Here is a 230,071-nt window from a genome sequence, read left to right as displayed (position 1 = left end):
GCGCTCAATCTGCGCGATGGCCGGTTCCGCCCGGCCGCGGAGCTGCGCGCCGAACTGGAGCCGCTGCTGGGCGCCCATGCGCCGGGCGAGGCGGTGATGATGTGCGGCTCCGGCGTCACCGCCTGCCACCTGCTGCTGGCCTTCGAGGTCGCCGGCCTGGGCGGAGCGCGGGTATTCGCCGATTCGTGGAGCGGCTGGTCGTCCGACCCCGCGCGTCCGGTGGCACGCCCGTAGGGGCGGCTTCAGCCGCGATGGGGTCTGCCCGAAAGGGCTCCCGTGGCGATACCCGCTCCATCCCGGACTCCAGTTCGAGGACCTCGGCCAGCCAACGCACGGTGTTCGCCGGCTCCTGGGGCAGTGCGCGTCCACCCCGACGCGTATCCGTAGGAGCGGCTTCAGCCGCGATGGGGCTGTCCCAGTGGAATCCGATGATGGAGGCAGGCGCTGCCGTGGAGGCCGTTTCGGGCAGGCCCCATCGCGGCTGAAGCCGCTCCTACGGGGATGCCGGCAGGCGTTGCAGCGGGATCGCCGCCAGCACGTCGTCCCACGGGAACCGCGGCCCCGGGTCGCGCTTGCGCGGCACCTTGCGCGACGGATCGTCGCTGGCCGCCACCTGTTCGGTGTCCAGGTCCTCGTGGCCGGCGATCCAGCGCAGTGCCGGCAACTGCTCGGGCAGCCAGCGCAGCAGCGCGACCAGCGCATCGATCTGCGCCTGCGGATAGGGTTCGTCCATCGCCTGGTGGCGCGAATCCAGCCAGTGCGGATAGCGGCCGGTGTTGACCAGTTCGATGCCGAGCGCGCGCGGGTTGATGCCGCGCACGTGGTGGGCGCAGCGCTCGGGCGCGACGTACTGGTGGATGCTGCCGTCGCGGTCGATGTAGTAATGCCCGCTGTTGCCGGTGCCGCTGTCGTAGAGCACGCGCTCGCCGTATTCGCGCGCCGTCGCCAGGTCCGGCAGCTCGGTGCAGTGGATCACCACCAGGTCGATCGCCGCAGGTTCGCGCAGCGGCAGCAGCGGTTCGTAGGGCAGGGGCGCGGCGTGGATGGCGGGCATGGCAGGCATCGGCGGATGCTAGCATTGCCGCCCCGTTCCGCTTCGTTTTCCGGTGTCCAATGAGCCGCGGCCACTGCATTCTTTCCCACGGTTTCGAGAGCGGTCCCGACGCGACCAAGGTCACCGCGCTGGCCGACGTCGCGCAGCGCCTGGGCTGGACCCATGAGCGCCCGGACTACACCGATCTGGACGCGCGTCGCGACATCAGCGAGGTGGGCGATGTGCCCGGGCGCCTGCAACGCCTGATCCGCCTGGCTGGCGAGGCCGCCGCGCGGGGCCCGGTGGTGCTGGCCGGTTCCAGCCTCGGCGCCTATATCTCGGCCATCGCCTCGCTGCACGTTCCGGTGCGCGGGCTGTTCCTGATGGTGCCGCCGACGAAGATGGGACCGATGCCGGCGCTGGACGCGGCGCCCGTGCCGACCAGCGTGGTCCACGCCTGGCGCGATGAACTGATCGCGCCGGCGGCGGTGATCGACTGGGCGCAGGCCCGCGCCGCGCGGCTGCTGCTGGTCGACGACGGCCATCGCCTTGAGAACCATGTCGAGGCCTCTGCCCGTGAATTCGAGGCCCTGCTGCAGATCCTGTAAAGGCGGGGCTTGCCCCGCATGAAGCTTTCCCGGTGAAGCCACATGCGGGGCAAGCCCCGCATCTACAAGGGCCCCGTACAATGGCGCCCCCGGCCCGTTGCCGTTCCCCCGTGATGTCCCCCGTGAAATTCTTCGTTTCCTGCGCCAAGGGCCTGGAGTACCTCCTGGCCGACGAACTGCTGGCGCTGGGCCTGCCCAGGGCCACCGCCACCATCGCCGGGGTCAACGCCGAAGGGGAACTGAGCGACGCGCAGCGCGTGGTGTTGTGGTCGCGCCTGGCCAGCCGCGTGCTGTGGCCGCTGGCCGAATTCGACTGCCCGGACGAGGGCGCGCTGTACCAGGGCGTGCTGGCGATGCCGTGGGAAGAGCATCTGGACGCCGAGCTGACGCTGGCGGTCGATGCGCATGTCTCCGGTACCGCCATCACCCACGCGCGCTTCGCCGCGCAGCGGATCAAGGATGCGGTGGTGGACCGCCTGCGCGGGGAGGGCCTGGAGCGGCCGTCGGTGAACGTCGAATTGCCGGACGTGCGTATCAACCTGTCGCTGCGCAAGGGCCGGGCCACGATTTCCATCGACCTCGGCGGCGGTTCGCTGCACAAGCGCGGCTGGCGCCTGGCGCAGAACGACGCGCCGCTGAAGGAAAACCTGGCCGCCGCGGTGCTGCTGCGCGCCGGCTGGCCGAAGATCCACGCCGAAGGCGGCGGCCTGCTCGACCCGATGTGCGGCGGCGGCACGCTGCTGATCGAAGGCGCGCTGATGGCGGCCGACGTCGCCCCCGGACTGCAGCGCCACGGCAGCCTGCCGCCCAGCCGCTGGCGCGGCTTCGATCAGGCGCAATGGCGCGAACTGATGGCCGAGGCGCGCGAGCGCGAGCGCATCGGCCGCGCCGCGCTGAAACAGGTGATCCACGGCAGCGATCTGGACCCGCAGGCGATCCGCGCCGCCAAACAGAACGCGGAGGAGGCCGGCGTCGGCGAGGCGATCTGGTTCGGCGTGCGCGACGTGGCCGACGTGCAGGTGCCGCCGCAGGAAACCGGCTGCGTGGTCTGCAACCCGCCCTACGACGAACGCCTGGCCGCCGATGCCGCGCTGTACCGCCGCCTTGGCGACGCGCTCAAACAGGCGGTGCCGCAGTGGCGCGCCAGCCTGCTGTGCGGCAGTGCCGAGCTGGCCTTCGCCACCGGCCTGCGCGCGCGCAAAACCTACCAGCTGTTCAACGGCGCCATCGAATGCACGCTGATCGTCTGCGACCCCATCGCGGTGGCCGGGCGCGCGGACGATGGCCGGCCGCGCGAACTCAGCGAGGGCGCGCAGATGGTGGCCAACCGGCTGCGCAAGAACCTGAAGAAGTTCAAGAGCTGGTGCGCGCGGGAGAACGTGAGCTGCTTCCGCGCCTACGACGCCGACCTTCCCGAATACGCGGCGGCGATCGACGTCTACCAGGAAGACGGCGGCAAGCGGCGCACCTTCCTGCACGTGCAGGAATACGCCGCGCCGGCCGCCATTCCCGATGCCGACGTGCGCCGCCGCCGCAACGAACTGCTGGCCGCCGCGCGCGAGGTGTTCGACGTGCCGGCCGAGCAGGTGGCGCTGAAATCGCGCGAGCGCGGCAAGGGCGGCAGCAAGTACGGCCGCTTCGAGCAGCGGGGCGAATTCGTCCTGGTGCGCGAGAACGAGGCGCTGCTGCGGGTGAACCTGTTCGATTACCTGGACACCGGCCTGTTCCTGGACCACCGCCCGCTGCGCCGGCACATGGCCGAACAGGCGCGCGGCAAGCGCTTCCTCAACCTGTTCTGCTACACCGGCGTGGCCAGCGTGGAAGCGGCGGTGGCCGGCGCGGCCTCGACCACCAGCGTCGACCTGTCCGGCACCTACCTGCAGTGGTGCGCCGACAACCTGGCGCTGAACGGCATGGGCGGCAGCCGCCACCAGCTGGTGCAGGCCGATGCGATCCAGTGGCTGGAAGCCGAGCAGGGCCAATACGACGTGATCTTCTGCGACCCGCCGACCTTCTCCAACTCCGCGCGCGCCGAGGACTTCGACGTGCAGCGCGAGCAGCTGCGCCTGCTGCGCGCGGCGGTGGCGCGGCTGGCGCCGGGCGGCGTGCTGTATTTCTCCAACAACTTCCGCCGTTTCAAGCTGGAAGAGAACGCCGTTGCCGAGTTCGCGCGCTGCCGTGAGATCAGCGCCAGGACCATCGGCCCGGATTTCGAACGCAACGCGCGCATCCATCGCGCGTGGGAGCTGCAGCGGCTGCCGTAAACACGGCGCGTCATCGGGGTGGTAGGAGCGGCTTCAGCCGCGAAGGAGCCTTCCCGATGATCCGTGCCTGTGATGAATCGTGGGAAAGCCCCATCGCGGCTGAAGCCGCTCCTACGCGCATCGGAATCTCCGCAAGCCGATACTGGATCGCACGACGGTGGGCGCGATCCCGCCGGGAGCACCCACCGCGCACGGCGCTTCTACGGATGCGCCGGCGCCGGCTCCAGCACGATGCAGTCCACCGGGCAGGGCGGGATGCACAGCTCGCAGCCGGTGCACAGGTCGGCCAGCACGGTGTGCATGTACTTGGCGCCGCCGACGATGGCATCCACCGGGCAGGCCTGGATGCACTTGGTGCAGCCGATGCAGTCGGCCTCGACGATGACCGCCACCTGCGCCGGCTTGTGCTCGCCGCGGCTGCGGTCGAAGGGCCGCGCCGGCACGCCGAGGATGCGCGCCAGCGTGCGCGCGCCGGCACGCCGGGCGGGCGGCCGATCGCCGGGCGGGCAGTGGTCGATGCCGGCCTCGCCGCGCGCCATCGCCTCGGCGTACGGGCGGCAGCCGTCGTAGCCGCATTGCCCGCACTGGGTCTGCGGCAGCACCCGGTCCAGGCGTTCGATCAGGTTGTCCGCTGTGTCGTGCATGCGTGGCGTAGTCTGCGCGTGGCTCAGGAAATCTGCCTGCCGCGATACCAGCGCTCATGCGCCAGCGCCAGCATCGGCTTGTCCTCGCGGCTGTCGCCGTAGGCGTGGATGCGGCCGAACGTGCCCAGGTCGAACAGCCGCCGGATGTGCGCCACCTTGCGCGGGCCGCAGTCGCCGTCGGCGTAGCGGCCGGTCAGGCGGTTGTCCTGTACTTCAAGCCGGTTGCAGATCACGCGCAGGCCCAGCCCGTCGCACCACGCCTGCAGGTACAGGTCGATGGAGGCCGAGACCACCGCCACGGTATGCCCCTGCGCCTTGTGCCACTGGATCTGCTCCAGCATCTCCGGGCGCATCATGCCGGGCAGGTGGTCGCGGGCGTAGTCGGCGGCCATCTGCGCGATCTCGCCGGCATGGCGGCCGGTGAACACCTGCGCGGTGACGCGGCGGCGGATGCGCTCGGCCGAAATCAGCTTGAGGCGATAGGCCAGCAGCCACGGCCCGACCCGCCACCACGCCTGCGCACGCTGCTCCGGCGTGGCCACGCGCCGCAGGAAGCGGCTGTAGGTGTCGCAGGTGGTGATGGTGTGGTCGAAATCGAACAGGGCAAGTTCCATGGGGAGCGGGGATGCGGGAATGAAGGGGCGGGGCGCTTGAAAGGTCGGGTGTGAAGCAGGTTTTGAACCTGACATGGATCATCCGTACCGGGGTTGCATCATTCCCTTTTCCCCCTTCCCTGTTCCCCGCCTCACCGCACCGGCATGCCAGGCAGGGCGCCCGCGTCGGCATCCAGCAGCGCCAGCGCGCCGCCGTCGAAGCCGGCCGACAGGATCATGCCTTCGCTCAGGCCGAAACGCATCTTGCGCGGCGCCAGGTTGGCGATGAACACCACGCTGCGGCCGACCAGCTTTTCCGGCTCGCCGTAGCTGCCGCGGATGCCGGAGAAGATCTGGCGCTGGCCCAGGTCGCCGGCGTCGAGCAGGAAGCGCAGCAGCTTGTCCGAACCTTCGACGAAGCCGCACTCGATCACCTTGCCGATGCGCAGGTCGAGCCTGGCGAAATCGTCGATGCCGATGTATGCGGACGCCTCGCCCTCGGCCTTGGCCTCCACCTTCGCTTCCGCCTTGGCGGGCTTTTCGGCCTTGGCCGGCTTGGCGTCGGCGGCGGGCGCGGCGGCGAGGGTGTCCTTGGAGGCGTCGGTCATGGCGTCGATCATCTTGGGGTCGATACGGGTAAACAGCGCCACGTAGGGCGCGATGGTGTGGGCGGTGAGCGGGGCGGCGATGTCGCCCCAGCCGGTCATCGGCGCGTTGAGGAAGCCTTCGGCCTGCTGCGCGGTGGCCGGCAGCACCGGCTTGAGCGCAGCGACCAGCACGCGGAACAGGTTCAGGCCCTGGGTACAGACCGCCTGCAGTTCGGCATCGGCGCCTTCTTGTTTGGCGATCACCCACGGCTTGGTGTCGTCGATGTACTTGTTGGCCTCGTCGGCCAGCGCCATCGTCAGGCGGATCGCGGCGGCCGGGTCGTTGCGCTCGTAGGCTTCGCGCACCGGCGCCAGCGCGGCGACGAAGCGGTCGTACTGGGCCGGGTCCGGCAGCGCGTCGGCCAGGCGGCCGTCGAAGCGCTTGGAGATGAAGCCGGCGCAGCGGCTGGCCAGGTTGACGAACTTGCCGACCAGGTCGGCATTCACGCGCGCGGTGAAGTCGGCCAGGTTCAGGTCCAGGTCGTCCACGCCGCCGGAGGACTTGGCGGCGAAGTAGTAGCGCAGCGCTTCCGGCGCCAGGCCCACGTCCAGATAGGTGCGGGCCATGACGAAGGTGCCGCGCGACTTGCTCATCTTGGCACCGTCCACGGTCAGGTAGCCGTTGACGTGCAGCTTCGTCGGCGCGCGCAGGCCGGCGCCGTGCAGCACCGACGGCCAGAACAGGCCGTGGAAGTTGACGATGTCCTTGCCGATGAAGTGGTGCAGCTCGGTGTCGCTGCCGGCGGCCAGCACCGCGTCGAAGTCGTCGCCGGTCTTCGCGCACAGGTTGCGGAAGCTGGACAGGTAGCCGATCGGCGCGTCCAGCCACACGTAGAAGTACTTGCCCGGGGCGCCGGGGATCTCGAAGCCGAAATAGGGCGCGTCGCGGGAGATGTCCCAGGCGCGCAGGCCGCCCTCGGCGTCCAGCCATTCGGCCAGCTTGGCCTTGACGCCCGGCAGGGCCACGTCGCCGGCCAGCCAGTCGCGCAGGAAGTCCTGGAAGCGGCCCACCTCGAAGAAGTAATGCTCCGAGTCGCGGATCTCGGGCGTCGCGCCGGACACCACCGACTTCGGATCGATCAGGTCGGTCGGGCCGTAGGTGGCGCCGCAGACCTCGCAGTTGTCGCCGTACTGGTCCGGCGACTTGCACTTCGGGCAGGTGCCCTTGATGTAGCGGTCGGGCAGGAACATGCCCTTGGCCGGGTCGTAGAACTGCGCCACCGAGCGCCGGCTGATGTGGCCTGCGGCATCGAGCCTGTTGTACAGCGCCTCGGTCAGCTCGCGGTTGGCGGCCGAGTTGGTCGAGTCGTAGTGGTCGAAATCCACGCCGAAAGCGGCGAAGTCGCGCTCATGGCTGGCCTGGATGTTGGCGATGAAGGTTTCCGGGCTCACCCCGGCCTTCTCGGCCGCCAGCATGATCGGCGTGCCGTGGGTGTCGTCGGCGCAGACGTACCAGACCTTGCCGCCCATCAGCCGGCGCGCGCGTACCCAGATGTCGGCCTGGATGTAGCCGACCAGGTGGCCCAGGTGCAGCGGGCCGTTGGCATAGGGCAGGGCGTTGGTGACGAGCGCGGTACGGGTCATGGCCGTTGGGGAGAACAGGGGGACCGCGGATTATCGCACGGCGCGCCTTGTCGGCCGGAAACGGGCCGGGAAATACGAAACCCGGCCGCGACCGGGTTTCGTGAGAGATGACGTAAGGGGCAGGAGCGGCTTCAGCGGCGATCGGGCTTGCGTGTGAACCCTGCCGCAACTGTCGGCATGCGGGCAGGGGTGATGGGTAAAGTCCCATCGCGGCTGAAGCCGCTCCTACGCGGGGATGGAGTTACATGCGTTCCCACACCTGCGACTTGCAGATGAAGGCGATGCAGCCGGAGACCTGCAGTTTGCGGCCACCCTCGATCAGTTCCATCTTGGACTTGTAGACCTTGCCCTCGTCGGGCTTGAGGATGCTGCCGCCGCTCCACTTGTTGGCGCCGTCGGCGCGCATGCCGCGGATGATCTCCATGCCGGTGATCGGCTTGCCCTTGCGGTCGTCGCTGCACTTGTCGCAGGTCGGATTGGGGCGGCTGGGGTTGAGCAGTTCGACGATGCGGCCGTGCAGGGCGCCGTTGCTGGCGCGGCTGATCTCGACGATGGACTTGGCGCGCTGGGTATCCGGGTCGATCTGGCGCCAGCGGCCCTCGGCGCTGGCGTTGTCGGCCTGCGCGGCGGTGATGCCGGCCAGCGCCAGCGGCAGGGCCAGCAACAGGGTCGTGAAGGTCTTGCGCATGCGTGTCCCCTCCCAGGGCGGTGTCGTGATCCGGCGGTGCCGGTTGCAGGCGAATGTATACCCATTCGCTGCGGTACGGAATCCGCACCGCAGCACTCCGGTCAGGGCTGGATCATTCGTCTCATTGCAGGGTGATCCGCTTGCGCTTGCATGGCCCTACGGTTCACCTGTAGCCACTGGGAGCAAGGATGTGCCGGCGGCGAGGATCAGCCGGTCTCGTACAGCTCCAGCGGCAGGTCGTCCGGGTCGGCGAAGAAGGTGAAGCGGTGGCCGGTGTATTCGTCCACGCGCACCGGTTCGCAGGCCACGCCTTCGGCCTGCAGGTGGGCGACGGCCGCGTCCAGCGCGGTCACGCGGAAGGCGAGGTGGCGCAGGCCGCGCGCTTCCGGGCGGCTGGGCCGCGGCGGCGGCGCGGGGAAGGAGAACAGTTCCAGCTGGCCGCCGTCGGGCAGGCGCAGGTCCAGTTTCCAGGACTGTCGCTCGGCGCGGAAATGCTCGGCGACCACTTCCAGCCCGAGGATGCGCGTGTAGAAATCGCGCGAGCGCGGGTAGTCCGAGGCGATCAGCGCGACGTGGTGGATGCCGTCCAGCAGGTTCATCGTTGCGTTTCCAGCCAGCGCCGGGCGATCTGCCGCGCCAGCGGATAGGGTTCGGGGTCGTTGCGGTTGGTCAGCACGATCACCGTCAGTTTCTGCTTCGGGTAGCGCAGGATCACGTTGCGGAAGCCGATGCTCTCGCCGCTGTGCCACAGCATGTCGCCGTTGATGCGCCAGCCGAAGCCATAGAACGGCACGTCCGGTTCCGGGGTCTTCGTGGCCGGGCTGAAGGCCAGCTGCAGCGAGGCGCGGCGCAGCAGGCGTTCGTCGTACAGCGCCGCGTCCCAGCGGGCCAGGTCGTCCAGGGAGGAATAGATGCCGCCGTCGCCGAGCACGGCGCTGGTGGTGCTCTGGTCGGTGCGCTGCCAGCGGCCGTCGATCTCGCTGTAGCCGTAGGCGCGGGCGGGCACTTCGTCCACGCCGTCCTGGTGGGCGAAGGTGGCGTCCATGCCCAGCGGCAGGAAGATGCGCTGGCGCAGGAAGCTGGCGAAGTCGCTGCCCGAGGCCTTGCCGACGATCAGCGCCAGCAGCGCGTAGCCGCTGTTGCTGTAACGGTAGTCGCTGCCCGGCGCGAAGAGGGTGCGGTTCTCCTTCTCCAGCAGGTGCAGCACGTCGATGTCGTGCACCTGGCGCGTGTCGGCCGGGTCCATCAACTCTTCGTAGTCGAGCAGGCCGCTGGTATGGCTGAGCAGCTGGCGCACGGTCATCGCGTCGGCTACCGCCGGCAGGCTGGGCAGCCACTTCTTCAGCGGGTCGTCGATGGACAGTTTGCCTTCCTCGGCGAGCAGCAGGATCGCGGCGGCGGTGAACTGCTTGCTCACCGAGGCCAGGCGGAAGTTGGTCGCCGGGGACACCGGCGTGCCGTCCTCGACCACCGCCAGCCCGTAGCCGCGGCGGAACACCGGCTGGCCGTCCTTCAGCACCAGCACCGCGGCGCCGGGCACGCGGCCGTCGTAGCGCTGCATCAGGCCGTCGATGCCGGCGTCGGGCGGCGCTACCGGCGCGGCACCGGCCACCGTGGAGAACGCGAACAGGCACAGCGGGGCAAGTCGGGACATCCACGGCAACATGGCGGCTCCTCGGGTCAGTGGTTCTTGCTGGCGATCCAGCGGTCGATCTTGGCTTCCAGGATATCCAACGGCATCGAGCCGTCCTTGAGGATTTCGTTGTGGAACTCGCGCGGGTCGAAGCGTTCGCCCAGCGCGGCCTGCGCCTTCTCGCGCAGGCGCCGGATCTTGATCTCGCCCACGCGGTAGGCCAGCGTCTGTCCGGGCAGGGCCATGAAGCGTTCCACTTCCGCGGCGGCGTCGGCGGCGCTGATGTCCGCGTTCTTCACCATGTAGTCGATCGCCTGCTGGCGGCTCCAGCCGGCCGCGTGCAGGCCGGTGTCGGCGACCAGGCGCACGGTGCGCAGCAGGGTGGTCTGCAGGTAGCCCAGGCGGTCGTAGGGATCGCGGTAAATGCCCATTTCATCGCCCAGCGATTCGGCGTACAGGCCCCAGCCCTCGACGAAGGCGACGTCGCCGCCGAGCCGGCGGAAACGCGGCAGCGTGGACAGTTCCTGCTGCAGGCCGAGCTGCAGGTGATGGCCGGGGATGCCTTCGTGCAGGTACTGCATCGGCACCGCCCAGCGCCGGCGCGAGGGCAGGTCGCGGGTGTTGACCTGCAGCACGCCGGGCTGGCTGCCGTCGGCGGAGGCCGGCGGCTGGTAGCTGGCGGCGCTGGCGGTCAGCGCGTGTTCGGCCGGCACCGGCTGGATCTCCAGCGTGGCCTTGGGACGGGTGTCGAACAGCGCGGGCAGCGCCGCGTCCACCTGCTGGCCGACCTCGCGGTAGCGCGCCAGCAGCGCGGCCTCGTCGCGGAAGGCGAACTGGCGGTCGTTGCGCATCGCGGCGAAGGCCTTCTGCACCGAACCGCGGATCTTCGCTTCCTTCATCACCGCGGCGATGCGGTCCTGCAGGTCCTTGACCTCCTGCTCGCCCAGCGCGTGGATTTCCGCCGGCGTGCGCGAGGGATTGGTCAGGCTGGACACGGTATGCGCGTACCAGGCCTGGCCGCCGGGCAGCGCGCCGAGCCCGTCGGTGACGCGCGCGGCCGGCAGGTACTGGGTGGCGATGAAGCCGCGCAGGGCACGGTAGGCCGGCAGCAGGCGGTACTCGATCATGCGCTTGTATTCGGCGGTCAGGCGCTCGCGGTCCTCGGCCGTGAAGTCTTCGGGCATGTTGCGCACCGGCGCCCAGAAGATGCTTTCCTCGGCGGTCGGCTTGATCACCGCGTCCAGCTGCGGCAGCACCTTCTCCATCAACGCGCGCGGCTGCACCACGCCGGCGGCCATGCCCTCGCGCATGTTGGCGATGGCCTGGTCGAACAACGCGGGCACGCCCAGCGAGCGGCGCGACCAGTTCTCGTAGTCCTTCACCGTGCGGAACGGCTGCGCGCCGGCGCCCGAACCCAGCACCGCGACCAGGCTGGCCAGGTTGTTGTAGGGATTGATCGGCAGCATCCACGACGGGTACTGCTCGGCGGCCAGCGAGGTATGCGCGTCGCGCACGAAGATCTCGTAGCTGAGCAGGTCCTGGCCCTGCAGGCCGTCCTTGCCGACCGCCTCGGCCTTGCCCAGCCATTCGACCATGAAGTCGTGCGCCTGCTGGCGCGAGGCCGGCGACAGGAAGTTGGGCAACTGGTCGTTGAAGCGCGGATCGCCCTGGAAGGTGGCCTGCAGCGGATTCAGCCGCATCGAGGCGTCCCAGTACTCGTCGTACAGGCGGTTCAGGCGGGTGGCGTTGTCCTGGGCGATGGGCAGCGGTGCGCGGGCCGGGCGGGCTGCCGGCCGCGCCGCGGGCCGGCTGCTGCGCGCCTTGGGCTTGGCTGCGCGGGATTGCGTCGCGGTCGGGCGCTGGCTCTTCTTCTTCGCCGCCTCGGCAGGTGTGGCGGCGGAGAACATCAGGACGGAGGCTATGGCTAGCGCGAGAAGGCGAAGCGGGCTGGAGGACATCGGTGGTTCCGGAAACGCACAGGTCCCGGAGCTTGCCCTAGAGCGGGGGGAGCAGGGAAGAGGAGTGAGGAGTGAGAAAGAGCAGAAGCAAGGGCTGCTGTCCACGTGAAGGTGGAGATCGCCTGCTTCTCCTCGCTCCTCACTCCTCTTCACTCACTCCTGACTCTTCAGCGGTCCCCAGCCCGGGTGAACGGCACGCTCTCGGGGGCCACCGCGCCGCCGGAGATGATGAAGCTCATGGCCTGGTCCACGCTCCAGTCGGTCGGGGTCAGCAGTTCAACCGGCACGATCTCCAGGTAGCCGGAGGTCGGGTTGGGCGTGGTCGGCACGTACACCGCGGCCAGTTCGCGGCCGGTGCCGTGCTCGCGGATGACGCGCGTCACCAGGCCCACCGATTTCATGTCGCGGTGCGGGAAGTCGATCAGCACCACGCGCTGGGTGCTGCCGGGCTGGGTCTGCAGGATGTCCAGCAGCTTCTTTGCGCTGTCGTAGATCACGCTGGCCAGCGGGATGCGGCGGATCACCGCGCCGAACCAGCGCAGCAGGCGCTGGCCGATCACGCGGCGGCTGAGCGCGCCGACGACCAGGATCACCAGCAGCGTGGCGAGCAGGGCGAACACGTCCTGCATCCATTCCACCCGCACCCAGCCCAGGTAATGCGGGAAGGAGGCGGCGATGCGTTCGGACAGCGGCACCACCAGCGGGCTGCTGATGCCGGACAGGAGCACGAATACGAACTTGATCACCACCCAGGTCAGCCAGATCGGCAGCAGGGTCAGCAGGCCGGTCAGGAACAGCCGCTGCAGGGAAGGGCGGTGGGGTGCGGGGGAAGCGTCGGGCGACATGCGCCGATTGTAGCGTCGCGGCCTGTTGCCGGACGTGGCGATTGCGTGCCGCTGTGTTGCCGTATATGTAACAGTTCTGGGTCGCGCGTCCAGTAGCGGATGGCGGCAAGGTTCCAGGGAGAGGACGATGGGCAAGGTATTGCAGCGGGTGCTTGGTGGACTGGCGGGGGTATTGCTGCTGGTCGTGGTGGTCCTGCTGATCTCTTGGCTGTGGCCGCTGTCGACGGCGCAGAAGCGCGCCCTGGCCGCGTTGGAGGCGCCGCGCGATCTGCCCGGCAGCAACGCCTATGCCACCCTCGCCACGCTGGGGATGGAGGGCCCGCTGGCGCAGCGGCAGGCGCTGATGGAGGAGCATGCCCGGCAGTTCGAGGCGTGGTATGCCGACCAGTACGTCCCCGGCTTCATCCGGGGCGATGCAGAAGACAAGGCGGGCACGCCGCCGCCGCTGCCGGGCGAAAGCGGGCCGTCGCCCGCCGCGGACACGGTGCTGTGCGGTTCCGGGGACGCAGCGGGTTGCCTGGACGCGGTGCGGAGCCGGCCGCAGGCCGTCGCCGCCGCACTGGTGCCGCATGCCACGCTGCTGGCGCGCATGGACGAGCTGGCGCTCCATGGGCATTACCGCTCGCCACTGACGCAGATGGGAGCCACGCCGTGGCCGGGCATGCGCCAGCTGATGGTGCCGCTGAGCGCCCATGCGCTGGCCCATGTGCAGGGCGACAGCGCGCGCGCCATGGCCGGCCTGTGCCGCGATGCCGGGAGCGGACGCATGCTGATGACGCAGGGTGAGAATCTGCTGATGACGATGACGGGAAGCGCGATGCTGGCGGCCAACGCGAAGATGTTTGCCGCAGTGCTGGCCGAACTGCCGTTGGACGCGCCCTTGCCTGCGGGCTGCGGCAAGGCTTTCGCGCCGTTGTCTGCGGACGAGGCCAGCGTGTGCAACGGCATGCGCGGCGAGTTCGCCATGCAGCGCGGGTTCGCGGCGCTGATGGACCGGAAGATCGAGGACAGCCAGCGCCACATGAGGCTGTTCTACAGCAGCAGGAAAACCCTTGCCCGGCAGGCCGAGTTCCTGGGGGAGTCCTGTCTCCCGGAAACCCGGCAGGCCATCGCCGAGGATCGCAAGCTGACGATCCCGTCCGTGCCGGCATCGGCGTGGTGGCAGCCGCAGTGCCTGACCAACGCCATCGGCTGCATCCTCGGCGACATCGCCCGCCCTGCTTACCAGGGGTACGGGCACCGGCAACAGGACACGGCCGCGCAGCTGCGGCTGCTGCAGTCCGTGCTGTGGCTGCGTGGGCAGGCGGTGCAGGGGACGCCCGCGCCCTTGGCCGAACGCCTGGACAACCTGCCCGCCGGGCTGCGCAGCGCATACCGCCCCATCACCCCCTCCGCCGACGGCACGACGCTGGAAACGCCGGCCTATGGCAAGGATGGGCAGATGCTGCGGATGCCATTGCCGCAGGCATTGTCCAGCCGCTGATGCACCGCAACCGCAGGGTGGGTGGCTTCATTCGCGATTGAAGCCGCCTACGGCATGCGCTGGCGCGCTTCCGGCTTGAGCCGCACGTAGACCTGCTTGCGCACGCGCGCGACCACCTCGCCCCGCGCGTCGAGGATGTCGTTGGCGAACCAGCGCAGGTACTTGCCGCCATTGGCAGTGGCCGCGCGCACCTCGTCGAGCGTGGCCGCGTCCAGCCGGAATTCGGTGGCGACGGTGCCCTTGCCGGGTTTGACGAATTCGATCTCGCCGGCCTTGTCCCACACGTAGTAGTCGCGCCCGAGGTTCTGCAGCAGGCACAGCATCCAGAACGGGTCGGTCATGGCGAACAGGCTGCCGCCGAAGTGGGTGCGCACGTAGTTGACGTTCCAGGGGCGCTGGCGCAGTTCCACGCGCACGTGGCGGTAGTCGGCGGCGATGGCGGTGACGTGGATGCCGGTGAACAGGAACGGCGGCCAGAGGTTGATGCCGAGGCGGAACGTGCTGGCTTTCATGGCGTGGCGGGTCGCGGGCGGGAGGCCGAGTCTAGCATTCGCACCCGTATGGTATTGCCGGCGGTCAGTCGGCCGCCGCCACCCGGAAGCCGTCGCGGCCCGCTGCCTTGGCCTGGTAGAGCGCCGCGTCGGTATCGCGGAACAGGTGCGCGGGCAGGCCGTCTGCCGCCGGCACGACGGTGCCCACGCCGGCGGTGATGCTGATCCGGGCCTGGCGTCCCTTGCCGACGGCGATGCCGGCGCGGCGGACACGGCCGACCAGGGTCTCGATCAGCTGGACCGCGCCCTCGCTGCCGGTGTCGGGCAGGATCAGCGCGAACTCGTCGCCGCCGAAGCGGGCGGCCAGGTCGCGCGGGCGACGCGCCAGTTCGCCGATCATGCGCGCGGTCTGCTGCAGCACCAGGTCGCCGACGTGGTGGCCGAAGGTGTCGTTGTAGTGCTTGAAGTTGTCCAGGTCGATCAGCGCCAGGCTCAGCGGGCGGCCGCTGCGCCGCGCCGCTTCGTACTCCAGGCGCAGCGCTTCCTCGAAGCGCATGCGGTTGGCCAGGCCGGTGAGCGGATCGCGGTGGGCCTGGTGGCGCCAGTAGCGCATCTGCCACAGGCCCCAGCCCAGCAGCATCAGCAGGACGCCGCCGATGGCCGCGGCCGGCGCGAACCACAGGTTGAAGCCGCGCAGCAGGAGCAGGCTGAGCAGCAGCGGAAGCGGCAGCGACACCACCGCGACCAGCCACGGCGGCAGCCGCGGCACGGTCATGCCCAGCGCGCACAGCGCCACCAGCAGGGCGACCAGTCCCACCTGCGCGGCCGGGGCCAGCGGCAGGACGACGTGCCCGCCGAGCAGCATGGAGGCGACGTTGGCCTGGTACTCGGTGCCGCTCATCCAGCTCTCGCGCGAGGTCGGCGTGAGCAGGCGCGGGGCGATGCCGCTGGCGGTCATGCCGACGATCACCAGCCGGTCGCGCAGCAGCCCGGGCGGCAGCCGGCCTTCGAGCACGTCGATGTAGGACACCTGCGGGAAAGTACCCGGCGGCCCGGCGTAGCGCAGCCGCACGTAGTTGTCGCGCCGCCACTGGTAGGGCGAGGCGGTTTCCGGGGCGGGATCGCCCAGCCCGGGGATCGGGCCGTCCTTGCCGCTGAGCGCCAGGCCCAGCGCCGGCCAGTAGGCCGAGCCGACGCCGGCCTTCAGGTACAGGCCGCGGGCGACGCCGTCGCCGTCGACCTCGATGTCGGTGTGCGCCAGAGCGGTGGCGGCCGAGGCCAGCACCGGGACCGGCAGCAGCTCCTCGGGCACCGCCTCGTCGCTGGCCGATGCCGCCAGCACCGGCAGCACGACGTTGCCGCTGCGCTTGATCGCCGCGGCCAGTTCCACGTCCTGGGTGGCGTCCTTGCGGTCCGGCTCGGGGAACATCAGGTCCAGCGCGACGCGGCGCGCGCCCGCCTCGTGCAGGCGGTCGAGCAGGCGCGCATGGGTGCCGCGCGGCCACGGCCACTGCCCCAGCTGCTGCAGGCTGCGTTCGTCGATGGCGACGATGGCCAGGCGTTGGTCGGGCGGATACTCCCAGCTGCCGACCAGCTGATCGTAGACGCGTTCGTCCTGCTGCCAGAACAGGCGCGCCTGGCTGGCCCACCCGGCCAGCACCGAGAGGGCGAGGACCAGCAGCAGCCGTTGCGGCCAGGACAGCAGCAGCGTCCTCATAGCGCCAACAGCAGCAGCGCGCCGGCCCCGACGCCGTAGCAGAGCTTGCATGGCAGCTGGATCTGCTGGGCCTGGGAGAACGGCCCGGCGTAGCCGTCGTCGTCGATGTACTGCACGCGCACGTGCAGAGTGCCGCCACGCCAGGGCTGCTTCATGGCGACTTCCGGCGTGGTGGTCTCGCGGTCGAGCAGCGGCGCGCTGAAATCGCCGCGGCGGTCGACCTGCACGCGGTAGCGCTGGCCCTCGGCGCCTGCCTGCCAGCGCAGTGTCAGCTGGCCTTTTTCGGCCTGCGCCGGCTGCAGGCCGGGGTCGGCCGGAGCGTCGCTGATGCGCAGCGGCAGCGCCTGCCCGTAACGGCCGGCGAGCCCCTGCGCGTCCACCGACGCGACCCGCCAGTAGTACTCGCCCGGGGCGAGTGCGACCGGCGAGCGCAGCCGGGTGGCGTCGATGCGGCGTTCGCGGCGTTCGCCCAGCGGCTGCGGGAACTCCGGCTCGCGCGCGATCTGCAGCACGCTGCCGGTGGCGCCGGGCACCTGCGCCCACGCGAAACGCGGATGCACCTGGTCCAGGGTCTGGCCGTGCGCGGGTGCGGTGGTCAGCGGCGGCGGCAGGCCGTCGGGCACGCGGAAGTCGTGGCTGCTGTCGTGGCCTTCGACGCCGTCGGCGCCGACCGCGCGCACCAGCAGCCGCAGCCGGCCCGGTGGCAGGTCGTCGATGCTGACGCCGGTGTCGGTGGTGTCGCGCGCGAACAGCAGGATGTCGGGCGCGTCGGCGCGCACCACCTCGACGCGGTAGCCGCGCGCCTGCGGCACCGCCTGCCAGGTGGCCAGCAGCGGCAGCGGCTCCAGCCGCAGGCCGGCCTCGTCGATCCGCGGCGCGGCTAGCAGCGGCTGCACCGGCGCCGGCGCCTGGCCGGCGGAGGCGCTCAGCGTCGCCTGCCCCGGCTCGACCATGCGCTGGCCGTGGCGGTTGCCGACGTGGACGCGGCCTTCCACTACTTCCGTCGCGGCCGGGTCGCCGCCCTGGCCGGCGCTGACCCGGAACACGGTGCCGCGCACGCTGCTGGTGGCGGTGGGCGCGGTGATCATGTAGCGCGACGCCGGCCCCTGCGCCGGGGTCACCCGGCTGCTGCTGCGGCCGCGCTGCAGGCGCAGGCGCGTGTCCACCATGCCGGTGGCGCCGTAGCTGCTGAGCTGGTCCAGGCGCAGTTCCGAGTTCTCGCGCAGCAACAGGCGCGAGTCGTCGGCGAACGCCAGGGTGATGCTGGCGTCGTCGCCGGTGCGGATGCGGCTGCCGATGGGCAGCTGCATGCCTTCGCGGGCGACGCTGGCGGCGCCATCGCCGCCGCTGATGTCGACCTGGCCGCGTACGGCCACCACGCGTGCCGGCGCCGGCTCCACCCGCAGCCAGGCAATGGGGAAGCGCAGCACCTGGCCCGGCGGCAGGCGGTAGGGGTTGGGGACGGCGTTGTGGTTCTGCAGTTCTTCCCACGACACCGTGGGCTTGAGGTAGCGCGTGCCCAGGTCCCACAGCGTGTCGCCCGGCCTTACCCGGTAGGTCCAGTCCTGCGCGCTGGCCGCGGCCGAGCACGTGAGCGGCAGCGTCGCCAGCGCGATCTGGAGCAGGGCAGTCAGGCGCAGCGCACGCAGCTTGGACAACATCATGGGCAATCGGTCCTTCAGTCGCGGGAACCGGAGCCCGATACTGCCCGGCGCCCTCCATCCCCCAGATGGCACGGCGGGAGTGCCGTGCGTCATCACTACGATGAACGGCGCATTATCGGGCAGGCCGCGTTTCGAATGCCTGAACGCGCAATGACGTTTTCAGAACAGCAGCGACGACATCCGGCGGCGGTAGCGGCCGACGAGGTCTTCGTCCTCGACCACGCGGAACGCATCGATCAGCGCCTTGCGCGGCAGCCCTTCGCGGTAGCCGCGGTCGATCCGCAGCATCTCCAGGAACTGCTCCAGCGCGGCCTCCTCCTGGCCGACCAGCAGGCGGTGGATGCCGAGCAGGTAGCGTGCTTCCAGGTCGTTGCCGTCGGCCTGCACGCGGGCGGCCAGGGCGTCGGCGGGCGGCGCGTCGGCCAGCGCGGTGTGGAAGTCCAGGCGAGCGCGGGCGCGCACCGCGCGGTCGTCGGTGGCCAGGTTGGCCGGCAGGGCGTCGAGCAGCTGCCCGGCTTCGCCGACGGTACCGGTCTTGATCAGGGCCAGCGCCAGGTCCAGCTTCAGTTCGTCCTTGTCCGGCTCGGCGGCGATGGCCTCGCGCAGCGCGGCGACCTGCGACTGCGGGTCCAGCGGCACGGCCTCGACCTCGGCGTCGGCGTCGGCCGGTGCGGCGGCGGGGACGACGCCGTGCTGGGCCAGGAATTCGCGCAGCTGGCCTTCGGGCAGGGCGCCGGGGAAGCCGTCGACGATCTGGCCGTCCTTGACCAGGAACACCGTGGGCACCGAGCGGATCTGGAAGGCCGCGGCGATCTGCTGCTCCTTGTCCACGTCCACCTTGGCCAGCTCGAACGCGCCGTGGTACTCGCCGGCCAGTTTCTCCAGGATCGGTCCCAGCGTCTTGCACGGCCCGCACCAGGTCGCCCAGAAGTCCACCAGCACCGGCACCTGCAGGGATTTCTGCAGGACTTCGGTCTCGAAGGTCGCGGTCGTGGCGTCGAAAACGTGGGGCAGGTCGGACATTGCAGCGCTCGCAGGAAAGTTCTCGCCCGAGATGGTGGCAGAGCGCCGGGATGCAAGTCGATGTAAAAAATATTTGACATCGCCGATGCCGGATGTAATGTCTGCATTACATTTCGTATGCCATGGGTGACATCGTGGGCAAGGGAAGGATCGCGGGGCTGCTGGTCGTGGCGGGGCTGGCGATGTGGCTGCTGCTGGCCGGGCCGGCACGGGTGCTGGGCCTGGACGGCGGCAACATCGGCGTGCTGTTGCTGATGGGCACGATGTGGGCGGCCTTGCACGGCATCGGCCGGGCCACGCGCGAGGATCTGGAAAGCGCTGGTTCGCCGGGCGAATGGAAGGCCTGGCTGGGCCTGGGCTTCATGTCGCTGGCGGTCGTCTATGCCCTCGCCAGGGCGCCGGTGTTCCTGCACATGACGCGTTGGAACGATCCCGACGCCGCAGCGGTCGCGCGCAACCTGGTGCTGCTGCTGGTCGCATGGACCGTGCTGTCGCGGGTAGTGGATTCGCGCTGGAAAGAGGCGGTGCGCGGCGACGAACGCGACCGCGGCATCGAACACGCGGCGGCAGGATGGGGACGCGGCGCGCTGGTCGCCGGCGTGATCGGCGTCGCCGTAACGCTGGGCCTGTCGCCGGCGGAAAAGCTGCAGTGGGCCCGGCCGTTCGTCGTCGCCAACCTGCTGGTGTTCGTGCTGATGGGGAGCTGGCTGGTCGAATACGCGGCGACGGCGATCCAATACTGGCGCGACCGGCACGGGGCCAGGGCATGACGCGGCGGCAGGACATGGGGGATGTCGTGGAGGAACGGCGGATGAAGGCAGGAGAGATGCTCGCGGCGATGAACCGCCACGAGAAGACGGCATGGCTGCTGCTGGCCGCGTCCGGCCTGGCGGCGGGCCTGCTGGGATGGGAGTTGTTCTTCGGGGACGATGGGCCGGAAACGAAGGTCATCGGCCCCGCCTGGTGGCTGTTCCTGGTCGGGTACGTCTTCTTCATCCGCAGGGACCGCACGCTGGCGGTGGACGAACGCGACCAGGCGATCCAGGCGCACGGCGCGCGGGCTGGCTATGCGGCGTTGATGCTCATGCTGGTGGTCGCTTCGATGGTGGTGGAGGGCTTTGGCGGCTTCGTCGCTTCGCGCACCGGCCATTGGCTGGGGAATTTCCTCTTCTGGCTGGTCTGCATCTTGATGAGCCTGCACGCGGCGGTCATGGTCTGGCATTACGGGCGCGACCGCCGATGACCTGCACCCCGATCGGCAACGACATCCGCCGGCTGCGGTTCGAACGTGGCGAAATGACCCAGCAGGCGCTGGCCGACGCCTGCGGCGTGACCCGGCAGACCATCATCGCGCTGGAGGCGGGGCGGTACGCGCCTTCGCTGGAACTGGCTTTCCGCATCGCGCGCGCGTTCGGCGTCGGCGTGGAGGATGTGTTCCGCTGGCAGGACTGAGCGCGCGCGCTTCAGGCGTCAGGCCGCGGATACGGAACGGCCCGCACCAGGCGGGCCGTGGCGCGGGAGGCGCTGGCCAGGTCAGTGGTGCGCCGGCTGTTCCGGCATCGCCGCGGCCGGAGCGCTTCCCGGCGCCGGCGTGGCCGCCGTACTGGCGGGCGCCGCGCTGGTGGCGGGCAGCGAGAGCTCGGGATTGACCTGCTGGGCCTGCAGTGCCTTGATCTGCTGGTTCAACGCTTCCAACTGGGTGTTGGTGGCGCGCAGGTCCGAGCTGAGCGCGACCGCCTGCTGCTTGCGCTCCTGGAGCGCGTTGCTGACCTGCAGCGACTGCTGCCGCTGCTGCTCGGCCTCCTGCTGCAGGCCGCGCAGGCGGCGCTCGTTGAGCGCCACCAGCTTCTCGCTGTAGGCCTTGCCGGCCTGCAGGCGGACAGTGTCCAAGTACACCTGCGCCAGTTCCTTGGTCTGGTCGACGAAGGTCTGGTACACCGATTCGGCGCTCTCGGCCGATTCGGTGCGGATCACGCGCCAGAATTCCTTTTCATGGAACAGGGCGACGTAGTAGTTCAGCGACTCGGCATGGAACAGCAGGCTGGCGCCATAGTTGCCGTTGTAGGTGGTGCGCATCTCGGTCAGTTCGCGGTTGCCCATCAACCGCTGCAGGTCGCTGACCGTATTGCCGATGACCGTGTCCTCGCTGCGCGGCGGCGCGGCGGGCACCTCGGCCTCGCCGCGTTGCCAGCGCCCGGCGTGCGCGTCGGGCGCGACGCCCAGGCCAGTGAGGAAAAACAGGGTGGCGCACAGCCACGCAGGCAACGTATCCATCGTTCTCATGGTCCTCGAACCCCCCGGATCGCGACGACCGCCGGACTGTCCATGCCGGCGGTGATTGGCGCCGAGTCTAGCATGTGGAAAACGGCCGGAAATCCATCGCCGGTCGCTGTTCTGCGCACACCCGCGGCCCCTCAGTAGACCAACTGCGCCGGGGTGCACTGGATCGACTGCACGTGCACGTCGGTGCGGCCCAGTTCCAGCCCGAGCACCTCGGTCAGCGTCTGGGCAAGCAGGGTGCCGACGCTGTTGAGGAGGGGCTTGAGGAAATCGAGCGCAGGCTTGAGGACCAGGCACAACAGGCCGTTGCAGGTGACCGGGCCGTTGCCCGGACTGGTCACGCCGCTGCCGCTGTAGGCATCGAGCAGGCCATCGGGTGCGGTCTGGAGGTAAGAGGTCAGGTTGCGCTTGAGGCAGTTGTTGTAGTCCAGGTTGCCGAGCAGGCTGTTGCAGCGCTCGATGGCCAGGCCGCCGAGCAGGGTGCCGAGCAGCCCGCTCAGCACGCCCAGTCCCTGGCCGGTCGCGGTGGCGCGGTAGCCTTCCCAGATCGAGCCATCGCGGAAACAGGTGGTGAGGTTGAGCGGCGGGCAGGCGTAGGGCACGCCCTTGGTGACGGTCCAGTCGAGCGGCGGAAGCCCTTCGCTTCCAGCGCGCAGCAGGGCGATGGTGCGGTCCACGTCGTAGCGGCCGCCGCCGGGATTGGCGGTCTTCAGGAAGCGGTCGGCGAGGTTGGCGGCGGTGGAGGCCTGGTTCATTCCCTCGGCACCGGGATCGAGCATGCGCGACAGGACCTTGAGCAGTTCGTCCACCAGTTGTTCGACCGTGCTGCCGACCGCCAGCGGGTTGACCTGCGTCGAACCGGTCTGGCCCGCGGCCAGGGTCAGGCTCTGGCTGTCGCTCAACGCGTTGATGCTGATTTTCTTGTTGACCAGCGGCACGCCGAGCAGGGTCAGCAGCTGCTCGTCCTGCAGGCGCGTGTCGCAGACCTCACTCCTGGAGAACACGTCGGCGGCGGCCACCTTGCCCACGCAGGTGCGCAGCACCGAGGCGTCCACGCGCACGGTGGCCGTCGGCGGCGCCTGCCCGCACTGCAGCGAGGTCAGCGTGCCCATCGCATTGGTGATGTCGGTGTAGATCGGCAGTTTCAAACGTGTCCCTAGCGCGGACAGGCTCGGCCCAAGCAGGGGAATGTCCTGGCTGTCGATGTCGATCGCCAGCCGCACCTGCGCGTTGTAGGCGCGTGCGCCCACGCCGCCGATGGCGATGGACGGCGGTTCGACGATGCCGGCGCGCACGCTGCCTCCGCCGGGCAGGCCCAGGTTGTCCACCGCCACGGCATGGCCGTCCGAGGCAATGGCGATGGCGGTGGTGACCAGGTCCATCGCGTTGACGTCGGCCTGCAGCGCGCTGCCGATGGTGCCGTCCGGCGCGACCACGGTGGCGAACAGGCCGCCGACCGGATCGCTGCCGCCGAGCGGGATGCTGAGGCTGTCCAGGTCCAGCTGCGTGCCGATCCGGTTGGCCAGCGCATCCAGGCGCAGCCCCGCCGCGCCGTTGCGCTCGAGCACGGTGGTGGTGGCGTTGAGCAGCCCGCCGAGCGAAACCCGGCGCGCGGCCAAGAACTGGTTGAAATCGGCCACGCTCATGTCGACGTCCACCGGGAATCCCAGCGCCTCCAGCAGGCCGGCCGGGGTGACGTTGGCCTGGGCCAGGCCGTCGTAGGCGAGCACGGTGGCGGTATCGACGTTGACGCCGGCCAGGCGCAGCACGTTGCCCAGCGGCGAGTTGCCGTTGACCCGCAGCAGCTGCGAGCCGACGGTGAACACCGCGCTCGGCGGCGTACGCCTGGCCACGGCCTGCGCCTGCACGTCCGGAAGGCCCGCGTTCTGGCCGAAGAACGGGACGGCCGCGCGGCGTGCGGTGATCTTCACCGCGTTGAGCGGATGTTCGTCGTCGACCGTTTCGGCGAAGTGGTCGGCCGCCGGGTTGGCCACCCCCCAGTTGCCGCAGCGCACGGTGATGCTGCCGGCGAACCGGTTCTCTTCCATCGCGTTCTGGCGCGCGGCGCGGTTGTCCTGGTTGTCGGCGCTGCACAGTTCCAGCCGCTGCGCGCCGGCCAGCGCGGCGAGGTCGGCGACCTTCTGCGCCTCGCGCTTGGCCCAGTAGAGATGGCCGATCTCCACCAGGCCGAGGATCGCCACCAGGCTGAGCAGCAGCAACATCATCATCACCGAGCCGCCGCCGCGCGCTGGACAGGGGGGAAACGCGCGCGGCCGGCGCGGGCCGGTTGCGGGGGGGGCGCGCGGTCATGGCGGCGCCTCAGCGTCCGGACCGGCCGCTTCCCGAGGTGGGCAGCGCGGCGTCGAAATATTCGGGAACCGGGTGCTTGAAGCTGTCCAGATGGCGCTGGTAGCTGCGGCTGGCCGCCTCGCCCAGCATCGGCAGCGCATTGCCGGCCTGCGTGCCTTCGGCCTGCAGCCGCAGCAGCGCCCGGGTGGTGTCGCCGATCTGGGAGCGGGCCGGTGCGTCCGCGGCCGGCGTTGCGGACGCCGGCTCTGGCGCGGCCGGCTGCGGCGCGACGGCCGGCATGTCGGTACGCGCGGTTAGCGGCGGGTGCTGCGCGTGCGCGGGCGTCGCCAGCAGCAGGCACAGCACGAAGGCGGGGCGTGTCATGGCAGCACCTCATCGGGGCGGTCGGAGGAAGGGGTGAAACGCTCGAGCATCGAGCCCGGCGGACGCGAAGTGGCATCGCCCGCGGCCACCGGCGGGGCCGGCGTTGCGGCCGCCGTCGCCGGCGCGCGCAGGGCACCGTACAGGCGCATGACCTCGCCCCGAACCGGCTCGGCAAGCTCGGCACGGCGCATGATCGCGTCGGCGACAGCCGGCTGGTCGGACAGCAGCGCCCACAGCGCCAGGTTGGCGACCGCGCGCGAATTGCCGGGCGCGAGTTCGGCGGCCTTGGCCAACGGCGCGCGGGCGTCGGCAACGCGGCCGGCCTGCAGCAGCGCGAAGCCGAGGTCGCCCAGATAGCGCGGTTCCAGCGGCTCCAGCCGCACCGCCTGGGCCAGCGCCTGCCACGCGTCGTCGCGCCTGCCGGCGGCGGCTGCGACCCGGCCGAGCCCATGCCAGGCGGGCGGGCGCGGCCTGCGCGCCGCGCAGCAGGCCGCGGTAGAGCGCTGCCGCCGACTCGCCGTTGCCGGTTTCGCGCAGCGCGTCGGCTTCCAGCAGACGCAGCGCGGGCGTATCGCCGAAGCGCGTGCGGAAGGCCTCCACGTGCGCCAGCGAGGCGTAGTAGGCGCCCTGGTCCTGCATCTGCCGGATCAGCGCCAGGTACATGGCGCGGTCGTCCTGCGGCGCCGGTTCGCCGGCCGGTTCCGCCGGCGGCGGGCGATAGGCCATGCCGCCGTGCGCGCAGGCCGGCAGCAGCAGGACGAGCAGCGACGCCGGCGCCCTGCGCTTCATGACTTTCCCATCCCGGCGAGCGCGCTTGCCAGGGCCAGGATGGCTGGGCCGGACAGCACCAGCATCAGCGCCGGCAACAGGGTCAGCATCATCACCACGGTCATCTTCACGGACAGTTTCCCCACCTTTTCCTTCATCTTCATCCGCCGCTGTTCGCGCAGCCGCATGCCGAACTGTTTGAGCGGCTCCTGCACTGCGCCGCCGTGCTGGTGCACCTGCAGCACCATCTGCACCAGGCTGCGCAGGTCGTCGTTGCCGAAATCCTCCGAAAGCCGGCGCAGCGACTGCGCGCGGCTGCGGCCGCGGGTGTAGGCCGCGTTGGCCTGCTGGATCTCGCGCCCCAGCGTCGGGATCGCCACCTGCAGCTTGTCGCCGATCATCTGCAGGCTCTGGTCGATGCTGAAGCCGATGCCCTGCAGCAGGCGCAGCAGGTCGATCAGCAGCGGCAGCTCGTCGTCGACCCTGCGCCGCAGGCGGCCGGCCCAGGCGCGCAGCGCCAGCTTGGGCAGCAGGATGCCGAGCGCGCATCCACACACCACGAGGGCGCCCGCGCGCAGACCGTGCGGCTGGATCAGCAGCAGGCCGAGCACGGGCAGCAGCGCGGCCAGCAGCACGCGCAGCGCCAGGAACGCCGCAGCGCCGGAATGATGGTTCCAGCCGACCTGCTCGAGCAGCAGCCGGTCCTCCGGCGCCAGCAGCATCTTCTGCAGCCGGCTGCCCTCGAAGTTGTCGCCGATGGCGCTGAGCTCGGCCAGCAGCGCCTGCCAGCGGCCACGCGGCGCCGGCGCCGGCGCTTTCTGCGCATGCTCCAGCGCATGCTGCAGCGTCGCCTTGACCTGCCGCGCGCGCCGGTCCTGGAACAACAGGCCGGCGGCGCCCAGCAGCAGCGCCAGCGCCACGCAGGCCACCGCCAGGGCGAAGAGCAGGTTCATGCGCCGGCCTCGCGGGTGCGGCGGGACGCCGGCAGGGGCGGGCATCGGCTCATATCGACTTCGCCAGCCGGTACAGCACGAACGCGCCGGTCGCTTCCAGCGCGACCGCCAGCAGCAGGATCTTCCGCCCCAGCGGCTCATGGAACATGGGCTGGAAGAAGTCCGGATTGAGCACGGCCATGAACAGGGCCGAGACCACCGGCAGCAGGCCCAGCACCCAGGCGGACATGCGCGTCTCGGAGGTCGTGGCCTGCAGTTCGCGCTGCACCTCCTCCATGTCGCGCATGAAATCGCTCATGCGCTGCAGGATCTGGTCGCTGCGGCCGCCGATGCGGATGCTGGTGCCCAGGATCACCGACAGCATTTCCAGCGGCTGCAGCCGGTACGCCTGCGCCGCCTGCAGCAGGGCGCGGTCCAGGTCCATGCCGGCGCGGGTGTAGCCCAGCGCGTTGTCGAGGATCGGGCGCAGCGGTGGGGTGACGTTCTGCGTCGCGCTCTGGAACGCCATGGACAGGCTGTTGCCGATGCCGGCCATGCGCACCATGTTCTCCAGGAAATCCGGCATCTGCGCGACCAGCCGCTGGCGCGTCTTCTCGATGCGGCGCTGCAGCCACAGGCCCGTGCCCAGCGCGTACAGCAGCAGGGTCAGCGCGCCGAACCACGCCGAGCCCAGGCGCATGCCGGCGGCGACCGGCAGGACCAGGGCGGGCAGCGCCAGCAGGACCAGCGTGCGCCGGCCATCGCCCAGCCCGGCACGCCGCAGCGGTTCGGCCCAGCGTTGCCGCGGCACCTGCGGAACGGCCGGCGACGCATTGCCCGGCTTGCCGGCGCCGGCCGGCGCCAGCCGGGTTTCGGCATGCAGGGCGGCGGCACGCTGCTGCTGGCGCGCGGCCACGCCCCACCACAGGTGGAGGGCGCCGACCGCCAGCAGCAGGGCGATGCTGGCCATCAGCAGGGCCAGGGTCACGGCAGTTCCCCCAGCGCGGCCTGGCGCAGCTCCATGCGGAACGGCTCGAGCTTGTGGCAATGCGGGTGGAAACCCAGGCCGAGCCAGCGGTCGCGTTCGCGGCTGTCGTTGTCGATCCAGCTTTCGTGTTTGAACAGCTCCTGGCTGCTGATGATGTTGTCGCTGACCCCGGTGATCTCGGTGATGGACAGGATCACGCGGCGGCCGTTGCCCAGGCGCGAGATCTGCACGATGAAGTCGATGGCGCTGGCGATCTGCCGGCGCAGGCTTTCCTCGCTGCCCTGGAAGCCGGCGAAGCCGGCCAGCATCTCCAGCCGGTACAGGCAGTCGCGCGGCGAGTTGGCGTGGATGGTGGCCATCGAGCCGTCGTGGCCGGTGTTCATCGCCTGCAGCATCTCCAGCACTTCGGCGCCGCGCACTTCGCCCACCACGATCCGGTCCGGACGCATGCGCAGGCTGTTGCGCACCAGGTCGCGGATGCCGACCGCGCCGCTGCCGTCGAAGCCGCCCAGGCGGCTTTCCAGGCGCACCACGTGCGGGTGGTTGAGCGACAGTTCGGCGGTGTCCTCGATGGTGATGACGCGCTCGTTGTGCGGGATGAAGGTGGCCAGCGCGTTGAGCAGCGAGGTCTTGCCGGAACTGGTGCCGCCGGAGATCAGGATGTTGCAGCGGCCGCGCACCATCGCGTTGAGCAGCGCGTAGATGGGCTTGTCGAACGCGCCGCGGCCGAGCAGTTCGTCGGGCGTGAACGGGTCCTTGCGGAACTTGCGGATCGAGACCATCGGCCCGTCCACGGCCAGCGGCGAGATGATCGCGTTGAGGCGGCCGCCATTGGGCAGGCGCGCGTCGACCATGGGATTGGAATCGTCCAGGCGCCGGCCGAGCGGGGCGATGATCCGGCGCAGGATGCGCAGCAGGTGGCGGTCGTCGCTGAAGCGCTGCGGCGCGCGCTGCAGCACGCCGCCGCTGGACACGTGCACGTCCTTGTAGCCGTTGATCAGGATGTCCTCGATCTCCGGGTCGCGCAGCAGGTCGTCCAGCGGGCCGAAGCCGATCAGCTCCTTCTGCAGGGCCGTGGCGACGGTTTCCATTTCCTGGGCGTTGACCGGGATCCGCCATTCCTTGACGAAGGCGGCGGTCTGCGCCTGCACGAACCTGGCGATGGTCGACGGCGACCAGGCGTCGATGTCGACGCGCTCGTCCTCGATGTGGTTGAGCAGGTACTCGTGCGCGGCCGAGAGCATGCTCTGGAACTGCTCGGTCTGCTCGAACGGCACGCCCGGCGGCGGCGCCTCCGCTTCGGCGGCGGGCGCCATGCGCTGCGGCAGGGGAGTGACTTTGTCTTCCATGGTTAGCGACCCAGGAGAGAAGCGAGGCGGGCGAGGGGAGAGACGATCGGCGCCGCGTCGCGGCCGCCGGCCAGGTGCTGCAGCAGCGGCTGCAGCGCCCGCACGTACGGGTCGCGCGGCGCGCTTTCGGTCAGCAGGCGGCCCAGCCCGGTGCTGGCGCGCAGCGCCCGGCTGCGTTCGGGCACGGTCGCCAGCAGCGGCAGGTCGAAACGCTCGGCGATCTGCCGGTCGCTCAGCCCGCCGTCGGGGTCGTAGCGGTTGACCACCAGCTGCAGGCGCTCGTCGCGCAGTTCGCGCTGTTCCAGGTCGCGTACCGCCTGGTCCAGCGAGACCAGCGTGCCGATGCCCTGGTCGGCGACCAGCCAGATCTCGTGGGCCTGCCTCAGCAGCGCGCTGGGCACCTGCGACATCGGCAGGCCGCCAGTATCGGCGAGGGCGAGCGGGAAGATGCCGCGCAGCTGCTTCAGCAGCGCCGTCGGCTCGTGCACCGGCGGCAGCGCGGTGCCGGCCATGCCCAGCAGCGCCAGGCCGCTGGCGTGATGGGCCAGCGCGGTGGTGGCGAAGGTGGAGTCGATGCGTTCGACGTGGCGCAGCGCTTCCTCGTAGCCGAAATGGCTTTCCATGCCCAGGTAGAGCGCGCCGTCGCCGTGCGGTTGGCCCAGGTCCAGCAGCAGCACCTGGTTGGCGCGCTGCCCGCCGCTGCCGGGATGGTTGAAGCGCGCGGCCAGCTGCGCGCCGAGATGGACCGCGAGCATGCTGGCGCCGACGCCGGGGCGCACGCCGTGCACGTGCAACACGACCAGGCGCCCGGCGGGCGCGGGCGCCGGCGCGGCGGGCGTGGTGGCGATCGCCGGCGCAGGCACGGCTGCGCGTGGCGACGCGGTCGAATACTTCGAGCATCTGCGCGGCGCTGTTGTCGATGTCGATGAAATCGCGCACGCCGGCGCGCATCGCCACCAGCAGGTGGCGGGCCTGTTCCGGTCCTTCGCTGCCCACCCCCACCAATGGCAGCGGGCATCCGCCGGCGATCAGCTGCCGCGCCAGGTCGGACGAATAGCCGGCATTGCCGCCGCAGTAGTCGAGCAGGACCAGCGGCGCACCGGCGGCGGTCGCGGCGAGCTGCGACGGCGGCACGTCGCGGCTGTCCACCCACGCCAGCCGGGCGTGCCCGGACAGCGTCGAACCGAGCCGCGCCATGTGGCGGTTGTCGGGGGCGTAGAGCACCAGTTGCAGTGTCGGGGTCTGGTGCATGAGCGGCAGGGGCACGACCGATGGCATGGCGGCTATGTCAGCGGGAGAAGCCGGGCAACTGGTCGGGTGAGGCCGGATGCAGCAGCCACGAGCCCCACACCGGCAGGCGCGGCTGGGACTCGCGCTGGCCCGGCAGCGGGATGTCCGTGCCCCTGGCCAACGGCCGCACCAGGCGCGGGGTGACCACGATCACCAGTTCCTTGTCCTCGCGTTTGTAGTCCAGGTTGCGGAAGAACGAGCCGATCACCGGGATGTCGCCCAGCAGCGGAATCTTGTTGACCATCGACGACAGCTGGCTGCTCACCAGGCCACCGATGACGAAGCTCTCGCCATCGCCCAGTTCGACGGTGGTGTCCGCGCGCCGGGTGGAGATGGCCGGGATCTGCACGCCGTCCAGGGTGATGCCGCGCGTGTAGTCCAGGTCGCTGGCCTCCGGAGCCACCTTCAGCGCGATGCGGTCCGGCGCCAGCACCGTGGGCGTGACCGTCAGGCCGATGCCGAAGGGCTTGAACGTCACCGTCGTGGTGCCCAGGCCCTGCGGTTCGAGGATGGGCAGTTCGCCGCCGGCCAGGAAACTCGCGCTCTGGCCGGACAGCGCCACCAGGGTGGGTTCGGCCAGTACGCGTGCCATGCCGTTGCTCTGCAGCAGGTCGATGCTGGCGTTCCAGTTGTGGGGGAGGGAGCTGGCGACCAGCTTGAAGGCCGAGGACAGCGCGCCGCCGCTAGCCGACGTGGGCGAGGCGACGCCGTAGCTGAAACCGCCGTTGGTGTTCCTGAAGTTCAGGCCGATCTGGCGCAGCACGCTGCGGTTGAACTCGACCACCTTCACTTCCACCTGCACCACGCCGCCGCTGGCGATGGTGGACACGTCGTTGACCACGCCCTTCTCGCCGACCGCGCTGGCGGCGGCCTTGCGCGCGGCTTCGTGCGCCAGCAACGAAGGCGTTTGGCCCTGCAGCAGCGCCTGCCCGTCCTGCACCGCGACCGCTGGAGAGCGGGCGTCGAGCAGGCCGCGCTGCACCGCACTGCGCACGTCGACGCGGATGCGGGTCGGCGCGGGCTGCCCGCGCTGCCACAGCATCAGCGTGGTGCTGCCGCTGTTCTTGCCGACCAGCAGCACGTGGCGCCGGTCGCGCAGGGACGTGACGTCGGCGATTTCCGGGTCGGCGATGGCGATCCGTTCCACGTCCTCGGGCAGCGTCCACGGCCGCTGCTCGTGGAGCTCCAGCTGCACGGCGTCGGTCGCCGCCATCTGCGCCAGGGCCGCGGCCGGCAGGCAGGCGACCGGCGCGGCCGCCGACAGGAGCAGCCGGATCAGGAGGCGTGATGGGAGGCGGGGGGGGGGGGCGTGGCCATGGTCGAACTCCCTTTCATGGCGAGGACAGCGGGGTGGCGGGGCTGGAACCGCGTACGACCTCGATGCGATGCCGCCGCCGGTGCGCGCGCGCGCCGCTGGAACGTGCGCTGCGGCGCCGCGTTGGCCGCGGCGGGCAGGGCGCTTCTGGTGCCGGCCAGGCCGCCCAGGTCGACGCCGGCGAAGGCCTGGTTCTCCGGGCGCTGCGCCTCCTCGGTCGCCATGCTGTCCAGCCCGCGGCGCAGGGCAGCACCGGGGCTGGCGCCACGAAAAGCGTGTTGTCGGCCACCGCCGTGTCGATCGGGTTGCGCAGGGCGAGGAACAGCTTGCCGCCCTGCGCGCCGAGCAGCAGGCGTCCGATCATCTCCACCGGCACCGCCAGCACCGCCGTCCTTGCCGGCGTCGCGGTCTGGCCCGCAGCGCCGCTGCTGCCCGGTCCCACGATGGACGCGGCGCGGCTGCCCGGTTCCGGCGGCTTCGCGTCTTCCTGCGCCGGCGTGGCGACGGTGGGCGTGGCCGACAGCATGTCGCGGTCGCCGTAGCCGAGTACGCGCAGGCGCGACAGCAGCAGGCGCGCCTGCGTGCCGCCCTGGCGGGAACCGCCGGCGTCGGCCACCCCGGGCAGGCTCATGAACACATCCACGTGGTCGCCCGGCGACACCCGGTTGCCGGCGCTGGCCAGTTCGTCCACCGGCACCGCCACCGCCCGTTCGCCGGGATTCAGCGCCAGGGCGCGATGCCGCGCGACACCCCGCTGCGCGGCACCGGCTGCCCGGCGGCGACGTCCTGCAGCAGGACGCCGCCGGTGGCCTCGCCGACGTAGACGAAGGTGCCGGAGGGGCGTTCGGCCTGCGTGGCGACGGCCAGGTCGTTGGCCGACAGCGGCATGCCGGCGGTCAGCGGCCGCGCGGCCACGACCACGTCGTAGCGCGGGGCGGGATCGGCCGCCGGCGAAGCGACCTGCACGGCATGCGACGAACGCCGCCCGATGCCGATGGCGATGACCGCCAGCAGCAAGGCCATCGCCAGGAGCAGTACCGCGGTGATTCGAATGGCCTTGGGCATGGTGGTCCCCTTGCAGGCGTATGGATTCAGTTGCCGCCGGTATCCAGTTGCACGATGGCGCTGCTGCGCATGCGCTCGCCCAGCACCCAGCCCAGCAGCCGGCCGGTCCCGGGAACGAAGGGATGCCGGTCGTAGTCGTAGGAAACGCTGACCTGCATGCAGCGGGTCGTGCCGTCGCTGGCGCAGGGATAGGCGCCGGACACGACGATGGGCGCGGCCGCCGCCGCCGGGCAGCCGGCCGTCTCGCCGGAGAAATTGAGCAGCCACTGCATCGAACGGGCCGAGGCCTGGCAGGCGCTGCTGCGACGCGCCGGTACATCGCCGTAGCGCAGGGCGGCGCGGGCGCCTTCGCTGGCGGCCAGGGTCAGCGATTGCTGCGCGGCGAAGACCATTACCCCCGTGAAGGTGATCAGCAGCAGCGGCAATATTCCCAGCATCAGCAGCAGGGCATATTCGATATTGACCACGCCGCGCTGTCTTTTTATATTGATCCGGTGGTGTATTCGTTTATCCATGTGAAACCCCGGTGAAAACAATCAGCAGGGTCGCGATGCCGAGATAGGCCGCATAAGGAATGCCTTTGCGTCCTTCGCGCGACGCTTTCATTCTGTTGAACAGATCGATTCCATTCACGAATATATATGCGCGCAGCGCCGGTGGAGACCGGCTGATGAAACCCAGGGTGACGCCGCTTTTCGCCGCCATCCCTGCCGCCGCGTGCACGCCCGCGAGCAGGCTGGCGATTATCCAGAGCGGAACAAGCGCGTCGCCGCCCAGCAGCAGGCCGAGCACGGAGAACAGTTTCACGTCCCCGGCGCCCATCCATCCGATCAGGTGGAAGGGAAGCAGCAGGACCAGGCCGAGCAGCAGGCCCGCCATCGCGTCGGGCATGTCGGTGGAGAACCCCGGCAACATCAGCATCGCCACGCTCCCGGCCACCGCTGCCGCCAGCAACGCGCGGTTGGGAACGCGCCGGGCGTACAGGTCGGTGCAGACGACCTGCAGGCCCAGAATCACCGCGATGGCTGCCGACAGCGGGGGCATGGCCGCTTGTCCGTCAAGCGAATGCGGCGGTGACGGCTGCCGTCAGCTGGGCGAACAGCGCCGTGAAAAAATCGCGTAGCGCGGGACCGGCGACGACCACCAGCGCGCCCGCGACGACGGCGGCGAGCAGGCCGTACTCCAGTGCGGTGACACCGTCTTCCTCTGCGAAAAACCTGCGGATCTTGGCGTTCATGATGCTCTCCATGAAAGCCCGGGCCGGCAACGCGCCGGAGTACACCGGGCGAACGCGGGTGGCGACACCCGCGGGGATTGTCACGGGCATGCGGCCTGGCCGAGGGAGAGGTGCTGATGCGGAGCCGCCGGATAATCGCCCGGCGGTAATCCCCATTGTTTCCCCCTGTGGCATGGCAGGCATGCCCGGGAAGGATCATTCCAATTCGAACCGGGCGCGCATACACATATTCGGCAAGATATTGCGGATGTGCATAAGTGTGATGGATTTCTCTATTTGAGTGGGCGGCGTACACATGGTCATCCCGTTCCGCCGGTTATGTATTGCCGGCGGAACGGGAAATACCGGGATGCGGGGTTTCCATCCGGTTTCCGGCCCGCAGTGGAAAGGGGGGGTGCGCCCGGGGGCGTCGGCCGCATCCGAAGGTCAGGCTTACGACGGGAAAACCCGTCCGGGCATGGGCGTTCACATGGATGCGATGATCTGTGATCGGCATTTGAGGTCGTTCGACCTGTCCACGCTGGGGAGCGTCCTCCGCGTCTGCCATGTCGAACTGGTTTTGTTGGACGGCCAGCCACCGATGGCGTCGGTGACGTCGTTCGTCCACGACCAGGCACTGCTGTGCACGCTGGAGATCGCCGCGCGCACGCGCGGGCGTTTCCTGCTGCCGGTCGACTGGTGCCTGCTCGGCTGGATGGAAACGGTGGATCCGGAGACCAGCTGGTGCCACGGCGTACCGCTGTCCCCGGGCGGAATCATTTCAGTGATGCCCGAAGGCGTCACCGAGTTCGCGCTGGGAGCGAACAGCCGGGTGACCTTCGTACTGGTGCCGCTGCGGCGCTTCCAGGAGCGCGCGGCCAGCCGCCGCCTGGGCAGCCTGGATGCCGGCGGCGTCGATGTTCCCCTGGTCAGCGGTCGCGAACTGCCGCCGCTGCAGGACTATTACCAGGGCCTGCAGCAGCGCATCCGCCGCGGCGAGGTCACCGCCAACGAGATCGACGCGCTGCTCGACGCGCATGCCGGCGAGCTGTTCGCCAACGGCCCGGTGGAGCGCCGCGTCTGCAGCCGCAACCGCCGCGTGCGTTACCTGATCCTGCGCCGAGCCGAGGACCTGATGCGCGCCAACATCCGCCGGCACATCTACATGCAGGAACTGTGCGATGCGGCGGGCGTGAGCGAGCGCGCGCTGCGTTACGCCTTCGAGGAACTGGTGGGCATATCGCCGGTGCGCTACCTGTCGATGCTGCGGTTGTGCGAGGCCTGCCGCACCCTTTCCTCCGCTGATGCCGGGCGCAAGTCGGTCAAGTCGATCGCGCTGAGCTGCGGCCTGTGGGACCTGTCGCGGTTCGCCGACAATTACCGGCGGGTATTCGGCGAGCTGCCGAGCGAAACCCTGATGCGCGGCACCTTCTCCGACCCCTGAGGGCCGCGTCCGCGGCGTATTTGCCGATTCCGTGCATGGGTTTGCCGGGAGTGCGCACAGGTTTGCCGGATAGCCATAGCGATGTGCCGGATACAGGCAAAGGCGGCCGCGCGTTCCTGATGTAGTGCGATCCAAGCGATGACGTCCCCCATCGGGGCGGGACGCTCGCATTGCACGGGGACACGTCATGAATCGCATCTACAGACTGGTATGGAACCACGCCCTGAATGCCTTCGTCGTGGGGTCGGAGCTGGCAAGCGCAGGCGGAAAGCGCGGTGCCGCCCGGCGCCTGCATGCCGGGCAGGCCGGCGCGCTGCTGGGCATGGGCGGCATGCTGATGCTGGCGATGGCGCCACCGGCGCAGGCCGGCGACGCGCGCCTGGACGACCTGCAGGCGCTGGTCGCCAAGTACACCGCGCAGGAAACTTCCGCACCGGCCGTTCTTCCCTCCCATCCGTCCCTCAGCGCCACGGCGGCGGTATCCCTCGGCGCTTCCGTGCGGATCGGCGGCAGCCACAACAGCCCAGCCGCCGCCGGTGATTGCGCGCGCCGCAGGCGCGGTGGCCGCGCCGGTCGCGGCCGTGACCACGACCGCCTCGCGGTTGCCGCGGGTGGCCGAAGCGACGGCCGCCAAGGCAGCGGTGACGCGGCCGTTGGTGCATGCGCTCACCGGCACGACGAAAGCGGTGGCGACGCTGCCGGGGATCGCCGGCAAGCTGCCGCAGGCGCTGACGCTCAAGGAGGACGCAACGGCAGGTGCCGTGGGCACGGTGACCCGCACGGGTCTGCAGGTACTGGGCAACGTGCTTTCGCCGGGCGGAAAGGAGGACGGCGATGGCGGCAACCCGCTGCGCGATACGCTGGTTTCGACCGTGAGCGCGGTGGAGGAGCTGACCGGTGGCCTGATCAAGGGCAGTGGTGCGGGTGGACTGGTCGATGGTGTGGTCGACGGTGCCGCGCCGGTCCTCGATGGCGTCGGCGACAGGACCGGCACCCTGGTTGGCCAGCTCACCGGATCGGCGGTGCTGGGCGATGGCCTGTCGCAGACCGTCACCACCGTGACGCAGGGCGTGCAGGCGACGACCGGCGCACTGGGCAAGGGCGAGGTGAGTGGCACCGTGCAGGCGCTGCTGGGCACCGTCGGCGGCACGGTGTCGGCGGCGACGGGCACCGTCACCGGCACGCTGTCGGGCCTCACCGGCTCCGCATCGGGCCTGGGCGGCCTGCAGCAGGTGATCGACGGCATCACCGGCGGATTGACCGGTAGCGTGTCCAACGTGGTCGGCCAGTTGACCGGGCAGCCGGCCGCCAACGCCGGTGCCGGCGCGCTGGCCGTCGCGCGGCCCAGCGGTCTGGTGGTCGGCAACGGCGGGCTGGTCGGCACGGTGGACCAGTTGGCCGGCCCCTCGGTCTCGACCCTGTTCGGCGGCGACGGCTACCTGCGCAATGGCGGCCTGGCGATGAGCAACGCCAACATCGCGCAGGCGTACGCGGTGACCACGGTGGCGGGCGTGCCGGTGGTCAACCTCAGTCCGGTCGGACAGGTGCTGGACGGACTGGGCGGCCTGGCCACCGGCGGCAATTCGCACATGACGCTGATCGGCGGCGTCACCTCGGACAACTACATCTACAACATCAACAACGGCAAGCCCAACGGCCTGCTGGGCCTGCTGCTGCCGGACAGCGCGCCGGCGTGGGCCGATACCTGCGCCGATCCGCTGGGGCTGGGCCTGGTCACGGTCGAATGCTGGGGCGTCAACGCGGCGCAGGACTACCAGGTCCTGATCGGCGACGGCGCCTACGCCAACGGTTCCAAGGAGGTGGTGATCGGCACCAACGCCCAGCATCGCCTGGCGCAGCAGGACGCGGACGTGGTCTTCCCCGGCGCCGGCGGCACCGGCCCCAGCGGCGTGCCCACGGCCGACTACGACGCGCGGCTGGGTCATTCGGTGGTGATCGGCGACAGCGCCTCGGGCACGGCCAACGGCCAGACCCTGCTCGGCGCGGGCGCCACCTCGGACAAGGCCAACAGCGTGGCGCTGGGCTACAAGTCCAATGCCGACCGTGGCGGCAGGAACGGCTACGCGGCCTTCGGCCTGTCCGCGCCGCAGAACTCGATCGGCGAGGTGGCGGTGGGTTCGGCCGGGCGCGAGCGGCAGATCACCCATGTCGCCGCCGGCCAGGAGATGACCGACGCGGTGAACGTGGCGCAGCTCAAGGGCGCGTTGTCGCTGATCGCCGGCGTGAGCCAGTCGGCGGTGACCTATGACGACGACGCGCAGGGCAACCCCGACTATGGGCGGGTGACGCTGGGGGGCGGCAACGCGCCGCAGGGCACGGTGGTGGGCAATCTCGCCGCCGGCGCGGTGGCGGCCGGGAGCATGCAGGCGATCAACGGCGGGCAGTTGTACGGGTTCGGCAATTCGCTGGCGGCGCTGATCGGCGGCGGCGCGACGCTGGGCGCCAACGGCGCGCTGTCCATGCCGTCCTACGCGCTGAACGCCATCGGCGCCAACGGCCAGTTGTCGCTGAACCAGTACGCGGGCATCGGCGCGGCGTTCGGCTCGATCAGCGACTCGCTGGCGCACCTGCGCGGCCTGCTGGTCACCCCGACGCCCACCAATGGCGGAGGCGGCACCGGCAATGCCTATTTCGCGGTGAAGTCGACCAAGGCCGCGGCATCGGCCACCGGCCAGGACAGCATGGCCGCCGGCCCGCAATCCATGGCCTCCGGCGCGCAGTCCGTCGCCTTGGGCGACGGCGCCACGGCCACGGCCGACGGCAGCGTCGCGCTGGGCGCCGGCTCGGTCGCCGACCGCGCCAATTCGGTGTCGGTGGGCAGCGCCGGGCACGAACGCCAGATCACCCACGTGGCCGACGCCACGCAGGCCAGCGACGCGGTCAACCTGCGCCAGCTGCAGGCCTCGCAGCAGGGCACGCTGCGCTACGACCAGAACGGCGATGGCAGCACCAACTACGGCAGCGTGACCCTCGGCCAGGCGGGCAGGGCGGTGGCGGTGCACAACGTCGCCGCCGGGGTGGCCGACACCGACGCGGTGAACGTGGCGCAACTCAACAAGGGGCTGGGGGACGTGATGGACTGGTCGAAGAACTACACCGATCAACGCTTCGGCGACATCGGCCGCGACATCAACCGGGTCGACAACCGCGCCTCGGCCGGCATCGCCTCGGCCATGGCGATGGCCGGGCTGCCGCAGCCCACCGAAGCGGGCCGGCGCATGGCCGCGTTCTCGGCCAGCACTTTCCATGGCGAATCCAGCATGGCGGTGGGCATCTCCGGCGTCACCGACGGCGGGCGCTGGATCTACAAGCTGAGCGGTTCGGCCAATACGCGCGGCGACGGCGGCGTCACCGTGGGCGCCGGTTTCCAGTGGTGAACCGGCGGCGCGCACCGGCCGGGCCGGTGCCGCCGCGCACATGAATGATCAACGCATCGGGGGGCATGGACATGAAGTGGACGACGATGGCGATGGCGGCGCTGCTGGCCGGTTGCGGCGGCGCGCAGGTGCGCGGGGATTTCCCCGACCCGGCGCGCGCGTATCCGGCCGGCGGGACCTACGTGAGCCTGGAAGGACTGCGCCAGTACGCGCCGGGCATGAACAAGCAGCAGTTGCACGCGCTGCTCGGCACGCCGCATTTCGGCGAAGGCCTGTGGGGCGTGCGCGAATGGAACTACCTGTTCAACTTCCGCCGGTCGGTGGGCGCGCCGCCGGTGCAGTGCCAGTTCCAGATCCATTTCGATGGCAAGGGCGTGGCCGTGGGCCAGTCGTGGAGACCGGCCACCTGCGCGGCGCTGCTGGAACCGGCGCCGGTCGCGGCCGCGCCGCCGCCGCCACCGGCCGCCGCGCCGCGGCACCGCTGCGCATCTCCGCCGATGCGCTGTTCGCTTTCGACAGCGCGGACCTGTCCGAAGCGGGCAGAGCGCGGCTGGACGAGGTGGTCGCCCGCCTGGGCGCGCGCGCCGGCACGGCGCAGCTGACCGTGGTCGGGTTCACCGACCAGATCGGCAGCGATGCCTACAACCTGCGGCTGTCCCGGCGCCGCGCCGACGCGGTGCGCGATTACCTGGTGGCGCGCGGCATTCCCGCCGGCTCGGTGCGCGCGGAAGGACGCGGCAGCGCGCAGCCGCTGGTCGACTGCGGCCAGGCGCCGCGCGCCGAACGCGTGCGCTGCCTGGCGCCCAATCGCCGCGTGGAGATCGCCGGAGCCGGCGGTTGAGCCGTCCGCGCGCCGCGCAGGCGTGCGCGCCGGCGGCGCAACCCTCACAATCGCCGCCGTTGGCTGGCGCCTGCGCGCGCCGGCGTCGAAGGGATCGGATGCGGATGGTGTGGAAACAGATGCTGCGCTGGGCGGGTCCGGCGTCGGTGGTGGTGTGGCTGGTGGCGCTGGCGGTGTTCGGCGCGCGCCTGCCGTTCTACGACCAGATGCGCCACCCGGTTTCGCTGCTGGGCGCGACCGGTCTCCCCGGCGCGGGCGCGTTCAACGCCGTGGGCTTCGTGGTGCCGGGCCTGTTGGCGGCGCTGGCCGCGCTCGGCCTGCTGCTGCGCATGCCCGCCGCCGCCTCGCGGCCGCTGCGCGTGGCCGGGCAGATGCTGCTGCTGGCCGGGCTGGCCTTCGCGGCGATGGGCGTTTTCCCCGCTGGACGTGGACGACATCGAGAACCGCGCCAGCCAGGCGCATGCCAGCGTCTGGCTGCTGTGGCTGGTGGCGTTCTGCGCCGGCGCGGCGATGCTGCGCGTGGGCGCCGCGCGCGATGCGGCATGGCGCCCGGTCGCCACCCTTGCCGTGGCCTGCGCGGTGTGGATGCTGTGCAGCGCCTTCGTGTTCGGCAGCGTCATGCCGGTGGCGATGGCGCAGCGGCTGGCCTTCCTGGGCTGGGCGCTGTGGCTGGCGCTGCTGGCGCGGATGGCGCCGCGCTGAGCAGGGCGGCGCGCTCCCGCCAAGGGAAGCGCGCGTAGCCGTCACTGCTTGTAGATCACCCCGTCCTTCATCACGAAGCGCACGTCCATCACCGCGTGGATGTCCTCCAGCGGGTCGGCGGCCAGGGCGATCACGTCGGCGCGCTTGCCCGCTTCCAGCACGCCCTGGTCGTCCACGCCCAGCACCTGCGCGGCGTGCACGGTGGCGGCCTGCAGCGCGTACGCGGCGGGGATGCCGGCTTCGACCATGTAGATGAACTCGCGCGCGTTGTCGCCATGCGGGCCTACGCCCTGGTCGGTGCCGAAGGCGATCTTGACCCCGTTGCGGTAGGCCCTGGCCGCTGTCTGGCTGATCAGCGCGCCGATGCGCGCCGCCTTTGGCCGCACCACCTCGGGGAAATACCCGTCGATGGCCGCCTTCCCGGTGACGAAGCGCCCGGCGTAGAAGGTGGGGATGTACCAGGTGCCGTGCTGCTTCATCAGCCGCATGACCTCCTCGTCCATGTAGGTGCCGTGCTCGATGCTGGTGACGCCGCCGAGCACCGCGCGTTTCATGCCCTCGGTGCCGTGGGCGTGGGCGGCCACGCGGAAGCCGTAGTCGTGCGCGGTATCGACGATGGCCTTGATCTCGTCCACGGTGAACTGCGGCGCGTCGCCGGAGCGCGCGTAGCTGAGCACGCCGCCGGTGGCGGTGATCTTGATGACGTCGCTGCCGTCCTTGTAGCGCTGGCGCACCGCCTGGCGCGCGTCGTCCACCGAGTTGACCACGCCCTCGGTGGGGCCGGGCGGGCCGATCAGGTGCGAGAGCTGGTCGTTCCAGCCGTTGGTCGGGTCGGCATGGCCGCCGGTGGTGGCGATGGACTTGCCGGCGGCGAAGATGCGCGGCCCCTTCAGCAGCCCCTGGTTGATCGCGTCACGCAGGTGCGGGCTGACCTCGCCGCCGAGGTCGCGCACGCTGGTGAAGCCGGCCATCAGCGTCTTCTCGGCGTAGCCCACCGCGCGGAAGGCATAGTCCACCGGGTCCAGGCGGAAGCCTTCGGAATAGCTCTGCGGGCTGGACTGGCTGCCCAGGTGCACGTGCAGGTCGGTCCAGCCGGGCAGGCAGACCTTGTCGCGCAGATCAACCACGCGCGCGCCGCCGGTTCCGGCATCGGCGCCGGCCAGCACCTGCTGGATGCGGCCGTCGGCCACCAGCAGCGTGTGCGGTCCCTTGAGCTGGCCGCTGCGCGCATCGAACAGGCGGCCGCACTGCACGGCGACGGGTTCGGCCCAGGCCGGCGCGCAGGCCAGCAGCAGGAGACAGGCGAGGTGACGGCGGCGGATCGGCATCGGCGGTGTTCCCCCAGGGATGGAAGCGGCAGCATAGCGGGCCGGCGCGGGAAACCGGCGCGGCCTCCAGGGACGCCGAGGGTGGTGCAGGGCGGGGGCGCGCAAGCGATTGATATTGAAGGAAACCGCTTTTTCCGGCGGGCGCCGCCGTGGGCCGGATTGGAGCACTCTGGTGCACTGCGGTACGCTGTCCCGCTTTGCCGCCGCCCCAACGCGTTCATGTCCAGCGTCGAAACGCCCATCTACGATCCCCAGCAGGTCGAAACCGCTGCCCAGAAGTACTGGGAAACCACCCGCGCCTTCGAGGTCGACGAAACCTCGGACAAGCCCAAGTACTACTGCCTGTCGATGCTGCCGTACCCGTCCGGCGCGCTGCACATGGGCCACGTGCGCAACTACACCATCGGCGACGTCATCAGCCGCTACAAGCGCATGACCGGCCACAACGTGCTGCAGCCGATGGGCTGGGACGCGTTCGGCCTGCCGGCGGAGAACGCCGCGATCAAGAACAGGACCGCGCCGGCCAAGTGGACCTACGCCAACATCGACCACATGCGCAGCCAGCTCAAGTCGCTGGGCTATGCGATCGACTGGTCGCGCGAGTTCGCCACCTGCACGCCGGACTACTACGTGCACGAGCAGCGCATGTTCACCCGGCTGATGCGCAAGGGCCTGGCCTACCGCCGCAACTCGGTGGTGAACTGGGACCCGGTCGACAATACCGTGCTGGCCAACGAGCAGGTCATCGACGGCCGCGGCTGGCGCTCCGGCGCGCTGGTGGAGAAGCGCGAGATCCCGCAGTGGTTCCTGCGCATCACCGATTACGCCCAGGAGCTGCTGGACGGCCTGGACGAACTGCCGGGCTGGCCGGATTCGGTCAAGACCATGCAGCGCAACTGGATCGGCCGTTCCGAAGGCCTGGAGATCCAGTTCGACGTGCGCGACGTCGACGGCGCCGCGCTGGACCCGCTGCGCGTGTTCACCACCCGTCCGGACACGGTGATGGGCGTGAGCTTCGTTTCCATCGCCGGCGAACACCCGCTGGCGCTGCACGCGGCCAAGAGCAACCCGGCGCTGGCCGCGATGCTGGCCGAGCTGAAGCAGGGCGGCGTGTCCGAGGCCGAGCTGGAAACCCAGGAAAAGCGCGGCATGGACACCGGCCTGAAGGCCATCCATCCGGTCAGCGGCGAGCAGGTGCCGATCTGGGTCGCCAACTTCGTGCTGATGGGCTACGGCACCGGCGCGGTGATGGCCGTTCCGGGCCACGACCAGCGCGATTTCGAGTTCGCCACCAAGTACAACCTGCCCAAGAAGCAGGTCATCGCGCTGAAGCACCCGAAGAACGACGACGAGCGTACCTACGATCCGGCCCGCTGGCAGGACTGGTACGGCGACAAGACCCGCGAAACCGAACTGGTCAATTCCGCCGAGTTCGACGGCCTGGACTTCCAGGGCGCCTTCGAGGCGCTGGCCGAGCGTTTCGAGCGCAAGGCCCAGGGCCAGCGCCGCGTCAATTACCGCCTGCGCGACTGGGGCGTGAGCCGCCAGCGCTACTGGGGCTGTCCGATCCCGGTGATCTACTGCGACGCCTGCGGCGCGGTGCCGGTGCCGGAAGACCAGTTGCCGGTGGTGCTGCCCGAGAACGTCACCCTCAACGGCACCGGTTCGCCGCTCAAGGCCGACCTGGAATGGCGCAGGACCACCTGCCCGGAATGCGGCGGCGCGGCCGAGCGCGAGACCGACACCTTCGACACCTTCATGGAGTCGAGCTGGTACTACGCCCGCTACACCTCGCCGGGCGCGCGCGAAGCCGTGGACAAGCGCGGCAACTACTGGCTGCCGGTGGACCAGTACATCGGTGGCATCGAGCACGCCATCCTGCACCTGATGTACTTCCGCTTCTTCCACAAGCTGCTGCGCGACGCGCGCATGGTGGAGAGCAACGAGCCGGCGCAGAACCTGCTGTGCCAGGGCATGGTCATCGCCGAGACCTTCTACCGCCAGAACGGCGACGGTTCCAAGGACTGGTTCAACCCGGCCGACGTGGACGTGGTGCGCGACGAGCGCGGCCGCATCACCGGCGCCACCCTGCGCGGCGACGGCCAGCCGGTGGTGATCGGCGGCACCGAGAAGATGTCCAAGTCCAAGAACAACGGCGTCGACCCGCAGGCGATGGTGGCCAAGTACGGCGCCGACACCGTGCGCCTGTTCTCGATGTTCGCCGCGCCGCCGGAACAGTCGCTGGAGTGGAACGAGGCCGGCGTGGACGGCATGGCCCGCTTCCTGCGCCGCCTGTGGGCGATGGTGCAGAAGCACGTCGCCGACGGCAGCGCGCCGGAGTTGGACGTCGCGGCGCTGAACGCCGAGCAGAAGGCGATCCGCCGCAAGACCCACGAGACCATCGGCAAGGTCGGCGACGACTATGGCCGCCGCCACGCCTTCAATACCGCCATCGCCGCGGTGATGGAGCTGCTCAACGTGCTGGCCAAGTTCGACGATGCCAGCGCGCAGGGCCGCGCGGTGCGCCAGGAGGCCCTGCAGGCCACCGTGCTGCTGCTGAACCCGATCACCCCGCACGCCTGCCACGCGATGTGGCAACTGCTGGGCAACGCCGAGACGCTGCTCGAAGACCAGCCGTTCCCGCAGGTGGACGCCGCGGCGCTGGTCAAGGACGCGCTGACCCTGGCGGTGCAGGTCAACGGCAAGCTGCGCGGCACCATCGACGTCGCCGCCGACGCCAGCCGCGAGCTGATCGAGGCCGCCGCCAAGGAAGAGCCCAACGCGGCCAAGTTCCTGGAAGGCCTGGCCGTGCGCAAGGTCATCATCGTCCCGGGCAAGATCGTCAACATCGTGGCGGGTTGATCCGCCTGCGGCGGATCAACCCCCAAAGTTCCGCCTGCGGAACTTTGGGCCCCGCGCCTTGAGCTTCCATCCCCCCATCCGCGCTTGCGCGCGGATCGCCCCCCAACTTGGGGGGCATGGAGGTGGCGACCAGCTTTTCCGCAAATGCTTACCCGGCCGCATGAGCGACTGCTCCAGCTCTGTCTTGTCTCACGCATGGTGTCCGCTCCAGAACAGATAGGCTGACGATGCGGTTTCATCCCCGCTCACACCCGATGGGCGATGATGCGGGCCGTTTTCTGTTGCCGCTCCTGGCCGGCTCCGCCAGACTGTGCCCATGACCCGATACCTGACCGCCCTCGTCCTTGCCGTGAGCCTGACTGGTTGCGGCTTCCACCTGCGCAACAGGCTCACCCTGCCGGACGACACGCCGGCGGTGAAGGTCGAATCCACGGTGCGCTACAGCGAGCTGGTCAAGCTGCTGGGACGCGGGCTGCATGCCTCCGGCGCGGTCGTGGTCGGCGAGGACGAGCCCGGCAAGGGCGCGGCGCGGCTGCAGGTCCGTTCCGAGCGCTGGGGCGACCTGCCGATCGCCATCGACGCGCAGGGCCGCACGCAGGAATACAGCATGCGCTACGCGGTCGTGTTCGCCTTCCAGCGTCCGGACGGCAGCGTGCTGGTGCCGGAGCAGGTGATCGAGCTGTCTCGCGACTACGTGTCCGAGCCGACCGACGCCACCGGCACCACGACCGAGCGCGAGATCCTGGCCGACGAACTGCGCCGCGAGATGTCGGCGTCGATCCTGCGCCGCATCGACAGCGTGGTGCGCGCGCAGATGGAGAAGGAACGCAGCGCCGTGCCGGCGGCCGGCAAGGACGACTGAGGCATGCCGACGATGGCGGTCCCGGCGCGCGGGCGCTGAGCGATGGAACTGCGTCCCGAACAGCTCGCCACCCAGGCCGGCGCACAGCCGCTGGCGCCTGTCTACCTGATCGCCGGCCCGGAACTGCTGCGCGTGCTGGAAGCGGCCGACGCGGTGCGCGCCAGGGCGCGCGCCGAAGGCATCGGCGAGCGCGAGGTGTTCGACGCCGACGGGCGCGATTTCGATTGGGGCCAGCTGGCGTCCAGCTTCAACGCGCCGAGCCTGTTCAGCGCGCGCCGGCTGGTCGAGCTGCGCCTGCCCAGCGGCAAGCCGGGCAAGGAGGGCGCCGAGGTCATCAGCGAGTTCTGCGCGCGGCCGCCGGCCGACGTGGTGCTGCTGATCACCGCCGGCGAATGGAGCAAATCCCACCACGGCAAATGGGCCGACGCGGTGGCGCGCATCGGCGTGCTGTCGGTGGCCTGGGCGATCAAGCCGCATGAGCTGGGCGACTGGATCGAACGCCGCCTGCGCGCCCGGGGACTGCGCGCCGAGCCGGCCGCGGTGCAGCGCCTGAGCGAGCGCGTGGAGGGCAACCTGCTGGCCGCCGCGCAGGAAATCGACAAGCTCGCGCTGCTGGCCGAGGGCCAGACCCTGGACGTGGCGAAAATGGAGGCGCTGGTCGCCGACGCCGCGCGCTACGACGTGTTCCGGCTGGTCGAGGCAGCGTTCTCCGGGCAACCGCCGGCGGTCATCCGCATGCTCGCCGGGCTGCGCGCCGAGGGCGAGGCGGTGGCCGCGCTGACCCCGATCCTGATCCGCGAACTGCTGCTCACCGCCGGGCTGGCGCGGGTGCAGGCCAACGGTGGCAACCTCGCCGGCGAGATGAAGGCGCGCGGCATCTGGGAATCGCGGCAGGCGCCGTTCAAGCGCGCGCTGCAGCGGCACCCGGCGCCGCAGCGCTGGGAACGCTTCGTGGCCGAGGCCGGGCAGGTCGACCGCATGGCCAAGGGCCGCGCCGAGGGCGATCCGTGGCTGGCGCTGGAACGCCTGCTGCTGGCCGTGGCCGAAGCGCAGGCGGTGCGCCTGCTGGCGCGCGGAGCGCGCTGACCGTGATCCCCGCACCGGGGCCACGTGGAAACCGGCCCGATTCCGACCTGCTGCTGATCTACGGCGGCACCTTCGATCCGGTCCACAACGGCCACCTGGCCATCGCCCGCTGCGCGCGCGACGAGCTGCATGCGCCGGTGCGGCTGATGCCGGCCGCCGATCCGCCGCACCGCCCGCCGCCGGGCGCCGACGCGCGGCAGCGCACGCGCATGCTGGAACTGGCGGTCGCCGGCGAGGACGGTATGCAGGTCGATACCCGCGAACTGCGGCGCGCCGCCCGCCAGCCCGGCGTGCCGTCGTGGACCGTCGATACCCTGCGCGAGATCCGCGGCGAAACCGGCGCGGGAACGCCGGTGGCGCTGCTGATGGGCGCCGACAGCCTGCTGGGCCTGCCGACCTGGCATGAATGGGAACACCTGCTCGACCTGGCGCATATCGTCGTCGCCGAACGCCCCGGCAATGCGCTGGACGGGCAGTTGCCCGGGGGGCTGGCCGCGCGGCTGCGCGATGCCTGGGCCGACGCTCCCACGTGCCTGCACGGGCAGCCGGCCGGCCGGGTCTGGCGCCTGCGCCAGCCGCTGCAGGCCGAATCGGCTACCGCCGTGCGCGGCCTGATCGCCGCCGGCGGCCACTGGCGCGGTCTGGTGCCGGCCGCGGTCGCCGACTACATCGCCGCCCATCGCCTGTACGGCAGCGCCGCGGCGTGAATGCCGGGCGGGGCCGGGTTCTCTATAATCGCCCCTTCATTCATCGAGTTCCGCCGCTTTGACCACCGAAGCCCAAGTCATCAAGACCCAGTTGCCCAATCCGCCGCCGTCCGTTCCCGCCCTGCTGGCCTCCGTGCACGCGGCGCTGGAAGAGCTCAAGGCCAAGGACGCCGTGGAGATCGACGTCCGCGGCAAGTCCAGCGTGGCGGATTACCTGGTCATCGCTTCGGGCACCTCGACCCGCCACGTCAAATCCATCGGCGACGAAGTGGTGCGCTTCGCCAAGGACCTGGGCGTGATGCCGCTGGGCGTGGAAGGCGAGCGCGAGGCCGAGTGGGTGCTGGTGGACCTGGGTGACGTGATCGTGCACGTGATGCTGCCGCGCGTGCGCGAGTTCTACGCGCTCGAGCGCCTGTGGACGGTGGGCGACCAGCCGCCGTCCGCCGACGGGGAAGAGCAGGAAGCGGGCTGATCCGCCCGTTGCCTGCCTTCGCGACGGCGCCGCAGGGCGCCGTCTTCGTTTTCGACGCCATGCCGGGAGCCGCGCCATGAAAGCCAGACTGATCGCCACCGGGGAACGCGCGCCATCTTGGGTGGCGCAGGGCTTCGCCGAGTACCAGAAGCGCCTGTCGCACTGGCTGCCGCTGGAACTGGTGGAGATCGAGCCGGGCCTGCGCGGCAAGGGCCGCGACCCGAAGCGCGCCATCGAGGACGAAGGCAGGCGCGTGCTGGCGGCGCTGCCGAAGAATCCGTACGTGGTGGCGCTGGACGTGCCCGGCCGCCAGCTCAGCTCCGAGCAGCTCGCCCAGCGCCTGGAACACTGGCGCGCGCAGGGCCGCGACCTCGCGTTCCTGATCGGCGGCCCGGAAGGGCATTCGCCCGAGGTGTCGGCGATCGCCGACGAGAAATGGTCGATCGGCCCGCTGACCCTGCCGCACATGCTGGTGCGGCTGGTGGTCGCCGAGCAGCTGTACCGTGCCGCCGCGATGCTCGCCAACCACCCCTACCATCGCGCCTGACATGCGTATAGAATGCGCGTCCCCGCCCGAATAGCTCAGCCGGTTAGAGCACTTGACTGTTAATCAGGGGGTCGTTGGTTCGAGTCCAACTTCGGGCGCCAGATTCGAAGGCCTGCATCGTGAGATGCAGGCCTTTTTTGTTGCCCGGGGAAAGTGCCGCGGTTCCATCAATCCCGGCGGCCGCGCTTCGGCGCCGCGCGGTGGGCCCCGGTCTCGTTGGCGGTGGCATCCGGCGCGATCACGCGCGTGCTTAGGGAAGCCGCCTTCGCTACCGCATGCCTGGCGGGCGGCGGCTGCGCGTCGTCGTGGATGCCTCCGCGCATGTCCATGCCGTCGGGCGCTGTCGGCTCCGTACCGGCGGCGGGGCACTACCGCTCCCATCGTCCGGCGACCGTTCGGTCGTTCTCCGGACCGCACGTCATATATCGCTCGGTCCGATGCGGCGGCTTGCCTACGCTGGCGCCATCCATTCGGGGAGAAGGCGCATGAAAGTATTTGCAATGCTGGCGTTGATGGCGGCCTTGGCCGCGGCGGATACGGCGGCTGCCGCGGAAGCCGACGAGACGGGGGCGGCGGCCCGCGCGCTGGCGCGCGAAGCGGCAAGCTTCTTCAAGGACGGGCCGCCGGGTGGCGTCGTGCTGGTGACGCGCGGGGACACGGTGCTGCTGCGGCAGGCCTACGGATTGGCCGATGTCGAGAACGGCGTCGCCATGCGCCCCGAGGCGGCGCTCCGCCTGGCGTCGGTCAGCAAGCAGTTCACCGCCATGGCGGTGCTGATGCTGGTGCGGGCCGGAAAGCTGGACCTCGCGGCGACGCTGGATTCGCTGGATCCGGCGCTTGCCGGGCCGATGGCCAAGGTGACGGTGCGGCAACTGCTCACGCACACCTCCGGCATCAGGAACATCAGCAGCATTCCCGCCTCGCGCGCCGCGCGCAGGAACGAGGCGGACGCGCCCGGCCTGATGGGCTATTTCAAGGATCTGCCGCTGGAGTTCGCTCCCGGTACGCGGTTCCGCTACAGCAATTCCAACTACATCGTGCTGACCCATCTGATCCAACGCGTGTCCGGGGTGTCCTATGCGGCTTATCTGCAGGAGGCGATCTTCGCGCCGCTGGGCATGCGCCAGACCCGCTACGACGATCACCTGGCCGTCATTCCCGGCCGCGCCCATGGCTATCGCCGCTCGAAGGGCGAACTGCAGAATGCCGATTTCATCAGCATGTCGCAGCCGCAGGGGGCCGGCGGCCTGATCAGCACGGTGGACGACCTGGCGATCTGGCACCGCGCCCTGCGCGATGGCGTGCTGGTGCCCGCGCCGCTGTTGGCCGAGGCCATGGGCCGGACGCGCCTGGCCGACGGCACGTGGTCCCCCTACGGTTTCGGCTGGATCATCGGACAGGTCCAGGGCATGGCCGATGTCGAACATGGCGGTTTCATCAACGGCTTCAACAGCTACGTCGTGCGGTTGAAGTCGCCGGATGTCTTCGCGACCGTGTTGACCAACGCGGAGTTCCTCGATCCCACCCAGTTGACCGTGAAGCTCGCGGCCATCGCGGCGGGCAGGCCCTATGCGGCCGCGGTGCCGCCCGGCGCGGCGGATGCCGCCTGGTCGGGCCGTTATGTACTGGCGAAGGACGACGTGCGCATCCTGTCCAAGGTCGACGGTGCGATGCAGCTGCTGCGGGAAGGCGATGGCGAGGTGCCGGTATCGGTCACGCCGGCCGCCGATGGCCGCTACTACCTGGATGGCGGCACGGATTACCTGACGTTCTCCAGCGCAGGCGACGGTCGCGCGATGATGACGCTGCACGACCGGTTGATGGGGGAGAGCCACGGATACCGGGAACCCGCCGCGGCCGTCGCCCCGGCTACAGGCTCAGCGCGTCCCTGAAGCGCACGCCCTGGCGGCGGGAGACTTCGATCTCGAACCCGCCGCGCAGGGTGAGCATCAGTCCGCCATTGCTCCACGGCGCGACCTGCTCGACATGATCGAGGTTGACGATGTGCTGGCGGTTGGCGCGGAAGAACCGCTCCGGCGGCAGCTGCGCCTCGATGGCGCCCAGCGGGCGGTAAAGCAGGGGCGACTGGTTCTGGAAATGGACGCGGCTGTAGTTGCCCACCGCTTCGATGAGGCGGACGTCGCGCGGTTTCACCAAGAAGCAGTGGTCGCCGTCCTTGATGAAGAGCGGGCTGTCCATGGCGCGGCGGGCCGGCGTGGCCGACAGCACGCCGGCCAGCTTGCCCATCGTCTGCGCCAGCCGCTGCGGCTCGATCGGCTTGAGCAGGTAGTCCACCGTGTTGTAGGCGAACGCCTTCAGCGCATGGGCATCGAAGGCCGTGGTGAAGACGATGCGCGGCACGCGCGTCAGGCGTTCCAGCACGTCGAAGGCGTTGCCGCCCGGCAGATCGATGTCCAGGAACACCAGGTCGGGGGCACTGGATTCGATCAAGGCGATGGCGGCCTCGACATCGCCGGCATGGCCGACCACCGTCACCCCGGGATGGTTCCGGAGCTGGTGTTCCAGCTCGAAGCGCGCCAGCTCCGAATCCTCGACGATCACCGCTTCCATCATGCCGTGCTCCCGATCCATGCCCTGGCCACCACGAAGCCGTCCTGTTCTCCCAGATGGAAGCCGGCCCGGTTTCCGAACGACAGCTGCAGCCTCTGCCTGAGATTGTCCAGCCCGGTTCCCGTGGTCCCGTCCGCGGCCCGCAGGCAGCCGGTGTTGCGCACCTGGACGTGCAGCGCGTCGTCCCGCGGCGCGATGTCCACTTCCAGTTCGCCGCCCGCGCTGCTTGGACCGAGGCCATGCTTGAGGGCGTTCTCGACCAGCAGCTGCACGCAGAAGCGCGGGATGCGCATCTGCAGCGCCCGCGCGTCGACCCGTTCGCCGTAGCGCAGGCGGGGGCCGAGCTGCAGGCCTGCCAGGCTCAGATAGTCGCGGACCACCGCCATTTCCTCTTCAACGGTCACCAGCGCCTCCGTGCCGCCGGTGAACTGGTAGCGCAGCGTATTGGCGAAACGGCCGATCTGCTCGCGCGCCAGTTCGGGGTCCTTGAGGATCAGGGCGCGGATGTTGTTGAGCGTGTTGAAGGTGAAATGCGGGCCGACGTGGCTGAGCAGCCGCTGCAGTTCCGCTTCCCTGAGCGCCAGCCGCAGGTCGTTCTGATGGCGCGCGGCCTCCGCCAGCCGGGTCTGCCGGCTGATGGCCAGGTACAGCAGGCTCCATGCGAAGAACGCGCAGGCCAGCAGTGGCGCGCGCGAGATCATCGGCTGCGCGGCCTGCAGTGCGGCCAGGCTGGGCGACAGGTCCGCCAGCAGGAACAGCGCGGCGTGGAAGAGCACGTCGACGGCCACCGCGGCCAGCAGGCTGGCCACCAGCACGATGCCGAGCCAGCGCAGTTCGCCATAGCCATCGGCGTGCCATTTCCTGTAGAGCCAGCGGAGTCCGAGACTGGCCACCAGGCCGCCGGCGCTGACCGCGCCGACCGCGAGGAACTGCAGGGTTTCCGCAACAGCCTCCTCGCTGGGCCTGGCGATGTAGGCGATGAGCAGGAAAAAGGACCAACCCACTGCCTGCAGCAGCCAGAACCTGGGCGTCACGGGAACGGTTCCGTGTATGTGAGGGCGGTACTCTACCTGATCGTCCCGCACCTCGGTTCCGGCAACGCGCGCCCGATGCCATGCCTTGTCGCTCGGCGTTCCGTGTGCGTTCCTGCGACAGGTGCAGTGCCCGAGCCGCCGCGGTGCGGCGGTCCGCGTGTCCGTGCACGGGGGTCTTCGTGCCGGGCCGGCGAAACAGAAGCCCGGGACATGCCCGGGCTTCCGCGCCGACGCGATCGGCGGGTGGATCAGTTGAAGGTGTACTTGGCGCCGACGGTGAAGTAGCGGCCGATGGCGCCGCTGTAGTGCAGCGGGTTGTAGTTGACCGCGCCGTAGGTGGCCGGGTCGAGCGGTGCGATGCGGTCGAACACGTTCTGCACCGAGGCGCTCAGCTCCAGCGCGTCGGTGACGTTCCAGCGCCCGGACAGGTCGAAGGTGGTGAAGGAGGAGATCTTCTCCACCGGCGTGCCGTCGGCGTAGAACGACAGGTAGTCGCCGCCGCGCTCGTCCTTGTTGTCCATCCTGCCGATGTAGTTGACGATGCCGCTGAGCGACCAGGCATCGCGGCTCCAGGTCGCGCCGAAGTTGGCCCGGTCCTTGGGCGTGCCGATGCAGTTGGTCACGTCGCAGTTGCCGTGGGTGCCGGCGTACTCGTGGGTGATGCCGCCGTCGGTGCGCTCGAACTTGCGGGTGTGGCTCCACTGCGCGTCCAGGCGCAGGTCGCCGGCATTGCCCAGCGGGATGTCCTGGCGCACGTCCACGTCGACGCCTTCCACCGTCGACTGGCTGGCGTTCACGTAGGAGGTGTTCACCGCCAGGATCGAGCCGGTGCCGGGCACGCCGTTGAGCAGGTTGGAATCGCGCAGCACGTTGCCGGTGGCGATGGCGGCGTCGGTGTCGCCCTGGGCGATCTCGTCGCTGCGCTTGATGCGCCACGCGTCGACCGTGATCGAGGTGGTGCGGGTCGGCTGCAGCACGATGCCCAGCGAGTAGCTCTTGGACTCCTCCGGCTTCAGGTCGGGATTGGGCTTGGTGATGATCGCCACCGGCTGCAGGCCGCAGTCGGCCTGGGTCGCGCCTGGCGCCGGCACGCCGTCGGGGCAGCGCACCGGGTCGTTGGCGCGCGAGAACGCGGCCAGGCCGCCGACGCCGTTCTCGGCCGGGTTGGGCGCGCGGAAGCCCTCGGCGTAGGTGCCGCGCAGGGCGATCCATTCCGCCGGCGTCCACTTGAAGCCGACCTTCGGCTTGACCGCGCCGTCGCCGCTTTCGTACTTGTCGTAGCGGACCGCGGCGTTGAGTTCCAGCTGCTCCAGCACCGGCGCGGACAGTTCGGCGTAGGCGGCGTATACGTTCTGCGTGCCGTCGTAGGCCGAGTAGCCCAGGCCGATGATGTCGCCCTGGTCGGTATAGGTCTGCGGGGTCAGCGAGTTGCTGGTCTTGCGCCACTCGGTGCCCAGCGCCAGGCCCAGCGGCCCGCCCGCCAGGTCGGCCAGCGAACGCGACACCTTGAAGTCGAACATGTCCAGCTCGCTCTTGGCGCGCGCGCTGATGGTCGGGGAAATGTAGTCGTACAGGCTCTGCGGGTTGTTCTCCGCGCCCTGGCCGATGTTCCACATGCCGCCGGGGCAGGACGGCCCGGACAGGGCGCACTGCACCGCGCTGTAGCGCAGGAATCCGGTGCGCTCGTTCAGCAGGCTGGTGCTCGAATGCAGGTAGGCGGTGTCGTAGTCCCAGTCGCCCCACCTGCCCTTGACCCCGGCCAGGAAGCGGATGAACTCGTTGGTGTTGTCGGTCACGCGCGGGCCGACGTCGAAAGCCGAATAGCGCACGCGCACCGGTACGCCGTAGGGGTTGTCCGGGTGGTCGGCGCCCAGCATGATCGCGCCCGGTCCGCTGTTGGCGTTGACCGGTCCGCCGGGGTAGCCCCAGCTGCCGGAGATGTTCGACGGCGTGTTGCGGAAGGTGGTGTTCTTCTTCGAATAGCCCATCTCCACGTAGACCTCGGAGCTGTCGCCGAAGGCGAACGTGGCGCGGCCGAACACGTTGGCGTATTTCTCTTCCGGCGCCAGGTCGCGGAAGCGGGTGGCGTCCCACACGCAGCCGCCGCGCGGGTCCTGCGGCGACACCGGCGACAGCGCCGCGCAGCCCGGCAGGCTGGTGATGGTGCTGTCGTCGGGCGAATAGACGCTGCCGGTGGGCGAGGAGCCCTGCCCGGCGGTGCCGTTGAAGGCGCCGGCGAGGAACTGGCTGCCGTCGATGTCGTAACCCCAGGGACGCAGGTCGCCGGTGCCGATCCATTTGCGGCCGCGGCGGTCGGAGGTGCGGATCGCGTCGGTCCTGCCCACGTCCAGGCTGAAGAACGCGTTCCAGCCGTCCTCGGCCAGGCTGCCGGTGCCGGCGGTGAGGGTGGCCTTGCGCTGGTCGCCGTCGCTGTCGCCGGACAGGCCGTAGGAGCCGCGCAGGATGGCGCCGGTGAAGTCCGAGCGCAGGATGATGTTGACCACGCCGGCGATGGCGTCCGAACCGTAGATGGCCGAGGCGCCGTCCTTGAGCACGTCGATGCGCTCGACCGCGTCCAGCGGGATGGTGCTCAGGTCGGTGAACACCTTCTGGCCGTCGTCGGCCAGGCCATAGGTGGCCATGCGCCGGCCGTTCAACAGGATCAGGGTGGAACCGGCGCCGAGGCCGCGCAGCGAGATGCCGGCGCCGCCGCCGGCGAAGCCGTTGCCGAAGGTCTTGGGAATGGAGCCGGCGCCGTCGGCGGTCAGCGTCTGCAGGTACTCGGCGACGTTGTTCTTGCCGGTGCGGTCGATTTCCTGGCGGGTGATGACCTGCACCGGCGAGGGCGTCTCGGTGTCGGTGCGGGGAATGTTGGAGCCGGTGACGGTGACGCGGTCGAGCGTGGTCGGTTTTTCCTGCGGGTCCTGCGCCATGGCCACGGGGGCGGCCAGGACCAGTGCGGCCGGCACCAGCAGCCGCCGCGCAAGGCTGGCGGAAATGGAAGCGCAGAGGCGGGTGGGGCGGCAGGCGGACTGCCGATGGGTCGGATGTTTCACGGTCTTCTCTCCAGGGGAACTGCGGCGAAGAAGCCGCCGGATGGCGGCCGGGGGGACATCGACGGCCGCGAATCTAGGTTTTTCCCGGGTGAGATAACAGTGAAAAATCGATTAATAGGCGAGGTCGGAGAGAGGGTCCGCAAGGAAGCGTTCAGCTGCGCTTCCCTGCGGACCGCCAAGGCCTCAATTCAGTTTGAAATCGACCGGCACCAGGCCGTAGGCCTGCACCGCGCGCCCGTTGTCGGTGGCCGGCTGGAACGTCCACTGGCGCAGTACCTGGCTGCGCGCGGCGTTGTCCAGGCTGCGGTTGCCGCTGCTGCGCTCGACGCTCACTTCCAGCGGCCTGCCGTCCACGCCGACCAGCACGCGCAGCGTCACCGTGCCCTGCGCGCCGACACGCAGGGCGTCGCGCGGATAGGCCGGTGCCGGGGCGTGCAGGTAACGCAGCTGCACGCCGGCCAGCGGTGCGGGCGGCGCGATCGAATCGGCGACCGGGCCGGTGTCGGTGGGCGTGGGCGAAGTCGGCGCTGCCGGCAGCGGGATGACCGCCTCGGTGGCGAAGACCGGCATCGGTGCGTTGTCCACCGGCACCGGCAGGGCGTGCCGCGATGGCGGCGGCGTCTGCCTGACCACCGGCACCGGAACCGGCGGCGGGGGCGTGGGCGCCACCGGGACGATCTCCGGCAGCTGCCAGCGCGGCTCGCGGGGAGCGGCGTCGCTGCGGATGGGGGCCTGCGACAACGGGATGAGCAGCAATCCTGCCGCCAGCGCATGCAGGGCGATGGCCGTGCTGTAGGCGAGGATGCGGGAGGTGTCGAAACGGATCGGGGAAATGCCGGGCTGCGTGCGGACCATGTGCCACCTCCATGCGTGGGTGTGTGCTGGAGAACAACGCTCGGTGACGCGGGACGGGGTTGCGATGTTCCGGCCCGCGTGCCTGCAGTGCGCCTGCAAAGCGGCGATCCGGCAAGCGGGGGCGGATTTCCTGGTCAGCCGCCAGACAGGAAAACGGCGCCCGCAGGCGCCGTTTTCCGGGAACGTAGAAGCGAAGGCTCAGCGGCCCAGTTCGAACACCACGTCCAGGCTGACCGACAGCGTGGTCTCGCCCGGCGACACCGCCGTGTCCATCTCGGCCTTGGCCGAACGCGCCATCGTCATCATCGGCATCGGCGGGCGGAAGCCGCCGCCACCGCCCTCGGAGATGCTGACGATGCGGCGCACGCGCAGGCCCAGCGACTTGGCGTAGGTCTCGGCGCGGGCCTGGGCCTTCTTCAGCGCGGCCACGCGCGCTTCGTCGTAGACCGGCTCGGGCTGGTCGATCTCGAAGCTGGGGCCGTTGATCTGGTTGGCGCCCTGCGCGGCCAGGCTGTCGAGCACCTTGCCCAGCCTGGTGATGTCGCGCACCTTCAGGCTGACGGTGTTGCTGGCCTGGTAGCCGGTGATCTTCGGCGCTTCGTTCTCGGCGTAGCGGTACTGCGGGCTCAGGTTGATGCCGCTGGTCTGGATGTCGCGCTCGGCGATGCCGGCGGCCTTGATCGCGGCCATCACCTTGTCCATCTGCACGGCGTTCTCGCGCATGGCGGTGTTGCCGTCGGCAGCCTGGGTGACCACGCCGGCCGACAGCATGGCCACGTCCGGCACGCGCCGGGCCTCGGCCTGGGCGGAGATGTTGAGCAGGGTGGCGTCGCTGGCCACGACGGCCGGGGCGTTCTGGGCGTGGGCGGTCATCGGGGCTCCCGAAGCGAAGGACAGGGCGAGCAGCAGCGGGGCGAGTGCGGAATGGCGCATGTGGATCCTCCTTGGATGGATGCGAGGGTGGTGCGGTGGCGATGAACGGGCGGTGAGGCCAGGCGGGGTCGCGGGCGCAGCGTCGGCTTTGCCCGCGGTTCAGCCGGGAACGGGCGAAGCGTAGGCGGGAAGGGTGGTCCATGGCGAGCGCGCCGGCAGGCGGCAGCGCCGGCCGCGACGGGCGCAGGTTATGCTTCGCCGATGCTCTATCTCGCTTCCCGCTCCCCCCGCCGCAACGAACTGCTTGCGCGCCTGGACATCCCGTTCCGCGCGCTGGACCTGGACGTACCGGAAATCCGCGGCGCCGCCGAAACGCCGGCGGCCTACGTGCGCCGCGTCGCGCTGGACAAGGCGCGCGCGCCGGCCTGGCGCGGGTCGCCGACGACCCGCAGGCGGTGGTGCTCGGTTCGGACACCGAAGTGGTGCTGGGCGACCGGGTCTACGGCAAGCCCGCCGACGCCGGCGATGCCGCGGGCATGCTGCGTTCGCTGGCCGGGCGCACCCACCTGGTCATCACCGCGGTGGCGCTGGTGGCGCATGCGCGCGAGGACCTGGCGGTGGTCGAATCGGAGGTGACGTTCGCGGCGATGGCCGAGGACGAGATCGCCGCCTACGTCGCCAGCGGCGAGCCGATGGGCAAGGCCGGCGCCTACGCCATACAGGGCGGCGCCGAACGCTGGATCAGCCGGCTGGCGGGCAGCTATTCGGGCGTGATGGGGCTGCCGTTGCAGCAGACCGCCGCGCTGCTGCGCGGTTTCGGCGCAGGGAAGGATTGAACGGATGTCCGAAGAAATACTGGTGAACGTCACCCCGCGCGAAACCCGCGTGGCGGTGATCGAGAACGGCATGCTGCAGGAGCTGCACATCGAGCGCGGCTGGCGCCGCGGCGTGGTCGGCAACATCTACAAGGGGCGGGTGCAGCGGGTGATGCCGGGCATGCAGGCGGCCTTCGTCGAGGTCGGGCTGGAGCGCGCCGCGTTCCTGCACGCCAACGACGTGGTGCGGCCGGCGCCGGTGGCCGCCGACACCGAGGAGACCGCGCCCAGCCTGCCGCTGCCCTCGTCAGTGCCGATCGTCGAGCTGCTGCGCGACGGCCAGGACGTGGTGGTGCAGGTGGTCAAGGACCCGATCGGCAGCAAGGGCGCGCGCCTGACCACCCAGGTCAGCATCCCCTCGCGTTACCTGGTGCTGTTGCCGCAGTCGAAGATGGTCGGGGTGTCGGCACGCATCGAGGACGAGGCCGAGCGCGCCCGGCTCAAGGCGCTGGTGACCGAGATCTCCGCCCAGCACGGCGGCTACGGCTACATCGTGCGCACCAATGCCGAGGGCCAGCCGGCCGAGGCGCTGGCCGAGGACATCTCCTACCTGTCGCGGGTGTGGAACGTGGTGGAGCGCCGCGGCCGCGAGGCGCCGCCGCGCAGCATCATCTACGAGGACCTGAGCCTGCCGCTGCGCTCGGTGCGCGACCTGATCCGCAAGGACGTGGAGAAGGTGAAGGTCGACTCGAAGGAAACCTTCGCACAGCTGCAGGCCTTCGTCGCCAAGTACATGCCGGTGCTGGCCGAGAAACTGGAGCTGTACACCGGCGACCGCCCGATCTTCGACCTGTACGGCGTGGAGGACGAGATCGGCCGCGCGCTGGACAAGCAGGTGCCGCTCAAGTCCGGCGGCTACCTGGTCATCGACCAGACCGAGGCGATGACCACCATCGACGTCAACACCGGTTCCTTCCTCGGCCAGCGCAACCTGGAAGAAACCGTGTTCCGCACCAACCTGGAGGCGGCGCAGGCAGTGGCGCGGCAGCTGCGGCTGCGCAACCTCGGCGGCATCATCATCATCGACTTCATCGACATGGTCGATCCGGAGCACCGCCGCCAGGTGCTGCGCACGCTGGAGAAATCGCTGGCGCGCGACCACGCCAAGACCACGGTCTACGACTTCTCGCCGCTGGGCCTGGTGGAAATGACCCGCAAGCGCACGGTCGAGAGCCTGGAGCGGCAGCTGTCCGAACCCTGCCCGGAATGCAGCGGGCGCGGCAGCATCAAGACCACCGAAACCGTCACCTACGAGATCTTCCGCGAGATCACCCGCGCGGTGCGGCAGTTCGACGCGGCGCGGCTGCTGGTGATCGCCTCGACCAAGGTGGTGGCGCGCATCACCGACGAGGAGTCGGCGGCGGTGGCCGAGCTGGAGGAGTTCCTCGGCAAGAGCATCCGTTTCCAGGCCGACGACCAGTACCTGCAGGAGCAGTTCGACGTGGTGTTGCTGTAGCGGTACGCCGGGGGCGGCCCGCTACCAGCGGGGGCGGCGGTAGCGGGACGCCGGCCGTTGCATTGCGATTCCGGCTGCCGCAGGCATTCTTTCCTACTTCCGTCCCGCTCTCCGTTCCCGGTCCCGTTTCCCGATGCCCGTGCTGTCGCGCTACCGCCTCCGCCACCTGCGCCGCCATGCGATCTACGCGCTGGCTGTGGTGCTGGTGGTCGTGGCCGTGCTGGTGGGCACGCTCAACCAGCTGCTGCCGCTGGTGGAACGGCACCCGCAGAAGGTCGCCGCCTGGCTGAGCGAACGCGCCGGCCAGCCGGTGGCGTTCGACCGCCTGGACACCGCCTGGACCCGGCGCGGCCCGCTGCTGCGGCTGGACGGGCTGCGCATCGGCCAGGGGCGACGGCGTGCGCATCGGCCGCCAGGGCGACGGCGTGCGCATCGGCCAGGCCGAAGTGCTGGTGTCGCTGTATTCCGGACTGCTGCCGGGCGCGCCGCTGACCGAGCTGCGCCTGCGCGGGCTCGCGCTGACCCTGCAGCGGGCCGACGACGGCCGCTGGTCGGTGCGCGGCCTGCCCGCCGCCGGCGCCGGCGATCCGCTGGAAACCCTGCGCCGGCTCGGCGAACTGCAGGTGATCGGCGGCCGCCTGCGGCTGGAGGCGCCCTCGCTCGGGCTGGACGCGGAACTGCCGCGGATCGACCTGCGCGCCTGCGCGTCGACGGTGGCCGGGTGCGCGCCGGCGCGCGCGCCTGGATCGATACCGGCGCCGCGCCGGTGACCGCGGTGCTGGACTTCCAGCGCCAGCGCGGCGACGGCACCGCCTGGATCGCCGCGGCGCCGGCGGACCTGTCGGCGTGGTCGCCGCTGCTGCGCCTGGGTGGCGTGCGGCAGGTGCGCGAAGGCTCCGGCACGCTGCGCAGCTGGGTCACGGTGAGCGACCACAAGGTGGCCTCGGTGGTGGCCGATGCCGAACTGGCCGGGGTCGGGCTCGCCGGCGAACCGTTCGCCGCGGGCGGCAAGCCGCCGACCACGAGCTTCGACGCCCTGCGCGCGCGCGCGCGCTGGCGCCACGACGGCACCGACTGGCGCGTGGACGCGCCGCGGCTGCGCGTGGCCACCGGCCAGGGCGGCGCGCAGGTGCTCGACGGCCTGCTGCACCTGGGCGGCGGAAAGGCTTTTGCGCTGCGCGGGCAGCGGATCGACGCGACGCCGCTGCTGCGGGTCGCCGCGCTGAGCGGCGCGGTGGAACCGGGCCTGCGCCAATGGCTGTACCGCGCCGCGCCGGTCCTGCGCTTCGCCGACGTGGACATCGCCGGCCGCGCCGGCGGCGCCTGCAGGGCGCCGGCGAACTGGAAGACGCCGCGTTCGCCGCGGTCGGCGGCAGCCCCGGCCTGAGCGGCCTGCGCGGGCATTTCGAGGGCGATGGACAGGCGGTGGCGTTGCGGCTGCGCCCGGACCAGCCCCTGCGTTTCGACTGGCCGAGCGGTTTCGGCGTCGTCCACGACCTGCGGCTGGACGGCCAGGCGGTGGCCTGGCGCGAGGGCGCCGGCTGGCGCGTCGGCACGCCGTGTGATGCGCGTGCAGGGCAACGATTACGCCGCCAGCCTGCGCGGCGGGCTGTGGTTCCAGGGCGACGGCACGCGGCCGTGGATCAACCTGGCCGCGGAACTGGACGATGTGCCGATCACCGCGGCCAAGGGCTTCTGGGTGCGTTCTGGGTGCGTTCGCACATGAGCGCGGCGGCGGTGCGGTGGCTGGACGAGGCGCTGGTGGACGGACACCTGCGCGACGGCATCGGCCTGGCCGTCGGCGACCTCCTACGACTGGCCGTTCGACGGCAACGACGGCCGCTTCGAGGCGGGCGGCCGCATCGACAACGGCACCCTGCGCTTCTCGCACGGCTGGCCGGCCATGGACGGCGTCGATGCCGACATCGCCTTCATCGCCAACGGGTTCGCGCTGCAGGGCCGCGGCAACCTCGGCGGCGTCAAGGTCGACGCCTTCCGCGCCGGCATCGCCGATTTCCACGAATCGCTGCTGAAGGTGGACGCGCGCACCCTCGACGACAGCGGGCACCTGCTGGCGCTGCTGCGGCGCAGCCCGCTGCAGGCCGCCTACGGCGGCGAAACGCTGGACGCGCTGGGCGCCAGCGGGCCGGCCGCGGGTCAACTTCGGCCTGTCGCTGCCCCTGCACGGCGGCGCCGGCCAGGGTCCGCGGCGACGTCGAGCTGCGCGCGGCGCCACCCTGGCCGACCGCCGCTGGGACCTGCGTTCGACAACGTGCGCGGCAAGGCCGAATACGGCAGCGACGGCTTCCGCGCGCCGGCGCTGCAGGTCCGCCACAAGGAGCACGACGGCGTGCTGTCGCTCGCCGCCGGCGCGCCGGTGAGCGACCCGGGCCATGCGTTCGAGGCGGAGCTGACCGCCTCGCTCGGCGCCACCGACCTGCTGGAGCGCGCGCCGGAACTGAAATGGCTGCAGCCCTACCTGCACGGCACTTCGCGCTGGACCATCGGCGTGGCCCTGCCGAAGACGCCGGAGGGCAGCCGCAGCGAACCGCCGACCACGCTCAGCCTGCGTTCGGACCTGCAGGGCACGCGCGCTGCAGTTGCCGGCGCCGCTGGACAAGCCGGCCGCCGATGCGCTGCCGACCCGGGTGACCGCCAGCCTGCCGCTGGGCAGCGGCACCACCGAGGTCGCGTTCGGCCGGCGCATGGCCCTGGCCGCGCGCACCCAGAACGGCCGGACCGGCGTGCAGGTGACCATGGGCAGCGACCGGGTCAGTCGCGAGCCGCCCGCCGACGGGCTGGTGATGGACGGGCGCACGCCGTCGCTGGACGCGCTGGAGTGGATCGCCCTGGCACGCGGCAGCAGCGCCGGCGGAGACGCGGGCGGCGACAAAGTGGCGCTGAAGCAGGTGGATGTGCTGGCCGACCAGCTGCTGCTGGTCGGCGGCCGCTTCGAACAGACCCGCCTGCGCCTGCGGCCGGGCAACGGCGCGGTCGCGGTACAGCTGGAAGGTCCGGCGCTGGCCGGAGACCTGCGCGTTCCCGATGCCGAGGGCGGCACCGTCAGCGGCACGCTGGCGCGCGTGCACTGGCAGGCGGCCTCGGCCGTGGCCGGCGAGGCGGGCGACCGCCCGGCCGATCCGGTGGACCCGGCCAAGGTCCCGCCGCTGTCGCTGGACATCGCCGACCTGACCTTCGGCAGGCGGTGCTGGGGCAGGCCAGCCTGCGCACGCGGCCGCTGGCCGACGGCCTGCAGGTCTCGCAGCTGCAGTTCCGTTCGCCGAAGCAGGCTATCGACGTGACCGGGCAGTGGCGCGGCACCGGCGCGCAGGCGCGCGCACGCGTTTCGAGGCGGCCGTGCACAGCGAGAACCTGGGCGGGCTGCTGGACAGCCTCGGTTACGGCGGGCAGCTGCGCGGCGGGCAGGGGCAGCTGCAGTTCAACGCCGGCTGGAACGGCACGCCGTCCGCCTTCAGCCTGGCCGGGCTGGAGGGCACGCTGGATTTCGACGCGCGCAACGGCCAGATCCTCGAGGTCGAGCCGGGCGCCGGCCGGGTGCTGGGCCTGCTCAGCGTCGCCCAGCTGCCGCGCCGGCTGATGCTGGATTTCCGCGATTTCTTCTCCAAGGGCCTGGCGTTCAACCAGGCCGAAGGGCAGGTGACGTTCGGCGACGGCCTGGCCCGCACCGACAGGATCGGCATGCAGGGCCCGGCGGCGGACATCGCCATCCGCGGCCAGGCCGACCTGCGCGCGCAGCGTTTCGACCAGACCATCGAGGTCAACCCGCGCTCGGGCAACCTGCTCGCCGTGGTCGGCGCGGTCGCCGGCGGCGGCCCGGTCGGCGCCGCGGTGGGCGCCGCCGCCAACGCGGTGCTGGGCAAGCCGCTGGGCGAGATCGGCGCCAAGACCTACCGCGTCACCGGGCCATGGTCCGATCCCAAGGTGGAAGTGATCGACCGCGACGCCCCGCGCCTGCCGCCGCCGGCGGTGAGCCCGGCCACCGCCGGCACGCCCTGACCGTTTCTGCCGCATGCTTGCTTACCGCAGGCCTGCCCCCATCTGGAAAGCCATGACCGACAACGCCCTGACGCTCGCCGAATCCCGCCTGCTGCTGCCGGCCGGGCTGGACGCCAACCGCCTCGAACGCACCTTCGGCACGCTGCTGGGCCCGGGCATCGACTTCGGCGATCTGTATTTCCAGCATTCGCGGCGCGAGAGCTGGAGCGTGGAGGACGGCATCGTCAAGGACGGCGCCCACTCCATCGAACAGGGCGTGGGCGTGCGCGCCATCGCCGGCGAGAAGACCGGCTTCGCCTATTCCGACGACATCCAGCCGGCCGCGCTGCTGGCCGCGGCGCAGTCGGCGCGGGCGATCTCGCGCGACGGCGGCACCTGCAACGCGAGCGCGCTGGTGCGCGGCGGCACACGCGCGTTGTACCCGGCGCTGGATCCGGTGGACAGCCTCGGCAACGAGGCCAAGGTGGAGGTGCTCAAGCGCCTGGACCGCTACCTGCGCGCCGCCGACCCGCGCGTGCAGCAGGTGATGGTGAGCCTGTCCGGCGGCGTCGACACGGTGCTGGTCGCGCGAAGCGACGGCGTGCTCGGCGCCGACGTGCGCCCGCTGGTGCGGCTGAACGTGCAGGTGATCGTCGAGCAGGACGGCCGCCGCGAATCCGGCTATGCCGGCGGCGGTGGACGCTACGGCTACGCGGAACTGTTCGCCGACGGCCGCCCCGAAGCCTTCGCCCGCGAGGCGCTGCGGCAGGCACTGGTGAACCTGGAGGCGATCCCGGCCCCGGCCGGGGTGATGCCGGTGGTGCTGGGCCCGGGCTGGCCCGGCGTGCTGCTGCACGAGGCGGTCGGCCACGGCCTGGAAGGCGACTTCAACCGCAAGGGCACCAGCGTCTACGCCGGCCGCATCGGCGAGCGCGTGGCGTCCAAGGGCGTGACCATCGTCGACGACGGCACGCTCGATGGCCGCCGCGGTTCGCTCAACATCGACGACGAAGGCACGCCGACCCAGTGCACCCCGCTGATCGAGGACGGCATCCTGGTCGGCTACATGCAGGACACGCTCAACGCGCGGCTGATGGGCGTGGCGCCGACCGGCAACGGCCGCCGCGAATCGTTCGCGCACATGACCATGCCGCGCATGACCAATACCTACATGCGCGCCGGCAGCCACGATCCGCAGGAAATGATCCGCTCGGTGAAGAAGGGCCTGTATGCGGTGAACTTCGGCGGCGGCCAGGTGGACATCACCAGCGGCAAATACGTGTTCTCGGCGACCGAGGCCTACCTGATCGAGGACGGCCGGATCACTGCGCCGGTGAAGGGCGCGACCCTGATCGGCAACGGCCCGGAAACCATGCAGAAGGTGCGCATGGTCGGCAACGACCTGGCGCTGGACGAAGGCGTGGGCATCTGCGGCAAGGACGGACAGAGCGTGCCGGTCGGCGTCGGCCAGCCCTCGCTGCTGATCGACGGCCTCACCGTCGGCGGTACGCAGGCCTAGTGCCGGCAGCTTGCTGCTTCCCCTACTCCCCGCCGGGCTGTTTGCCTTCGGGGGATGCCCCTCACCCCAACCCCTCTCCCGCAGGGAGAGGGGCTTCAGGCTCAATCGCGCGTGTCGGCTTCGCCGTCGAGGTCGTCGAAATCATGTTCGGCGTCGTTGTCCTCTTCCTCGTCCTGCCCGGCGGCGGACTGCGCCGGCAGCATCAGGTCGCGCAGCACCTGGTAAAGCTCGCGGAACGCGCGCGGCGGTTTGTTCCTGGCTTTCTCCGCCAGCGCGTTGCGCACCAGCGTGCGCAGCTCCTGGCGGTCGGCGCCGGGGTATTCGTCGAGCAGTTCGGCCAGCGCGGCATCGCCTTCGGCCAGCAGGCGCTCGCGCCAGCGCTCGATGCGGTGCATCAGCGCCACCGCGCGCTTGGAGGTCTCGCTGTTGGCTTCCAGCGCGTCGCGGATCGCGTCGAGCGTGGCGTCGTCCTCGCGGCGCATCTGCTTGGCCAGGAACGCCAGCTGGCGCTTGCGCGCGCCGTGCGAGGTGATGCGCTTGCTGTACTCGATGTGCTCGAGCAGGTCTTCGGGGATGGGCAGGCGCGCCAGCTGCGCGGCCGTCAGGTCCACCAGCTTCTCGCCCAGCGCCAGTACTTCCAGCGCCTCGCGCCGGTTCTGGCTGCGGCTCTCGCTGAAAAATTCGCCGGTATCTTCGTCGCGTCCGCGCATTGCCTTGTTACTCGATTAAAGTTCGTGTGTACCCGCACGCCGCTTTGCAAAGCCCCTCTCCCCGCGGGAGAGGGGTTGGGGTGAGGGTACGGGCGAAGCCTCGTGCAACCAGCCATCATCAGGCTTCGCCCGTACCCTCATCCGGCGCTCCGCACCACTTTCTCCCGAGGGGAGAAGGGAACGGCAGGCATGGCTGAAGACCTGAAAGGATAAAGCATTGGACACCAACCCCACCGAAACCCACTTCAGCGACGACAGCCTGCAGCGGCTGGAACAGCTGGCCGGCATCTCCCAGCGGCTGCTGGAAAAGGCGCGCGCGCTGGGCGCCAGCCAGGCCGAGGTCAGCTGCAGCGAAGACCGCGGCATGGACGTGAACGTGCGCCTGGGCGAGGTGGAGACGGTCGAGTCCACCCACGACCGCGGCATCGCCGTCACCGTGTACTTCGGCCAGCGCAAGGGCAGCGCCAGCACCGCCGACCTGCAGGAAAGCAGCCTGGAGGCGACCGTCGCCCAGGCCTGCGCCATCGCCCGGCATACCGAGGACGACGAAGCCGCCGGCCTGGCCGACGCCGCGCTGATGGCGCGCGATTTCCCCGACCTGGACACCTGGCACCCGTGGGCGCTGGACGCCCGCCACGCCGTGGACCTGGCCCTGGCCTGCGAAGCGGCCGGGCGCGCCGACGCGCGCATCGCCAACTCCGATGGCGCCTCGGTGGCCACCGCGCAGAGCTTGTCGGTCTACGCCAACTCGCACGGCTTCATCGGCCGCGAACGCAGCAGCCACCACTCCATCGGCTGCGCGCTGATCGCCGGGCAGGGCGATGGCATGCAGCGCGATGGCTGGTACAGCAGCGCGATCGCGCGGGCCGACCTGCAGGACCCGGAGGCCATCGGCCGACGCGCGGCCGAGCGCACCGTGGCGCGCCTGCAGCCGCGCTCGCTGCCCACCGGGCAGGTGCCGGTGCTGTTCGCCGCGGAAGTCGCGCGCTCGCTGATCGGCCACCTGCTGTCGGCCGTTTCCGGCGGCGCGCTGTACCGGCGCGCCAGCTTCCTGCTCGACAGCGCCGGGACGCAGCTGTTCCCGGACTGGTTCGCCATCGACGAACGGCCGCTGCTGCGCCACGGCCTGCGCTCGTCCGCGTTCGACGGCGAAGGCGTGGCCACGCGCGACTCGGCGCTGGTCAGCGGCGGCGTGCTGCAGCGCTACATCCTGGGCAGCTACTCGGCGCGCCGGCTGGGCCTGCAGACCACCGCCAACGCCGGCGGCGTGCACAACCTCGCGGTCGCGGCCAATGCCGGCGACCTGCAGTCCATGCTGTCGGGTATGGGAACCGGCCTGCTGGTCACCGAGCTGATGGGGCAGGGCGTCAATGGCGTGACCGGCGACTACTCGCGCGGCGCCGGCGGCTTCTGGGTCGAGAACGGGCAGATCGCCTGGCCGGTGGACGGCATCACCATCGCCGGCAATCTGAAGCAGATGTTCGCCGGCATCGAGGCGGTGGGCAGCGACGTGGACCGGCGTTCGCATGTCTCGACAGGATCGATCCTTGTCGGGAGAATGACCGTCGCGGGCGACGATTGACGTATTCTTCGGCAGCCGCCGCTGGGGGGCATCCAGGGGACCGCGGATGACAGCCACCCCACTCATTCCACAAGACCAAGGGTAAAGGGAAACACCATGAGCGATTACGAGAACAGCACTCCGCCGGCGGCAGGCTCCGGGTCCGACGACAACACCATTGCCATGCTGGTGCACCTGTCGGGCATCATCCTGGGCTTCATCGTGCCGCTGATCATGTGGCTGGTGAACAAGGACAACCCGCAGAAGTCGTTCCTCACCGACCAGTCCAAGGAAGCGCTGAACTTCCAGCTCACGCTGCTGGGCGTCTACATCATCGGCACCATCCTTTCGATCATCCTGATCGGCGCGCTGATCAACCTCATCGCCTGGATCGCCGGCATCGTGCTCAGCATCGTCGCCGGTCTGGCGGCCAACAAGGGCCAGGCCTACCGCTATCCGTTCGCGATCCGCCTGATCAAGTAATCCGGCGGCGGTGCGATGCAAAGAAAAGGCCCGGGATTCCCGGGCCTTTTTTGTTGCGTCATCCCGGGCGGAACCCTCCGGGCCATCGGCAGGCGATGTCAAAAAGGGCGGCAGACAGTTTTTTATTGGCCGTCCGCAGGAGCGTACCTCTGCGTGCGATGGCCTTTCCGGGGCATGCAGCGTTGCGCGTACCCGCGAGGGCGATGCGTCAATGCGAGCGGCGGATCGCCAGTTCGGCCAGCGCCGCGAGCGCATCGGCGCGCGGGCCGAACGGCGCCAGCGCCTGGTGCATGTCCACGGCCAGCGCTTCCAGCCGCGCCCTGGCCCCGTCCATGCCCAGCAGCGCCGGGAAGGTGGACTTGTCCTGCGCGGCATCCTTGCCGGCGGTCTTGCCCAGCTGCTCGGAGCTGGCCTCGACGTCGAGGATGTCGTCGCGCACCTGGAAGGCCAGGCCGAGCGCGTCGGCGAAGCCGTCCAGCCGCGCCAGCTCGGCGTCGCCGGCGCCGCCGCACAGCGCGCCCATGCGCACCGCCGCGCGGATCAGCGCGCCGGTCTTGAGCGCGTGCATGCGTTCCAGGCCGGACAGCGGCTGCCAGCGGCCGGTGGCGTCGATGTCCAGCGCCTGCCCGCCACACATGCCGGCCGCGCCGGAGGCGGTGGCCAGGGTGCGCAGGCAGGCCACGGCCAGCGCCGGCGGCAGCGCCGCTTCGGCGAGCAGCTCGAAGGCACGGGTCTGCAGCGCGTCGCCGGCCAGGATCGCGGTGGCCTCGTCGAAGGCGACGTGGGTGGTGGGGCGGCCACGGCGCAGGTCGTCGTCGTCCATCGCCGGCAGGTCGTCGTGCACCAGCGAATAGGCGTGGACCAGCTCGACCGCGCTGGCCGCGCGCGTCGAGCAGCGCCGGGTCGGCGTCGAACAGGTGGCCGGCGGCGCGCACCAGCAGCGGCCGCATGCGTTTGCCGCCGCCCAGCGCGGCGTAGCGCATGGCCTGGTGCAGGCGCTGCGGCGCGGCGTCGGGGGCGGGCAATGCGGCGTGCAGGTGCTGTTCGGTGCGTTCGATCCAGCCGGCGAACAGGGCCTCAGTCGACATCGCCGGCCTGTTGGAACGGTTCGGATTTCTCCGGCTGCGCCGGATCGGTGAGCAGGCGCACGCGCAGTTCTGCCTGCTCCAGCGCCTGCTGGCACTGCCGGTACAGGCCGACGCCGCGTTCGTAGGCGGCCAGCGACTGCTCCAGGCTCAGTTCGCCGGTTTCCATCTTCTCCACCAGCTGCTCCAGTTCTTCCAGCGAATGCTCGAAGTGGGCGACCGGGGAGACCTCGTTGGGGGACTTCTTGGACATGGCGGGAAGTGTGAGCGGCGGGCGGGAAAGGGTCAATTCGCCGCGCCCGGCGCCTGCCAGCGCAGGCGTGCGCCGCGGGCCTGCAGCCAGTCCTGCAGCGGCGCAGCGACGATGCGGTTGCCGGCGGCGAGCACCTGCGCGCCGTCGCACAGCAGCGGCAGGTGCGGGCGCAGCCAGGGCGCGATGTCCGAGGCCTGCAGCCGGTGCTTGAGCAGGTGCGAATGCGCGCGCCCCGGCAGGTGGATGCGTTCGCCGCCCTGGCGCTGGCGCACGCGCAGCGGCGCGTCGAAGCCGGGCGCGCCGTGCAGCGCCAGCACGCCGCCGTCGGGCAGCGCCAGCGGCGCGCGGCCGTCCCAATCGGCCTGCCAGCCGGGCGGCCAGGCGCGCAGACCGGCCCGGCACGGCATGCAGGCGGTCGCGCCAGCGCACGATGCGCGCGTCCTGCCAGCGGAACTCCGCCTGCCGGTCATGGCCGGCGCCGAGCAGCAGGTCGTGCCGGATGCGCGCCACGCCGTTGCCCGGCAGCGGCGGCAGGCCGCATTGCCGCGCCCACAGCCGCAGCACGCGGGCGCAGGCCGGCTCCGGCAGCGCCGACAACGCGGCGACCGGCAGCGCGTGGCCCTCATCGCCATCGCGGCAGGCGTGCAGCCATCGTTCGTTCGTCCTGCGCCTGCAGCAGCGCCGCGGCCTCGCTCGCGCGCGCGGCGCTGCGCGCGAACACGGCGGCCGCGTCGGGCCAGCGCGTGGCCAGCAGCGGCATCACCGCGTTGCGCAGGAAGTTGCGGTCGAAGGCGTCCTCGCCGTTGCTGGGATCGTCGATCCACTGCAGGCCATGCTGGCGCGCATGCGCTTCCAGCGCGGCACGCGGAACGCGCAACAGCGGCCGCCACAGCTGGCCGGCGCCGAAGTCGCGGCGCTCGCGCATCGCCGCCAGTCCCTCCACGCCGGAGCCGCGCAGGGCGCGCAGCAGGAAGGTTTCGGCCTGGTCGTCGCGGTGGTGGGCCAGCGCCAGCCATTCGCCCGGCCGCAGCAGCCCGGCGAACGCGGCATGGCGGGCGCGGCGCGCCGCCGCCTCGACGCCGTCGCCTGCACCGGCGTCCACCCGCACGCGCACGATCTGCAGCGGCACCTGCCATCGGTCGCAGATGCGCTGGCAGTGAGTGGCCCATTCGTCGGCGTCGGTCTGCAGCCCGTGGTGCACGTGCACGGCGCGCAGGCCGTGTTCGCGCGCCGTCGGGGCGTTGGCCAGCAGGTGCAGCAGCACGGTCGAATCCAGCCCGCCACTGAAACCGATCAGCACCGGCGTGGCGACGTCAGTCAGCGGTGACAGGCATGATTCCATCGCCGCATTGTAGGAGCGGCTTCAGCCGCGAGGGGCATGCGGGCGGATCCTTCTTCCGCGCATCGGCGGCCAATGCGGTGCAGGTGAACCGCCTCCCACGCGTTTCGATGCGCGCCGGCCACGCGGGAGGGGCTGCCCCTCCGTTACGGGGAATCCGGCAGCACGTTGCCCTGTAGATCGATGCGGAAGCGCGTGCCGCCGACGATGCCGGCATGGCCGTCGGCGTCGGGCGTGCCTTCGCGGCAGCCGTCGCAGACCTCGGCGCTGCCGTCCTGGAACGGGAAGCCCCAGTCGAAGCGCGCGGCGAAGGCCGGCTGCAGGCGGGTGTCGTAGTAGCCGATCCGGCCGTCCACCCGCGCGCGGACCAGGCCGTCGGCGAAGTAGTCCGGGCCGTTGTCGTAGGTGATGACCGGCAGATAAGCGCCGTCGCGGCGCACGTAGTAGTACTGGCGGCCGGCCTGCAGCGCGGCCAGTCCATGCCCGTCGAAGCGCAGCCGCGCCAGCGCGCCGGCGCTGAGGGCAAGCGTGCCCGGCGCCGTCTGCGTGCAGCCGGGCAGTACCTCGAAGCGGTCGGTGTCGCGGCGATGGCAGGCTTCCCCGGCGGCAGGCCAGGGCGGGCAGCAGGACCAGCGGCAGCAGCGCCGCCGCCGGTCCCCGCAGGTGCCGTCGCGCGTGGCTCACGGCGCCTTGCGTTCGAACTTCGCCGGTTGCGGCAGTTCCACCGGCACGCCCTGCGCGTCGCAGGTGCCCTGCGCGCACAGGCGCTCGCGCAGGCGCGGGGTGGCCTGCACGATCAGGTGGTAGATGGCGTTCTGTTCCATCGTGCCGCGCACCGCGGTGCTGCCCGGGCCGCGCGCCCAGATGCCGACGTCCTCGCCGCCGTGCGATTCGGCCTTGGCCGGGACCAGCGCCTCCTGCATGTAGTCCGGGTGCTCGGTATCGACGTGGGTCAGGTCGGGACGGCCCTGCGCCGGCTCGTAGCTGCTGGGCATGTGCGGGAAGGTCTTCGGGCCGGCCGGCTGGCGGTTGCTGGTGCCGGTGTAGCCCGGGCCGTTGGCGTAACTGAGCGTGGTGTAGGGCAGGCCGGTGGCATCGCGGGCCAGCTCCAGGCCGCCGGCGCCGTCCTCGCCGCCCTTGTCCTTGACCTTGCCCAGGATCGGGTTGCCGCGCGCCGGGTAGCCGACGAAGTTGAGGGTGTGCGAGTGGTCGGCGGTGACGATGATCAGGGTGTCCTCGGCCGAGGTCGCCTCGACCGCCGCGCGCACCGCGTCGGACATCGCGATGGTGTCGCCCAGCGCACGCGCGGCGTTGCCGCTGTGGTTGGCGTGGTCGATGCGCGCGCCTTCCACCATCAGCACGTAGCCCTCCGGATGCCTGGACAGGTTGGCGATGGCGGCGCGGGTCAGCTCGGCCAGCGACGGTTCGCCGGCCGGGTCCTTGGCGCGGTCCTGCTCGTACTGCATGTGGTCGGGCTCGAACAGGCCCAGCAGCGCCGGCGCGCCGGCGGCGGCCTTGAGCTGTTCGGCGTTCCACACGTAGGCGCCCTGCGGATGCGCGGCCTGCCATTCGGCCACCAGGTTGCGGCCATCCAGGCGCAGGCCGACCTTGTCGGCGTATTCCGGGTCCTGCTCGTTGACGGTGGTGAACTGGCCGCGGCCGCCGCCCAGGGCGACCAGCGGGCCGCGGCCGTAGCGCGAGGTCGACAGCAGCTGCTGGGCGATGTCCTGGCAGCCGGCCACGCGCGCGCTTTCGGGCAGGTTGGTGTCGTTCTCCCAGTTGCGGTCCGGCGAGTGCGCGTAGGTCGCTGCCGGGGTGGCATGGGTCAGGCGCGCGGTGGAGACCACGCCGGTGGCCATGCCGGCGCTGTCGGCCAGCTGCAGCCAGGTCAGGGCGTGCTTGCCGAGGCTGTCGGCGCAGTCGCTGCGGCTGCCGGCGCTGACGCCGATGGCGCCCATGTGGCTCTTCACGCCGGTGGTGATGGCGGTCATGGTGCCGGCCGAGTCGGGCGTCTGCGAGTCGGTGTTGTAGGTCTTGCTGAAGGCGGTGGCCGGGAAGCGTTCCCAGGACAGCAGGTTCTCCTCGCCCGGGTTGCCGTGGCGCTGGCCCTCGAGGATGCGCGCGGCGGCCACCGTGGTCAGGCTCATGCCGTCGCCCAGGAACAGGATCACGTTCTTCGCCCTGCCGGCCATCGCGCCGTTGGCGGCGGCCTGCGCGGCGCCGTTGCGGTACCACCACTGCGGGGTCTCGCCCTGCGGGTGGCTGACCGCCGGCACCTCGACGGCGAAGGCCTGCGGCGCCCTGGGCGCGGCGTTGCTGGCGCAGGCGCCGAGCAGCAGGGTGGACAGGGCGGCGAGCAGGGGAGTGGCGTGGCGCATGCGGTCGACCATCGATCATGAACAGACGGCCATTATGACAATCCGGAAAAGGCATGCCGATGACACGCAGCTTTTCCGCACGGGGATCGTGCCGTCACCGGGCTTGCGCTATCGTGCCGGTCCCTGAAAATCTTCCCCGGATCCTCTTATGACGCTGGTTTCTGCCTGGTTGCGGATTCCGTTCTGGCAGCGCGTGGCGGGCGGCTTCGTGCTCGGCGCGCTGGCCGGCTGGGTGCTGGGTCCGGCCGCCGAGACCTGGTTCGGGCCGCTGGGCGAGCTGTACGTCACCCTGATCAAGATGATCGCCGTGCCGCTGGTGTTCTTCGCGGTGATCAGCGCCATCGGCTCGCTGCACGGGCAGAAATCGGTGGCCGCGCTGGGCGGGCGCACCTTCCTGTGGTTCATCGTCACCGCCGCGCTGGCGGTGTGCATCGGCCTGGGCGTGGGCACGCTGATGCAGCCGGGCACCGGCGGCCTGAGCCTGGCGATGGACAGCGCCTACACCCCGCGCGACGTGCCGTCGGTGGCCAAGGTGCTGATGGACGTGGTGCCGTCCAACGTGTTCTACGCGCTGTCGGGCATCGGCACCAAGGTCAACGCCGCCGGCGAGACCGTGCTGGCCGCCGGGCGCGGCTCGATCCTGCCGGTGATCTTCTTCGCCGGCCTGCTCGGCTTCGCCATGGTCAAGCTCGGCGACAAGGTGAGCGAGGCGCGCAAGCTCACCGGGCAGATGAGCGAGATCATGATCCAGGTCACCCGCTTCGTGCTGGAGATGACCCCGCTGGGCACCTTCGGCCTGATCGCCGGCCTGGTCGGCAGCTACGGTTTCGAGAAGCTGCTGCCGCTGGGCAGCTTCGTGCTGGCGCTGTACGTGGCCTGCGCGCTGCACATCGTGGTGGTCTACAGCGGCCTGCTGCTGGCGCACGGGCTGAACCCGATCAAGTTCTTCCGCGGCGCCGCGCCGGGCATGCAGGTGGCGTTCGTGGCCTCCTCGAGCTTCGCGGCGATGCCGGCGGCGATGCGCTCGATCACCGCCAACCTCGGCGTCAACAAGGACTACGCCTCCTTCGCCGTGCCGCTGGGCGCGAGCATCAAGATGGACGGCTGCGGCGCGATCTACCCGGCGCTGTGCGCGGTGTTCATCGCCCAGTACACCGGCGTGCCGCTGACCCCGGAACAGTACGTGGTGGTGCTGATCGCCTCGGTGCTGGGCAGCTTCGGCACCGCCGGCGTGCCGGGCACGGCGGTGGTGATGGCCACCGTGGTGCTGAGCGCGGCCAACCTGCCGCTGGAGACCATCGGCTACCTGTACGCCATCGACCGCGTGCTGGACATGATGCGCACCATGACCAACGTCACCGGGCAGATGGTGGTGCCGGTGATCGTGGCCAAGGAAACCGGGCTGCTGGACCAGCAGGTCTACGACGCGCCGGTCCGCGCCGGCGTCGGGGTGGACTGACCGTCCGTCGGAGGGGTGACCTCCGGCGGATACCCGCGCGGCGCGGGGGCATTATGGTGGCGGCGGCCGTCCGGCCTGCCCATGACAACGAAAGGAGTCGCTCCATGATGCTGCAACGCATGCTCCTGCTGGCCGGCTGCGCGCTGGCCGGCACGGCGGCTGCCGCCAACGCCGATCAATGGCGGGTGCCGGTGGCGGTCGAGAAACTCGACAACGGCCTGACCGTGGTGGTGTCCGAGGACCACAGCGCGCCGGTGGTCGGCATCAGCGTGGTCTACCACGTCGGGATGCGCCTGGAACCGCGCAACCGCACCGGCTTCGCGCACCTGTTCGAGCACCTGATGTTCCAGGGCACGCCGCAGGCGCGCAAGGGCGTGTTCGACAGCGTGATCACCGGCGGCGGCGGCCGCAACAACGGCTCCACCCGCGCCGATTTCACCAACTACATCGAGACCGCGCCGGTGTCGGCGCTGGAGCCGATGCTGTGGCTGGAAGCGGACCGCATGCGCACCCTGGACTTCAACCCGGAGACACTGAAGAACCAGCAGGACGTGGTCAAGGAGGAAATCCGCAACAACGTGCAGAACCAGCCCTACGGCGCGTTCATGTGGATCGACATCGGCCAGCACGCGTTCTCCAGATGGGAGAACAACCACGACGGCTACGGCAGCTTCCACGACCTGGAAAACGCCAGCCTGGACGATGTGCGCGCCTTCCACCGCGATTTCTACGGCCCCAACAACGCGGTGCTGTCCATCGCCGGCGACGTCACCCCGGAACAGGGCTTCGCCCTGGCCAGGCGCTATTTCGGCGACATCCCGGCACGGCCGACGCCGCCGCGTCCGGACTACGCCGAAGGGCTGAATACCAAGGAGATCCGCCTGCAGCAGTCCGACGCGCTGGCGCAGGTGCCGGCGCTGGCGGTGGGCTGGAAGATGCCCGACCGCGGCAGCCGCGACCAGGCGCCGATGGCGGTGCTGGGCGCGCTGCTGGCCGACGGCGAGGCCTCGCGCCTGCACCAGGGGCTGGTCAAGGGCCGCCAGCTGGCCTTGAACGTCGAGTCGCTCTACGGCCTGACCAGCGCCTGGGAATACGACGGTCCGACCCTGTTCGTGGTGTTCGCGATGTACAAGCCCGACCACGACGCCGACGCGGTGCTGTCCGGCATCGACGCGGAGATCGCCAGGGTCGCCACCGAGGGCGTGGACGCGGCGACGCTGGCGCGGGTCAAGACCCAGCTGCTGGCGCAGTGGTACGACGGCCTGGAGATGTTCCTGGACCGCGCCGACGCCCTGGCCAAGCTGCAGACCCTGTGGGGCGATGCCGGCGTGGTCAACCAGATCCCGGGATGGATCGAGGCGGTCGACGCCGCCGACGTGCAGCGCGCCGCGCGCACCTACCTGACCACCGCCAACCGCACCGTCATCGACCGCAAGCCGGCGGCGATGCTGGCCCCCGCCGAGCAGAAGTGAGGACACCGCCATGATCAAGACGATCCCGTGCCTGCTCGCCATGAGCCTGGCCCTTTCGCTCTGCGCCGGCGCCAGCGCCGCCACGCCGGGACTGCCCGCCGGGCTGCCGGGCTACGCCGCCGACAAACCACTGCCGGTGCCGGACATCTCGCGAAGGACCCTGGGCAACGGCCTGGAAGTCTGGGTCGTGCCACGCGACGGGCTGCCGCGCGTGGACTACGTGCTGGCCATGCGCGACGCCGGCCTGGCCGCCGATGCCGCCGCCACGCCCGGTTTCGCCAGCGTGCTGGCGCAGCTGCTCACCGCCGGCACCCAGGCGCACGACGCGCGCCAGATCGCCGAGCTGGCCCAGGGCATGGGCGGCAGCATCGGCGCCAGCGCCAGCGTCGATGGCCTGTGCTCAGCGGCCAGGCGCTGGCTTCGCAGGCCAAGCCGATGCTGGCCCTGCTGGCCGAGGTCGCGCGCACGCCGTCCTTCGCCGACGACGAGGTGGAACTGGCCCGCGCCAACGCCGCCCAGGAACTGAAGGCCGCCGAAGCGCAACCCGGTTTCCGCGCCTCGCGCGCGCTGCTGAAGGCGGTCTACGGCGACCACCCCTATGCACGCACGCAGCTCGATCACGCCACCTTGCCGGCACTGACCCCGGCGGCGCTGAAACAGGAGCACGCGCGTCGCTTCCGTCCGGCGCATGGCCTGCTGGTGATCACCGGCCGGATCGATGCGGCCACCGCCTTCGCCGAGGCCGAACGCGCCTTCGGCGACTGGCAGGGGCAGGGCGAGGCGGTGGCGGACACGGCGCCGGCGCCGCGGCAGGCAGGCGGCAGCGCAGCGCACGATCCTGCCGCGCGCGGGCAGCGTGCAGTCCACGTTCCGGATCGGCCGTCCGGCCGTCGCCGCCACCGACCCGGACTACGTGCCGCTGCAGCTGGCCAGCACCGTGCTGGGCAGCGGCATCAGCAGCCGCCTCAACCAGAACCTGCGCGAGGAAAAGGGCTACACACCTACGGCGCCGGCGCGCGACTGGCGGCGTTGCGCGCCGGCGGCAACCTGGCGGCGTCGGCCGACGTGCGCAACGAGGTCACCGGCGCATCCCTGAAGGAGTTCTTCAGGGAATTCGACCGGCTGGGCAAGGAGCCGGTGCCGGCCGCGGAACTGGAGTCGACCAAGCGCTATGTCGCCGGCGGCTACCTGATCAGCAACCAGCTGCAGGCCGCGGTGGCCGGCACCCTGGCCAACAACTGGCTGGCCGGCCTGCCCGCCGAGTTCCTCGGCCAGTACGTGGGCCGGATCCGCGCGGTCGATGCGGCGAAGCTGCAGGCCGTGGCCGCGCGCTACTACGCGCCGGACGCGCAGTCGGTGATCGTGGTCGGCGACCGCGACGCGGTGGCGCCGCAGCTGGCGCCGTTCGGCGCGTTCGGCGTCGAGGAACGCTGAGCCGCCGCTTCCGGGCCGGATCGCACCCGGCCCGGAGCGCGCCGCATCGACGCCGCGCATGCATGCCATGCGCCGGCCGGCGCGCCGTCCCAGGCGTGGATCGAGGAACGGCGCCGCTGCCGCGTCACTGGCTGCCCGCCTCGCTGCGCGCGGGGTGTAACGCGCTGTAGCGCCCCCCTGTAAACGGACCGTTACACCACGGCGATGCCGCTGCGGTGCGCCGCGGCCTGTTCCGGCCCGCCGCGGCGCACGCTGCCGGGTGTAACGCACGATACAGGCGCGACATCCGCGCTTCACCTGCAAGTCGTTGTGTTGCAAGGAAAAACAGAACTGGCACGGATGCTGCTCCGACTCCCGCGTTGACCGGGGAGGCAGGGCGATGGCTGGCAGGACCTCACATCCGTTTTTGATCCTGATCGGGCTGCTGCTGGCGTTCGGCGCCAGCGGTGCCGCCCAGGCCTCGGGCGCGCGCCAAGGCGTGAAGGCGCGACCGGGCGAGATCGTATTGCTGCGCGATGTTCCCACGCGTCCGGCCTACCGCATGCACCCGCCGGGAAGGGCGCTGATCGTCGATCCGTCGCCGCGCCGTGAGCTGGCCGCCGCGCTGGGAGGCGGCGACGGCATCGACGAACTGGACGAGGACGCCTATGCGTCCATCGACTCGGCGATGGAGCGGCCGGCGTCCGCGCACGCCGGGCAGACCACCGTCGAACGCGTCACCAGCGGCATGGTCGGCACCACGCTGGGCCACGCCATGGGCGAGGGCGGCATGCTGTCCGGCGCGCAGCTGGCGCGCACCATCGGCGGACCGATGGGCGCGGTCGGCGGGGCCACCCGCGGCATCGGCGACCAGGTGCGCGGCGCGCTGGCGCAGTTCCCGCTTGGCCAGCCGGCCGGGCCGGGAGGCCGCTGAGCATGGCCACGCATTCGCCCGCCGGCCGCCTGCCGTTCCTGCTCGTGCTCGCGCTGGTGCTGCCGGCGCTGGGCGGCGCCCCGGCTGGGCGCAGCAGGCCGAGCCCTACGCGCCGATGCTGGCCTACCTGCAGAACAGCCGCATCGACGGCAACGCGCTGGCCGGCAGCCAGGGCGCGATCCGCATCAACCAGGCCGCGGGCGATCTCAATCTGCAGGCCAACCTGCACGGCATCGCGGTCGCCCGCCAGGCCAACGCCGGCATCCACGCGCGCCAGGCGCAGGCGGACAGCCATGCCACCGCGCCGTGGGCCGCGTCGGCCAGCATCGGCGGCAATGCGCTGGCCGGCGCCGGTGGCGTCGTTTCGATCAACCAGGCCAGTGGCGGCGGCAACGCGGAGCTCAATTCCGTGGCCGTTTCGCTGGCCGCACAGGGCATACGCGAAGCGGGGGACGAGGCGATGGCCTCGCCGTCCGCGTTCGCGTCGGCAGGGGAGCGGTTCGTTGCCGGCGATCCACGCGCCATCCGCAAGGTGGCGGTGGAGGCATCCGCGTTGCGCGGCTTCGGTGGTGTGCTGCAACTCAATCAGATCGCGGGATCAGGCAATGCCGTGGAAAACCGGATCGGCATTTCCGTGCAAGGCGTCCCGTAAACAAGGCTCCATCCACCCGATGCATCAGAAAACCTGAAGAGGGCACCATGAAAGCGAATGTCAAATGGACGGTACTCGCCATGGCGGTTGCCGCGCTGGTCGCCAGCACCGCAGCCAATGCGGCGGACGACGACCAGAACGCCAGCGCCGACATCGATCACCAGCACAACGTGACCGAAACCCGTACCAATACGAACACCAACACGAACACCAATACCAACAACGACAGCACGACCAGCACCAATACCAGCACGAACACCAGCACCAATACGAGTACCAACACCAGCACGAACACCAGCAGCAACGACACCCGCAACACCACGGTCGATACCGACGTGGACCTGAAGCTGGATGCCGCCGCGACGCTGCGCTACTGGGATTCACGCTCCAACACCGAGGTGCGCGAGGACGTGCAGAAGACCTCCAGCGTGAGTTCCGACGAGCGCAGGGAGAAGAACAACCATGGCGTGGACGTGAACCTGGAGAAGGACCTGCGGCTGGGCTCGGACATCCAGTTCTCCGGCGACCCGACCATCAGCGGCGACATCACCATCGACTCGGCGGCCATCGCCGTGATCGACAACCGCCAGTCGATCTCGGGCAACAACGCCGAGAACGGCCTGCTGGAGAACTCGGCCTCCATCGCCGACGACGTGGCCTCCAGCGCGTCGGGCAACCTGGGCTTCAATGCCGCCGCCGGCGACAACAACGCCCAGGACAACGCCGCCTCGCTGTCCGCCGCCGATGCGTCCTTCAGCTTCGGCATGGCCGACGCCGAGGTGTTCGTCAACCAGAGCGGCATGAACAACATGACGATGAACAACGGCGTGACCAACAGCGCGGGCATCGGCGGCAACGCCTTCGCCAACGCCGCCGGCAACATCGGCGTCAACGTCACCTCGGGCAACAACAACGAGCAGAAGAACGCGCTCGCCGCATCCGTGGCCACGTCCGCCTACGCACAGTCGAGCATCAGCTCCAACCAGGTCTCCACCGGCAACAACGTGGAGAACAACGGGTACTACGACTACGTGGTCAACACCTACACGCTCAACCTGGGCGGCAGCGTGGCCGGCACCACCCGCGGCACCGGGACCGGCACCTACGACGGCACCGGCAATTCCTACCAGAAGACCAACTTCTATCCGGACAACTGGACCGGCGATACGCATCCGGCCGGCGACCAGACCGGGCACAGCGACTGGGACTTCGAGACCCAGGGCGCCGTGGCCAACCCCAACCGCCCGGGCGTGGGCGGCATGGCCTGGGATACGGATGAGAGCGGCGACCTGTCGTTCTCGGAAATGGGCACCGCCGACCTGGTGGCGAGCCTGAGCGGCCAGGTGGTCGACGTCGACTGGATCGCGGTCAACGCCACCAACACCGCCAGCCTGTCCGGCAGCGCCTTCACCGGGGCGTCGGGCAACATCGGGGTGAACGTGTCCGCCGGCACCGGCAACCTGCAGGCCAACAGCCTGGCGCTGGCGGTGGCGCAGCCGTCCACCGGCGGCGGTGGTGGAGGCGGTGGCGGCGAAGGCGGCGGCCAGTGACAGTCGCGGTCCGCCGCTGAGCGGCGGGCCCGGCGCAAGCGGTGCGCCCGGCCATCCGCCAATGGCCGGGCGATCCCGGGAGCCCTTGTCCCCGTACCCCTCGCGGGCAAGGGCTCCCACCTGCCGAACACACACACACCGGAGACTGGCCCATGTACCGCAGGATGTTGCTGCTGGCCTGCACCGCGGCCGCGGCATGGCCATGCGCCGCCGCGGACGTCGCCTTCAGCGGCGTGCTGCCCAACGGCGCGGTCTACCGGCAGCCGGTGGAGAGCATGCAGGAACGGCGCTTCCGCAACCTGGTGCGGCAGCACACCGACTACAGCTGCGGGGCGGCGGCGCTGGCCACGATCCTGCGCTACGCCTACCACCTGGAGGCGGACGAATCGACCGTGATCGAGGGAATGATGGGCGTGTCGGACCCGGCGCTGGTGCACCAGCGCGGCTTCTCGCTGCTGGACATCAAGCGCTACGTCGAAGCGCTGGGCATGCGCGGCCGCGGCTACCGGATCAGCGAGGAACGGCTGCGCACGCTGCGCGTGCCGGGGCTGGTGCTGATGGACGTGCGCGGCTTCCGCCATTTCGTCGTGCTCAAGCAGGTGCGCGAGGACATGGCCGAACTGGCCGACCCGATCCTGGGCAACCGCGTGGTGCCGCTGCAGGACTTCCTGGCCGCATGGCCGTCGCGGGCGGTGTTCATCGTCATAGGCAGCGATTTCGACCGCGACACCGCGCTGCTGCTGCCCAGCGAGAAACCCAGCGCCCGCGCGCTGTACGCGCGGCAGGGAGCGGGAACCCTCACCGATGCCGAGCTGGTGGATTTCGGCTTCACCCATGCCGATCTGTTTTGAAGGAACCGGATCATGAACATCGCGATGTGCGCCGGCCTGGTGCTGGCATTGGCCCTGGCCTTCCCGGCACAGGGTGCCGGCACCGGCACCGGCAACGCCGCGGGCCACAGGCCGCAGGAAATACCGGATTCGGAACTGGGCCTGATGCGCGGCCGCTACACGGTGGGCGGGAACGCGGTGGCCTGGTTCGGGGTGACGATGATCTCCACCTGGCAGACGGCGTCTGGCCAGCAGCTGCAGGGCGCGCTGACGCTGGCGATGGATTTCGGCGACGGCAAGGTGCCGCGGATCAGCTTCACGCCCAGCGTGAGCATCACCGCGGCCGACGCGCCGCTGCCGGACACCGGCGGGCGCAGCGTCGACGGCAGCGGGCTGCACAACGTGGCCGGGCTGGTGCAGAGCGTGCAGGTGGCCGGCGACGGCAACCAGGCCAGCAATGCGATGCAGCTGACCGTGCGCGAGGCGGGAGCGACGCCCGGCGCCGGTGGCGCGTCCACCGGCCAGGCGGCGCAGCGGATGGACGGCGCCAGCGCCGTGGCCGGTTTCGACGGCGATGCGGCGCGCGTGCTGCTGCAGATCGACGGCCAGGGCGCGGTCGAGCAGTGGCTGCGCAGCGGCAGCGTGGGCCAGCGCATCGCGCTGGCGGGCGACGGGCAGCAGGTCGCCAACCGCATGCGGATCGATCTTGTGCGGCAGGGGCCGGCCGGCAACCTGCCGCTGGCGCAGAACGTGGCCCAGGCCATCACGCTGGTCCGGGCCGGCGGCATGGGGGCGGGGTACTGAGCCGGCCTGGCCGGCACGGCAATGTGGGCATCGATCGAGGAGCTGGACAATGAAACAGCTGGCGATGGCGGCGCTGGTGGGCCTTGCGGTGTTCCCGTCGAAAGCGGCGGCACAGGCGCCGGCCGCCGACGACGAGGCGCATGTCAGGGCGCTGATGGCGCAACTGGAGACGCTCAAGGCCAGTTACGCGCAGGAGGTACGCAGACTGCGCGAACTGGACATGCAGGTGCAGGCGATGCAGGCGCGCCTCAACGGCAGGACCGCGGCGGCTGCGCCCGCCACGACGGCCGCGCCGCCGGCCGATGGCGAGGGCTACGCCAGCACGGCCAGCGAGGCGCGTGCGGCCAGGGAGTCGGCGCGGCGCAGCGTGGACGACGTGAAACAGCAGCAATCGGCCCTGTTCGACCGCCGGCTGACGCTGGAAAACAGCCTCACCTACGCGCGTTACGACCGCAAGCAGCTCACCCTCAACGGGTTCCTGGCGCTGGATGCGATCTTCCTCGGCAACATCGCCATCGAGAACGTGGAATCGGATTCGCTGACCTACGCTTTCGCCGCGCGCTGGGGCGTCAACCCCAGGCTCACGCTCAACCTCGACGTGCCGTACATCGCGCGCAAGACGATCTACCAGAAGGGCGGCGCCGGCGGTTCGGCCGCGGCCGTGGCGCAGGAGGAAACCCACGGCGCGGGCATCGGCGACGTCACCGCCAGCGCGAACTACCGCCTGTTCCCGGAAGGACGGCGGCGCCCGGAGACGGTGCTGACGATGGGCGTCACCGCGCCCACCGGCCGCGAGCCCTACGGACTGGACTGGAAGGTGATCGAACGCGACGACGACGACTTCATCCGTTTCGCCGTGCCCGCCGAACAGCCCACCGGCAACGGACTGTGGCAGGCCAGCATCGGCCTGTCGGCGGTGAAGACCGCCGACCCGGCCATCCTGTTCGGCAACATCGGCTATGTGCGTTCGTTCAAGCGTGGCTTCGGCGACATCGATTCCAACCCGGACACGGTCAACCCGGGGCAGGTGCAGCTGGGCGATGCGTACTACTTCGGCGCCGGCGTCGCGTTCGCGTTCAACGAACGCACCAGCCTGAGCATCTCCTTCAGCGACAGGCTCAGCGCCCGCGCCTCGACCCGCTACAAGGGCGGGCAGTGGGTCAAGGTGATCGGCAGCGACGCCAACGCCGGCACCCTCAACCTCGGCGTGACCTACGCGCTGACGCCCAGGACCACGCTGGTGAGCATGCTGGGCATCGGCCTGACGCCGGACGCCCCGGATTTCAGCCTGGCGTTCAAGGTGCCCTACATGCTCTAGCCGCGCCGGTTCCCGCGGCCGTCAGCGCAGGCTTTCCAGCTGCAGGTGGTGCTTGCGGCACAGCCGGTAGACGGTGACGCGCGAGACCTTCATCAGCCGCGCGCAGGCGCTGACGTTGTAGTGGCTGCGCGTCAGGCAGGCTACCAGCGCCTCGCGTTCGTCGCGCAGGCGCGCGTCCTGCAGGCGCTCGCGGGTCTCGGCCGGTGCGGCCAGTTCCAGGTCCGCGCAGTCGATCAGTTCGTTGTCGGTGGTGATGGCCGCGCGCTGCACGCGGTTGAGCAGCTCGCGGACGTTGCCGGGCCAGTGGAACTCGGCCAGCGCCCGGCGCGCGGCCGGCGTGTAGCCGCGCGCGCGGATGACGTGGCGCGCGCGGAACTCGTGCAGGAAATGCAGCGCGAGCAGCTCGATGTCGCCCTCGCGCCGGCGCAGCGCCGGCATGGTCAGGCGCAGCACGTTGAGCCGGTAGTACAGGTCGCTGCGGAAACGCCCCTGTTCCATCGCCTGTTCCAGGTCCACGTGGGTCGCGGCCAGCACGCGCACGTCCACGTGGATCGACTGGTTGCTGCCGATCCGCTCGACCGTGCCTTCCTGCAGCACCCGCAGCAGGCTGGTCTGCGCCTCCATGGGCAGGTCGCCGACCTCGTCCAGGAACACGGTGCCGCGATGCGCGCTTTCGAACAGCCCGGCGCGGCGCGTGGTGGCGCCGGTGAAGGCGCCGCGCTCGTGGCCGAACAGTTCGGACTGCAGCAGGGTCGGGGCGATCGCGCCGCAGTTGACCGCATGGAACGGGTGGCCGTTGCGCGGCGACAGGCGGTGCAGCGCGTGCGCGGCCGCTTCCTTGCCGGTGCCGGTTTCGCCGGTGACGAGGACCGGCAGGTCGACCGGCGCGAACTTGCGCAGGGTCGCGCGCATGGCGAGCATCGCGCTGCTCTCGCCGAGCAGGCAGGCCAGCGCGTCGTCGCAGGACGCCAGGGCGGACGTTTCCTTCAGCGATGCCAGTCGCCGCAGCAGTTCGGCGTGGTCCAGCGGATGCGCGAACCGGTGCCGGCAATGCGACAGGGCGTGCTGCAGCTGGACGTCGCTCTCGTCCGGCAGCGCCGGCAGCAGCGCGAACAGCGGAAGATGGCGGTAGGCGGCCGCTACCTCGGCGGCGGAGGCCAGCTCGCTGGCCGTGCATGTCCTGAAATCCAGCACGCCGATCACGATGTCTTCGCTGCGCATGCCCACCCCGCCGGTCTCCGACAACGACACCGCGCGTATGTGCCAGCCGCTGGACGCCAGCAGGGCTCGTTCCGTCGAACAGGGCGTCCCGAACCAGATTACGCAACGGCGGGAGGGAGCAGGTGTTGCGGGCATGGCGGTCACCTGGCTGCAAGCGACCAACTTATACCTTTCCTAAACCGCGGGAAATGCCGCGGAAAGTGGAATATGTGCCTGAATGCGCTGGAAAAACCCGGCGCCGTGCATTCATCTGTCCGGAAACGCGAAAACCGCGGCGGGGCCGCGGCTTTCGGGGGTTCCGGAACCGGACCGGTTTACAGGTCCAGGCGGCGTGCCTGCATGAACTTGTCGCCCCAGTACCCGCTGAGCAGGGTATCGGTGCGCACGTCCTTGCCGGTGCTCGGCGCGTGCAGGAAACGGCCTTCGCCGACATAGATGCCGACGTGGTCGACGCGGCCCTTGCGGCCGAAGAACACCAGGTCGCCGGCGACCAGCGCCGAGCGGTCCTTGATCAGTTCGTTGCTGGCCTGGCTGGCCATCTCGCGCGAGACGCGCGGCAGTTCGATGCCCAGCGCGGTGCGGAACACGTAGCCGACCAGGCCGCTGCAGTCGAAGCCGGCATCGGGCGAGGTGCCGCCCCAGCGGTACGGGGTGCCCAGCAGGGTCATGGCGCGGCGCAGGATCGACTGCACCTTGCCGTCGCTGTCGTTGGCCAGCGCGGTGTCGGTCGCGCTGGCCACGCTCTTGGAGGCGTCGTAGGCCGAGAGCAGGCGGCTGAGGTCGCCGGCGAACATGGCCGAGCGGTCCATCAGCGGAATGGTGTCGTTGGCGGCCAGGTGCGGGAGCAGGGCGGCCAGGGTGGCGGTAGCGGCGGCGTCGGCCTTGCTGCGCTGGGTTTCGGGTTTGGCGGCGGCCGGCTTCGCGGCGGCGGCGGGATCGGCGTCCGGGACGCTCTGGGCGAAGGCCGGAACGGCGGCGATGGTCAGCGCCGCGGCGCACAGCAGCCGGCGGAACGCGGGAATTCGGTGACCGGGTTGACCCGGATGGGACGGATTTTCGTTCGTCACGCGGCAGTCACGGAAAAATTCGATGGGCGATCATGCCCTGTGAAGGGCTTGTATAGGTACAAATTTCGTTAATTTTTCATTATTCAGTGTGATGCATTGCGCACTTCAGCGCAGCACGCGCTTGGCGCCGGTGTAGTGGTCGCGCCAGTAGGGGCCGTCCAACTGGTCCAGCCGGACCGTGCCGCCGGTGCTCGGCGCATGCACGAAACGGCCCTCGCCGACGTAGATGCCGACGTGCCAGACATTGCCCTTGTCGCCGAAGAACACCAGGTCGCCGGCGGCCAGCTGGCGCGGCGCGATGCGCGGCCCCTGCAGCGCGGCCAGTTCCCGCGAGGTGCGCGGCAGGTTCAGCGCCAGCATGTCGCGGTAGACGTAGTTGACCAGGCCGCTGCAGTCGAAGCCGGATTCGGGCGTGTTGCCGCCGTAGCGGTAGGGCGTGCCGACCAGGCCCAGCGCCCGCATCAGCACCGACGAGGCGGCGGCCGGGTCGGCCGGGGTCACCTGCGGCCAGGCGTGGGTGACCGGGGGAGGCGGCGGTGAACGCCTGGCCGGCGCATGGCCGCAGGCGGCGAGGACGGCGACCCCGGCGAGCAGGGCCGGCAGCCGCCAGCGGCGGCCTCGGAAAACTGGCGTGATGTGCATGGAGCCCGGATAATGCGCCACCTCAAGACGGCAGCCATGATGGCCGCCTCCCCGTCGGCCGGCAAGGCCGTCCCAACGTCTGCCAGCGGGCAGCCACTGAAGAGTTGCGCATGAAGATCGAAAAAGACCGCGTCGTCCGTTTCCACTACACCGTTTCCGAAGTCGGCCAGGAGCCGATCGAAAGCTCCCGCGAGCGTGGCGAGCCGCTGGCGATCCTGATCGGCCACGGCAACATCATCCCGGGCCTGGAGACGGCGATGATGGACAAGGAAGCCGGCGAGAGCTTCGGCGTGGACGTGAAGTCGGCCGACGCCTACGGCGAGCGCCGCGAGGGCCTGACCCAGCGCGTGCCGAAGAAGCACTTCGGCAACACCCGCCTGGTCCCGGGCCAGCAGGTGATCCTGCAGACCAACTTCGGCCCGCGCGCCGTCACCGTCGAGAAGGTCGGCATGACCGTGGTCGACGTCGACCTCAACCACCCGATGGCCGGCAAGGACCTGCATTTCGACGTGGAGATCGTCGAAGTCCGCGAGGCCAACGAGGAAGAAGTGCAGCACGGCCACGTGCACGGCGACGGTGGCCACCACCACTGATTGCCCGACCGGCAACGCCACGATGAACGGCCCGCCCCGCGCGGGCCGTTTCGTTTCCGGCGGCCGGCGGCGATGACCGCATGCTCTAATCGCCGCTCCATCCACGGGGAACCACGCAACGTGTCCATCGCCACTTTCCAGCCCATCGCGCCGGACGAACGCATCGCCACGCTCGATGTACTGCGCGGACTGGCGCTGCTGGGCATCCTGCTGATGAACATGGAGGCCTTCGTCGGCCCGATGGACCTGTCCACCACTGGCATCGACCCGCACTGGCGGGGCGTGGACCGCTGGGCGGACGCCTTCGTCTACCTCTTCGTGCAGGGCAAGTTCTTCACCCTGTTCTCGCTGCTGTTCGGCGCCGGCTTCGCGGTGATGGCGCAGCGCGCCGAGGTCGCCGGGCGCGACTTCAACCGTTTCTACCTGCGCCGCAGCCTGGGCCTGCTGGGCATCGGCCTGGCGCACGCGCTGCTGCTGTGGTCCGGCGACATCCTGGTCGCCTATGCGCTGCTGTCCTTCCTGCTGCTGGCATTCCGCGAGGCGCCGCGCGGCTGGCTGCCGGCGATGGGCGTGCTGGCTGGCTGGCGGCGGCGGCGGCGGGGCTGATGCTGCTGCTGGGCGCGGTGGTGGCGCTGATGCCGGCCGATGCCGCGGCCACGCAGGCGGCCCACGCGCAGGCGGCGATCGAGGCGCAGCGCCAGGCCTACGGGCATGGCAGCTACGCGCAGGCGGTGCTGCAACGGCTGCGTGATTTCGCCGCATCGCTGGGCGCGCTGCTGGTGGTGGGGGGCCGCAGGTGCTGGGCATGTTCCTGATCGGCAGCTGGTTCGCGCGCAGCGGCGCCATCGCCCGGCCCGCCGAGCACCGGCGCCTGTTCGCGTGGCTGCGCTGGGGCGCCCTGCCGCTGGGCCTGGTGCTGATGCTGGGCAGCGCGTGGTACCAGCCATGGCTGGCGCCGGGCCGTTTCGACCTGCGTTCGGCCACGGCCTATGTCCTGGCCTCGGTCGCGGGCCTGCTGATGTGCCTGGGCTATCTGGCCTGGGGCGTGCGCTGGAGCCACGCGTTGCGGTGGCTGGCGCCGGCCGGGCGCATGGCGCTGAGCAATTACCTGGGGCAGTCGCTGGTCTGCACGCTGCTGTTCTACGGCTACGGGCTGGGCCTGTTCGAGCAGATGGGGCGCGCCTGGCAGCTGCTGTTCGCGGTGGCGCTGTTCGCCGCGCAGGCGGCGCTCAGCCGGGCCTGGCTGCGCCGTTTCCGCTTCGGGCCGATGGAATGGCTGTGGCGGGCGATCACCTACTGGCGGCTGCCGCCCCTGCGCCGCGACGACGCCGGCACGCACCAGCCGGGCGGGTGCCCGCGGGCCTGAGGGGCACGAAACCCTTTCCCGCGGGGGGTGAAGCAAACGGCGTGCGCGTCACTGGCGCGCGCGCGGAGGAGCGCCCACGCCGCTGGCTGGCGTGGGCCGGGGCGCGAAGCGTGGGCGGGCTGGAGGCCGGGGATGCCGCCAGATCGTCTCCAGCGCCGGAGGAATACACGGCCCCGCCGATCCGGACCGTCAACGCCTGTGCAGGCCGGCCGCGACCGGACATGGCATGCCGCCACCAGCATGGGCAACAGGAGTGGACGAGCGATGGCCGACTTCATCAACGGGCGCGCGCCGACGGTCGCGGCCTCTGGCTGCCGCATGGAGTGCCTGCCGTGAGCCCGCGATCGTTCGACGTGGTCGTGCTCGGCGGCGGCTCCGGCGGCCTGGCGGCGGCGTTCCGCGCGGCGTCCCACGGCGCGTCGGTGGCGATGCTGGAACCGGCGCTGCTGGGCGGCACCTGCGTCAACGTCGGTTGCGTGCCGAAGAAGGCGATGTGGCTGGCGGCCGACCTGGCCGAGCGCATTACGCTCGCCGCGCAGCTCGGGTTCGACGTGCCCGCCGCGCCGCAGGTGGCGTGGCCGCGGCTGCTGGAGCGCCGCCAGCGCTACATCGACGGCATCCACGCCAGCTACCGGCAGCGGCTGCAGGACAGCGGCGTGGCGCACATCGCCCAGCGCGGCCGCCTGCTCGACGCGCGCACCGTGGAGTGCGATGACGGCACGCGGCTGCACGCCCGGCACATCCTCATCGCCACCGGCTCGCATGCGCTGAAGCCGGACCTGCCCGGTGCGGAGCTGGGCGGCGTGTCGGACGATTTCTTCGCCCTGCAGGCGGCGCCTGCGCGCGTGGCCATCGTCGGCGGCGGTTATATCGCGGTCGAACTGGCCGGCGTGCTGCACGGGCTGGGCAGCGAGGTGACGCTGCTGGTGCGCGGGCCGCGCCTGCTGTCCGAGTTCGACGAGGAGATGACCGTGCAGCTGGCGGAAAACCTGCGCCAGCAGGGCATCGTGGTGCGTTTCGGATGCCAGGTGCAGGCGCTGCAGCGGCGCGGGGACGGCATCCACGCGCACCTGCAGGGCGGCCCCGCCGATGCGGTGTTCGATACCGTGCTGTTCGCCACCGGCCGCGCGCCCAGCACGCGCGGGCTCGGGCTGGAGGCGGCGGGCGTGGCGCTCGACGGGCAGGGCGCCATCGTGGTCGATGCGTTCCAGGACACCTCCGTGCCCGGCATCAGCGCGGTGGGCGATGTGACCGCGCAGGCGATGCTGACGCCGGTGGCGATCGCCGCCGCGCGCCGGTTGATGGATCGCCTGTACGGCGGCCAGCCGGAGGCGCGGCTGGACTACGACAACGTGCCCAGCGTGGTGTTCTCGCACCCGCCGCTGGGCGGCGTGGGCCTGAGCGAGGAACAGGCGCGCGCGCGTTTCGACACGGTCCGCACCTACCACAGCCGGTTCCGGCCGATGCTGCAGGCGCTTGGCGACGGGCAGATGCGCGCGCTGTTCAAGATGGTCTGCGCCGGCGAGGAGGAGCGGGTCGTCGGCATCCACCTGCTGGGCGATGCCGCCGACGAGATCCTGCAGGGCTTCGCGGTGGCGCTGAAGGCCGGGGTGACCCGCCGGCAGATGGAAGACACGGTCGCGATCCACCCGACCTCGGCCGAGGAAGTGGTGCTGATGCGCTGAGCGCGCCGCCGGCGGGATAATGCCGGGGCCATCTCCCCCGGATGCCCTCATACAGTGAATGCTTCCTCCAGGCGCGCCGCCGATGCGGCCCCGCCGGCGGCCGTTGCTTCGCCGCTGCCCACCACCTCGCGCCGCCTGCTCGCCAGCGGCCTGCTGCTGGCGGCCGTCGGCGCCATCGCCGCCTCCGGCAAGGCGGTGATCGTCAAGCTCGCCTACCGCCATGGTGCCGATGCCACCACCCTGCTGGCGCTGCGCATGCTGGTCGCGCTGCCGTTCTTCGTGGCGATGGGCGCGTGGGCCGGGCGCCGCGCGCAGGCGCTGTCGCGCGGTGACAAGTGGCGGGTGGCGGTGCTGGGTTTCAGCGGCTATTACCTGTCCAGCTATCTGGATTTCCTCGGCCTGCAGTACATCACCGCGACGCTGGAACGGCTGATCCTCTACCTCAGCCCGACCCTGGTGGTGCTGATCGCGCTGGTGGTGCTGCGGCAGCGGCCGACACGGCTGCAGGTGGCGGCGCTGCTGGTCAGCTACCTGGGCGTGCTGCTGGCGTTCGGCCACGACATCCAGCTCGACGGCCGGCGCACGCTGCTCGGCTCGGCGCTGGTGTTCGCCAGCGCGCTCAGCTACGCGGTCTACCTGTTCGGCAGCGGGCAGGCGGTGGCGCGGATCGGCGCGGTGCGCCTGACCGCCTACGCCAGCACCATGGCCTGCGTGCTGTGCATCGGCCAGTACCTGCTGCTGCAGCCGCTGGCCGCGCTCGGCAGGCAGCCGGCGCCGGTGTACTGGCTGTCGCTGCTCAACGGCACCGTGTGCACGGTGCTGCCGGTGCTGGCGATCATGATCGGGGTCAAGCGCATCGGCTCCTCGCTGGCCGCGCAGGTGAGTATGCTGGGCCCGGTATCCACGATTGTGCTGAGCGTATGGCTGCTCGACGAACCGATGGGCCCGTGGCAGAGCGCCGGCACCGTGCTGGTGCTGCTGGGCGTGCTGCTGGTGGGCAGCGGCGTGACCAGGAAGCGGTGAGCACCGACGCTGCCGGCGCCGGGCATGCGCGCATCCTGGCGGTGATCCGCGCCATCCCGCGCGGGCAGGTGATGGGCTATGGCGAAGTGGCGGCCAAGGCCGGGCTGCCGGGCCGCGCGCGGCTGGTGGCCAAGCTGCTCGGCGCCAACGAGGACCGGAGCCTGCCGTGGCACCGCGTGCTGCGCTCGGACGGGCGCATCGCCATGCCCGAGGGCTCGGCCGGCTGGCGCGAGCAGGCCCAGCGGCTGCGCGCCGAAGGCATGCAGGTCGAGAACGGCAGGGTCAAGCGCGAGCGGCCAGCGCGGGACCTGGATGCCCAGATCTGGGGACCTGTTTGAAGCAGGAACGAGTGGAGAGGAACGAGGAACGAGAGCAGTGGCGCGTTGTGCCGGTGGGTGCCGTGTGAGTGGATCGAGAGCGCAGCTGACAGTCGGCGCCCGCGGATGTATCTGGAGGAAAGCCCCCTGAGTCAGGGGGCGGCCGCGAAGCGGCGGGGGTATGGGAGCACGAGATGGGGCCCGCGGTTTGCTGCGCAAACCGCGGGGCGTCAGCGCGAAGGCGATGACGCATTCCCCCTGAGTCGGGGGGCGGCTGCGAAGCGGCAGGGGTATGGGAGCGCGCGACGAGGCCCGCGGCCTGTCCTGCAGACCGTGGTGCGTCAGCTTGAAGACGACGCATCAGCGAAGGCGACGACGCGTCCCCGGCTATCATGGCGGCAGTTCCCAAGGATGCCGCCATGTTTCCCCGACTGCCCACCGTCACCAAGGCGCTGCTGATCGCCAACGTCGTGCTGTTCGTCCTGCAGCAGCCGTTCCTGCTCGGCCTGGAAACGTTCGAGCCGTTCATGCTGTGGCCGATCAGTTCCGGTGGCTTCGATCCGTTCTCGCCGGGCCAGAACTTCCAGCCCTGGCAGTTGCTGACCTACGGTTTCCTGCATGGCGGCTTCGGCCACCTGTTCTTTAACATGCTGGCGTTGTTCATGTTCGGCGCGCCGCTGGAACTGACCTGGGGCGAGAAGCGCTTCGCCACGTACTACCTGGTGTGTGTGGCCGGCGCCGGCCTGTGCCAGCTGCTGGTGGCGGGGCTGATGGGCGAGGGGGGAGGAGTGCTGGGCGCGTCCGGCGGCGTGTTCGGCCTGCTGCTGGCCTACGGCATGCTGTTCCCGAACCAGCGGGTGATGCTGCTGTTCCCGCCGATCCCGATGAAGGCGCGCACCTTCGTGCTCGTATTCGGCGCGATCGAGCTGATGCTGGGTTTCACCGGCTGGCAGCCGGGCGTGGCGCACTTCGCGCACCTGGGCGGCATGCTGTTCGGCTGGCTGCTGATCCGCTACTGGCGCGGGCAGCCGCCGTTCAACCGGCGCGGCGGTGGCGGCCGGCCGAACCACCTGCGCCGGGTGAAGTGACGCGCCGCATCACCGTAGGTGCCGGGCTTGCCCGGCACGGGGCTGTCCAAGCGAGGCCTCATGCGGGGCGAGCCCCGCATCTACAAGGCCAGGAAACGAAAAAAGGCGCGGGATTCCGCGCCTTTTTCGTGCTTCTTCGCGGCGGCGCCGGTCAGCGCCAGACCTTGATCTGCTCGGCCTCGGTGCGCTGCATCGGCTGGCCCGGCTTGCACTGGAACGCCGCGCCGAAGGCCGGCAGGTTGGCCAGCGGGCCGTTGGTGCGCCAGCGGCCCGGCGCGCGGGCTTCGGCGGTCAGGCGCTGCACCGCCGCGTTGGGCGAAAGCTGCTGCGGCCACAGCGAGGCCCAGGCGCGGAAGAAGGCCTGCTGGTCGGCCGGCCTGGCCTCGGGCTGCGCGGCGGCGAAGGCTTCCCAGGCGATTTCCACGCCGGAGATGTCGGCCATGTTCTCGTCGCGGGTCAGTTCGCCGTTGACCTTGGCGTCCTTCACCCCGGGGAACGCATAGCCGGCGTACTGCGCGGCGACGCGGTTGCCGATCAGGGTCCAGGCGCTCTTGTCGGCCGGCGTCCACCAGCTGCGCAGTTCGCCCCTGGCGTCGACCAGCGCGCCCTTGGCGTCGATGGCGCGGCTGATCTCATGCGCGACCAGCGCGCCGTAGGCGCCGAACTTGCCCGGCAGGCCCGCGGCATCGGTGAAGATCGGTCCCTGCAGCGCGGCGGCGGTGACGATCAGGCGGTTCTGCGCCAGGTCGTAGGCCAGCGCCGGCTGCTGCGGCAGCACGTCCCAGCGGCGGTCGGCGTTGCCCTTGCCGATGCGCTTCATTTCCTGGGTGTGGCGCCAGGTCGAGGCGATCAGCATGTTGCCGCCGAAGCTGCCGCGGCCCATCGGCTGCACGGTGTAGTCCAGGTCGCGCAGCGGCTTGCCGATCTCGATCTTCAGCGCGGCCAGCTTGGCTTCCGCTTCGGCCTTGGCTTCGGCGCTCATCCACGCGCTGCGCTTGACCGCGGCGATCTGCGCCTCGCGGATCTGGTCGACCATCAGCCCGGCCTGGCGCAGCGCGTCGCGGCTGACGTAGGCGGCCGCGTATTCGTGGCCCAGCATCGGGCCGGCGGCGACGTTGATGGCGTCGAGCACCTGCTCCCTGCGTGCCGGGGCGAGCGTCTGCCCGCGCAGCACGCGGCCGCGGAACTCGAACTCGGCGTCGCGGTAGGCCTTGGACAGGTAAGGCGCCATCGCATCGCCCACCCGCCAGCGCAGGTAGGCCTTCCACTGGTCGGCCGGCAGGCGGGTGATCAGGCCGTTGAGCTGCTGGAACAGCGCCGGGTCGGACAGCGACACCAGGTCGTCGTTGACACCCTGCGCCTTGAGGAAGGCATCCAGCTGCAGGTTGCGGTAGCGGCCGGTCAGGTCCTTGGTGGACACCGGCGCGTAGTTGTTGAAGGGATTGTTGATGCCGGCCAGCGGCTGCGCGTTGCGCGCCAGTTCGGTTTCCAGCTGGATCACCAGCGCCGATTCGGCATCGAGCCTGTTGGCCGCGGTGCCGGTCAGCGCCAGGATCTGCTTCACGTAGGCGCGGTAACGGCCCATCAGCGCGACCGTGTCGGCGTCGGTGCGGGTATAGAAAGCCGGGTCGGGCAGGCCCATGCCGCCCTGCATGAAGTAGCCGATGTGGCGGTCCAGCGCCTTCAGGTCCACGTCCGGGGCGAAGTTGAACGCCACCGGGATGCCGACCTGGTGCAGCGCGGCGATCGAGGCGGGGATGTCCTTGGCCTTCTTGATCGCGTTGATACGGCCCAGCAGCGGTGCGATCGGTTTGGAGCCATCGGCCTCCACCGCCGCTTCGTCCAGGCCGCTGGCCCAGAAGTCGCCCAGCAGTTTCTGCACGTTGCCCTGCGGCGCGCTCATGGCGCGGTCCAGCAGCTGGCGCTGCTGGTTGCGCGCGTTTTCCGCCAGCTGGCCCAGCGCCGTCACCGTGCCGACCTGCGGCACCGGATTGGCCTTGAGCCAGTCCGCGTTGGCCTGCTCGTAGAAATCGGTGCAGGCGGGGCTGACCGCTGGCGCGCGCGGGGCAGCCTTCTTGCGCGCGGCGTCGGCGCCTGGCGCGGACAGCGCGGCGGCCAGGCCGAAGGCCAGTGCCAGGGAAAGCGGACGGAGAGTGGGCATGTGCAGCGAATCCATCAAGGATTGAAAGTGGGCGGAGTTTAACAAGCCGGCACCGGCGCGGGTGTCGTCGGACCGGCGTGCAACGTGCGGCGGTGGCCCGCCGGACGCCTTCGGCGCGGGCCCTGGCCGCCGCGCCGAGCGCGGGCGCAACCGCCTGCACGCGATGCCGTGCGACTGCAGGCGCGTGCCGCGGAAAAAACGAAGACCCGGATCGCTCCGGGCCTTCGTCGGTACCGTGGTTTCAGCCGCGGCTTACCAGATCACCACCTGCTTGTCGCCGGTGCGGACCATCGGCGCGCCGGCCTTGCACTGGAACGCGGCGGCGAAGGTCGGCAGGTTCGACGGCGCGCCCATGGCGCGGAACTGCGCCGGTGCGTGCGGGTCGGTGGCCAGGCGGACCTTGGCGTTCTCCGGGGTGTACTTGGTGCGCCACACGGTCGCCCAGTTGAAGAAGAAGCGCTGGTCGCGGGTGAAGCCGTCGATCTTCGGATCTTCCTTGCCGGCGCTGGCCTTCTGCAGGGCGTCGTAGGCCGTGGCCAGGCCGCCCAGGTCGGCGATGTTCTCGCCCAGGGTCAGCGAGCCGTTGACGTTCTGGTCGCCCACCTTGTACTCGTCGAACTGCTTGACCAGCTTGCCGGTCAGGCCGGCGAAGCCCTTGGCGTCGGCCTCGGTCCACCAGTTCTCGAAGTTGCCGGTCGGCCCGAAGCGGCTGCCCTGGTCGTCGTAGCCGTGGGTCATCTCGTGGCCGATCACCGCGCCGATGCCGCCGTAGTTCAGCGCGTCGTCGGCGTTGGGATCGAAGAACGGCGGCTGCAGGATGGCGGCCGGGAACACGATCTCGTTCTGCAGCGGGTTGTAGTAGGCGTTGACGGTCTGCGGGGTCATGCCCCACTCGGTCTTGTCCACCGGCTGGCCGATCTTGGACAGCGCCCACTTGTAGTTGAACGCGGTCGCGGCGCGGATGTTGCCCAGGTAGTCGTCATGCGAGGTCTGCAGGCCGCTCCAGTCGCGCCACTTGTCCGGGTAGCCGATCTTCGGGGTGAAGGTTTCCCACTTGGCGATGGCCTTGGCCTTGGTTTCGGCGCTCATCCACGGCAGGTTCTGGATGCGGTCCTTCAGCGCGGCGGCCAGGTTCTTCACCAGCTCTTCCATCTTCGCCTTGGCTTCCGGCGAGAAGGCGACCTTGACGTACATCTGGCCGAAGGCTTCGCCGGCGTCGTTCTCGATGGTGCCCAGCACGCGCTTCCAGCGCGGCTTGATTTCCTTCTGGCCGTTGAGCTCCTTGCCGTAGAACGCGTAGTTCTCCTGCACGAAGGCATCGCTCAGGTACGGCGAGGCGCCGTCGACGGTGTGGAAGCGCAGGTAGGCGCGCCACATCGCCGGGTCGGTATCGCCCAGCATCTTGCTCACTTCCTGGTGGAAGCCGGGGATCGCCAGCGAGAACTTCTCCGGCGTGGCGACGCCCTGGGCCTGGAAGAACTGGGTCCAGCTGAAATTCGGGGTCAGCTTGTCCGCGTCGGCGACGGTGACCGGGTTGTAGTACAGCGACACGTCGCGCGACAGCTCGACGCTGGACTTGGAGGCCTTGGCCAGGCGGGTCTCGAACTTGACCACGTCCTCGGCCTGCCTGGCGGCGTCGGCCGCGGCCACGCCCGACAGTTCCAGCACCTTGGCCACGTGCGCCTGGTAGGCCCTGAGCTTGTCGGCCTTCTTCGCGTCGGTGTAGTAGGTGGTGTCCGGCAGGCCCAGGCCGCCCTGGCTGGCGTAGGCGATGTTCACCGCCGAGTTCTTGAAGTCCGCTTCCGGACCGAAGCCGAACAGCACGTTCTCGCCCTTGGCCGCGCTGGTGCGCAGGTAGTTGGCGATGGCGTCCTTGTCGGCCAGCGCGTCGATGGCGTCCAGGTCGGCCTTCAGCGGCGCGATGCCCAGCGCGTTGATCTTGGCCTCATCCATGCCCGAAGCCCAGAAGTCGCCGACGATCTTTTCCACGCCGGTGGCGTTCTTGATCGCCGCGGCCTGCTCGGCCAGCTGGTGCTGCACGGCGACCGAGCGCTCGTCCAGGATGGTGAAGGCGCCCCAGCTGGTGCGGTCGGCCGGGATTTCGTTGGCGCTCAGCCACTTGTCGTTGACGTAGCCGCCGAAGTCGGTGCAGACGTCCTTGCTGGGATCCAGGTCGGCCGCGGTGAAGGCGTTGTAGGCCGGCAGCTTGGACTCGTCCAGCTTCAGCTCGGCGGCGGCTTCGGGAGCCGGTGCGGCGGCGGTCGTGGCCGGGGCTTCTTCTTTCTTGCAGCCGACCAGCGCGGCCGAGACGGCCAGGGTCAGCAGGAGAATCTGGGGTTTGCGAACGATCACAGGAGGCCTCCAGGCCGGATTCGGTGCATGGGGTGAGACCCCGATCACAGGGGCGTGCGCAGAAGATACGCCTGTAACCGTCGCCGAAAGGGTGTCGAAGGTCATGCCGGTTGCCCGGGGCCGGCGGCGGGCGCCGGGTGATATACAGGCCCCATGGCAGACAACTCTTCGCGGCAGTGGGATGCGGTGCTGGTGGGCGGCGGCCACAACGGCCTGGTCTGCGCCGCCTACCTGGCCAGGGCGGGCAAGCGCGTGCTGGTGCTGGAGCAGCGCGACGTGGTCGGCGGCGCCGCGGTCACCGAGGAATTCCATCCCGGTTTCCGCAACTCGGTGGCGTCCTACACGGTGTCGCTGCTCCAACCCCGGGTGATCGAGGACCTCGCGCTGGAACGCCACGGTCTGCGCGTGGTGCCGCGGCGCATCAACAACTTCCTGCCGCTGCCCGATGGCCGCTACCTGCTGGCCGGCGGCGGGCGCACCGGCGAGGAAGTGGCGAAGTTCTCTACCCGCGATGCCGAACGCCTGCCCGCGTACGAACAGCGCCTGGAGGTATTCGCCGACGTGCTGCGCGCGGTGGCCCTGCAGCCGCCACCGAACGTGACCGAAGGCGGCTGGCTGCGCGCGCTGCCGGAACTGTGGAAGGCCGGCCAGCTGGGGCAGCGCCTGCAGGGGCTGGACGCGGGCCTGAAGCAGGAACTGCTGGACCTGTTCACCATCTCGGCGGCCGAGTACCTGGACCGCTGGTTCGAAAGCGAACCGATCAAGGCCCTGTTCGGCTTCGACGGCATCGTCGGCAACTACGCCAGCCCGTATGCGCCGGGCACCGCCTACGTGTTGCTGCACCACGTGTTCGGACAGAGCAATGGCGTCAAGGGCGCGTGGGGGCACGCCATCGGCGGCATGGGTGCGATCACCCAGGCGATGGCGCGCTCGGCGATCGAGGCCGGCGCAGCGATCCGCACCGGCGCCGGCGTGGAACGGGTGCTGGTGGAGGGCGGGCGCGCGGCCGGCGTGGTGACCGGCAGCGGCGAGATCATCCGCGCCCGCGCGGTGGTGGCGAACGTTAACCCGAAACTGCTGTACGAGCGGCTGCTCGATCCCGCCGACGTGCCGGCCGCCACCCGCGAAAGGATGGCCAACTGGCGCTGCGGCTCGGGCACCTTCCGCATGAACGTGGCGCTGTCGCGCCTGCCGGATTTCAGCGTGCTGCCGGGGCAGGGCGACCACCTCACCGCCGGCATCATCATCGCCCCCAGCCTGGACTACATGGACCGCGCCTGGCAGGACGCGCGCCCCCACGGCTGGTCGCGCGAACCGGTGGTGGAAATGCTGATCCCCAGCACCCTGGACGATTCACTGGCGCCGCTGGGACAGCACGTCGCCAGCCTGTTCTGCCAGCACGTCGCCCCGCAACTGCCGGGCGGGCGCAACTGGGACGACCACCGCGAGGAGGTGGCCGACCTGATGATCGCCACCGTCGAGCGCCACGCTCCCGGCTTCGCCGCCTCGGTACTGGGCCGGCAGATCCTCAGTCCACTGGACCTGGAACGCACGTTCGGCCTGGTCGGCGGCGACATCTTCCACGGCGCGCTGAGTCTCAACCAGCTGTTCAGCGCGAGGCCGATGCTCGGCCAGGCCGACTATCGCGGCGCGATTCCCGGGCTGTACCTGTGCGGCTCGGGCACGCATCCGGGCGGGGGCGTGACCGGGGCGCCGGGGCACAATGCGGCGCGGGTGCTGCTTGCTACCTTGTAAGTTGACCTGACAATCCTGCAGTTGTGCAGCGGCTCCTGCGATTGGCTTTTACCTTTTGAAGGAAGGTGTGCGAATCCGCGGCCGTGGTGCAAGCAGCACGAGAGCGCCCGCACGTTTACTTTGCTTCGACCTGCCTCTAGGCTGCCAGCTCACCCAAGGAAGATGAACTATGCGCCTGAGCTTGATTCCCCTGTTGTTGTTGCCATTGGGCATGCCTGCATTGGCTGCCGACACTCCCCCTGAAAGCAGCGAAACCATGGTCAATGCCGGTTTCCTGGACGGCCATCCCGACATGATGTATCGGCAGTGGGGTGTGAATGCGCTTCATCGCGGCAAGGTCGACGAGGCCATGGAGAATTTCCGCTTGGCGGCCAGATATGCCGACAAGCCCGCGCAGGGATACTTGGGCGAGATGTACTGGTTTGGAGTGGAGCGCCCTGCCGACCGGATAATGGCTTTTGCCTGGATGGATGTGGCGGCCGAGCGCGGCTATCCGCTGTTTGTCGAATTGCGTGACCAGTACTGGGCCGCGTTGCCTCTGGAGCAACACGAAGCTGCACGAGAGCAGGCCCGCTTGTTGGCCGCGGAGTACGGTGATGCCGTGGCCAGGCCTCGCATCGATGCGGTGCTGATCAAGGGGCTGCGGGCCATGACCGGAAGCCGCACTGGATCGATGTCCAACAACGTGGATATCGTCTATAGCGAAGGCGGCATGACCCGGACGATCAAGGCCGATCGCATGTACGACAAGAAGTATTGGGATCCCAAGCTCTACCAGCAATGGCAGGACGATACCTGGATGAAGATCCGACGCGGCACGGTCGAGGTGGGGACGCCGGCGATGACGATTCCAACGGCTACAGACCAGCCCTGACAGCCCGCCATTCGAGGGGTTTTCCAGCACTGCTGGGAAACCCCGGCAATTCGTCGCCCGTGAGTCGTCTTTTGCGTGACGGTCTGCCGCTTCGCAATGACAAGACGGGCGTGCATAAGCAGCAAGAGCAGGTTGATAGGTCGGTTACGGGATTATTCCCGGGCAACTTCTGCGATGGTTGTTGCCGGCGGTACGCCCCCTGCTCTCGGCACACGTTATGGGCGCCGCTTCGTGCAGGCTGTGTGCCGTGGCCTGCGACTCCTGATCGGCAAGTGTTCCTTTGCCGGCTCCAGGTGATCGCGTAAATCTACGCTGCATCCGGGTTTGCCAGGCAGCGTGTGCCGGCACTGGAAAATGACGCATTGCGTTTGCCGAGCATCCGTACGTTCAGACGTCGTGTTGCTGACGGGAACGCTGCCTGTCCCGCAGTGTGCCGTGGGACATCCATGCAACTGCGCTCTCGGCTGGCAACCGCCAAGCCTTGGCGTCCTATTGTTCGGTACGCGGCCCCGCACAGCCTGTATCCCGTAGAGGCTGCGCCATCTTTTCCCCGCGACGCAGGCGTATGCAGCCGGTAATCGACGCCAGTACCTTGCGCAGGTCGCCGCTCTGTTGCCACTTTTCACGCCTTGCGCGTGCGCGGTCGATCAAGGGTGTCATGACACCTGCGTGACAGGAAAGGAAGCCTTTCAGGGTCATCCTTGTGGCTACCCAATAAAAAAGGAGGCGGATTTCTCCGCCTCCTTTTCGTCATGGTTCCGACCGCTATCAGAACTTGTACTTCAGACGCACGAACGGCGTGCGGCCGTAGTAGTCGTACTGGGTCGCAAAGGCCGGGACATTGCCGTAACGGGTGGCAGCACCCGTGGACACCAACGCCGGCTTCGCATCGAACACGTTGGCAACGCCCACCAGGATCTGCCAATCCGGCTGGTCGTAGCTCATCGATGCCGTATGGTAGAAGCGGGCATCGGCCGTGATGTCGCGGTAGGAGTTCGGGCGGCCAAGGTAGGTGACTTCGCGCTTCAGGTCCAGGTTCTCGGTTTCACCGATGTACTGGGTCAGCCAGTTGTAGGTCCAGTCGCCGTGCTTCAGGCTCAGGCCCATGTTGGCAACCAGGTCCGGCCGGCCGATGTAGCCCAGCTGGTTCGAGTCACTCAGGCCGCTCGCTTCTGCGCTGTCAAACAGCTGCATCACGTCTTCCACCGTGTAAGTGACCTGGGTGTCCAAGGACAGCTTGCCGAAGCCGAACTCATGTTCCCAGTTCGCCGTCAGGTCCCAGCCACGGGTACGCTGCTTGTTGATGTTGATGTACTGCGCACGCACCTCGGTGATCATGAACGGAGTGTCCGGATCATTCGCCGGCTTACGGGACATCAGCTCGCAGAACTTGTTCGGGAAGCTGGCTGCACCATAGCAACCACCGACGATATCGCCTGCGCCGAGCGATGCAATCTGATCATTGACTTCGTAATCGAAGTAATCAAGGGCGACGCTGAGGTTGGCAAACGTTGGCGTGAATACCAGGCCGACGCTCTTGGCGGTCGAGGTTTCCGGCTTCAGCTGACCGGCGCCGCCACTGGTGTAGATGGTTGCGCTGGCGCCATTGCCGGCGTAGTCCTGCGGAATGCCGACAGCACCGCAGTTGGCACGCAGCTGATCATTGGTGCTCTCGCCCCAGCGGATGCAGGGGTCGATACCCGTCTGAGCCAGGAAGCCGGTCTGGTTGCCCAGGTACAGCTCGTACAGGCCCGGAGCACGGTAGGACGTGCCAATGGTGCCGCGGACACGCAATGCGGGGTTGATCTGCCAGTTCAGGCCGAGCTTCCACACGTTGTCCGATCCATCGACCGAGTCGTACTTGAATACGCGGCCGGAAGCATTGGCGGTCAGCGATTCAATACCAGTGATGCCCTTGAGCAGCGGCACCTCGAGCTCGACGAAAGCTTCCTTGACCTTGTCATCACCCTTGGTGACGTCCGCACTGGACGAGGCCCAGATGTGACCGTCGCGAGATGCTTGGCTCGGCTGGTCGTTGATCTTGTAGTAGCGGTATTCCAGGCCTGCGGCCATGCCAACAGCGCCGGCAGGCATGTTGAACAGCTCACCACTGAAGACCGCGTTGATCGTGGACTGGTCGAACGTGGTCTTGCCGGTGTGCCAGATGCCCAGGATATTGACCAGTTCGTCAACCTTGGCGCCGCTCAGATAGCCGGGGTCGAAGAAATTTGCGGCGGGAGTGCCGCTGTCCTCGTAGCTGAGGTCGCCAGTCAGGCGGGTGTCGATACCCAGGTTGCGATACGTTCCGCTGGAACGGCTGTAGTTGGCGTTGACTTCCCAGCCCCAGGTATCGGAGCCTGCAAACAGACCATCCAGCTTGTTGGCCAGGTAGTAGTAGTCAACCTGGACTTGCGTGATCGACTTGAAGGGCATGACCGGCTGCGCGATACCACGGGCGGTACCGGGGGCCGGCAGGTACGGGAAGAACTGGCGCCACGAGAAGTTCCCAGTGTCACGCTGGTTGTACAGGAACTGGGTCTTCCAGTTGAAGGAATCGAAACCGAAGTCCGACGCCACATAGGCTGACTTGCGTTCCTGGCGGTTGATGATGTGGGCTTCACCCCAACGATCAAAGTTGGAGGGGATCTGCGTGTAGGCCTGGGTGCTTCCGTTTGCGTAGGTCTTGTCCTGTCGCGGAGCGTAGCCAGCGAACGGGCCGTCCGTGATGCCGCTTGGCGAAGGTACCCATACCTTCGAGGTGCCGTATTCGGCGATGTAGTTGTGCTGCAGGTTGTTGCAGAATTTGCGGGGGCCGTAGATCGAGGCATCTGTGCGGTCGATACTGTTGCCGTCCGCATCCTTGATCAGGTCTTCCGAGCAATTGAGGAAATCGCGGTCGCCGCGGGTCAACTCGTTGTGGCGATACCACTCGACGGCGGCAACGATGCTGCCCTTGTCGAAGTTCCAGCCGTTGGCGATCGAGGCCGAGAACACTTCGCCGCCACCATGCTGGGGAATGCGCGAGGTCACGGTCAGTTCGGGACGTTCAAAGTTCTTCTTGGTGATCAGGTTGACCACGCCGGCCACGGCATCCGAGCCATAGATCGAGGACGAGCCGTCCTTCACGATCTCAGCACGCTGCAAAATGGCAGTGGGGATGACATTCAGGTCGAATGCGCCGACGGCGCCGCGGGTGCCCGCCGGACCGGGGCGCTGGCCATCGAGCAGAACCAGGGTGCGGTTGGCGCCGAGGCCACGCAGCGAGAACGTCTGCACGCCCGTGCCGCCATCGACCACGAAGCCACCGAACTGGTGGGTGATCTGGGTTTCGGCAGCGCCGATTGCAGACTTCTGAAGGAATTCACCGACGTTGACTTGGCCTTGAGCCGTATTGGTTTCGGTCTCGATCGTGAAAACCGGGGAGGTCGTCTCGTAGTCTGCGCGACGGATCAGCGAACCGGTGACCGTGATCTTGTCGAGATCGGTAGTGCTCTGCTTCTTTGCAGTCGGTTCGCTGGCCGCTTCTTGCGCCAGTGCGGGAACCGCCTGCAGGCAGGCGAGGACCGCCAGGGTCAGCGGCAGGCGGATGGGCTTCATGTGTCCGGTTGTCATGCTGGTGAAATCCCCACTTGTTATGTGTCGGTGAAAGGAGTGTAAGTTTCAAAAAAAATTAATGCAACGTGAACTGATGGCCCATGTGCCACCTGATGTTTTGGCCTCTATTCATATAGATGGCGCTTCCCGTCATCCTGATTTCTGGTTTTCAATCACAGGCCGCCGGGGCCGCAGTCGTTGCGCAGGAAACCTTCCATCAGGGGCAGGGTGGCTTCGTAGTGACGCGGATACCACGGCATGCTGTGCGGCATGTCGGGAATCAATTCGAACTTGGCGGGGACCTTGCCCTGCACCGCGTTGTAGAAACTGCGTGCATGGAAGGATGGGGTACGAACGTCACGGTCGCCGACGTACAGAAGGACCGGTATGTTCGCCTTGTCCGCGTTTTTCATCGGGTCCATGCCCGTTACGGTCTGGCCCTGCAGGATGCGCTGGAGGCGGTTTTCGCTCCAGGAAACACCCAGTCGTGCGAGGTCGGTGACCGGGGCACCGGCGATGGCGCACTGGAACGGGGAGGGGCTGCGTACGGTGGCCGCTGCCGAGGCAAAGCCGCCGTAGGAATAGCCGAAAATGGCGATGCGGTCCTTTGACGCGATTCCCTGCGACACCAGCCAAGCGGCGGCGTCATCATTGTCATCCTGCATTTTCAGGCCCCACTGCTTATCGCCTGCAATCCAGTGGTCGCGCCCGAAACCCGTGCTGCCGCGGTACTGGGGGCGAATGATGGCGTATCCGCGAGAAGTGAAGAACGGCACCCAGCCGGAAACGTCCCAGCCGGTGTAGTCGCGGGCCCACGGACCGCCGTGGGGATGCACGAGCGCGGGCAGGGCAGGGTCTCCCTCCTTCCAGCCTGCCGGGAGGTCGACGATTGCCGGGATCTTCCGGCCATCTCGGGCGGTATAGGTGACCCAGCGCTGTTCGCCGATCTGCTTGGTGTCCATCCATGGGCGTTCGCTGCCCAGCGGGGTGACGCTCTTCTTGTCCATCAGGACGTAGTAAGAGGTCGGCTGGTTTGCTGCCGAGGTCGTGAACAACACCCGCGACAGGTCGTCGTTGTAGCCGGTGATCGCCACATAGGTACCCGGATACGCCTGTTTGAGGCTGTCATGCAGGCTCTTCATCAGCGGATCGATGTAAATCGCCTCGCGCCGCGGGCCATCGACATAGAAGCCAAGCACCTGGTTGAAGTTGCTTGGGCGCGTGCCGAGGATCAGCCCGCTGATAGGAAAATCGGGGTGCGCCGCCAGCGGCTCCTTGTCGAACGACTTGGTGGCCGGGTCGTATTGCCAGGCCTGTACCTGATCGGAGAATTTGTCGGTGAGGACATACAGCTTGCCCGTGGCATCGTCGATACCGGCGACGTCCATCGCGTGACGATCACTGAGCCGCGTCGTCAGGATGTCGTGCTTTTCGAACTGACCGCTTCCCTTGTTCTTGATGAGGATCTGCTGCTCGTATTCGTTCGAGCCAGCCGGTTCGATCTGGGTGCGCGTGAGCAGTTCACCGTTGCGCGGATGGAAGAGGCCGGGCGAAGAGCGGGCTCCGCCACGGAAAAGCAATTCGGTCTGCCCCGTCTTGAGGTTGTACAGGTAGTAGTTCGCCGACAGGGTCAGCTCGTTCATCTGCGAGATGATCACCTTGTCCGGATCGAGCGGCAGCGAATGGACCAACGAGGCAGTGCCCGCCAGTTCGAGGCATCGCTGCGTCTGCTCGCTGACGCCGAGCTTTCGACTGTTGTCGGCGAAGGCCTCATCGAACTTCGTCTGTGACGGATCGGTCAGGTAGGCCTTGGTCAGGAAGGTCTTGGTCGAGCCGGTCGAGTTGCCCTCGCCGCATCCCGCCAGTTGGCCTGTGAATTCCTGCCTGCCAAGGACCAGCGTCCTGCCGGCCTTCAGTGCGCTGGCGGCAATGAACTTCATCCGATCACCGGATGGAGTGATGGAGGTTGGGCCTGCGGCAAGGTTGTCCAGATCCCAGTTCGCCAATGCGGTGTCGGCGTAGTTGCTGCCAGGCGCCGCAACAATTGCGACCAGGCGCTTTCCGTCGGCACTCATCGTCACCGACTGGATCGCGGGGATCTTCGCGAAGCTCTCGGTGGGGATCGGCGTTGGTGCGGCTTGTGCGCTTGCCGCGATCAGGATGCTGGTGGTGATCGCCAGCTTGGCTGGAGTACGGAATTTCATTGTCGAGACGTCCTTGGCGAGTTGGCTTTGCGTATTTGGAGCAATCTTTCGCAGAAGATGAATGAATGCTGTATCCGCGTCAATATTCAAACGCGCCATAAGCGCCCGTACGCCTGACCAGCACTGCGGTTGCATTGGTCGGTTGTGGCATGATTTGCCCGTTCTCATGGCGTTTCAGGAAGATGCAGTCACATACCTCCTTACGGGCTGCGACGCACCGCGTCCAGAAGGGCCTCTCCCCCCATCCCCGCATCCGCAACGTCATCGCCGTCGGTTCCGGAAAGGGGGGGGTGGGCAAGTCCACGACCGCGGTGAACCTGGCCGTGGCGCTGCAGCAGCTGGGCGCGCGGGTGGGGGTGCTGGACGCCGACATCTACGGGCCGAGCATGCCGGCGATGCTGGGGCTGAGCGGGCGGCCGGAGAGCCCGGACAACAAGTCGATCGAGCCGATGCGGGCGTTCGGGGTGGAGACCATGTCGATCGGGTTCCTGGTCGAGCAGGACTCGCCGATGATCTGGCGCGGGCCGATGGCGACGTCGGCGCTGACCCAGTTGTTCAACGACACCCGCTGGGACGACCTGGACTACCTGCTGGTCGACCTGCCACCGGGCACCGGCGACATCCAGCTGACCCTGGCGCAGAAGATCCCGGTGGCCGGGGCGGTGATCGTCACCACGCCGCAGGACATCGCCACGCTGGATGCGCGCAAGGCGCTGAAGATGTTCGAGAAGGTCGAGGTGCCGGTGCTGGGCATCGTCGAGAACATGGCGGTGCATACCTGTTCCAGCTGTGGCCACGTCGAACACCTGTTCGGCGAGGGCGGCGGCCAGCGCATGGCCGTGCAGTACGGCGTGCCGCTGCTGGGCTCGCTGCCGCTGGAGATCGGCATCCGCGAGCAGGGCGATGCCGGCATGCCGATCGTGGCGGCGGCGCCGGAGTCGGCGGCCGCCAAGGCCTACGTGGCCGCGGCGCAGCGCATGGTCGAGGAGCTGGGCAAGCGCCCGCGCGCGGGCATTCCCATCGTTTCCTCGCTGGTCTGAGCCGGCTGCCGGTCCGGGCCCGCGTTGGCGCTGCCCGGCGCCGGGCTTGGGCTAGAATCGCGTTCCCTTCCGGCCCGCGGGCCGGGTTCCATCGCCACCAGGAACTTCGAATGAGCATCAAGAGCGACCGCTGGATCCGCCGCATGTCCGAGCAGCACGGCATGATCGAGCCGTACGAGGCCGGGCAGGTCCGCTTCGCCGACAACGGCGGGGTCGACGGCCAGCGCATCGTCAGCTACGGCACTTCCAGCTATGGCTACGACGTGCGCTGCTCGCGCGAGTTCAAGGTGTTCACCAACATCAACTCGACCATCGTCGACCCCAAGCACTTCGACCCGAAGAGCTTCGTCGACATCGAGGCCGACGAGTGCATCATCCCGCCGAATTCGTTCGCGCTGGCGCGCACGGTGGAGTATTTCCGCATCCCGCGCGACACGCTGGTGGTGTGCCTGGGCAAGAGCACCTATGCGCGCTGCGGCATCATCGTCAACGTGACGCCGCTGGAGCCGGAGTGGGAAGGCCACGTGACCCTGGAGTTCTCCAACACCACGCCGCTGCCGGCGCGCATCTATGCCAACGAGGGCGTGGCGCAGATGTTGTTCTTCCAGGCCGACAAGGACGACATCTGCGAGACCTCCTACCGCGATCGCGGCGGCAAGTACCAGGGCCAGACCGGGGTGACCCTGCCGCGCACCTGAGCGGCGGTGGCGGATGCCTCAATGGAAAAGGGCGCGGAATTCCGCGCCCTTTTCGTTTGCATCGGCTGCCGGGTCTATTTGCCGCGGCCGAACAGCATGCCGATGCCCACGGCCACCAGGATGGCCGGCCACCAGGTGGCCAGCATCGAGCCGATGTTGCCGTTGATCCATCCCAGGTTCTTGGCCAGGAAGAACAGGCCGACGACGATCAGGATCAGGGCGGCGATCAGGTTGGAGCGCATCGACTTGCGGGTCCTTGGTTGGAGTGGCGGCTATCGTAGCCGCTGGCGCCAGATTTCGACACGTTCGGCGAGCACGCCCGGGTCGAAGCGCTGCGCCGGGCCGCTGCCCCACACCGGCCCCGGCCAGGCGGCGTCGCCTTCATGGCGGCCGACCAGGTGGACGTGCAGTTGCGGCACGATGTTGCCCAGTGCGCCGATGTTGAGCTTGGTGACGTTGGGTTTCTGCTTCAGGTGGCGGGAGATCTGGTTGATCTCGGCCAGCAGCAGGCGCTGCTGGTTCCCGTCCAGGTCGATCCACTCGCTGGCGCCTGGCACGCGCGGCACCAGCACGACCCAGGGGAAACGGTCGTCGTTCATCAGGCGGATCTGGGACAGCGGGCCGTCGGCGATCAGCACGCTGTCGGCGGCAAGGCGGGTGTCAAGCTCGAAATCGGACGTCACAACTTCGGTCATCGCAGGTTCTCGCTGAAGAAGGCCAAGGTGCGTTCGCGCGCCAGCGCGGCGCTCGGAGCGTGGTAGTGCGCGCCGACCTCGCGGTTGAAGGCGTGGTCGGCCGGGTACACGTATACCTGCATCGACGGTTGCTTTTCACGATGCGCTGCAACGGCGGCCGGCGGGATCGAGGGGTCCTGCGCGCCGAAATGGAAGATGGCCGGGGCCTTGAACGGCGCGTCCAGGAACGGCACGTTGCGCGCGCCGTAGTAGCTGGCCGAGGGCAGGCCCAGCCGCTGCGCGGCAAGCAGGGCGATGGTGCCGCCCCAGCAGTAGCCCACGCTGCCGACCTTGCCGCTGGGCGCCAGGGCGCGGGCGGCGGCGTCCACGATGTCCACCGCGCGGTCCACGCCGAGTTCGCCCACCAGCGCCTTGCCGCGGGCGGTGCCGGCGGCGTCATAGTCCAGCTCCAGCCCCGGTTCGAGCGGGTCGAAGAAGGCCGGCGCCAGCACGGCGTAGCCGTCGGCGGCGTACTGGTCGGCGACACCGCGGATGTGGGCATTGGCGCCGAAGATTTCCTGTATCACCACCAGCCCGGCGCGCGCGGAGCCGTCGGGCAGGGCCTGCCAGGCGCTTACCGGGCCGTGGATGGTGTCGAGGGTGATCCAGCGGGACATGGCGAGGCTCCAAGGGGGTGTCCCGGGATTATCACGCCCGGCACGGGCGGCGCGAGCCTTCCGTAGGAGCGGAGGCGGGGCTGGGAGTTCATGGCGGCCCGGTATAATCGCCGCGCTTCCGGCCCCAGGTCATTCCGATCCCCGGCCCCCAGAACCGCAGACCCCATGTCCCAGCTGAACCCCAAAGTCGGCTTCGTCAGCCTTGGCTGCCCGAAGGCCCTCGTCGATTCCGAGCGCATCCTCACCCAGCTGCGGGTGGAGGGCTACGACATCGTGCCCTCCTACGACTCGGCCGACGTGGTGGTGGTCAACACCTGCGGCTTCATCGACTCGGCCGTGGCCGAATCACTGGACGCCATCGGCGAGGCGATGAACGAGAACGGCAAGGTCATCGTCACCGGCTGCCTGGGCAAGAAGTCGGAGATGATCCGCGAGCATTATCCGGACGTGCTGTCGGTGTCCGGGCCGCAGGACTACGCCACGGTGATGGAGGCGGTGCACACGGCATTGCCGCCGAAGCATGACCCGTTCGTGGATCTGGTGCCGGACTACGGCATCAAGCTGACCCCGCGCCACTATGCCTACCTGAAGATTTCCGAAGGCTGCAACCACCGCTGCAGCTTCTGCATCATCCCGTCGATGCGCGGCGACCTGGTGTCGCGCCCGGTCGAGGACGTGCTGCGCGAGGCCGAGCGCCTGGTGAAGGGCGGCGTGCGCGAACTGCTGGTGGTGTCGCAGGACACCTCGGCCTATGGCGTGGACCGCCGGTACGCGCCGGGCACCTGGCGCGGCAAGGAGTACGCCACGCGCATGAAGGCGCTGTGCGAAGGCCTGTCCGAACTGGATGCGTGGACGCGCCTGCACTACGTTTACCCGTATCCGCACGTGGACGACGTCGTGCCGCTGATGGCCGAGGGCAGGATCCTGCCGTACCTGGACATCCCGTTCCAGCACGCCAGCCCGCGCATCCTCAAGCTGATGAAGCGCCCGGGCGCGGTCGACAAAACGCTGGAGCGCGTGCTGCGCTGGCGGCAGATCAGCCCGGACATCACCGTGCGCTCGACCTTCATCGTCGGTTTCCCCGGCGAGACCGAGGCCGAGTTCGAGCAGCTGCTCGACTTCCTTGACGCTGCCCAGCTCGACCGCGTCGGCGCGTTTGCCTATTCGCCGGTGGAAGGCGCCACCGCCAACGACCTGCCGGATCCGGTGCCGGAAGAGGTGAAGCAGGAGCGCCTGGCGCGCTTCATGGAGAAGCAGGCCGCCATTTCCGCGGCCAGGCTCGAAGCGAAGATCGGCAGCGTGCAGCAATGCCTGGTGGACGCCATCGAGGACGGCATCGCGGTGGCGCGCTCCAAGGCCGATGCGCCGGAGATCGACGGGCTGGTGCATGTCCAGAATGCCGACGAGGCCGGTCTGCGCGTGGGCGATTTCGTCGATGTGGAAATCACCGACAGCGACGAGCACGACCTGTTCGGCGACGCCATCATCAAGCCGGCCGCCAGGCCGTTCGATCTCAAGGTGCTGTGACCGGCCAGCCGGGCGGCGGGCACGACCGCGCCGCGCTGGGCAATGCCGGTGCCGGTGCTGCTCCCGAGCGGCGCCGTTTCGTCGCGCCGGCGCGCGGGCAGGTCGATCCGGCGTGTTTCCGGCATCCACTGTTCGACGGCTATGCCGCCCATCGCGGATGGATGACCGCCGCGACGTGGCCCGGCATCGATGCGCTCAACGCCGCATCGCCGCGGCCGGGGCCGCGCTTCGTCGCGCAGGACCGGGCGCTGCTCGCCGACGGCCTGCATTACGAGGCGCGCATCGCCACGCAGGGGCGCGTCGCCACCCGCCTGGAGAACTGGCACGACCTGTTCAATGCGCTGGTCTGGTTGCGTCATCCGGCGATCAAGTCCGCGCTCAACGCGCGCCAGTGCCGGCACATCGCCGCGATGGGGCCGCAGCGGCGCAACCGCGCGCAGCAGGCGCTGACCCAGTTCGACGAATGCGGGGTGATCGTGCGCGTCGCCGATCCGGCCCTGCTGCCGCTGTGGGACGGCCATCGCTGGTCCGAACTGTTCGCCGGGCAGGCGGCGCGCTGGTGGGACGGCGGCATCGCCGTGGCCGCGGTAATCGGGCACGCGCTGATGGAGCAGGCGCTGGCGCCCGGGCTCCTGCTGGTGGGGCGATGCGTGGTGGTGCAGGGCGGGGACGACGCGGCCTGCGTGGCGCGCGTCGCCGCGTCGCCGAAGCGATCGCGGCCGGCGAAATCCTCGGCGATCCGCTGGAACTGCGGCCGCTGCCGCTGGCCGCGCGTGCCGGGCTGGCACCCGCGCCAGGACGCCGCCTTCCATGCGCAGGCCGGCTACTTCCGGCCGCTGCGCGCGGGCCGCGAATATCCGCCGCCGCTGCGTGAAGCGCAGGAGCGCATGTAGGAGCGCACTTCAGTGCGCGATGGAGCCTTCCCGGTAAAGCCCCATCGCGCACTGAAGTGCGCTCCTACGGAGTCGGGTTCAGAAGCGGTCGTCCTGCGGCTCGCCGGCGAACGCCAGGGTAAGCCCGCCGGGGCCGATGTTCATCATCCCGGTGATGCTCATCGGCAGCACGTGCAGGCGCACGCCCTGCTCCTCGCAGGTCCGGCGCAGCCGCGCCAGCGCTTCGAGCTGCAGCACGTCCTGCACCGGGCCGGCGTAGGAAACGACCAGGTGCGGCGTGTGCAGTCCCCCTCGCACCCGCGTTCCGGCGTGGTCGAACAGGCGGCTCCAGGCCTCGTCGCGGCCGCGGAACCGGGCGACGGGACGGGTGTCGCCATTGCGGCCGAGGATGATCGGCTTGATGTCCAGTGCGCTGCCCAGCAGCACGTTGAGCAGCTTGATGCTGCGGTCGCCGCGCACGCGCGAGCGGGTGCGGGCGTAGCCGAGGTTGTCCGGCACGTAATAGGTGTGGGTGGTGTCGATGATGCGCTGCAGGGGATCGCGGATGTCCTTGGGCGGCACCTGCGCGCGCAGCATGTCCATCAACGCCATGGCCGGGGCGCCGGAACCGGCGAACATGTTGCGGGTGTCGATCACCCGGAACTGGAACGGCCGGGTGATGCCCGAGGCCTGGCGCGCGGCGCGGATGGCGTTCATCGCCAGCGTGCTGCCGTGGCGGGCGGCGTCGTGGATCGGGCTGCGGCTGGCGGTGATGGTCAGGCAGAACACCGAGTCGTATTCCAGGGCGAAGCGCTCCAGGAAGAACGCGCTCATCTGCGCCGCGTCCAGCGGGATCGACTGGCCGGTCACGCCTTCGCCGTTGGCGTTCTCGCGCATGTAGCGGCTGGTCGCGTCGGCGTCGTGCTGGTCGACGTAGGTGACCGGGCCGATGCGGATCGGGATGGGGATCACCGCCGCGTCGGGATGAGCGATGAAGTCGGCCGACACGTCGCAGGACGCGTCGATGACGATGCCGGTGCGCGCCTGCCGGCGCTGGCTGGTGACGTCCTGGTCGAGGGCGGGGGCGATGGCGTCGGGCGCGTGCATGCTTCTTCCGTGACATGGGCAACCGCAGAGCAATACACAGGCCGGTGGAGCCGCGTCAAATACGTCCAGGTATGTTCCGGGCGGCGTTGCCTAGTGGCCTGATTCCACGACGCGGGCCGGCTGCGCGCATGCGCTGGCGTATGTGTCGCGTGCGCGGATCGCGGCCGCGCGCAGGGCGCGGCGGACGGTCAGGCGTCCGTGCCCGAAGGCTCCTGCGGACCGGCCGTATAGCCGATGGCGACGATGGCGAAGCCCTGCCTGCCGCTGGGTAGTTCCACCTCGAATTCGTCGTCAATGCGTTTCTTCAGCAGGGCGCGGGCCAGCGGCGAATCGATGCTGATCCAGCCGGCGGCCGCGTCGGTCTCGTCGGGGCCGACGATGCGGTAGACGTGGCTCTGGCCGGACCGCACGTTCTCCAGTTCCACCGTCGCCCCGAAGAACACCGCGTCCGGGTCGCTGGGGCGGGTGTCCACCACGCGCAGCACTTCCAGGCGTTTGCTCAGGTAGCGCACGCGCCGGTCGATCTCGCCCAGCTGCTTCTTGCGGTAGGTGTACTCGGCGTTCTCCGAACGGTCGCCTTCGGCGGCGGCCGCGGCCAGCGCCTTGACCACCTCGGGCCGGCGTTGCCGCCACAACTCGTCCAGTTCGGCCTTCAGCCGCGCGTGGCCCTGCGCGGTGATCAGGGCGGTGCTTTTTTCTGCGGGGGGACGCCAGCGGCTCATCGCGGTGGAACATCGGAAGGACGGGGACGCATGGTAGCCGTGCACGCTTGCGCGGGGCCAACCGATGGCTGAAGCTGCGGCGTTCGACATGGATGCCCGACGATGCTGATCCTGCCGCTGCACAAGCCGCTCAACCTGGCGACGCTGCCGCTGGTGACGATGCTGCTGGTCGTGGCCAACGCGATGGTCTACTTCGGCTGGCAGCTGGGAGACGCGGACAGGATCGAGGCGGCGCAGGCGTGGTACCGGCAATCGGGGCTGGGCGGGTACGAAGTGCCGGCCTACGAGAAGCACCTGCGCCTGACCGCGCAGCGCGACGCGCTGGCGGAACTTGAAGCGGTGCCCGACGCGCAGCGCGCCGGTTTCGTCGGCCTTTCCACCTTGAACGACGTGGCGTTCGTCGCCGCGCTGGAAGAAGGACGGTTGTTCGAATCGGCGCAGCAGCACGCCGCCTGGCGGGCATTGCGCCGGCCGTACCAGGCGCGGCTGGACGAAGTGTTCACCCTGCGCCATGTCATGCGCAGTTCCGAATGGTCGCCGGCGCGCATGCTGTCCTCGGCGTTCCTGCATGGCGGGTTCATGCACCTGTTCGGCAACATGCTGTTCCTGGTGATCCTGGGGCTGCTGCTGGAGGGCGCGCTGGGCGGCTGGCGGTTCCTCGGGGTCTACCTGCTGGGTGCGTTCGGCGCCAGCCTGGCCAGCCTGTGGTGGCGCTGGGGAGAGGGCGGCAGCGGGCTGGGCGCGTCCGGGGCGATCGCCGCGGTGATGGGCGCGTTTTGCGTGGTCTGGGGGCGGCGCCCGGTACGCTTCTTCTATTGGTTCGGGGTGGTGTTCGACTACGTGCGAGCGCCGGCGATCTGGCTGCTGCCGCTGTGGCTGGGCTGGGAGGTCTACAACCTGCTGGCCAATGCGGACGCCGGCATCGGCTTCGATGCGCACGCGGGCGGGCTGGTGGCCGGCGCCGCGCTGGGCGGCCTGCTGGTGCTGGCGCGCCAGGTGCGCGAGGACTACATGGCCGACGATGCAGGCACCGCCGCCATCGACGGACGCTGGGAGCAGGCCCGGCAGCACATGGGCCGGCTGGAGAATGCCGCGGCCGAGCGCCTGCTGGCCGAACTCGCCGCCGAACAGCCGCAACGGCTGGACGTGGCGGTCGCGCGCTACCGGGTGGCCTGCAACGCCGGCAGGCCGGCCGACATGCAGGCCAGGGCGCTGGACCTGCTGCTGCGGCTGGATGCCGGGGGGGCGACGCCGCCGGCCTGGCCGCGCAGCACGAGATCGCGAAGAAATGGCTGGCGGCCGGCACGCCGCCGGCGGCGGAAGCCGCGCGTGTGCTGTTCGAACGCTGCCTCACGGCGGGGTGGCTGCAGGAAGCCGAAGCCGCGCTGGAACGGGCCGCCGGGCAGCCGGGTGGGGAGCCGGCGCAGGCATGGCTGCGGCTGGCGCTGCGCCACGGCGAACTGCACGCGCGCGACCAGAAAAGGCGCGTGCTGGCCGTGCTCGAACAGCGTTATCCGCAGGCGCCACAGGCCGCCAAGGCGCGTTTCCTGCTGGAGAACGACTAGACCCTTGCCCGCGCCGTCGTGCATCCGCTCCGCCGGCGACCATGCGGCGACGCTTACGACGGCGCGCGCGCCGTTTCGTTGAGCGGCTGGGGCTGCAGGGCACGGCGTGCGGCATCGAGCCTGCGCCGTTGTTCCTCGTCGTCGCAGCGTGCCAGCGCCTCGTCCAGAAGCTGCAGCGCTTCCTCGTCGCGGTTGTAGCGTTCGCCCAGCAGCATCGCCGCCTGCAGCGCCCAGTGCGGCGCCTGCGCGGCGCGCGGCCAGGCCCGCAGCATGGCGCGCAGGGCATCGACCTGCAGCTGGAACTGGCCGCCCATGCCGGCGCGCCCGGCCAGCAGTTCGGCCTGCTGCGTTTCGGCGGGGGTGAAGTCCGGATCGCGTTCCAGGGTTTCGCGCAGGACGTTCATCGCCGCGCGTTCCTGTTTTTCCATCAGCAGCCGGCTGATGTACTGGCGGCCATGTTCGCGCAGCGCGTCGGGGCCGCCGCCGCGCAGCAGCAGGCGCTGGTAGAGCTCGTGCACCGGCAGGCCGACCGCGCGGGTGCGGATGGCGCCGCGCAGGGTGTCCATCGCCGCGTCCGGATGGCCCTCGCGCACGAAGTGTTCGGCTTCGTCCAGCAGCGGGCGGTCCGGATCGTGGCGCGACAGCGGCTCGGCGGCGCCTTCCGGTTCGAAGCCGAGTTCGACGTGGTACTGGTAGACCAGGTAGCCGAGCAGGTGGAATGCGGAGAACAGCCCCCAGACGGCGAAGAAGGTCAACGCGAGCTCGCCGACCACCGGCGGCATCCAGGCGTGCAGCCACCGGCCGGCGGTCAGCGCGCTGGCCTGGATGACGAACAGCAGCCCGAACGCGGCCAGGTAGGGCCAGCCGATGCGCGCGGCCAGGGTGATCGAGGTGGCCGGGTTGGCCGCGGTGCGCAGGCTGCCGTCCAGCGCCAGCGAGATCACGCAGCCCGGCTGCAGGAACACCACGGCCGCCAGCGCCACCAGGCCGATGACCGGGCCGAGGAACACCCCCGCCGCGACCACGAACAGGCCCATCAGGATCATCAGGCCGAGAAGGCGGACCACGGTGCCGTCGCTGCTGCCCAGCGTGTGCTCGGGCGAACGCATGCGGCCATGGGCGGTCTCGCGCAGGATCTCGAACGCGTAGCGGTAGATCGCCACCCAGGTGACGAGGTGGAGGATCCAGCCGATGCCCGGCAGCAGGCCCAGCAGGGTGCACAGGGTCAGCGCGACCAGCGAATACAGCGCCGACCCGTGCAGCGGATAGAAGGTGATGGCGCGCAGCCGGTGCCAGAACGGCTGCGGCGGCGAGGCGGGCGTGCGGTTGCGCTTGCGGTCTTCCATGACATCCCCCGTGAGTGCTGCCGCGATTGTGGGGGAGGCACGTGGAGCCGGCAACGGCCGGCCCCGCGACCGTCGCTCAGCGCTTGCCGCCGAAGATCCCGCCGAGGATGCCGCGCACGATCTGGTTGCCCAGCTTGGTGCCGACCGTGCGCGTGGTCTGCTTGGCCATGGTCTCGATCATGCCCTGGCGGCGCCTGGTGCCGAAGATGGCGTCCTTGATGGCCTGGCCGAAGCCGCCTTCCTGGCTCTCGTCCTGCTCGCGGGTGCGCGCGGCCGGCGCCTTGGCCTGTTCGGCGGCCTGCTGCGCGCGCCGCGCCAGGATTTCCGCGGCCGATTCGCGGTTGACCGCGGTGTCGTAGCGGCCGCCGACCGGGCTGCCGGCGCGCACCTGCGCGCGTTCGGCGTCGGTGATCGAACCCATGCGGCAGCGCGGCGGCGCCACCAGCGTCTTCTGCACGGGCGAGGGCACGCCCTTGTCCTGCAGGGTGGAGACCAGCGCCTCGCCGGTGCCCAACTGCGACAGCGTGGCGACCACGTCCAGCTTCGGGTTGGGGACGAAGGTCTCGGCCGCGGTCTTCACCGCCTTCTGGTCGCGCGGGGTGAAGGCGCGCAGCGCGTGCTGCACGCGGTTGCCGAGCTGGCCGAGGATGTTGGCCGGCACGTCGTCGGGGAACTGCGAGCAGAAGTACACGCCCACGCCCTTGGAGCGGATCAGACGCACCACCTGTTCGATGCGCTGCACCAGCGCGGCCGGGGCGTCGTCGAACAGCAGGTGCGCCTCGTCGAAGATGAAGACCAGCTTCGGCTTGTCCAGGTCGCCCACTTCCGGCAGCTTCTCGAACAGCTCGGACAGCAGCCACAGCAGGAAGGTCGAGTACAGGCGCGGCTTGAGGATCAGCTGCGCGGCGGCGAGGATGCCGACCACGCCGCGGCCGTCGTGGTTGACGCGCATGATGTCGGCCAGTTCCAGCGCCGGTTCGCCGAAGAAATTCTCGCCGCCGTCCTGCGACAGGCGCAGCAGCGCGCGCTGGATCGCCGCCACCGACGGCGCGCTGACCAGGCCGTATTCGGTGGACACGTCCTTGCGTTCCTCGGCCACCAGGTTGAGCAGGGCGCGCAGGTCGTCCAGGTCGAGCAGCAGCAGGCCGCGGTCGTCGGCTAGCTTGAACACGATGTCCAGCACGCCGGCCTGGGTGTCGTTGAGCTCGAGGATGCGCGCCAGCAGGGTCGGCCCCATCTCGCTGACCGTGGTGCGCACCGGGTGGCCGAGCTGGCCGTACAGGTCCCAGAACACCACCGGGCTGGCGGCCGGGGCGTAACCGGCCACGCCGATCTCGGCGGCACGCTGGGCCAGCTTCTCGCTGCCGTCGCCGGCCACGGCCAGGCCGGCCACGTCGCCCTTCACGTCGGCCAGGAACACCGGCACGCCCAGCCGCGAGAAGCCTTCGGCCAGGGTCATCAGGGTCACCGTCTTGCCGGTGCCGGTGGCGCCGGCCACCAGGCCGTGGCGGTTGCCGAAGCACGGGAGCAGGGTGACGGCGATGTCGTCGGTGATGCCTTTGCCGATCAGGATGGGATCCATGGGGTGCTCTCGGAGGTACGTGGAGGGATTCTAACGGCCGACTGTATCGCCTGATCGTGCCGGTTGCCGCCGCACGAGGCAGGCGGCTACCCTGCCAGCCTTTCCGCCTGTACCGCCGCTGATGCCCGTTTCCGTTCCGACTGTCCTGCGCTGCTCCCTGCTGGCCGCCGCCTCGCTGCTGATCGCCGTCCCCTCCGCCCACGCGCAGCGCGTGTCCGCCCGCGACAAGGCCAAGGTCGATGTGATCGAACAGCGCATGGCCGCGGCGGAGAAGCGCTATACCGATGCGCTGCTGCTGGTGGCCAATGCCGACCCCAAGGGCACCGCCGAGGGGGATGCGGCGCTGGAGGACATGGAGGACGTGATCGACGCCTGCATCGGCCAGAAGGGCTGCCAGGTCGGCACCCTGCTGGCCACCTACAAGCGGTTGCTGAAGAAGCGCGCCGACGACAGCGCCGGCGATGCCGCCGACGAGGCCGGCGACACGCTGGAGGCCGACCCGGACCATGTCGGCCCGCTGGTCGCCGACGTGCCCGAAGCGGCGCGCGCGGCGGCCCTGCTCAACGACCACCGCCACGCCTTCGACGAGATGGTCGAATACAACCCGGCGATCCAGGCCGGCATCCGCCGCTGGCTGACCGACATGCGCCCGGCGCTGCTGACCAGCTACGAGAACTACATGAACCTGCGCGCGGTGATGTGGCCGGAGTGGGAGAAGCGCGGCCTGCCCGAGGCGCTGCTGTTCGGCATCATGGCCAAGGAATCCAACGGCCGCGTGCACGCCTCCTCGCGCGCCGGCGCGGCCGGGCTGATGCAGTTCATGCCCGCCACCGGCCGCCGTTTCGGCCTGGGCCCGGACGGCACCGGCTTCGACACCCGTTTCGACGCACGCAGCGCCGCCGAGGCCAGCGCGGCCTACATGAACGAGCGCATGGGCCAGCTCAACCGCAACATCGAACTGGCGCTGGCCGCCTACAACGGCGGCGAGGGCAGGGCGCTGCGGGTGTTCAACCAGAGCGCGGGCCAGGGCTTCTGGACCGACTCGGTCTACAACCAGTTCCCCGGCGAGACCAAGGACTACGTGCCGATGGTGATCGCCGCGGCCTGGATCTTCCTGCACCCGCGGCAATACGGCGTCGAGTTCCCGAAGGTCGCCGCGCAGCCGGCGACGATCCGGCTGGCCAAGTCCACCACCATCTACGAACTGACCATCTGCCTGGGCAGCGCCGGTACCCGCGACGGCTACATGCGCGTGCTGCGCAACCTCAACCCGCGCTACGAAGCCGATGGCTGGATTCCGGCCGGCACCACGATCAACGCGACCACCCGCATCGCCGGCCTGTACAACCGGCAATGCGTCAGCGGGCCGCGCGCGGACCTGGCGCGGGCGCTGATCACCGCCGACCTCAATGCCGCCATCAAGCGGCCGCAGGCCGCGGCCTATACCGGCAACGTGGCGGTGGGCGACGTGCAGTCGATGCAGTCGGCGGATACCGTCGCACCGGCGGCGCCCGTGGCGCCTTCGCGCCCCGCGCCGCGTCCGGCCGCGCGCAGCTACAAGGTCGCCAAGGGCGATACGCTCGGCCGCATCGCCACGCGCTTTCCAGTGCCAGCTGCCGGCGCTGGCGCGCGCCAACGGCCTGCGCGCGCCGGCCTATGCGATCAAGCCGGGCCAGGCGCTGAAGCTGGAAGGCTGCCGCCGCTGAGCGGGGCCGGATGCAGCGGCGGTTTCGCCGCCGCGTGCGTTTTGCGTTACAACGGGCATCCGTTTTTCGCAGGCGCCGACATGGCCACAACGCCCGACGATCTCGAACTGGAGCGGCTTGCCGCCGGCATCGGCGAGCGCCTGCGCGCCGCGCGCGACCGCGTGGTCACCGCCGAGAGCTGCACTGGCGGCTGGATCGCCAAGGCGATGACCGGCGTGGCCGGTTCCTCGGACTGGTTCGACTGCGGCATGGTGGCCTACAGCTACGAGGCCAAGCAGGCGCTGCTGGGCGTGCGCCCGCAGACGCTGGAAAGCCAGGGCGCGGTGAGCCGCGAGACGGTGATCGAGATGGTGTCCGGCGCGCTGGTGCACTCGGGCGCCAGCGTCGCCGTCGCGGTCACCGGCATCGCCGGGCCGGGCGGCGGCAGCACCGACAAGCCGGTCGGCACCGTGTGGATCGGCTGGAAGCGGCGCGGCGGTTATACGCACGCCGAACTGTTCCATTTCGACGGCGACCGCGACGCGGTGCGGCGCCAGACCGTGGCGCGCGCGCTGGAGGGGCTGGAGGCCCTGCTGTGATGTGCGGCCACCGGTCCCGATGCGGAGGGCGTGGCTGATGTGGGAGGCGCTGGGCACGGTGCGCGACCTGGGCCGGCTGCAGGAAATCGCCGCCGTCCTGATCCGCCATGGCTTCGGCGATATCGTGCGCCGCATCGGCATGGCCGATGTCCTGCAGCGCGCCGGTCGCCTGCTGCACTGGAACGATCCGGGCCAGATCCTGCGGATGTCCGCGCCGGTGCGGGTGCGGCGCGCGATGGAGGACCTTGGCCCCACCTTCGTCAAGCTGGGGCAGGTGCTGGCCACGCGCGTGGACCTGTTCCCGCCGGAATGGATCGCCGAGTTCAGCGAGCTGCAGAACGCGGTGCCGGCCCTGTCGTTCGCGCAGGTGCGCGGGCAGCTCGAGGCCGACCTGGGCGAGCCCCCGGAGCAGGCCTTCGCCCGGCTGGAGGAGCGGCCGATGGCCGCCGCCTCGCTGGCGCAGGCGCACCGCGCCTGGCTGCACGACGGCACGCCGGTGGTGCTGAAGATCCGCCGCCCCGGCATCCGCGACGTGGTCGAAGCCGACCTGCGCCTGCTGGCGCGGCTGGCCGAGATCATCGAGGCGCGCCTGCCCGACCTGCGCCGCTACCGGCCCTCCGAAGTGGTGCAGCAGTTCACCCAGTCGCTGCGCCGCGAACTGGATTTCGCCGCCGAATGCCGCAACGCCGAGCGCATCGCCGGCAACTTCGCCGGCCATCCGGACGTGCTGATCCCGCGCGTGCACTGGCAGTGGACCTGCGAGAGCCTCAACGTGCAGGACTTCGTCGACGGCATCCCCGGGCGCGACCTGGACGCCGTCGACGCTGCCGGCCTGGACCGCGCGGCGCTGGCCCACACCGGCGCGGCGATCGTCCTCAAGATGGTGCTCGACGACGGCTGTTTCCACGCCGATCCGCACCCCGGCAACATCTTCTACATGCGCGACGGCCGCATCGGCATCATCGATTTCGGCATGGTCGGGCGGCTGTCCGAGCAGCGCCGCTTCCAGGTCGCGCGGCTGCTGCACGGGCTGGTGTCGCAGGACCCGGAGGCGGTCACCGACGTGCTGCTGGAATGGGCCGGCGGCGTGGACGTGGACGAATCGCGCCTGCAGCAGGACCTGGGCAGCTTCGTCGACCAGTACCGCGGCGTGCCGCTCAAGGACCTGCGCGTGGGCCTGATGCTGGGCGACGTGACTTCATTGCTGCGGCAGTACGGCCTGACCCTGCCGGCCGACCTGGCGCTGATGATCAAGACCTTCCTGACCCTGGAGGGCATGGGGCGGCAGCTGGACCCGGATTTCGACATGGCCGGCGCGGCGCGTCCGTTCCTGGAGCGGATCATGCGCCGGCGCTACGCGCCGCGGGCGGTGTTGCGGCGCAGCCGCCGCAGCCTGCTGGGCGCATTGGACCTGGCCGGCGACCTGCCGCGCGACCTGCGCCGCCTGCTGCAGGCCGCCCGCCGCGGGCGCATGCAGCTGATGGTGGACACCCCGGCGCTGAAAGGCTTCGGCGACCAGGTCAACCGCGCCGCCAACCGCCTCACCGTCGGCATCGTCACCGCCGCGCTGATCATCGGCTCGTCCATCGTCATGAACAGCATCGGCAGCGGCGCCAACCGCTGGCTGCTGGCGCTGGGCGTGGCCGGCTTCCTCGGCGCAGGCCTGTGCGGCGTGTGGATCCTGTTCTCGATCTGGCGCAGCGGAAAGCGCCCTTGACGGAGTCCGGCCGGTATTTCCGTAAAGCCGGCCCTGCCTGTTTTTCCTCGAAGACATGAGCATGGCCGCTGGGCGTTCGGTCCATCCCGGGGGTACTTGCGATAAGGGTTGTTAGTAGTAATACTACTAAACATGGACCTGACCCAGACCCAGCAGGCGATCCTGCAGATGATCGCCGAGCGCATCGACAGCGAGGGCGTACCACCCTCGCAGACCGAGATCGCCCGCGCCTTCGGCTTCAAGGGGGTGCGTTCGGCGCAATACCACCTCGATGCCCTGGAGGCGGCCGGTGCCATCGAACGCGTGCCGGGCAGGGCACGGGGCATCCGTCTGGTCCGGCCGGCCGGCGATGACGAATCCGGCATGCCGGCAGGGGCGATGGCCGAGGAACAGGTGCTGCGCCTGCCGGTGCTGGGGCGGGTCGCTGCCGGCCTGCCCATCGGCGCGGACATCGGGTCGGGATCGGACGACTTCGTGGTGCTGGACAAGGTGTTCTTCTCGCCCGCGCCGGACTACCTGCTGAAGGTTCAGGGCGATTCGATGATCGACGAGGGCATCTTCGACGGCGACCTGATCGGCGTGCACCGCACCCGCGACGCGCGTTCCGGACAGATCGTGGTGGCGCGCATCGACGACGAGATCACGGTGAAGCTGCTCAAGGTGGGCAAGGATCGCATTCGTCTGCTGCCGCGCAACCCGGACTACGCCCCCATCGAAGTCCTGCCGGACCAGGATTTCGCCATCGAGGGGCTGTACTGCGGCCTGCTCCGCCCCAACCGGTGACGGTGGCTTCTCCCAGCGCCCGAGCGAGGTTTTCCTACGGGTAATGGGAAGCAAGGCCGCTGCCGGTATCCTTCCCGCCCCAATAATCTGGCCGTGCCGCAACCAGTCTCAGCCTGTGCGATACGGCCCCGCTACAGTGGACCCATGACGAAATCCATGACATCAACGACGAGGAAGACCCCGATGGACGATAACAAGAAGCGTGCACTTGCCGCGGCGCTGGGCCAGATCGAAAAGCAGTTCGGCAAGGGCTCGGTGATGCGCATGGGCGACCGCGTGGTCGAACCCGTCGAAGCCATCCCGACCGGCTCGCTGATGCTGGATATCGCGCTGGGCATCGGCGGCCTGCCCAAGGGCCGCGTGGTCGAGATCTACGGCCCCGAATCCTCGGGCAAGACCACCCTGACCCTGCAGGCCATCGCCGAGTGCCAGAAGCAGGGCGGCACCGCCGCCTTCATCGACGCCGAGCACGCGCTGGACCCGATCTACGCCGCCAAGCTGGGCGTGAACGTGGACGACCTGCTGCTGTCGCAGCCGGATACCGGCGAACAGGCGCTGGAAATCGCCGACATGCTGGTGCGTTCGGGCTCGGTGGACATCCTGGTGATCGACTCGGTCGCCGCGCTGACCCCCAAGGCCGAAATCGAGGGCGAGATGGGCGACCAGCTGCCGGGCCTGCAGGCCCGCCTGATGAGCCAGGCGCTGCGCAAGCTGACCGGTAACATCAAGCGCTCCAACACGCTGGTCATCTTCATCAACCAGCTGCGCATGAAGATCGGCGTGATGATGCCGGGCCAGAGCCCGGAAACCACCACGGGCGGCAACGCGCTGAAGTTCTACGCCTCGGTGCGCCTGGACATCCGCCGCATCGGCGCGATCAAGAAGGGCGACGAGATCATCGGCAACCAGACCAAGATCAAGGTCGTCAAGAACAAGCTGGCGCCTCCGTTCAAGCAGGTCGTCACCGAGATCCTGTACGGCGAGGGCATCAGCCGCGAAGGCGAGCTGATCGACATGGGCGTGGATGCCAAGCTCGTGGAGAAGGCTGGCGCCTGGTACAGCTACGGCGACGAGCGTATCGGCCAGGGCAAGGACAATGCCCGTGGTTACCTGCGCGACAACCCGCAGGTGGCGGCCAGGCTCGAGGCCGAGCTGCGTGAGAAGTTCCAGCCTGCCGACGCTGCCCGCGACGCGGGTGACGACGAAGACGAGGAATGATTTTCCCGCGGGGACGGGCGGCGCATCGTCAGTGACGTCGTCCCGTCCCCGCGGTTTTGTAGAGGCACAAGGCCCCCTGCAGCAGGGCGCCAGCACGCGTAGGGGCGGGGCTTGCCCCGCACATGCGCGATGGCAGGTAACGCAATGAACGACAGCGAAGATCGGCCTGGCCGTCGCAGCCGGCGGACACGTGAACAGACGCCGCTGCAGCGCGCCCTGGGGCTGCTGGTGCGGCGGGAGCATTCACGCAAGGAACTTGGGCGCAAGCTCAAGGCCCGGGGCGTCGATGCCGACGAAGTCGACGCCGCAGTGGCGAAGCTGGCCGAAGAGGGCTGGCAGGACGACACCCGGTTCGCCGAGGCTTTGGTGCGCAACCGGACCGGAAGCGGGTACGGTCCCCTGCATATCCGTGCCGAGCTGGGTACCCATGGCCTGGACAGCGAACGGATCGAGGCTGCGATGGCCACTTTCGAGGGCGACTGGATGGAGCTGGCCCGGGAGCTGGTCTGCCGGCGATTCGGTCCGGATGGGCCCCAGGACCTGACCCAGCGGCGCAAGGCGGCGGACATGCTGGCCCGGCGGGGTTTCGACGGGAGCTGCATCCGCGGTGCCACCCGCTACGACCCTGAGGACTGAATGGACCGGGCCTGATACCCTTTCAGGGTTTCGGCCGTCCCGGATCCACGCGCCGCGTGGGGAGCCGGCTGCCGCCAGCCCGCCTATCGCCAGTCCTCATGAATACACCCGTAAAGTTCACCACCTCACAGATCCGCGCCGACTTCCTCGAATTCTTCAAGGGGAAGGGCCACACCATCGTGCCGTCGGCGCCGCTGGTGCCGGGCAACGACCCGACCCTGCTGTTCACCAACTCCGGCATGGTGCAGTTCAAGGATGTGTTCCTGGGCGCGGAGAAGCGCAGCTATGTGCGCGCGGCCGACGTCCAGCGCTGCCTGCGCGCCGGCGGCAAGCACAACGACCTCGATTCGGTCGGCTATACCGCCCGCCACCACACCTTCTTCGAAATGCTGGGCAACTGGTCCTTCGGCGATTATTTCAAGAAGGACGCCATCGCTTGGGCCTGGGAGCTGCTGACCCAGGTCTGGAAGCTGCCGGCCGAGCGCCTGCTGGTCACCGTCTACCACAACGACGACGAGGCCTACGCGCTGTGGCGCGACATGATCGGCGTGCCGGAAGACCGCATCGTGCGCATCGGCGACAACAAGGGCGCGCCGTACGCCTCCGACAATTTCTGGCAGATGGCCGACACCGGCCCATGCGGTCCGTGCACCGAGATTTTCTTCGACCACGGCGAGCACATCGCGGGTGGTCCCCCAGGCTCGCCGGACGAGGATGGCGACCGCTTCATCGAAATCTGGAACCTGGTGTTCATGCAGTTCGACCGCCAGCCCGACGGTACCCTGGTGCCGCTGCCGGCTCCATGCGTGGATACCGGCATGGGCCTGGAGCGCCTGGCGGCGATCCTGCAGCACGTGCACACCAACTACGAGATCGACCTGTTCCAGGCGCTGATCCGCAAGGCCGCCGAGCTGACCGGCACCGCCGACCTGGAAAACAAGTCGCTGCGCGTGATCGCCGACCACATCCGCGCCTGTTCCTTCCTGATCGTCGACGGCGTGCTGCCGTCCAACGAGGGGCGTGGCTACGTGCTGCGCCGGATCATCCGCCGCGCCCTGCGCCATGGCTGGATGCTGGGCGTGCGTCAGCCGTTCTTCCACAAGCTGGTGCCGACCCTGGTCGAGTTGATGGGCGAGGCCTACCCTGAACTGCCGGCCGCTGCCGCCACCGTGCAGAAGGCGCTGCTGGCCGAAGAGGAGCGCTTCGCCGAGACGCTGGATGCCGGCATGAAGATCTTCGACGACGTCGCGGCCAAGGTTGGCGACGGCGTCATTCCCGGCGCCGATGCCTTCCGCCTGTACGACACCTACGGCTTCCCGGTCGACCTGACTGCCGACATCGCCCGCGAGCGTGGCATGACGGTGGACATGGCCGGTTTCGATACCGCCATGGAGCACCAGCGCGAGATGGCGCGTGCCGCCGGCAAGTTCGGGGGCGGCGTGCAGCTGCCGGCCGAACTGGTCGCCACACTGTCGCCGACCGCCTTCCTGGGCTATGACCAGCTGCAGGCCGGCGGCCTGAAGGTGGTCGCGCTGCTCAAGGACGGCCGCCCGGTGGATGCCGTGCAGGCCGGCGACGAGGTGATCCTGTTCACCGACAGGACCCCGTTCTACGCCGAATCGGGCGGCCAGGTCGGCGACACCGGCGCGCTGTCCGGCAACGGCGCGGACGTCGCGGTTACCGACACGCAGAAGTTCGCCGGCCAGTTCCATGGCCATGTCGGCACCGTGAAGCAGGGGGCGATCAAGCTCGGCGACGTGCTGTCCGGCGCGATCGACACTGCCCGCCGCAGCGCCACCATCCTCAACCACTCCGCCACCCACTTGCTGCACGCCGCCCTGCGCGAAGTGCTCGGCACCCACGTGCAGCAGAAGGGCTCGCTGGTGGCGCCGGACCGCCTGCGCTTCGATTTCTCGCATTTCCAGCCGATCAGCGCGGACGAACTGGCGGTCATCGAGCGCAAGGTCAACGAGCAGGTACGCGCCAACAATGCCGCCGAAGTGCACCACATGGGCATGCAGGAGGCGCTGGACTTCGGCGCGATGGCGCTGTTCGGCGAGAAGTACGGCGAGAACGTGCGCGTGCTGAAGATGGGCGAGTATTCCACCGAGCTGTGCGGTGGTACCCATGTGTCGCGCACCGGCGACATCGGCCTGTTCAAGATTACTTCCGAAGGCGGCGTCTCCTCCGGCGTGCGCCGCATCGAGGCGGTGACGGGGCAGGGCGCTCTGGACCACGTGGATGCCGAAGAGGCCCGCCTGGCCGAGGCTGCGAGCCTGCTGGGCGGCGCCGCGACCGACGTGGTCGAGAAGATCCGCCAGCTCGGCGAACGCCAGAAGAAGCTCGAGCGCGAGCTGGAAGCGCTGAAAGCCAAGCTTGCTTCCGGCGCGACCGCCGACCTGGGCGCCTCCGCGGTCGAGATCGGCGGCGTGAAGGTGCTGGCAGCCCGCCTGGAGGGCTTCGATGCCAGGGCCCTGCGCGATGCGATGGACCGGCTCAAGCAGCAGCTGGGCGATGCGGTGATCCTGCTGGCCGGCACCCAGGACGGCAAGGCGTCCCTGGTGGCCGGTGTGAACGGCTCGGCAATGGGCAAGGTCAAGGCCGGGGAACTGCTGTCGCACGTGGCCGGTCAGATCGGGGGCAAGGGCGGCGGTCGTCCCGATCTCGCGCAGGGTGGTGGTGAAGACGGTCCCAGGCTGGTCGCTGCGCTCGAGGGCGTGCCGGAATGGGTAAAGCCTCACCTGGCATGAACGCAGACAGTCGTGCGCCTTGAAGGCGCCGGCGCCCTGCCGTTAACATTGGGGGTCTTTTCCCTTTGTCGTGGGGCGCAGGTATCCAGCGCGCCAATGCCGGTGGGAAGCCCCCACCGGTTCCATGGAGATTCGCACAATGTTGATCCTGACTCGCCGTGTAGGCGAAACCCTGATGATTGGTGACTCGGTCAGCGTGACCGTGCTCGGCGTCAAGGGCAACCAGGTCCGTATCGGTATCACCGCCCCGAAGGACGTGGCGGTGCACCGCGAGGAAATTTTCCAGCGCATCCAGCGCGGCGACGAGCCGGCTGCATCGGGAAGCGAAGAAACTTCCGAATAAGGGTTTACCTTTCACCCCGTTAAACGGTATTCTTCGCGCCCTGCCACGGAACACGCGGCAGGGCGAAAGAAAACGGAGTGATGCCCGAGAGGCCGAAGGGGCTCCCCTGCTAAGGGAGTATAGGGTCAAAAGCTCTATCGAGGGTTCGAATCCCTCTCACTCCGCCAGTTGAAAGACGTCTGCAGACTCCCAAGTTTGCGGGCGTTTTTCGTTTCAGGGGTATGGCTGGGGCCTGGTTCTGCGTCGCTGCTCGACCATGGCGTATGACTGCGGGATGTCCAGCATGCCGCGCGGAGATGACGCATCGCCCCGCATCGCGTAACATGATTGATGTCGAGCATCGCTTGGACCGCTTTGCGGCTCTGGACGATGAAGACTGAAGATTCTTGAAGAAATCGGGGGTGCACTGGTTTCGACGGGGGTTGTGAAGTCGCTTGGCGCATGCCGAGGGGGTAGCTTTCCTCGTAAATCCAGCTGCAAAACTCATAGTTGCCAACGACGACAACTACGCTCTGGCCGCTTAAGGCCTAAGCCCCGAAACAGCTTGTGTCCGTGCTCGCTGCGTAGGGTCATCATCACGGAATCGCATGGGGTGGCTGCCCGCCAGCTCCAAGCTAGATAAAGCGGGCTGGCTCCGGGATGCGCTTTGCGCGCCGTGCTGTTCCGGGGCGAGATACAACGGCGAGCTAAGCATGTAGTGCCGGGGATGGAGTGCCTTCGGACGGCGGTTCAATTCCGCCCACCTCCACCATCTATAAAGCCCAGCCTTCACCGGCTGGGCTTTTCTTTTGTCTGGATGCAAGGGCTGCACTTTCAATCGGCGGTGTGCCGACTGATGCGGGAGGTTTGGTGGTGCTGATGCCATTCTGCGGCACGTCTACCACCCGCCATCGCTATTGCGCTCTGTGAGGGCGCGCCTTGAAGGGGCGCTTTGTGTTCGCCTGGAATGAATTGACCGCCACAGGCGGGGCAGGTCTTCTGCAGGCGTGCGATGGCGCTTCATGGGGCTGCCTATGTGGTCTTTGTAGCGGGTGTTGCGTGCAGGCCTGCATGGCCGCGCTGCGTTGGCTTGGGTTGTGCGGACGCTGGTGGTGCTCCCGCTGCTGCCTGCTGCGGCCTCGCTGGCGCCATCCAGCGGGTGCGGCGACTGCCCTCATCGATGGCAGGGGCGTTGCAGGCGCGTAGGGTGCGAGGGGGCGGACGGACAGCCATCATTACCGGATGCACATGACGGGCTTGCGGCTCACGTCATCAGCTTTCTCCCGTGCCTCCGGAAGGTAGCCGTTTCACCTGGAAGATGCCGAATTGCGGGTGCTGTTGCCTCCTGGCGCGATAGCGGAGGCGCGGCGCTGGAGTGCGGGTGATGTGGCCGTGGTGCTGGCGGCTTCTCGTAATGGTGCAGCTTTCGACGCTGCATGCCTTGCTGGACAGGCGTGGCGCCCAGCGCTGCAGAATGCCCTTGCCGAACGGAGTGCCTTCCAGCATTGCGCGCCCATGTTGATCGTCACGACTGCGCGCTCGCCGGCCAGTGGTTCGTCGTCGTCCGGCCGCGGCATGAACTCGTTCCTGCAGCAGGGCGCAGACGTTCGGTCAGCGCCTGTGCGGAATCCGTGAAGGCGGGCGAACCCGCCGCTTCACTCAGGCGTTGCGGTTGTGGGCGCGCAGGGCGCGCTGCTTCTCGCGGGCCCAGTCGCGGTCCTTGGCGGCGTCGCGCTTGTCGTGGGCCTGCTTGCCCTTGGCCAGCGCGATTTCCAGCTTGATGCGGTTCTTGCTCCAGTACATCGCGGTCGGCACCAGGGTGTAGCCGTCGCGCTCGACCCGCCCGATGAGCTTGTCGATCTCGCGTCGGTGCAGCAGCAGCTTGCGCTGGCGGCGGTCCTCGGGAACGGTGTGGGTGGAGGCCTGGATCAGCGGGGTGATCTGCGCGCCGATCAGGAAAATCTCGCCGTCCTTCACGTAGGCGTAGGCGTCGGTCATGTTGCCGCGCCCGGCGCGGATGGCCTTGATCTCCCAGCCCTGCAGCACCAGCCCGGCTTCGAAGCGCTCTTCCAGGTGGTATTCGTGGCGCGCGCGCTTGTTGAGCGCGATGGTTTTGTCGGCCTGCGCGTTCTTTGCTTTATCCTTACCGGGTTTCTTGCTCATTTCCGTATTGTCTCCGATTCGGAGGCCTTCCGAACATCCGTCCGTATTCCGCATGCCTACCATCCGCCGCAGTGCCCTGGTCGAACAACCGGCCGAGCGCATGTTCGACCTGGTCAACGACGTCGCCGCCTATCCGCGACGTTTCCGCTGGTGCGAGGCGGCGCAGATCCTGGAGGAGGGGCCCGAGCGCCTGGTGGCCCGCCTGGACCTGGGGCTGGGCTCGTTCCGCACCTGGTTCATGACCGAGAACGCGCTGCGGCGCCCGGGCAGCATCGACATGCAGCTGAAGGATGGCCCGTTCAAGCGCCTGCATGGGCGCTGGCAGTTCCAGCCCTTGTCCGACGTGGCCTGCAAGGTGAGCCTCGAGCTCGAGTTCGAGCCCACCTCGCGCCTGCTTGGGCCAGCGCTGGCGCTGGGTTTCCAGGGATTGGCCGACCGTATGGTCAACGATTTCGTGCGCGTGGCCGAGCAGGGGGGCTGAGCGTGCGCGTGGAGGTGGTGCTGGCCTGGCCGGAGCGCTATCTGCGCCGTGAGCTGGTACTGCCCGACGGGTGCACCGTCGCCGAGGCGGTGGAAGCGGCGGCGCTGGATGCTGGCGGCGAATCGGTCGCCGTGGCCGTGCACGGCGTGCTGGCGCGTCCGCAGCAAATGCTGCACGACGGCGACCGCATCGAACTGCTCAGGCCGCTGCTGGCCGACCCCAAAGAAAATCGCCGCCGGCGGGCGCGCGGCGGCGATTGATCGGTGCGTGGGGCTGGACTCAGCGGCCGCCGCGTTTCTTCTTGTCCTTGGCCAGGTTGCGGCCGAACTGGCGCACGCTCTTCTGGGCCAGTTCCGCATCCTGGTTGGGGAAGTAGTCGCCTTCCCAGCGGGTGACGCGGTCGTTCTCGAAGAACACCGTGAAGTTCTTCACCTCGGTCTTGCCCAGCCGGTTCACGCGCTGGCTGGAGGTGTAGTCCCAGCGCTGGGCATGGAACGGATCGGGAATGGACGGCGTTCCCAGCAGCGCGTTGACCTGCTGCTTGCTCTGGCCGGCCTGCAGCTGCGCCACGGACTTTTCTTGCAGCAGGTTGCCCTGGTAGATGGGCTGCTTGTAGATGATGCCGCAGCCGGTGGTGGACAGGGCGACAACGGCGATCAGCAGGAGGTTGCGCATTGGGACAGACGATTGAGGAAATCCCGGCGATGATACACTCCCCGGCACCCAGCGCGATCTGACCGGAGGCAACTGGCGTTAAACCGCCAATGAACACGATGGCCATGGAATCCAACGACCTGCGCAAAGTCGGCCTGAAGGTGACGCATCCGCGGATGCGCATCCTGGCGCTGCTCGAGCAGAACACCCCCCACCACCACCTGACCGCCGAGGACATCTACCGGCAGCTGCTCGATTGCGGCGACGAGATCGGGCTGGCGACGGTCTACCGGGTCCTGACCCAGTTCGAGGCGGCCGGCCTGGTGCTCAAGCACAATTTCGAAGGCGGGCAGGCGGTCTATGAACTGGACCGTGGCGGCCACCACGACCACATGGTGGACGTGGATACCGGCAAGATCATCGAGTTCGAGAGCCGCGAGATCGAAGAGCTGCAGAAGAAGATCGCGGCCGATCACGGCTACGAGCTGGAAGAGCACTCGCTGGTGCTGTACGTGCGCAAGAAGCGGCGCTGAGGTCGGGCTCGTTGCCGGCGGGCAGCAGGACACCGGCCTTGGGCCGGTGTTTTCGTTTTCGGGGGAGCTCAAGCCGCTTGGGCGCGCCGGCTCGAATCCCTTCGGCAGGAGATGCGCCAAGCGCCGGATGAGGTCAGAGGCGAAGCCCTCACGCTATCCGGAAGCAAGGCTTGGCTTGCCTTCTCCCCGCCCGATCATGTTCAGGACCGCGCCAGCGGCCCGCACGCCGCGTGCGAAGCCCGCAAGGCGCGTTTCAGACCTCGGTCAGCAGCTTGCGGGCGGCGGCGCGGGCTTCCTTGCTGACCTCGGCGCCGCCCAGCATGCGTGCCAGTTCCTCTTCGCGGCCCTTGGCGTCGAGCAGTTCCACCGCGCTCTGGGTCATGCCTTCCACCGGGGCCTTGCTGACCCGGTAATGGGCGTGGCCCTTGGAGGCGACCTGCGGCAGGTGGGTCACGCACAGCACCTGGCGGCGCTCGCCCAGGGCGCGCAGCTTCTTGCCGACGATGTCGGCCACGGCGCCGCCGATGCCCGAATCGACCTCGTCGAACACCATGGTCGGTACGGCATCCAGGCCCAGCGCGGCTACTTCGATGGCCAGCGAGATGCGCGAGAGTTCGCCGCCGGAGGCGACCTTGCGCAGCGCGCGCGGGGGTTGCCCGGCATTGGCGGCGACCAGGAATTCGACCCGTTCGGCGCCGTTGGGGTCCGGACGCGGCTGCGGCTGGGGTTCCAGTTCGATCAGGAACTGGCCGCCGCCCATGCCCAGCTCGCCGATCAGCGCGGTGGTGGTATCCGACAGCGCGCTGGCTGCGGTGGCGCGGCTGGTGGTGAGGGTGGCAGCCTGCGCCTGCCAGTGCGTGGCGGCCCTGTCGATCTCGCCGGCCAGCCGCGACAGGCGCTCGTCGGCGCCGCGCAGCTGTTCCAGCTCCGCCTCGATGCGGTCGCGGGTGGCGGCCAGTTCCTCCATGGGCACACGATGCTTGCGCGCCAGGTCGTGCAGGCGGCCGAGGCGGCGCTCGATCTCCTCGAAGGCGTCCGGATCGCTGTCCAGGTCGTCCTGCACCCGGTCCAGCTGGGCCAGCGCTTCGTGCAGCTGGATGCCGGCCGCGTCGAGCATGCCGTCGATCTCGCCCAGCCGCGTGTCGTGCTGGCTGACCCGCGACAGCTCGTGCCGCACCTGCTGCAGCAGGCCGAGCAGGGCGGGGCCCTCGTCGCCGTTGAGCGCGTTGCCGGCGTACTGGCAGGCTTCGATCAGCGCGGTGGAATGCGCCTGGCGGCGGTGGCTGGCGGTCAATGCCGCCACCGCCACCGGCTCCAGGTCCTCGCGCTGCAGCTCGCCGAGCTGGTGTTCGAGGAAGGCGATGCGGTCGGACACGTCGCCCTGCTGCGACAGCGCTTCGCGCTCGTCGATCAGTGCCTGCCACTGGCCGCTGGCGGCGCGCACCGCGGCGCGTTCGGCCTCGTTGCGGGCGTAGGCGTCCAGCAGGGCCAGCTGGCTGGGGCGCGACAACAGCGCCTGCTGGTCGTGCTGGCCATGGATCTCGACCAGGAAGGCGGCCAGTTCGGCCAGCTGCGACACCGGTACCGGGCGGCCGTTGATGAAGGCGCGCGAGCCGCCGTCGGCGCGGATCACCCGGCGCAGCTGGCACTGGTCCTCGTCGTCGAGTTCGTTGTCGCGCAGCCAGCGGCGTGCGGGGGCGTCCCCGGCGAGGTCGAATTCGGCCGAAAGCTCGGCCCGGCCGGCGCCGTGGCGCACCACGCCGCTGTCGGCGCGCAGCCCGGACAGGAAGCCCAGGGCGTCGACCATCAGCGACTTGCCGGCGCCGGTTTCGCCGGAAACCACGGTCATGCCCGGCCCGAACTCCAGTTCGGTGGCGCGGACGACGGCGAAATCCTTGATCGAGAGATGTCTGAGCATGGTCGGCAGAGGATGGGGCCGCGCAAAACTAGCATGCGCATGCGGCAGGTCAATCCGGGAATGGCGCCTGGCGCGGCACATTAATGCGTGCCGGTCGCAGGGGATGAGTCTGAACCTTGAAACCCGGGGGGCAGCCCACATACGGGGAGCAGGCAGGCGGCAGAACGACCGCCAGGGAACCGGAAATGAACCAAGACCACCCCGAATTCGAGACCGAGAACAGCAGCGGCGGCGCGGCCGAGGCGCAGGACGCCCAGCTCCAGGCGCTGCGCGCCGAGATCGAGCAGCTCAAGGGCGAGTCGCTGCGCGAGCGCGCCGACCTGGAGAACCAGCGCAAGCGCGTGGCGCGCGACATCGAACAGGCGCGCAGGTTCGCCAACGAGAAGCTGCTGGGCGAACTGCTGCCGGTGTTCGACAGCCTGGACGCCGGGCTGACGGCGGCCGGCAGCGAGCCCAGCCCGCTGCGCGAAGGGCTGGAGCTGACCTACAAGCAGCTGCTCAAGGTCGCCGCCGACAACGGCCTGACCCTGCTCGACCCGGTCGGCCAGCCCTTCAACCCGGAACACCACCAGGCCATCAGCCAGGTCGACGCCCCGGCCGGCGTGGCCCCGGGCGCGGTGGTGACCGTGTTCCAGAAGGGCTACCTGCTCAACGAGCGCCTGCTGCGGCCGGCGCTGGTGGTGGTGGCCCGGGTCGACTGACCCCGGCTGGCTGGCCGCCGCCTTAACGCGGGCGGCCGCCGGCAAACAGCGTTCCGGGGATGGCTTGAATGTCATCCGGCCATCCCCCACATCCCGTTCATACCCGGCGGCTGCCGGCACACGAATCCTCAGGAGTCCCCCATGGGCAAGATCATTGGTATCGACCTCGGCACCACCAACTCGTGCGTGGCGATCATGGACGGCGGCAAGGCCCGCGTCATCGAAAACTCGGAAGGCGACCGCACCACGCCTTCCATCGTCGCCTACACCAAGGACGGCGAAGTGCTGGTGGGCGCCTCGGCCAAGCGCCAGGCCGTCACCAATCCGAAGAACACCTTCTACGCGGTGAAGCGCCTGATCGGCCGCAAGTTCACCGACGGCGAGGTGCAGAAGGACATCGCCCACGTGCCGTACGGCATCCTGGCCCACGACAACGGCGACGCCTGGGTGCAGACCAGCGACGGCCGCAAGATGGCGCCGCAGGAAATCTCGGCCAAGGTGCTGGAGAAGATGAAGAAGACCGCCGAGGACTTCCTTGGCGAGAAGGTCTCCGAGGCGGTCATCACCGTACCGGCGTACTTCAACGACAGCCAGCGCCAGGCGACCAAGGACGCCGGCCGCATCGCCGGCCTGGACGTCAAGCGCATCATCAACGAGCCGACCGCGGCCGCGCTGGCCTACGGCCTGGACAAGGGCGACAACAAGGACCGCAAGATCGTCGTCTACGACCTGGGCGGCGGCACCTTCGACGTGTCGATCATTGAAATCGCCAACGTCGACGGCGAGAAGCAGTTCGAAGTGCTGGCCACCAACGGCGACACCTTCCTCGGCGGCGAGGACTTCGACAACCGCGTCATCGAGTACCTGGTGGACGAGTTCAACAAGGACCAGGGCATCGACCTGCGCAAGGACCCGCTGGCCCTGCAGCGCCTGAAGGACGCGGCCGAGCGCGCCAAGATCGAGCTGTCCAGCGCGCAGCAGACCGAAGTCAACCTGCCGTACGTCACCGCCGACGCGTCGGGCCCGAAGCACCTGAACATCAAGCTGACCCGCGCCAAGCTGGAAGCGCTGGTGGAAGACCTGATCAAGAAGTCGATCGAGCCGTGCCGCACCGCGCTGAACGATGCCGGCCTGCGCTCGAGCGACATCAACGAGGTGATCCTGGTCGGCGGCCAGACCCGCATGCCGAAGGTGCAGCAGGCGGTCAGCGAGTTCTTCGGCAAGGAGCCGCGCAAGGACGTCAACCCGGACGAGGCCGTGGCGCTGGGCGCCGCGATCCAGGGCGGCGTGCTGGGCGGCGACGTCAAGGACGTGCTGCTGCTGGACGTGACCCCGCTGTCGCTGGGCATCGAAACCCTGGGCGGCGTGTTCACCAAGATCATCGAGAAGAACACCACCATCCCGACCAAGGCCTCGCAGGTGTTCTCCACCGCCGAGGACAACCAGTCGGCCGTGACCGTGCACGTGCTGCAGGGCGAGCGCGAGCAGGCCCGCTACAACAAGTCGCTGGCCAAGTTCGACCTGACCGGCATCGAGCCGGCGCCGCGCGGCCTGCCGCAGGTGGAAGTGTCCTTCGACATCGACGCCAACGGCATCCTGCATGTGTCGGCCAAGGACAAGAAGACCAACAAGGAACAGAAGGTCGAGATCAAGGCCGGTTCGGGCCTGTCCGAGGACGAGATCAACCGCATGGTGGCCGACGCCGAGGCGCACCGCGAGGAAGACAAGAAGTTCCAGGAACTGGTGCAGGCCCGCAACCAGGCCGACGGCCTGATCCACGCCACCCGCAGCGCCATCACCGAGCACGGCAGCAAGGTCGGCGGCGATGTCATCGGCAAGGTGGAAGCGGCTCTGGCCGACCTGGAAACCGCGATGAAGGGCGACGACAAGGCGCAGATCGAAGCGAAGTCCAAGGCGCTGGAGGAAGCCGGCCAGTCGCTGTACGCCGCCGCTTCGGCCGGCGAGCAGGGCGGCCCGGCCCCGGACGCGGGCGCGGCCGGTCCTTCGCATGACGACGTGGTCGATGCCGAGTTCACCGAGGTCAAGGACGACAAGAAGTCCTGATGTCCAATGCCCCTCTCCCTCCGGGAGAGGGGTTGGGGTGAGGGTTCGGGAGCGCACCGCGGTCCCGGACCCTTGTCGCATCAACGAACCCGCACCCCAGCCCTCCCCCGGAGGGGGAGGGAGAGGTAGAGCATGAGCAAGCGCGATTACTACGAAGTACTGGGCGTCTCCCGCGACGCCGGCGACGAGGAACTGAAGAAGGCCTATCGCCGCTGCGCGATGAAGCATCATCCGGACCGCAATCCGGGCGACGCCGCGGCCGAGGCGGCGTTCAAGGAGTGCAAGGAGGCCTACGAGGTCCTGTCCGACGGCAACAAGCGGCGTCTGTATGACGCCCATGGCCACGCCGCGTTCGAGCACGGCATGGGCGGGATGGGCGGCGGTCCGGGCGGCCCGGACATGGGCGACATCTTCGGCGACATCTTCGGCAATATCTTCGGCGGTGGTGGCGCGCGCCAGGCGCGTCGCGGCGCCGACATCGGCTACGTGATGGAGCTGGACCTGGAGGAGGCCGTCGCCGGCGTGGAGCGCCGCGTCGAGATCCCGACCCTGGTCGAGTGCGGCGACTGCGACGGCAGCGGCTCGGAAGACGGCAAGGTCGAGACCTGCAACGTCTGCGGCGGCCGCGGCCAGGTGCGCATGCAGCGCGGCATCTTCGCCATGCAGCAGGCCTGCCACAACTGCGGCGGCCGCGGCCAGATCGTCGCCAGGCCGTGCAAGACCTGCCACGGCAATGGCCGTGTCGAGGAAGACAAGGTGCTGTCGGTGAAGGTGCCGGCCGGCGTCGATACCGGCGACCGCATCCGCCTGCAGGGCGAGGGCGAGGCCGGTCCCGCCGGCACGCCGCCAGGTGACCTGTACGTGGAAGTGCGCGTGCGCGAGCATGCCATCTTCACCCGCGACGGCGACGACCTGCACTGCGAAGTGCCCATCCGCATCTCGCAGGCGGCGTTGGGCGACGCCGTGCGCGTGGCCACGCTGGGCGGCGAAGCGGAAATCCGCATTCCCGCCGAGACCCAGACCGGCAAGCTGTTCCGCCTGCGCGGCAAGGGTGTGAGGTCGGTGCGCAGCCGCACCGAAGGCGATCTGTACTGCCGCATCGTGGTGGAGACGCCAGTCAACCTGACCGCCGAACAGCGCAAGCTGCTGGAGCAGTTCGAGGCGACCTTCGTCGGCGAGGAAGCGCGCAAGCACTCGCCCAAGTCGGCCACCTTCCTGGATGGCGTCAAGGGCTTCTGGGACCGGATGACCTCATCCTGATTTCGCAGGAGCGCACTTGTAGGAGCGCACTTCAGTGCGCGAAGGGGCTTTACCGGGAAGGCCCTTTCGCGCACTGAAGTGCGCTCCTACAGTGCGCTCCCGTCGTTTCCGGCGTTTGGTTGCGTGCGCATCCATGCCATCGGCTGCCGTTGCGGCGGGCGTAGAATGCGGCGATGAACGACGTCGACCACAGTCATCTCGTGCACGGTCGCCGGCAGCGCCCGGATGGGCCCTCGCCGGTGGACGTGATTTCCGTACAGTCGCAGCTGGTCTACGGCCATGCCGGCAACAGCGCGGCGGTGCCGCCGTTGCGCGCGCTGGGCCTGCGCGTGGCGGAGATTCCCACCACGCTGCTCAGCAACGCGCCGTTCTACGCGACGCTGCGCGGCCGCGTGCTGCCGGCGGACTGGTTTGCCGAGCTGCTGCAGGGCGCCAGCGAACGCGGCCTGCCGCAGCGCGCCGGCGCGCTGGTGTCCGGCTACTTCGGCAGCGTCGCCAACGGCGCGGCCTTCGCCGACTGGCTCGATGGCGTGCTGCTGTCCTGCCCGGACCTGCGCTACTGCCTGGACCCGGTGATCGGCGATACCCATACCGGCCCCTATGTCGAGCCCGGGCTGGAACGCATCTTCGCCGAACGCCTGCTGCCGCATGCCTGGCTGGTCACGCCCAACGCCTTCGAGCTGGGGCGCCTGACCGGCAGGGCGGCGCTGGAACAGGACGACGCCATCGCCGCCTCGCGCGTGCTGCTTGAACGCGGCCCGCAATGGGTGATCGCGCATTCGGTGTCCGGCGTGCCGGGCGAACTGGTCACGCTGGCGATCGGCCGCGACGAGATCTGGCGCTGGACCTCGCCGCACCTGCCGGTGGACGTGGCCGGTACCGGCGACGTGCTGATGTCGCTGCTGGTCGCGTTCCTGCTGCGCGGCGAATCGATGCAGCAGGCGATCTCGCGTGCGATCGCGGGTACCCATGCGGCGCTGGAAGCAACCCTGGCCCATGGCTTCGAGGAGTTCGACGTGATCGCTGCGGCGCCTGCAGCATTGGCTGAAGGCACGCGCTTCCGCGCCGAACGCGTGGCATGAGCGGTTTGCACACGCGCACGCCACGCACGGTTGGCATCGTGGGTCAGCGGCGGCGCCTACGGCCGCTGGCTGCGCGGCTTCTTCCAGTCGCGCATGGGCCTGGAGGTGATCGGCCACGACCCGGTCGATGCCGCCTCGCAGACGCCCGAGCAGTTGCTGGAACGCGCGGATGTGCTGCTGTTCTCCGCGCCGATCCGGCATACGCCGGCGCTGATCGCCGATTACGTGCGGCGCTCGGCAGGGCGCGAGCGCGACCGGCTGTGGCTGGACGTGACCTCGATCAAGAGCGCGCCGGTGGCGGCGATGCTCGGTTCGCAGGCCAGCGTCGCCGGTCTGCATCCGATGACCGCGCCGCCCAAGGCGCCCACGCTCAAGGGCCGGGTGATGGTGGTGTGCGAGGCGCGCGTGGAGGCGCGCTGGCAGCCCTGGCTGGAACGGCTGTACGCCGCGCTGGAAGCCGAGTGCGTGCGCGCCACGCCCGAGCACCACGACAGGGTGATGGCGCTGGTGCAGGCGATGGTGCATGCCACCCACTTGGCACAGGCCGGCGTGCTGCGCGGCTACGCGCCGCTGCTCGGCGAACTGCGGGCGCTGATGCCCTACCGCTCAACCGCGTTCGAACTGGACGCGGCGGTGATCTCGCGCATCCTGTCGCTCAACCCGGCGATCTACGAGGACATCCAGTTCGGCAACCCGCATGCGGGCGAGGTGCTGGATCATCTGCTGGAACAGCTGCGGCAACTGCGCGCGCTGCTGGCCGAAGGCAGCGACGCGGCGCGCGCGGCCTTCCGCAGCCAGTTCCTCGACGACAACCGCGATGCGGTGGGCGAACAGACGCTGCGCGACGGCAACTACAGCTTCGAGCGGCTGGGCTACCTGCTGGCCGACCTGACCGACACGCGCGCGATGAGCGTGCACCTGCCCGAGGACCGCGCCGGTTCGCTGCGCGAACTGCTGCATGTGTTCGAACGGCACGGCATCAGCCTGTCCTCGATCCATTCCTCGCGCACGCCCGGCGGCGAGGTGCACTTCCGCATGGGTTTCGTGCAGCGCTATGCACCGGACGTACTGGAAGCGGCCGCGCGCGAGATCGACGACAGCGGCATCGGCCGGGTGCTGGACCGCTGAGCGCACAGTCATCCACAGCGGGTGTGGATGACCTGCGCACAAGTCTGTGGATGAATGCCGGCAGCCCTTGCTGCGCAAGGTTGTCAAGATGGCTGGCGAATTCCTGACCAGCCGTTGCCGCTGACGTCGCGCGCCGGCGATGGACCCTTGCACCCGCCTGTGTCGTGACGCCGGTGGACATCCGCGCGGCGTCACGCGCATTCATCCACAGCGGGTGTGGATGACCTGCGCACAAGTCTGTGGATGGACGACGGCAGCCCTTGCGGTGCAAGGCTGTCAAGATGGCTGGCGAATTCTTCGCCATGCGGATTTCCGCGCGTCGTCGCAGGCCCGTAGGAGCGACTTCAGTCGCGAACGGGGACGTCAAGAAGAAGGCTTCGTCGCGACTGAAGCCGCTCCTGCAGGAGGAGCGGCCTGTTTCAGATCGTCAGCCGCAGTTCGCCATCGAGCGTGGTGAATTCGCGTGCGTTGCGCTGCAGGTGGCGGCCGTCGTCCAGTTCGTAGCGCGGCGACGCGTCGTTGCCGTCCGGCGCGCTGCCGGGCTCGGGCGTGAATTCGATGATGATGCGACTTTCGCCGTTGTTGTCGGTGGCGGGGAACTGGCGGAACGACATGACGACCTCCTGCGTGGCATGCAACCCGGTTCGGCCGGGCCAGCCTGCATCGCCGCGCGTTAGCGCGGCGTCGCGAGGACGTTCGTTTGCATGCGAACGAGCGGAGCGCCGCGATCGATGTCGATGGGCACGCCATGCGCTGCGCGGTCGCACGCCGCGTCGGCGTGCGGCGTTCCACCTGGAGCAGGCGGCGTCAGTCGATGAACTGCAGCCGTGCCAGCTCCGCGTACAGCCCGCCTTCGCGCAGCAGCTGCTCGTGCGTGCCCTGGGCGACGATGCGGCCGTGGTCCATCACCACGATGCGGTCGGCCTTGAGCACGGTGGCCAGCCGGTGCGCGATCACCAGCGTGGTGCGGCCGGCCATCAGCCGTTCCAGCGCCTGCTGCACCGCGCGTTCGCTCTGCGCGTCCAGCGCGCTGGTGGCTTCGTCCAGCAGCAGGATCGGCGCGTCCTTGAGCAGGGCGCGGGCGATGGCGATGCGCTGCTGCTGGCCGCCGGACAGGCGCGCGCGCGCGCCGCGCTCCCAGTTCGCTGGCATAGCCTTCGGGCAGGGCGCGGATGAAGTCGTCGGCCTCGGCGGCACGCGCGCGGCGGCGCGCACGTCCTCGTCGCTGGCCTGCAGGCGGCCGGCCGTAGCGGATGTTCTCGGCCGCGCTGGAGGCGAACAGCGCCGGCTGCTGCGGCACCAGCGCGACCTGCTCGCGCAGCGCGCCCGGTTCGGCCTGGCGCAGGTCGATGCCGTCGATGCTCACCGCGCCGGATTCGGGATCGTGGAAGCGCAGCAGCAGCGACAGCACGGTGCTCTTGCCGGCGCCAGACGGGCCCACCAGGGCCACGGTCTCGCCCGGCCGCACGTGCAGGGTGAAGCCGTCCAGCGCCGGATGGCCGGGCCGCTGCGGATAGTGGAAGACCACCTCGTCGAAACGGATGTCGCCGCGCAGCGGCACGGGCAGGGCCAACGGCGTATCCGGCGCGCACACGTCCGCGCGCTCCTGCAGCAGTTCGGCGATGCGGCCCATGCCGCCGGCGGCGCGCTGCAGCTCGTTCCATACTTCGGCGAGCGCGCCGACCGAGCCGCCGCCGATCAGCGCATAGAACACGAACTGGCCCAGTTCGCCCTTGCTGATGCGCCCGGCGATCACGTCGTGCGCGCCGGACCACAGCACCAGCACCACCGCGCCGAACACCAGGGTGATGACGATGGCGGTGACCAGCGACTGGGTGCGGATGCGGCCGCGCGCGGTCGCCACCGCCACGCGCACCGCGTCGCTGAAACGGCCGGTCTCGTAGTCCTCGCGCGCGTGCGCCTGCACGGTGCGGACCGCGCCGAGGGTTTCGCTGGCGAGGTTGTTGGCGTCGGCGACGCGGTCCTGGCTGGCGCGCGAGGCTTTTTCCAGCCGGCGCGCGCCCAGGATGATCGGCAGCACCGCCAGCGGGATGCCGACCAGCGTGAAGGCGGCCAGGCGCGGGCTGGTGACGAACAGCATCGCCAGGCTGCCGACCACGGTGACGGTGCTGCGCAGCGCCACCGACATGCTGCTGCCGACCACGCTGCGCAGCAGCTCGCTGTCGGCGGACAGGCGCGAAACCAGCTCGCCGCTGCGGTTGCGGTCGTGGAACTGCGCATCCAGCCCGATCAGGTGCGCGTACAGCTGCCGGCGCAGGTCGGCCACCACCTTTTCACCCAGCAGCGAGACGAAGAAGAAACGCGCCGCGCTGGCCGCGGCCAGCACCACCACCACCGCGAACACCAGCAGGAACACCTGGTCGATGTTGCTGCCGTTGCTGAAGCCGTCGTCGATCATGCGCCGGAACGCGACCGGGAAGCTCAGCGTCGCCGCCGAGGCCACCGCCAGCGCCACCAGCCAGGCCGTGAACAGGCCCATGTGGCGGCTTACGAACGGCCACAGCGCACGCAGCGTGCCGAGCCGTGCCTTGGCGGAAGGAGAGGAAGCGGGGGCGTTGTCGGTCATGGGCAGGGCATCGGGAGAAGTGAGGGGCGGCACCGGCCTCAGCCGCCGGCGTCGAGCCAGCGCACCCTGTCACGGGTGGCGTCGCGCAGCTGGGTTTTCAAGCCATCCACGCGGTCGACGGGCAGTTCGATGGACAGCTGCGCGCCGTGCTCGTCGAACGCTTCGCCGAGTTTGTCGGCCGCGTGCGTGGCCAGCTGCGCGTACACGGTACCGAGCTCGTCGAACGGGCAGGCCAGCTGCAGCCTGCGCATCGCCACCAGCGGCTGGCGCGGCGCCAGCCGCAGGCATTCGGCCGCGGTGCCGCCGTAGGCGCGCACCAGTCAGTCCCGCCGGCGCCGAGCTTGATGCCGCCGTACCAGCGGGTCACGACCACGGCGATGCGGTCGTAGCCCTGGCCGTCGATCGCGGCCAGGATCGGGCGCCCGGCGGTGCCGGCCGGCTCGCCGTCGTCGCTGGAGCGGTACTCGTTGCCGCAGCGGTACGCCCAGCAGTTGTGGGTGGCGTCGGCCACCGAGACCTCCGCGACGAAGGACAGCGCATCGGCCGCGCTGCCGATCGGCGTGGCCTGGGCGAGGAAGCGGCTGTGCTTGATTTCCAGCACGTGGCTGGCGGGCGCGGCGAGGGTATCGGGCATCGCGCCCATTCTAGGGGCGCGGCCGCGGTTTGCCGGGCCGGTGCGCTCGCCGGTCTGTGCGGGCACGCCGCTCAGTCGGCGAGCAGCGGGCGCAGGTCGCGCGGAATGCGGGCTTCCGGATAGGCCTGCACGAAACGCCGCAGGCTGGCGCGCGCCGCATCGAGATCGCCATCGTCGCGCGGCGCGCGCGGATGCGCTCCAGCCACTGCTGCCGGCGCGGAAGCCGGGCGTCCTCGTCGGCGGCCGCCTGCGCCAGGTCGACGGTCATGGTGGTGATCTGCCCATCCTGTACCTGCGACGCGGTGGCGGCCGAGTGCAGGCGCAGGGCCGCTGGTGCGGCGGCGGGACGGTGCGGCCTGCCCGGCGATCTCCGGCATCGGCTCCAGCGCATACGCCGCCGCCGCCGGTGCGGGCGCGGGCGCGGGGGCGCGGGGGGGGGGGGAGCGCGGGCGGCGTGATCGTGGCGCGTGCGGGCGACGGCGGAGGCAACGCGACCGACCGGTGCCGCTTCCTGCACGCGGACCTTGGCGCGCGACGTCCGCGTCGGCCGGTGCACGCGCGATGCGTGCCGGCGGCGGTGCGGGGCGCGCGATGGCGGCGGGTGCGGGCGTGGCATCGGAGGCAGGCGCGCTTGCCGGCGCGGGCGCCGCCGCATCGGACGCGGCGACCGGTGCGTTCGCCTCCTGCGTCACGGGCATTTCCGCGTCGGCCACGGGCGCGTGTGCGTTCGCGGCAACGGGCGGCGGCGACGACGGCGGCGTCTGCGTCGGCCGCAGCTGCCAGGCCAGGCCAACGACCAGGACCCAGCGACGCGGCCACGGCCAGCGAGGACACCAGGCCGCGCCGGCGCACACGTCCGGGAACGGGAGGCCCCGGTGCTGAACGCGGCCGGCGGCGCGGAAGGCCGCGGCGTCGGCGCCGGTGTCGATGCGGCCGGTTCGCGGGCCCGGGCGAGGATGGCCTCGTCGATCCGGGACGATGGCAGGGCCGCGGCGGGGCGCCCCAGCAGCCGCGCCAGTTCGCGTTCTTCGGGCGTTAGCGGGTCGGTCATGTTCATTCGCTCAACCTCGCGCGCAGCTTGTCCATCGCATAACGCAGCCGCGACTTGACGGTTTCCCGGCCCACGCCGGTGATCTGCCCGATCTCCTCCAGGCTCAGTTCCTGTTCCAGGCGCAGGACCAGGACCTCCTGCTGTTCCTGCGGCAGTTCGGCCATCGCCTGGCGCAGCCGCAGCCGTTCGTCCTGCTCGTCGGCCAGCAGTTCCGGCGTGCAGGTGTCGGCCAGCCGCGCGGTGCGCTCGTCGGCGTCGTCCGGCGCCGCCCGGGCGGTGGCGCGCCGCGCGCCAGTGGTCGTTCAGGCGGTTGTGGGCGATGCGGAACAGCCAGGTGGCGAAGGCCGCCTCCGGCTTCCAGCCGCTGCGCGCATGGATCAGCCGCTGCCAGACGTCCTGGAACAGTTCCTCGGCCAACGAACGGTCGTGCAGCTGCCCCAGCAGGTAGTGGAACAGGCGCGCGCGGTGGCGCGCATACAGCTCGGCGAACGCGTCGCCGTCGCCTTCGGCGTAGGCCAGCATCAGCGCTTCGTCGGTCGGGGCTTGGACGGCGGTATCCACGTGCCGCAGCCTAAGCGCTGTCCGCGCCACTGCCTAGTCATGTACGGGCGCGCGCCGCGGGGCGTTCAGGAAATGTCGAGGCGTGCGCACCGGAGCCGGGGCCGGCGGCGTTATGCTGCGCGGCAGGGGGGAGTTCCGGATCACCGGGACCCGGAAGAAACATGGAGACCATGTCGCACAGCCAATCCGACGTGCATGCCGGCAACGGACGCGTGGACACCGATTCGCCCGCCAACCGGGTGGTGGCGACGCTGTACGGCCTGTTGCCGGGCGACAGCACCGTGGCGCTGGCCTGGGACGACGCCGTGCTTGGGAAGGGCGATTGCGTCAGCCCCGGCGCCGAGGCGCTGCGCGAGGTGGTGCGTGCCTGCTGGCTGGCGCGCCGCTGCCGGCCGGCCTGCGGCAGCCGCTGATGGAAAGCTGGACCGACGGCGATGGCGGCGCGCGCATCGTGGTGCTGGCCGAGGCCGACGCCGCGTTCTCCCAGGCGCAGCGGCAGGCCTGGCTGGGCACGGCGCATGCGCTGGTCGCCGCGGTGCTGGTGTCGCTGCGGCAGGGCGTGCAGATCGAGCAGCTCGAACGCGCCAAGCAGCTGCAGCGGGCGCTGTTCGAGATCGCCGACCTGGCCGGCAGCGACCTGGAAATGCCGCAGATGCTGGCCCAGTTCCACCGCATCCTGTGCACGCTGATGTATGCGGAAAACTGCTACATCGTCGAATGCGACGAGCACCAGAGCAGCCTGCGCTTCCTGTATTTCGCCGACACCTGGGACACCTTCGCCCCGGACCCGGAGCGGCGCTTCCGCTACGAGGAGATGCAGGACAGCCTGACCTTCGCCGTGCTGCGCCGGGGCAAGATCATGCACGGGCCCTCGCGCGAACTGCTGGAGGTGCTCGACCAGCCGCATTCGGTGCACAGCGGCCCGGACAGCGCCGACTGGCTGGGCGTGCCGATGTGGCGCGACAGCACCGTGTGCGGCGCGATCGTGGTGCAGAGCTACGAGGCGGGCGTGCAGTACCGCGACGAGGACCGCGCCGTCCTCAACTTCGTGGCCAAGCACATCCTGACCGCGATGGACCGGCGCCAGGCGCACGTGCAGCTGGAACAGCACGTGCAGCGGCGCACGCTGGAGCTGGAACTCGCCAATGCCAGCCTGCAGGACGAGATCCAGGAGCGGCGCCGCGCCGAGGCCCTGCAGGCGGCGCTGTTCAATATTTCCGAACTGGCGATGAGCTGCGGCAGCCAGGCCGAGTTCCACGCCGAAGTGCACCGGGTGATCGACGGGCTGCTGGACGCGAGCAACTTCTACATCGCGCTGGTCAACGAGCAGGGCGACGGGCTGGATTTCGTCTACTCGGTGGACGAGTTCAACCGGGTGCGCGCCTCGCGCTCCTTCAGCGGCGGCCTGACCGAATACACCATCCGCAACGGCCAGCCGCTGCTGGCCACGCGCGCGCAGATCGACGTGCTGATCGCGCGCGGCGACGTGCGCGAGTTCGGCGCCAAGTCGCAGTGCTGGCTGGGCGTCCCGCTGTTCAGCGACGACGAGGTGGTCGGCGTGATCGCGGTGCAGAGCTACAACCCCGACGTCACCTTCACCGCCCACGACCAGCGGCTGCTGGCGTTCGTGGCGCGCAACATCGGCAACAGCCTGGCCCGCCAGCGCGACCGCAACCGCCTGCTGCAGGCGCACGCCGAGCTGGAGCGGCGCGTGGCCGAGCGCACCCGCGAGCTGGGCGAGGTCAACCAGAAGCTGCTGGCGCAGATCGGCGAGCGCATGCGCGTGGAGCAGCGCCTGACCCACCTGGCGATGCACGACGTGCTGACCGGCCTGCCCAACCGCCTGCATCTGCTGGAAAAGCTCGAGGAGGCCATCGAACACGCGCAGCTCGGCGTGGGCCCCGTGTTCGCGCTGTTGTTCCTGGACCTGGACCGCTTCAAGTGGGTCAACGACAGCATCGGCCACGCCGCTGGCGACCGCATGCTGGTGGAAGTGGCGCAGCGCCTGGTCGGCATGCTGCGCAGCGACGACGTGGTGGCGCGCCTGGGCGGCGACGAGTTCGCGCTGCTGGTGCGCGGGGAGGGCGCCGACGCGGCGATGGAGGTGGGGCGTCGCCTGCTGCGCTCGCTGGAGCACTCGATGTGGGTGGACGGGCGCGAGCTGTTCCCGTCGGGCAGCATCGGCATCGCGGTGTGGAGCCCGCGCTACACCTCCGGCGCCGAGCTGCTGCGCGACGCCGATGCGGCGATGTACCGCGCCAAGGGCATGGGCCAGGACCGCTGCATGGTGTTCGACGAGGCAATGCGCGAGCAGTCGCTGCAGAGCCTGGAACTGGAGGCCGACCTGCGCCGGGCCATCATCAGCAACGATTTCGTGCCGTTCTACCAGCCGATCGTATCGCTGGTCGACGGCCGCGAGGTGGGCCACGAAGCGCTGCTGCGCTGGCAGCACGAGGGCCGCGGGCTGCTGTTGCCGGGCGAGTTCATTTCGCTGGGCGAGGAAAGCGGCCTGATCGAACAGGTGGACTGGCTGATCTACGAGCAGGTGGTCCGCGACCTGGCCGGCACGTCGTCCGGCTACATCTCGGTGAACGTTTCGCCGCGCCACTTCCGTTCGCCGGAGTTCGCCACGCGCCTGCTGGGGCTGCTGGACGCGGCCGGCGCCGATCCGGCGCGGCTGCGGGTGGAGATCACCGAAATGGCGTTGCTGGAGGACGCGCCGCGCACGCTGCGCATCCTGCACCAGCTGCGCGAGCGCGGCATCGTGGCGCAGCTGGATGATTTCGGCACGGGGTATTCGGCGCTGTCCTACCTGCACCGCTTCCCGATCAGCGCGCTGAAGATCGACCGCAGCTTCGTCGCCGGCCTGCACGCCGACAACGGCAAGAGCACCCAGGCGCTGGTCGAGGGCGTGGTGTCGCTGGCGCGCACGCTGGGCATCGAGACCATCGGCGAGGGCGTGGAGGACGAGCGCCAGCTGCGCACCCTGCTCGAGATCGGCTGCAACTTCGGCCAGGGCTACCTGCTCGGCTACCCGCTGCCGCGCGAGGCAACGCTGCAGAAAGAGGGGTGAGGGAGCTCACGCAGCCGCAGGTGCCGGGCTTGCCCGGCACGGGCTGTGCTGGTGAGGCTGTATGCGGGACAAGCCCCACATTTACGGATGTGTGTCGCGCGGCCACACCGGCGGCAGATCGTCGTGACCCGTGGTCACCAGCGGCAGAATGATGTCGCAGATAGCGGGCTTGACCCGCACGCGCCTGCGGCAGCGCAGCCGCAACTTTTCGTCAAACCGCACCGCACTGACCGTGGTGGCGCCGACAATGTTTGCCGCGTCGCCACGCGCCAGCCACATGCGGGGCAAGCCCCGCATCTACGGATTGACATCGCTCCTGCAACCGTAGGTGCGGAGCTTGCTCCGCACGCACTTACCGCAACGCAGCCCGCAGCTTCTCGTCAAACCGCGCCTCGCTGGCATTGAGGCGCCAGCCTTGCATGCCGCGTCGCCACGCGCCAGCAGACTTACCGCAACGCAGCCCGCAGCTTCTCGTCAAACCGCGCCTCGCTGGCGTTGAGGCGCCAGCCTTGCTGCCGCGTCGCCACGCGCCCGTGACTTACCGCAACGCAGCCCGAAGCTTCTCGTCAAACCACTTGTCCGCCTGCGCCGGCGAATAAGCGCGCATCCACGCCAGCATCCGCTCCGCGTCGTCGCCGTACCACAGGTCCTGGCGCTGCTCGGGGTGCAGGAAACGTTCCTCCACCATGTGGTCGATCATGCCGATCAGCTTGGCGTAGAAGCCGTCCACGTCGAGGAAGGCGCAGGGCTTCTTGCCGATGCCGAGCTGGCGCCAGGTCAGCATCTCGAAGATTTCTTCGGCGGTGCCGAAGCCGCCGGGCAGGGCGACGAAGGCGTCGGACAGGTCGAACATGCGCGACTTGCGCTCGTGCATGGAGCCGACGACCTCCAGGGTGGTCACGCCCTGGTGCGCGACTTCCAGGTCCACCAGGTGCTGCGGAATCACGCCGGTGACTTCGCCGCCGGCGGCCAGCACGCCGTCGGCCACCGCGCCCATCAGTCCGGTGCGGCCGCCGCCATAGACCAGGCGCAGGCCTTCGCCGGCGATGCGCCGGCCCAGTTCGGTGGCGCGCTCGACATAGACGGGTTTGGCGCCGGGATTGGAGCCGCAGTAGACGCAGATGGATTTCATGGGGGCGGGGAACAGGGAGGGGGAGCGGGGAATGAAGGAAACGGAGGAAGCAGAACGCCGGCATCGCTGCCGGCGTTCGCTGGGGGCGGAAACAGGGGCCGGGACGTTTCATTCCCCGTTCCCTGTTCCCATGTTCCCCGCTCAGTTGGCCTTGTGGATCGAGCGCTTGGCCACGGCCATCGCCGCATCGTGCACGGCTTCGGACAGGCTCGGATGGGCGTGGCAGATGCGGGCCAGGTCGTCGGCGCTGCCGCTGAACTCCATGGTCAGCACGCCTTCGTGCACCAGTTCGCTGACGTTCGGGCCGATCAGGTGCAGGCCGAGCACGCGGTCGGTTTCCGCATCGGCGATCACCTTGACGAAGCCGGTCGGCTCGGCCATCGCCACCGCGCGGCCCACGGCGGCGAACGGGAAGCTGCCGGCCTTGTAGGCGACGCCCTCGGCCTTGAGCTGCTGCTCGGTCTTGCCGACCCAGGCGATTTCCGGGCTGGTGTAGATGACGTAGGGAATGGTGTCGAGGTTGACGTGGCCCGGCAGGCCGGCGATCAGTTCGGCCACCGCGATGCCTTCCTCGAAGCCCTTGTGCGCCAGCATCGGGCCGCGCACGCAGTCGCCGATCGCCCACACGCCATCGACGCCGGTATGGCAGTGGTCGTCGACCACCACCTGGCCGCGCTCGTTGAGCTGCACGCCGGTGCCTTCGGCCAGCAGGCCGTTGCTCGCGGCGCGGCGGCCCACGGCCACCAGCAGCTTGTCCACGGTGAGGGTCTTTTCGCCATCCTTGTCGGCGTAGCTGATGACCACTTCCTTCTTCTTGCCCTTGCCGGTCACCTCGGTCTTGCTGACCTTGGCGCCGAGCAGGATGTTCAGGCCTTCCTTCTTGAACTCGCGCGCGGCCAGCTTGCTCACTTCCGCATCGGCGGCGGGCAGGAACTCCGGCATCGCTTCGAGGATGGTGACTTCCGCGCCGAGGCGCTTCCACACGCTGCCCAGCTCCAGGCCGATCACGCCGGCGCCGATGACGGCCAGGCGCTTGGGCACTTCGGCGAAGTCCAGCGCGCCGACGTTGTCGACGATGGTTTCGCCGTCGAACTTGGCGAACGGCAGCTCGATCGAATCCGAACCTGCGGCGATGATGACGTTGGTGCCCTTCAGCTCGACCTCGCTGCCGTCGTGCTGCTTGACCTTGACCACGTTGCCGGCCTGCAGCTGGCCGAAGCCGTAATACGGGGTGACCTTGTTGGCCTTGAACAGCATGGCGATGCCGCCGGTGAACTGCTTCACGATGGCGTCCTTGCGCGCGACCATCGTGCCCACGTCGATGGCGCCATCCTTGAAGCTGATGCCGTGCTGCGCGAACTGGTGCTGCATGTTGTGGTACTGGTGCGAAGAATCCAGCAGCGCCTTGGACGGGATGCAGCCCACGCGCAGGCAGGTGCCGCCCAGCGCCGGCTTGCCGTCCTTGCCCAGCGCCGCGTCGATGCAGGCGGTCTTCAGGCCCAGCTGGGCGGCGCGGATGGCGGCGTGGTAGCCGGCCGGGCCGGCACCGATGACGACGACGTCGAATTGTTCAGCCATTTGAGATTCCTTGTTTCCTATCCCTTCTCCCGCCGGGAGAAGGTGGCGCGAAGCGCCGGATGAGGGTGCGGGTGAGGCTTGCCCTCACCCCAACCCCTCTCCCGGACGGAGAGGGGCCTGGAGCGGAATTACAGGCCGAACAGCATGCGGCCCGGGTTTTCCAGCTGGTTCTTGATGTCCACCAGGAACTGCACCGCGTCCTTGCCGTCGATGATGCGGTGGTCGTAGGACAGGGCGATGTACATCATCGGCGCGATCACGACCTGGCCGTTCTCGGCGATCGGGCGCTCCTTGATCGTGTGCATGCCGAGGATGGCGCTCTGCGGCGGATTGACGATCGGGGTCGACATCAGCGAACCGAAGGTGCCGCCGTTGGTCACGGTGAAGGTGCCGCCCTGCAGGTCGTCCAGCGACAGCTTGCCGTCGCGCGCCTTCTTGGCGTAATCGGCGATGCCCTGCTCGATGTCGGCGAAGGACATGCGCTCGACGTTGCGCAGCACCGGCGTCACCAGGCCCTTGTCGGTGGACACGGCGATGGAGATGTCCGAGTAGCCGTGATAGATGATGTCGTCGCCGTCGACCGAGGCGTTGACCAGCGGGAAGCGCTGCAGCGCGTTGGCCGCGGCCTTCACGAAGAAGCTCATGAAGCCAAGCTTGATGCCGTGCGCCTTCTGGAACTCGTCCTGCAGCTCCTTGCGCGCGGCCGACACCTTGGCCAGGTTGACTTCGTTGAACGAAGTCAGCATGGCGATGGATTCCTTGGACTGCATCAGGCGCTCGGCGATGCGCTTGCGCATGCGGGTCATCGGCACGCGTTCTTCCGGACGCGCGCCGCCGGCCTTGCCGACGCCGCCGTTGCGGGCGAAGTTGACGATGTCTTCCTTGGTCACCGCGCCATGGCGGCCGGTGCCGGCGACGTCGGCCGGGTTCACGCCTTCGGTGATGGCCGAGAAGCGGGCGCCCGGGGGCAGGCTGTCGGCGGCCGACTTGGCGGCCGGGGCCGGCGGCGGCGGCTGCGGCCGGAGCCGGAGCAGCAGCCTTCGGTGCCTCGGCGGCGGCCGGGGCCGGCGCCGTGGCGACGGCGCCTTCCTCGATGATCGCCACGACCTGGCTGCTGGTCACGGTGGCGCCTTCGGGGAACTTGATCTCCTTGATCACGCCATCGACCGGCGACGGGACCTCGAGCACGACCTTGTCGGTTTCCAGGTCAAGCAGGTTTTCGTCGCGCTTGACCGCGTCGCCGACCTTCTTGTGCCAGGTGGCGATGGTGCCGTCAGCGACGGATTCGGGCAGTACCGGGGCTTTGACTTCGGTGGCCATGCAGGGGCTTCCTGGTTCGTATTCTTCGTGAAAGGGGGAGAGTTATTCAGCGAACTGGTCGTTGAAGGGGTTGACCAGCGCATCGGCGAGCAGCTGCTGCAGTTCGCGCAGGTGGTCGGCCATGTGGCCGACGGCCGGCGACGGCGAGCGCGGACGGCCAGCGTAGTGCAGGCCCTGGCCATCGGCCAGGCAGGCCTGCAGGTGGTGGCGGATCTGGTACCACGCACCCTGGTTCATCGGCTCTTCCTGGCACCACACCACGTCGGTGGCCTTGCCGTACTTCTTCAGCTCGGCGGCCAGCTGCGGGCGCGGGAACGGGTACAGCTGCTCCACGCGGATGATGGCCACGTCGTCCTGGCCGCGCTTGGTCTGGTCTTCCAGCAGGTCGTAGTAGACCTTGCCCGAGCACAGCACCACGCGCTTGACCTTCCTGGCGTCCGCGGCGGCATCGCCGATCAGGTGCTGGAATTCGCCGTTGGCCAGTTCGTCCATGGTCGAGACGGCCAGCTTGTGGCGCAGCAGCGACTTGGGCGACATCACCACCAGCGGCTTGCGGGTGGTCATGCACAGCTGGCGGCGCAGCATGTGGAACGCCTGCGCCGGGGTCGACGGCACGCAGACCAGCATGTTCTCCAGCGCGCACAGCTGCAGGAAGCGCTCCAGGCGCGCCGAGCTGTGTTCCGGGCCCTGGCCTTCGTAGCCGTGCGGCAGCAGCAGGGTCAGGCCGGAAATGCGGCCCCACTTGGCTTCGCCGGAGGCGATGAACTGGTCGATCACCACCTGGGCGCCGTTGGCGAAGTCGCCGAACTGGCCTTCCCAGATGCACAGGGTATTGGGATCGGTGGTGGAGAAGCCGTATTCGTAGGCCATCACCGCTTCCTCGCTGAGCAGCGAGTCGATGACGGTGGCCTGTTCCGGCGACTGCACCAGTTGGCGCAGCGGCAGGTAATAGGCGTCGGTCTTCTGGTCGTGCAGGATCGCGTGGCGGTGGGTGAAGGTGCCGCGGCCCACGTCCTGGCCGACCAGGCGCAGGCCATGGCCTTGGTCGAGCAGGGTGGCGTAGGCCAGGTTCTCGGCGAAGCCCCAGTCGCCCGGGACCTCGCCGGCGGCCATCTTGCGGCGGTCGTCGTAGACCTTGGCCACGCGCGAGTGCAGTTCCACGCCCTCGGGGATGGTGTTGATCAGCTTGGCCAGGCGGGTCAGCTCGGCCATCGGCACCTGGGTGCTGACCGGGTCGGACAGCTTGCCGGCCAGCAGCTTCGGCCAGTCCACGTACAGCTTGCTGGTCGGCGGGGTCTTCTCGACCTGGGCCAGCTCGGTGGTGACCTCGCCCGAATCGAGCTTCTCGCGGTAGGCATCGACCAGCGCCTTGCCGCCGTTGGCCGGGATCACGCCGGCGGCCTCCAGCTTCTCGGCGTACAGCTCGCGGGTGGTCTTGTGCTTGCGGATCACCTGGTACATCAGCGGCTGGGTGATCGCCGGCTCGTCGGCCTCGTTGTGGCCCCAGCGGCGGTAGCACACCAGGTCGATCACCACGTCCTTGTGGAACTGCTGGCGGAAGTCGTAGGCCAGCTTCGCGGCGAACACCACCGCTTCCGGGTCGTCGCCGTTCACGTGCAGGACCGGCGCGCCGACCATCTTGGCGATGTCGGTGCAGTACAGGGTCGAGCGCGAGTCGTCGCGGTTGGAGGTGGTGAAGCCGACCTGGTTGTTGATGACGATGTGCACGGTGCCGCCGACGGCGAAGCCGCGCGCCTGCGACATCTGGAACAGCTCCATCACCACGCCCTGGCCGGCGAACGCGGCGTCGCCGTGGATCAGGATCGGCATGACCTGGCGGCGCGCGGCGTCGCCGCGGCGCTCCTGGCGCGAACGCACCGAGCCGGCGACCACCGGGTCGACGATCTCCAGGTGCGACGGGTTGAACGCCAGCGCCAAGTGCACCGGGCCGCCGGCGGTGGCGACGTCGGCCGAGAAGCCCATGTGGTACTTCACGTCGCCGGCGACGGCACGGTCGTCGTGCTCGAAGCGGCCTTCGAATTCGTCGAACAGCTTGCGCGGGTTCTTGCCCAGGGTGTTGACCAGCACGTTCAGGCGGCCGCGGTGGGCCATGCCGATCACCACGTCCTTGACGCCGTCCTTGCCGGCGTCGCGGATCACCGTGTCCATCATCGGGATCAGCGAGTCGCCGCCTTCCAGCGAGAAACGCTTCTGGCCGACGTACTTGGTGTGCAGGTAGCGTTCCAGGCCCTCGGCGGCGGTCAGGCGCTCCAGGGTGCGGCGCTGGGTGTCGGCATCGAGGTTGTAGTTGCCGCCGGCGCTTTCCAGGCGCTGGTACAGCCACTGGCGCTGGTCGACTTCGGCGATGTACATGAACTCGGCGCCGATGGAGCCGGTGTAGGTCGCCTTCAGGCGCGCCAGCAGGTCGCGCAGCTTCATGCGCGGCTGGCCGCCGACGCCGCCGGTGCTGAACTCGTCGTTGAGGTCGGCGTCGGACAGGTGGTGGAACGGCAGGCTCAGGTCGGGCGGGTTGACCGGCGGGGTCAGGCCCAGCGGGTCGAGCTGCGCGCCGAGGTGGCCGCGCGAGCGGTAGGCGGTGATCAGGCGTCCGACGTTGCGCTCGCGCTCGTCGCCGCCGCCGGCACTGGCCACGGCGCTGGAGGCGTTGCGGCCGGCCTCGGCGATGTGGGCGATGACGGCCGAATGCGGGACATCACCTGCTTCGCGGCCCTTGAAGCCGTCGAAGTAGGACTTCCATTTGGGGTCCACACTGTCCGGGGAGACGAGGTACTGCTCGTACAGATCCTCGATATAGGAGGCGTTGCCGCCGGCGAGTTGCGATGACTGCGCAAACTGCTTCAGGAGATTGTCCACGATGGAGGGTCGGATTCGCTTGTGGGGTATGGCGTCTGGAACCGGCGGGACCTTGCAGCAGGACGCCGCGCGGGCGTGATGAAACCGCTGAATTATACCCTCGCGGGGACAGGAAGGGGCACACACGCTGTCCACCGGGTTAATGTCAGGCCATGTCTTTGGGCTAATGTCTGGCCATGCCTTGTCCCGGCCTGACAGCGCTCAGATGCCCAGTGTCCGGAGCCCTTCGCAGACCGCTGCGCCGTCCCATGCGCGCTGGAACAGCGCGTCCTGCCGGCGGGCCTGGGCCGGCATGTCCAGCGCCAGTGCGCCATCGGTGCGTTCGCCCATTGGACGAAAGTAGCAGTCGCCGTTGTCGTTGACCGCGCCGCGCGGCAGCAGCGACGCATCGGCCGGGTCCGATGGCTGGCGCAGCTGGAATACGCTGGGCAGGCGCTGGACGAGCGCCAGCAGGGGCGCGGGCAGGGCCACCAGGTCGCCGTCGTGCAGCAGCACCAGCGCCTGCTTGTCGTGGCGCGCGGCGGCGAAGCGGCGCAGCGCCTGCAATGCCGCGGGCTGGCCGAGCACGGCGGCGTCGCCGGCGTCGCAGCCGAGCAGCAGGCGACGCCGGGCGCGGTGGATCACCGACGCCATCGCCGCCTCGGCCTGGCCGGCGTCCTGCACGCGCATGGCGCCGTCCATGCGGCGGCGCATGGTCTGATGGACGATGCCGGCCTCCTCGAACTCCGCGCCCTCGGGCAGGAAACCGTTTCGGGCATAGAAGTCGCGGGCGTGGACCTGGGGGGCGTGCAGCGCGACCTGGACCTGGGCGTGCAGCGCGACCTCGCCCCAGCCGCGCCGCGCGGCCTCGGCCACCAGCGCCTGCAGCAGCGCCTCGCCGACACCGCGGCCGCGCCAGCCGGGCAGGACCGCCATGCGGCCGATGCGCCTTTGCGGGGTCAGCCGGCCGGTGCCGATGGCGTGGCCATCGGCATCCAGCGCCACCACGTGGTGGCTGAGCGGGTCCAGCTCGTCGGTCTCCAGTTCGGCCGGCACCTGCTGTTCGCCGACGAACACGGCATGGCGCACGCCGTGCAGCAGCGCATGCCGCGCGGCGTAGTCGGCCGCTTCGACGTGGAACGCCGCGGGCGTCATGCCGCCGGGCTGTCCTCGTCGCCGTCGTCGCAGATCACCACCACTTCGACGCCTTCCTCGTTCACCTGCACGGTGTCGATGGCGCCGCTGGCCGGTTCGCCTTCGCCGGCCTGGGCGTATTCGAACACCTCGATCTCGAGTTCCGGGGCATCGGCCTCGTCGTCGAAGTCCTCATCGAGCGTTTCTTCCATGACCTCGAGGGCGTCCTGTTCGGCCTGCATCGCCGCCAGGGTCTCGGCGTCCAGCAGCTGGTAGTGGCCGCCGGCCAGCAGTTCCAGCACCGCGCTGCGCCCCTTGGCCGACAGCTTGCCGAACATGGCCGCGTCGATCCGCTCGGCGGCGGCCAGGCCCTGCGCGTCCCGGACCGGCAGCGCGAAGGCGTGGCCGCTGCTGTACAGCGTCGCGCGCGCGCGGGTGTGGCGCGGCGCCAGGCCAGCCGCGCCCACGGGTGGCGTTCGAGCAGGCCGCCTTCTTCCAGCACGGTTTCGACCTCGGCGGGGGCCGGCGGCGCCTGCGAGGGCAGGATGTCGCCGGCGGCGCGGTAGGTGGTGATGAAGCGGCCGAACCAGTCGCCCAGGCGGTCCGGGTCGTTCATGCGCAGCGCGTTGAGCGCGGCGACCACCCGCTTCATCGCCGCCGCGTCGATCTCGTTGGGGTCTTCGGGCAGCTTCAGGTCCGGGTCCTGGTAGCGGATGGCCTCGTCGGCGTCGGCCACCAGGTCGTCCAGCCAGTCGCTGATCAGCTCGGCCGAGGACGGCGCGCGCATGCCGAAGGAGAAGGTCAGGCAGGGGTCTTCGGCCACGCCGTGGTGCGGCACGTTCGGCGGCAGGTACAGCATGTCGCCCGGCTCCAGCACCCAGTCATGGGTCGGCTTGAACCTGCGCAGCAGCTTCAGCTCGACGTCGGGGCGGAAATCCAGCGGCGGGCGCTTGCCCTTGGTCGATTCGCTGGCGTCGATCTGCCAGCGGCGGTGGCCATGGGCCTGCAGCAGGAACACGTCGTACTGGTCGACATGGGCGCCGACCGAACCGCCGGTGGCGGCGAAGCTGATCATCACATCGTCCATGCGCCAGCGCGGCAGGAAGTCGAAGTGCCCGATCAGCGCGCGCACGTCCGGGTCCCACTTGTCCACGTCCTGCACCAGCAGGGTCCAGTCGTGGTCGGGCATGCCCGGGAAATCGTCTTCCTGGAACGGGCCGGTACGCAGGCTCCAGCCGTCGGTGGCGCGGTCGTGGGTGACCAGGCGCGCCAGCGCGCCTTCCTCGCAGGCCAGGCCGGCCAGGTCTTCGGGCATCACCGGGGTCTGGAAATCCGCGAACGCGCCGCGGATCAGCAGCGGGCGCTTCTGCCAGTAGTCGCGCAGGAAGCGCTCGATCGGCATGCCGAGCATCTGCCCGGGGCGGGCCTGGACTTCGATCGGATGGGTCTTTTGCTTGCGTGCAGCCATGGGGGATCCTTGCAGCGGAAAACGGGAATCAGGCGCCTGCGGCGCGTATCCCGGCTATTGTCCCCTTGTTGACGGCAAACCGCACGATGGGCGGCTGATCTGGATCAACCGCCACGGGGATGGCGGTGGCGCCGGGCCACGTCCGGCGGCCTTGCGGGCAAGGCCCTGGCGGAACCCGGCTCCGCTCCGCCGAAGCGGGGCAGGTCAGATGACCCGGTTGCCGCTGCCGCGGTCGTCCACCTGCGGCTGGCCGTCGGTGTTGAGCGTGTTGGTGTTGCCGCTGAACTGGATCTCGGCCGTTTCCCGGGACAGGATCTTGTTGTTGTTGCCGCTGACCTCGATGCGCCGGGCATTGGTCAGGTTGAGCGTGTTGTCGCTGCCCACCACCCGCACGGTGTCCACGTCGGTGTTGAGCACCGTGTAATGGCTGCCTTCGACCACGATGGCCCGGGCCTTGTCGAAGTTGAGGCTGCCGCCGGAGGCGGTGATGGTGACCTCGCCGCATTCGCCGTTGATGACCAGGGTGGTGTTGTCGCGGCTGATGCGCAGGTTCTTGCCGGCGCAGTCGGCACCGCTGCCGGGGTCGTTGAGGGTGTCGGAAACGGCAGGCGCAGTGGCCGGCGACGGTGATGCTGCCGGCGCGGCGGTGCCGGTTTCCGGGGCGCCGGGGTTGCAGGCGCCGAGCGCGGCCAGGGTCGGGGCGAGCAGGAGGGGGCTGATCCGCATGGGGACTCCACTGTCATCGGGTTGCCCGATGCTGGCAGAGGCCGCGCGAAGATTTTATTACGCGGTGCCCTGCGGCCCGTTCCTGCTGCAAACGGCGGAGCTTTCGCTCCGCCGTCGTCGCAGGCCGGAAGGGCTTGCAGGTGCGCCGATCAGATCGCCTTGGCCAAGCCCGCTGCCAGACCGATGTAGCCGCCCGGGGTCAGCTCGCGCAGGCGCTGCTTGTCTTCGGCCGGCAGGTCCAGCGATTCGATGAACCCGCGCATCGATTCGGCGGTGATGCCCTGGCCGCGGGTCAGCGCCTTGAGCTGCTCGTACGGGTTGGGCAGGCCGTGGCGGCGCATCACCGTCTGCACGGCTTCGGCCAGCACTTCCCAGGCCGCGTCGAGGTCGGCGTCCAGGCGCTGCGGGTTCACCTCCAGCTTGCCCAGGCCCTTGGCCAGCGACTCCAGCGCCACCTGGGTGTGGCCGAAGGCGGTGCCCAGCGCGCGCAACACGGTGGAGTCGGTCAGGTCGCGCTGCCAGCGGCTGATCGGCAGCTTGGCACTGAAGTGCTCGAACAGTGCGTTGGCGATGCCGAAGTTGCCCTCGGCGTTCTCGAAGTCGATCGGGTTGACCTTGTGCGGCATGGTCGAGGAACCGACTTCGCCTTCCTTGAGCTTCTGCTTGAAGTAGCCCAGCGAGACATAGCCCCAGATGTCGCGGGCCAGGTCGATCAGGATGGTGTTGGCGCGGCGGGTGGCGTCGCCGATCTCGGCGACGTTGTCGTGCGGCTCGATCTGGGTGGTGTAGGGGTTGAACACCAGGCCCAGCGAGGCGACGAAGCGCTCGGCGAAGCCCGGCCAGTCCACGTCCGGGTAGGACACCACGTGCGCGTTGTAGTTGCCCACCGCGCCGTTGATCTTGCCGGTCAGCTCGACCGCCGCGATCTGGCGGACCTGCCGTTCCAGGCGGGCGACGACGTTGGCCACTTCCTTGCCCAGCGTGGTCGGCGAGGCGGTCTGGCCGTGGGTGCGCGAGAGCATCGGCTGTCCGGCCTGGGCATGCGCCAGCTGGCGCAGCGTGGCGGCGATGCCGTCCAGGGTCGGCAGCAGCACCTTGCCGCGGGCTTCGGCCAGCATCAGGCCGTAGGACAGGTTGTTGATGTCCTCGCTGGTGCAGGCGAAATGCACGAATTCCAGCGCCGGGGCCAGCTCGGCGTCGTCCTTGAGCCGTTCCTTGATGAAGTACTCCACCGCCTTGACGTCGTGGTTGGTGGTGCGCTCGATCTCCTTGACGCGCGCCGCGTCGGCCACCGAGAAGCCTTCGGCCAGGGCGTGCAGGCGCGCCTTGGCGGCGGCGGAGAAGTCGGCCAGTTCGCCGATGCCCGGTTCGGCGGCCAGCGCCAGCAGCCATTCGATTTCCACCTTCACGCGGGCCCTGATCAGGCCGTACTCGGAGAAGATCGGGCGCAGCGCGTCGACCTTGGAGGCGTAGCGGCCATCGAGCGGGGACAGGGCGAGCAGGGCGGCGTCTGGACGGGAGGGATCGGTCATGGCGGGGGCAGGGCAGCGGGGCGGGGCGCACATTCTACGGCAGGGCGGGCGGGCGGCTGCCGCGATGGCCGGTGGTGGCGCCGGCCTGGTCGGACCGTCATCGCCCCGCGTGCCGCCGCGACGTATGCTGGACGCAGCCGCCAGCCCGTGCCGCCAGCCGCTGACTCATTCCCCCAGAAGACGCGCGGAGACAAGCGAATGAACCAGAAATACCGGATCGAACACGACAGCATGGGCGAGCTGCAGGTGCCTGCCGACGCGCTGTGGGGCGCGCAGACCCAGCGCGCGGTGCAGAACTTCCCGGTGTCGGGGCAGCGCATGCCGCGCGCCTTCATCCGCGCGCTGGGGCTGGTGAAGGCCTGCGCCGCCGAGGTCAACACCGGGCTCGGGCTGCTGCCCAAGGGCGTGGGCCGGGCGATCCGTGCGGCGGCGCTGGACGTGGCGGGCGGCGAGCACGACGCGCATTTCCCGATCGACGTCTACCAGACCGGTTCCGGCACCTCGTCGAACATGAACGCCAACGAGGTCATCGCTACGCTGGCGTCGCGCCGGATGAAAGCCGGAGGCGGCAAGGCCGGCAGAACAGGTGTGCATCCCAACGACCACGTCAACCTCGGGCAGAGCTCCAACGACGTGATCCCTACCGCCATCCGCGTGTCGGCGCAGCTGGAAACGGTGGAAACGCTGCTGCCGGCGCTCAGGCACCTGCGCCGCACCATCGACAGGCGCGGCCGTTCGCTGGGCAAGGTGGTCAAGACCGGCCGCACCCATCTGATGGACGCGATGCCGCTGACCTTCGCACAGGAGTTCGGCGCCTGGTCGGCGCAGCTGGAATCGGCGCAGGGGCGCATCGAGGACGCGCTGAAGCGGCTGCGCCGGCTGCCGCTGGGCGGCACCGCGATCGGCACCGGCATCAATGCCGATCCGCGTTTCGGCGCCAAGGTGGCGCGCGCGCTCTCGGCGGCCACCGGGGTGAAGTTCGACAGCGCGCAGAACAAGTTCGAAGGACTGGCCGCGCAGGACGACGCGGTGGAGCTGTCCGGCCAGTTCAACGCGCTGGCGGTGGCGCTGATCAAGATCGCCAACGACCTGCGCTGGATGAACTCCGGGCCGCTGGCCGGGCTGGGCGAGGTCGAGCTGCCGGCGCTGCAGCCGGGCAGTTCGATCATGCCGGGCAAGGTCAATCCGGTGATTCCGGAAGCGACGGTGATGGCGGCCGCGCAGGTGATCGGCCACCACACCGCGATCACCGTGGCCGGGCAGACCGGCAACTTCCAGTTGAACGTGGCGCTGCCGCTGATCGCGGCCAACCTGCTCGATTCGATCCAGCTGCTGTCCAGCGTCATGAACCTGCTGGCCGACAAGGTATTTGCCGGGCTGGTGGTCAAGCAGGAGCGGGTGCGCGAGGCGCTGGCGCGCAATCCCATCCTGGTGACCGCGCTCAATCCGATCATCGGCTACGAAAAGGCCGCGGCCATCGCCAAGCGCGCCTACAAGGAACAGCGCCCGGTGCTGGACGTGGCGCGCGAGGACAGCGGCCTGCCGGAAGCGGAGCTCAATCGGCTGCTGGATCCGGCGGCGTTGACGCGCGGCGGCATCCATGAAGGCTGACCTGTGTTTTCCCTTCTCCCTGCGGGAGAAGGTGGCGCGCGGCGCTGGATGAGGGTGAGGGCGAAGCCCCTGCAGCTTGATATCGCGGGCTTCGTTCCGGCCCTCACCCCAACCCCTCTCCCGGTGGGAGAGGGGCTTTGGCGCTGCAGCTTTTCCTTCTCCCTGCGGGAGAAGGTGGCGCGCAGCGCCGGATGAGGGTACGGGCGAAGCCTCTTGCGGCTTGATATCGCAGGCTTCGTTCCGACCCTCACCCCAACCCCTCTCCCCGAGGGAGAGGGGCTTAGGGACTGCAGCTTTTCCTTCTCCCTGCGGGAGAAGGTGGCGCGCAGCGCCGGATGAGGGTGCGGGCGAAGCCTCCTGCGGCTTGATGTCGCGGGCTTCGTTCCGGCCCTCACCCCAACCCCTCTCCCCGAGGGAGAGGGGCTTCGGCGCTGCAGCTTTTCCTTCTCCCTGTGGGAGAAGGTGGCGCGCAGCGCCGGATGAGGGTCCGGGCGAAGCCTCTTGCAGTTTGATGTTGCGAGGCTTCGTTCCGGCCCTCACCCCAACCCCTCTCACGGGGGGAGAGGGGCTTCAGACCCGCAGCTTTTCAGCGCAGCGCGCGCGGGTTGGCCAGCGCTTCGGCGTAGTCCTTGAACTCGGGGATGCGCTGGGCCAGGTCCGGCGGGAACGGCGTTTCGCCGGCCGGCACGTCCAGCGGCACGGTGCGGCCGCTGGCGTCGGCGGGCGCGGTCGAGTCGGTCAGCGTGTTCTGGCGCAGGATCTGCAGCCTGACGAAACTGGTCTTCAGCAGCTCGCGCTGGCCCTCGTCCAGCGGGATCTCGATGTCGTCCACGCGCAGCCTGCCGTCGGGCAGGATGTCCAGGTTCGGGTAGGGCGCGCGGCGCACCGACACCATGGCCGCGCCCACTTCCATCTTGGGCTTGCTGCGCTCGGCGCGGTGGGCGGCGTATTGCTCGCGGTCGCCGCAACCGGCGGTGGCGGCGACGCAGGCCAGCAGGGCGGACAACAGCAGTTTGTTCATGGCGTGGCGGAACGGTACGGCGGGGGAGCGGCGATTCTACCGCTCCCGCCGCCGGTGACGGTCAGCGCAGGGTCACGCGGCCGTCGCGGCATTCATCGATGTCGCTCTGGTCCATCTTCGCGTAGGGCTTGAACTCGGGGATGGCGGCGGCCAGCTGCTGCTGGGTGGCGAGCATGGCCGGCAGGCGGTCGCAGATCTTCGCCGCGCTTTCCTCCAGCTTCCTGGCCTCGGCGTTGACGCGCTCCTCGATCTTGTCGGTATCGCCGGAGAAGATGCCCTTGATCGCCTCGCCGGCGGCCCGCGCGCCGAGGTTGGCGCCCTGCACGCCGATCTCGATGCCGGCTTCGGCCACCTGCATCACCTGTTCGCGGTACTGCAGCAGCAGTTTGCGCTGGGCATCGTCGACGGCGATGGTGCTGCCGTTGATCAGCAGGTCGCCCGTGGGCGAGATCTCGACCTTGGCGCCGTCATCGCTGGAGACGCTGATGTTCTTGGCGGCCATTTCCTTGCGCGCCTTGTTGGTCGCTTCGCGGACCTTCTGGCCGAGGCTTGTGTCGCCGCTGGCGTCGTTGGCCTGCGGGCGGTTGCCGCAGGCGAGCAGCGGCAGGCACAGCATCAGCGCGAACAGGGGGGCTTTGAGGGTCTTCATGTAGGTGCTTCCGTGGCTGGCAAGAAGGGAATCAGTGCTTCTTCGGCAGGTCGACGCTGCCGCCGATGCCGGAGTGGTCGACGGAACCGCTGCCGATGCGCTGCACGCGCAGGCTGGCGGCGTTGCGCACGCGCAGGTCGCCTGAGCCCAGGCTGCCCAGGCCGACCGCGCCGCGCACGTCGCCGACATCGGCGTCGCCCGAGCCGATGCTGTCGATCTGGACAGCGCCCTGCACGCCGCGCAGTTCCAGGTCGCCCGAGCCGATGCTGCCGACCCTGGCGTCGCCGCGCACCCCGTCGATGCGCACGTCGCCCGAGCCGATCGAGACCACGTGCAGCGCGCCGACGTCGTCCAGTTCGATGTCGCCGGAGCCGACCGCGGCGGTGGCCAGGCCCTTGATGGCGCGCGCCTTCACGTCACCCGAGCCGACGTCGGCGCTCATCGCCTGCGCGCCGGCGAGCGTGGCGTCGCCCGAACCGACCTTGAGCTGCACCATCACGTCGTCCGGCAGCGTGCCGCCGATGTCCAGCCACGCGTAGCTGGAGCCGAAGTTGAGGTTCATGCCGCGGCTTTCGCGCTCCAGGCGCACGACCAGCTTGTCGCCGACCTTCTCCTGGGTGAGCGAGAGCTGGCCGAGCAGGTCCTGGCTGGAGGCGCAGGCGCGGCCGGACAGCGCGGCGCGCGCGCCGGGCGTGGCCTGCAGCTTCAGGTCGTGGCTGTTGACCTCGAAGACCACCGCCTTGGCGCCGGCCAGCTCCAGTTCCAGCGCCTTGGGCTGGCTGAACTTGCAGTGGTCCTCGGCCAGCGCTGCGCCGGGCAGCAGGGCCAGGGCGAACAGGGCGCGGGTGATCGTTGCGTGCTTGATGTCCATGGGGTTCCTCGCGGTTGCGGCAGGGCGTGAACGGTACTCAGATCTCGTCGCGGCGCTGGCGCAGCCAGATCGCGGCGGCGATGAACAGGGCGCCGGCCAGCACGCCGATCCAGAGCTCGGGGTTGGCCAGCCCGGCGAACTGCACGCCGGGCGAGAAGCCCTGCAGCATCGACTTCACCGATTCGCCGGTCGGCGTGGGGCTGCGGTAGGCCAGTTCGATGCCCGGGGTCGCGCTGAGCAGCAGGCGGCTCACCACGTGCCCCCAGAACCAGCCGCTGTCCAGGCCGAACAGCTTCATCACGTCGAACCAGCTGACGATGACCCCGGCGAACACCGGCAGCATCACCGCCCACAGGAACGGCTTGCTCTTCGCCCAGGCCGAGCACAGCAGCAGCCAGCCGGCGGTGGGCATGGCCCACAGCGCGTAGACCGGAATCCAGACCAGGTGGCTGGCGGCGATCGAGAACGGATTGGACGAGGCCCAGATCAGGGTGATCGGGTTGCCGCCGTGGAACAGCACCACCAGGCTGATGATGACCATGAAGCCGAACATCGTCACGATGGCGGCGACCGCGGCCAGCAGCGGGGCGATGACCAGCGCGCCGACCAGCTTGGACAGCACCGTCTGCGTGTCGGAAACCGGCATCGATTTCCAGAACAGCACGCTGCGGTCGCGGCGGTCGTCGTAAAGGGCGCCCAGGCAGTAGAAGAACACCACGAAGGCCAGGGTGATGAACGGCCATGCCGAGCTGAGCAGCAGGGTGGCGTTCATGCCTTCGCCGAACTTGGCCATGTCCGCCGGCGTCATCTGCTGGGTCAGCACGCCCAGGTCCAGGCCGTTGACCTGGATGCCGTTGATGTGCAGGTCGCCGTTCTCGGCGGCGCGCCGTGCGGCGAACAGCCCGGCGATGATCGCCATCAGCGACAGCAGCAGGGAGATGCCGCCGGCCACCAGCGGCGCGCGCAGGAAGCCGCCGCGGTTCTCCCAGTATTCGCGCTTGAGCAGCCACTTGAACTTGCCCAGCGGGTTGATGTGGTGGACGGCGTTCATGCGTAGGTTCCCTTCATGATGGCCACGAACAGGTCGGCGAGGCCGGGGTTGCGGGTTTCGCCCAGGGCATCGAGCTGGTTGCGGTCGGCGCCGTCGTAGAGCAGCACGGTCTTGCCGAACGGCAGCGAACGCTCGTCGATCGGCGCCAGCTCGCGCGCGGCCTGCAGGGTGTCGGCCGAGGCCAGCAGTTCGGTGTAGCGCTCGGACACGCTTTCCATGTCGGCCGACAGCACGATCTTCCCGTCGCGGATGAACAGCACGTCGGTGAGGATGTGCTCGATCTCCTCGACCTGGTGGGTGGTGACGATGATCGTCTTCTGCTCGTCGAAGTAGTCCTCCAGCAGGCGCTGGTAGAACTCCTTGCGGTAGAGGATGTCCAAGCCCAGGGTCGGCTCGTCCAGCACCAGCACGCGCGCGTCGATGGCCATCACCAGCGCCAGGTGCAACTGCACCACCATGCCCTTGGACAGCTCGGACACGCGTTGCTTCGGCTGCAGCTTGGTGTTGGCGAGGAAGCGCTCGCAGCGGGCGCGGTCGAAGCGCGGGTGCACGCCGGCGACGAAGTCGATGGCCTCCTTGACCCGGATCCAGCGCGGCAGCACCGCCACATCGGCGATGAAGCACACATCGTTCATCAGCGCGTTGCGCTGGGTGCGCGGATCCATGCCGAGCACGCGCAGGTCGCCCTCGAACGCGGTCAGGCCGAGCAGCGCCTTGAGCGCGGTGGTCTTGCCGGCGCCGTTGGGGCCGATCAGGCCGACGATCCGGCCCGGCGCGATGGTGAAACTGGTGTTGTCCAGGGCCGGCTTCTGCTTGTAGGCCTTGCGCAGGCCCTGGGCGGAAACGACGGCTTCGACGGCGGCATTCATGGTGTGGTCCCCGGTGGCAGCAGATCTTCCAAGGTCAGGCCCAGGCGCTGGATGCGTTCCAGCACGCCGGGCCACTCTTCGTTGAGAAAGCGGTCGCGCTCGCTGCCGCGCAGTTTGCGCGCGGCCTCCTCGGTCATGAACATGCCCAGGCCGCGGCGCTTCTCGACCAGGTTCTCGTCGGCCAGTTCCTGGTAGGCGCGCGAGACCGTGATCGGGTTCAACTGGTACTCGGCCGCCACCTGGCGTACCGAGGGCAGGGCGTCGCCCGGCTTGATGATGCCGTCCAGCATCATCGCGATGACGCGATCCTTCAGCTGGCGGTAAATGGGAGCGCCATCGCTCCACTGGATATCGCTCATGGTCAGCTCCGTGGATTCAGCGACTGTGCGAATGAGAAGTAGGGCAGGGAGAGGCTGGTCCGCATCCGGCGGATGGGGCGGCTCCTCTTCTCCTGCGCGTCGGCCTCCTGCTCTTCGCCGGTGGTCCCGGCGGCATAATCCTGGACCGCGCCACGCCCGGCCGGGAAGGACAGCGTGCAACCGATCAGCAGCAACGTGCCGGCAGCGGTCAACGCCGGGAGAACATGTCGATGGTGCCTTCGGTTCATGGCGGTCCCCCTGTGTAGGGTGGCTGGTGTTGTATGCAACTATAACACCGACACGCCGACATGCAACTCCCCCGTGACCCAACTGATGGCCTAGTCTTCAGGCAACACAGTTCCATCCTCAGGAGAACCTCGATGTCCATGCGCAACTATCTGATTGGAATGGCATTGGCCATGTCCATGGCGGGGGCCGCCGCTGCCGCCGACGGCGCGCTGCTGGCCCGCGATTACCGCCTGCTTGCCGGAAAGGAGTCCGTCAACCTGAACCGTGCCTACGGCGGCAAGGTGCTGCTGGTGGTGAACACCGCTTCCAAGTGCGGCTACACGCCGCAGTACGAGGGGCTGGAGGCGCTGCACCAGGAACTGGCCGGGCGCGGGTTCTCGGTCCTGGGTTTCCCGTCCAACGACTTCAAGGGCCAGGAACCGGGCAGCGAGGCGCAGATCCAGGAGTTCTGCACGCTGACCTACGGGGTGAAGTTCCCCATGTTCCAGAAGGTGCATGTGGTCGGCCCCGAGGCCACGCCGCTGTACCAGGACCTGACCCGCCTGACCGGCGTGGCGCCGGGCTGGAATTTCCACAAGTACCTGGTGTCGCGCGACGGCCAGGTGGTGGCGCAGTTCCCGAGCAAGGTGCGGCCGGACGATCCGGAACTGCGCGCGGCGATCGAGCGCGAGCTTGCCAGGCCCGCGCCGCACCACTGAGGCAACTGCGCGGGCGCCATATCGGCGCGTCCGCCGCGCCTTCCGGTGCGCTCCTACATCCCGGGCATGCATGCGACAATGGCGCCCCTCGCGCCGATGGCGGCGTTTGTTCACTTCCAGAGAATGCAGCGAATGAAGATGGGAAAGCGCGGCGCTGTGGCGTCGCTGATGATTCTGGCGATGGCGGTCCCCGCGGCCGTGATCGCGCAACAACCTGCCGCCCCCGCGGCCACCAAGGAGAAGTCCGTTTTGACCTCGGAACGTGAAAAAGTCGGCTATGCCATCGGCGTGGACGTCGCCAGTTCGTTCGAACCCATCGCCTCGGAAGTCGACGTCGCCGCGCTGCGCCGCGCCGTGGAGAACGCCTTCGCCGGCGGCCAGCCGCTGCTGTCGCAGGAAGAAGCGCAGAAGACCGACCAGGCCCTGCGCGTGGCGATGATGGCCCGTTCCGGCCAGCAGGTGCCGGGCATGGCGCCGGGCAGCCAGCCGCCGCCGGTGGACCGCGAGAAGGTCGGCCTGATGCTGGGCAGCTACGCCGTCGGCCCGTCGCTGGCGCCGATCAAGGGCGAGATCGACCTGGACGCGACCTTCCAGGCCATCAGCACCCTCTTCGCCAAGGGCACGCCGCTGATGGACCGCCAGCAGGCGCAGGCCACGCTGCAGGCGTTCAGCACCGCCAAGCAGGCCGCCGCCGCCGGCAAGAACCGCGAGGAAGGCAATGCCTTCCTGGCCAAGAACAAGACCCAGCCGGGCGTGGTGACCACCGCCTCGGGCCTGCAGTACCAAGTGCTGCGCGCCGGCAGCGGCGAGCGCCCGGTGGCGAGCAGCCGCGTGCGCGTGAACTACGAGGGCAAGCTGCTGGACGGCACCGTGTTCGACAGCAGCTACCAGCGCGGCCAGCCGGCCGATTTCGGCCTGGACCAGGTGATCAAGGGCTGGACCGAGGGCGTGTCGCTGATGCCGGTGGGCTCCAAGTACCGCTTCTGGGTTCCGTCCGAACTGGCCTACGGCAGCAACGGCACGCCGGGCGGCCCGATCGGTCCGGACGCGACGCTGACCTTCGACGTCGAGCTGCTGGGCGTCCTGCAGTAATCCACGGAGCCACTGCACCTATGCGCGTTGCGATTTTCGGTACCGGCTATGTGGGACTCGTCACCGGGACCTGCCTGGCCGAGGTGGGTCACGACGTGGTCTGCGTCGACATCGACCAGGCCAAGGTCGACGGCCTGAACCGGGGCGTCATCCCGATCTACGAGCCGGGACTGGAGCCGATGGTCAAGGCCAACCATGCCGCCTCGCGGCTGGCCTTCACCACCGACGCCGCCACCGCGATCGCGCATGGGCAGGTGGTCTTCATCGCGGTCGGCACGCCGCCGGACGAGGACGGCAGCGCCGACCTGCAGTACGTGCTGGCCGTGGCCCGCACCATCGGCCGGCACCTGCAGGTGCCGACCGTGGTGGTCAACAAGTCGACGGTGCCGGTGGGCACCGCCGACAAGGTGCGCGCGGCGATCGCCGACGAGCTGGCCGCGCGCGGCGTCGAGATCGCCTTCGACGTGGTCTCCAACCCGGAGTTCCTCAAAGAGGGCGACGCGGTGGCCGACTGCATGCGCCCGGACCGCATCATCATCGGTGCGGCCAGCGAGGAGCCGGTGGCGGTGATGCGCCGCCTGTACGCGCCGTTCAACCGCAACCACGACCGCGTGGTGGAAATGGACGTGCGTTCGGCCGAGCTGACCAAGTACGCCGCCAACGCGATGCTGGCCACCAAGATCAGCTTCATGAACGAGATCGCCAACATCGCCGAGCGCGTCGGCGCCGACATCGAGCAGGTCCGCCAGGGCATCGGCTCGGACCCGCGCATCGGCTGGCACTTCATCTACCCCGGCGCCGGCTACGGCGGTTCGTGCTTCCCCAAGGACGTGCAGGCGCTGGCCCGCACCGCCCTGCAGCACGGCCACACGCCGCGCCTGCTCGACGCCGTGGAAGCGGTGAACGAGGCGCAGAAGGGGCACCTGTTCGAGCTGGTCCAGCGCCACTACGACCGTGGCGAGGACGAGGGCGTGCGCGGCAAGACCTTCGCCGTGTGGGGCCTGGCGTTCAAGCCCAACACCGACGACATGCGCGAAGCCTCCAGCCGCCGCCTGCTGGCGCAGCTGTGGGAGGCCGGCGCGCGCGTGCGCGTCTACGACCCCGAAGCGATGCATGAGGCGCGCCGCATCTTCGGCGAGCGCGAGGACCTGGTGTTCTGCGACTCGGCGTTCGATGCGCTGGAAGGCGCCGACGCGCTGGTCGTGGTCACCGAGTGGAAGCAGTTCCGCAGCCCGGATTTCGCGCGCATCCGCCAGGCGCTGGGCGACGCGGTGGTGTTCGACGGCCGCAACCTGTACGACCCGCGCGAGATCGAGGCGGCCGGACTGGCCTATTACGGCATCGGCCGGGGGCGCTCCCTGCATGTCTGACCTGTTGCCGAGCGCCCGCGAGCAGGCGCTGGAAGAGCGCCTGGTGGAACTGGAGATGCGCGTGTCCTTCCAGGAGCATGCGCTGGCCGAACTGAGCGAGGCCCTGGCCGACGCGCGCATGCAGGGCAGCCGCAACGCCGACGTGCTGCGCGTGCTGCTCGAGGACCTGGGCAAGGTCCGCAACGCGCTGAACGCCTCCGATCCGGCGAGCGAACCGCCGCCCCCGCACTACTGATACGACGTACCGAACGCATGAGCGACACTCTCCGCGACCAGCTCCTGGGGCTGGGTTTCAAGCCCGCGCCCAAACCGGAGCGCAAGCCCGACACCCGCCGCGACGGCCGCCCGCAGGGCAGGCCGGCGCAGGCCCGTCCGCAGGCCGGCAACAAGCCCGGCAACAACCCCGCGCCTGCCGGCAGGCCGGCGCACGCCGGCAAGTCCGCCCATGGCGGCCCGCAGGGCGCCCGCAAGCCGCGCTCGCAGGAAGACATCGACCTGGCCAAGGCCTATGCGATCCGCGCGCAGCGGGAGAAGGACGAGCGCATCGAGGCCGAGCGCCAGAAGCAGGAAGAAGCCCGCTTGCGCCGCGAGGCGAAGGCGAAGCTGGACGAGCTGATCAAGGACAAGGGCCTCAACGACCCCAACGCCGACATCGCCCGCCACTTCCCCTATGGCGGCAAGATCAAGCGCATCTACGTCACCGCCGACCAGCTCAAGGCGCTCAACGCCGGGCAGCTGGGCGTGCTGCAGCAGAACGGGCGCTACCTGCTGGTGACGGCCGAGCTGCTGGCCGAGGCGGAGGCGATCTTCGCCCCGGCCGTGGCGCTGAAGGTCGATCCCGACGCGCCGGCCGGAGACGATCCCTACGCTGATCCGATGTACCAGGTGCCGGATGACCTGGTCTGGTAAGCAGGCCAGGAACGAGTGGAGAGGAACGAGGAACGAGTAAAGGCAAAAGCGGTACGACTGCTGGCGTTCCCGTAAAGACCAAGGCCGTCATTCCCGCCTGCGCGGGAATGACGGTTTTTGTTTTTTCGCTGTTCCTCGCTCCTCGTTCCTCTTCACTCGTTCCTCGCGCCCCGCCTCTCCGGCACGAAGCAGAACGCGATCACCGCGCCGGCCAGCGCGAAGCAGCCGCCGGCGATGAAAGCCACCTTGCCGTCGCCGAACGGCCACAGCTGGCCGGCGATCAGCGCGCCCAGCACGCCGCCCAGCCCCGACGAGAAGCCGTAGAACAATCCCTGGCCGTGGCCGTTGAGGTTGCCGGGGAAATAGCGCGCCAGCAGCTGCATCGCCGAGGCGAAGAACGCGGCGAAGCCCAGGCAGTGGGTGGCCTGCGCCACCAGCATCACCGGGATGTTCTCCGGCCACAGCGCGGTGGCCCACCAGCGCAGCGCGGCGCTGGCCATGGAGATGATCAGCAGCCAGCTGGCGTCCCAGCGCCGGAAGAAACCGGCGATCAGGAAGAACACCGCCACCTCGAACACCACGCCCACCGTCCACATCAGCCCCAGCAGCGAGGTGCTGTAGCCGTGATGGTCCATGTACAGCGAGAAGAACGTGTAGTACGGCCCGAACGAAAGCTGTTCGAGGAAGGCGGCGATGAAGAACGCCAGCACCGGCGGCCGCCGCACGATCGTCCAGAAGCCCTGCACGTGCGCGGCGTGGGTGCCGACGTGGCGGGCGTAGCGGTTGAGGAAGGAAGCGCCGGTCATCAGCGCGAACAGCGGCAGCATCAGCCACGGCAGCAGGCCGGCCCCGCGCCGTTCGATCACCCAGCCGAATGCGGTCACCACCGCGATGAAGCCCAGCGAGCCCCAAACCCGGATCATGCCGTAGCGGTGGCTGTCGCTGCCCAGGTGGGTGAGGGTGATCGATTCGAACTGCGGCATCACCGCGTTGTAGAAGAAGCAGAACCCGACCATCACCGCGTACAGCGTCCACGGCGGCTGCGGCAGCAGGAAGCCGGCGAAGCTGATCACCGTCAGCACGCAGCCGATGCGCAGCCAGCGGATCGGGCGCGGCGATACCGCCGCCAGCGAGGTCCAGGTGCTGGGGGCGACCACGCGGGTGGCGTACCATAGGCTCATCATCACGCTGATCGCGGTCACGCCCATGCCGCGCGACTGCAGGTACAGGCTCCAGTACGGGGTGAAGGCGCCCAGCGCGGCGTAGTAGAAGAAGTAGAAGCTGGACAGCCGGGCGACGGGAACCGGCGGCTGCGGCATGGCAACGGAAGTCATGGGTGTGCGCGTGGGGGCGCGGGAGCAGGGCGGTAATTGCCGCGGTGCCTATTGTGCCTTGTCCCCATGGCGATGGCTGCGGAACGGTGTGCTTGCGACGCCCCGTTCCAGCCAGGGCCCGGTGTTGGCATTTCTGTGGTGTCCGTCTTTGACGGCGTCGCGAGCGGCGCCAGTTGCGAGCGGCCCTGCTGGTATGCCTACCAGAAGTGCGTCGGCCTGGGGAACGACCAGAACCAATGCTTGGAGGTCTATCTCGACTGCGTCGATACCCGCTGCAACGGCACCCCGTAAGAACAGGCCCCGCCAAGGGCGGGGCTCTCTTCCAGCGATCTCTCCGTGCCGCGGCATCGATGGTTTCCGATGGAGTGGCTCCGGCGAGCTTCCATCGCCTGGTCGTCCTTCCGGGCGTTCGGGCACCCGGGCGCGCCGGGGCTGCCCGAACGTCGTCGACGAGATCGGCTCAGGGCGTCGCTTCGGCGTTCCAGGCGGCGACCTTGGCCCTGGTCCCGGCGAGCATGGCGTCCAGCGCGGCGCGGTCGTAGACCTTGCCGCGCATCACCACGGTGTCGATCGCGCGGGTCGCGTCGATGTCCTGCAGCGGGTTGCGCTCCAGCAGCACCAGGTCGGCGGCCTTGCCGGTTTCCACCGCGCCGTAACGGTCCAGTTTGCCGAACCAGGCCGGGCCGTTGCGGGTGGCAGCGACCAGCGCCTGCGCCGGGGTCAGCCCTTCGCGCACGTACAGCGCCAGCTCGTTGTGCAGGCCGATGCCGGGGTAGTTGTACGAGTTGAGGAAGCCGGCATCGGTGCCGGCCATGATGCGCACGCCGGCCTCCTGCAGCAGCGGCAGCACCGCCGCGACCTGCGCGTAGCGCTCGTGGCGCGCCTGGATCTGCGCCGGCGTGGCCTTGGCCGCGCGCTCCACGCGCCAGGTATAGGTCTTGCGCAGGCCCGGGCCGATGTAGGCCAGGTACGGGTCGTTGTCATGCGGCTCGGTGTCGAGGAAGCTGATGATGCGGCCGCCGTCGAGGGTGGGGGTGACGGCCACGCCGCGTTCGGCGAAGCGGCGGTAGGCCGCCATCGCGGTGTCGCGGTCGAAGCCCTCGTGCAGTCGGCGGCTGGCCTCGGCGCGGTCGATGCGCCCGGCGGCGAAATCGGCGGCGATCTTCGCCTCGTCCGGGATGCCGGCCTGGAAGGCGTAGTCCAGGTGCTCGATGGAACTGATGCCGGCGTCGACGGCCTGGCCGACGGTCAGCGCCATCGGGATGTGGCCCGAGGTGCGCAGGCCGCGCTTCTTCGCCTCCGATACCGCGTACAGGAACAGCTCCGGCGTGAGCGTGCTGTCGGTGATCTTGACGAAATCGACCTTGTCGCGCTGCTCGCGATCCAGCGCGGCATCGACGCCGGCTTTGTCGCCGACCTCGATGGTGCCCTTCCATACCGGCTTGAGGCCTTCGATCTTGGCGCCGGAGGTGAACAGCTGCGGGCCGAACAACTGGCCGCCGGCGATCTGCCCGCGCCAGGACAGCACCTGCTCGGGCAGGTCGCCGGACGCGTCGCGCACGGTGGTGATGCCATGGGCGACGTACAGCGGCAGCAACGCCTTGTTTTCCTCGACCAGGGCCGGGCCACCGCCGAAATGCACGTGCATGTCCCACAGGCCGGGGATCAGGTAGCGGTTCTTCGCGTCGATGGTCCTGGCGGCGCGCCACTGGCTGGCCAGCGCGCTGTCCTCGCCTACCGCGACGATGTCCTCGCCGCGGATCGCCACCGCCTGGCCGGGCAGGGTACGGCCATGCTCGACGTCGACGATGGTCGCGTGGCGGACCAGCAAGTCGGCGTCCGCGCGCGCGGCCAGCGCCGGCGGCGCCAGCGCCAGCAGGGAAGAGAGGGCGAGGGAAAGGGTGGTTTTCATCGGTTGGTTCCAGTGGCGTGCGGCGCGCCGCACAACGGAGAAGGGGTCAGCGGGCGCCGGCGTCGACCAGCATGCGCGCGATGGCGTTCTGCTGGTGCTGGCGGGCGCGCTGCAGCGGCGTGATGCCGTAGCTGTCGGGCAGGTTCACGTCGGCGCCGGCATTGATCAGCATGCGCACGATGTCCTGGTGGCGGGTACCGCCGTCGCCGAGCAGGATGGCCTCCAGCAGGGCGGTCCATCCCAGGCGGTTGACGTGGTCCACGTCGACGCCGGCGTCGATCAGCAGGCGCGCGGTTTCCACGTGGCCGCGCTCGGCCGCCGGGATCAGCGCGGTGCCGCCGTAGCGGTTGGTGCTGCGCAGGTCGGCGCCATGGGCCAGGGTCATGCGCAGGATTTCCAGCTGGCCGCTGGCGCCGGCATACAGGTAGGCGCTGTCGTCGATCCTGTCCCGGGCGTTGACGTCGGCGCCGGCGTCGATCAGCGCGCGCGCCGCTTCGGTCCGGCGCTCGTGGACGGCGGCCAGCAGCGGCGTGCGGCCCTTGCCGTCGCGGGCGCGGATGTCAGCGCCCTGCGCCAGCAGGCGGCGCACGGCCTCCGCGTCGCCGGATTCGGCGGCCGCGAACAGCTGCCGCGACAGCGCGGAGTCGCCGGCACCGGCGCCGGCGGAGCACGAGGCCAGCATGGCCGTGGCCAGCACCTGCGCGGTGATCCAATGTCGAGCGGACATCGCCTGTCTCCTGGTTCCTGCAGCGGGCGGACGCGCCGGGGGACGCGCATCGCGGACGGGGGTGTTTGCGCGCTGCCGGCGTCGATGCTACAAGCCGCTTCTTCCATCCAGAAATGAAATGTAACGATGGATATCAGTCCAAAATCGAATAGGGCGCTGTTCGACCTCGACCTGCTGCGCGCGCTGGTGACGGTGGCCGACTGCGGCAGCTTCACCGCCGCGGCGGCGCGCCTGCATTCCACCCAGTCCACCATCAGCCAGAAGGTGCGGCGGCTGGAGGAACTGGCCGGGCACCGCCTGCTCGACCGCGGTGTGCGCGACGTGCGTCCCACCGACACGGGCGAGACCGTGCTGGGCTATGCGCGGCGCCTGCTGGCGCTGAACGAGGAACTGGGCGAGGCGCTGTCCGGCGCGGGCGTGGCCACCACCATCCGTCTCGGCGTGCCGGAGGATTTCGCCGGCGGCCGCACCACGCACCTGCTGGCCGATTTCAACCGGCGGCATCCGCGGGTGAAGCTGGAAGTGAGCAGCGGCCTGAGCCGCGCGCTGGGCGAAGGTTACGACCGCGGCGAGCTGGACCTGGTGCTGGTCAAGCAGCGCCGCGGCAGCCGCGAGGCGCTGGCCTGCTGGCCCGAGCCGATGCGCTGGATCGACAGCGCGTCCAGCCCGGCCTTCGCGCTCGACCCGGTGCCGCTGGTGGCGTTCCCGCCGCGCGGGCTGTACCGCGAGGACATGATCGACGCGGTCGAGGCGCTGGGCCGGCGCTGGCGCATCAGCTTCACCAGCTCCAGCCTGGGCGGCATCCAGGCGGCGGTGGCCGACGGGCTCGGCATCAGCCTGCTGCCGGCGCGCACCGTGACCCCGGCGCACGTGGTGCTGGGGGCGGAAAGCGGCCTGCCGGAGATCGACAGCATCGAACTGGCGATCCTGCTGCGGCCGACGGCCGACCCCGAGGTGCGGGTGCTGGCCGACATGCTGGTGGAGATGCTGGGCCAGCCGCAGGGCGAGGAACGGGTGGGGCGGAGCGAGGAACGAGGGAAGGCAAAAGCTGTCGGCGGAGGCGTTTCAGCCACGTATCCGCCATAGGGCGATTGACCCGCCTTCCGGGCTGTTGAAAACACCTCGGCCCGCGCGGGAATGACGAGTTGCAGGGCAGTAGGTGCGGGGCTTGCCCCGCACGGCTTTCCCGGTGAAGCCTCGTGCGGGGCAAGCCCCGCACCCACGGGAGCAATCGCATCGATCCGGCGGAATCGATCAGGCGGCGTTCTGCTCGAGCCGGCCGCGGCGGACGATGCGGCGGCGGCAGGGTACGCCGGCCACGGCGGCCGCGGCATTGGGCGCGTCGAGCACCAGGAAGGTGGCCTCGTTGCCGACGGCCAGGCCGTAGCCCTGCAGGCCCATCACGCGCGCGCCGGCGCCGGTGGCCATCTTCAGCGCCATGCACAGCTCCTCGTCGGTGTAGAAGCCGGAGCGGTAGCCGAGCAGCATCGCCCGCTGCAGCATGTCGCCGTTGCCGTAGGGCCACCACGCGTCGCGGATGTTGTCGTTGCCCATGAACACCTCCACGCCGGCCGCGCGCAGGCGCCGCACCGGCGGGAACGGGCGGTCGCCCGGGGCGTTGGTCATGATCGCCACGCCGGCGTCGGCGAGCACGGCGGCGATGCGGTCCACCTGCGCCTCGTCCACCTCACCCAGCGAATAGGCATGGCTGACCGCCACGCGCCCCTTCATGCCGAGCGCGCGCGTGCGTCCGGCGATGCGCCGCAGCTGCTCGATGCCGCCCAGGCCGGGTTCGTGCAGGTGGATGTCGACCTTGACCCCGTGCCGCTCGGCGATGCCGAACACCACGTCGAGCTGGCCCTCGCTGTCGCCATCGAGCGTGTCCGGGTCGACGCCGCCGATCACCTGCGCGCCTTCGCGCATCGCCGCGTCCAGCACCTGCGCGGTACCCGGGCAGGACATCACGCCGGCCTGCGGAAACGCGACCAGTTCGATGTCGACGATGCCGCGCCAGCGTTCGCGCACCGCGCTCACCGCGCGCAGGTTGTCCAGGCCGGTGGTGGCGTCGACATCGACATGGCTGCGCATCGCCACGGTGCCGAACGCGGCCGCCTGCGCGACCAGCGCGTCGGCACGCTCGGCGATGGACGGCGCGGCGGCCAGTTCCTGCTTCTCGATGGCCAGGCGCTCGCGCAGGGTCGCGGCCGGACGGTGCGGATGCCAGCGGTCGCCGACGAAGCTCTTGTCCAGGTGGATGTGGCCGTCGACGAAACCGGGCAGCACCAGTTGGCCGCCCAGATCGACCAGCACCGTGCCGTCGCGGCGCCGCAGATCGCGGCCGATGGCGGTGAAGCGGCCGTCGGCGACGGCCAGCTCCAGGGGCTGGCCATCGGGACCGACGGCGTTGATGAACAGATGGTCGACCATGGCGGCTTGGAGGGGGATGGATCGGGGGTGCCACGATAGGCCGGCCCCGGGTGCACCGGAAATGAAGTATCGCGATGGGGCCCATTCGTCCCGGCACTGGCGGGTGGGCGGGTGGGCGCGCAGGGAGAAACCCGCGCGCGTGCGATATCGCTGCACGCGCCGCGGAGCGTCCGCGGCCTTCATGCCGCGGCAGGGCCGTACTGGAAGGCCGCCGTGCTGTGCCGGAGCGCATCGAGTGCGGCAAGCGCCCATGATTTCACCGGCCGCGGCGGCCTCCATCCGGGGGCGTGATCCGGTTGGTGGCGAGCCACGTCGTGGCAGGTGTGTTACCCGGATGCATCGGCACACGTCCGGCTCCCGCTGCGCGGCGGTCCTCATTCCGTTGCGTAGCCCGGATTGGAAGCCAACCGAGTCGCGCTGGAACAGATGCGCCTGTCACTCGGCGCATCGCGCGTCCGGCTCCCGTCGCGGCGCGGCGTTACGTGGAGTAGTCCAGATCGTGAGCCAGCAGAGCCGCGATGGAACAGGCGCGCCGGTCACCCAGGCGTGCCGCCCACGTCCGGTTTCCACCGCGCCGTGGCGGCTCTCCTGTCGGGGCGTATCCAGACCGGAAACCAGCCGAGCCACGAAGGAAGCGACGCGGATTACGAAGCGCGCGCCGTTACGCGTCCTGTTGCCACCGGACGGCGGCGGCTTTCATTCCGGCTCGTGGTCCGCGCCGCCGCGAAACCTGGGTGCCGACCGGGTCGGGCGCGTCGCCAGGTGTCCGGATGGCGACGCCTCCGCGAGGTGGCTTCTCATTCGGGGTCGTAGTCCAGGTTGGAAGCCAGCCACCTCTCCGCCTGCGCCCGGTCCACGCCCTTGCGGCGCGCGTAGTCGGCCACCTGTTCCTTGGATACGCGGCCGACCACGAAGTACTGGCTCTGCGGATGGCTGAAGTAATAGCCGGACACCGCCGCGGTGGGCAGCATGGCGAAACTCTCGGTCAGCGACATGCCGATGCGTTCTGCGCCGAGCATGGCGAACAGATCGCGTTTCTCGCTGTGCTCCGGGCAGGCCGGGTAGCCGGGCGCGGGGCGGATGCCGACGTACTTCTCGGCGATCAGCGCCTCGTTGTCCAGCGCCTCGTCCGCGGCATAGCCCCAGTACACGGTGCGCACGCGATGGTGCAGGCGCTCGGCCAGCGCCTCGGCCAGGCGGTCGGCCAGGGCCTTGAGCAGGATCGCGTTGTAGTCGTCGTGGTCGGCCTCGAAGCGCTCCAGGTGCGGCTCGATGCCGATGCCGGCGGTGACGGCGAAACCGCCGATCCAGTCCTGCCGGCCGCTGTCTTCCGGGGCGATGAAATCGGCCAGGCAGAAGTCCGGGCGCTCGGCCGGCTTGTCCACCTGCTGGCGCAGGAAGTGCAGGGTGGTCTCGCCATCGGGCAGGGATACCACCACGTCGTCGCCGCGGCTGTTCGCCGGCCACAGCCCGAACACCGCTCGGGCGGTCAGCCATTTTTCCCTGATGATCGTGTCCAGCATCGCCCGTGCGTCGCGGTACAGCTCGCTGGCCTGCGCGCCGACGATCTCGTCCTCGAGGATCGCCGGGAACCTGCCGGCCAGTTCCCAGGCGCTGAAGAACGGGGTCCAGTCGAGGAACGGCAGCAGGTCGTCCAGCGGCCAGTCCTCGAATACGTGCAGGCCGGGCTGCGCCGGCACCGGCGGAACGTACTGCGCCCAGTCGCAGGTGAAGCGCTGGCCGCGTGCATGCTCCAGCGACACCAGCCGCTTGGCGTCGCCGCGGTTGCGGTGGCGCTGGCGGATGTCGGCGTAGTCGGCGTCGTTGGCGGCGACGAAGGCGCCGCGCAGCTCCTGCGAGATCAGCGACTGCGCCACGCCCACCGCGCGCGAGGCGTCCTTCACCCACACCGTGGGCGCGCTGTAGTGCGGGTCGATCTTCAGCGCGGTGTGCGCGCGCGAGGTGGTGGCGCCGCCAATCAGCAGCGGCGTGCTGAAGCCCTGCCGCTGCATCTCGCGGGCGACGTGGCTCATTTCCTCCAGCGACGGCGTGATCAGGCCGGACAGGCCGATCAGGTCGGCGTTTTCGGCGCGCGCGGTGTCCAGGATCTTCTGCGCCGGCACCATCACGCCCAGGTCGATGACCTCGAAGTTGTTGCAGGCCAGGACCACGCCGACGATGTTCTTGCCGATGTCGTGCACGTCGCCCTTGACCGTGGCCATGACGATCTTGCCGTTGCTCTTGCCGACGTCGCCGGTGCGTAGTTTCTCGGCCTCGATGAAGGGCAGCAGGTAGGCCACCGCCTTCTTCATCACCCGCGCCGACTTGACCACCTGCGGCAGGAACATCTTGCCGGCGCCGAACAGGTCGCCGACCACGTTCATGCCGTCCATCAGCGGGCCTTCGATCACGTCCAGCGGGCGCGCGGCCTGCTGCCGTGCTTCCTCGGTGTCTTCCTCCACCCAGGCATCCAGCCCGTGCACCAGCGCATGCGCCAGGCGCTCGCGCACCGGCTTCCGGCGCCAGCCCAGGTCCTCGGCCTTCTTCTCGCCCTTTTTGCCCTTGTAGCGTTCGGCGATCTCCAGCAGGCGCTCGGTGGCGTCGCGGCGGCGGTTGAGGATCACGTCCTCCACGCGCCCGCGCAGCTCCGGTTCCAGGTCGTCGTAGATCGGCAACGCGCCGGCGTTGACGATGCCCATGTCCATGCCGGCGGCGATGGCGTGGTACAGGAACACCGAGTGGATCGCCTGGCGCACGGTCTCGTTGCCGCGGAAGGAGAACGACACGTTGGACACGCCGCCGGACACATGACAGTGCGGCAGGGTCCGCTTGATGATGCGGGTGGCCTCGATGAAGTCCACCGCGTAGTTGTCGTGTTCCTCGATGCCGGTGGCCACGGCGAAGATGTTCGGATCGAAGATGATGTCCTGCGGCGGGAAGCCGACCTGCTCGACCAGGATGCGGTAGGCGCGGGTGCAGATCTCCACCTTGCGCGCGCAGGTGTCGGCCTGGCCGTCCTCGTCGAAGGCCATCACCACCGCTGCGGCGCCGTAACGGCGCACCAGCCTCGCGTGCTCGATGAACGCCGCTTCGCCTTCCTTGAGCGAGATCGAGTTGACCACGCTCTTGCCCTGCAGGCATTTCAGGCCGGCCTCGATCACGCTCCACTTCGACGAATCGACCATCACCGGGATGCGGGCGATGTCCGGCTCGGACATGATCAGGTTGAGGAAACGCGTCATCGCCTTCTCGGAGTCGATCAGGCCCTCGTCCATGTTGACGTCCAGGATCTGCGCGCCGCTGGCGACCTGCTGGCGCGCCACCTCCACCGCTTCCTCGTAGCGCTCTTCCTTGATCAGCTTGCGGAACTGCGCGCTGCCGGTGACGTTGGTGCGCTCGCCGACGTTGACGAACAGCAGGTCCGGGGTGATGACCAGCGGTTCCAGCCCGGACAGGCAGGTATGCGGCTGCGTGCTCATGCGGCCTGCTCCCGCGCCCGCGGCAGTGCGCGCGGCGGCACGCCGGCCACCGCCTCGGCGATCGCCCGGATGTGCGCCGGGGTGGTGCCGCAGCAGCCGCCGACCAGGTTCAGCAGGCCGGACGTGGCGAACTCCTTCAGCGTGGCGGCCATCTCCTCCGGCGTCTCGTCGTATTCGCCGAAGGCATTGGGCAGGCCGGCGTTGGGGTGGGCGCTGACGTAGCCGCTGGACACCTGCGCCAGCGTTTCCACGTGCGGGCGCATGTCGCTGGCGCCCAGCGCGCAGTTGAAGCCGATCGACAGCGGCTGGCCGTGCGCGACCGAGGCATGGAAGGCTTCGGCGGTCTGCCCGGACAGGGTGCGGCCGGAGGCGTCGGTGATGGTGCCGGAGATCATCACCGGCAGGCGCCCGCCGCGCGCGTCGAAGGCTTCCTCGATGGCGAACAGCGCGGCCTTGGCGTTGAGCGTGTCGAAGATGGTTTCCACCATCAGCGTGTCGGCGCCGCCGTCGATCAGTCCGTCGATGGCCTCGCGGTAGGTCGCGCGCAGTTCGTCGAAGCTGGTATTGCGGAAGCCCGGGTCGTTGACGTTGGGGCTGATCGAGGCAGTGCGGCTGGTCGGGCCGAGCACGCCGATCACGAAGCGCGGCTTGTCCGGGGTCCTGGCCTCGATGGCGTCGCAGCACTGCCGCGCCACCTGCGCGCCGGCCTTGTTCAGTTCATGGACCAGGTGCTGCAGGTGGTAGTCGGCCTGGCTGACCGAGGTGGCGTTGAAGGTGTTGGTCTCCACCAGGTCGGCACCGGCCTCGAGGTACGCGGTGTGGATGCCGGCGATGATCTCCGGCCGGGTCAGCAGCAGCAGGTCGTTGTTGCCCTTGAGGTCATGGCCGCAGCCGGCGCCATGGACGTGGCTTTCCTGAGAAGCAGCGCCAGCGCCGGCTGGGCTTTCCGCGAGGGTCCCGCGCAGGGAATCGAAGCCGCCCACGAAACGCTCGCCGCGGTAATCGGCTTCCTCCAGCCCATGGCGCTGGATCATCGTACCCATGGCACCGTCGATGACCAGGATGCGCTGTTCGAGGGCGCGCAGCAGCTTGGCGACGCGTTCGGGGTGGAGCCACGGTAATGCCGGGACCGGGGACCGGGGACCGGGGACCGGGGAAGAGCGGGCAATCATGCTTTCGTTCCTGCCTTGGCTTTCCCGGGTCCCTGGTCCCGGGGCCCCGGTCCCGGTTTCACGGCGATCAGCGAGATCACCTCGAAATGCGGCGGGCGCTTTTCACGGGTGACGGTTTCCAGGCTGGACACTTCCAGCCCGGCCTTCTCGACGAACCTGCGCAGCTCCTTGCCGGTGAAGCCCAGGTTGACGTGGCCGTAGGCCTCCACCGCCGCCTTGTGCTCGTGGTGGGCCAGGCTGCACAGCATCAGCCGTCCGCCCGGGCGCAGCACGCGCGCGCCTTCGGCCACGGCCTTGGCCGGGTGGCTGGCGTAGGTGAGCGCGTGCATCAGCACCACCAGGTCGAAGCTGCCATCGTCGAACGGCAGCTTGTGCATGTCGCCTTCGCGCACTTCCACGTTGGGCAGCTTGCGCAGGCGTTCGCTGGCCGCGGCGACCACGCGCGCGCTGGTGTCGACGCAGACATAGCGCTGCGCGTGCGGGGCCAGCAGTTCGGCCAGCACGCCGTCGCCGGAGGCGATGTCGAGCACGTCGCCGGTTTCCAGCAGCGGCAGCGCGCTGCGCGCCAATGCTTCCCAGGTGCGGCCGGGGGAGTAATGGCGCTCCATGTCGCCGGCCACGCTGTCGGCCCAGTTCTGGTCGGCGGCGCGCATCGCCAGCACGGACGGAACGCGCTCGGCGTCCTGGCGCAGCAGCGGGTCGTCGCTGCCGTTGCTGAGCGCGTGCCACAATGCGCGCTGCGCCGGATCCAGCGCGGCCTCGTCGAAGCGGTAGTAGGCCGACACGCCGGCGCGGCGGTCGCGCACCAGCCCGGCTTCCTTCAGCCGCGCCAGATGGGTGGACACACGCGGCTGCGCCAGCGTGGTGATCGCCGACAGCTCGGCCACGGTCAGCTCTTCCTGCTCCAGCAGCGTCAGCAGGCGCACGCGGGTGGCGTCGGCGAACACCTTCAGGCGGGTCGACCAGTCTTCCAGATCCATAAATATCTACCTATCGAGATAGAGAGATATTCTGCTGCTGCGGCGCGGCAGGGTCAAGGAGCCAGGAACGAGTGGAGAGGAGCGAGGAACGAGAGAAGGCAACGGCAAAGCCAGCGCGGCCTTTGCTTTTACTCGTTACCTCTCCACTCGTTCCCGGCCTTGATGGTTACAATCGCAACTTCGTAACGCCCTGGGAGGGGTGCAGTGGATTTCAGCTTTTCCGACGAACAACTGATGCTGCAGGACGTCGCCCGCCGCATCGCCCAAGAGAAGATCGCGCCCAGCGCCGAACACCACGATGCCACCGGCGAATATCCGCTGGAGAACATCCGCCTGCTCGGCGAGAACGGCCTGATGGGCATCGAGGTGCCGGTCGAGTACGGCGGCGCCGGCATGGACCCGGTGTCCAGCGTACTGGCGATCATCGAGGTGTCCGCCGCCGACGCCGCGCACGCCACCATCATGTCGGTCAACAACTCGCTGTTCTGCAATGCCGTGCTCAGCCATGGCACCGAGGAGCAGAAGCAGCTGTACGTGCGCGCGATCGCCGAAGGCCGCGAGATCGGCGCCTTCGCCCTGACCGAATCGCAGTCCGGTTCCGACGCCACCGCCATGCGCTGCCGCGCGGTGAAGCAGGCCGACGGTTCCTACCTGATCAACGGCCAGAAGAGCTGGATCACCTCTGGCCCGGTGGCGCGCTACATCGTGCTGTTCGCGATGACCGACCCGTCGCAGGGCGCGCGCGGCATCACCGCCTTCATGATCGATACCACCCGCCCGGGCTTCGGCCGCGGCAAGACCGAGCCCAAGCTCGGCGTGCGCGCCTCGGCCACCTGCGAGATCGAGTTCCAGGACTACGTGGCGCGCGCCGAGGACGTGATCGGCAGCGAGGGGCAGGGCTTCAAGATCGCCATGAGCCTGCTCGACTCCGGCCGCATCGGCATCGCCTCGCAGGCGGTGGGCATCGCCCGCGCGGCCTACGAGGCGTCGCTGGCCTACGTGCGCGAGCGCAAGTCCTTCGGCGCGCCGATCGGCAGCTTCCAGATGATCCAGGCCAAGATCGCCGACATGAAGTGCAGGCTGGACGCGGCGCAGCTGCTGACCCTGCGCGCGGCATGGACCAAGGCACAGGGGAAGAAGTTCTCCACCGAGGCCGCGGTGGCCAAGCTGACCGCCTCGGAAGCGGCGATGTGGATCGCCCACCAGGCCGTGCAGATCCACGGCGGCATGGGCTACTCCAAGGAAATGCCGCTGGAGCGCTACTTCCGCGACGCCAAGATCACCGAGATCTACGAAGGCACCAGCGAGATCCAGCGCCTGGTCATCGCCCGCAACGAGACCGGGGTGCGCTGAGTGCTTCACAAGCCCCTCTCCCCGCGGGGTGAGAGGGGCAGTCTGCGAACCATCGGTTCGTTGCCGCTCGAACGCCCTTGCCAGCGCAAGGGCCGGGGCGCGGAGCGGGGGGAGAGGGCAGGGGCGAAGCCCCCTGGCTGCATGAGGCTTCGCCCGTAGCTTCATCCGCCCCTTCGGGGCACCTTCTCCCGGAGGGAGAAGGACATGAACGACAAAGCCCCGGCAATGCCGGGGCTTTGTCGTTGCGGCGCGCGCGGCCGGATCAACGATCCTGCTGCACCGTACGCACCTTGTGCTGCTCGATGAACTGTTTGGACTGTTCGTCCAGCTTGTCGCCGAGCACGCGGCGCACGGTGACGAAGAACAGCGGGATCAGCAGCACGCCGATGACGGTGGCGAACAGCATGCCGCCGATGACGCCGGTGCCCAGCGAGTGGCGGGCGTTGGCGCCGGCGCCGGTGGAGATGGCCATCGGCAGCACGCCCAGGATGAACGCGAACGAGGTCATCAGGATCGGGCGGAAACGCAGGTGCGCCGCTTCGATGGCGGCTTCGCGCAGGGTCCGGCCGGCGGCGCGCTGCTCGACCGCGAACTCCACGATCAGGATCGCGTTCTTCGCGGCCAGGCCGATCACCGTCACCATGCCGATCTTGAAGTACAGATCGTTGGGCAGGCCGCGCAGCAGCGAGAACACCACCGCGCCGAGGATGCCGACCGGCACCACCAGCAGCACCGAGACCGGGATCGACCAGCTCTCGTACAGCGCGGCCAGGCACAGGAACACCACCACCACCGACAGCACCATCAGCAGCGCGGCGGCGTTGCCGGCCAGGATTTCCTGGTAGGACATGCCGCTCCAGTCGTAGCCGAAGCCGTTGGGCAGGTCGTCGCGGACCAGGTTCTCCATGGTGGTCATGGCCTGGCCCGAGCTGCCGCCCGGCGCCGGCGCGCCGACGATGTTCACCGCCGAGTAGCCGTTGTAGCGGCTCAGCGCCGGCGGCGCGTAGATCCACTCGGATTTGACCACCGTGCTGAGCGGGATCATCGAGCGCTGGCCGTCGGCGTCCTTGCTCAGCGCGCTCGGCACGTAGTAGCTGCGCAGCGATTCCGGGCCGGTGCGGTAGGCGGCGTCGGCCTGCATGTTCACGCGCTTGATGCGGCCGCCGTAGAAGAAGTCGTTGACGTACACCGGCGCCAGCATCATCTGGATGGCGGTATAGACATCGTTGACCGACACGCCCATGGCCTGCGCCTGCACGCGGTCCACCTTCAGCTGCAGCTGCGGCGAGTTCTCCAGCGTGTTGGGGCGCACGCCGGCCAGCGAGGCGTTCTGCGACGCCGCCCCCAGCAGGGTGTTGCGCGCCTCCATCAGCGCGTCCTGGCCGGCGCCGGCGCGGTCCTGCAGCCACATGTCGAAGCCGCCGAACTGGCCCAGGCCCTGCACGGTGGGCAGGTTGACGAAGAACACCTGCGCGTCCTTGATGCCGACGAACGCCTTGCCGTTCATCTTCTGGATGAACTCGGGCGCCGTTTCCTTGCGCGAGCCCCAGTCCTTGAGACGGATGAAGGCCATGCCGACGTTCTCGCCCGAACCGACGAAGCTGAAGCCGGTGACCTGCATCATGCCCTCGAAGGACGGGTCGTCCTTCATCATGCCCAGCAACTGGTCGAACACCACGGTGGTGCGGCTCTTGGTCGCGCCCGGCGGCAACTGCACGATGGCCAGCGCATAGCCCTGGTCCTCTTCCGGCAGGAAGCTGCCGGGCAGGCGGGTGAACAGGAAGCCGCACAGCACCACCAGCAGCGCGAACACCATCAGCCAGCGCGGGCTGTGCCGGATGACGCTGCCCACGGTGCCGACATAGCTCTTTTCTAGCTTGCCGTAGTACGTGTTGAAAGTGCGGTAGACCCAGTTCGGGTTGTCGTTGTGGGTCGGCTTGAGGAAGGCCGCGCACAGCGCCGGGGTGAAGCTCAGTGCCAGCAGCGCCGAGAAGCCCATCGACATGGCGATGGTCAGCGCGAACTGCTTGTAGATCTCGCCCGAGGCGCCGGGCTGCATGGCGCTGGGGATGAACACCGCCGCCAGCACCACGGTGATGGCCACCACCGCGCCGGTGATCTGGCCCATCGCCTTCTGCGTGGCCGGCTTCGGGTCGAGCTTGTCCTCGCTCATGATGCGTTCGACGTTCTCGATCACCACGATCGCGTCGTCCACCACGATGCCGATCGCCAGCACCATCGCGAACAGGGTCAGCTGGTTGATGGTGAAGCCGATCGCCAGCATGCCCATGAAGGTGCCGAGCAGGGCCACCGGGATGACCAGGGTGGGGATGATCGTGGCGCGGAAGTTCTGCAGGAAGATCAGCATCACCAGGAACACCAGCACGATGGCTTCCACCAGCGTGTGGATCACTTCCTTGATCGAGATGTTGACGAAGGTGGTGCTGTCGAACGGGGTGAACCAGCTCACGCCCGCCGGGAAGCTGGGGGCGAGGTCGTCCATCTTGGCGCGCACCGCCTTGGACACGTCCAGGGCGTTGGCGCCGGGCAGCAGCTGCACCGCGAACGCGGCCACCGGCTTGCCGTTGTAGCGCGTGTCGAAGCCGTAGTTGGAGGCGCCGAAGGACACGCGCGCCACGTCCTTCAGCCGCACCACGCTGCCGTCGGCGTTGGCCCGCAGGATGGTGTTCTCGAATTCCTCCGGCGAGCTGTAGCGGCCCTCGGCGGCCACGGTGGCGGTGAAGGCCTGGCCGTTGGGGGCCGGGTCGCCGCCCACCGAGCCGGCGGCGAACTGCAGGTTCTGCGTGCCGATGGCGTTGTACACGTCGGTGGCCGACAGGTGGTAGCCCTGCAGCTTCTCCGGGTTGAGCCAGATGCGCATGGCGTACTCGGAACCGAACTGCTGGGTGCTGCCGACGCCGGGCACGCGCGAGATCTGGTCGAGCACGCGCGAGCCGACGATATCGTTGAGCGCGTCGCGGTCCACCGAACCGTCGTCCGAGCGCACGCCGATGGCCATCAGGAAGCCGGCGTTGGCCTTGGCCACCACCACGCCCTGCTTGGTCACTTCCGAGGGCAGGCGCGGGGTCGCCAGCGCGACCTTGTTCTGCACCTGCACCTGGGCGATGTCCGCGTCGGTGCCGCTGTCGAAGGTGAGGGTGATGGAGACGCGTCCGGTCGAGGACGAGGACGAGCTGAAATAGACCAGGTTGTCGATGCCGGTCAGCTGCTGCTCGATCACCTGGGTGACCGACTTCTCGGCGGTGGCGGCGCTGGCGCCGGGGTAGGTGGCGCTCACCGTGACCTGCGGCGGGGCGACGCTGGGGTAGGACTCCACGCCCAGGTTGAGGATCGAGATCACGCCGCCCAGCGAGATCAGGATGGCCACCACCCAGGCGAATACCGGGTGTTCGATGAAGAATTTAGGCATGGCGGATTCCCGTTTCCCTTACTTGGCCGGCGCCGGCGCGGCGGCCGCGGGCTTGGCGGGCTGGGCCGCGGCCGGCTGCCACGGCGAGGGCTTGGCCGGCGCGCCTTCCTTGACCTTCTGCACGCCCGAGACGATGACCTTGTCGCCGGCGGCCAGGCCGGAGGAAACCAGCCAGTTGCCGCCCTGCTGGCTGTCCAGCGCCACGTCCTTGCGCACCACGTTGCCGTCCTGGCCCACCACCAGCACGTAGCCGCCGCGGGTGTCGCGCAGCACGGCCTGCTGCGGGATCAGGAAGGCGTTGTTGCGCTCGCCAAGGTTGGCCTTGAAGCTGACGAACGAGCCCGGCAACAGGGTGCGCTCGGGGTTGGGCAGCTGCGCGCGCAGCGAAACCGCGCCGGTGGCCGGATCGACCGTGGTCGCGGAGAAATCCAGCGTGCCCTCGTGGCCGTAGGGCGTGCCGTCGGGCAGGTTGACCTGCACCGTGGTCTTGCCGTCGCCGGCCAGCGCGACCGCGCCCTTGGCCTGGGCGGCGCGCAGCGCGCTCAGTTCGTCGGCGGTCATGGAGAAATTGACGTACAGCGGATCGATCTGGTCGATGGTGGTCAGCAGGGTCGCTTCGCCCTGGCCGACCAGCGCGCCCTCGGTCACCTGCTGCTTGCCGGCCACGCCGGCGATCGGCGCGGTGACGTTGGCGTAGCCCAGGCTGATGCGGGCGTTGGTGACGGCGGCCTGGGCCTGCTGCACGGCCGCGGCGCTGGTGCGCTCGGCGGCTTCGGCGTTGTCCAGGTCGGACTTGGACACGTAGTTCTGCGGCGCCAGCGAGCGCGCGCGCTCGGCGGTGGTGCGGGCGTTGGCGTGGCTGGCGCGGGCCGAGGCCAGCGACGCTTCGGCCGAGGCCAGCGAAGCGCGCAGCGGCGCCGGGTCGATCTGGAACAGCAGCTGGCCTTCCTTCACCGCGCTGCCTTCCTCGTAGACGCGCTTGAGCAGCACGCCGGAGACGCGGGCGCGCACGTCGGCCGAACGGAACGGCGACAGGCGCCCGACCAGTTCGCGCTGCAGCGGCAGGGTCTGCGGCCTGGCCTCGACGACACCGACGTCCGGCGGCGGCGGCGCGGCCTGTTCCTGTGGCTTCTTGCATGCGGTCAGGCCCAGGGCGAGGACGCCGGAAAGGGCGAGGATGCGGAGCGGGGAGGTCATCGGGGAAACTCCGGAGTTGTTTTCAGCGAGTGCCGGGGATGCCGGCCGGCGGCGCCGGGAAGGCGCGCAGGAAGGCATCGACGGCGAATTCGGCCCACCGGCGGCGCAACGCGGGGTCGTCGCGGTGGGGAGCATGGAAGCGTTGTCGTTCGAAATCCTGACCGGCGATCATGCTTATTAACATTTCGGCCATGAAATGCGGATCGTCATGGATGACGCGGCCGCGGGCCATCTCGGTTCGCATCCATTCAGCCAGCTGGTCGCGCAAGGCATCGGCGCTGCTGTGGTAGAGCGCGCGCGCCTCCTCGCGGAATTCCTGCACGCCGCTGCCGATCACCTGCGCGGCCTGGCGGCTGCGCGGTTGGTTGCGGTGGTCCAGGTAGCGCAGGGCGAAATCCAGCAGCACTTCGCGCAGCGGGCGCTCGTCGCCGCCGCCCAGCGGCGCCGCCGCGGCCGTCACGCTCTGCCGCATCACCAGGCTGAGCAGTTCGCGCTTGCTGCCATAGCGGCTGTAGAGGGTCTGCTTGGAACAGCCCACGTGCGCGGCGACCGCGTCCATGCTCAGGTGCATGCCCTGGGTCGCCAGCAGTTCGCGCACGGCATCGAACACGCGCTGGTCGCGTGCCTCGGCAGGCGCGGATCGGGAGGGCTCGGGGTGCACGATTTGGACTATACCGTCCAGTTCACAATTGGTAAAGCGGCGCGAAAAGGCGCTTCCCGCCGCTTTTCTGCCGGGCCCGTCGGGAATGTTTTTGAAAGCAAAAATCCTTTCAGAAACATTGTGTTGGGTTTGATTCGGATGGTTTCTGCAAAGCCCGATTGCGGCCCTGCAACAAGGTTCTTCGAATGGCCGGGGCTACAATCGCGCCTCCCCAGGAGCCCACTGAAAGCTCAACCATGAAATCGCAAAACAACGCTGCCAAGTCCGCAAAAACGAAATCCCAACCGGCTGCCAAGCAGAGTGTTTCCGAGGCCGGCCTGTCCCTGGAGCCGGTTTTTGCGGCTTTGCGCAAGCGTTACCCCGCCGCGGCCCAGGCCCAGGCGGTGGCATTCGCCTCGGCGTTCTACAAGCGCATGGAAGCCGATGAATTCGGCGCGCATCGCGCCGAGGACTGGGCGGCGCTGGCCGCCGGCATGCTGGAGTTCGCCCGCGTGCGCAAGCCGGGCAAGGCCAACGTGCGCGTGTTCAACCCGAGCCTGAAGAGCGACGGCTGGGAGTCGGCCCACACCGTGCTGCAGATCGTCAACGACGACATGCCGTTCCTGGTGGACACCGTCTCCCTGGCGCTGGCCGACATGGGCGTGGGCGTGCACGTGCTGGGCCACCCGGTGATCGCGCTCGGCCGCGACAAGGCCGGCAAGCTGGCCGGCGTCGGTGAGGGCTCGCTGGAGTCGGTGATGCTGCTGGAGATCGACCGCCAGCCGGCCGAGGCGATGGACGCCGTCGCCCGGCGCGTGACCGAAGCGCTGGACGACGTGCGCGCCATCGTCAAGGACTGGGAGCCGATGCGCGACAAGGCGCTGGCCCTGGCCGACGACCTGGGCCAGCGCACGCTGCCGGTGAGCGGGGAATCGCGCCAGGAGGCGCAGGAGTTCCTGCGCTGGGCCGCGGACAACCATTTCACCTTCTTCGGCTACCGCGAGTACAAGGTCGAGAAGCAGGGCCGCGAAGAGGTGCTGGCCGCCCAGAACGGCACCGGCCTGGGCCTGATGCGCGGCAAGGACACCTCGGTGGCGCGCCCGGTCAAGGGGCTGGCGGCGCAGGGCCTGAACACCACCAGCGGCCTGACCGACGCGCTGATCCTGACCAAGACCAACGCCCGCTCGCGCATCCACCGTGGCGGCTACATGGATTACATCGGCGTGCTGGAATTCGACGCCAAGGGCAAGATCGTCGGCGAGCAGCGCTTCCTGGGCCTGTTCACCTCCAGCGCCTACAACCGCCGCCCGTGGGAAATCCCGCTGGTGCGCCAGCGCTACGAAAACGTGATGAAGCGTTCGGGCCTGAGCGCGTCCAGCCACAGCGGCAAGGCGCTGCGCCACATCCTCGAATCGCTGCCGCGCGAGGAGCTGTTCCAGTCCAGCGAGGACGAGCTGTTCCGCACCGCGATGGGCGTGCTGGGCCTGCAGGAGCGCGTGCGCAGCCGCCTGTTCCTGCGCCGCGACAAGTTCAGCCGCTTCATCTCCGCGCTGGTGTTCCTGCCACGCGAACGCTTCAACACCGACGTGCGCCTGCGCATCGAGGGCCTGCTGCGCGAGGCGCTGCAGGGCGAGTATGTCGATTCCAGCGTGGTACTGGGCGATTCGCCGCTGGCGCAGGTGCACCTGATCGTGCGCCCGAAGGCCGGGCAGAGCCTGGACCTGGACACTGAGGGCCTGGAAAAGCGCCTGGCCCACGTGCTGCGCAACTGGCAGGACGACCTGCGCGAGGCGCTGGTCGCCCGCCACGGCGAGAGCGAAGGCCTGCGCATCGCCTCGCGCATCGGCAAGGCGCTGCCGGCCGGCTACATCGAGGACTCCAGCGCCGAGATCGCCGCCGCCGACGTGGCCCAGCTGGACGCGCTGACCGGTCCGGACGACCTGCGCCTGAGCCTGCAGCCGATCCACCGCGACGGCGCCGACGGCCTGCGCATGAAGCTGTATCGCCAGCTCAAGGACATCCCGCTGTCCGACGTGCTGCCGATGATGGAGAACATGGGCCTGCGCGTGATCGCCGAGCGTCCGTACCGCCTGATGGTGGACGACGCGCCGGTCTACGTGCAGGACTTCGAGGTCGAATCGACCGTTGGCGCCATCGACGCGGCCGCCGCCAGCGCCGCCTTCGCCGACGCTTTCGCCCGCGTGTGGCATGGCGAGGCCGAGAACGACGGCTTCAACCGCCTGGTGCTGGCCACCGGCCTGGACTGGCGCCAGGTCTCGATGCTGCGCGGCTACTGCAAATACCTGCTGCAGATCGGCGTGCCGTTCTCGCAGGCCTACGTCGAAGGCACCTTCAACCGCTACCCGCTGCTGGCGCGGCTGATCGTCGAACTGTTCGAAGCCCGCTTCGACCCGGCGCCGGCCACCGACAAGGCCACCGCCGACGCGCAGCTGGCGCAGTTCAAGGCGCTGGCCGGCGGCGACGCCGCCACCGTCAAGCTGCTCGAGGGCGTGGTCAAGGCGCGCGGCGGCAGCCGCGAGGCGCGCATGGCGCTGGTGCACGACACCCTGGTCAAGCTGCTGGACGGCGTGTCGAGCCTGGACGAGGACCGCATCCTGCGCAGCTTCATTGGCGTGATCGAAGCCACCCTGCGCACCAGCTACTACATGCCGCGCAAGGACGGCCTGCGCGCCGACGGCGGCCCGGCCGACTACATCAGCTTCAAGTTCGACGCCGCCCGGGTGCCGGACCTGCCCAAGCCGCGCCCGTACCGCGAGATCTTCGTGTGCGGCCCGCGCGTGGAAGGCACCCACCTGCGCTTCGGCCCGGTGGCGCGCGGCGGCCTGCGCTGGTCCGACCGCCGCGAGGACTTCCGCACCGAGGTGCTGGGCCTGGTCAAGGCGCAGATGGTGAAGAACACCGTGATCGTGCCGGTCGGCTCGAAGGGCGGCTTCTACGCCAAGCAGCTGCCGGACCCGGCGGTGGACCGCGATGCGTGGTTCGCCGAGGGCGTGGCCTGCTACAAGCGCTTCATCAACGGCCTGCTGGACATCACCGACAACATCGTCGGCAACAAGATCGTGCCGCCGGTGGGCGTGGTGCGCCATGACCAGGACGATCCGTACCTGGTGGTGGCCGCCGACAAGGGCACCGCGACGTTCTCCGATACCGCCAACGGCATCGCCCGCGCGCACGGCTTCTGGCTGGACGACGCCTTCGCCTCGGGTGGTTCGGTCGGCTACGACCACAAGGGCATGGGCATCACCGCGCGCGGCGCGTGGGAGTCGGTCAAGCGCCACTTCCGCGCGCTGGGCCGCGACTGCCAGAAGCAGGACTTCACCGTGGTCGGCATCGGCGACATGTCCGGCGACGTGTTCGGCAACGGCATGCTGCTGTCCGAGCACATCCGCCTGGTGTGCGCTTTCGACCACCGCCACATCTTCCTCGACCCGGACCCGGTGGCAGCGACCTCCTTCAAGGAGCGCGCGCGCATGTTCAAGGTGCCGCGTTCGAGCTGGGCAGACTACGACGCCAAGCTGATCAGCAAGGGCGGCGGCGTGTACGCGCGTTCGCTCAAGTCGATCGAGATCACCCCGCAGGTGCGCGAGGCGCTGGGCATCGACGCCGGCATCAAGGCGATGACCCCGACCGACCTGATCAACGCCGCGCTCAAGGCGCCGGTGGACCTGGTGTGGAACGGCGGCATCGGCACCTACGTGAAGTCGGCCAGTGAAACCAACGCCGACGTCGGCGACCGCGCCAACAATGGCCTGCGCGTCAACGGCGGCGAGCTGCGCTGCAGGATCGTGGGCGAGGGCGGCAACCTGGGCATGACCCAGCTCGGCCGCATCGAGGCCGCGCACAACGGCGTGCTGCTCAACACCGACTTCATCGACAACTCCGCCGGCGTTGATACCTCCGACCACGAGGTCAACATCAAGATCCTGCTCAACGACGTGGTGCGCGCCAGGAAGCTCACCGTCGAGCAGCGCAACAAGCTGCTGGCGTCGATGACCGACGAGGTCGCCGGGCTGGTGCTGATGGACAACTACCGCCAGAACCAGGCCATCAGCCTGATGGAGCGGATGAGCGTCAAGCGCCTGGGGTCCAAGCAGCACTTCATCCGCACGCTGGAACAGCAGGGCCTGCTCGACCGCCAGATCGAGTTCCTGCCGTCCGACGCCGAGCTGTCCGCGCGCAAGCTGCGCGGCCAGGGCCTGACCCGTCCGGAACTGGCGGTGCTGCTGTCCTATTCCAAGATCGTCGCCTTCCAGCAGCTGCTGGAATCGGACATCCCGGAAGACCCGTACCTGTCCAAGGAGCTGCTGCGCTACTTCCCGCAGCCGCTGCAGAAGAAGTACGCCGACGCGATGAACGGCCACCGCCTGAAGCGCGAGATCATCGCCACCGCGGTGACCAACCAGACCATCAACCGCATGGGCGCCACCTTCCTGATGCGCATGCAGGAAGACACCGGCCGCAGCGTGGCCGAGGTCGCCAAGGCCTACACCATCAGCCGCGAGACGCTGGACGCGCGCGCGCTGTGGACGCAGATCGACGCGCTGGACGGCACCCTGCCCGAAGCCGTGCAGGTCGACGCGCTGGAAGTGATCTGGAAGCTGCAGCGTGCGTTCGTGCGCTGGCTGCTGAACCGTCCGGGTGCGATGCCGGGCATCACCGCCGCGGTCGAGCGCTACCAGGGGCCGTTCAACGACATCCGCGTCGCCTCGGGCGTGCTGCCGGATTCGCAGCGCCCGGCCTACGAGGCCAGCGTCAAGCAGTGGAAGGAAAAGGGCCTGCCGGCGGCACTGGCGCAGCAGCTGTCCGAGCTGCAGTTCCTGGAGCCGGCGTTCGACATCATCGAACTGGCGCGCACCCGCAAGCTCAAGCCGGTGGACGTGTCCAAGGTCCACTTCCGCCTGGGCGAAGCCCTGCAGATGCCGTGGCTGTTCGAGCAGATCGACGCGCTGGAGGTCAATGGCCGCTGGCACGCCGTCGCCCGCGGCGTGCTGCGCGACGAACTGGCCGCGCACCAGCGCAACCTGGCCGGCCAGGTGCTGTCGATCAAGGGAGGCAGCGCCGAGGCCAAGGTCGCCGCGTGGCTGGGCCGCGACGACAGCAGCCTGCGCTTCACCCTGGCGATGCTGGCCGAACTGGCCGAGCAGAAGACGCTGGACTACCCGACCGTGTCGGTCGCGGTGCAGCGCCTGGGCCAGCTGGCGGCGCACGGGGTGTAACCCCGTGGTCGGGCCGGTTTTACCGGCCCGACCCAAAAGTTCGCGGCGCGAACTTTTGGCACCGCCCTCGGTTTGCCTATCCCCGCGGCTGTCGCCGCGCCCCCTTAACAAAGGGGGCTCTGCTCCAGAACGCTGACAGAGAGGTGCCGACCGTTGGTCGGCACCTGCCGGACAAAGCGTCGCGGCCAGGGCCGCTCCTGCCAATGCAACGGGTGTTGCGGTGGGAGCGGACCTGGCCGCGCTGCTTTCCACCTGTAGGAGCGGCTTCAGCCGCGACTGCTTTCCGGACGTGTTGCAAAGGCAATCGCGGCTGAAGCCGCTCCTGCGGATGGGAACGAGGCGCTCTTGGCCGCGCCACCTGTCCACCGCCAGGATCAGTACCCGGCGCCGGGCTGCCGCCGCACCGTCCGTCATTGCGGGTTATCCCGGCAATCCCTACGGCAACCCGACGGCGGCCATGTCCCCCGCATCGTTTTCCACCTGTAGTAGCGGCTTCAGCCGCGAATGCTTTCCGGACGTGTGCTAAGGCAATCGCGGCTGAAGCCGCTCCTACGGATGGGAGCGAGCACGCTCCTGGCCGCGCGGCCTGTCCACCTCCAGGATCAATGCCAAGCGCCGGGCTGCCACTGCACCGTCCGCCATTGCGGGTTATCCCGGCAATCCTTACGGTCACCCGACGGCGGCCATGTCCCCCCGCATCGTTTTCCACCTGTAGGAGCGGCTTCAGCCGCGAATGCTTTCCGGACGTGTGCAAAGGCAATCGCGGCTGAAGCCGCTCCTACGGATGGGAGCGAGCACGCTCCTGGCCGCGCCACCTGTCCACCGCCAGGATCAGTACCCGGCGCCGGGCTGCCGCCGCACCGTTCGCCATTGCGGGTTATCCTCGGCAATCCCTACGGCAACCGACGATGGCCATGTCCCCCCGCATCGCCTTTCTCGCCAGCAGCACTGATGCCGCGCAGCAGGCGCGCGAACGCCTGGCCGTGCGCTACGGCGACCACGCGCCGGACGAGGCCGACGTGCTGTGCCCGCTGGGCGGCGACGGCTTCATGCTGCAGACGCTGCACCGCTACGGCAGCATGGGCAAGCCGGTGTTCGGCATGAAACTGGGTACGGTCGGCTTCCTGATGAACCACCATCGCGACGACGACCTGCTGCAGCGGCTGGCGCAGGCCGAGCCGGCGCACCTGCGCCCGCTGGAGATGATCGCGCGCACCGAGTCGGGCACCACGGTCGGCTCGCTGGCCTACAACGACGTGTCGATGCTGCGGCAGACGCGGCAGGCGGCGCACATCGGCATCGACCTCAACGGCCAGCAGCGCGTGGAAGAACTGATCTGCGACGGCGTGCTGGTCTCCACGCCGGCCGGCAGCACCGCCTACAACTATTCCGCGCACGGGCCGATCCTGCCGCTGGGCTCGAACACCATCGCGCTGACGCCGCTGGCACCTTACCGGCCGCGGCGCTGGCGCGGCGCCATCCTCAAGGCCGAGACCGAGGTGCGTTTCCGCGTGCTCGACCCCTACAAGCGGCCGGTCAGCGTCACCGCCGATTCGCACGAGACCCGCGACGTGGTCGAGGTGACCATCCGCGAGTCGCGCGAGCGGCAGGTGACGCTGCTGTTCGACCCCGAACACAATCTGGAAGAACGCATCCTCAGCGAACAGTTCATGTTCTGAGCGGATGCGCGCACGATGGATGCCGGCGACGGCAAAGGCAATGGATCAGGATCATGGGTGACAACTCTCCCAGGCTGTTGACGGTGGCGGTGACCTCGCGGGCGTTGTTCGACCTGGAGGAAGGGCATGCGCTGTTCGAGCGCGAGGGCGTGGAGGCCTACGCGGCCTACCAGCGCGAGCACGAGGACGACATCCTCAAGCCGGGCGTGGCCTTTCCGGTGGTGCGCAAGCTGCTGGCGCTGAACGACGGCGCGCCGGTGGAAACGCCGCGCGTGGAGGTGATCCTGCTCTCGCGGAACTCGGCCGATACCGGGCTGCGCATCTTCAACTCCATCCAGCACTATGGCCTGGGCATCGTGCGCGCCACCTTCACCGCCGGCGAGCCCACCTGGCCCTACGTAAAGCCGTTCGGCACCGACCTGTTCCTGTCCGCCAACCCCGAATCGGTGCGGCGCGCACTGGTGCACGGCATCGCCGCGGCCACCATCCTGCCGCGTGGGCCCGGCGAGGTGTCCGCCGCCGCCGCGGCCACCGATACCGGTCGCCCGCCGGCGCAGCTGCGCATCGCCTTCGACGGCGACGCGGTGATCTTCGGCGACGAAGGCGAGCGCATCTCGCGCGAGCACGGCGTGGAAGCTTTCGGCCGCCACGAACGCGAGAACGCGCACGAGCCGCTTAGCGGCGGGCCGTTCCGCAACTTCCTCTCGGCCCTGCATGCGCTGCAGGCCGCGTTCCCGGTGGGCGAGGAGGCGCCGATCCGCACCGCGCTGGTCACCGCGCGTTCGGCGCCGGCGCACGAGCGGGTGATCCGCACCCTGCGCGAGTGGGGCGTGCGCCTGGACGAGGCGCTGTTCCTCGGCGGCCGCCACAAGGGACCATTCCTGGAGGCGTTCGGCGCGGATATCTTCTTCGATGATTCGCAGCACAACATCGACAGCGCCCGCCAGCACCACAGCGTCGCCGCCGGCCACGTGCCGCACGGCATCGCCAACGCCTACCGCGTGGAATGAACGGCGGCGGAGGCGCCCACGTCCGCCGCACCTGGCGGCACGTGGAGCTGCAGTTCCATGGCGACGTGACCCAGACGCGCATGTCGCGCTGGTTCCCGCAGCGGCTGCACGTGGGCTACACCCGCACCATGCTCGCCGCGCTGTGGCTGCACCCGGCGCCGCGCCGCATCGGCATCATCGGGCTGGGCGGCGGCGCGCAGACCAAGTTCTGCCACCGCCACCTGCCGCAGGCGCGCATCGACGTGGCTGAGAACGATGCGGACGTGATCGCGCTGCGCGGCGAGTTCCAGATTCCGGACGACGACGCGCGGCTGCGCGTGGAATGCGTCGACGGCGCACGCTGGCTGCGCGCTCACCGGGGCGGTTTCGACCTGCTGCTGCTCGACGCCTACGACGCGCAGGGCATTCCAGCGGCGCTGTCCACCCAGGCGTTCTACGACGACTGCCGCGCTGCGTTGAGCGCCGACGGCGTCATGGCCAGCAACCTCTACGACACCGACACCCGCGCCCACCTGACGCGGCTACGCCGCAGCTTCGACGGCCGCGTGCTGAAGCTGGACGAGCCGGACATGAGCAACAAGGTGGCGATCGCCTGGAACGGCATGCCGCGGCCGGGCCCGGTCGATGCGGCGCTGGCCGCGTTGCCGTGGGGTGCACGCGGGCAGTTGCGGGCCGGCTTCCGTCGCCTGGCCGCCGCCTGGGACAGGTCCGGGTACTGACGGGACGGATCACGCCGCGCGCCTGGCCGCGTCCATCGTTCCGCAATGCGCTGCTGTCCGGAGGGCCGTCAATCGCCCCGTGGACGGCCATGGCTCCACAGCGACCGGAACGCGGATCGATGGCACCACGCCAGCACCAGCAGGTAGCCCAGGTGGAACGCGCCCCAGCCCAGGTTCTGGTTGAGGAAGGCATGGAAGATGAAGATGCCGGTCACCAGCGGCGCCAGGATCGCGATGCCGAGCGGGGCGGTCCTACGGAAGAACAGGCAGGCGCCGCCCACCAGGCAGACCGAGGCGATGAGCGGATCGACGATGCCGCTGTCGGTCAGCGCCGTGGTCAACGCCTTGGCCGCCGGCGTTTCCTTGTGCTCCGGCCACGACGTTCCGAACAGCCTGTACGAGAACCACGACACGCCGACATAGGTGTAGAAGAGCGCGTAGAGCCAGCGGGCGGGACGAATGATCCAGTTCATCGGTTTCCCCTTCGTTGGCCGCCTGCGTGGCGGCGGTGGCTGGAACGATGTGGCGGGCGATGCGTGGTTCCCCGGTAGCCGCGACGGGCACGGCCGGCAGGGCGCGCACGCCGTTGTCGCGGCCTTCGCGCAGGACCCCCGATCCCCGCCGTGTTGCCTGCCGCGCGGCCAACAGCTTATCGGCGGACTGTGGGAGGCGTCATCGGGGGCGGGCGCGTGTCCCGACAGCCCAGGCTGAACCGCAACTCCACCTGCATTTGCTTTGTGCGCAGGAAGTCTCTACGGTGACCGGGCTGAATTACAAGGGTCACCTTGAATCGTGGCCCGATGCTGTAGATGTCCTGTCTACACTGTTGCACCCGCTTCTCAATTCTCCTTGAACTCAGCGTCCTCGCCGCGAATGCGGCTTCATTCCGCAACAAGGAGCATTGAAATGTCCCAGTCCCAGTCCGGTACCGTGAAGTGGTTCAACGACGCCAAGGGTTTTGGCTTCATCACCCAGGATGGTGGTGGCGAAGACCTGTTCGTTCACTTCCGCTCGATCGAATCGTCCGGCTTCAAGTCGCTGCAGGAAGGCCAGAAGGTCACCTACGTGGCGGTGAAGGGCCAGAAGGGCATGCAGGCCGACCAGGTCCGCGTGGTCTGATCCGACCGGCAATCGGTTGATGAAAAGCCCGGCTCCGCGCCGGGCTTTTTCATTGCCCTGGATCGCCGCGTGCAATCCGGAAGAGGGCGGGGAGGCCTCGCCGCCCGGCAAGGGGGCGAGGCCGGTGGCTCATGTTTGGCCGCCTTCGGTTTTCGGCCCGCATGAACCGGGCGGCATGCTCATCCGCATCCGGGCGCGGAGGGAAAATCCACGACGCGGCTGTACGTCGTTCGCCAGCCCTGCGAAGTCGACGTCGATGGCGTCCACGCATGCGATGCATGGGCGTCCTGACGGCGTCACGAAGTGGGCGTGGCCCGGTCGGTGGCGTCGGCGGGTGAGGTGCCGGGGTCGGCACGCTTTTTGGCGAGTTTCTCTTCCTTCTGCTTTTTCTTGGCCAGCTCGCGCTGGCGCTTCTCGAATGAATAGTTGATCTTGGCCAAGGTCGTCGTCCGTTGGGGAGGGGAGGTTTCAGGCTTTTTTCGGGGGATTGCCCGTGGCAGCAGGTTCCGCCCTGCCACCCTGATCGGTCGGCGTGGATTTCACCGCTTGGGTCTTGCCGCGCAACGGGGTGTTGCCGAGCACCTCTATCTTTCCGCCTGCCTTGCCGAATGCGACCAGGTCTGCGGCGATGCGTTCACCGGTCAGCGGGCCGTGCGGGTGTGGGCCGGTGAAGGACGGGCTGGGTCTTTTCGACAGGGTGCTGCTGGATTTGCGGATGGTGCTCATCTTTTTTCCTCTTGCCAGTGTCGATTCGATGGCGCGGCTTGCGGATATGTGTGCTCACTGCGGACGGCCATGCCGTGGATCCTGCGATTCATCCTTCCGTCCGTATCGCGGGCGATGACCTGGCGGTCGCGAAGCCGCGTGGTCTCGCCATATCGCATGCACAGCGGCGGCCGTCTGGCATGTTGATGCGCCCGATGCGTCCTCCATGCACGTTGCGCAGCGTGGCGAACGCTTCCGGTGCATGCCCGCGGGCAAGGCGCGACCCGGCCGGCGGATGCCGCGGAGCGGATGTCGGGCCGGTACTGCTGACGCGGGGCCTGGCTTGTCGCAGGCGAATGTCCGGGCACATGAAGCTCCCGTTGAGCGACCGTCCGGAGGTGCCGGAACGGATGACGCAGGAAAGGGGAGCGAAGCGGGCAACTGCCTGGGCGGCTGCGCGGAGCGCGCGTGGCAGGCGTCGCCTGCACGGGCATGCTAGCACCGTGCGGGCGAGGGCGGTTTCACGCTTCCCGCAGGCCGGGCCCGCATCGCACCGACTGCGTCCGCAGCCGGTGCGGACCGGTGTCCTTCATTAGCCCTCCGGGCCGTTTCCCAAACGGGCCTGGCCAGCGACACCGTCCTTCCCGGCGTTCAACGGGCCGACCGCCCGGTAGCTGTTGAGCACGACGCCGGACGCCAGTGCCTGCACGCCCGCCAACTCGAACGATCGCGCCGGCGTCCCCTGCGCGAAGAAGCGCTTGCCGGTGCCGAGCAGCACCGGGTAGACGACCAGCATCACTTCGTCCACCAGCCCCTGCGCGAGCAGCGACGAGGTCAGCGTGGAGCTGCCGGAAACAATGAGGTCGCGTCCGGCCTTCGACTTCAGGCGGCGCACATCGCCGGCGAGGTCCGGCCCGATGCCCTCGGCCGGTCCCCAGGCAAGGCTTTCGGGGCGATGGGTGGCGACGTGCTTGGTCGCCGCGTTGAGGCTGTCGGCCAGTGGGCTGCGCGGCGCCCGCGGCCAGTAGTCCGACCAGAGGTCGTAGGTGCGGCGTCCGAGCAGCAGGTCGAAATCGCCGCCGTACGCGGCGGTGATCGCTTCGCGGCCGGCCGGGGTGCGGTAAGGCGCGGTCCAGTCGCTGAAGGGGAAATCGCCGTCGTCGGCGGAGTGCTGGATCACGCCATCCAGCGAGATGTGTTCGATGATCCTGAGTGTTCTCACGGTCCTGCTCCTGTCGGGGCTGCTGTCTGCCGGCCGTGGCCGGTGCGGGAGGAAGAGCGCGCGGTCGGAACCGGCACGCGCTTCATCAGCCACGACGTGCGACAAGGATGGAATTCGACAGGCGCTGCACCATCCGTTTCGTGCCGTTGGGCGCCGGCTTCAGCCCGGCGCGTCCAGCGGCAGCGCGATGTCGGTCAGCCGCCAGCGCAGCCCCTGCCGGCTCAGCACGAAGACCACTTCGCTGCCGTCGTCCAGTTGCCGGGTAGCGGTGAAGCGCGACAGCGATTCGTAGCGCCCGTGCGCGCCCTGCAGCGGCCGCGCGGGTGCCGGCGGGCCCCAGGTGTCGCCATCGGCGGTATCGCCGGTAGCGCGCTTCCATACGCCATGGCCCTGCAGCAGGGCGGCGATGCCGGCGGGCGTGACCATCACGTCCACCGCCGCGCCGGTCAGGCGGCCGGCCACGCCCAGTGCCACGGCGCCGAACAGGCTGGACTGCAGGTCGCTGCCGGCGCGCCGCACCAGTTGGTCGTCGAGCTGCGCCTTGAGGTTGACCCGCAGCGCGGGGAAATCAACGTAACGCGAAAGCCGCGCCGCATCGCGCTGTTCGATCGCCTTGCCGATGCCGTGGATCGCCAGCCATGGGCCGGCCGCCACGTAGCCGGCGAGCAGCACCAGCAGGACGGCGACGGTGGGCAGCAGCCATTTCTTCATCGACGCGCTCCGCGGCTCAGGCCGGCAGGTCGGGGTGGGATTCGGCCCAGCGCCGCAGCATCACCAGGGTCTCGGCCCAGGCCTGGCTGCAGAAACCGAAGAATTCGCTGTCCGGGTTCCAGCCCAGCTGCTGGAACTCCAGCACCGTCATCGGCTCGCCCTCGTGCGGCAGGCCGCGCCAGGCGCCGGGGCTGGCGCGGCGCGACAGCTCGAAGCGGATCTCGGTGCCGGTCCAGGCCGAGGCCGGGCTCTGCGCCGGGTGCCGGCTGATCACTTCCCAGCGCACGCGCTGCGTGGAGGCTTCCAGTACCTTCATCGCCACCACGCCATGCGCCGACCCGGGGTTGTGGCTGATCACCGTCGCGCCATCGATCGTGCTGGCGGTGTGGGCGACCCACCAGCGGCCCAGTCCCTCGGCCGTCGCCAGCCCGGCGTGCACGGTGGCCAGCGGTGCGTCGATCCAGATCTGGTGGTGGATGGCGGCCATGGCGGCGGCTCCGTTGGGCGGTTGCCGGCTAGGGTGCCGCAAATCCGCGGGCGGGGCGTGAATCCCGGCGCGCCGTCAGAACTCCAGGTCCAGCGCCGCGCACAGGTAATCGACGAAGGGGCCGAGCGCGGCCAGGTCGGCGGCCAGGGTCTGGCGCAGGCGCGGGCCGGTCATGGCGCTGTCGTCCAGCGCGCGCCACAGCACCCAGTTGCGGTGCTTGAGGTCGTCGATGAACTCGAAATCGGCGGGGAAGCCGCGCGGCGGGCGCACCAGCTTCTCGCTGGTCTCGAACGCGTAGCGCCGGCGCGTGGCCGGCGCGTGCGCGGCGGCTTTCCAGCTGCCGGGGTTGTCGAGGATGAACTGACGGATGCGGCGCTGCGTGTCCGGTTCCGGGTGCCAGATGCCGGCGCCGACGAAGCTTTCGCCCGGCGCCAGGTGGATGTAGTACGACGGCGCCGGTACCTGCTTGCGGCGCTCGTGGAACAGCCGCGCGCCCTGCCAGGTCTTGTACGGGGTCTTGTCGCTGGAGAAGCGCGAGTCGCGGTAGATGCGGAACAGCGAGCCGCCGACGGTGCGCGGATCGGCGCGGAAATGTGCGCTGACCTGCGCCAGGTCCGGCTGCAGGTCGGCGATCAGGCGCAGGAACGGCTGCCGCACGTGTTCCTCGTACTGGTGCTTGTGCGCGGCGAACCACGGCTTCTCGTTGTGGCGGGCCAGGGCGCGCAGGAACTTGAAGCTGGCGTCGCTGAAATAGGCGGTCATGGTGTTTCCTGCAGGGTGTGGCGCCACTGCTCCAGGGCGTCGAGCAGTGCCAGCGAAGCGGGATTGTCGTGGTGTTCGCCGCGCAGCGCGCTGATCTGCGCCAGGTATTCGTCCATCGTCTGTTCGGCCATGCCCGGCGTGGTGAAGCGACGCTGGCGATAGTCGTCCCAGCGCGCCCGCTCGCCGGCGTCCAGCGTCCGCGGGTGGTTGCGCGCGCGGTAGCGGAACAGCAACTCCGGCAGGCGCGGATCGCGGAAATTCCCGGCCATGCCGGCCAGCGCGTCGGGCGGGCAGGCACGCACGCGCGCCAGCTGGGCACGGTCGCCATCGGCGAGAAAGCCGTCGTACAGCGCGCCATCGGCATCGGGCGGACCCTCGGCCGGACGCTCGCGGGCGAACACCCGGCGCACTTTCTCGGCCAGTTCGGGGCCATGCGCGCGCAGCTGCGCGGCGCGCGTTTCCATCGCCGCCGGGTCGATGCACAGGCGCTCGAAATCGGGCGCGCGCAGGTGGTTCCAGGCGACCAGCGCCGGCACCTTGTTCAGGTGCACTTCCTTGAGCGGAATGCGCTGCTGGCCTTCGGGCAGGTCGGCGGCGCGGGTGTACAGGCGCTGCGCGATCTCCTCCACGGACAGGTCCAGCAGCGCCTGCGGATCGCCATCCAGGTCGAACACGATCACCCGGTTGCCGATGTGCGGGTGCGTGGCCAGCGGCAGCACCGGCGCGGCGCACAGGCGGCTGGCGGGGTAGCGCATCGAGATGTGCAGCGCCGGCTGCATCGCCACCACGTCCAGCAGGCCGGCGACGAAACGCTTGTCGCGCAGCTTCAGTGCGTAGTCCCACATGCGCGGTTGCGCCTGGCGGAACTTCCGCGCCATGCCGATGGTGGCGTACACGTCGGACAGCGCCTCGTGCGCGTCGCCTTCGCGCACGTCGTTGGCCAGGGCCAGGTGTTCGAGCTTGAACGAGGTGGCGCCGTCCTCGCGCTGCGGCCAGTGGATGCCGTCCGGGCGCAGCGCGTGCACCAGCCGCAGCATGTCCAGCAGGTCCCAGCGCGAATTGCCGCCGCGCCACTCGCGCTCGTAGGGATCGAAGAAATTGCGGAACAGGCCGTGGCGCACGAACTCGTCGTCGAAGCGCAGGGTGTTGTAGCCCAGCGAACAGGTCTGCGGGCGCGCCATCAGCTCGTTGATGCGGGCGAACGCTTCGGCCTCGCTCACGCCTTCGGCCAGCGCGCGCTGCGGCGTGATGCCGGTGATCAGCGTGGCGATGGGCGAGGGCAGCAGGTCGTCGGCCGGCTTGACGAAGAAGCTGACCGGCTCGTCGACTACCTGCAGCTGCGCGTCGGTGCGCACCGCGGCGAACTGCGCGATGCGGGTGCGGCGCGGGTCCTGGCCGAAGGTCTCGAGGTCGTAGAACAGGAAAGTGTCTGGCATGGGGCTTACCGTCGGACTGCCGTTGCCGCCGGCCCTGGCGAGGGCGGCACTCCCTGTCGAACAGGGCGCTGGAGGGCAGGGATCATCAGTGCGCTCCCTCCAGCACCGGTAACTGCGCGTGGATGGTTTTCTCCAGCGCGGCCCAGTCGATGCGCTCCAGCGTGGCGTGGCCGGCCGTGGCCTCGGCGAGGATGCGCTGCTGCAGCCGCGTGCGTTCCAGCGCCACCGCGTAAGGCGTGTGCAGGAAGGTGACCATGGTGTAGTGCGGCACGAACCGCGTCGGCCAGCGCCGCTGCAGCTCCTGCTCCAGTTCGCGCTGCAGCAGGAAGGCCGGGTCGGCGACGTGGTCGCGCATCTCCAGGTAGTTGTCCAGCGCCATCTGCTGGATCGCCGCGGCGTTGGGCTTGCGTTCGGCCTCGAACGCGGCAAAGGCCTGCGTGGTGTCCTCGTGCGTTTCCAGCAGCTCGGCCAGCGCGACGCAGTCCTCGAAGGCGCAGTTCATGCCCTGGCCGTGGAACGGCACCATCGCGTGCGCCGCGTCGCCCAGCAGCACCGCCTTGCCGCCCAGGCGCCAGCGGTCCAGGTACAGGGTGCCGAGCAGGCCGGGCGGGTGCTGCTCCCAGTCGCGGCGCAGGTGCGGGATCAGCGGCAGCGCGTCGGCGAACTCGCGTGCGAACAGCGCCTCGGCCTCGGCGCCGCTGCGCACCGTGGCGAAACTCGGGTTGCCCTCGTTGGGCAGGAACAGGGTGACGGTGAAGGTGCCTTCGTCGTTGGGCAGGGCGATGCACATGTAGCGGCCGCGCGGCCAGATGTGCAGCGCGTTGGCCTCGATCTGGAAGCCGTTGTCGGCGCCGGGCGGGATTTCCAGCTCCTTGTAGGAGTGGTCGAGGAACTCGGTGCGCTCACCCAGCGGCGACTTGCGGTTCATTGCCGCGCGCAGTGCCGAGCCGGCGCCATCGGCGCCGACCAGCGGCGAATCGAAGTGGATGTCGTGCGGCTGGTCGTCGCGGTCGTCGATGAAACGCGCGTAGCCGGCATCGAAATCCACCGTATGCAGGCGGCGGTGGAAGTGGAAGCGGGCGCCGGCCTCTTCGGCAAGCTGCAGCAGGGTGACGTTGAGGTCCTTGCGGTGCACCGACCAGATAACTTCGCTGTCGTCGCGGCCGTAGCGCTGCAACTGGGCCGCTCCGCCGTCGCGCGGGTGCACCATGCGCCCGCGCATCATCACCGTGCGCGCCATCACCGCGTCCTCCACGCCGGCCTGGCGCAGCGCGTTGCGGCCGCGCTCGGCCAGCGCGAGGTTGATCGAACGGCCGCTTTCGTAGTCGGCCACGCGCGGGTCGCCGCGGCGTTCGTAGACGGTGATGCGCCAGCCGCGGCGCGAGAGCAGGATGGCTAGCAGGGAGCCGGCCAGGCCGGCGCCGATCAGGGTCAGGTGACGCGTGGGGGAAACGCTCAAGTCATTGCTTCCGATGGATCAGGGGCCGGCCCAGGCTTCCACTTCCTCGACGAAGCGCAGCACGTCGCGGTAGCGGTTGTACAGGGGGGTCGGGGAAATGCGGATCACGTCCGGCTCGCGCCAGTCGCCGAGCACGCCGACCGACTGCAGGTACTCGAACAGCGAGCGGCCCTGTTCGCGGCCGCCGCTCACGCGCAGCGACAGCTGGCAGCCGCGGCGCTCCGGCTCGGCGGGCGTGACGATCTGCAGCACGCTGGACAGACGCGCGCGCACCAGCGTTTCCAGATAGCCGGTCAGCTGCAGCGACTTGGCGCGCAGCGCGTCCATGCCGGCCTGGTCGAACAGCTCCAGCGAGGCGCGCAGCGGCGCCAGCCCCAGTACCGGCGGGTTGCTCAGCTGCCAGCCTTCGGCGCCGAGTTCGGGCACGAATTCCGGCGCCATGCGGAAACGCGTGGCCTGCTCGTGGCCCCACCAGCCGGCAAAGCGCGGCAGCGTGGTGTCGCGGGCGTGGCGCTCGTGTACGAAACAACCGGCGACCGCGCCCGGGCCGCCGTTGAGGTATTTGTAGTGGCACCACACCGCGAAATCGGGAGCGACGTCGTGCAGCGACAGCGGCACGTTGCCGACCGAGTGGGCGAGGTCGAAGCCGATGTTGGCGCCCTGCGCGCGCGCCAGCCGGGTGATCGCGTCCAGGTCGAACGCCTGCCCGGTGCGGTACTGCACGCCGGGCCACAGCACCAGCGCCACGCGCTTTCCATGCTCGGCGATGGCGCGTTCGATCGCCGCCATCGACAGCGTGCCGTTGGCCTCGTCCGGCTGCACTTCGATCAGGTCGGTGGCCGGGTCGAAACCGTGGAAACGGATCTGCGCCTCGACCGCGTGGCGGTCGGTGGGAAAGGCGCCGGCTTCCATCAGGATCGCCGGGCGCTCGCGCGTGGGCCGGTAGAAGCTGACCATCATCAGGTGCAGGTTCACGCTCAGCGTGTTCATCGCCACCACTTCCACCGGCTGCGCGCCGACCACGCGCGCCAGCGGGTCGCGTACCAGGCGGTGGTAGTTCATCCAGTGGGTGGGACCGGTGAAGTGGCCCTCGACCGCGATGCGCGCCCACAGTTCCATCACTTCCTGCACCATCGCCTGCGCGCCGCGCGGCTGCAGGCCGAGCGAGTTGCCGACGAAGTAGGCCTGGTCGGCGCCCTGGTGCTGCGGGAACAGGAATTGGCCGCGCAGGTGGCGCAGCGGATCGGCCGCATCGAGCGCGGCGGCGTGGGCAGGGGACAGGAGTTCGTTCATCGGGGGCGCGCATTGAAGTGTGGCCGCAGTGTACCGCCGGCCCGCGGCATGCGGTCGCAGGAGCGGCTTCAGCCGCGATGGTGCTTTGCTGGCCGAGCCATTCGTCGGGCAAGCCCCATCGCGGCTGAAGCCGCTCCTACGGGGTGCGCACGGTGGCGCGTTTTCGCGTGGCGGGGGCGCGGCGCTCAGCCCTGCGCCGGCAGCGGGTGCACCGCGCCGCAGTGCGCGCAGGTGCGGTGCTGCAGCGAGGAATGGAAGCGGTCGAACACCTTGGGCAGGTCGGTCTCGATGTTGCGCAGGTGGAAGAACTCCTCGTACAGCTTGTGGTTGCACTGTTCGCAGTGCCAGGCCACGCCGTCGAGTTCGTGCGGCAGGCGCTTGCGTTCGACCACCAGGCCGACGCCGCCGGGCGGTCGCCGCGGCGAATGCGGCACCCGCGCCGGCAGCAGGAAGATTTCGCCGGCGCGGATCGGGATGTCGCGTACCGCGCCGTCCTCCTGCACCTTGAGTACCATCTCGCCCTCGAGCTGGTAGAACCACTCCGGGCCTTCGTCGTAATGGAAGTCGGTGCGCGCATTGGGGCCACCGACCACCATGACGATGAAATCGCCGTTGTCGATCATCCTGTTGCCCACCGGCGGCTTGAGCAGGTGGCGGTTGTCCTCGATCCAGGCGTGCAGGTTGATCGGCGAGGCGAGCATGGTCGTTTCCGGTCCGGGTCAGTCGCGCCGGCCCTGGCGCGGAACGAAGGCCAGGGCACTCTCGTAGGCGGGCTTCAGGTCTTCGGGCGCGCCCACGTCGATGCCCATCTCGCTGACGCGGCCGTCCTTCAGGCTGTAGACCCAGCCGTGCACCATCAGCTTCTGGCCGCGCGCCCAGGCGTCCTCCACGATGGTCGAGCGGCACAGGTTGGCGACCTGCTCGATCACGTTCAGCTCGCACAGGCGGGCGTGCCTGAGCTCGTCGTCCTCGATCGCGTCGAGGATCGCCGAATGCTTCTGCACCACGTCGCCGACGTGGCGCAGCCAGTTGTCGGCCAGGCCGACGCGGGTGTTGTGCAGGCAGGCGTGCACGCCGCCGCAGCCGTAGTGGCCGACGATCAGGATGTGCTTAACCTTGAGCTGGTCCACCGCGTACTGCACCACGCTCAGGCAGTTCAGGTCGCTGTGCGCCACCACGTTGGCGACGTTGCGGTGCACGAACACCTCGCCGGGCGCCATGCCGATGATCTGGTTGGCAGGCACGCGCGAATCGGAGCAGCCGATCCACAGGTATTCCGGATGCTGCTGCTTGGCCAGCTGGTGGAAGAATTCGGGGTCTTCGCGGGCGATGCGGTCGGCCCATTCGCGGTTGTTCTGCAGCAGCCTGCGGATGTCTTTCATTTCGGGTGTTCCTGACGTCGATGGGGAGGAAGGCGCGGCCGCGCTGGCCGCGTCGTCGGGAAACGGGGCGCTCAGTCGCCGGTGGCGGCCTGTTCGCGCTGCCGGCGCATCCACTGCGCCAGCTCATGGGAAGCGGGGTCCGGCAGCCGTTCCAGGGCGGCGATCACCGCCTGCTGGTTGGCGTCCGGGTGGTTCTGGCTCAATTTCAGTTTGATCTGGACCTGTTCGACCTGGAAGCGGAAACCGACGATGCCGCGCAGCTGGCGGCGCTGGTCGTCGCGCTCCGGTTCGAAGCGCCAGTCCTGGCCGACGCTGGCCTCGAACCGCGCGCTGAGCGCGCCGACTAGCGCCGCCAGCGCGTCCTCGTCGTCGAAGGGTTCCAGGTGGCCGCGCAGCTCGGCGCTGGCATAGTTCCAGGTCGGCACGCGCGCGGCGGTTTCCTTGTCCGGATACCAGCTCGCCGACACGTACCCATGCGGGCCATCGACCAGCACCTTGGCGACGCCGGCGTGGCGCGCCTGCGGGTTCGCCCGGGCCCAGTGGCCGAGCAGTTCGATGCGTTCGCCGTCGCGCTGGTACAGCACCGGCAGCCGGGTCAGTTCGGGCAGTCCGTCGGCGCCGGTGGTCAGCACGGTGACGAACGGATCGCGCTCCAGCAGGCGATCCAGCCAGACCAGATCATGCTCGGCGAAGGCGCGTGGGGTGAACATCGGCCGGTCAGGCGCGCCCACCCAGCGACTGCACCATGCGTCCGCGCAGTTCGGCGTCGCTGGCCGCCCGCGGCGGCTGCACCTCGTGCAGCGAGAAGCCGCGCGCCAGCGCGTCTTCCTCGTCCAGCCCGTCCCAGGCGACGAACTCGGCGTCGAACAGCTGCGCGCGCGCGGTGTCCTCGCTGTCGTAGCTCAGGGTGTTGCCGTCGCTGTCCAGCACCTCGGCGGTGCCGGCCGGGCGCACGCGCAGGCGCGCCCAGACCAGCGTCGTGCCGAGGCTGGCCAGCCACCACTGGTCGGCGGAAGTGTCGATGTCGTTCATTTCATTACCAGGGAATAGAGCCAGAGCAGGCCGGCCATGCCCAGCCCGAACCAGATCACGCACAGCGCGATCCGGGCGGGAGTGGCCAGGCCGCTGAGCGCGCGGTCGCCGAGCGCGTGGTAGCGGCCGCCGACCAGCCAGCGCAGGGCCTTGCCGTCGAGGAAGGCGAAGTCGCCGAAGCCACCGGCCACCGTCGGGTGGCGGTCGCGCACATGCACCAGGGTCAGCGGCCAGAAGATCAGGAACGCACTGAACCCGGCGATGGCCACGCCGACGAAGCACAGGGCGAGGAAGAGCGTCATGATTGAAGCAGGAACGAGTGGAGAGGAACGAGAAACGAGAGAAGGGCGCGTCTGCGCGCTGATCCGGCTTTTACTCGTTTCTCGTTTCTCATCACTCGTTCCTCGCTGTCAGAATTCCGCCGAGCCCGGCGCGCGCGGGTAGGGGATGGCGTCGCGGATGTTGGACAGGCCGCAGACGTATACCACCAGCCGCTCGAAGCCCAGGCCGAAGCCGGCGTGCGGCACCGAACCGTAGCGGCGGAAATCGCGGTACCACTGGTAGTGCTCCGGATCCAGGCCGAACTGCGCCATGCGCGCATCGAGGATGTCCAGGCGCTCCTCGCGCTGGCTGCCGCCGATGATCTCGCCGATGCCCGGGGCCAGCACGTCCATCGCCGCGACGGTCTTGCCGTCGTCGTTCAGGCGCATGTAGAAGGCCTTGATGTGCTCGGGGTAGTTGGTGACCACCACCGGGCGGCCAACGTGTTCCTCGGTCAGCCAGCGCTCGTGTTCGGTCTGCAGGTCCAGGCCCCATTCGACCGGGTAGTCGAACTTCCGGCCGGACTTCTGCAGCAGGCTGACCGCATCGGTGTATTCGATGCGCTCGAACGGCGCGTTGACGAAGGTTTCCAGGCGGGTGATGGCGTCCTTCTGCACGCGTTCGGCGATGAAGGCCATGTCGTCGGCACGCTCGTCGAGCACCGCGCGGAACAGGTACTTGAGGAACTCTTCGGCCACGCGCGCGTCCTCGGCCAGGTCGGCGAAGGCGATTTCCGGCTCCACCATCCAGAATTCGGCCAGGTGGCGGGTGGTGTGGCTGTTCTCGGCGCGGAAGGTCGGGCCGAAGGTGTAGACCTTGCTCAGCGCCAGGCAGTAGGCCTCGACGTTGAGCTGGCCGGACACGGTCAGGAAGGTTTCCTTGCCGAAGAAGTCGCGGCTGAAGTCGATGGCGCCGTCCCCGCCGCGCGGCAGGTTGGCCATGTCCAGCGTGGAGACGCGGAACATCTGGCCGGCGCCTTCGGCGTCGGAGGTGGTGATGATCGGCGTGCTGATCCAGTAGTAGCCGTTCTCGTGGAAATAGCGGTGCACCGCCTTGGCCAGGCAGTCGCGGATGCGGGTGACCGCGCCGAACAGGTTGGTGCGCGGGCGCAGGTGCGCCACTTCGCGCAGGAACTCCGGCGACATCGGCTTGGGCTGGATCGGGTAGGTCAGCGGGTCCTCGACCCAGCCGACGATCTCCAGGCTCTGGCCCTGGATCTCGAAGCTCTGGCCCTTGCCCTGCGACTTGACCAGCTTGCCGCTGGCGACGACCGAGCAGCCCGGGGTCAGGCGCTTGATGTCGTCGAAATTGGCCAGCGCGTCGGTGGCCACGACCTGGATCGGAGCGAAGCCGGAGCCGTCGCTGACATTGACGAAGGCCAGCCCGTTGGAGGCACGGACCGTGCGAACCCAACCGCGAACCGTGACTTCTCCGCCTTCCGGGATCTTCCCGGCCAGGGCGTGCGCAACGCTGACCACCGTCATGACTTGAATCCTCTGCTGATCGACTCGATCTGTGAACACGGAATTCTAGCGGCTGCGCGGCCGGACAGGCGAGGAATCCGCCATCCGGGGCCGGTACAGCCGGGTTTTCCTATAATCGCCCCCGCAATCTCCCGGAGTCGCTCCCCCATGGCCATCCACCTCACTCCCGTCGCCTTCGCCCGCGTCCAGCGTTTCGTCGAGCAGACCCCCGGCGCGCTGGGCCTGCGTTTCGGCGTGACCCGCACCGGCTGCTCGGGCTGGGGCCACATCACCGACCTGGCGCGCGAACAGCGCGAGGACGACACGGTGTTCGAGCAGGATGGCGTACGCATCTTCGTCGACGCCGACAGCCTGGCCCTGGTGGACGGCACCGAGATCGACTTCGGCAAGCAGGGCCTGGGCGAGACCTTCACCTTCAAAAACCCCAACGCCACCGCCGAGTGCGGCTGCGGCGAGAGCTTCACCACCGACGACAGCCACCGCTGACGAAAGCCACCCCGCTGAGGCGGAGTGGCCGCGCCCGCGGCTCAGCGGCAGCAGGCCAGCGTCCGCGCCGCGCGGCGGCGGTCCAGCCGGATCGCCACGACCCACAGCAGCAGCAGCCCGCCGCGGCGGTGGCCGCGCCCACGTAACCGGTGGAGGCGTGGCCGAAGCCGGCGCCGATCGCCATGCCGCCCAGCCACGGGCCGAGCGCGTTGGCGGTATTGAACGCGGCGTGGTTGGAGGCCGCCGCCAGGGTCTGCGCCTCGCCGGCCGCATCCATCAGCCGGGTCTGCAGGGCGACGGCGAGCGCGCCCATGGTGCCGACCGCGATGATCGCCGGGGCCATGGCCCAGCCCGAGCGGGCGGCCAGCGGGAACAGCATCAGCACCAGGATCGACCACGCCAGCAGCACGCCGGCGGCGCGGAACTGCAGGCGGTCGACCAGCCAGCCGCCGGCCACGTTGCCGATGATCGCGCCCACGCCGAACAGGCCCACCGCCACCGGCATCCAGCGCTCGTGCACGCCGGTGACGTTGACCAGGGTCGGCGCGAGGTAGGTGAACACGCAGAACATGCCGGCGAAACCGATCGCACCGATCGCCAGCGCCAGCCATACCTGCGGGCGGTTGAAGGCGCGCAGTTCGCGCATCGGCGTGGTGCGGACCTCGTCTGGGTCCGGGCGCAGGTGGCGCGCCACCATCGCCACCGTGGCCAGCGCCAGCAGGCTCACCAGGGCGAAGGCGGTGCGCCAGACGAACTGCTGGCCGAGCCAGGTGGTCAGCGGGTTGCCCACCAGGATGGCGATGGACAGGCCCAGCAGCACCCGAGAAACCGCGGCGCCGCGCTGCTCGGGCGGGCTGATCGAGGCGGCCACCAGCATCGCCACGCCGAAATAGGCGCCGTGCGGCAGGCCGGCCACGAAGCGGGCCAGCAGCATGGTGGCGTAGTTGGGCGCCAGGGCGCTGGCCAGGTTGCCGGCGGCATAGAAGCCCATCAGCCAGAGCAGCAGGGTGCGGCGGCTGACGCCGGCGCCGGCGAAGGCCAGCAGCGGCGCGCCGACCACCACGCCGATGGCGTAGGCGCTGATCAGGTGGCCCACCTGGGCCTCGCTGATCGCCAGCCCACGGCTGATTTCCAGCATCAGGCCCATGCTGGCGAATTCGCTGGTGCCGATGGCGAAGCCACCCAGCGACAGGGCCAGGAGGATGAGGGTGCGTTGCCGCGGGTTCAGCGTCGCGGCCAGGGAGGAGGAAGAGGGCAAGGCGTATCCGGAGGGGCGTGGAAACGGTTACGCATTGTACTGCTGCGTTGCAGCATGAAAATCCCGGGCGGGGTGCCGCCCGTCGAACGCAGCGTTCAGCCGGGGAGAGCGGGCGACTTGTCCGGAACCGGCGCGCAGTGGATAATGCGCGGCTCCCTGCGCCCCTGGTGCAGGGGTCCTTGCCCCACCGCGTTGCATGGCGGGGGGCTGTCCGGCCCGAAAGGGCTACATCCGAAAGGTAGAAAAAACATGAGTCGTCATTACGAAGTCGTGTTCCTGGTCCACCCGGACCAGAGCGAGCAGGTCCCGGCCATGGTCGAGCGCTACAAGGCGCTGGTCGAGGGCGGCAATGGCAAGATCCACCGCCTGGAAGACTGGGGCCGCCGTCAGCTGGCCTATCCGATCCAGAACCTGGTCAAGGCCCACTATGTTCTGATGAACATCGAAGCCGACCAGTCGGTGCTGAACGAACTGACCGAAAGCTTCCGCTTCAACGACGCCGTGCTGCGCAACCTGGTCATCAAGCGTGACGAGGCCGAGACCGAGCAGTCGCTGATCATGAAGAGCAAGGACGAGAAGGGCGACAAGCCCGAGCGTGGCGAGCGCCGTCGTCGTGACGACGAAGAAGCTGCCAATTCCAACAATGAAGAAGCCGGCGACGACGCCGCCTCTGCCGAATAAGGAGTCAGCTCATGTCCAAGTTCTTCCGTCGCCGCAAGTTCTGCAAGTTCACGGCTGAAGGTGTGAAGGAGATCGACTACAAGGATCTCAACACCCTGCGCCAGTACCTGACCGAGAACGGCAAGATCGTGCCGAGCCGCGTCACTGGCACCAAGTCCAAGTACCAGCGTCAGCTGTCCACGGCGGTCAAGCGCGCCCGTTTCCTGGCGCTGATCCCGTACACGGACAACCACGACGTCTGATACGTCCACACCGTCCATTCGGACAGCAAGCGTTGCGGTGTCCCCCGGGGCATCGCTAACGAATAACGGAGCAAGAAAATGAAGCTGATTCTTCTGCAGAAGGTGACCAACCTGGGCAACCTGGGTGACCTGGTCGACGTGAAGCCGGGCTACGGCCGCAACTTCCTGGTGCCGCACGGCAAGGCCGTGCCGGCCACCGAAGCCAACGTCGCCGCCTTCGAAGCCAAGCGCGCCGAGTACGAAGCCAAGGCCAAGGCCTCGCACGACGACGCCGAAGCCCGCGCCGCCAAGTTCGCCGACGCCAGCGTCACCATCGGCGCCCACGCGTCGACCGAAGGCAAGCTGTACGGCTCGGTCGGCCCGCGCGACATCGCCGAGGCCTTCACCGCCGCCGGCCTGCCGCTGGAAAAGAGCGAAGTCATCCTCGGCGAAGGCGCCTTCCGCGCTGTCGGCGAATACGATGTCGTGCTCAAGCTGCACGCCGACGTGGAAGCCACCGTCAAGGTCATCGTCGAAGCCGACGCCTGATCCTTGCGGTTCGCGTAGTACCCGGAACGGGCGCCGCAAGGCGCCCGTTCTTTTTATCCCTTCCCCTGGGTGACAACCCGGCAGGACGACCGGGTTGCGCGGCGAAGCCGCCCGAAGGCCGAAGCACCGCGATGTGCCGGATGCAGGTACCCCGCTCGCGAGGCGGGATGCCGAAGCGGACGGCGAAGCCGGCCCGAAGGGCGTGCCGCAGGAGCGGCACGCAAGGGGCGGATGACGGTACAGGCGAAGCCTCGTGCAGACGGATGTCGCAGGGCTGTACCCGTACGCTCACCCCGACCCTTCTCCCGCGGGGAGAGGGGCTTATACTGCCCGCGGACCGTTTTTCCCGCGCCCGATTCCCCGCAAAACCCAACGGTGCCACCCATCGGCCCGGCACTGGAACCCTGCTGCCCCATGCGTCTATCCACGATCAAGCTGTCCGGTTTCAAGTCCTTCGTCGATCCCACGACGCTGCACCTGCCGACCAACATGACCGGCGTGGTCGGGCCCAACGGCTGCGGCAAGTCCAACATCATCGACGCGGTGCGCTGGGTGATGGGCGAAAGCTCGGCCAGTCGCCTGCGCGGCGACTCGCTGACCGACGTGATCTTCTCCGGCTCGGCCGGGCGCAAGCCGGTGTCGCAGGCCACGGTCGAACTGATCTTCGACAACACCGACCACACCATCGCCGGCGAGTACGCCGCGTTCAACGAAATCTCGGTCAAGCGCCTGGTCAGCCGCGACGGCAGCAGCAACTACTACCTCAACGGCACCAAGTGCCGGCGCCGCGACATCACCGATCTGTTCCTCGGCACCGGCCTGGGGCCGCGCAGCTACTCGATCATCGAGCAGGGCATGATCAGCCAGATCATCGAGGCGCGGCCGGAAGACCTACGCGTCTACCTGGAAGAGGCCGCCGGCATCTCCAAGTACAAGGAGCGCCGCAAGGAGACCGAGACCCGCATCCGCCACACCCGCGAGAACCTGGACCGCCTGAACGACCTGCGCGAGGAAATCGGCAAGCAGCTCGAGCACCTGCGCCGCCAGGCGAGGCAGGCCGAGCAGTACCAGGCCCTGCAGGAAGAGCGCCGGGTCAAGGACGCCGAGTGGAAGGCGCTGGAATACCGCGGCCTGGACAGCCGCCTGGGTGGGCTGCGCGAAGCGCTGGCGCGCGAGGAAACCCGGCTGCAGCAGCTGATCGCCGAGCAGCGCGAGGCCGAGAGCCGCATCGAGACCGGGCGCATGCGCCGCGAGGAAGCGGCCGAAACGCTGGCGCGCGCGCAGGCCGACGTCTACCAGGTCGGCAGCACGCTGGCGCGGCTGGAACAGCAGATCCAGCACCAGCGCGAGATGGCGCAGCGCCTGCACAAGGCGCGCGACGAGACCCGCCAGGCCCTTGCCGAACTGGGCCAGCACATCAGCGGCGACGAGGCGCGGCTGATGGTGCTGCGCGAGGCGGTGGAGAACGCCGAGCCGCAGCTGGAACAGCTGCAGGAAGAAAACGAATTCCGCCAGGAAGGGCTGCGCGAGGCCGAGGCCGCGCTGCACGACTGGCAGCAGCGCTGGGAAGCGCACAACCGCAACACCTCCGAAGCCACCCGCTCGGGCGAAGTGGAGCGTACCCGCGTCGATTACCTCGACCGCCAGATCCTGGAGGCCGACCGCCGCCGCGAAGCGCTGGCGGCCGAGCGCGCCGGCCTCGACGTGGAGGCGCTGGCCGAGGCGTTCGAGCAGCTGCAGCTGCAGCACGAATCGCAGGCCGCGGCGCTGGACGAACTGAACGAACAGGTGGAACTGCGCAAGGAAAGCGCGGCGACGCTGCAGGAACGGCAGCGCGCCAGCCAGGCCGAACTGGCCGAAGTGCGCAAGCAGGCGCAGGCCGCGCGCGGCCGCCTGTCCTCGCTGGAAACCCTGCAGCAGGCCGCGCTGGGCCAGGAGCAGGGCGCCGCGGTGGCGTGGCTGAAGGCGCAGGGGCTGGATTCGGCCGCGCGCGTCGGCGAGCGCATTACCGTCGAGAGCGGCTGGGAAAACGCGGTGGAAAGCGCGCTGGGCCAGCTGATCGAAGGCGTGCTGGTCGATGCGCCCGAAGTGCTGGTCGATGCGCTGGGCGAACTGGGCGAAGGCCGCATCGCGCTGGTGTCCGGTGCCGCGGGCGATGCGGATTTCGCGCCGACCTCGCTGGCCGCGCGCGTGCAGGGGCCGCTGGCGATCCGTCGCCTGCTGGCGCGCCTGCATGGCGCCGAGGACCTGGCCGCCGCGCGCGAACTGCAGCAGCGGCTGGACGAAGGCGATTCGGTCATCACCCGCAACGGCGAGCGCCTGGGCGAGGGCTGGGTGCGGGTGTCGCGGCAGGGCGCGGCCAAGCAGGGCGCGCTGCTGCGCGAACGCGAGATCGTCACCCTGCGCGAGCAGATCGAAGGCCTGCAGGAGCGCGAGGGCGAACTCGAGCGCCAGCTCGGCGCGTTCCGCGACCAGCTGCTGGCCGCCGAGCAGCAGCGCGAGGAAGCGCAGCGGGCGCTGTACCAGGCGCATCGCGGCGTGTCCGAGCTGGCCGGTCAGATGCAGAGCCAGCGCGGCCGGCTGGAATCGGCGCGCACGCGCATCGAGCGCATCGAGAGCGAGCTGGGGCAGTTGCTGGAAGCGCTGGACACCAGCCGCGAGCAGGCCGGCGAGGCGCGCGTGCGCCTGGAAGACGCGGTGTCCAGCATGGGCGACCTGGAAACCACGCGGCAGGCGCTGGAGGGCGAGCGCCGCCAGCTGACCGAGGCGCGCGACCTGGCGCGTGATGCGGCGCGCAACGTGCGCGACAGCATGCACGCGCTGGCGCTCACCCTGGAATCGCAGCGCGCGCAGATCGCCTCGCTGTCGCAGGCGCTGGAGCGCATGAGCACCCAGCGCGGGCAGCTGGATTCGCGCCTGGGCGAACTGCACTCGCAGCTGGACCAGGGCGACACGCCGGTGCAGGCGCTGGAGGCCGAGCACCAGAACACCCTGGCCGAGCGCGTGCGCGTGGACCGGGTGCTGGCCGAGGCGCGCGCGCAGCTGGACGGCATCGACGCCGAGCTGCGCACGCTGGAGCAGACCCGCCACCAGCGCGACGAACAGGCGCTGGCGCAGCGCGAGCGCATTTCCCAGCGCAAGCTCGACCAGCAGGCGCTGGTGCTCAGCGCCGAGCAGCTGCAGGCGGCGGTGGAAAAGGCCGGCTTCGTGCTCGAGGACGTGGTCAACACCCTGCCCGGGGACGCGCGCATCGGCGAGTGGGAGCAGGCGGTGCAGCAGATCGACGCGCGCATGCGCCGGCTGGAACCGGTCAACCTGGCCGCCATCCACGAATACGGCGAGGCCTCGCAGCGTTCGGAATACCTGGAATCGCAGAACGTGGACCTGACCACCGCGCTGGAGACGCTGGAAGAGGCGATCCGCAAGATCGACCGCGAGACCCGCGGCCGTTTCAAGGACACCTTCGACCGCGTCAACGCCGGCGTGCAGGCCCTGTACCCGCGCCTGTTCGGCGGCGGCCACGCCTATCTGGAACTGACCGGCGAGGACCTGCTCGATACCGGCGTGACCATCATGGCGCGCCCGCCGGGCAAGCGCGTGTCCAGCATCTCGCTGCTGTCCGGCGGCGAGAAGGCCATGACCGCGGTGGCCCTGGTGTTCGCCATCTTCCAGCTCAACCCGGCGCCGTTCTGCCTGCTGGACGAGGTGGACGCGCCGCTGGACGAGGCCAACGTCGGCCGCCTGGCCAACATGGTCAAGGAGATGAGCGAAAAGGTGCAGTTCCTGTTCGTCAGCCACAACAAGGCGACGATGGAGGCCGCGCACCAGCTCTCGGGCGTGACCATGCGCGAGCCGGGCGTCAGCCGCCTGGTCAGCGTGGACCTGGAGGAAGCCGCGCGTTTGGCGGGCGCGGCCTGACGTGCCATTCTTTATCGACCTGAACACGTTGACCGGAGAACCCACCGCATGTCCGACATGGCTCTGTTGCGTATCGGCATCCTGGCCGCCGGAGTGCTGCTGATCGCGGCGATCTTCCTGTTCGGACGCACCAAGAAGCCGGCGCAGGGCAAGCGCCGCGAGCCGGTCGATGGCGGCGCCAAGCCGCGGCGCGAGCCGGTGCTGGGCGCGGACGGCGAGGGCGGCGATGCCGTGGCCGATGCGGACGCCGGCGTGGAAGTGACCCAGCCGGAGCTGGGCCTGCCGGACGTCGAGGCCGCGGCGGGCAGCGAACTGGGCAGGCGCGCCAGCCAGGATTTCGACAAGATCGTCTCGCTCTACGTGGCCGCGCGCGCGGGCCAGGTGCTGCGCGGCGAGGACATCGTGGTGGCCGCCGAGAAGACCGGGCTGGTGTTCGGCTACATGAGCGTCTTCCACCGCCTGGTGGAAGGGCATCCCGAGCGCGGGCCGATCTTCAGCATGGCCAGCATCATGAAGCCGGGCAGCTTCGACATGGCCCACATCCGTGAGATGGAAACCCCGGCCATCGCCTTCTTCCTCACCCTGCCGGCGCCGATGACCGCGCTCGACGCCTGGGAAAAGATGCTGCCCACCGTGCAGCGCATGGCCGAACTGCTCGACGGCGTGGTGCTGGACGACAGCCGCAACGCGCTGGGCCGCCAGCGCATCGCCCACATCCGCGACGAGCTGCGCGCCTACGACCGCCAGCACCAGGCGCCGCCGCTGACCAAGCCGCCGCGCTGGTAGGCGCGGCGGGATGAACTGCGGGAGAGGGGGGGGCGTCGCATGCGGCGCCCCTTGCGTTTCCGCGCCCTGCCACACGCGGTGCATACACCCGTGCGCGGTTAAAATCGGCGCATGACTTCCGACGCCCCCGCCCGCCAGCGCATCGCCGACCTCCGCCAGCACCTGGCCACGGCCGCGCAGGCCTACCACGAGCGCGACGAGCAGCTAATTCCCGATGCCGACTACGACGCGCTGATGCGCGAGCTGGAGGCGCTGGAAGCGGCGCATCCGCAGCTGGACAGCGCTGATTCGCCCAGCCACCAGGTCGGCGGCCGGCCGTCCTCGCGCTTCGCCGAGGTGGTGCACGCCATGCCGATGCTGTCGCTGGGCAACGCCTTCAGCGACGAGGAGGTGCGGGACTTCGTGCGCCGCATCGACGAGCGCCTGCACCGCGCGCGGCTGCTGTTTTCGGCCGAACCCAAGCTCGACGGCCTGGCGATCAGCCTGCGCTACGAGGATGGCGTGTTCGTGCAGGGCGCGACCCGTGGCGACGGTACTACCGGCGAGGACGTCACCGCCAACCTGCGCCAGATCAGGGTGATCCCGCATCGGCTCGATGGCGAAGGCTGGCCGGCGGTGCTCGAGGTGCGTGGCGAGGTCTACATGCCGCGCGCCGATTTCGAGAAATACAACGAGCAGGCGCGCCTGCACGGCGGCAAGGTGCTGGCCAACCCGCGCAACGGCGCGGCCGGTTCGCTGCGCCAGCTCGACCCCAGGGTCAGCGCGCAGCGGCCGTTGAGCTTCTATGCCTACGGCACCGGCGAGGTCGAGGGCGGCGAACTGCCGGCCACGCATTCGGCGACGCTGGCGCGACTGGCGCAGTGGGGCTTCCCGGTCAGCGACCTGTGCCGGGTGGTCGAGGGCGCCGACGGCCTGCTCGACTACTACCGCGACATCGGCGCGCGCCGCGACGGGCTGGCCTTCGACATCGACGGCGTGGTCTACAAGCTCGACGACCGCGAGGGCCAGCGCGAGATGGGCTTCGTCGCCCGTGCACCGCGCTGGGCCATCGCCCACAAGTTCCCGGCGCAGGAACAGACCACCACGGTGGAGGCGATCGAGATCCAGATCGGCCGCACCGGCGCGGCCACGCCGGTGGCGCGCCTGCAGCCGGTGCAGGTGGCCGGGGTGACCGTCACCAACGCCACCCTGCACAACGCCGACCAGATCGCGCGGCTGGACGTGCGCGTGGGCGACACGGTGATCGTGCGCCGCGCCGGCGACGTGATCCCCGAGGTGGTCAGCGTCATCGCCGAGCGCCGCCCGCCCGGCGCGCCGCCGTGGACGATGCCGGCGGCCTGCCCGGTCTGCGGCGCGGAGATCGTGCGCGAGGAGGGCGCGGCGGTGTGGCGCTGCTCGGGCGAACTGAGCTGCCCGGCGCAGCGCAAGGAAGCCATCGCGCATTTCGCCTCGCGCCGCGCCATGGACATCGACGGGCTGGGCGACCGCTACATCGAGACCCTGGTCGACGCCGGCATCGTGCGTGGCGTGGCCGACCTCTACCGGCTCACCCGCGACCAGCTGCTGCACCTGAAGCTGGTGCTCGACGCCGCCGACCCGTCCGCGCTCGCCGCCAGCCTCAAGCCGCATCTGCCGGTGGAGGGCAGCGGCGCGGCGCTCAACGCCGTGCTCCGGCTCGACGGCAACGATGCGGCCTGGCGCGCGCAGGCGCTGGCATCGCCGGTGGCCTTCGAATGGAACACGAAGAAGATCGCCACCAAGTGGGCCGACAACCTCATCGCCGCCATCGACGCCAGCCGCGACGCCACGCTGGAACGGCTGCTGTTCGCGCTGGGCATCGAGCACGTCGGCGAGAGCACGGCCAAGGCGCTGGCGCAGTGGTTCGGCGACCTGGTGCTGATCCGCCAGCTGCCGTGGCCGCTGTTCAAGCGCGTGCCCGACATCGGCGGCGAGGTGGCGCGCTCGCTCGGCCATTTCTTCGAACAGGAAGGCAACCAGCAGGCCATCGAGGCATTGCTGCAGGTCGGGCAGGTGCGCATCCGCGACGCCCACCTGCCGTCGGCGCGCCTGCGCGAGGGCCTGGATCTGGCGCAGTTGCTGGTCGAAGCCGAAATCCCCGGCATCACCCGCCTGCGCGCCGAAAAGCTGGTGGCCGCGCTGCCGTCCGCGCAGCAGATCCTCGATGCCGAACCGGAACGCTTCGTCGCCGCCGGCCTGCCCGAGGACACCGCGCGCGGGCTGGCGCAATGGCTGGACACGGATGGCCACGGCCCGTTGCTGCTCGAGGGCGAAGCGCAGATGCGGCGGCTGCTGGAACTGGCGCCGGCGCAGGCCGCGCAGCCGGCTGGGCCGCTGGACGGCCAGACCGTGGTGCTGACCGGCACGCTGTCGGTGCTGACCCGCGACGCCGCCAAGGCGCGGCTGGAAGCGCTGGGTGCCAAGGTCGCCGGCAGCGTGTCGAAGAAAACCGCCTTCGTGGTCGCCGGCAGCGAGGCCGGCTCCAAGCTGGACAAGGCCAACGAACTGGGCGTGGAGGTGTGGGACGAACCGCGCCTGCTCGCCTTCCTCGCCGGACACGGACAACAGCCATGAACCTGCGTTTCCGCCTCGCCACGCCCGCGGATTTCCCGCGACTGATCGCCATGGTGCGTGCGTTTTATGCCGAGGACCACATTGCCTTCGACCCGGCGCTGGTCGAGCCTGGCCTGCGCACGCTGCTGGCCGAACCGGCCTGCGGTGCGGTCCTGCTGCTGGAAGGCGGCGACGTGGCCGAAGCCGGCTACATCACCCTGGGCTGGTGTTTCAGCGTGGAGCAGGGCGGCCGCTTCGTGCTGCTGGACGAGCTGTACCTGGCGCCGGCCGCGCGCGGCCGCGGCTGGGGCCGACAGGCGCTCGCCCTGGCACGCGACTGGGCGATCGTCGAGGGCGCCAGCGTGATGCGGCTGGAGGTGAACCACCACAACGCCCGGGCCAAGTCGCTGTACCTGTCGGCCGGCTACCGCGACGACGAACGCGACATCCTGACCCTGCCGCTGGCGGCCACGCCGAAGGGACTGCACTCATGAAAGATCGACAGGACAGGCGTTTTTCACAGCGAAGCTACCCGAAGGGTGGCGCGGGTCCGTTGTTTGCTCCTGCAGAACCGGCATTCCCGCCCTCCATGGCGGTCGGGTGTGCGCCATGAAAAAACGGCAGGACAGCCGTTTTTCACGGCGAAGCCGCCCGCAGGGTGGCGCACGGCCGGTTTTCGCTCCTGCAAAACCGGCATTCCCGCCATCCATGGCGGTCAGGTGTGCGCCATGATCGACGCCCTGCGCCGGCGCGCGCGCCTGAACGCCCTGATCCGCGATTTCTTCGCGCGCCGCGACGTGCTGGAAGTGGAGACGCCGATCATGTCGGCGGCCGGCAACACCGAGCCGAACATCGACGGTTTCCACACCCGCTTCAGCGGCCACGTCGATGCGGGCTCGCCGGTGCGCTGGCTGCGCACCTCGCCCGAATATCCGCTCAAGCGCCTGCTCGCCGCCGGCGTCGGTGACTGTTACGAACTGGGCCGGGTGTTCCGCAACGGCGAGGCCGGCGGCCGCCACAACCCCGAGTTCACCATGCTCGAGTGGTACCGCGTCGGCTGGGACCACCACCGGCTGATCGACGAGACGGTGGAACTGGTACGCGCGGCGCTGGCGATGGTCGGGCGCGAAGCGTCGCTGCAGGTGCTGACCTACCGCAAGCTGTTCATCGACGCGGTGGGCGTGGACCCGTTCAGCGCCGACGAAACGCAGCTGCGCGCACCGCTGGCCGGTGTCGGCATCAGTCCCGATGGCCTCACCCGCGACGACTGGCTGGACCTGCTGATGACCCATCGCATCCAGCCGCATTTCCCCGACGACCGCATCACCGTGATCCACGACTGGCCGGCCACGCAGGCGGCGCTGGCGCGCATCCGCCCGGGCGAACCGCCGCTGGCCGAGCGCTTCGAGCTCTACCTGGGCGCGGTGGAGCTGGCCAATGGCTATCACGAGCTGAACGACGCCGCGGAACAGCGCCAGCGCTTCGAGCGCGACCTGGCCGTGCGCGCCGCACGCGGCGACGTGCAGCCGCCGCTGGACGAGCCCTTCCTGGCCGCGCTGCCGGCGTTGCCGGCGTGCGCCGGCGTGGCGGTGGGCGTGGACCGTCTGCTGATGGCGCTGGCCGGCACCGGCCGCATCGCCGATGTGCTGGCCTTCGATTTCGCCCATGCCTGATCGTGACGTAGTGCATTGGCCCGTCCGCTGCAGGCAGGAGGCATCCGGCGTGCGCCTGCAGGACGCGCCGCGGCAGCGTGCGGGTGGTGCCAGAGTCCGTCGGCGCGCGGATCGGCCCGCGTCGCCCGTACGCGGCCAGCGCGGATGAACGCTGCCGGCCTTCGCGTTAACCGCCGCGCGGCGCTATTGCCTGTCTACCGGCGATGATGCTCTGATCACGCCTGCCGATGCAGTGTCCGTATCGGTGGAATCCGTCGATTGCAGGGTGGAAGTCGGATGAAGGGTGTTTGCGGCCTGTTGTTGTGGCTGATGCCGGTGCTGGCCCTTGCCGGGCAGGACGAGGCGTCGCCGGCCGATGCGCCGGTGCTGCGGTGCGAAGCCGATGGCAGCGCGCGCCAGCACTGCGCGATGGATGTATCGCGCGGCGTGCAGCTGGTGCGGCAGCTGTCCACCCACAGCTGCATCCGCGAGACCAGCTGGGGCGCGGACGAGCGCGGCGTGTGGGTCAGTCGCGGCTGCCGCGCGGAATTCGCCGCCGCGCCGGCCACTGCGCAGCGCCGGGTCCGGCGCGTGGTGCGCTGCGAATCCAAGGGCGGGCGAACCATCAGCTGCCCCGTGCTGCTGCGCGGCGCGCCGGTGCGGCTGATCCGCCAGCAGTCGCTGCTGCCGTGCCGGGAAGGGCGCACGTGGGGATACGGGCGCAACGAGATCTGGGTGAGCCGCGGCTGCGAGGGCCAGTTCGAGGTCGCGGCCGAGGACGGCTCCGGGTTCGTGGACATCCCGCGCCAGGTCACCTGCGAGTCGAAAAGCGAGATGCGCCGCGAATGCGGGGTGAGCGTCGAACGCAGGGTCACCCTGGTCAGGCAGCTGTCCAACGCCGCCTGCGAGGAAGGCCGCAGCTGGGGCTGGGACCGCGCCGGCATCTGGGTGGACAAGGGCTGCCGCGCCGAGTTCTCCGCGGACTGACGGCGGCACCGATACAATGGCGCGATGAACGAGAACCCCGCCATCGATTACGCCCGCTACGACCACATCCGCCCGATCCGCTGGACCGGCGACGCACTGGAGCTGCTGGACCAGCGCAAGCTGCCGTTCGTCGTCGAGCATGTGCTGTGCGGCGACAGCGACGCGGTCGCCGGGGCCATCCACGCGCTCACCGTGCGCGGCGCGCCGGCGATCGGCATCGCCGCGGCCTGGGGCGTGGTGCTGGCCGCGCGCGAGGTGGACGCCGGCGACGGCGCGGCCGCGCTGCGGGCGCTGGAACCGGCGATGGCGCGCCTGAATGCCGCGCGCGCCCGACCGCCGTGAACCTGGCCTGGGCGCTGGCGCGCATGCGCCGCGCGCTGGCCGGTGCCGGCAGCGACTGGAAGCAGGTGCTGGCGCTGGAAGCCCAAGCCATCGCCGATGAGGACCTGGCCGCCAACCGCCACATGGGCGAACTGGGCGCCGGCCTGATCGCGCCGGGCAGCGGCGTGCTGACCCACTGCAACACCGGTTCGCTGGCGACCGCCGGCTTCGGCACCGCGCTGGGCGTGATCCGCGCCGGCATGGCGCAGGATCGCATCGCGCGCGTGTTCGCCGGCGAAACCCGGCCGTGGCTGCAGGGCGCGCGCCTGACCGTGTGGGAGCTGCAGCAGGACGGCATCGACGCGACCCTGGTCGCCGACTCGGCCGCCTCGCACCTGATGAAGACCGGCGCGGTGCAGTGGGTGATCGTCGGCGCCGACCGCATCTGCGCCAACGGCGACACCGCCAACAAGATCGGCACCTACCAGCTGGCCATCGCCGCGCGCCACCACGGCGTGAAGTTCATGGTGGTGGCGCCGTCCTCGACGGTGGACATGGGCACCGCGCACGGCGATGAGATCGAGATCGAGCAGCGCGACCCGGGCGAGCTGTTCGGCGTCGGCGGCGTGCGTACCGTGGCCGAAGGCATCCAGGCCTGGAACCCGGTGTTCGACGTGACCCCGGGCAGCCTGATCGACGCCATCGTGACCGAGGAGGGCGTGATCCTGGACCCGGACGTCGAGGCCATGCGGGCCGCCTTCGGCGGCTGAATCCGGCCGCCCGCGGCGATGCGGACGGCGGCCATCCGGCGGCGCCCGGCAGAAACCGCCATGGACAGCCGCAACCGGCGGCTAAGTCCCTGATTTATTCCGTGAAAAGTGCTGCCGCCGGAAGCGGCAGACGGCGCCGTGTGGTAAACTCGGCCACTTGAATCGGGCTTGTGCCGCGACCGCCCGCAAGGGCCGTCGGCGCCGCTCCGGACCGCTACCAGAATACGGAATCCGAATGGCAGAAACCGCCAAGGAAATCATCCAGGTCAACCTGGAAGACGAGATGCGCAAGAGCTACCTCGATTACGCCATGAGCGTGATCGTGGGGCGCGCGCTCCCCGACGCCCGCGACGGCCTCAAGCCGGTCCATCGCCGCGTCCTCTTCGCGATGCAGGAGCTTGGCGCGCACGCCAACAAGCCGTACTACAAGTCGGCGCGCATCGTCGGCGACGTCATCGGTAAATACCATCCGCACGGCGACAGCGCGGTCTACGACACGCTGGTGCGCATGGCGCAGCCGTTCTCGCTGCGCTACATGCAGATCGACGGCCAGGGCAACTTCGGTTCGGTCGACGGCGACAGCCCGGCGGCGATGCGTTACACCGAATCGCGCCTGTCGCGGATCAGCCACGAGATGCTGGCCGACATCGACAAGGAAACCGTCGATTTCCAGCCCAACTACGACGAGAAGGAACTGGAGCCGACGGTCCTGCCGACGCGCTTCCCGAACCTGCTGGTCAACGGTTCGGCCGGCATCGCGGTGGGCATGGCCACCAACATCCCGCCGCACAACCTCACCGAATCCATCAACGCCTGCATCGCGCTGATCGACAACCCGTCGATCGACGTCGACGGCCTGATGGAATACATCCCGGGCCCTGATTTCCCGACCGCCGGCATCATCAACGGCACCGCCGGCATCATCGCCGGCTACCGCACCGGCCGCGGCCGCGTGCGCATCCGCGCCAAGGCCGACATCGAAGTGGCCGACAACGGCCGCGAATCGATCATCGTCACCGAGATTCCCTACCAGGTGAACAAGGCGCGGCTGATCGAGAAGATCGCCGAGCTGGTCAAGGAAAAGAAGCTCGAGGGCATCAGCGAGCTGCGCGACGAGTCCGACAAGGACGGCATGCGCATCTACATCGAGATCAAGCGCGGCGAGTCGGCCGAGGTCGTGCTGAACAACCTGTACCAGCAGACCCAGATGGAGTCGGTGTTCGGCATCAACATGGTGGCGCTGGTCGACGGCCGCCCGAAGCTGCTCAACCTCAAGGAGATGCTGGAGGCGTTTGTCCGCCACCGCCGCGAGGTCGTCACCCGCCGCACCATCTTCGAACTGCGCAAGGCGCGCGCCCGTGCGCACGTATTGGAAGGCCTGACCGTCGCGCTGGCCAACATCGACGAGATGATCGAACTGATCAAGACCTCGTCCAACCCCGCCGAGGCCAAGGAGCGCATGCTCGCCAAGGTGTGGGAGCCGGGCCTGGTCGGCGCGCTGCTCGGCGCCGCCGGCGCCGAGGCCTCGCGTCCGGAAGACCTGCCCAAGGGCATCGGCCTGGTCGACGGCAACTACCAGCTGTCCGACGTGCAGGCCACGCAGATCCTGGAAATGCGCCTGCACCGCCTCACCGGCCTGGAGCAGGACAAGCTCACCGAGGAATACAAGCAGCTGCTGGAAGTGATCGCCGGGCTGATCCACATCCTGGAAAACCCGGACCGCCTGCTGCAGGTGATCCGCGAGGAACTGGAAAGCGTGCGCGCCGAATACGGCGACGAGCGCCGCACCGAGATCCGCCACAGCGAGGAAGACCTGGACATCCTGGACCTGATCGCGCCGGAGGACGTGGTGGTGACGCTGTCGCGCGCCGGCTACGTCAAGCGCCAGCCGGTGTCGGCCTACCGCGCGCAGAAGCGCGGCGGCCGCGGCCGCAGCGCGGCGGCGACCAAGGACGAGGATTCGATCGAGCAGCTGTGGCTGGTCAACACCCATGACACGCTGCTGACCTTCACCAGTTCCGGCAAGGTGTTCTGGCTGCCGGTGTACCAGCTGCCGGAAGCCGGCTCCAACGCGCGCGGCCGCCCGATCATCAACTGGATCGCGCTGGAGAACGGCGAGCGCGTGCAGGCGGTGCTGCCGGTGCGCGAGTACGACGACAACCATTTCGTATTCTTCGCCACCCGCAACGGCACGGTGAAGAAGACCCCGCTGAGCGAGTTCGCCTTCCGCCTGGCGCGCGGCAAGATCGCCATCAACTTGGATGAAGGCGATGCGCTGGTGGGTGTCGGCCTGACCGACGGCGAGCGCGACATCCTGCTGTTCGCCTCCAACGGCAAAACCGTGCGCTTCGGCGAGGACAGGGTGCGTTCGATGGGCCGCACCGCCACCGGCGTGCGCGGCATCAAGATGGCCAAGGGCGAGGAAGTGGTCAGCCTGATCGTGGCCGAAAGCGCCGGCGGCGCCGAGGACGAGAACGAGGACGACAACGGTGTCGAGGATGTGTCCGTCGAGGGCGGCGAGATCGTCGAGTCGGCGGACGATGCCGGCGTGCAGTACATCCTCACCGCCACCGAGAACGGCTACGGCAAGCGCACCCCGCTGGCCGACTACCCGCGCAAGGGCCGCGGCACGCAGGGCGTGATCGGCATCCAGACCAGCGAGCGCAACGGCAGGCTGGTCAGCGCGGTGCTGCTGGGCACGGGCGATGAAGTGCTGCTGATCTCCGATGGCGGCACCCTGGTGCGTACCCGCGGTTCGGAAATCTCGCGCGTGGGCCGCAACACCCAGGGCGTGACCCTGATCCGCCTGTCCAAGGGCGAGAAGCTGCAGGCGGTCGAACGCCTGGATGCCTCGCTGCAGTCGGCCGACGACGAGGACGCGGACGCGGTGGCAGGCGATGCGGAGCAGGGTGCCACGCCGCCGGAAGCCTGATCGGCGGCAGTCTGCTCGGAACAAAAAAGCGCGGGCGCAAGCCGGCGCTTTTTTGTTGCCGTCCCTGCATCGGACGACCCTCCGGTCGTCGGCGAAGTGCGATATCGAGTCGCGCAGGGGATTTCTGCCGGCGACGATCCTCCGGTCATGACGATGCGGTCGTCATGGCTGGATGTCGTGGTGTCGCAGGGGCGGGAAGAAGATGTGTCGCTGCGAGGCGTGTCGGCCGCGGCGGGAATGTGCGCCATCGCCGGGACGAAAAAAAACAGCAGGCAAAGCCTGCTGTTCGGTGTAATGGCGCGCCCGGAGAGATTCGAACTCCCGACCGCCTGGTTCGTAGCCAGGTACTCTATCCAACTGAGCTACGGGCGCGTTTTTACCTTGATTGTTCTGACGGGGAACACTGCAAGAACAGTGTTCCAAACTGGCGCGCCCGGAGAGATTCGAACTCCCGACCGCCTGGTTCGTAGCCAGGTACTCTATCCAACTGAGCTACGGGCGCGTCGTCAGGAGCGGAATTATGCGGATATGACGCGCATGCGTCAACGCTTTTGTGAAAATTCCTGGGACGCCGGCGATACCAGCGCATCGGCGACGATGGCCGGCGATTTCATCCAGCTGAAATGGTCGGCGCGCGTGCCCAGTTCATCGCCGGACAGGATCCGCAGTGTTGCCGGCGTGGCGGGCATCTTGGACAGCAGGTGGCGCATGGAGCCGGACGGGGCCAGCCAGTCGGCATCGAACAGCAGTGCCTTCACTGGCAGGGTGAGGGAATGCATCGCCGCTTCCAGGTCGACGGGCATGCCCGCCGCGGCGTAGTGGCCGCTCAGGCCGACGCGGGCCCAGTCGCGGATCAGGCCCCGCGCCTCCGTGCCGCCGAAGCCCAGCCTGCGCCCCGGCAGCGCGCCGCGCCGCTGCGCCAGCCAGGGCAGGAAACGATAGGCCAGCGGCAGCAGCCAGCGCGCGCGCGGGGAAGCCGCGCCACCACGGGGTACCGCTGGCGACCAGCCAGAGTCCGGCGAAGGCGTCCGGGTGCAGCCCTGCATGGCAGCACGCCAGCTGTCCACACCAGGCTGTGCCCGCCCAGCCGCAGCGCGACGCCCGGCACCGCGGCGCGCGCGGCCGCTTCAGCGGCGGGGAGGTCATGCTGCAGCAGTTCGCGATACCCCCAGTCGTGGTTCCGGTCCGCGCGCAGGCTGCTGCTGCCGTTGCCGCGCCATTCGTGGACGAACACGGCCACGCCGCGCGCAGCCAGCGCCTCGGCCAGCGGCAGGTAATGGCGGGCGGCCACGCCCAGCGCCGGTAGCCACAGCACGGCCGCCACGGGCCGGGGCGGCACATGGGCGAGCAGCTCGAAACGGTGTCCGTCCGCCGCAGCGACGGCAAGGGCGGTCGCCGCGTTCATGCCGGATGCGCCGCACCGAAGTGGTCCAGCACCATGACCTCGCTGCGCCCCGGCCGGTAGCCGCCGCGCAGGCCGCGCGCGACGTAATCGATGGCCGCCTCGCACGCATTGGGCAGTGACAGCCCGCGGCACAGCTGCGCGGCGATGGCCGAGGCCAGCGTGCAGCCGGTGCCGTGCGCATCGACGGGCAGGCGCGCGTGGCTGAATTCCTCGCTGGCGACGCCGTCGTAATAGCGGTCGATCACGCGCGGGCCTTCGGCCAGGTGGCCGCCCTTGAGCAGCACTGCGCCGGTGCCGAGCGCGAGCAGTGCCGTCGCGGCGTCTTCCGCATCGGCGGCGCTGGCGATGCGGCGGTCCAGCAGCAGTTCCGCTTCGGGCGTGTTCGGCGTGAGCAGCGTGGCCAGCGGCAGCAGGCGCGTACGCAGGGCGTGCAGCGCGCTGTTCTCCAGCAGCCGGGCGCCGCTGGTGGCGACCATCACCGGGTCCAGCACCACCTGCGGCGGACGGCGCCGTTCCAGGACCTCGGCCACCAGGTGGATCACCTCGGCGTTGGCGAGCATGCCGAGCTTGACCGCGTGGATGTCGAAGTCGTCGAAGCAGGCGTCGAGCTGCGCCTGCAGGAATTCCAGCGGCGGCACGTGCACGGCGGTGACGCCGCGGGTGTTCTGCGCGGTCAGCGCGGCGATGGCCGACAGGCCGTGCACGCGGTGCGCGGCGAAGGCTTTGAGGTCGGCCTGGATGCCGGCGCCGCCACCGGAGTCGGAACCGGCGATGGTGAGGGCGGAAACGGGCGTGGAAGGCGTCATGGCGGGATTGTGCAGTGTTTCGCCGCTGCCTGCCGTCAGGCGCGCGGCGCGCGCCGGGTCAGCCGGTAGCCGATGTAGGTGGCGCCGGTGCAGCCGGTCAGCAGGGCCGGCGCGAGCAGCGCGTCATAGCCGAAGCGCAGGAACAGCCACGCGCCGATGATGCCGCCGGCGAGGAAACCGCCGATGATCAGGCCGCTGAGCGTCAGCCTCCGCACCTGCAGCGGCAGTCCGCGCAGCAGATGGCCCAGGCCGATGCCCAGGTCGGTGAACATGCCGCTGAGGTGGGTGGTGCGCACCACCGCGCCGCTGAAGGTGGTGGCCATGGCGTTCTGCAGGCCGCAGGCCATGGCCGCGGCCAGCGCGCCCCAGATCTGCTGCTGCTTGAACAGCGGGATCGCCGCCAGCAGCAGCAGCGATTCGATGGTCAGCACCACGCCGTAGCGCCGGCCCAGGCGCAGCGCGCCGTCCTGCACGATCAGGCCGCTGAGCATCGCGCCCAGCGAGAAGGCGATCAGCATGCCCCACAGGTGCGCGACGCCGCGCCAGTCGCGCTGCGCCAACGCCATGCCGAGCTGGCTGGTGGTGCCGGTGAGGTGGCTGACGGCCTGGTGCTCGAAGCCGAGGAAGCCGACCACGTTGACCATGCCGGCCACGCAGGACAGCGCGATCGCGCCGATCCACACCCAACGCGGAAGCTGTATGCCCATGCCGCCGTCGGCTCAGAATCCGCCGTTGGTCGCGATGTCTGAGAACGTGCCCGATTGCGGGTCGTATACCGCGCCCCAGAATGCGGCGCCGCCGTCGCAGACGCGCACCGCCTCGCGCGCGGGGTTGATCTTCTCGTGGTCGGGCAGGGTGAAGGCGTTGATGTAGATCAGCTGCCGGCCCTGCGAAACGAAGCCCACGTACTGGCGGCCGGAACGGACCGGCTCGGCGATGGCCGGCTGCAGCTGCGCCAGGCGGCTCTCCAGCCCTTCGATCTGCGCGCGACTGGGCGCCCAGTAGCCGCTGACGCCATCGGCGCGCCTGGCCGGGCTGTCGCGCGAGCAGGTGTCCAGCACCTGCGCGGCGACCGCGGGGCGGGTGACCACCCATGACTGTCCGGCCTTGAGCGCCGTCGGCACGCTTGCGCCGGGCTTGACGTTGGCCGGCGTGCAGGCGGCCAGCGCGAGCAGGCAGGTAGCGAGCAGGGGCAGCGGATGGACGGCTTTCACGTGAAACTCCGGCGAGGCGAGGGGAACATCAGGCGATGGTGGTGGGGGCGTAGGTTTCAAGGTAACCGCAGCGCGGGCAGCGGTAAGTGCGGGTTTCCAGCTTTTCCTGCGGTGACTTTAGCCCCATCCAGAACGATTTCTGCGGCTGCCCCCTGGCCCATGTGGTGATCGAGTGCTTGTTGCCATGGCCTTTTTCCATGAGGTAGCCCGGTTGCATCGGTGTCTGGCATTTGCAGCATTCGATCCTGTTGTCGGTCATGGCCCGGGGCGGTGAGTGGAAGGAAGGCAGAGCATAGCCGGCCGCGTGCATGGCATGCGGCCGGCGCCGGTCACAGGACTTCGGACGCGTAGTCGGCCAGCCGCGAGCGCTCGCCGCGGCGCAGGGTGATGTGCGCGCTGTGCGGCCAGTTCTTGAAGCGGTCCACCGCGTAGGTCAGGCCCGAGGTGGTCTCGGTCAGATACGGTGTGTCGATCTGCTCGACGTTGCCCAGGCAGACGATCTTGGTGCCGGGGCCGGCGCGGGTGATCAGGGTTTTCATCTGCTTCGGGGTGAGGTTCTGCGCCTCGTCCAGGATCAGGTAGCGCGACAGGAAGGTACGCCCGCGCATGAAGTTCAGCGAGCGGATCTTGATGCGCGAGGCGAGCAGGTCGTTGGTGGCCGCGCGGCCCCAGGCGCCCCCTTCCTGGTTGTGGGTGAGCACTTCCAGGTTGTCGGTGAGCGCGCCCATCCACGGCGTCATCTTTTCTTCCTCGGTGCCGGGCAGGAAGCCGATGTCCTCGCCGACGCTGACCGTGGCGCGGGTCATGATGATCTCGCGGTAGCGCTGCGTGTCCATGGTCTGCGCTAGGCCGGCGGCCAGCGCCAGCAGGGTCTTGCCGGTACCGGCAGTGCCGAGCAGGGTGACGAAGTCGATTTCCGGGTCCATCAGCGCGTTGAGCGCGAAGTTCTGCTCGCGGTTGCGCGCGGTGATGCCCCACACCGAATGCGCGCCGTGGCGGAAATCGTCCACCAGGGTGAGGGTGACGCGACCGTCGGCCTCCACCCTGGCGACCTTGAGTTCGACCTCGTCCTCGCCCGGCAGGTAGACATACTGGTTCGGGAACCATTCTTCGTCGTCGGTGGCGTGCACCTCGTAGCTGGTGCGGCCCTTGTCGCTCCAGCTGCGCAGGTCGCCGGAATGCTTCTTCCAGAAATCCTCGGGCAGCGGCGTGGCGCCGGTGTACAGCAGGCTGAAGTCGTCCAGCGCGCGATCGTTCTCGTAGTCCTCAGAGTCGATGCCGGCGATGGCCGCCTTGATGCGCAGGTTGATGTCCTTGGAGACGAACACCACCGGCACGTCCGGCGTCTGCTCCTTCAGCGCGAGGATCGCGCCGAGGATGGCGTTGTCCGGGATCACCGCGCCGAAGCTCTTGCCGGCCTCGAAGTGGCTGGTCTGGAAATACAGGTGGCCGGCGCTGCGCGCGCCGCGCAGCTGCAGCCCCTGC

The 230,071-nt window shown here is 69.5% G+C and carries 186 protein-coding genes, 4 tRNA genes, 1 other RNA gene and 18 pseudogenes (2 of these 209 cut by a window edge); 96 read left to right on the top strand and 113 right to left on the bottom strand.

Annotated elements, in window-relative coordinates; translation table 11 throughout:
• Positions 1–234: the final stretch of a sulfurtransferase gene (locus ABTV91_RS13975; RefSeq protein WP_433851966.1), read on the top strand. It extends 669 nt beyond the left edge of the window; the window shows 234 of its 903 coding nt (coding positions 670–903); the start codon falls outside the window, past its left edge; its stop codon occupies positions 232–234.
• Between the two features lie 259 nt (positions 235–493).
• On the opposite strand, the gene ABTV91_RS13970 is transcribed toward ABTV91_RS13975, so the two are convergent.
• Positions 494–1,054, bottom strand: a complete 561-nt coding sequence (locus tag ABTV91_RS13970) for an N-acetylmuramoyl-L-alanine amidase (RefSeq protein WP_433854188.1) — start codon at positions 1,052–1,054, stop codon at positions 494–496.
• Positions 1,055–1,113: 59 nt separating this feature from the next.
• On the opposite strand from ABTV91_RS13970, the gene ABTV91_RS13965 reads away from it, so the two are divergent.
• Together ABTV91_RS13965 and rlmKL are read left to right on the top strand one after the other, a co-directional pair.
• Positions 1,114–1,641, top strand: coding sequence for a hypothetical protein (locus ABTV91_RS13965; protein WP_433851965.1), 528 nt, complete (start codon positions 1,114–1,116; stop codon positions 1,639–1,641).
• Between the two features lie 122 nt (positions 1,642–1,763).
• Positions 1,764–3,905, top strand: a complete 2,142-nt coding sequence (rlmKL, locus tag ABTV91_RS13960) for a bifunctional 23S rRNA (guanine(2069)-N(7))-methyltransferase RlmK/23S rRNA (guanine(2445)-N(2))-methyltransferase RlmL (protein ID WP_433851964.1) — start codon at positions 1,764–1,766, stop codon at positions 3,903–3,905.
• A gap of 200 nt (positions 3,906–4,105) precedes the next feature.
• Here the strand turns inward: rlmKL and rnfB are convergent, their stop codons facing one another.
• The 8 genes from rnfB to ABTV91_RS13920 form a co-directional block, all read right to left on the bottom strand.
• Positions 4,106–4,549 (bottom strand): Rnf electron transport complex subunit RnfB, encoded by a 444-nt coding sequence (gene rnfB / locus ABTV91_RS13955; protein WP_433851963.1) that lies wholly within the window; start codon positions 4,547–4,549, stop codon positions 4,106–4,108.
• A 23-nt stretch (positions 4,550–4,572) separates the two neighbouring features.
• Positions 4,573–5,163: an HAD family hydrolase gene (locus ABTV91_RS13950; RefSeq protein ID WP_433851962.1), complete on the bottom strand. Its 591-nt coding sequence runs from the start codon at positions 5,161–5,163 to the stop codon at positions 4,573–4,575.
• A gap of 131 nt (positions 5,164–5,294) precedes the next feature.
• Positions 5,295–7,373, bottom strand: a complete 2,079-nt coding sequence (gene metG / locus ABTV91_RS13945) for a methionine--tRNA ligase (RefSeq protein ID WP_433851961.1) — start codon at positions 7,371–7,373, stop codon at positions 5,295–5,297.
• 241 nt (positions 7,374–7,614) lie between these two features.
• Complete coding sequence (locus ABTV91_RS13940; protein ID WP_433851960.1) at positions 7,615–8,061, bottom strand: DUF2147 domain-containing protein; 447 nt, start codon at positions 8,059–8,061, stop codon at positions 7,615–7,617.
• A gap of 206 nt (positions 8,062–8,267) precedes the next feature.
• The gene (gene gloA2, locus ABTV91_RS13935) at positions 8,268–8,660 is read right to left on the bottom strand and encodes an SMU1112c/YaeR family gloxylase I-like metalloprotein (protein WP_433851959.1); all 393 of its coding nucleotides are present in this window, start codon (positions 8,658–8,660) and stop codon (positions 8,268–8,270) included.
• Positions 8,657–9,715: a serine hydrolase domain-containing protein gene (locus ABTV91_RS13930; protein ID WP_433851958.1), complete on the bottom strand. Its 1,059-nt coding sequence runs from the start codon at positions 9,713–9,715 to the stop codon at positions 8,657–8,659. Before ABTV91_RS13930 ends, gloA2 begins: the two co-directional genes overlap by 4 nt.
• 26 nt (positions 9,716–9,741) lie before the next feature.
• Positions 9,742–11,652 (bottom strand): DUF885 domain-containing protein, encoded by a 1,911-nt coding sequence (locus tag ABTV91_RS13925; RefSeq protein WP_433851957.1) that lies wholly within the window; start codon positions 11,650–11,652, stop codon positions 9,742–9,744.
• Positions 11,653–11,819: 167 nt separating this feature from the next.
• The gene (locus tag ABTV91_RS13920) at positions 11,820–12,497 is read right to left on the bottom strand and encodes a DUF502 domain-containing protein (RefSeq protein WP_433851956.1); all 678 of its coding nucleotides are present in this window, start codon (positions 12,495–12,497) and stop codon (positions 11,820–11,822) included.
• Positions 12,498–12,531: 34 nt separating this feature from the next.
• On the opposite strand from ABTV91_RS13920, the gene ABTV91_RS13915 reads away from it, so the two are divergent.
• Entirely contained in the window at positions 12,532–13,980 is a 1,449-nt protein-coding gene (locus ABTV91_RS13915; protein WP_433851955.1) for a hypothetical protein, read from the top strand.
• Positions 13,981–14,027: 47 nt separating this feature from the next.
• On the opposite strand, the gene ABTV91_RS13910 is transcribed toward ABTV91_RS13915, so the two are convergent.
• From ABTV91_RS13910 to trxA, 4 genes are all read right to left on the bottom strand, one after another.
• Positions 14,028–14,492 carry a DUF4442 domain-containing protein gene (locus ABTV91_RS13910; RefSeq protein WP_433851954.1) on the bottom strand — a complete coding sequence of 155 codons (465 nt, stop codon included), beginning with the start codon at positions 14,490–14,492 and terminating at the stop codon, positions 14,028–14,030.
• A gap of 64 nt (positions 14,493–14,556) precedes the next feature.
• On the bottom strand, positions 14,557–16,188 hold the full coding sequence (locus tag ABTV91_RS13905; protein ID WP_433851953.1) for a CHASE2 domain-containing protein: 1,632 nt from the start codon (positions 16,186–16,188) through the stop codon (positions 14,557–14,559).
• On the bottom strand, positions 16,185–17,852 hold the full coding sequence (locus tag ABTV91_RS13900) for a FecR domain-containing protein (protein ID WP_433851952.1): 1,668 nt from the start codon (positions 17,850–17,852) through the stop codon (positions 16,185–16,187). Before ABTV91_RS13900 ends, ABTV91_RS13905 begins: the two co-directional genes overlap by 4 nt.
• 159 nt (positions 17,853–18,011) lie before the next feature.
• Positions 18,012–18,875: a thioredoxin gene (gene trxA, locus ABTV91_RS13895; protein WP_433851951.1), complete on the bottom strand. Its 864-nt coding sequence runs from the start codon at positions 18,873–18,875 to the stop codon at positions 18,012–18,014.
• A gap of 122 nt (positions 18,876–18,997) precedes the next feature.
• Here trxA and ABTV91_RS13890 point away from each other — a divergent pair, with 122 nt between their 5' ends.
• From ABTV91_RS13890 to ABTV91_RS13880, 3 genes are read left to right on the top strand one after another with little or no spacing between them, the layout of a single operon-like run.
• The gene (locus ABTV91_RS13890; protein WP_433851950.1) at positions 18,998–19,645 is read left to right on the top strand and encodes a hypothetical protein; all 648 of its coding nucleotides are present in this window, start codon (positions 18,998–19,000) and stop codon (positions 19,643–19,645) included.
• Complete coding sequence (locus ABTV91_RS13885; protein WP_433851949.1) at positions 19,642–20,118, top strand: hypothetical protein; 477 nt, start codon at positions 19,642–19,644, stop codon at positions 20,116–20,118. Before ABTV91_RS13890 ends, ABTV91_RS13885 begins: the two co-directional genes overlap by 4 nt.
• Positions 20,115–20,327, top strand: coding sequence for a helix-turn-helix transcriptional regulator (locus ABTV91_RS13880; protein ID WP_433851948.1), 213 nt, complete (start codon positions 20,115–20,117; stop codon positions 20,325–20,327). Before ABTV91_RS13885 ends, ABTV91_RS13880 begins: the two co-directional genes overlap by 4 nt.
• Positions 20,328–20,408: 81 nt before the next feature.
• On the opposite strand, the gene ABTV91_RS13875 is transcribed toward ABTV91_RS13880, so the two are convergent.
• From ABTV91_RS13875 to ABTV91_RS13810, 14 genes are all read right to left on the bottom strand, one after another.
• Positions 20,409–21,149, bottom strand: coding sequence for a DUF2968 domain-containing protein (locus ABTV91_RS13875; protein ID WP_433851947.1), 741 nt, complete (start codon positions 21,147–21,149; stop codon positions 20,409–20,411).
• A gap of 140 nt (positions 21,150–21,289) precedes the next feature.
• Entirely contained in the window at positions 21,290–23,386 is a 2,097-nt protein-coding gene (locus ABTV91_RS13870; protein WP_433851946.1) for a TadG family pilus assembly protein, read from the bottom strand.
• An 88-nt stretch (positions 23,387–23,474) separates the two neighbouring features.
• Positions 23,475–23,828 (bottom strand): DUF3613 domain-containing protein, encoded by a 354-nt coding sequence (locus ABTV91_RS13865; RefSeq protein WP_433851945.1) that lies wholly within the window; start codon positions 23,826–23,828, stop codon positions 23,475–23,477.
• Positions 23,825–24,211, bottom strand: coding sequence for a hypothetical protein (locus tag ABTV91_RS13860; protein ID WP_433851944.1), 387 nt, complete (start codon positions 24,209–24,211; stop codon positions 23,825–23,827). The genes ABTV91_RS13865 and ABTV91_RS13860 overlap by 4 nt, the downstream gene beginning before the upstream one ends.
• Positions 24,212–24,613: 402 nt before the next feature.
• Positions 24,614–25,549: a type II secretion system F family protein gene (locus ABTV91_RS13855; protein WP_433851943.1), complete on the bottom strand. Its 936-nt coding sequence runs from the start codon at positions 25,547–25,549 to the stop codon at positions 24,614–24,616.
• A 49-nt stretch (positions 25,550–25,598) separates the two neighbouring features.
• Positions 25,599–26,516, bottom strand: a complete 918-nt coding sequence (locus ABTV91_RS13850) for a type II secretion system F family protein (protein ID WP_433851942.1) — start codon at positions 26,514–26,516, stop codon at positions 25,599–25,601.
• Positions 26,513–27,865, bottom strand: coding sequence for a CpaF family protein (locus tag ABTV91_RS13845; protein WP_433851941.1), 1,353 nt, complete (start codon positions 27,863–27,865; stop codon positions 26,513–26,515). Before ABTV91_RS13845 ends, ABTV91_RS13850 begins: the two co-directional genes overlap by 4 nt.
• A gap of 2 nt (positions 27,866–27,867) precedes the next feature.
• Positions 27,868–28,728 carry an AAA family ATPase gene (locus ABTV91_RS13840; protein ID WP_433851940.1) on the bottom strand — a complete coding sequence of 287 codons (861 nt, stop codon included), beginning with the start codon at positions 28,726–28,728 and terminating at the stop codon, positions 27,868–27,870.
• A gap of 425 nt (positions 28,729–29,153) precedes the next feature.
• A complete protein-coding gene (locus ABTV91_RS13835; RefSeq protein ID WP_433851939.1) occupies positions 29,154–30,368 on the bottom strand; it encodes a type II and III secretion system protein family protein in 1,215 nt (404 codons plus the stop codon).
• Positions 30,369–30,486: 118 nt separating this feature from the next.
• Positions 30,487–31,173, bottom strand: a complete 687-nt coding sequence (locus tag ABTV91_RS13830) for an RcpC/CpaB family pilus assembly protein (RefSeq protein WP_433851938.1) — start codon at positions 31,171–31,173, stop codon at positions 30,487–30,489.
• 17 nt (positions 31,174–31,190) lie between these two features.
• Positions 31,191–31,535: an SAF domain-containing protein gene (locus tag ABTV91_RS13825; protein ID WP_433851937.1), complete on the bottom strand. Its 345-nt coding sequence runs from the start codon at positions 31,533–31,535 to the stop codon at positions 31,191–31,193.
• Positions 31,536–31,561: 26 nt separating this feature from the next.
• Positions 31,562–32,026 (bottom strand): pilus assembly protein, encoded by a 465-nt coding sequence (locus tag ABTV91_RS13820; RefSeq protein WP_433854187.1) that lies wholly within the window; start codon positions 32,024–32,026, stop codon positions 31,562–31,564.
• 16 nt (positions 32,027–32,042) lie between these two features.
• Positions 32,043–32,579, bottom strand: coding sequence for an A24 family peptidase (locus tag ABTV91_RS13815; RefSeq protein WP_433851936.1), 537 nt, complete (start codon positions 32,577–32,579; stop codon positions 32,043–32,045).
• 13 nt (positions 32,580–32,592) lie between these two features.
• Positions 32,593–32,772 carry a Flp family type IVb pilin gene (locus ABTV91_RS13810; protein WP_057505198.1) on the bottom strand — a complete coding sequence of 60 codons (180 nt, stop codon included), beginning with the start codon at positions 32,770–32,772 and terminating at the stop codon, positions 32,593–32,595.
• Between the two features lie 580 nt (positions 32,773–33,352).
• Between ABTV91_RS13810 and ABTV91_RS13805 the strand changes: the two genes are divergently transcribed.
• The 7 genes and pseudogenes from ABTV91_RS13805 to ABTV91_RS13775 all read left to right on the top strand — a co-directional run bounded on the left by ABTV91_RS13805 (position 33,353) and on the right by ABTV91_RS13775 (position 39,136).
• Positions 33,353–34,195, top strand: coding sequence for a helix-turn-helix domain-containing protein (locus tag ABTV91_RS13805; protein WP_433854186.1), 843 nt, complete (start codon positions 33,353–33,355; stop codon positions 34,193–34,195).
• 187 nt (positions 34,196–34,382) lie between these two features.
• A pseudogene (locus tag ABTV91_RS13800) lies at positions 34,383–34,502 on the top strand (ESPR domain-containing protein); the annotation flags it as partial.
• 274 nt (positions 34,503–34,776) lie between these two features.
• Positions 34,777–37,593: a YadA-like family protein gene (locus ABTV91_RS13795; protein WP_433851935.1), complete on the top strand. Its 2,817-nt coding sequence runs from the start codon at positions 34,777–34,779 to the stop codon at positions 37,591–37,593.
• Positions 37,594–37,664: 71 nt separating this feature from the next.
• Entirely contained in the window at positions 37,665–38,195 is a 531-nt protein-coding gene (locus ABTV91_RS13790) for an outer membrane protein assembly factor BamE (RefSeq protein WP_433851934.1), read from the top strand.
• The gene (locus tag ABTV91_RS13785) at positions 38,153–38,434 is read left to right on the top strand and encodes an OmpA family protein (RefSeq protein WP_433851933.1); all 282 of its coding nucleotides are present in this window, start codon (positions 38,153–38,155) and stop codon (positions 38,432–38,434) included. Before ABTV91_RS13790 ends, ABTV91_RS13785 begins: the two co-directional genes overlap by 43 nt.
• 98 nt (positions 38,435–38,532) lie before the next feature.
• Positions 38,533–38,805, top strand: a pseudogene (locus tag ABTV91_RS13780) (DUF998 domain-containing protein); the annotation flags it as partial.
• A gap of 55 nt (positions 38,806–38,860) precedes the next feature.
• On the top strand, positions 38,861–39,136 hold the full coding sequence (locus ABTV91_RS13775; RefSeq protein WP_433854227.1) for a hypothetical protein: 276 nt from the start codon (positions 38,861–38,863) through the stop codon (positions 39,134–39,136).
• A gap of 41 nt (positions 39,137–39,177) precedes the next feature.
• Here ABTV91_RS13775 and ABTV91_RS13770 read toward each other — a convergent pair whose 3' ends face one another.
• The gene (locus tag ABTV91_RS13770) at positions 39,178–40,464 is read right to left on the bottom strand and encodes an amidohydrolase family protein (protein ID WP_433851932.1); all 1,287 of its coding nucleotides are present in this window, start codon (positions 40,462–40,464) and stop codon (positions 39,178–39,180) included.
• A gap of 219 nt (positions 40,465–40,683) precedes the next feature.
• Between ABTV91_RS13770 and leuS the strand changes: the two genes are divergently transcribed.
• The 8 genes from leuS (at position 40,684) to ABTV91_RS13730 (ending at position 48,892) form a co-directional block, all read left to right on the top strand.
• Positions 40,684–43,326, top strand: coding sequence for a leucine--tRNA ligase (leuS, locus tag ABTV91_RS13765; protein WP_433851931.1), 2,643 nt, complete (start codon positions 40,684–40,686; stop codon positions 43,324–43,326).
• A gap of 316 nt (positions 43,327–43,642) precedes the next feature.
• Positions 43,643–44,188 carry an LPS assembly lipoprotein LptE gene (gene lptE, locus ABTV91_RS13760; protein ID WP_433851930.1) on the top strand — a complete coding sequence of 182 codons (546 nt, stop codon included), beginning with the start codon at positions 43,643–43,645 and terminating at the stop codon, positions 44,186–44,188.
• 42 nt (positions 44,189–44,230) lie between these two features.
• The gene (gene holA / locus ABTV91_RS13755) at positions 44,231–45,274 is read left to right on the top strand and encodes a DNA polymerase III subunit delta (RefSeq protein ID WP_433851929.1); all 1,044 of its coding nucleotides are present in this window, start codon (positions 44,231–44,233) and stop codon (positions 45,272–45,274) included.
• A 2-nt stretch (positions 45,275–45,276) separates the two neighbouring features.
• Positions 45,277–45,981: a nicotinate-nucleotide adenylyltransferase gene (gene nadD / locus ABTV91_RS13750; RefSeq protein WP_433851928.1), complete on the top strand. Its 705-nt coding sequence runs from the start codon at positions 45,277–45,279 to the stop codon at positions 45,979–45,981.
• 58 nt (positions 45,982–46,039) lie between these two features.
• Positions 46,040–46,453: a ribosome silencing factor gene (gene rsfS, locus ABTV91_RS13745; protein WP_433851927.1), complete on the top strand. Its 414-nt coding sequence runs from the start codon at positions 46,040–46,042 to the stop codon at positions 46,451–46,453.
• A gap of 76 nt (positions 46,454–46,529) precedes the next feature.
• Complete coding sequence (gene rlmH / locus ABTV91_RS13740) at positions 46,530–47,000, top strand: 23S rRNA (pseudouridine(1915)-N(3))-methyltransferase RlmH (RefSeq protein WP_273082062.1); 471 nt, start codon at positions 46,530–46,532, stop codon at positions 46,998–47,000.
• A 24-nt stretch (positions 47,001–47,024) separates the two neighbouring features.
• Positions 47,025–47,101: transfer RNA gene (locus ABTV91_RS13735), tRNA-Asn, on the top strand.
• A 399-nt stretch (positions 47,102–47,500) separates the two neighbouring features.
• Positions 47,501–48,892 carry a serine hydrolase domain-containing protein gene (locus ABTV91_RS13730; RefSeq protein WP_433851926.1) on the top strand — a complete coding sequence of 464 codons (1,392 nt, stop codon included), beginning with the start codon at positions 47,501–47,503 and terminating at the stop codon, positions 48,890–48,892.
• Here ABTV91_RS13730 and ABTV91_RS13725 read toward each other — a convergent pair.
• From ABTV91_RS13725 to ABTV91_RS13705, 5 genes are all read right to left on the bottom strand, one after another.
• Positions 48,870–49,592: a LytR/AlgR family response regulator transcription factor gene (locus ABTV91_RS13725; protein WP_433851925.1), complete on the bottom strand. Its 723-nt coding sequence runs from the start codon at positions 49,590–49,592 to the stop codon at positions 48,870–48,872. The genes ABTV91_RS13730 and ABTV91_RS13725 overlap by 23 nt on opposite strands.
• Positions 49,571–50,605 (bottom strand): sensor histidine kinase, encoded by a 1,035-nt coding sequence (locus tag ABTV91_RS13720; protein ID WP_433851924.1) that lies wholly within the window; start codon positions 50,603–50,605, stop codon positions 49,571–49,573. Before ABTV91_RS13720 ends, ABTV91_RS13725 begins: the two co-directional genes overlap by 22 nt.
• A gap of 248 nt (positions 50,606–50,853) precedes the next feature.
• Positions 50,854–53,661 (bottom strand): TonB-dependent receptor, encoded by a 2,808-nt coding sequence (locus ABTV91_RS13715; protein ID WP_433851923.1) that lies wholly within the window; start codon positions 53,659–53,661, stop codon positions 50,854–50,856.
• Between the two features lie 183 nt (positions 53,662–53,844).
• Positions 53,845–54,516: an energy transducer TonB gene (locus ABTV91_RS13710; protein WP_433851922.1), complete on the bottom strand. Its 672-nt coding sequence runs from the start codon at positions 54,514–54,516 to the stop codon at positions 53,845–53,847.
• A 198-nt stretch (positions 54,517–54,714) separates the two neighbouring features.
• Positions 54,715–55,449, bottom strand: coding sequence for an SIMPL domain-containing protein (locus ABTV91_RS13705; protein ID WP_433851921.1), 735 nt, complete (start codon positions 55,447–55,449; stop codon positions 54,715–54,717).
• A 201-nt stretch (positions 55,450–55,650) separates the two neighbouring features.
• Here ABTV91_RS13705 and ABTV91_RS13700 point away from each other — a divergent pair.
• The 4 genes and pseudogenes from ABTV91_RS13700 to tldD all read left to right on the top strand — a co-directional run bounded on the left by ABTV91_RS13700 (position 55,651) and on the right by tldD (position 63,235).
• A pseudogene (locus ABTV91_RS13700) lies at positions 55,651–56,225 on the top strand (Maf family nucleotide pyrophosphatase).
• A gap of 4 nt (positions 56,226–56,229) precedes the next feature.
• Complete coding sequence (rng, locus tag ABTV91_RS13695) at positions 56,230–57,720, top strand: ribonuclease G (RefSeq protein WP_153191284.1); 1,491 nt, start codon at positions 56,230–56,232, stop codon at positions 57,718–57,720.
• 133 nt (positions 57,721–57,853) lie between these two features.
• Positions 57,854–61,737: pseudogene (locus ABTV91_RS13690) on the top strand (YhdP family protein).
• 52 nt (positions 61,738–61,789) lie between these two features.
• A complete protein-coding gene (tldD, locus tag ABTV91_RS13685; RefSeq protein ID WP_433851920.1) occupies positions 61,790–63,235 on the top strand; it encodes a metalloprotease TldD in 1,446 nt (481 codons plus the stop codon).
• A gap of 101 nt (positions 63,236–63,336) precedes the next feature.
• Here the strand turns inward: tldD and yjgA are convergent, their stop codons facing one another.
• Positions 63,337–63,945 carry a ribosome biogenesis factor YjgA gene (gene yjgA, locus ABTV91_RS13680; RefSeq protein ID WP_433851919.1) on the bottom strand — a complete coding sequence of 203 codons (609 nt, stop codon included), beginning with the start codon at positions 63,943–63,945 and terminating at the stop codon, positions 63,337–63,339.
• Between the two features lie 217 nt (positions 63,946–64,162).
• On the opposite strand from yjgA, the gene pmbA reads away from it, so the two are divergent.
• Positions 64,163–65,527 (top strand): metalloprotease PmbA, encoded by a 1,365-nt coding sequence (gene pmbA, locus ABTV91_RS13675; RefSeq protein ID WP_433851918.1) that lies wholly within the window; start codon positions 64,163–64,165, stop codon positions 65,525–65,527.
• Positions 65,528–65,623: 96 nt separating this feature from the next.
• Positions 65,624–65,989, top strand: coding sequence for a DUF4870 domain-containing protein (locus ABTV91_RS13670; RefSeq protein WP_433851917.1), 366 nt, complete (start codon positions 65,624–65,626; stop codon positions 65,987–65,989).
• Between the two features lie 208 nt (positions 65,990–66,197).
• Here ABTV91_RS13670 and ABTV91_RS13665 read toward each other — a convergent pair.
• The 5 genes and pseudogenes from ABTV91_RS13665 to ABTV91_RS13645 form a co-directional block, all read right to left on the bottom strand.
• Positions 66,198–67,077: pseudogene (locus tag ABTV91_RS13665) on the bottom strand (polyprenyl synthetase family protein).
• Entirely contained in the window at positions 67,067–67,327 is a 261-nt protein-coding gene (locus tag ABTV91_RS13660; RefSeq protein ID WP_433851916.1) for an exodeoxyribonuclease VII small subunit, read from the bottom strand. Before ABTV91_RS13660 ends, ABTV91_RS13665 begins: the two are co-directional and overlap by 11 nt.
• A 32-nt stretch (positions 67,328–67,359) precedes the next feature.
• Positions 67,360–68,669: pseudogene (gene tilS, locus ABTV91_RS13655) on the bottom strand (tRNA lysidine(34) synthetase TilS).
• 143 nt (positions 68,670–68,812) lie between these two features.
• Positions 68,813–69,106, bottom strand: a complete 294-nt coding sequence (locus ABTV91_RS13650) for a hypothetical protein (RefSeq protein ID WP_433851915.1) — start codon at positions 69,104–69,106, stop codon at positions 68,813–68,815.
• Positions 69,107–69,346: 240 nt separating this feature from the next.
• A complete protein-coding gene (locus ABTV91_RS13645) occupies positions 69,347–71,044 on the bottom strand; it encodes an alkaline phosphatase (protein ID WP_433854185.1) in 1,698 nt (565 codons plus the stop codon).
• Between the two features lie 148 nt (positions 71,045–71,192).
• Between ABTV91_RS13645 and ABTV91_RS13640 the strand changes: the two genes are divergently transcribed.
• The 10 genes from ABTV91_RS13640 to ABTV91_RS13595 all read left to right on the top strand — a co-directional run bounded on the left by ABTV91_RS13640 (position 71,193) and on the right by ABTV91_RS13595 (position 81,476).
• Complete coding sequence (locus ABTV91_RS13640; protein WP_433851914.1) at positions 71,193–72,503, top strand: dicarboxylate/amino acid:cation symporter; 1,311 nt, start codon at positions 71,193–71,195, stop codon at positions 72,501–72,503.
• Positions 72,504–72,607: 104 nt separating this feature from the next.
• Complete coding sequence (locus tag ABTV91_RS13635) at positions 72,608–73,975, top strand: M16 family metallopeptidase (protein WP_433851913.1); 1,368 nt, start codon at positions 72,608–72,610, stop codon at positions 73,973–73,975.
• 10 nt (positions 73,976–73,985) lie between these two features.
• Complete coding sequence (locus ABTV91_RS13630; protein WP_433851912.1) at positions 73,986–74,501, top strand: hypothetical protein; 516 nt, start codon at positions 73,986–73,988, stop codon at positions 74,499–74,501.
• Entirely contained in the window at positions 74,411–75,409 is a 999-nt protein-coding gene (locus tag ABTV91_RS13625) for a M16 family metallopeptidase (RefSeq protein WP_433851911.1), read from the top strand. Before ABTV91_RS13630 ends, ABTV91_RS13625 begins: the two co-directional genes overlap by 91 nt.
• A gap of 406 nt (positions 75,410–75,815) precedes the next feature.
• Positions 75,816–76,322, top strand: a complete 507-nt coding sequence (locus ABTV91_RS13620) for a hypothetical protein (RefSeq protein ID WP_433851910.1) — start codon at positions 75,816–75,818, stop codon at positions 76,320–76,322.
• Positions 76,323–76,437: 115 nt separating this feature from the next.
• Positions 76,438–76,974, top strand: coding sequence for a hypothetical protein (locus ABTV91_RS13615; RefSeq protein ID WP_433851909.1), 537 nt, complete (start codon positions 76,438–76,440; stop codon positions 76,972–76,974).
• Between the two features lie 47 nt (positions 76,975–77,021).
• Positions 77,022–78,524 carry an adhesin gene (locus ABTV91_RS13610; RefSeq protein WP_433851908.1) on the top strand — a complete coding sequence of 501 codons (1,503 nt, stop codon included), beginning with the start codon at positions 77,022–77,024 and terminating at the stop codon, positions 78,522–78,524.
• Between the two features lie 152 nt (positions 78,525–78,676).
• Complete coding sequence (locus ABTV91_RS13605; RefSeq protein WP_433851907.1) at positions 78,677–79,375, top strand: C39 family peptidase; 699 nt, start codon at positions 78,677–78,679, stop codon at positions 79,373–79,375.
• Positions 79,376–79,387: 12 nt separating this feature from the next.
• A complete protein-coding gene (locus ABTV91_RS13600; RefSeq protein WP_433851906.1) occupies positions 79,388–80,158 on the top strand; it encodes a hypothetical protein in 771 nt (256 codons plus the stop codon).
• Between the two features lie 49 nt (positions 80,159–80,207).
• Entirely contained in the window at positions 80,208–81,476 is a 1,269-nt protein-coding gene (locus ABTV91_RS13595; RefSeq protein ID WP_433851905.1) for a hypothetical protein, read from the top strand.
• A 21-nt stretch (positions 81,477–81,497) separates the two neighbouring features.
• Here ABTV91_RS13595 and ABTV91_RS13590 read toward each other — a convergent pair whose 3' ends face one another.
• The 3 genes from ABTV91_RS13590 to ABTV91_RS13580 all read right to left on the bottom strand — a co-directional run bounded on the left by ABTV91_RS13590 (position 81,498) and on the right by ABTV91_RS13580 (position 84,406).
• The gene (locus ABTV91_RS13590) at positions 81,498–82,832 is read right to left on the bottom strand and encodes a sigma-54 interaction domain-containing protein (RefSeq protein WP_433851904.1); all 1,335 of its coding nucleotides are present in this window, start codon (positions 82,830–82,832) and stop codon (positions 81,498–81,500) included.
• A gap of 179 nt (positions 82,833–83,011) precedes the next feature.
• Positions 83,012–83,764 carry a C40 family peptidase gene (locus ABTV91_RS13585; RefSeq protein WP_433851903.1) on the bottom strand — a complete coding sequence of 251 codons (753 nt, stop codon included), beginning with the start codon at positions 83,762–83,764 and terminating at the stop codon, positions 83,012–83,014.
• Positions 83,765–83,869: 105 nt separating this feature from the next.
• Entirely contained in the window at positions 83,870–84,406 is a 537-nt protein-coding gene (locus ABTV91_RS13580; RefSeq protein WP_433851902.1) for a C40 family peptidase, read from the bottom strand.
• Between the two features lie 110 nt (positions 84,407–84,516).
• Between ABTV91_RS13580 and ABTV91_RS13575 the strand changes: the two genes are divergently transcribed.
• From ABTV91_RS13575 to ABTV91_RS13550, 6 genes and pseudogenes are all read left to right on the top strand, one after another.
• Positions 84,517–84,999, top strand: a complete 483-nt coding sequence (locus ABTV91_RS13575; protein ID WP_104939124.1) for an FKBP-type peptidyl-prolyl cis-trans isomerase — start codon at positions 84,517–84,519, stop codon at positions 84,997–84,999.
• 72 nt (positions 85,000–85,071) lie between these two features.
• Positions 85,072–86,365 (top strand): annotated as a pseudogene (locus ABTV91_RS13570) (DUF418 domain-containing protein).
• 332 nt (positions 86,366–86,697) lie between these two features.
• Positions 86,698–88,050 (top strand): glutathione-disulfide reductase, encoded by a 1,353-nt coding sequence (gorA, locus tag ABTV91_RS13565; RefSeq protein WP_433851901.1) that lies wholly within the window; start codon positions 86,698–86,700, stop codon positions 88,048–88,050.
• 54 nt (positions 88,051–88,104) lie between these two features.
• Positions 88,105–89,073: a DMT family transporter gene (locus ABTV91_RS13560; RefSeq protein ID WP_433851900.1), complete on the top strand. Its 969-nt coding sequence runs from the start codon at positions 88,105–88,107 to the stop codon at positions 89,071–89,073.
• Positions 88,971–89,411, top strand: a complete 441-nt coding sequence (locus ABTV91_RS13555; protein WP_433851899.1) for an MGMT family protein — start codon at positions 88,971–88,973, stop codon at positions 89,409–89,411. Before ABTV91_RS13560 ends, ABTV91_RS13555 begins: the two co-directional genes overlap by 103 nt.
• Before the next feature lie 398 nt (positions 89,412–89,809).
• Positions 89,810–90,478, top strand: a complete 669-nt coding sequence (locus tag ABTV91_RS13550; protein WP_433851898.1) for a rhomboid family intramembrane serine protease — start codon at positions 89,810–89,812, stop codon at positions 90,476–90,478.
• 151 nt (positions 90,479–90,629) lie between these two features.
• Here the strand turns inward: ABTV91_RS13550 and ABTV91_RS13545 are convergent, their stop codons facing one another.
• Both ABTV91_RS13545 and ABTV91_RS13540 read right to left on the bottom strand, forming a co-directional pair.
• The gene (locus ABTV91_RS13545) at positions 90,630–92,639 is read right to left on the bottom strand and encodes a M13-type metalloendopeptidase (protein ID WP_433851897.1); all 2,010 of its coding nucleotides are present in this window, start codon (positions 92,637–92,639) and stop codon (positions 90,630–90,632) included.
• Positions 92,640–92,891: 252 nt separating this feature from the next.
• Positions 92,892–94,988, bottom strand: a complete 2,097-nt coding sequence (locus ABTV91_RS13540; protein WP_433854184.1) for a M13 family metallopeptidase — start codon at positions 94,986–94,988, stop codon at positions 92,892–92,894.
• Positions 94,989–95,144: 156 nt separating this feature from the next.
• On the opposite strand from ABTV91_RS13540, the gene ABTV91_RS13535 reads away from it, so the two are divergent.
• On the top strand, positions 95,145–96,746 hold the full coding sequence (locus ABTV91_RS13535) for a phytoene desaturase family protein (protein ID WP_433851896.1): 1,602 nt from the start codon (positions 95,145–95,147) through the stop codon (positions 96,744–96,746).
• A 169-nt stretch (positions 96,747–96,915) separates the two neighbouring features.
• Positions 96,916–97,620, top strand: a complete 705-nt coding sequence (locus tag ABTV91_RS13530; RefSeq protein ID WP_433851895.1) for a sel1 repeat family protein — start codon at positions 96,916–96,918, stop codon at positions 97,618–97,620.
• A gap of 768 nt (positions 97,621–98,388) precedes the next feature.
• On the opposite strand, the gene ABTV91_RS13525 is transcribed toward ABTV91_RS13530, so the two are convergent.
• Both ABTV91_RS13525 and ABTV91_RS13520 read right to left on the bottom strand, forming a co-directional pair.
• Positions 98,389–101,217, bottom strand: a complete 2,829-nt coding sequence (locus ABTV91_RS13525) for a TonB-dependent receptor plug domain-containing protein (protein WP_433851894.1) — start codon at positions 101,215–101,217, stop codon at positions 98,389–98,391.
• A 170-nt stretch (positions 101,218–101,387) separates the two neighbouring features.
• Positions 101,388–103,418, bottom strand: a complete 2,031-nt coding sequence (locus ABTV91_RS13520) for an alpha/beta hydrolase family protein (RefSeq protein WP_433851893.1) — start codon at positions 103,416–103,418, stop codon at positions 101,388–101,390.
• Positions 103,419–103,600: 182 nt separating this feature from the next.
• Here ABTV91_RS13520 and apbC point away from each other — a divergent pair, with 182 nt between their 5' ends.
• Positions 103,601–104,458: an iron-sulfur cluster carrier protein ApbC gene (apbC, locus tag ABTV91_RS13515; protein ID WP_433851892.1), complete on the top strand. Its 858-nt coding sequence runs from the start codon at positions 103,601–103,603 to the stop codon at positions 104,456–104,458.
• A gap of 110 nt (positions 104,459–104,568) precedes the next feature.
• A complete protein-coding gene (gene dcd, locus ABTV91_RS13510; RefSeq protein WP_433851891.1) occupies positions 104,569–105,156 on the top strand; it encodes a dCTP deaminase in 588 nt (195 codons plus the stop codon).
• A gap of 74 nt (positions 105,157–105,230) precedes the next feature.
• Here dcd and ABTV91_RS13505 read toward each other — a convergent pair whose 3' ends face one another.
• The 3 genes from ABTV91_RS13505 to ABTV91_RS13495 are packed head-to-tail and all read right to left on the bottom strand — an operon-like array spanning position 105,231 to position 106,507.
• On the bottom strand, positions 105,231–105,398 hold the full coding sequence (locus tag ABTV91_RS13505) for a LiaI-LiaF-like domain-containing protein (RefSeq protein ID WP_162838910.1): 168 nt from the start codon (positions 105,396–105,398) through the stop codon (positions 105,231–105,233).
• Positions 105,399–105,428: 30 nt separating this feature from the next.
• Positions 105,429–105,851, bottom strand: a complete 423-nt coding sequence (locus tag ABTV91_RS13500; RefSeq protein ID WP_433851890.1) for an HIT domain-containing protein — start codon at positions 105,849–105,851, stop codon at positions 105,429–105,431.
• Positions 105,848–106,507 carry a dienelactone hydrolase family protein gene (locus ABTV91_RS13495; protein ID WP_433851889.1) on the bottom strand — a complete coding sequence of 220 codons (660 nt, stop codon included), beginning with the start codon at positions 106,505–106,507 and terminating at the stop codon, positions 105,848–105,850. Before ABTV91_RS13495 ends, ABTV91_RS13500 begins: the two co-directional genes overlap by 4 nt.
• A gap of 165 nt (positions 106,508–106,672) precedes the next feature.
• On the opposite strand from ABTV91_RS13495, the gene rimO reads away from it, so the two are divergent.
• Positions 106,673–108,034: a 30S ribosomal protein S12 methylthiotransferase RimO gene (gene rimO, locus ABTV91_RS13490; protein WP_433851888.1), complete on the top strand. Its 1,362-nt coding sequence runs from the start codon at positions 106,673–106,675 to the stop codon at positions 108,032–108,034.
• Complete coding sequence (locus ABTV91_RS13485) at positions 108,031–108,927, top strand: DUF3025 domain-containing protein (RefSeq protein WP_433851887.1); 897 nt, start codon at positions 108,031–108,033, stop codon at positions 108,925–108,927. The genes rimO and ABTV91_RS13485 overlap by 4 nt, the downstream gene beginning before the upstream one ends.
• Positions 108,928–109,005: 78 nt before the next feature.
• Here the strand turns inward: ABTV91_RS13485 and ABTV91_RS13480 are convergent, their stop codons facing one another.
• Entirely contained in the window at positions 109,006–110,013 is a 1,008-nt protein-coding gene (locus ABTV91_RS13480; RefSeq protein WP_433851886.1) for a DegV family protein, read from the bottom strand.
• A 188-nt stretch (positions 110,014–110,201) separates the two neighbouring features.
• On the bottom strand, positions 110,202–110,735 hold the full coding sequence (gene greB, locus ABTV91_RS13475) for a transcription elongation factor GreB (protein ID WP_433851885.1): 534 nt from the start codon (positions 110,733–110,735) through the stop codon (positions 110,202–110,204).
• 102 nt (positions 110,736–110,837) lie between these two features.
• On the opposite strand from greB, the pseudogene ABTV91_RS13470 reads away from it, so the two are divergent.
• Positions 110,838–112,300 (top strand): annotated as a pseudogene (locus ABTV91_RS13470) (rhomboid family intramembrane serine protease).
• Between the two features lie 53 nt (positions 112,301–112,353).
• Here the strand turns inward: ABTV91_RS13470 and ABTV91_RS13465 are convergent.
• Positions 112,354–113,646, bottom strand: coding sequence for a hypothetical protein (locus tag ABTV91_RS13465; RefSeq protein ID WP_433851884.1), 1,293 nt, complete (start codon positions 113,644–113,646; stop codon positions 112,354–112,356).
• A 76-nt stretch (positions 113,647–113,722) separates the two neighbouring features.
• Positions 113,723–115,228 carry a helicase HerA-like domain-containing protein gene (locus tag ABTV91_RS13460; RefSeq protein ID WP_433851883.1) on the bottom strand — a complete coding sequence of 502 codons (1,506 nt, stop codon included), beginning with the start codon at positions 115,226–115,228 and terminating at the stop codon, positions 113,723–113,725.
• Positions 115,229–115,349: 121 nt separating this feature from the next.
• Here ABTV91_RS13460 and ABTV91_RS13455 point away from each other — a divergent pair.
• From ABTV91_RS13455 to ssrA, 10 genes and pseudogenes are all read left to right on the top strand, one after another.
• Positions 115,350–116,934, top strand: a pseudogene (locus tag ABTV91_RS13455) (transglycosylase SLT domain-containing protein).
• 80 nt (positions 116,935–117,014) lie between these two features.
• Positions 117,015–117,512 carry a CinA family protein gene (locus ABTV91_RS13450; RefSeq protein ID WP_433851882.1) on the top strand — a complete coding sequence of 166 codons (498 nt, stop codon included), beginning with the start codon at positions 117,015–117,017 and terminating at the stop codon, positions 117,510–117,512.
• Positions 117,513–117,549: 37 nt separating this feature from the next.
• Complete coding sequence (gene ubiB / locus ABTV91_RS13445; protein ID WP_433851881.1) at positions 117,550–119,229, top strand: 2-polyprenylphenol 6-hydroxylase; 1,680 nt, start codon at positions 117,550–117,552, stop codon at positions 119,227–119,229.
• Positions 119,230–119,361: 132 nt separating this feature from the next.
• A complete protein-coding gene (gene lexA / locus ABTV91_RS13440; RefSeq protein ID WP_433851880.1) occupies positions 119,362–120,012 on the top strand; it encodes a transcriptional repressor LexA in 651 nt (216 codons plus the stop codon).
• 183 nt (positions 120,013–120,195) lie between these two features.
• Positions 120,196–121,230 (top strand): recombinase RecA, encoded by a 1,035-nt coding sequence (gene recA / locus ABTV91_RS13435; protein ID WP_433851879.1) that lies wholly within the window; start codon positions 120,196–120,198, stop codon positions 121,228–121,230.
• A gap of 144 nt (positions 121,231–121,374) precedes the next feature.
• Positions 121,375–121,866, top strand: coding sequence for a recombination regulator RecX (gene recX / locus ABTV91_RS13430; protein WP_433851878.1), 492 nt, complete (start codon positions 121,375–121,377; stop codon positions 121,864–121,866).
• A 98-nt stretch (positions 121,867–121,964) separates the two neighbouring features.
• Entirely contained in the window at positions 121,965–124,616 is a 2,652-nt protein-coding gene (alaS, locus tag ABTV91_RS13425) for an alanine--tRNA ligase (RefSeq protein WP_433851877.1), read from the top strand.
• Between the two features lie 139 nt (positions 124,617–124,755).
• Complete coding sequence (gene csrA, locus ABTV91_RS13420; protein ID WP_054656818.1) at positions 124,756–124,959, top strand: carbon storage regulator CsrA; 204 nt, start codon at positions 124,756–124,758, stop codon at positions 124,957–124,959.
• Between the two features lie 74 nt (positions 124,960–125,033).
• Positions 125,034–125,126, top strand: a tRNA-Ser gene (locus tag ABTV91_RS13415).
• A gap of 230 nt (positions 125,127–125,356) precedes the next feature.
• Positions 125,357–125,710: a transfer-messenger RNA gene (gene ssrA, locus ABTV91_RS13410) on the top strand.
• Between the two features lie 887 nt (positions 125,711–126,597).
• Here the strand turns inward: ssrA and smpB are convergent.
• Positions 126,598–127,101 carry an SsrA-binding protein SmpB gene (gene smpB, locus ABTV91_RS13405; protein ID WP_054666626.1) on the bottom strand — a complete coding sequence of 168 codons (504 nt, stop codon included), beginning with the start codon at positions 127,099–127,101 and terminating at the stop codon, positions 126,598–126,600.
• A gap of 52 nt (positions 127,102–127,153) precedes the next feature.
• Between smpB and ABTV91_RS13400 the strand changes: the two genes are divergently transcribed.
• Entirely contained in the window at positions 127,154–127,582 is a 429-nt protein-coding gene (locus ABTV91_RS13400) for a type II toxin-antitoxin system RatA family toxin (RefSeq protein ID WP_433851876.1), read from the top strand.
• Between the two features lie 2 nt (positions 127,583–127,584).
• On the top strand, positions 127,585–127,842 hold the full coding sequence (locus tag ABTV91_RS13395) for an RnfH family protein (protein WP_433851875.1): 258 nt from the start codon (positions 127,585–127,587) through the stop codon (positions 127,840–127,842).
• 19 nt (positions 127,843–127,861) lie between these two features.
• On the opposite strand, the gene ABTV91_RS13390 is transcribed toward ABTV91_RS13395, so the two are convergent.
• Entirely contained in the window at positions 127,862–128,257 is a 396-nt protein-coding gene (locus ABTV91_RS13390; RefSeq protein WP_433851874.1) for an outer membrane protein assembly factor BamE, read from the bottom strand.
• Positions 128,258–128,361: 104 nt separating this feature from the next.
• On the opposite strand from ABTV91_RS13390, the gene fur reads away from it, so the two are divergent.
• Positions 128,362–128,769, top strand: coding sequence for a ferric iron uptake transcriptional regulator (fur, locus tag ABTV91_RS13385; RefSeq protein ID WP_433854183.1), 408 nt, complete (start codon positions 128,362–128,364; stop codon positions 128,767–128,769).
• 253 nt (positions 128,770–129,022) lie between these two features.
• On the opposite strand, the gene recN is transcribed toward fur, so the two are convergent.
• Positions 129,023–130,687: a DNA repair protein RecN gene (gene recN, locus ABTV91_RS13380; RefSeq protein ID WP_433851873.1), complete on the bottom strand. Its 1,665-nt coding sequence runs from the start codon at positions 130,685–130,687 to the stop codon at positions 129,023–129,025.
• Between the two features lie 185 nt (positions 130,688–130,872).
• Between recN and grpE the strand changes: the two genes are divergently transcribed.
• The 5 genes from grpE to ABTV91_RS13355 all read left to right on the top strand — a co-directional run bounded on the left by grpE (position 130,873) and on the right by ABTV91_RS13355 (position 136,922).
• Positions 130,873–131,388 (top strand): nucleotide exchange factor GrpE, encoded by a 516-nt coding sequence (grpE, locus tag ABTV91_RS13375; RefSeq protein ID WP_433851872.1) that lies wholly within the window; start codon positions 130,873–130,875, stop codon positions 131,386–131,388.
• 141 nt (positions 131,389–131,529) lie between these two features.
• Entirely contained in the window at positions 131,530–133,452 is a 1,923-nt protein-coding gene (dnaK, locus tag ABTV91_RS13370; protein WP_433851871.1) for a molecular chaperone DnaK, read from the top strand.
• A 132-nt stretch (positions 133,453–133,584) separates the two neighbouring features.
• Positions 133,585–134,712 carry a molecular chaperone DnaJ gene (gene dnaJ, locus ABTV91_RS13365; protein ID WP_433851870.1) on the top strand — a complete coding sequence of 376 codons (1,128 nt, stop codon included), beginning with the start codon at positions 133,585–133,587 and terminating at the stop codon, positions 134,710–134,712.
• A 173-nt stretch (positions 134,713–134,885) separates the two neighbouring features.
• Entirely contained in the window at positions 134,886–135,794 is a 909-nt protein-coding gene (gene pdxY / locus ABTV91_RS13360) for a pyridoxal kinase (protein WP_433851869.1), read from the top strand.
• 30 nt (positions 135,795–135,824) lie between these two features.
• Positions 135,825–136,922, top strand: coding sequence for a prephenate dehydrogenase (locus ABTV91_RS13355; RefSeq protein ID WP_433851868.1), 1,098 nt, complete (start codon positions 135,825–135,827; stop codon positions 136,920–136,922).
• 419 nt (positions 136,923–137,341) lie between these two features.
• Here the strand turns inward: ABTV91_RS13355 and ABTV91_RS13350 are convergent, their stop codons facing one another.
• The 6 genes and pseudogenes from ABTV91_RS13350 to ABTV91_RS13325 all read right to left on the bottom strand — a co-directional run.
• On the bottom strand, positions 137,342–137,536 hold the full coding sequence (locus ABTV91_RS13350) for a hypothetical protein (protein ID WP_433851867.1): 195 nt from the start codon (positions 137,534–137,536) through the stop codon (positions 137,342–137,344).
• 193 nt (positions 137,537–137,729) lie between these two features.
• Positions 137,730–139,509, bottom strand: a pseudogene (locus ABTV91_RS13345) (ABC transporter transmembrane domain-containing protein).
• A 38-nt stretch (positions 139,510–139,547) separates the two neighbouring features.
• Positions 139,548–140,152, bottom strand: a pseudogene (locus tag ABTV91_RS13340) (IMPACT family protein).
• Between the two features lie 62 nt (positions 140,153–140,214).
• Positions 140,215–140,349 (bottom strand): hypothetical protein, encoded by a 135-nt coding sequence (locus tag ABTV91_RS13335; RefSeq protein ID WP_433851866.1) that lies wholly within the window; start codon positions 140,347–140,349, stop codon positions 140,215–140,217.
• Between the two features lie 847 nt (positions 140,350–141,196).
• Entirely contained in the window at positions 141,197–141,400 is a 204-nt protein-coding gene (locus ABTV91_RS13330; RefSeq protein WP_433854182.1) for a sigma-70 family RNA polymerase sigma factor, read from the bottom strand.
• A gap of 127 nt (positions 141,401–141,527) precedes the next feature.
• A pseudogene (locus ABTV91_RS13325) lies at positions 141,528–141,716 on the bottom strand (sigma factor); the annotation flags it as partial.
• 200 nt (positions 141,717–141,916) lie between these two features.
• On the opposite strand from ABTV91_RS13325, the gene ABTV91_RS13320 reads away from it, so the two are divergent.
• Both ABTV91_RS13320 and ABTV91_RS13315 read left to right on the top strand, forming a co-directional pair.
• Positions 141,917–142,168 (top strand): hypothetical protein, encoded by a 252-nt coding sequence (locus tag ABTV91_RS13320; RefSeq protein WP_433851865.1) that lies wholly within the window; start codon positions 141,917–141,919, stop codon positions 142,166–142,168.
• Complete coding sequence (locus ABTV91_RS13315) at positions 142,168–144,828, top strand: putative bifunctional diguanylate cyclase/phosphodiesterase (RefSeq protein WP_433851864.1); 2,661 nt, start codon at positions 142,168–142,170, stop codon at positions 144,826–144,828. Before ABTV91_RS13320 ends, ABTV91_RS13315 begins: the two co-directional genes overlap by 1 nt.
• Before the next feature lie 81 nt (positions 144,829–144,909).
• On the opposite strand, the gene ABTV91_RS13310 is transcribed toward ABTV91_RS13315, so the two are convergent.
• The 9 genes and pseudogenes from ABTV91_RS13310 to purB form a co-directional block, all read right to left on the bottom strand.
• Complete coding sequence (locus ABTV91_RS13310) at positions 144,910–145,107, bottom strand: hypothetical protein (RefSeq protein ID WP_433851863.1); 198 nt, start codon at positions 145,105–145,107, stop codon at positions 144,910–144,912.
• Positions 145,108–145,366: 259 nt separating this feature from the next.
• Positions 145,367–145,960 (bottom strand): TIGR00730 family Rossman fold protein, encoded by a 594-nt coding sequence (locus ABTV91_RS13305; RefSeq protein ID WP_433851862.1) that lies wholly within the window; start codon positions 145,958–145,960, stop codon positions 145,367–145,369.
• Positions 145,961–146,101: 141 nt separating this feature from the next.
• Positions 146,102–147,538 (bottom strand): dihydrolipoyl dehydrogenase, encoded by a 1,437-nt coding sequence (gene lpdA, locus ABTV91_RS13300; protein WP_433851861.1) that lies wholly within the window; start codon positions 147,536–147,538, stop codon positions 146,102–146,104.
• A gap of 128 nt (positions 147,539–147,666) precedes the next feature.
• Positions 147,667–148,858 (bottom strand): annotated as a pseudogene (gene sucB / locus ABTV91_RS13295) (dihydrolipoyllysine-residue succinyltransferase).
• Positions 148,859–148,900: 42 nt separating this feature from the next.
• On the bottom strand, positions 148,901–151,732 hold the full coding sequence (locus ABTV91_RS13290; RefSeq protein WP_433851860.1) for a 2-oxoglutarate dehydrogenase E1 component: 2,832 nt from the start codon (positions 151,730–151,732) through the stop codon (positions 148,901–148,903).
• A gap of 201 nt (positions 151,733–151,933) precedes the next feature.
• Positions 151,934–152,866, bottom strand: a complete 933-nt coding sequence (locus tag ABTV91_RS13285) for a GNAT family N-acetyltransferase (protein ID WP_433851859.1) — start codon at positions 152,864–152,866, stop codon at positions 151,934–151,936.
• Positions 152,863–154,313 (bottom strand): annotated as a pseudogene (locus tag ABTV91_RS13280) (JmjC domain-containing protein). The gene ABTV91_RS13285 and the pseudogene ABTV91_RS13280 overlap by 4 nt, the downstream one beginning before the upstream one ends.
• Before the next feature lie 204 nt (positions 154,314–154,517).
• Positions 154,518–155,039, bottom strand: coding sequence for a DUF3060 domain-containing protein (locus ABTV91_RS13275; protein ID WP_433851858.1), 522 nt, complete (start codon positions 155,037–155,039; stop codon positions 154,518–154,520).
• 149 nt (positions 155,040–155,188) lie between these two features.
• Entirely contained in the window at positions 155,189–156,571 is a 1,383-nt protein-coding gene (gene purB, locus ABTV91_RS13270; protein ID WP_433851857.1) for an adenylosuccinate lyase, read from the bottom strand.
• 198 nt (positions 156,572–156,769) lie between these two features.
• On the opposite strand from purB, the gene ABTV91_RS13265 reads away from it, so the two are divergent.
• On the top strand, positions 156,770–158,182 hold the full coding sequence (locus ABTV91_RS13265) for a class II fumarate hydratase (RefSeq protein WP_433851856.1): 1,413 nt from the start codon (positions 156,770–156,772) through the stop codon (positions 158,180–158,182).
• A 586-nt stretch (positions 158,183–158,768) separates the two neighbouring features.
• Here the strand turns inward: ABTV91_RS13265 and ABTV91_RS13260 are convergent.
• From ABTV91_RS13260 to ABTV91_RS13230, 7 genes are all read right to left on the bottom strand, one after another.
• The gene (locus ABTV91_RS13260; protein WP_433851855.1) at positions 158,769–159,203 is read right to left on the bottom strand and encodes a hypothetical protein; all 435 of its coding nucleotides are present in this window, start codon (positions 159,201–159,203) and stop codon (positions 158,769–158,771) included.
• 61 nt (positions 159,204–159,264) lie between these two features.
• Positions 159,265–159,852, bottom strand: a complete 588-nt coding sequence (locus ABTV91_RS13255) for a DUF2884 family protein (protein ID WP_433851854.1) — start codon at positions 159,850–159,852, stop codon at positions 159,265–159,267.
• Positions 159,853–159,883: 31 nt separating this feature from the next.
• On the bottom strand, positions 159,884–160,723 hold the full coding sequence (locus ABTV91_RS13250) for a DUF4097 family beta strand repeat-containing protein (protein ID WP_433851853.1): 840 nt from the start codon (positions 160,721–160,723) through the stop codon (positions 159,884–159,886).
• Positions 160,724–160,760: 37 nt separating this feature from the next.
• Positions 160,761–161,774, bottom strand: coding sequence for a hypothetical protein (locus ABTV91_RS13245; protein ID WP_433851852.1), 1,014 nt, complete (start codon positions 161,772–161,774; stop codon positions 160,761–160,763).
• Complete coding sequence (locus ABTV91_RS13240) at positions 161,771–162,643, bottom strand: ABC transporter ATP-binding protein (RefSeq protein ID WP_433851851.1); 873 nt, start codon at positions 162,641–162,643, stop codon at positions 161,771–161,773. Before ABTV91_RS13240 ends, ABTV91_RS13245 begins: the two co-directional genes overlap by 4 nt.
• The gene (locus tag ABTV91_RS13235; RefSeq protein WP_055764809.1) at positions 162,640–163,002 is read right to left on the bottom strand and encodes a GntR family transcriptional regulator; all 363 of its coding nucleotides are present in this window, start codon (positions 163,000–163,002) and stop codon (positions 162,640–162,642) included. The genes ABTV91_RS13240 and ABTV91_RS13235 overlap by 4 nt, the downstream gene beginning before the upstream one ends.
• A 2-nt stretch (positions 163,003–163,004) precedes the next feature.
• Positions 163,005–163,250 carry a hypothetical protein gene (locus tag ABTV91_RS13230; RefSeq protein WP_433851850.1) on the bottom strand — a complete coding sequence of 82 codons (246 nt, stop codon included), beginning with the start codon at positions 163,248–163,250 and terminating at the stop codon, positions 163,005–163,007.
• A gap of 159 nt (positions 163,251–163,409) precedes the next feature.
• On the opposite strand from ABTV91_RS13230, the gene ABTV91_RS13225 reads away from it, so the two are divergent.
• From ABTV91_RS13225 to ABTV91_RS13205, 5 genes are all read left to right on the top strand, one after another.
• Positions 163,410–163,949: a glutathione peroxidase gene (locus ABTV91_RS13225; protein ID WP_433854181.1), complete on the top strand. Its 540-nt coding sequence runs from the start codon at positions 163,410–163,412 to the stop codon at positions 163,947–163,949.
• A 132-nt stretch (positions 163,950–164,081) separates the two neighbouring features.
• Positions 164,082–165,041 (top strand): FKBP-type peptidyl-prolyl cis-trans isomerase N-terminal domain-containing protein, encoded by a 960-nt coding sequence (locus tag ABTV91_RS13220; protein ID WP_433851849.1) that lies wholly within the window; start codon positions 164,082–164,084, stop codon positions 165,039–165,041.
• A gap of 20 nt (positions 165,042–165,061) precedes the next feature.
• Positions 165,062–166,411, top strand: coding sequence for a UDP-glucose dehydrogenase family protein (locus ABTV91_RS13215; RefSeq protein ID WP_433851848.1), 1,350 nt, complete (start codon positions 165,062–165,064; stop codon positions 166,409–166,411).
• Positions 166,404–166,646, top strand: coding sequence for a SlyX family protein (locus tag ABTV91_RS13210; RefSeq protein ID WP_104939070.1), 243 nt, complete (start codon positions 166,404–166,406; stop codon positions 166,644–166,646). Before ABTV91_RS13215 ends, ABTV91_RS13210 begins: the two co-directional genes overlap by 8 nt.
• A 17-nt stretch (positions 166,647–166,663) precedes the next feature.
• Entirely contained in the window at positions 166,664–167,320 is a 657-nt protein-coding gene (locus ABTV91_RS13205) for a DUF2058 domain-containing protein (protein WP_433851847.1), read from the top strand.
• Positions 167,321–167,472: 152 nt separating this feature from the next.
• Here ABTV91_RS13205 and ABTV91_RS13200 read toward each other — a convergent pair whose 3' ends face one another.
• The 3 genes from ABTV91_RS13200 to ABTV91_RS13190 all read right to left on the bottom strand — a co-directional run bounded on the left by ABTV91_RS13200 (position 167,473) and on the right by ABTV91_RS13190 (position 171,293).
• Positions 167,473–168,654 (bottom strand): MFS transporter, encoded by a 1,182-nt coding sequence (locus ABTV91_RS13200; protein WP_433851846.1) that lies wholly within the window; start codon positions 168,652–168,654, stop codon positions 167,473–167,475.
• A 460-nt stretch (positions 168,655–169,114) separates the two neighbouring features.
• Positions 169,115–170,566 (bottom strand): amidohydrolase family protein, encoded by a 1,452-nt coding sequence (locus ABTV91_RS13195; protein WP_433851845.1) that lies wholly within the window; start codon positions 170,564–170,566, stop codon positions 169,115–169,117.
• Between the two features lie 46 nt (positions 170,567–170,612).
• A complete protein-coding gene (locus ABTV91_RS13190; RefSeq protein ID WP_433851844.1) occupies positions 170,613–171,293 on the bottom strand; it encodes an ankyrin repeat domain-containing protein in 681 nt (226 codons plus the stop codon).
• Between the two features lie 126 nt (positions 171,294–171,419).
• Between ABTV91_RS13190 and ABTV91_RS13185 the strand changes: the two genes are divergently transcribed.
• Positions 171,420–172,379, top strand: a complete 960-nt coding sequence (locus tag ABTV91_RS13185; RefSeq protein WP_433851843.1) for a LysR substrate-binding domain-containing protein — start codon at positions 171,420–171,422, stop codon at positions 172,377–172,379.
• A 168-nt stretch (positions 172,380–172,547) separates the two neighbouring features.
• Here the strand turns inward: ABTV91_RS13185 and ABTV91_RS13180 are convergent, their stop codons facing one another.
• The 4 genes from ABTV91_RS13180 to ABTV91_RS13165 all read right to left on the bottom strand — a co-directional run bounded on the left by ABTV91_RS13180 (position 172,548) and on the right by ABTV91_RS13165 (position 179,351).
• Positions 172,548–173,720 (bottom strand): amidohydrolase family protein, encoded by a 1,173-nt coding sequence (locus ABTV91_RS13180; protein WP_433851842.1) that lies wholly within the window; start codon positions 173,718–173,720, stop codon positions 172,548–172,550.
• 797 nt (positions 173,721–174,517) lie between these two features.
• Positions 174,518–177,199 carry a methionine synthase gene (gene metH, locus ABTV91_RS13175; protein WP_433851841.1) on the bottom strand — a complete coding sequence of 894 codons (2,682 nt, stop codon included), beginning with the start codon at positions 177,197–177,199 and terminating at the stop codon, positions 174,518–174,520.
• The gene (locus ABTV91_RS13170) at positions 177,196–178,371 is read right to left on the bottom strand and encodes a homocysteine S-methyltransferase family protein (protein ID WP_433851840.1); all 1,176 of its coding nucleotides are present in this window, start codon (positions 178,369–178,371) and stop codon (positions 177,196–177,198) included. Before ABTV91_RS13170 ends, metH begins: the two co-directional genes overlap by 4 nt.
• Entirely contained in the window at positions 178,368–179,351 is a 984-nt protein-coding gene (locus ABTV91_RS13165) for an ArsR/SmtB family transcription factor (RefSeq protein ID WP_433851839.1), read from the bottom strand. Before ABTV91_RS13165 ends, ABTV91_RS13170 begins: the two co-directional genes overlap by 4 nt.
• A gap of 204 nt (positions 179,352–179,555) precedes the next feature.
• On the opposite strand from ABTV91_RS13165, the gene ABTV91_RS13160 reads away from it, so the two are divergent.
• Positions 179,556–180,704: an acyl-CoA dehydrogenase family protein gene (locus ABTV91_RS13160; protein ID WP_433851838.1), complete on the top strand. Its 1,149-nt coding sequence runs from the start codon at positions 179,556–179,558 to the stop codon at positions 180,702–180,704.
• A 262-nt stretch (positions 180,705–180,966) separates the two neighbouring features.
• Here ABTV91_RS13160 and ABTV91_RS13155 read toward each other — a convergent pair whose 3' ends face one another.
• From ABTV91_RS13155 to ABTV91_RS13145, 3 genes and pseudogenes are all read right to left on the bottom strand, one after another.
• Positions 180,967–184,134, bottom strand: coding sequence for a multidrug efflux RND transporter permease subunit (locus ABTV91_RS13155; RefSeq protein ID WP_433851837.1), 3,168 nt, complete (start codon positions 184,132–184,134; stop codon positions 180,967–180,969).
• A 24-nt stretch (positions 184,135–184,158) separates the two neighbouring features.
• A pseudogene (locus ABTV91_RS13150) lies at positions 184,159–185,331 on the bottom strand (efflux RND transporter periplasmic adaptor subunit); the annotation flags it as partial.
• 22 nt (positions 185,332–185,353) lie between these two features.
• Positions 185,354–185,992 carry a TetR/AcrR family transcriptional regulator gene (locus tag ABTV91_RS13145; protein ID WP_433851836.1) on the bottom strand — a complete coding sequence of 213 codons (639 nt, stop codon included), beginning with the start codon at positions 185,990–185,992 and terminating at the stop codon, positions 185,354–185,356.
• Between the two features lie 236 nt (positions 185,993–186,228).
• Between ABTV91_RS13145 and ABTV91_RS13140 the strand changes: the two genes are divergently transcribed.
• The 4 genes from ABTV91_RS13140 (at position 186,229) to ABTV91_RS13125 (ending at position 194,616) form a co-directional block, all read left to right on the top strand.
• Entirely contained in the window at positions 186,229–191,208 is a 4,980-nt protein-coding gene (locus tag ABTV91_RS13140; RefSeq protein WP_433851835.1) for an NAD-glutamate dehydrogenase, read from the top strand.
• Between the two features lie 908 nt (positions 191,209–192,116).
• Positions 192,117–192,887, top strand: coding sequence for an NAD kinase (locus tag ABTV91_RS13135; protein WP_433851834.1), 771 nt, complete (start codon positions 192,117–192,119; stop codon positions 192,885–192,887).
• Between the two features lie 53 nt (positions 192,888–192,940).
• The gene (locus ABTV91_RS13130) at positions 192,941–193,897 is read left to right on the top strand and encodes a 5'-nucleotidase (RefSeq protein WP_433851833.1); all 957 of its coding nucleotides are present in this window, start codon (positions 192,941–192,943) and stop codon (positions 193,895–193,897) included.
• A complete protein-coding gene (locus ABTV91_RS13125) occupies positions 193,894–194,616 on the top strand; it encodes a fused MFS/spermidine synthase (RefSeq protein WP_433851832.1) in 723 nt (240 codons plus the stop codon). The genes ABTV91_RS13130 and ABTV91_RS13125 overlap by 4 nt, the downstream gene beginning before the upstream one ends.
• 68 nt (positions 194,617–194,684) lie before the next feature.
• Here ABTV91_RS13125 and ABTV91_RS13120 read toward each other — a convergent pair whose 3' ends face one another.
• Positions 194,685–195,089, bottom strand: a complete 405-nt coding sequence (locus ABTV91_RS13120) for a hypothetical protein (RefSeq protein ID WP_433851831.1) — start codon at positions 195,087–195,089, stop codon at positions 194,685–194,687.
• 433 nt (positions 195,090–195,522) lie between these two features.
• On the opposite strand from ABTV91_RS13120, the gene ABTV91_RS13115 reads away from it, so the two are divergent.
• Complete coding sequence (locus tag ABTV91_RS13115) at positions 195,523–195,735, top strand: cold-shock protein (RefSeq protein WP_055764855.1); 213 nt, start codon at positions 195,523–195,525, stop codon at positions 195,733–195,735.
• A 296-nt stretch (positions 195,736–196,031) separates the two neighbouring features.
• Here ABTV91_RS13115 and ABTV91_RS13110 read toward each other — a convergent pair whose 3' ends face one another.
• The 15 genes from ABTV91_RS13110 to asnS all read right to left on the bottom strand — a co-directional run bounded on the left by ABTV91_RS13110 (position 196,032) and on the right by asnS (position 208,029).
• The gene (locus ABTV91_RS13110) at positions 196,032–196,175 is read right to left on the bottom strand and encodes a hypothetical protein (RefSeq protein WP_433851830.1); all 144 of its coding nucleotides are present in this window, start codon (positions 196,173–196,175) and stop codon (positions 196,032–196,034) included.
• 28 nt (positions 196,176–196,203) lie between these two features.
• Positions 196,204–196,461, bottom strand: coding sequence for a hypothetical protein (locus ABTV91_RS13105; RefSeq protein WP_433851829.1), 258 nt, complete (start codon positions 196,459–196,461; stop codon positions 196,204–196,206).
• Positions 196,462–197,032: 571 nt separating this feature from the next.
• Positions 197,033–197,662 (bottom strand): dihydrofolate reductase family protein, encoded by a 630-nt coding sequence (locus tag ABTV91_RS13100; RefSeq protein WP_433851828.1) that lies wholly within the window; start codon positions 197,660–197,662, stop codon positions 197,033–197,035.
• A 159-nt stretch (positions 197,663–197,821) separates the two neighbouring features.
• Complete coding sequence (locus tag ABTV91_RS13095) at positions 197,822–198,373, bottom strand: DUF2939 domain-containing protein (RefSeq protein WP_433851827.1); 552 nt, start codon at positions 198,371–198,373, stop codon at positions 197,822–197,824.
• 16 nt (positions 198,374–198,389) lie between these two features.
• Positions 198,390–198,860, bottom strand: a complete 471-nt coding sequence (locus ABTV91_RS13090) for a hypothetical protein (RefSeq protein WP_433851826.1) — start codon at positions 198,858–198,860, stop codon at positions 198,390–198,392.
• Positions 198,861–198,935: 75 nt separating this feature from the next.
• On the bottom strand, positions 198,936–199,622 hold the full coding sequence (locus ABTV91_RS13085; RefSeq protein ID WP_433851825.1) for a DUF2461 domain-containing protein: 687 nt from the start codon (positions 199,620–199,622) through the stop codon (positions 198,936–198,938).
• Positions 199,619–201,058: an exodeoxyribonuclease I gene (gene sbcB / locus ABTV91_RS13080; RefSeq protein ID WP_433851824.1), complete on the bottom strand. Its 1,440-nt coding sequence runs from the start codon at positions 201,056–201,058 to the stop codon at positions 199,619–199,621. Before sbcB ends, ABTV91_RS13085 begins: the two co-directional genes overlap by 4 nt.
• Positions 201,059–201,143: 85 nt before the next feature.
• A complete protein-coding gene (locus tag ABTV91_RS13075; protein WP_433851823.1) occupies positions 201,144–202,517 on the bottom strand; it encodes an FAD-dependent oxidoreductase in 1,374 nt (457 codons plus the stop codon).
• A gap of 18 nt (positions 202,518–202,535) precedes the next feature.
• Entirely contained in the window at positions 202,536–203,810 is a 1,275-nt protein-coding gene (kynU, locus tag ABTV91_RS13070; protein ID WP_433851822.1) for a kynureninase, read from the bottom strand.
• Between the two features lie 185 nt (positions 203,811–203,995).
• Entirely contained in the window at positions 203,996–204,511 is a 516-nt protein-coding gene (locus ABTV91_RS13065; protein ID WP_433851821.1) for a 3-hydroxyanthranilate 3,4-dioxygenase, read from the bottom strand.
• Between the two features lie 18 nt (positions 204,512–204,529).
• Complete coding sequence (gene can, locus ABTV91_RS13060; RefSeq protein WP_433851820.1) at positions 204,530–205,192, bottom strand: carbonate dehydratase; 663 nt, start codon at positions 205,190–205,192, stop codon at positions 204,530–204,532.
• Positions 205,193–205,263: 71 nt separating this feature from the next.
• Positions 205,264–205,902, bottom strand: coding sequence for an FMN-binding negative transcriptional regulator (locus ABTV91_RS13055; RefSeq protein ID WP_433851819.1), 639 nt, complete (start codon positions 205,900–205,902; stop codon positions 205,264–205,266).
• 7 nt (positions 205,903–205,909) lie between these two features.
• Positions 205,910–206,224, bottom strand: a complete 315-nt coding sequence (locus ABTV91_RS13050) for a hypothetical protein (protein ID WP_433851818.1) — start codon at positions 206,222–206,224, stop codon at positions 205,910–205,912.
• Entirely contained in the window at positions 206,221–206,526 is a 306-nt protein-coding gene (locus tag ABTV91_RS13045) for a hypothetical protein (protein ID WP_433851817.1), read from the bottom strand. Before ABTV91_RS13045 ends, ABTV91_RS13050 begins: the two co-directional genes overlap by 4 nt.
• 108 nt (positions 206,527–206,634) lie before the next feature.
• Entirely contained in the window at positions 206,635–208,029 is a 1,395-nt protein-coding gene (gene asnS, locus ABTV91_RS13040) for an asparagine--tRNA ligase (protein ID WP_433851816.1), read from the bottom strand.
• Positions 208,030–208,176: 147 nt separating this feature from the next.
• Here asnS and ABTV91_RS13035 point away from each other — a divergent pair, with 147 nt between their 5' ends.
• A complete protein-coding gene (locus ABTV91_RS13035) occupies positions 208,177–208,515 on the top strand; it encodes a HesB/IscA family protein (RefSeq protein WP_433851815.1) in 339 nt (112 codons plus the stop codon).
• A gap of 41 nt (positions 208,516–208,556) precedes the next feature.
• Here the strand turns inward: ABTV91_RS13035 and ABTV91_RS13030 are convergent.
• A pseudogene (locus tag ABTV91_RS13030) lies at positions 208,557–209,773 on the bottom strand (MFS transporter).
• Positions 209,774–210,022: 249 nt separating this feature from the next.
• On the opposite strand from ABTV91_RS13030, the gene rpsF reads away from it, so the two are divergent.
• The 11 genes and pseudogenes from rpsF (at position 210,023) to gyrA (ending at position 225,161) form a co-directional block, all read left to right on the top strand.
• Entirely contained in the window at positions 210,023–210,454 is a 432-nt protein-coding gene (gene rpsF, locus ABTV91_RS13025; RefSeq protein ID WP_054666476.1) for a 30S ribosomal protein S6, read from the top strand.
• Between the two features lie 11 nt (positions 210,455–210,465).
• Entirely contained in the window at positions 210,466–210,696 is a 231-nt protein-coding gene (gene rpsR, locus ABTV91_RS13020; RefSeq protein WP_054666474.1) for a 30S ribosomal protein S18, read from the top strand.
• Positions 210,697–210,774: 78 nt separating this feature from the next.
• Positions 210,775–211,224 (top strand): 50S ribosomal protein L9, encoded by a 450-nt coding sequence (gene rplI, locus ABTV91_RS13015; protein ID WP_433851814.1) that lies wholly within the window; start codon positions 210,775–210,777, stop codon positions 211,222–211,224.
• A gap of 414 nt (positions 211,225–211,638) precedes the next feature.
• The gene (smc, locus tag ABTV91_RS13010) at positions 211,639–215,142 is read left to right on the top strand and encodes a chromosome segregation protein SMC (protein ID WP_433851813.1); all 3,504 of its coding nucleotides are present in this window, start codon (positions 211,639–211,641) and stop codon (positions 215,140–215,142) included.
• Between the two features lie 48 nt (positions 215,143–215,190).
• Entirely contained in the window at positions 215,191–215,928 is a 738-nt protein-coding gene (zipA, locus tag ABTV91_RS13005; RefSeq protein WP_433851812.1) for a cell division protein ZipA, read from the top strand.
• Positions 215,929–216,039: 111 nt separating this feature from the next.
• The gene (gene ligA, locus ABTV91_RS13000; protein ID WP_433851811.1) at positions 216,040–218,520 is read left to right on the top strand and encodes an NAD-dependent DNA ligase LigA; all 2,481 of its coding nucleotides are present in this window, start codon (positions 216,040–216,042) and stop codon (positions 218,518–218,520) included.
• Positions 218,517–218,993: an N-acetyltransferase family protein gene (locus ABTV91_RS12995; RefSeq protein ID WP_433851810.1), complete on the top strand. Its 477-nt coding sequence runs from the start codon at positions 218,517–218,519 to the stop codon at positions 218,991–218,993. Before ligA ends, ABTV91_RS12995 begins: the two co-directional genes overlap by 4 nt.
• A 234-nt stretch (positions 218,994–219,227) precedes the next feature.
• The gene (epmA, locus tag ABTV91_RS12990; RefSeq protein ID WP_433851809.1) at positions 219,228–220,172 is read left to right on the top strand and encodes an EF-P lysine aminoacylase EpmA; all 945 of its coding nucleotides are present in this window, start codon (positions 219,228–219,230) and stop codon (positions 220,170–220,172) included.
• Positions 220,173–220,448: 276 nt separating this feature from the next.
• On the top strand, positions 220,449–221,138 hold the full coding sequence (locus tag ABTV91_RS12985) for a DUF3011 domain-containing protein (RefSeq protein ID WP_433851808.1): 690 nt from the start codon (positions 220,449–220,451) through the stop codon (positions 221,136–221,138).
• Between the two features lie 24 nt (positions 221,139–221,162).
• A pseudogene (gene mtnA, locus ABTV91_RS12980) lies at positions 221,163–222,229 on the top strand (S-methyl-5-thioribose-1-phosphate isomerase).
• Between the two features lie 235 nt (positions 222,230–222,464).
• Complete coding sequence (gene gyrA, locus ABTV91_RS12975; RefSeq protein WP_433851807.1) at positions 222,465–225,161, top strand: DNA gyrase subunit A; 2,697 nt, start codon at positions 222,465–222,467, stop codon at positions 225,159–225,161.
• A gap of 295 nt (positions 225,162–225,456) precedes the next feature.
• Here the strand turns inward: gyrA and ABTV91_RS12970 are convergent.
• The 8 genes and pseudogenes from ABTV91_RS12970 to ABTV91_RS12935 form a co-directional block, all read right to left on the bottom strand.
• Positions 225,457–225,533, bottom strand: a tRNA-Arg gene (locus ABTV91_RS12970).
• A 53-nt stretch (positions 225,534–225,586) separates the two neighbouring features.
• Positions 225,587–225,663, bottom strand: a tRNA-Arg gene (locus tag ABTV91_RS12965).
• Positions 225,664–225,703: 40 nt separating this feature from the next.
• Positions 225,704–226,566: pseudogene (locus ABTV91_RS12960) on the bottom strand (alpha/beta hydrolase family protein).
• Positions 226,563–227,372 carry a bifunctional hydroxymethylpyrimidine kinase/phosphomethylpyrimidine kinase gene (gene thiD, locus ABTV91_RS12955; RefSeq protein WP_433851806.1) on the bottom strand — a complete coding sequence of 270 codons (810 nt, stop codon included), beginning with the start codon at positions 227,370–227,372 and terminating at the stop codon, positions 226,563–226,565. Before thiD ends, ABTV91_RS12960 begins: the two are co-directional and overlap by 4 nt.
• 35 nt (positions 227,373–227,407) lie before the next feature.
• The gene (locus tag ABTV91_RS12950; protein ID WP_433851805.1) at positions 227,408–228,079 is read right to left on the bottom strand and encodes a YoaK family protein; all 672 of its coding nucleotides are present in this window, start codon (positions 228,077–228,079) and stop codon (positions 227,408–227,410) included.
• A 12-nt stretch (positions 228,080–228,091) separates the two neighbouring features.
• Entirely contained in the window at positions 228,092–228,586 is a 495-nt protein-coding gene (locus ABTV91_RS12945; protein WP_433851804.1) for a hypothetical protein, read from the bottom strand.
• Between the two features lie 28 nt (positions 228,587–228,614).
• On the bottom strand, positions 228,615–228,845 hold the full coding sequence (locus ABTV91_RS12940; RefSeq protein WP_433851803.1) for a hypothetical protein: 231 nt from the start codon (positions 228,843–228,845) through the stop codon (positions 228,615–228,617).
• A 70-nt stretch (positions 228,846–228,915) separates the two neighbouring features.
• Positions 228,916–230,071: the 3' portion of a PhoH family protein gene (locus ABTV91_RS12935; protein WP_433851802.1), read on the bottom strand. The gene runs 245 nt beyond the window's last position; 1,156 of the gene's 1,401 nt are visible here — the last part of the coding sequence; its start codon lies beyond the right edge, outside the window; the stop codon is at positions 228,916–228,918.

The sequence above is a fragment of the Stenotrophomonas nitritireducens genome (assembly GCF_050984405.1).
Lineage (GTDB): Bacteria > Pseudomonadota > Gammaproteobacteria > Xanthomonadales > Xanthomonadaceae > Stenotrophomonas > Stenotrophomonas nitritireducens_B.
The sequence above is the reverse complement of the archived record's forward strand: the minus strand, read 5'-3'. Positions and strand labels throughout refer to the sequence as shown.

Coding starts and splice junctions, on each gene's coding strand:
- ABTV91_RS13970 (WP_433854188.1), bottom strand. CDS start 1,054: ATGCCCGCCATCCACGCCGCGCCCCTGCCCTACGAACCGCTGCTGCCG.
- ABTV91_RS13965 (WP_433851965.1), top strand. CDS start 1,114: ATGAGCCGCGGCCACTGCATTCTTTCCCACGGTTTCGAGAGCGGTCCC.
- rnfB (WP_433851963.1), bottom strand. CDS start 4,549: ATGCACGACACAGCGGACAACCTGATCGAACGCCTGGACCGGGTGCTG.
- ABTV91_RS13950 (WP_433851962.1), bottom strand. CDS start 5,163: ATGGAACTTGCCCTGTTCGATTTCGACCACACCATCACCACCTGCGAC.
- metG (WP_433851961.1), bottom strand. CDS start 7,373: ATGACCCGTACCGCGCTCGTCACCAACGCCCTGCCCTATGCCAACGGC.
- ABTV91_RS13940 (WP_433851960.1), bottom strand. CDS start 8,061: ATGCGCAAGACCTTCACGACCCTGTTGCTGGCCCTGCCGCTGGCGCTG.
- gloA2 (WP_433851959.1), bottom strand. CDS start 8,660: ATGAACCTGCTGGACGGCATCCACCACGTCGCGCTGATCGCCTCGGAC.
- ABTV91_RS13930 (WP_433851958.1), bottom strand. CDS start 9,715: ATGTCCCGACTTGCCCCGCTGTGCCTGTTCGCGTTCTCCACGGTGGCC.
- ABTV91_RS13925 (WP_433851957.1), bottom strand. CDS start 11,652: ATGTCCTCCAGCCCGCTTCGCCTTCTCGCGCTAGCCATAGCCTCCGTC.
- ABTV91_RS13920 (WP_433851956.1), bottom strand. CDS start 12,497: ATGTCGCCCGACGCTTCCCCCGCACCCCACCGCCCTTCCCTGCAGCGG.
- ABTV91_RS13910 (WP_433851954.1), bottom strand. CDS start 14,492: ATGAAAGCCAGCACGTTCCGCCTCGGCATCAACCTCTGGCCGCCGTTC.
- ABTV91_RS13905 (WP_433851953.1), bottom strand. CDS start 16,188: ATGAGGACGCTGCTGCTGTCCTGGCCGCAACGGCTGCTGCTGGTCCTC.
- ABTV91_RS13900 (WP_433851952.1), bottom strand. CDS start 17,852: ATGATGTTGTCCAAGCTGCGTGCGCTGCGCCTGACTGCCCTGCTCCAG.
- trxA (WP_433851951.1), bottom strand. CDS start 18,875: ATGTCCGACCTGCCCCACGTTTTCGACGCCACGACCGCGACCTTCGAG.
- ABTV91_RS13890 (WP_433851950.1), top strand. CDS start 18,998: ATGGGTGACATCGTGGGCAAGGGAAGGATCGCGGGGCTGCTGGTCGTG.
- ABTV91_RS13885 (WP_433851949.1), top strand. CDS start 19,642: ATGACGCGGCGGCAGGACATGGGGGATGTCGTGGAGGAACGGCGGATG.
- ABTV91_RS13880 (WP_433851948.1), top strand. CDS start 20,115: ATGACCTGCACCCCGATCGGCAACGACATCCGCCGGCTGCGGTTCGAA.
- ABTV91_RS13875 (WP_433851947.1), bottom strand. CDS start 21,149: ATGGATACGTTGCCTGCGTGGCTGTGCGCCACCCTGTTTTTCCTCACT.
- ABTV91_RS13865 (WP_433851945.1), bottom strand. CDS start 23,828: ATGACACGCCCCGCCTTCGTGCTGTGCCTGCTGCTGGCGACGCCCGCG.
- ABTV91_RS13855 (WP_433851943.1), bottom strand. CDS start 25,549: ATGAACCTGCTCTTCGCCCTGGCGGTGGCCTGCGTGGCGCTGGCGCTG.
- ABTV91_RS13845 (WP_433851941.1), bottom strand. CDS start 27,865: ATGGAAGACAAAGTCACTCCCCTGCCGCAGCGCATGGCGCCCGCCGCC.
- ABTV91_RS13835 (WP_433851939.1), bottom strand. CDS start 30,368: ATGGCGGCGACCGACGCCGTGCAGCTGGAGCTCCACGAGCAGCGGCCG.
- ABTV91_RS13825 (WP_433851937.1), bottom strand. CDS start 31,535: ATGCCCAAGGCCATTCGAATCACCGCGGTACTGCTCCTGGCGATGGCC.
- ABTV91_RS13815 (WP_433851936.1), bottom strand. CDS start 32,579: ATGCCCCCGCTGTCGGCAGCCATCGCGGTGATTCTGGGCCTGCAGGTC.
- ABTV91_RS13810 (WP_057505198.1), bottom strand. CDS start 32,772: ATGAACGCCAAGATCCGCAGGTTTTTCGCAGAGGAAGACGGTGTCACC.
- ABTV91_RS13805 (WP_433854186.1), top strand. CDS start 33,353: ATGGCGTCGGTGACGTCGTTCGTCCACGACCAGGCACTGCTGTGCACG.
- ABTV91_RS13790 (WP_433851934.1), top strand. CDS start 37,665: ATGAAGTGGACGACGATGGCGATGGCGGCGCTGCTGGCCGGTTGCGGC.
- ABTV91_RS13770 (WP_433851932.1), bottom strand. CDS start 40,464: ATGCCGATCCGCCGCCGTCACCTCGCCTGTCTCCTGCTGCTGGCCTGC.
- leuS (WP_433851931.1), top strand. CDS start 40,684: ATGTCCAGCGTCGAAACGCCCATCTACGATCCCCAGCAGGTCGAAACC.
- lptE (WP_433851930.1), top strand. CDS start 43,643: ATGACCCGATACCTGACCGCCCTCGTCCTTGCCGTGAGCCTGACTGGT.
- holA (WP_433851929.1), top strand. CDS start 44,231: ATGGAACTGCGTCCCGAACAGCTCGCCACCCAGGCCGGCGCACAGCCG.
- rlmH (WP_273082062.1), top strand. CDS start 46,530: ATGAAAGCCAGACTGATCGCCACCGGGGAACGCGCGCCATCTTGGGTG.
- ABTV91_RS13730 (WP_433851926.1), top strand. CDS start 47,501: ATGCTGGCGTTGATGGCGGCCTTGGCCGCGGCGGATACGGCGGCTGCC.
- ABTV91_RS13725 (WP_433851925.1), bottom strand. CDS start 49,592: ATGGATCGGGAGCACGGCATGATGGAAGCGGTGATCGTCGAGGATTCG.
- ABTV91_RS13710 (WP_433851922.1), bottom strand. CDS start 54,516: ATGGTCCGCACGCAGCCCGGCATTTCCCCGATCCGTTTCGACACCTCC.
- ABTV91_RS13705 (WP_433851921.1), bottom strand. CDS start 55,449: ATGCGCCATTCCGCACTCGCCCCGCTGCTGCTCGCCCTGTCCTTCGCT.
- rng (WP_153191284.1), top strand. CDS start 56,230: ATGTCCGAAGAAATACTGGTGAACGTCACCCCGCGCGAAACCCGCGTG.
- tldD (WP_433851920.1), top strand. CDS start 61,790: ATGACCGACAACGCCCTGACGCTCGCCGAATCCCGCCTGCTGCTGCCG.
- yjgA (WP_433851919.1), bottom strand. CDS start 63,945: ATGCGCGGACGCGACGAAGATACCGGCGAATTTTTCAGCGAGAGCCGC.
- ABTV91_RS13670 (WP_433851917.1), top strand. CDS start 65,624: ATGAGCGATTACGAGAACAGCACTCCGCCGGCGGCAGGCTCCGGGTCC.
- ABTV91_RS13660 (WP_433851916.1), bottom strand. CDS start 67,327: ATGTCCAAGAAGTCCCCCAACGAGGTCTCCCCGGTCGCCCACTTCGAG.
- ABTV91_RS13645 (WP_433854185.1), bottom strand. CDS start 71,044: ATGCGCCACGCCACTCCCCTGCTCGCCGCCCTGTCCACCCTGCTGCTC.
- ABTV91_RS13640 (WP_433851914.1), top strand. CDS start 71,193: ATGACGCTGGTTTCTGCCTGGTTGCGGATTCCGTTCTGGCAGCGCGTG.
- ABTV91_RS13635 (WP_433851913.1), top strand. CDS start 72,608: ATGATGCTGCAACGCATGCTCCTGCTGGCCGGCTGCGCGCTGGCCGGC.
- ABTV91_RS13630 (WP_433851912.1), top strand. CDS start 73,986: ATGATCAAGACGATCCCGTGCCTGCTCGCCATGAGCCTGGCCCTTTCG.
- ABTV91_RS13625 (WP_433851911.1), top strand. CDS start 74,411: ATGCTGGCCCTGCTGGCCGAGGTCGCGCGCACGCCGTCCTTCGCCGAC.
- ABTV91_RS13615 (WP_433851909.1), top strand. CDS start 76,438: ATGCTGGCCTACCTGCAGAACAGCCGCATCGACGGCAACGCGCTGGCC.
- ABTV91_RS13610 (WP_433851908.1), top strand. CDS start 77,022: ATGAAAGCGAATGTCAAATGGACGGTACTCGCCATGGCGGTTGCCGCG.
- ABTV91_RS13605 (WP_433851907.1), top strand. CDS start 78,677: ATGTACCGCAGGATGTTGCTGCTGGCCTGCACCGCGGCCGCGGCATGG.
- ABTV91_RS13600 (WP_433851906.1), top strand. CDS start 79,388: ATGAACATCGCGATGTGCGCCGGCCTGGTGCTGGCATTGGCCCTGGCC.
- ABTV91_RS13595 (WP_433851905.1), top strand. CDS start 80,208: ATGAAACAGCTGGCGATGGCGGCGCTGGTGGGCCTTGCGGTGTTCCCG.
- ABTV91_RS13590 (WP_433851904.1), bottom strand. CDS start 82,832: ATGCCCGCAACACCTGCTCCCTCCCGCCGTTGCGTAATCTGGTTCGGG.
- ABTV91_RS13580 (WP_433851902.1), bottom strand. CDS start 84,406: ATGCACATCACGCCAGTTTTCCGAGGCCGCCGCTGGCGGCTGCCGGCC.
- ABTV91_RS13575 (WP_104939124.1), top strand. CDS start 84,517: ATGAAGATCGAAAAAGACCGCGTCGTCCGTTTCCACTACACCGTTTCC.
- ABTV91_RS13555 (WP_433851899.1), top strand. CDS start 88,971: ATGGCTGCTCGACGAACCGATGGGCCCGTGGCAGAGCGCCGGCACCGT.
- ABTV91_RS13550 (WP_433851898.1), top strand. CDS start 89,810: ATGTTTCCCCGACTGCCCACCGTCACCAAGGCGCTGCTGATCGCCAAC.
- ABTV91_RS13545 (WP_433851897.1), bottom strand. CDS start 92,639: ATGCCCACTCTCCGTCCGCTTTCCCTGGCACTGGCCTTCGGCCTGGCC.
- ABTV91_RS13535 (WP_433851896.1), top strand. CDS start 95,145: ATGGCAGACAACTCTTCGCGGCAGTGGGATGCGGTGCTGGTGGGCGGC.
- ABTV91_RS13530 (WP_433851895.1), top strand. CDS start 96,916: ATGCGCCTGAGCTTGATTCCCCTGTTGTTGTTGCCATTGGGCATGCCT.
- ABTV91_RS13525 (WP_433851894.1), bottom strand. CDS start 101,217: ATGAAGCCCATCCGCCTGCCGCTGACCCTGGCGGTCCTCGCCTGCCTG.
- ABTV91_RS13520 (WP_433851893.1), bottom strand. CDS start 103,418: ATGAAATTCCGTACTCCAGCCAAGCTGGCGATCACCACCAGCATCCTG.
- apbC (WP_433851892.1), top strand. CDS start 103,601: ATGCAGTCACATACCTCCTTACGGGCTGCGACGCACCGCGTCCAGAAG.
- dcd (WP_433851891.1), top strand. CDS start 104,569: ATGAGCATCAAGAGCGACCGCTGGATCCGCCGCATGTCCGAGCAGCAC.
- ABTV91_RS13505 (WP_162838910.1), bottom strand. CDS start 105,398: ATGCGCTCCAACCTGATCGCCGCCCTGATCCTGATCGTCGTCGGCCTG.
- ABTV91_RS13500 (WP_433851890.1), bottom strand. CDS start 105,851: ATGACCGAAGTTGTGACGTCCGATTTCGAGCTTGACACCCGCCTTGCC.
- ABTV91_RS13495 (WP_433851889.1), bottom strand. CDS start 106,507: ATGTCCCGCTGGATCACCCTCGACACCATCCACGGCCCGGTAAGCGCC.
- rimO (WP_433851888.1), top strand. CDS start 106,673: ATGTCCCAGCTGAACCCCAAAGTCGGCTTCGTCAGCCTTGGCTGCCCG.
- ABTV91_RS13480 (WP_433851886.1), bottom strand. CDS start 110,013: ATGCACGCGCCCGACGCCATCGCCCCCGCCCTCGACCAGGACGTCACC.
- greB (WP_433851885.1), bottom strand. CDS start 110,735: ATGAGCCGCTGGCGTCCCCCCGCAGAAAAAAGCACCGCCCTGATCACC.
- ABTV91_RS13465 (WP_433851884.1), bottom strand. CDS start 113,646: ATGGAAGACCGCAAGCGCAACCGCACGCCCGCCTCGCCGCCGCAGCCG.
- ABTV91_RS13460 (WP_433851883.1), bottom strand. CDS start 115,228: ATGGATCCCATCCTGATCGGCAAAGGCATCACCGACGACATCGCCGTC.
- ABTV91_RS13450 (WP_433851882.1), top strand. CDS start 117,015: ATGGCCACAACGCCCGACGATCTCGAACTGGAGCGGCTTGCCGCCGGC.
- ubiB (WP_433851881.1), top strand. CDS start 117,550: ATGTGGGAGGCGCTGGGCACGGTGCGCGACCTGGGCCGGCTGCAGGAA.
- lexA (WP_433851880.1), top strand. CDS start 119,362: ATGGACCTGACCCAGACCCAGCAGGCGATCCTGCAGATGATCGCCGAG.
- recA (WP_433851879.1), top strand. CDS start 120,196: ATGGACGATAACAAGAAGCGTGCACTTGCCGCGGCGCTGGGCCAGATC.
- recX (WP_433851878.1), top strand. CDS start 121,375: ATGAACGACAGCGAAGATCGGCCTGGCCGTCGCAGCCGGCGGACACGT.
- alaS (WP_433851877.1), top strand. CDS start 121,965: ATGAATACACCCGTAAAGTTCACCACCTCACAGATCCGCGCCGACTTC.
- csrA (WP_054656818.1), top strand. CDS start 124,756: ATGTTGATCCTGACTCGCCGTGTAGGCGAAACCCTGATGATTGGTGAC.
- smpB (WP_054666626.1), bottom strand. CDS start 127,101: ATGAGCAAGAAACCCGGTAAGGATAAAGCAAAGAACGCGCAGGCCGAC.
- ABTV91_RS13400 (WP_433851876.1), top strand. CDS start 127,154: ATGCCTACCATCCGCCGCAGTGCCCTGGTCGAACAACCGGCCGAGCGC.
- ABTV91_RS13390 (WP_433851874.1), bottom strand. CDS start 128,257: ATGCGCAACCTCCTGCTGATCGCCGTTGTCGCCCTGTCCACCACCGGC.
- fur (WP_433854183.1), top strand. CDS start 128,362: ATGGAATCCAACGACCTGCGCAAAGTCGGCCTGAAGGTGACGCATCCG.
- recN (WP_433851873.1), bottom strand. CDS start 130,687: ATGCTCAGACATCTCTCGATCAAGGATTTCGCCGTCGTCCGCGCCACC.
- grpE (WP_433851872.1), top strand. CDS start 130,873: ATGAACCAAGACCACCCCGAATTCGAGACCGAGAACAGCAGCGGCGGC.
- dnaK (WP_433851871.1), top strand. CDS start 131,530: ATGGGCAAGATCATTGGTATCGACCTCGGCACCACCAACTCGTGCGTG.
- dnaJ (WP_433851870.1), top strand. CDS start 133,585: ATGAGCAAGCGCGATTACTACGAAGTACTGGGCGTCTCCCGCGACGCC.
- pdxY (WP_433851869.1), top strand. CDS start 134,886: ATGAACGACGTCGACCACAGTCATCTCGTGCACGGTCGCCGGCAGCGC.
- ABTV91_RS13350 (WP_433851867.1), bottom strand. CDS start 137,536: ATGTCGTTCCGCCAGTTCCCCGCCACCGACAACAACGGCGAAAGTCGC.
- ABTV91_RS13320 (WP_433851865.1), top strand. CDS start 141,917: ATGGAGACCATGTCGCACAGCCAATCCGACGTGCATGCCGGCAACGGA.
- ABTV91_RS13315 (WP_433851864.1), top strand. CDS start 142,168: ATGGAAAGCTGGACCGACGGCGATGGCGGCGCGCGCATCGTGGTGCTG.
- ABTV91_RS13310 (WP_433851863.1), bottom strand. CDS start 145,107: ATGTGGCTGGCGCGTGGCGACGCGGCAAACATTGTCGGCGCCACCACG.
- ABTV91_RS13305 (WP_433851862.1), bottom strand. CDS start 145,960: ATGAAATCCATCTGCGTCTACTGCGGCTCCAATCCCGGCGCCAAACCC.
- lpdA (WP_433851861.1), bottom strand. CDS start 147,538: ATGGCTGAACAATTCGACGTCGTCGTCATCGGTGCCGGCCCGGCCGGC.
- ABTV91_RS13285 (WP_433851859.1), bottom strand. CDS start 152,866: ATGACGCCCGCGGCGTTCCACGTCGAAGCGGCCGACTACGCCGCGCGG.
- ABTV91_RS13275 (WP_433851858.1), bottom strand. CDS start 155,039: ATGCGGATCAGCCCCCTCCTGCTCGCCCCGACCCTGGCCGCGCTCGGC.
- purB (WP_433851857.1), bottom strand. CDS start 156,571: ATGACCGATCCCTCCCGTCCAGACGCCGCCCTGCTCGCCCTGTCCCCG.
- ABTV91_RS13265 (WP_433851856.1), top strand. CDS start 156,770: ATGAACCAGAAATACCGGATCGAACACGACAGCATGGGCGAGCTGCAG.
- ABTV91_RS13260 (WP_433851855.1), bottom strand. CDS start 159,203: ATGAACAAACTGCTGTTGTCCGCCCTGCTGGCCTGCGTCGCCGCCACC.
- ABTV91_RS13255 (WP_433851854.1), bottom strand. CDS start 159,852: ATGAAGACCCTCAAAGCCCCCCTGTTCGCGCTGATGCTGTGCCTGCCG.
- ABTV91_RS13250 (WP_433851853.1), bottom strand. CDS start 160,723: ATGGACATCAAGCACGCAACGATCACCCGCGCCCTGTTCGCCCTGGCC.
- ABTV91_RS13245 (WP_433851852.1), bottom strand. CDS start 161,774: ATGAACGCCGTCCACCACATCAACCCGCTGGGCAAGTTCAAGTGGCTG.
- ABTV91_RS13240 (WP_433851851.1), bottom strand. CDS start 162,643: ATGAATGCCGCCGTCGAAGCCGTCGTTTCCGCCCAGGGCCTGCGCAAG.
- ABTV91_RS13235 (WP_055764809.1), bottom strand. CDS start 163,002: ATGAGCGATATCCAGTGGAGCGATGGCGCTCCCATTTACCGCCAGCTG.
- ABTV91_RS13230 (WP_433851850.1), bottom strand. CDS start 163,250: ATGAACCGAAGGCACCATCGACATGTTCTCCCGGCGTTGACCGCTGCC.
- ABTV91_RS13225 (WP_433854181.1), top strand. CDS start 163,410: ATGGCATTGGCCATGTCCATGGCGGGGGCCGCCGCTGCCGCCGACGGC.
- ABTV91_RS13220 (WP_433851849.1), top strand. CDS start 164,082: ATGAAGATGGGAAAGCGCGGCGCTGTGGCGTCGCTGATGATTCTGGCG.
- ABTV91_RS13215 (WP_433851848.1), top strand. CDS start 165,062: ATGCGCGTTGCGATTTTCGGTACCGGCTATGTGGGACTCGTCACCGGG.
- ABTV91_RS13210 (WP_104939070.1), top strand. CDS start 166,404: ATGTCTGACCTGTTGCCGAGCGCCCGCGAGCAGGCGCTGGAAGAGCGC.
- ABTV91_RS13205 (WP_433851847.1), top strand. CDS start 166,664: ATGAGCGACACTCTCCGCGACCAGCTCCTGGGGCTGGGTTTCAAGCCC.
- ABTV91_RS13200 (WP_433851846.1), bottom strand. CDS start 168,654: ATGACTTCCGTTGCCATGCCGCAGCCGCCGGTTCCCGTCGCCCGGCTG.
- ABTV91_RS13195 (WP_433851845.1), bottom strand. CDS start 170,566: ATGAAAACCACCCTTTCCCTCGCCCTCTCTTCCCTGCTGGCGCTGGCG.
- ABTV91_RS13190 (WP_433851844.1), bottom strand. CDS start 171,293: ATGTCCGCTCGACATTGGATCACCGCGCAGGTGCTGGCCACGGCCATG.
- ABTV91_RS13185 (WP_433851843.1), top strand. CDS start 171,420: ATGGATATCAGTCCAAAATCGAATAGGGCGCTGTTCGACCTCGACCTG.
- ABTV91_RS13180 (WP_433851842.1), bottom strand. CDS start 173,720: ATGGTCGACCATCTGTTCATCAACGCCGTCGGTCCCGATGGCCAGCCC.
- metH (WP_433851841.1), bottom strand. CDS start 177,199: ATGAGCACGCAGCCGCATACCTGCCTGTCCGGGCTGGAACCGCTGGTC.
- ABTV91_RS13170 (WP_433851840.1), bottom strand. CDS start 178,371: ATGATTGCCCGCTCTTCCCCGGTCCCCGGTCCCCGGTCCCCGGTCCCG.
- ABTV91_RS13165 (WP_433851839.1), bottom strand. CDS start 179,351: ATGGATCTGGAAGACTGGTCGACCCGCCTGAAGGTGTTCGCCGACGCC.
- ABTV91_RS13155 (WP_433851837.1), bottom strand. CDS start 184,134: ATGCCTAAATTCTTCATCGAACACCCGGTATTCGCCTGGGTGGTGGCC.
- ABTV91_RS13140 (WP_433851835.1), top strand. CDS start 186,229: ATGAAATCGCAAAACAACGCTGCCAAGTCCGCAAAAACGAAATCCCAA.
- ABTV91_RS13135 (WP_433851834.1), top strand. CDS start 192,117: ATGGCCATGTCCCCCCGCATCGCCTTTCTCGCCAGCAGCACTGATGCC.
- ABTV91_RS13130 (WP_433851833.1), top strand. CDS start 192,941: ATGGGTGACAACTCTCCCAGGCTGTTGACGGTGGCGGTGACCTCGCGG.
- ABTV91_RS13125 (WP_433851832.1), top strand. CDS start 193,894: ATGAACGGCGGCGGAGGCGCCCACGTCCGCCGCACCTGGCGGCACGTG.
- ABTV91_RS13120 (WP_433851831.1), bottom strand. CDS start 195,089: ATGAACTGGATCATTCGTCCCGCCCGCTGGCTCTACGCGCTCTTCTAC.
- ABTV91_RS13115 (WP_055764855.1), top strand. CDS start 195,523: ATGTCCCAGTCCCAGTCCGGTACCGTGAAGTGGTTCAACGACGCCAAG.
- ABTV91_RS13105 (WP_433851829.1), bottom strand. CDS start 196,461: ATGAGCACCATCCGCAAATCCAGCAGCACCCTGTCGAAAAGACCCAGC.
- ABTV91_RS13095 (WP_433851827.1), bottom strand. CDS start 198,373: ATGAAGAAATGGCTGCTGCCCACCGTCGCCGTCCTGCTGGTGCTGCTC.
- ABTV91_RS13090 (WP_433851826.1), bottom strand. CDS start 198,860: ATGGCCGCCATCCACCACCAGATCTGGATCGACGCACCGCTGGCCACC.
- ABTV91_RS13085 (WP_433851825.1), bottom strand. CDS start 199,622: ATGACCGCCTATTTCAGCGACGCCAGCTTCAAGTTCCTGCGCGCCCTG.
- sbcB (WP_433851824.1), bottom strand. CDS start 201,058: ATGCCAGACACTTTCCTGTTCTACGACCTCGAGACCTTCGGCCAGGAC.
- kynU (WP_433851822.1), bottom strand. CDS start 203,810: ATGAACGAACTCCTGTCCCCTGCCCACGCCGCCGCGCTCGATGCGGCC.
- ABTV91_RS13065 (WP_433851821.1), bottom strand. CDS start 204,511: ATGCTCGCCTCGCCGATCAACCTGCACGCCTGGATCGAGGACAACCGC.
- can (WP_433851820.1), bottom strand. CDS start 205,192: ATGAAAGACATCCGCAGGCTGCTGCAGAACAACCGCGAATGGGCCGAC.
- ABTV91_RS13055 (WP_433851819.1), bottom strand. CDS start 205,902: ATGTTCACCCCACGCGCCTTCGCCGAGCATGATCTGGTCTGGCTGGAT.
- ABTV91_RS13050 (WP_433851818.1), bottom strand. CDS start 206,224: ATGAACGACATCGACACTTCCGCCGACCAGTGGTGGCTGGCCAGCCTC.
- ABTV91_RS13045 (WP_433851817.1), bottom strand. CDS start 206,526: ATGACGCTCTTCCTCGCCCTGTGCTTCGTCGGCGTGGCCATCGCCGGG.
- asnS (WP_433851816.1), bottom strand. CDS start 208,029: ATGACGGTGGTCAGCGTTGCGCACGCCCTGGCCGGGAAGATCCCGGAA.
- ABTV91_RS13035 (WP_433851815.1), top strand. CDS start 208,177: ATGGCCATCCACCTCACTCCCGTCGCCTTCGCCCGCGTCCAGCGTTTC.
- rpsF (WP_054666476.1), top strand. CDS start 210,023: ATGAGTCGTCATTACGAAGTCGTGTTCCTGGTCCACCCGGACCAGAGC.
- rpsR (WP_054666474.1), top strand. CDS start 210,466: ATGTCCAAGTTCTTCCGTCGCCGCAAGTTCTGCAAGTTCACGGCTGAA.
- rplI (WP_433851814.1), top strand. CDS start 210,775: ATGAAGCTGATTCTTCTGCAGAAGGTGACCAACCTGGGCAACCTGGGT.
- smc (WP_433851813.1), top strand. CDS start 211,639: ATGCGTCTATCCACGATCAAGCTGTCCGGTTTCAAGTCCTTCGTCGAT.
- zipA (WP_433851812.1), top strand. CDS start 215,191: ATGTCCGACATGGCTCTGTTGCGTATCGGCATCCTGGCCGCCGGAGTG.
- ligA (WP_433851811.1), top strand. CDS start 216,040: ATGACTTCCGACGCCCCCGCCCGCCAGCGCATCGCCGACCTCCGCCAG.
- ABTV91_RS12995 (WP_433851810.1), top strand. CDS start 218,517: ATGAACCTGCGTTTCCGCCTCGCCACGCCCGCGGATTTCCCGCGACTG.
- epmA (WP_433851809.1), top strand. CDS start 219,228: ATGATCGACGCCCTGCGCCGGCGCGCGCGCCTGAACGCCCTGATCCGC.
- ABTV91_RS12985 (WP_433851808.1), top strand. CDS start 220,449: ATGAAGGGTGTTTGCGGCCTGTTGTTGTGGCTGATGCCGGTGCTGGCC.
- gyrA (WP_433851807.1), top strand. CDS start 222,465: ATGGCAGAAACCGCCAAGGAAATCATCCAGGTCAACCTGGAAGACGAG.
- thiD (WP_433851806.1), bottom strand. CDS start 227,372: ATGACGCCTTCCACGCCCGTTTCCGCCCTCACCATCGCCGGTTCCGAC.
- ABTV91_RS12950 (WP_433851805.1), bottom strand. CDS start 228,079: ATGGGCATACAGCTTCCGCGTTGGGTGTGGATCGGCGCGATCGCGCTG.
- ABTV91_RS12940 (WP_433851803.1), bottom strand. CDS start 228,845: ATGACCGACAACAGGATCGAATGCTGCAAATGCCAGACACCGATGCAA.